Here is a 230,686-nt window from a genome sequence, read left to right on the forward strand (position 1 = left end):
TAATTATTTTCTTTTAAATATTTCAGAATTTCTTCGGAAGCATTTTTGCTCGTGAATCCGAATTTCTCATCCAAAACAGAAGCCGGAGCTGAATACCCAAAATGATCCAAACCGAAAACTTTTCCGCTGCTGCCAACCAAATTTTCTAAGTTAACCGGAAGTCCTGCGGTCAAGCCGAAAACCAATCCGTCTTTTGGAATAACACTTTCCTGATATTCCTTTGATTGTGACCTGAATAATCCTTCTGAAATTATGGAAGCTACGTTTATTTTGATGTCGATGCTATTTTCTAATGCTGTTGCGGCTTCGATAAGTGTGGCAACTTCTGATCCGTTTGCGATTAAAGTGATATCTGGATTTTCAATTGATTTTACCAAATAGCCCCCTTTTTTGGCCTGAGATGCTTCTTCAAATCTTGAATTTCCGCTTGACGGAAGATCCTTGATTTCCTGTCTGGAAAGAATAAGTCCGGTTGGTGTTTTTTTATTTTCTAATGCCATTTGCCACGCTACGGAAGTTTCAACTGCATCTGCCGGACGAAGTGCCAACAAACTCTGATCTCCCGAATGGTTTTTGATTTTCTCCAGTAACCTGATTTGGGCTTCCTGCTCGATGGGCTGGTGCGTTGGTCCGTCTTCGCCTACGCGGAAGGAATCGTGCGTCCAGACATATTTTACCGGAAGTTCCTGAATAGCAGCCAGACGAATCGCCGGTTTCATATAATCTGAAAACACGAAGAATGTTGCCACAACGGGAATAACCCCGCCGTGAAGTGCGATTCCGTTGGCGATTGCCGCCATGGTAAGTTCCGCAACTCCGGCTTGCAGAAATCCTCCGCTGAAATTATTCTTCTGTAAAACCGATGATTTTTTCAGGAAACCATCTGTTTTGTCACTGTTCGATAAATCGGCAGAAGACACAATCATGTTCTCTACATTCTCAGCCAGATATCCTAAAACTGCTGCCGAAGCATCTCTGGTCGCTGCGTTTGCTTTTTGGGTTATACTGCTGAAATCCAGCTTTGGCAATTCATTATTGAAAAACTGTTTTATTTTTTCAGCCAGTTTTGGATTTTGGTTTTCCCAGGCTGAAAATTTTGCTTTTCTGTTTTTTGCTTCTTGTATTTTATTCTCTAAAATAGTTTTGTAATGGCTTTCAACATCTTCATAAACCGCAAATGAGTCTTCGGGATTTGCCCCGAGATTTAGCAAGGTTTTTTCGAAGTCTGCTTTTGTGGCCCCGATAGGTTTTCCGTGCAGTTCGCATTGTCCTTCATACATTGTTCCATCAGCGGTAACGCAGCCTTTTCCCATTATGGTTCTTCCAATAATAAGTGTTGGTCTTTCGAGTTCTGCGTGCGCTGCATTTAAGGCCGAGCGGATATGCGTATGATTATGTCCGTCGATTGTGATGACTTTCCAGCCCCAGGATTCGTATTTCATGGCCGTATTTTCGGTCGTAACCTCATCGGTCATAGAGGATAACTGCACATCATTTGAATCATAAAACATGATAAAATTGTTGAGTCCCAAATGTCCGGCGATTCGTCCGGCTCCCTGCGAGATTTCTTCCTGAACGCCTCCGTCAGTTATGAATCCGTAGATTTTATGATCGAACAAATTATCAAATCTTGCCGATAAAAACTTGGCAGCTATTGCCGCCCCAACGCCCATGGCGTGTCCCTGACCAAGTGGTCCGGATGTGTTTTCGATGCCTCTTTTTACATCAATTTCCGGATGTCCGGGCGTTACAGAACCCCATTGTCTGAAATTCTGAAGATCTGTTTTTTCGTAATTTCCCAGTAAATAATACTGCGCGTACATCAACGCCGAAAGATGTCCGGCATCCATAAAAAAACGATCTCTCAAAATCCAATGCATATCGGTTGGATCGTATTTTAAATATTCGGAATATAAAATGTGCATGAAATCAGCCCCTCCCATTGAGCCTCCGGGATGGCCTGAATTGGCTTTCTCGACCATAGAAATGGCTAAAGCACGGATATTATCTGCTGCTTGTTGGTCTATTTTGTTGTTCATTTTTTGGTTGGTTTAATAGCAAAGTTTTGATTTGCTGACACTGAATTTCAATTAGAAATGATTTTAAAATTCAACGTGAAAACAAATTAAATAATAAGTGTAAAATTTACATTTACAAATGTATGTAAAATAATTCCACAAAAACAAAAAAATTGTTTTGTTATTTTTTAGTGATAAAATGGAGATTTAAGTTGTCGAAATTGAAAATCGAACAGGTGTAGTGCCTACGGGACATTTTTAATAGGGTCGATAATTTTATTTTCTACCGACATTTTTTCTACCGACATGTAACTCCTAAAGGAGTATATCTTGTAATGCAATATTATTGAGTATAGAGAAAATCAATAATGTGTGGCGAATAAACTCTCGCAAAGCCGCGAATTCGCAAAGAGTTTGTCATTTCGAGGAACGAGAAATCTTCGTAAGTAACTCCGCAACGAAAGTTCAATCTTTGTCGAGCTTCTCGCGAAGATTTCTCCTCCGTCGAAATGACAATATTGTGTTTAAACTTTGCGTCTTAGCGACTTTGCGAGATTAATTTTATTCTCTAAAAAGCTTAATTTAATGACATTGCCCGTAGGGACTACACAAACCCGTTAGATTCCGAAGCAAAAAGAATCTAAAGCGAATTTCTAATAATCAAAGCCGATTTATTTTCTATCTGATCTTTATTTCCTTTCAAAACCATCTCTGCTAAAATTTTTCCCATCATTTCAAAATGGGTCGAGATGGTGCTAATTCCGTTTGCTACAATTTTCTTTAAAGGCGTTTCATTGTATGATATAATCCCGAAATCAATTCCCAGTTTTAAATTTTGATTTCTGGCATTTTCGATTACACCAACCAAATCACGATCATTCGGGATAATATATAAATCACCTAATGTAAGTTCACGATCCGTAAATTCGGTTATGATTTCATATTGAAAATGATGTTCTATACAAAAATCTACAAAGCCCAATTTCATCCCGAGTGGTTCTCTGAAACCGGGAAAAATCAAAATCAACTTTTTATAGGTATTCAATCTCACTTTCGCTTTAAGCAAACCTTCAAAAATATCTTTTTGGTGATTTTGATAAATGGCCGGATATAATTTTAAGTCAGGATTGGTCTGATCCAGAATGATTACATCATTTACTGGTAGGGTTTTTAGAATTTCGGCCACACCAGTTAAATTGGTTGGCATGACGATGTACTTTGTATAATTCCCGTTACTGTCATCAATTAATTTCTGGAATACCTGAAGATTAAAATGATGAAAAAAAATATCGACCTGAACATTTTTGCCAATATGTTTTAAAAATGAATTATAAATATCTTCTTTAAAAATATTTAGTTCATCAAAAAGTAAAAAAATCTTCTGTTTTATAGTGATTTCAATGCTTTTAACATAATATCCTTTGCCTGGAATGGCATAAATAATCCCTCTTTTTTTGAGTTCATCATATCCTAACAAAACCGTATCGCGCGATAATGAAAATGCCAGACAGACTTTATTTACTGACGGAAGTCGGTCGCCTTTGACTAATTTTCCTTCTTCAATAGCTTTTTCTATTGAAAGAATTATCTGCTTATATTTTGGTAAACCAATGTTGTTTTGAATGGATATAATATTCATGAAAATTATATTTTTTATGCAATATACAAAAAACTGGTAGGTACTGGTATGCAAACATAAATAAATGTTTCTATTTTTGGATTTCATTTTTGGCAAAAATAACATGGAAATAAAACAGATATCGCATTTTCAAGATACGTATACTTCTAAATCTTTTGGTTTATTATCTGATAACGAAGAAATTCTCGCTTTTGAATTATCAAACAAAAACGGAATGAAGGTTCAGATTATAAATTATGGCGCAACTGTGACTTCATTACAAATTCCTGTTGCTGAAGGAAAATGTGTTGACGTAGTTTTAGGTTTTGAATCTTTAGAATCTTATTTGGCATCTTATAATTTGCCAAGCGCGCCTTATTTAGGAACAACTGTTGGACGTTATGCAGGAAGAATAAACAAAGGTGTTTTTACTTTAAACGATAAAACATTTCAGTTAAATACCAATAATAATGGCAATGCTTTACATGGTGGAAATCATGGTTTTGGAGAAAAAGTTTGGAATGTCACCAACTTAACTTCGGGTGAAAACCCATCTATAACATTCAGTTATTTGAGTGAAAATCTTGAGGAAAATTATCCCGGAGAACTACACGTTGAATTAACTTATACGGTAACGGAAGAAAACGAATTAAAACTAGAATATAAAGCAACTTCGACTGAGGATACTGTCATCAATTTAACGCATCACAGTTATTTTAACCTTGATGGTCACGATGGTTCTGTTTTAAATCAGGAAATGTTTATTGATGCTGAAAAAATATTAGAAACGAATGCAGAAAATATTCCAACCGGAAATTTCATCGATCTTTCTCATCATGATTTTGATTTTAGAACAAAGAAAAAATGTCCTGCAAGTATCGATAATTCTTTCGTAATTGAATCTTCTAATGACGCTGTTGCCAAATTATTTAGTTCAAAAAATAATCTAAAAATGAGCGTTTACACAGATCAGCCAAGCGTTCATATATATGTAGGCGGATATTGTTTTGATACTTTGAAAGGAAAAGAAAATGTAAATTATCATTCGTCAAGCGGAATTTGTTTTGAAACGCAGAATTTTCCGGACGCTCCAAATCACGAACATTTTCCGAATTCGATCCTGAAAAAAGGAGCAGAATATCATCAGAAAACGGTTTATAAATTTGAAACTATAAACTAACTATTTTACATCAAACACAAGAATATACCATTTCAATTACAAGATAATGAATGACATTTTAATACAAAACACAACGGCATTTTTTGAGAAGTCTTTTGGATCGAAGCCTCAAAAAACGGTGCTTTCTCCGGGAAGAATTAATATTATCGGGGAACATATTGACTATAATGACGGTTATGTTTTACCGGCGGCGATTGACAAAGTAATTTGTTTTGCATTTGAAAAAAACAATACCAAAAAATCTAAAGTAATCGCTATTGATTTAAATGAAGAATTTGAAATTGATTTAACGCAGGAAATTCAGTTGAGCGATGTGGTCTGGACCAATTATATTCGCGGTGTTATGAAACAATTGCAGGATAACGGATTTTCGTTTGAAGGTTTCAATTGTGTTTTTAGCAGTAATATTCCGGTTGGTTCCGGATTATCGTCTTCGGCAGCTTTAGAATGCGGGATGATTTTTGGAATAAAGGAACTTTTTGATCTGAAAATTGAGAAAGTTGATATTTCATTATTAGGTCAGAAAGCAGAACACTGGGTGGGTATTAATTGTGGTATTATGGACCAGTTTTCGAGCGTTCACGGTCTTGAAAATAAGGTAATAAAACTGGATTGCAATACCTTGGATTTTGAATATCACAATGCCGATTTTAAAGATTATTCGCTTGTTTTATTTGACAGTAATGTAAAACATTCGCTTTTTACATCTGAGTATAATACACGACGAATGGAGTGCGAGGAAGGATTGGCAATTATTAAAATTAATTTTCCTGAAATTAAAACTTTTAGAGATTGCAGTGAGGAGCAACTTTTAAGTATTCAGGATCAAATGAATGCAACTGTGTTTAAAAGAGTACACTTTGTTGTAAAAGAAATTAGCCGTGTAACAAAAGCATGTGAGGCTTTGGATAACGGAAATATAAAACTTTTAGGACAATTGCTTTTTGAAACCCACTATGGCTTGTCAGAAGAATACGAGGTAAGCTGTGCAGAGCTGGATATGCTTGTAGATACCGCAAAATCTGACGATGCAATAATTGGTTCTCGTTTGATGGGTGGTGGTTTTGGTGGATGCACCATAAATTTAATTAAAAAAGGAAGCGAAAATGAGGTGAAAAATAAATTTTCAAATCTTTATTTAAATACATTTGGGATTGAATTAAAATTTTACGATGTAAAAATCTCAAACGGAACAACACTACTTTAACACCCTCAAAACTAAAATGAAAAATTTTGACATTAACGAAGATCCTCACAGACGTTTTAATCCATTAATTAACGAATGGGTTTTAGTATCACCTCATCGCGCCAAAAGACCTTGGCAAGGACAAAACGAAACAATCTCGACCGAATCATTACCAAAATACGATAAAACGTGTTATTTATGTCCGGGAAATGTTCGTGCCAATGGAGTTAACAACCCTAATTACGAAAGCAGTTTTGTATTCGAAAATGATTTTGCTGCCATGAAGCAGGACGAAATTATTTTTGAAGAAGATATCAAACACACTTTCTTTAAAGCAAAACCGGAACAAGGAATTTCGAGAGTGGTTTGTTTTTCGCCAAGACATGATCTTACATTACCCGAAATGGAAGTTGAAGGTATTGAAAACATCGTTAGAACCTGGCAAAAAGAATATACTGATTTAGGAAGTATAAAATATATTAACCACGTTCAAATTTTTGAAAATAAAGGAAGCGTAATGGGCTGCAGCAACCCGCATCCGCATGGACAAATCTGGGCGCAATCATCATTACCAACTCAGGTCGAAAAAACACAAAACAGCCTAAAGTCTTATTTCGATAAAAACAAAAGAACATTATTAGAAGATTACGTAAAAGCCGAATTAAGAGTTGGCGATCGTGTGGTTATCGAAAATGATCATTTTGTGGCATTGGTTCCGTTTTGGGCAATCTGGCCTTATGAAACTATGATTGTAAGTAAAAGAGCCATTACAAAAATCACTGAATTTACAACTGAAGAAACAACAGCTTTCGCTAAAATTTTAAAACAGTTAACAATCAAATACGATAATTTATTTAGCACTTCTTTCCCGTATTCATCCGGAATTCATCAGGCTCCAACAGATGGATTAGAGCATCCGGAATGGCATTTTCACATGCATTTTTATCCGCCTTTATTACGATCTGCAACCGTTAAAAAATTTATGGTTGGATATGAAATGTTAGGAGAATCGCAGCGAGATATTACTCCTGAAAAAAGTGCTGAAATTTTAAGACAACAATCAGATATACATTATAAACTTGACGTGAAAATAAAGTAAAAAAGATATTTTACGGACTGCCTTTTTAAAATTTAACAGAATAATTCGATTATAAATGTAAAAAACACATTTGTAATAGTGTAGTTATCATTTTTTATTTTACTTTTGGCTTTCGTTCTTATTTTCATAATAAAATAACAAAATAAAAACACATATCACATTTTAAACCAATATTAAAAACAAAAACATGGTTTGGGAATTTTACTAATCAAATAATTTAAAAACCACAATTTTACAAAACTATTACCTATACTAATTTTTAAAATACTATTAACAATGAACCAGAACCTCGCTTTCGCAGATTATGCGGTTTTTATTATCTATTTTATCGTAGTTTCTGCCTACGGTTACACTGTTTACCGCAAACGTAAACAAGACGAACAAGATGCTAAAGCTTACTTTTTAGCTGAAGGAAATTTAACGTGGTGGGCTATCGGAGCTTCTCTGATCGCATCAAATATTTCAGCTGAACAATTTATCGGAATGAGTGGTGAAGGTTTCTTTTTAGGAATTGCTGTTGCTGCTTACGAGTGGCTTGCTGCAATTGCATTGATTATTGTAGCGGTTTGGTTTATTCCGGTATATCTTAAAAATAAGATTTATACAATGCCTCAATTTTTAAAAACACGTTATAATGAGTCAACAGCTTTGATTATGGCAGTTTTTTGGTTGTTTTTGTATGTATTTGTAAATTTAACTTCGATATTATATTTAGGAGCGGTTGCTATTAACGGACTTGCAGGAGGAGAATATCTTCACGTAATCATGATAGGATTAGCCGTATTTGCTTTATTTATTTCTCTTGGAGGAATGAAAGTTGTAGCGTATACAGATGTCATTCAGGTTGCTGTTTTGATTATTGGAGGTTTGGTAACTTCGTATATTGCACTTACAACTGTTGGACAATATTTTGGCGTAGGCGAAAATGCTATTGCCGGTTTTAAAGTTTTAATGAGAGAAGCTCCGGAGCATTTCAAAATGATTATCCCAAAACCAACTGCTACTTCATCTCAATTGGATATTGATAAGTATTTAACTTTTCCTGGTTTGATGTCTTACCTTGCCGGTATCTGGATCATCAACTTAAACTATTGGGGATGTAACCAATACATTACGCAAAGAGCTCTTGGTGCTGACTTACAAACAGCCCGTACAGGTATTTTATTTGCCGGTATGCTAAAATTATTAATGCCGTTAATCGTAATGTTGCCTGGTATTGCTGCTTATGTTTTATATCAAAACGGACATTTACCTCAATTGGTGGGAGGAAAAGACGGAGCATATTCTGCGGTATTGACGTTCTTGCCAACAGGTTTAAAAGGTCTTTCTGTAGCGGCATTGACTGCTGCAATTGTGGCTTCATTAGCTGGAAAAGTAAACAGTATTTCGACAATTTACACGTTAGATATTCATAAAAAATACATCCAGAAAGAAGCGGGCGAAAAACAACAGGTAAATATTGGTAGAATTGCCGTTTTTGCTGCTATGCTTTTAGCTGTTTTATTTACATGGAATGATATTTTAGGAATTGGCGGAGTTGGTGGATTTACATACATTCAAAAATATACAGGATTTATTAGCCCTGGAGTTTTTGCCATGTTCTTCCTTGGGATGTTCTGGAAAAGAACTACCGGAACTGCAGCAATTGTGGGTGTAATTTTAGGATTTGTTCTTTCTGTATTATTCAATGAATATGCTCCAATGTTATTTGGAAACGAAACATTGTTATACACAGCTTATCCAAACGGAAAAGGCGCATTCGAAATTCCGTTCCACATTTGTATGGGATTATCATTCTTGTTTACCATGTTGGCGATGATCGGAATCAGTTTTGCAGGACCAAAAGTAAATCCTAAAGCGTTTGAAATAGATGCTGAAATGTTTAAAGTAAAACCACAAACCACCGTTTTAATCGTAATTACATTATTAGTTATTGTAGCTTTATATGTTAAATTCTGGTAGTATAATTTTTTACTATATTTGTTATTGAAGAAAAAAAGAGGATGCCAATTTGGTATCCTCTTTTTGCGTTTAATAACAACCTTACATAATTTTAACAAGAAATATAATCTAAATTATATTTGTTTTTATATTGAATTTTAAATTATATTCGTCCACAAATTATTTAACTAAATCACTAACATTAAAATGAAAAAACTAGTATTTGCATTATGTTTTATTTCCGGAGTTGCTTTTTCTCAGGATATGAATATTGTTCAGGGAAATTTTGATTTCCTGAAAGATCAAACCGAAATTAATATCGAATTTGATTATAGTAATTTTACTATGATGAAAGAAAACAAACCTGAATCTCAATATGTCGAAGAACATAAAGCCGATTTAGATAAGAAAGCAAAAGGAAACGGAAACATCTGGCAAAAAAAATGGATATCTGCCAAAGACCAAATATGGACACCAAAATTTCTTGAAATAGGAAACATTGTTTTATCAAAAGGAGGTAAAAATGTAAGCTTTCAGGAAGCTGCTCAAACTCCTTATACTTTGATTGTAAAAACCGTTTGGATTTATCCGGGTTGGGATGCCGGAATCATGAAACAAGAAGCTAAAGTATCTACAAATCTAAAATTTGTTGATAGCGCTGACAAATCAAAAGTATTGTTAGAAATTAACAGTCTGGAAGCTCCGGGAGATCAATGGGGAAATAACTTTAGTAACGAATCCAGAATTGGAGAAGGATATGCTAAAACAGCAAAATCACTTTCGAAAATGATGCTTAAAAAGGCATATAAATAAAGATTAATAAAAAAGAGGATACTAAATTAGTATCCTCTTTTTGTGTTTAAAAAAAACGAAAAACTTATTCTTTATTTGCTTCTTCCTTCTGCATATTTAGCAAATACGCCATATTTTTAATTACATGATCGTGTTTTTTGACAAAAGGATTGTCTTCATTCCAGACATATCCCGCCAAAACAGAACATATTTTTTCTTTTACATCCGGATTTTCCGGTTGGTGGAAGAATAAAGTCTGAAGATTTCCGGTGTACCATTCTTTCACGTAAGTGGTAAAAACAGCAATTCCGCGTTTCATATATTCTGTAAATTCAACTTCCCAGTCTACCTCAATTCCCTGCGATTCTTTGATGTATAATTTGGCTGCCAGCATTCCGGATTCAGTCGCAAAAGCAACGCCGGATGAAAAAACAGGATCTAAAAATTCAGAACTATTTCCTGTCAAAGCAAAACCGTCTCCGTACATTCTTTTTACCGCTCTCGAATAATTTTCCAATTTTACGGGTTCAAATAAAAACTCCGTTCCTTTGAATCTTTTGATATAATAATCCGATTTCTGAATGGCATTTCGCAAAGCCTCAGCATTGTCTTTATTTTCAGAAAGAGAATTTATAAAATCAGTTGGGCCAACGACGCCTAAACTTGTATTTCCGTTAGAAAACGGAATTACCCACAACCAGACTTGGGTTTCCAGAATATCAAATGAAATCTGGGTTCCTTCTTCACCTTCTTCTCTATTAATGTCTTTTACGTGTGTAAATATCGAAGAATGCGGATCTAGTTTTGATGGCGTATCAAGATCTAAAAGTCGTGGTAAAACACGGCCATATCCGCTGGAATCAACAATAAATTTAGCGTGAATTTCTTTTAAATTTCCGTCTTTATCTTTTACAATCGTTTTTGAATTTTTCCCTTCAAAGGAAACTTCCAGAACTTCTGTTTCAAATTCTAAATCAATGCCTTTTCTAACTACTTCCTGCGCCATTGTATTATCAAAATCAGCGCGCGGAACCTGCCAGGTCCAATCCCAGCCTTCTCCAAATTTCTGACTGAAATCGAAAACACAAATTTCTTCTCCTCTTATAAAACGTGCGCCGAGTTTTTTTTCAAAATTCATCGCATCCAGACTCTCAAAAAGTTCTGCTTCTGCAAAATGATCCATCACTCGCGGAATAAGGCTTTCGCCGACAACAAGCCTGGGAAACTTTGTTTTTTCAACAACTTTTACCTTAATATTGTTTTTATGAAGATACGATGCAGACACGCATCCCGAAGGTCCTGCGCCAATGACTAAAACATCAACAAACTCCTTTATCATAATAAAAATATTATCAATTATTAACCTACATTTGCCTTCATCAAAATAACTACATTTATTTTGATAAATAAAATTAAATTAGCACAACCAAAAACAATTTAATGAATACAATTAATGAATATTTAAGTTTAGCCGAATTCGAATCCATTATTTTTGGGAATAACAAAGTTGCAATCAGCGATGTAGTCCTAAATCGAGTAAACGAAAGCTTTAATTTTCTGAAAGAATTTTCGGGAAATAAAATTATATATGGTGTAAATACAGGTTTTGGACCAATGGCTCAATATAGAATTAAAGAGTCTGACCAAATTCAGTTACAATACAACTTAATCAGAAGCCATTCTTCGGGAACCGGAAAACCTTTAAGCCCGGTTTGTGCAAAAGCAGCAATTTTGGCCCGATTAAATACATTATCATTAGGAAATTCAGGAGTTCATCCGTCAGTAATTCACTTGATGGCAGAGCTTATAAACAGAGATATTACGCCTCTTATTTTTGAACACGGCGGCGTTGGTGCAAGCGGCGATTTAGTGCAATTATCGCACTTGGCTTTAGTTTTAATTGGCGAAGGCGAAGTTTTTTATAAAGGCGAAAGAAGACCAACTCCGGAAGTTTTCGAAATTGAAGGTTTAAAACCAATTCAGGTAGAAATCAGAGAAGGTCTGGCGTTAATAAACGGAACTTCGGTAATGACCGGAATTGGCGTTGTAAATGTACATCATGCTAATAAATTATTAGACTGGTCGCTAAAATGTTCTTGTGCCATAAACGAATTGGTTCAGGCGTATGACGATCATTTCTCTGAAGAATTAAACCAAACCAAACGTCATAAAGGACAACAGGAAGTGGCGTTAAGAATGAGACAGAATCTTTCTGACAGTACTTTGATCCGTAAAAGAGAAGACCATTTATATTCAGGAGAAAATACCGAAGAAATTTTTAAGGAAAAAGTTCAGGAATATTATTCTTTACGTTGTGTACCTCAAATTTTGGGTCCGGTTTTAGAAACGATAAACAATGTAGCTTCAATTTTAGAAGACGAATTTAACTCGGCAAACGACAACCCAATTATAGATGTAAAAAACAAACACGTTTATCACGGAGGAAACTTCCACGGCGATTATATTTCGCTTGAAATGGATAAACTGAAAATTGTTATTACAAAATTAACAATGTTGGCAGAACGTCAGTTGAATTATTTGCTGAATTCAAAAATCAACGAAATTCTTCCTCCGTTTGTCAATTTAGGAACATTAGGATTTAATTTCGGAATGCAGGGCGTTCAGTTCGTTGCAACATCAACAACTGCCGAAAGCCAAATGTTATCAAACCCAATGTATGTGCATAGTATCCCGAACAACAACGACAATCAGGATATTGTAAGTATGGGAACAAATGCAGCAGTTATTACCTCAAAAGTGATCGAGAATTCTTTTGAAGTTTTGGCTATTGAAATGATTACAATTGTTCAGGCGATTGATTATTTGGCACAAAAAGATAAAATTTCATCTGTTACCAGAAAATGGTATGACGATGTTAGAAATATAATTCCTGTATTTAAAGAAGATCAGGTTATGTATCCTTTTGTTCAAAAAGTAAAAGATTATTTGATTAATAGTTAAAAACTTTATTTTCACATTATTAATATTGAACCTTAAAATCATGAAAAAACTATCTCTTTTTTTATTCGTTTGCTGCATTCAATTTGTTAATAGTCAGGAACTGGCTTTGGTTAAAAAAAACGCTAAAATTGGATATATCTCCAAAGACGGAAGTTTTAAAATTGAGCCTCAGTACAAATCTGCAAAAAGCTTTTCTGAAGGTTTAGCAGCTGTTGAAGATAATGGAAAATGGGGTTTTATAGATGGAAAAGGAAACTGGGTAATTCCGGCAACTTTTAATGATACAAAAGAATTTAATAATGGTATCTGTATTGTATCTAAAGACAAAAGCTTGTTTTATATCAATACCAAAGGAGAAACTTTGAAAGCACCGGCAACAGAAAAATTATTTGATTTTAATAACGGTGTTGCTTTTATAAGACAAGGAGATAAAGTTGGATTAATCAACACAAAAATGACCGTTGTTTTAGAACCAAAATACGATCAGATTAAACCTTTTGAAAATGGTTTTGCAAGAGTTGAAAGCAATAAAAAATGGGGAATTATTAATACATCCGGTAAGGAATTAGTAGAACCTTCATACGACGAAATAGGTAATTATTTTAAAAATACCACCTGGGCCAGAAAAGATAAAACTTTTGGAATTGTAAGTGACGGAAAATTTATTCCGGTTGATGGCGCTGAAAAAATCTGGGATTTTGAAACTCAGGATTTAACTTATGCTAAAAAGAACGGAAAAATTGGATTCATTGACTTAAAAGGGAACTGGGTAATTTTGCCTATTTACGATAAAGCAAGAGCATTTTCAAAAAATTTAGCGCCGGTTTGTGTGGGTTCTAAATGGGGATATATTAACCCAAAAGCAGAATTTGTTATTCCGCCAACGTATAGCGATGCAGAAGTTTTTGGTTCAAATGGTTTAGCTCCTGTAAAAGAAAAAAACTGGGGATTTATCAATGAAACCGGAAAACTGGTAATCCCAACTCAATATGGCATCACTTCAAACGGATTCGTAATTGCGTTGTTTGTACAACAAGATAAAGGATTTATTGATGGTGTGGCAAGAGTAAAAAACGAAGGAAAATGGGGATTTCTTAAACCGGACGGAACTGTATTAGCCAACCAATGGTTTGAAAATGCTGAATTATTTTCAAGAACTGAAAAAAACAATACAACTGAAACTGTTGCTGAAAAACCAAAAACAGAAGCAAAACCGGCTGTAAAACCAGTAACAAAAAAGAAAAAATAAAACTTACATAAATGAAATGTGTATTAGTAACAGGCGGTTCAAGAGGAATTGGAAGTGCTATTTGTAAAAAATTAGCTGTTGATGCAAATTACCATATTCTGATTAACTACCACTCGAATAAAACAGCTGCTGAAGCAACACTTCAGGAAATAGAAAAATTAGGCGCAACCGGAGAAATTTTAGGCTTTGATGTTTCTAATTTTGAAGAAGTGCAAAAAACATTAACGCAATGGCAGGAAGCAAATCCTGAAGCAATTGTAGAAGCAATTGTAAACAATGCCGGAATTACAAAAGACGGTCTCTTTATGTGGATGACTCCCGAAGACTGGAACGGTGTTGTAAACACAAGTTTGAACGGATTTTTTAATGTAACGCAATTTTTTATTCAAAAGATGCTGCGTAATAAATATGGCAGAATCGTAAATATGGTTTCGGTTTCAGGAGTAAAAGGAACAGCCGGACAAACCAATTATTCTGCTGCAAAAGGTGCAATTGTTGCAGCAACAAAAGCTTTGGCCCAAGAAGTTGCAAAACGAAATATTACTGTAAATGCTGTAGCTCCGGGTTTTATAAGAACGGATATGACAAGCCAATTAGACGAAAAAGAATTATTGAAACTAATTCCGGTAAATCGTTTTGGCGAAGCCGAAGAAGTGGCAGATTTGGTAAGCTTTTTGATTTCAAAAAAATCAAGCTATATTACAGGCGAAATTATCAATATAAACGGAGGAATATATTCTTAATAGTTCCTATGTTTGCAAGACTATTTTAAGTTTTTTAAAAACGTCGAAATTGCTCGCAAAGTCGCAAAGTTTTATTTAAATAAACTTAAAAAAAGAAGAAACTTTGCGACTTCGCGTCTTTGCGAGATTAAAAAAAATTACACTTTAAGGATAAAAAATACTTTGAAAGACGATGAATAAGAGAGTTGTAATTACTGGAATGGGAATTTATTCTTGTATCGGAACTTCTTTAGATGAAGTAAAGGAATCTTTATACAACGGAAAATCCGGAATTCAGTTTGACGCTGAAAGAAAAGAATTTGGTTTTCAGTCAGCCTTAACGGGAATGGTTCCGAAAGCTGATTTGAAAAATTTATTGACCAGAAGACAACGTATGAGCATTGGTGAAGAAACCGAATATGCTTATATGGCAACAATCGAAGCATTGAAAAATGCCAATATCGACGATGCCTTTTTCGACAATCACGAAGTTGGAATTATGTACGGAAACGATAGCGTCTCAAAAGCTATTATTGATGCTACAGATATTGTTCGCGAGAAAAAAGATACGGCTTTAATAGGTTCCGGAGCGATTTTTAAATCGATGAATTCTACAGTAACAATGAATTTATCTACGATTTTTAAACTCCGCGGCATCAATCTTACCATAAGTGCCGCTTGTGCCAGTGGATCACATTCTATTGGATTGGCTTATTTTTTAATAAAAAGCGGTTTTCAGGACATTATTATTTGCGGAGGCGCGCAGGAAATCAACAAATATGCGATGAGCAGTTTTGATGGTTTAGGTGTTTTTTCGAATAGAGAAAACGAACCTGAAAAAGCTTCCCGTCCTTTTGATGCTGATCGCGACGGATTAATTCCGAGTGGTGGCGGTGCAACGTTAATTCTTGAAAGTTATGAATCGGCGATTGCAAGAGGTGCCAATATTATTGCCGAAGTTGCAGGTTACGGATTCTCATCAAACGGAGGACACATCTCAACTCCCAATGTCGAAGGACCGTCTATAGCCATGCAACGAGCGCTTGATGATGCACAATTAAAAGCAATGGATATTGATTATATAAATGCACATGCAACCTCAACGCCAGTTGGGGACGGAAACGAAGCCAAAGCTATTTTTGAAGTATTTGGTGAGAAAAATCCTTACGTAAGTTCTACAAAATCAATGACCGGACACGAATGTTGGATGGCAGGAGCAAGCGAAGTTATCTATTCTATCTTAATGATGCAGCACGATTTCATTGCCCCGAACATCAATTTGGACAATCCGGATGAAGATGCAGCCAAATTAAATTTGGTCAAAACCACTTTAAACAAAAAATTTGACATATTTTTGTCCAATTCCTTCGGATTCGGAGGAACCAACTCTGCGTTGGTGGTTAAAAAGTTTAAATTGAATGATGAATAAAGAAGAGATAATAGCGAAAATTAATGGTTTTTTGGTTGATGAATTTGAAGTGGACAATGATGAGATTGAACCAGATGCTAATTTAAAAGATACACTTGGATTGGATAGTTTAGACTATGTTGACCTGGTCGTTTCTATTGAAGCTAACTTTGGTGTAAAATTAGTTGAAGTAGATTTCGTTGGAATTGCTTCTTTTCAGAATTTTTATGATCTCATTGAAAACAAATTAAAAGCAAAAGTTGCTTAATGAGCAAATGGGATGGCAAATCAAAAGGAACTGTTTTAGGGTATAGAATATTCGTTTTTTTAATACAAAAAGCGGGTGTTAAAGCTGCCTATGGCTTACTTTATTTTGTTGCTTCTTATTACTTTTTATTTCTAAAAAAAAGCAACAGGTCTATTTCTTATTATTTTAAGGAAAGGCTTCAGTACTCGTATTTCAAAACTAAAAAAATGGTTTTCAAAAGTTACTATACTTTTGGACAGACCATCATAGATAAGGTTTCCATTTCAGCCGGAATGCGAAATAAATTTACCTATGAATTTGACGGAATAGAGATCCTGAAAAAACTTTTGGCCGAAAAAAAAGGTGGTGTTTTAATTAGTGCCCACATTGGAAATTTTGAAATTGCCGAACATTTTTTTGGCGAAATCGACCTTGATTTTCAAATTAATCTGGTTACTACAGATTTAGAACATTCTGATATTAAACAATATCTGGAAACCGTTACCCAAAAACCAAATGTAAAATTCATTATTATCAGAGATGATTTGTCTCATATTTTTGAAATTAATGCGGCACTTTCTAGTAATGAACTGGTTTGTTTTACGGGAGATCGCTATTTTGAAGGCACAAAATCATTAACTGAAAAAATCCTGGGCAAAGAAGCTAATTTTCCTGCAGGGCCATTTTTAATTGCTTCACGATTAAAAGTTCCTGTTGTTTTTGTGTATGTAATGAAAGAGCCAAACTTGCATTATCATTTGTATGCAAGAGAAGCGATAGTCAAACACCGTGACGAAAAAGGTCTGCTAAAAGCTTATATTGAAAGTGTAGAATCTATGTTGGAAAAATATCCTTTGCAATGGTTCAATTACTTTGATTTTTGGAATCAATTGAAATAAATTACGCTCTGTGTGTAATTTTTCACACATACAACATCGCTTTTTAAAGTCAAAAAAGGCGTTTCATTTATTTTGAATGTGTGTTTATAATTTTTTTACAAATTACAACCTGACGAATTAAAATTATCTGATTAAAAGTCGTTCTTTTATACTTTACAATCCTTAAAGTAAAGTATGCAGGAATTTGACACTATTATCATTGGTTCAGGAGTTGGAGGTTTAGCAACTGCAATTTGTCTTGCAAGAGAAGGTCACAAAGTTCTCGTACTCGAACAGCATTATGTTCCCGGCGGTTGGAGTCATAGTTTTACTTTAAACAAACAGCGCTTTAGTCCCGGCGTACATTATGTGGGACTTATGGAAGAAGGTCAGTCTACCAATGAATTGTATCGCGGTTTGGGAATTGCCAATGACATGGTTTTTTTCCGAATGAATAAAAACGCGTACGAACATTGCTTAATTGGAGATCAAAACTTCGATTTGCCCGCTGGAATCGATAATCTCAAAAAAACGCTTTCGTCTCATTTTCCACACGAAGAAAAAAACATTCACGAATATCTTTCACTGGTTCAAAAAGTGAGTTACGAATTGCAGTTAATTCCAAAACTGAAAGGTTTCTGGCAAAATATTACAGTTCCGTTCCGCACCAAACACTTTGGAAAATTTGCACTTTTTCCATTAAAAAAAGTAATTGGCTGGCATGTCAAGGATCCTATGCTCAAAGCAGTTCTTAACATTCAATGCGGCGATCATGGGCTTTCGCCAAATCGTGCCTGTTTTCCGGTACATTGTTCGGTAATGAATCATTATTTTGATGGTGGTTTTTATCCAATGGGCGGCGGCGGCGGTATTGTAAAAGCCATGACCAACGGAATAAAAAAACACGGCGGTGAAATACGCGTCAAACAAAACGTAAGTAAAATTATTATTGAAAATAAAAAAGCAATTGGAATTCAGCTTGAAAACGGTGAAAGAATATTAGCCAAAAACATTGTTTCAAATGCAGATCCGTCTATCACGTATTTAAATTTAATCGACAAAGAACATCTGAGTAAATCGCTTCTCAAAAAACTCGACAAAACTAAATATTCTGTTACTTCTTTGATTTTATTTTTGACACTTGATGTCGATGTTACCTTATACAATATAGATTCCGGAAATATCTGGATGATGAAAGATGAAAATGATGATGCCAATTTTGAGCATTTAATGAGCGATACAATCGACTCCGGAGATTCATTTCCTGCCGTTTTTATGAGTTGTACAACGCTCAAGGATCCGGCAAGTTTTAACGGGCGTTATCATAATTTCGAAATTGTAACGTATGTTAATTACGATCATTTAAAAGATTATAATGGTTTAGACGATTATCACAATGATGACTATAAAAAGTTCAAGGAAAAAATCATCAATAAACTGATGAACAATGTCGAAAAGATAATTCCGAATGCAAAACAGCATATTATTCAGGCAGAATTAGGAACTCCAAAAACCAATGAATTTTATATCAATTCGACAAAAGGAAATGTTTACGGAACCGAAAAAACATTAAATCAGGTTGGTCCGTTTTCGTATAAAAACAAAACCGAAATCGAAAATCTCTTCCTTTGCGGAGCGTGTACATTATCTCATGGCGTTGCAGGCGCGACATATTCAGGAGTTTCTGCGGCAGCGGCAATTTTGGGCTGCACATCTGATGATTTATTACCTGAAGATGAAAACCAAAAAATCCGAATTTATGATGCCGAAGATCCTTCGACATGGCCAGATTGGGTGCATACAAAAAGGGCAGATAAAACAAGAAAATTCGTTTAAAATAATTTACTTATTTTTGCTTACCACCAAAGCCAAAAACCTAAATGAAAAATGTTCTCGTTATCTATTATTCTCAATCCGGACAATTAGAATCTATTGCGCAAAACATCGCAAAACCATTCTTAAATTCAGAAGAAATAAATGTAACTTTTCACGAAATACAGTTAGAAAAACCATTTCCGTTTCCGTGGAATAAAGATTCTTTTTTTGAAGCTTTTCCCGAATCTTTTTTACAAATTCCGACAGCATTAAAACCTGTTCCGGAAGAAATTTTAAACACAAAATTTGATTTGGTTCTTTTCCATTATCAGGTTTGGTTTTTATCACCGTCAATTCCAATAAACTCATTTTTAAAAAGTCCCGAAGCCAGAACAATATTAAACAATACTCCCGTTATAACTATTAACGGTTCTCGTAATATGTGGGTCATGGCGCAGGAAAAAATTAAGGTTTTACTAAAAGATGCCAATGCAAAATTGGTTGGCAATATTGCTTTAGTAGACAGAGTTGGCAATTTAATTAGTGTAATTACTATTGTTCATTGGATGTTTTCGGGAGTAAAGAAAAAATATTTGGGCTTTTTTCCGTTACCGGGAGTTTCAGAAAAAGACATTCAGGAATCTGATAAATTTGGAGAAGTCATACTTTCTGAATTCAATCAGAATAATCTGCAGCATTTACAACCAAAATTAGTGAACATTGGCGCCGTAAAAATTAGTTCGTATTTAATTACAGTAGATAAAACCGCCAATAAAATATTTAATAAGTGGTCAAATATCATTCATAAAAATCAAAAAAACAGGAAAACGCTCCTTAAAATATTTTATGTTTATTTATTCCTCGCCATATGGCTTATCTCGCCAATAGTGTATATATTGCACCTTATTACTTATCCATTTAAGTTCAAAACCATAAAAAAAGAAACTCAATATTATCAAGGAGTTTAGAAGACGAAATTAAATTATGTTTGACGTATATATTACCAAAGCCGCAAAATATTTGCCAAATGAAGCTGTTTCTAATGATGAAATGGAAACTTATTTAGGCCTTATAAATGATACTGCCTCAAAAGCAAGACGTATCATTTTGCGTAATAATAAAATTATAAACCGATATTACGCAGTAGATAAAAGCGGGAAAAGTACACATAGTAACGCTGAGTTAACACGTAACGCCGTTGTACAATTATTTGATGAAAACTTTACAGACCAGGATCTGGAAGTACTTTCATGCGGAACTTCATCGCCGGATGTTTTGGCACCTTCGCATGCTGCAATGGTTCACGGTTTGTTAAAAAACAGATCAGTAGAATTAAATTCTTCTATGGGAATTTGCTGTTCCGGAATGAATGCATTAAAATATGGTTTTCTTTCGATAAAATCAGGAAACTCTAAAAATGCGATTTGTACGGGATCAGAAAAAGTTTCGACCTGGCTTTCTTCTCCAAAATACAATCATGAAATAATCAATTTAAAAAATCTGGAAGAGCAGCCCATAATTGCTTTCAAAAAAGATTTTTTACGTTGGATGCTGTCTGACGGAGCCGGAGCATTTTTATTACAAAATAAACCAGGCGACGAAATTTCATTAAAAATCGAATGGATGGAATCGTATTCCTATGCTTTCGAATTAGAAACTTGTATGTACGCTGGTGGGGATAAATTAGAAAACGGCGAAATCAAATCCTGGAGCGATTATAATCCGGAACAATGGTTAAACGAATCTGTGTTTGCTGTAAAACAAGACGTTAAATTACTGGACGAATTTATTTTGCCAAAAGGTGTCGAAAGTATGAGCGATGCAATGGCAAAGCACAATATTACGGCAGATCAGGTAGATTATTTTTTACCGCACGTTTCTTCAAACTTTTTTGTAGAAGGACTAAAAAATGGTTTAAACGAAAAAGGAATTGTACTTACTGACGAAAAATGGTTTATGAACCTTTTAAGAGTTGGTAATGTTGGTTCTGCTTCTATTTATATTGCCCTTGAAGAATTAATGAATTCAGGAAAACTAAAAAAAGGAGATCGTATTTTATTATCGGTTCCTGAAAGTGGGAGATTTTCTTTTGCATACGCTTATTTAACAGTTTGCTAATGGAAACACTATCTCTTTTAAATAAAGAAGCTGTCGAGAATTTATTGCCGCAAAAGTTTCCTTTTGTCATGGTAGATAAAATGTATTCATATACCGAAACATCATTGGTTTCTGGTTTAAAAATTCAGAACGACAATATATTTACAGATCATAATTCTTTTTTAGAAGCAGGCATAATCGAGCATATGGCACAATCTGTGGCGTTGCATACCGGATATCAGTTTTTTTTAAAAAATGAAACAGCGCCAACAGGATATATAGGTTCTATTAAAGATATCGAAATAAAAAAGACTCCAAAAGTCGACGATAGCATTCAGTCAACTGTAACTATTTTACAGGAATTTGGCGGAATAACTTTGGTCGATATTGTGACTACTTTAAATAATGAAGAAATTGCACGTGGACAAATGAAAACCGTTTTGGCAAAATAATATACGCATGAAAACCGGAGTTGACATACAAAATTACCTTCCGCACCGGGCACCAATGCTCATGGTAGATTTAATTTTGGATATAGATTCTAATTTCGTAGAAACGACATTTCTGATAAAAGAAGACAATATATTTGTTGATAATAACATTTTTATCGAAGCCGGATTAATCGAAAATACCGCACAAACCTGTTCTGCAATTGTAGGCAAAAAGTATTTTTTTGAAGAAGACGGAACAGAAAATGAAAACGTAAATGTTATCGGTTTTATAAGCGCGCTAAAAAACCTGAAAATACATTCGCTGCCAAAAGTTGGCCATACAATTACAACCAAAGCAAATCTGATTTCAAAATTTATAGGCGACGATTTCACGTTATGCACCATGAGTTGCGAAAGTTTATTCGAAGACAAAATACTTTTAGAATGCGAAATTAATTTGTTTATTCAAAAGACGATTTCGGCGGTAGAATAATAATTGAATATCAAAAATGGAGAAAAGAAAAACCCTTTATCATTTAGCAATTCGAATAGGGATATTAATATTGTTATTGATTGGTGTTTTTGTAATATATAGAAATTTCATATACGACGCCAACCCATATACCACAGATACTGATCCATTTATTCTAGCTTTGTATTTAACTGAAGCCTATTGTCTATTTCTGCTTTTAGAAATGATTTATTTTTTTGTTAAGAAAAACAAGAATTTCGCCTTACTAAATCTTATTGTATTTATTCTAATCGAAGTAATACCACTTTTGGTTCTAATACAATTAACAGTAACACTATAGTATTTTAATAAAACCGTCATGGAAAAAGAAAATGTACCTCAGCACGATGGAAATTTAAGCAAAAAGAACCTCAAAGAACTTGTTTATGCTACTGATGAAAATGGCAATTATACTACCGCGTTAAGTACGGGTTGGGAACCAAAAGCCATTGCACTTTCAAACGCAATTGATGATATAAAAGAACGTGCCGAAGAAGCAAAACAAAAAGTCCAGATTGGCGAATTAAGTCCAATTTGCTATTATATGGAACTCAATAAAATGGATCTTACCATTCTTGCCGGTTATGTAGGCATGTGGAAATGGCGCGTAAAAAGACATTTTAAACCAACTATTTTTGCTAAATTGAATGATAAAATTTTACAAAAATATGCCGACGCTTTTGAGATTTCAATAGCCGAATTAAAAAATATTAAAAACGATAATGCAAACTAGTTTTACACATCATCAATCTGCTCATTGCGAAAATGGAGTGGCTTCGAATCTGCTAAAAAATAGCGGATTAAATATCAGCGAACCTATGGTTTTTGGTATTGGTTCCGGACTTTTGTTTGTGTATTTGCCTTTTATAAAAGTAAATCATGCACCAGCAATTAGTTACAGAACTTTGCCCGGACAAATTTTTAATAAAGTTGCCAAACGTTTAAATCTAAAAATAAAAAGACAAAAATTTTCTTCTGTCCCAAATGCCACTAAAGCTTTAGATGAAAATCTAAAAAACAATATTCCAACCGGATTACAAGTTGGTGTTTACAATTTAAGTTATTTTCCTGATGAATATCGTTTTCATTTCAACGCGCACAATTTAGTCGTTTACGGAAAAACTGAAACCGATTATCTAATCAGCGATCCTGTGATGGAAACTGTGACAACTTTAACGCATGATGAATTAGACAAAGTACGTTTTGCCAAAGGTGCGTTTGCGCCAAAAGGACAAATGTATTATCCAATTCAGGTTCCGAGTGAAGTTGATTTCAAAAGTGCCATCATCAAAGGAATCAAAGATACGTGTCGCACTATGTTGGCGCCCATGCCAATTGTAGGAGTTCGCGGCATTAAATTTGTTTCGCGCCGAATCAGAAAATGGCCGGTAAAACACGGCGTTAGAAAAGCCAATCATTATCTTGCACAAATGGTGCGTATGCAGGAAGAAATTGGAACCGGCGGCGGAGGTTTTCGTTTTATATATGCTGCTTTTTTACAAGAAGCTTCGGTTATTTTAAACAATGAAGAATTGAAAGTGCTGTCTAAAGAAATGACTCAAATTGGAGATTCATGGCGAGATTTTGCCGTTGAAGCATCCCGTATATATAAAAACAGAAGTGCCAAAGAAGACGCTTACAATGCCATTGCCGATGAACTTCTGGACATTGCGAATCGCGAAGAAATCTTTTTCAAAAAACTAAAAAAAGCAATTAGCTAAAAATATTTTGCAAACCATTATAAAAATAGAATCGCTGTCGAAAAAGTACAAAGATGCAGAAATGTATTCTTTGAACGATGTTTCGCTGGATATAAAAGAAGGTCAGATTTTTGGATTATTAGGCCCGAATGGTGCCGGAAAAACTACATTAATTTCCATGCTTTGCGGATTAATAAAGCCAACTTCAGGACATTTTACAATTGATGATCTGAACTACGCGAGTCATTCCTCCAAAATCAAAAAAATTATTGGAGTTGTTCCTCAGGAATATGCTTTATATCCTACGTTGACTGCGCGGGAAAATTTACATTATTTTGGAAGTATGTACGGCTTAAAAGGCACTAATTTAAAAGATAAAGTAATTGAAACTTTAGATCTTTTGGGTTTATTAAAATTTGCTGATAAACGCATCGAAACTTTTTCTGGCGGAATGAAACGAAGAGTGAATCTAATTGCGGGAATTCTGCACAATCCTAAAGTTTTATTTTTAGATGAACCAACCGTTGGTGTTGATGTGCAATCTAAAAATGCTATTATAGATTATCTCAAACATCTCAATCAAAACGGAACTACAATTATTTATACGTCACATCATTTGGCTGAGGCCGAAGATTTCTGCACCAATATTGCCATTTTAGACCGAGGTAAAATTTACGCACAGGGAACGCCATCAAGTTTAATCGAATCGACAGAAGAAGCACAAAATCTTGAAGAAGTTTTTATTTCATTAACCGGTAAAGATCTGAGAGATGATATATAAAATTTGGATGTCGGTCGTAAAAGAATTTCTCCTGCTCAAACGAGATTTAGGCGGTTTAGTCATTTTATTTATAATGCCTTTGGTTTTGGTTATCACGGTAACTTTGATTCAGGACAGCACTTTTAAAACCGTTAGCGATACTAAAATTCAGATTTTATTGGTCGATAATGATAAAGGTTCTGTTTCGAAAACTGTTTTTGATAATCTCGAAAAGAGCCAGCTTTTTACTGTAGTTACCCAAATCGACAACAAACCACTTACGGAAGAAGTTGCCAAAGAAAATGTTTACAAAGGAAAGTTTCAATTGGCGATTATAATCCCAAAAAATTTAAGCACAGATTTACAAGCCAAAATCGATCAGAATGTAGCAAACATTGTGAGCAAAATGGGCTTTACTGATACTATTGCAAAACCTGAAACTTCAAAAATAATTCAGCAAAAAGAAGTAAAATTATATTTTGATCCGGCGGTTCAGCTTAGCTTCAAAAACTCTGTAATGAGTTCAATTGACAAGATGATTTCGCAAATCGAAACAAAGTCAATTTACACCACTTTTCAAAATCAATTAGGAGAAGAAAACACCAAATTCGAGCAAAAGAGTTTTATTACTTTTAAAGAAATTATTCCGAAAGTAAATGACAAGGAAGTTTTGCCAAATTCGGTGCAGCATAACGTTCCGGCATGGACACTTTTTGCGATATTTTTTATCGTAATTCCGTTGTCTATTAATATTGTAAAAGAAAAATCGCAAGGAACTTTTGTACGATTAAGAACTAATCCGGTTTCGAATTTAGTGGTCATTATTGGCAAAACTATTACGTATTCTGTCATTTGTATGATCCAGTTTTATATGATGGTTGCGGTTGCAATATTTCTATTTCCGCATATTGGTTTGCCTCCTTTAAATATCGAAGGACATTTATTTTTAATGAGTGTCGTTGCCTTATTTTCAGGATTTGCAGCAATTGGTTTCGGAATTTTATTAGGTACAATTGCAAATACACAAGAACAATCAGCTCCTTTTGGCGCAACAAGTGTAATCATTTTAGCAGCAATTGGCGGAGTTTGGGTCCCTGTTTTTGCCATGCCAAAAATCATGCAGATCATCGCCAAATCGTCACCAATGAATTGGGCTCTTGAAGCTTTTTATGACGTTTTATTACGCAACGTATCTTTCCTGGAAATCATCCCAAAAATAAGTTTGCTATTTTTGTTCTTTATAATCACAACATCCATCGCATTATTTTATGACAAAAAGAAAAGAACAGTATAACGAAGCCTCTGCCCTAACCGTTTCGCATGAAATCAGAATTCGTTTTAACGAAACTGATCCATTAGGAATCGTTTGGCACGGAAATTATATTACCTATTTTGAAGATGGACGAGAAGCGTTTGGCCGCCAACACGGACTCACCTATTTGGATATTGGCAATACAGGATATACAACTCCAATCGTCAAATCGAAATGCGAACATAAATTGTCTCTACGCTACGGCGATGTCGTAACCATAGAAACCACAGTTGTTGATACGCCAGCCGCCAAAATGATTTACCGCTTTAGAATTATAGATGCAAAAGGTGAAGTTGCCTGCACCGGCGAAACCGTTCAGGTATTTTTAGATGGCGACGGAAATCTAATGCTGACAAATCCTCCTTTTTATGAAGAATGGAAACGTAAAGTGGGGTTGTTGTTGTAAACACGAATTTCACGAATTAGCACGAATTAAAAATAGAAATCTTTTTAAATCTGCTTAAATCTATATTAATCTGCGTGAAAATTTGAAAATCAAAAAATGATAAGAGAAGTATATATAAATGAAACCAATTGCATCACTCCTTTAGGATTTGATGTTAAATCGAATACCGAAGCCATTTTACATGGCGAATCCGGAATTCAATTGCACGGCGATGTTTCTTTAATGCCAAATTCATTTTATGCTGCCATAATTTCTACTGAAAAAATAAACAGTGCTTTTGAAAAAATTAGCACGGATACAAAATATTCTCGTTTAGAAAAAATGATAATTTTGGCTTTAGAGCCGATTATCAAAAAATCAGGAATTGAATTAAATTCAAAAACTGCCTTTATACTTTCAACCACAAAAGGAAATGTTACGGCATTAAAAGATAATTCGGAAGAAAGTTTTAATAATGCACATTTAGATGTTTTGGCTCAAAATGTAGCCAATTATTTCGGATTCAAAACCCAACCAATTGTAGTTTCAAACGCTTGTGTTTCTGGAATTTTAGCCATTTCTGTTGCCAAAAGAATGATTCAGTCTGAGCTTTATGATCATATTTTTGTCGTTGCCGGCGACGAAGTTTCAGAATTTGTTTTGTCTGGTTTTAATGCTTTTCAGGCGATGAGCGATTTGCCTTGTAAGCCTTATTCTAAAAACAGAACCGGAGTAAGTTTAGGCGAAGCAACCGCAGCAGTTTTAATTTCGGCGGAAGTCAAAAACGCTAAAATAAAAGTTATTGGAGATAGTTCAATAAACGACGCCAATCATATTTCAGGTCCATCAAGAACAGGCGAAGGTTTGTTTCGAAGTATTCAGAATGCGTTGAAAGAAGCTCAGATTGAAGTTGACAAAATTGATTATATCTCAGCGCACGGAACCGCAACGCCGTTTAACGACGAAATGGAAGCGATTGCATTAAATCGTTTGGATTTACAAAATGTTCCGGTAAATAGTTTGAAAGGATTTTACGGTCATACTTTGGGCGCTTCGGGATTATTAGAAACCGTAATTGCGATAGAATCCGTAAACCAAAATATGCTTTTTGAATCTAAAGGTTTTGACGAAATCGGCGTAAGCGAAATGATAAATGTTATTACGAAAAATGAAGAGGCAACTATTAATTATTTCCTGAAAACGGCTTCTGGGTTTGGAGGTTGTAATACGGCTGTGGTTTTTGAAAAGGTTAAACACGAATTGCACTAATTTTCACAGATTAGTTAGTGAAATTTAAAAATCCAAAAATAATCTGTGAAAATTAGTGAAATCAGTGTTTAAAACAAAATGACTCAAAAAACCTACATACAATCTTACATCACAATCCAAAACAACGAAATTGTTTTGAACGGAACTTCTGTATTCAAAATTGAACCAACGGATTTTGCTGATTTTTCGAAACAAGCCTATCGGAATTTTGGTATGCAATATCCGAAATTTTTTAAAATGGATGCTTTAAGTAAACTAGCTTTTTTGGGATCAGAATTGCTTTTGAGTCCGATAACTTCTTCGGAGAAAGAAAATAATATCGCTTTGGTTTTGGCCAATAAATCATCGAGTTTAGATACGGATGTAAAATATCAGGAATCTATTTCGGACAAAGAAAACTATTATCCAAGTCCGGCGGTTTTCGTTTATACGCTGCCAAATATTTGTCTGGGTGAAATAAGTATTCGTCATCAGCTAAAAAGTGAAAATTCTTTCTTTATATTTGATGCTTTCAATTCCGAATTTCTGTTTAAGTATTCAGAGATTCTATTAAACACAAATAAAGCAGATTCAGTTCTTTGTGGTTGGGTTGAATTTTTTAATGACAATTACAAAGCTTTTCTTTGCACAATTAGTAAAGAAGAAAGCACAAAATATACGAACGAAACTATCAATACATTATATAATAAATAATCATGGAAGCATTAAAACAAGAATTAAAAAATAAAATCATTACCACTCTAAATCTTGAAGATATCGCAATTGAAGACATTGCTGATAACGATCCTTTGTTTGGAGATGGTTTAGGTTTAGACTCGATTGATGCTCTTGAATTAATCGTAATTCTGGATAAAGATTACGGAATTAAATTGGTTGACCCAAAAGAAGGAAAAACTATTTTTCAGTCTATAGAAACTATGGCGGCTTATATTAGCGCGAACAGAACAAAATAGATTTTTAGACTTCTTAGATTTTTAGATTTTCTAAAAAGAATATTCAAAAATTTAATTTCAAAATAGTTTTTCAAATCTTAGAAGAACCAAAAAGAATAGTCTAAAATCTAAGAAGTCCAACAATCTAAGAAGTCTAATAATCTAAGCAAGTCTAAAAATGAAAGGTGTTGCAATAACGGGAATGGGAATTATCTCTTCGATTGGAAATTCAGTCGAAGAAAATTATATTTCGTTAATCGAAAATAAAGTTGCCGTAACTCGTATCGAAAATATCTCAACAGTTCATGTTGATGTTATTAAGGTTGGAGAAATTAAAAAAACCAATGAAGAATTGGTCAATGAATTGCAGCTTCCGGAATATAATAACTTTTCGAGAACGGCGATGATTGGTACTTTTGCAGCTAAACAAGCGGTTAAAAATGCCGGAATTACATCGATAAACGAATTCAGAACCGGACTTATTTCGGCAACAAGTGTTGGCGGAATGGATATGACTGAAAAGTATTATTACGATTATTTTAAAGATCCTGAACTTGTTAGATATATTAGTTGTCATGACGGCGGCGATGTTGCCGAAAAGATTGCTAACGAATTAGGTTTAAAAGGAATGGTTACTACAATAAGTACCGCATGTTCATCTGCAGCGAACTCAATTATGCTGGGTGCGCGTTTAATTAAAACCGGAAAATTGGATCGTGTTATCGTGGGCGGAACTGATGCTTTGGCAAAATTCACAATCAACGGATTTAAAACTTTGATGATTTTATCTGACGATTACAACAAACCTTTTGACAATAACCGAAAAGGATTAAATCTTGGCGAAGCAGCGGCCTATTTGGTTTTAGAATCTGATGAAATCGTTGAAAAACAAAACAAAAAAGTCCTGGCCAGAGTTTCAGGTTACGGAAATGCAAACGATGCTTTTCACCAAACGGCTTCTTCAGAAAATGGCGATGGTGCATTTTTAGCGATGAAAAAAGCCTTTGAAGTTTCGGGTTTAAAACCAAGTGATATTGATTATATCAACGTTCACGGAACCGCAACGCCAAATAATGATTTATCTGAAGGAAGAGCTTTACTCCGAATTTACGGAGATGAAAAAGTTCCGGATTTTAGTTCTACAAAACCTTTTACGGGACATACTTTGGCAGCAGCCGCAGCAATTGAAGCTGTTTTCAGCGTTTTGGCAATTGAGAATAGTGTGGTTTATCCGAATTTAAATTTTGAAACTCAAATGGAAGAATTTGATCTGAAACCACAAACTTCCTTAAAAATGAAAAATATCGAGCACGTTTTATCCAACTCTTTTGGTTTTGGAGGAAACTGTTCAACACTTATATTTTCTAAAAGCGAATGAAAAAAACATATATAAATGGAGTAGGTTGTATTTCGACTCAAAAAACATTTGATACTGTTTTTTTAGAAGAAGCTGTTTATAACCAAAATGATACTATACTTTCGATAGTTGCTCCGGTTTACAAAGATTTTATTACGCCAGCCGCAATTCGAAGAATGGCAAAAGGTGTAAAAAACGGAATCGTAGCTTCGGCATTAGCTTTGAAAGATGCAAATCTTGAAAATGTTGATGCCATTATTACCGGAACAGGTTTGGGATGCATTGAAGATTCTGAAAAATTCCTGAAAAATATCCTCGATAATAACGAAGAATTTCTAACGCCAACTTCTTTTATTCAATCGACACATAATACCGTTGGTGCACAAATCGCTTTATCGCTGCAATGCAAAGGGTATAATTTTACGTATGTAAACGGCGCTGTTTCTTTTGAATCGGCACTTTTAGATGCTAAAATGCAAATCGAAGAAAACGAAGCCAATTCTATTTTAGTGGGCGGAATCGATGAAAGCGGCGATTATACGATGTCACTTTTTAAATTGGCGGGACGTATAAAAGATGAAAATAACAAACCATATGATATTTTAAATTCAACCTCAACAGGAGCTGTTTATGGTGAAGGCGCCAGTTTTTTTGTTATAGAAAACGAAAGAAAAGATAGTACATATGCTCAGGTTTTGGATGTTGAAATTAAAAATACGCTGGAAGAAAACGAAATTGAAGCGGAAATAATCACTTTTTTAAAAACCAATAATTTACAAATTTCAGATATTGATGCTGTTGTTTTTGGCTTAAATGGCAACATACATTTTGATTCCTATTATACCAATCTTGCTGAAAATGCTTTTGCAAAAACGCCTCAGTTGTATTACAAACATTTAAGCGGTGAATATGATACGGCTTCGGCTTTTGCTTTATGGATGGCTTCTAAAGTGATCAAAACTCAGGAAATTCCTGGAATTATAAAAGTAAATTCGGTTGAAAAACCAGCTTATAACACCATTTTATTATACAATCAATTAAACGGAAAAAATCATAGTTTTACGTTACTTTCAAAATGATAACGCATAAAAACATATCACTATTTTTTATTTTTCTATTGCTTTTATTATTTCTTTTGAATTTTTATATCGCAATAAATATCTGGTGGTTTGTGGCTATTATTTTTATTTGGTTAGGAATAAATGCTTTTGGTTCTGCCAGAATTTCATCCAATTATCATGTAAAAGCATTTTGCAATAATCCTTCTGAAAAGGAAAAAAAAATCGCCATTACTTTTGATGACGGTCCAAGTGTTTTTACTTTAGAAATTTTAAAACTGCTAAAAAAATACAATGCAAAAGCTACTTTTTTCTGTATTGGAAAAAACATTGAAAATCATCCGGAAATTATAAAACAAATTATTGCCGAAGGGCATTTGGTCGGAAATCATTCTTACTCTCATTCTCCTTTTTTTGATTTTTATAATGCAAAAAAAATAACCGAAGAACTTCAGAAAACAGATTCTCTTTTAGAAAAATTCACTTCAAAAAAAATAAACTTTTTCCGTCCGCCTTACGGAGTTACGACGCCTTCGATAAAAAGAGCGCTAAAAATTACCGGTCATAAAGTTATTGGCTGGAATATTCGTTCGCTTGACGGCGGAACAAAAAATCAAAATTTAATTTTCAATCGCATTATAAAACGTGTTTCTCCCGGCGGAATCGTACTTTTGCACGACACGGCTTCACACTCTGTTTTAGTATTGGAACAGTTTTTGCAATTTTTGCAACAAAACAATTATAAAGTGATTTCGGTCGAAGAACTTTTGAATCTTAAAGCTTATGAAAACTAAAATATATATTCTCTTTTTATTTCTAACAATTTCTAATGTTGCTCTTTTTGCTCAGGAACAAAAAATGTCTGATGCAGAAATTGCAACTTTCAAACAAGATGTAAATGTGGTTTCGAAAAAAATCAAAACTTTAAGTACTGATTTTATTCAATATAAACATTTAGATTTTTTATCGAAGGATATTGAAACTTCGGGAAAAATGATTTTTAAAGAACCAAGTTTGCTGCAATGGCAATATAAAAAACCATACAATTACAGTATTGTTTTTAAAAACGGAAAAATCCTGATCAACGACGAAGGAAAGAAAAGCGCAGTCGATATTGGGAACAGCAAAATTTTTGGACGCATCAATAAATTAATTGTTGGCAGCGTGAGCGGTAATATGTTTGATGATAAAGAATTTACCATTTCATATTTCAAATTAAAAGGTCAGAATCTGGCGAAATTTGTTCCGAAAGATGCGACGTTAAAAAAATACATCAAACAAATTGAACTGACTTTTGATAAAGAAGAAGCAACAGTTGTTCAGGTCAAATTACTGGAATCATCTGATGATTATACCCGAATTGTACTTAAAAATAAAGTGATCAATGCAAAAATCGACGATTCAGTTTTTACTAATTAATTGCTTTCTGGCAATTGTTTTGATTTCTTGTGGCTCGGTCACAAAAAATTACACACCTAAAAAATTAGACAGAACGTCTTACGAAGTTCCCTATTTTTCAGATTCAAAAACCGATTATATTTATAAAACAAACATCACGGTTTATGGTCATGAATTGACGGGAATTTTTATAGCCAAGAAAGTAAATGATACGACACATCGCATAGTTTTTACAACTGAATTTGGCAACAAATTATTGGATTTTGAAATTTCTGAAAAGACTTTTAAAGTCAATTCGATTGTATCTGAATTAGACCGAAAAATTTTGATCAATACTTTAACCGAGGATTTTCGTTTGCTTCTTAAAAAAGAATATTTGATTCAGGAACAATTTGAAAATGAAACGGACAACATTTATAAATCGGCAGATGGAAACCGCGATAATTATCTTTTTATTTCTAAAAACGGAAAGAAATTAGAGAAGGTTGTGAATGCATCTAAAACAAAAGAAAAAATAACACTTCTTTTTAATTCAGAAAACAATATTTTTGCGGAGAAAATTCAGATTATACATCAGAATATCAAGTTAAAAATTGAGTTAAACTATTTTAAATCAGAGTAAAAACTTAATCTAAACGTAAACTTAAACCAAACCAAAAATGAAAAAATCAGCCTTAATTGCCTTTGTTTTATTTATCGGAATTATAACATCAAATGCACAAGTAAGAATTAGCCCGGGAATTCGTGGAGGTTTAAACGTTTCGGATTTTACCAATTTTGGGTCAAGCGATCCAAAAACAGATTTTTATATTGGTGGTTTTGTCGCTATTAGGTTTAATAAATATTTTACGCTTCAGCCTGAATTAACGTATACGAGACAAGGTGCAGAAATTCGTGAATATGCGTTGGGAATAAATGGAAGATCACGTTCAACAACTTACGATTTAAATTATTTGTCATTAGGTGCAGTTGCTAAATTTCATATTAAAGGAAGCGGTTTTCATATTTTAGCCGGTCCTTCTTTGGATATTAAAACAGATGATAATTTCCCTGATTACGATTATAATCCGGTTGGCGTAGATTTGGCTTTTGTTGCCGGTGTTGGATATTCTTTGCCTAACGGATTAACTTTTGAAGCCCGTTTTAAACAAGGATTAATTGACATTTATGGCTATGACGGACTTGATTACGGAAACAATAATGATTATTATTATGACGATATTATTTTAAATCAGGTTTTCCAGATTGGTATCAGCTATACTTTTAAAGCAAAATAATATTGATTCCTAAAAAATTATTAATCGCCATAGCTGCTTTTTTTGTGTTCTTTCAGGCACAATCGCAAGTTACTTTTAAACCCGGTTTGAGAGGTGGTTTTTCGTTTTCGACCATTTCAGAAATGCACGCCAGCTACAAAACCGATTTTTATGTTGGTGGATTTGGAGAAATAAATATAACGAAACGTTATGCTCTTCAACCCGAAATAATGTATATCAGACAAGGATCTAATAATGTGTCAAGAAATTATTTTGACGAAAATGCAGGAATAGAAAGAGTTGAACGCCGCGATTTACACCTCGACTATTTGACTTTTGCCCTTCTTAATAAATTGACATTTGGTCCTGGAATTCAGGTGCAATTCGGACCCGCTTTAGATGTCCTTATACACGACAATCTGGTCAAAAGAAAAGAATATAATGATTTGGCTTTTATAACAGGTATTGCTTATAAACTATCTTCAAATCTTACCATTGAAGCCCGATTGAAAAAAGGCGTTTTAGATGTATTAGACAGCGGTTATTATCACAATGAGCATAACGACTATTATTTATTTGGAGATTACAACACCAATGTCAATTTTCAGTTAGGGCTTTCTTATACTTTTGAGCAAAAAAAACAAACCAATACAAAATAGAAATATGACCAAAAAAACGTTTTTAATTCTTACGATTATCTTTTTAAGCTTAACAAAAATACAAGCACAAGTTACTTTTAGACCCGGAATTCAGGCTGGAGCAAATATTTCGAAATTAACAAATATAGATTTAAATTCTAAAACAGACTTTTATATTGGTGGTTTTGGAGCTTTAAAACTTTCTAAATTTTACACCTTGCAGCCGGAATTAACCTATTCAAGACAAGGAGCAAAAGGATCTGTTGATGGATTTTATTTTATTACTTTAGAAGATGGACAATCTCAAATGGTAAATGAAAACAGAGATTTGGATGTATCGCTTCAATATTTGTCTTTTGTAACTATGAATAAATTTAATCTTACTGAAAATTTTTATTTATTAGCGGGTCCGTTTTTTGATTTTATGGTGGGAGATGAATTTAAAATTGATAAATCAAACAATTTTATAGCATCAATTTCAAAAGGAGAAGATATTGATTTTGGAATTATTGGCGGAGTTGGTTTTAGTTTGCCAAAAGGAATTTCTTTTGAAGCAAGAATTAAAAAAGGCACAAGAGATGCTTTTGATGACAATACCGGAAGTGCGAATGTAAATACCAATTTGGTCTATCAAATTGGGGCAACTTATACTTTCGGAAAAAAATAAGATTATGGTTTTAAAAGATTTTTACAAAGTCCTTTCGGAAGAAAAAACGGGAGATTCTAAATATAATATCACGATTTTGATCAATGAAAAACATGAAGTTTTTAAAGGTCATTTTCCGGGAAATCCAATTATGCCGGGAGTTTGCATGATTCAGATTATTAAAGAACTTACGGAGGAAATTACCAAAAGTACGTTGATGATTCAAACACTTGCCAATGTAAAATTTATGGCACTTATTAATCCTGAAGTTACTCCGGAATTGCGCTTGGAATTTGATATTACAACTACCGAAGATGATTTGGTAAAAGTAAAAAACACAACTTATTTTAACGACACCGTTGCTTTGAAATTAAGCAATGTGTACAAAAAAATGTAATTATGAAACTGCTATTATCATTGCTTTTATGGATTAATTTTGCTGGCACTCCGGATTTGGCTGCCGTCAGAAAAATGTATGCTGCTGTTACAAAATCAGAAAGCAATGCTAAAGAATTTTCAGAAAAATTATCCTTTGTTTCAGACGATGGCGATAAAGTTTTAGTAGCCTATAAAGCTGCTTCAATTTTGTTGGATTCAAATTATGAAAAGAAGTTAAAAGATAAAATGGCCCGTTTTAAAGAAGGCGCAAAATTACTGGAATCAACTATAAAAAGCGAACCTAATAATATCGAAATCAGAATGATCCGATTGAGTATTCAGGAAAATGTTCCTGGAATTACGGGTTATAAAAAGAATATTAAAGAAGACAAAAAATACCTGACAGAACATTATAGCGCGCAGAATGCCGCTTTAAAAGAATACTTAAAAAACTTTATTTTACAATCTAAAAGTTTCTCTGAAAAAGAGAAACAATTCGTGAAGTAAGCTAAAGAAAAATCAAAATGAAACCTACTTTATCACAGCAAGAATTACTTAATTCGACTCATTTTTGTGTCATTGTTCCCACATACAACAACCACAAAACTTTAAAAAAAGTGCTGGATTCTATTTTAGATTTCACTACAAATATCATTATTGTCAATGACGGATCGACTGATGAAACTTTCAATATTTTACAGCAATATTCGCAATTTACACAAATTCATCATCCTGAAAATTTAGGAAAAGGAAGAGCACTAAGAAATGGTTTCAGAAAAGCAATCGAAATGCAATTTGAATATGCCATTACGATTGATTCTGACGGACAGCATTTTGCCTCTGATATTCCGAATTTTATTGCCGAAATTCAAAAAGAACCAAATACTCTTTTGATTGGAAGCCGAAATATGACGCAGGAAAACGTACCTAAGAAAAGTAGTTTTGGAAATAAATTTTCGAACTTTTGGTTCAAATTCGAAACCGGAATTAAACTGGATGACACACAATCCGGTTTTCGATTATATCCGTTGAAATTGATTCCGAAACAATTTTACACCAACAAATTTGAGTTCGAAATTGAAGTTATTGTTCGTTCTGCCTGGAAAGGAATTGTGGTTAAAAACATTCCAATTCAGATTTTATATGATCCTGCAGAACGCGTTTCGCACTTTCGCCCATTTAAGGATTTTACACGAATCAGTATTTTAAATACGGTTTTGGTTATTAATGCCTTGTTATATATTAAGCCAAGGGATTTTTTTAGAAGAGCAAAAAAAAAAGGATTTAAAAAATTCTTTCTTGAAGATATTTTAGAAAGCAACGATTCTAATTTCAAAAAATCTGCGGCCATTGCTTTAGGAATTTTTATCGGAATTTCTCCTTTTTGGGGATTTCAAACCCTATTACTTTTTACTTTCGCAGCTTTGTTCAGGCTCAATAAAGTCATTGCTTATCTGGCTTCAAATGTGAGTTTTCCGCCTTTTATTCCGTTTGTTATTTACGGTTCATTAAAAATGGGCAGCTATTTTGTAGCAAATAATGCACCGTTGATTTTAGACAGTTCCATAACACTTGATGATATTCAGAAAAATGCAACACAATATATCGTGGGAAGTCTTATTTTAGCATCCGTTTTAGCACTCTCAGTTGGTCTTTTAAGTTATTTACTTTTAACGGCTTTTAGTTCTAAGAAAAAATTACAATAATTAAATGTTTTGCCACTCCCCGATAGCTATCGGGATAAAATGATTTGTACAAATTTTTTTCGCTACGAATTTCACAAATTAGCACAAATTAATTCACGAAAATTTGTGAAATTCGTGGCGAACTGACAAAGGTTTTAAATCCTTTAATCTTTGGCGAAAAAAATAATAATAAACAATTATGCATCACTATTTCTACGCCATTCATCTATTTGTAAACCGAAGAAAATCGCTGTCGGTTGCTTTGGCAATTCTGATGCTTTTAGTGTTTGGATTTTTTGCTTCAAAAATTAAATTTGAAGAAGACATTACCAAACTTATTCCAACAAACGATAAATCTGATGTTACGGCAAAAGTTTTAAAACAACTTAATTTTGCCGATAAAATAACCGTAATTTTTAAACTTGAAAAAAACGGAACCGACGAAGATTTAAAAGAAATGGCAACTATATTTTCTGATAGCGTTGCCAAATCCTGCAAACCATATATAACTGGAATTCAGGGCAAAGTTGATGAAGAAAACATTCAGGAAACCATAGATTTTGTTTACAATAATCTTCCGCTTTTTCTGGAGAATAAAGATTACACGGCGATTCAGAATAAACTTCAAAAAGACAGTATTGCCGCAACCGTTCAGGGAAATTACAAATCGATTATTTCGCCTTCGGGATTTATTACCAAAGATTTTATTCTGCAGGATCCGCTTGGGATTTCTTTTATAGCGCTCAAAAAATTACAGCAGCTTAATATTGGAGACGATTTTACGCTCGACAATGGTTTTGTAATGACAAAGGATAAAAAGAAATTATTGCTTTTTATTACCTCAAATCTTCCATCGAGCGAAACAGAAAAGAATACGATTTTTGCCGAAAAACTTAAATCGATTCAGGATAATCTAAATCAGAAATTTAAAACCAAAACTTCAATCCGTTATTTTGGTTCGGCTTTAATTGCCGTTGCGAATGCCAATCAAATTAAAAGCGACATTATTTTAACAACAACAATTGCGATGATTACGCTAATGTTGATTCTGATTTTATTTTACCGAAAAGTATTAATTCCGCTTATTATATTTCTTCCAACCGTTTTCGGAGCTTTATTTGCCGTTGCTTTTTTATATTTTGTAAAAGAGCAAATCTCCGCCATTTCTCTCGGAATTGGTTCTATTTTACTCGGAATCACAATCGATTATTCCATACATATTTTAACGCATTACAAACATAACAGCGACGTAAAAACCTTGTACAAAGATATTACGATGCCCGTAATTATGAGTAGTTCAACAACTGCCGTTGCGTTTTTATGTTTGCTTTTTGTAAAATCTGATGCTTTAAATGACTTAGGAATTTTTGCTGCCGTAATTGTTATGGCAACTGGATTTTTCTCTCTTTTGATCGTTCCGCATTTGTATAAACCAAAAGAAAATAATTTTGATCATAAGAAAAATGTCATTGATAAATTGGCCCATTTTTCATTTCATAACAATAAACTCTTAATTGGTTTTTGCGTTTTAATTACCATTATTTGCTGCTTTACCTATAATAATGTTGGTTTCAATAACGATTTATCGCAATTAAATTTTGTTCCGAAAGAAATTAAAGCAGCCGAAAAAGATCTGGAAGAAAGCACGAGTTTAACATCAAAAACCATTTATGTTGCTTCTTACGGAAATAGTATGGAAGAAGTTTTGCAAAACAACAGCAAACTTTTTGCCGATTTATCGAAAGAAAAACAGGAGGATAAAATTCTAAATTTCAGTTCTGTTGGCGGAATTATGCTTTCACAGGCGGCACAAAAACAGAAAATTGAAAAATGGAATTCGTTTTGGGATTCGAATAAAAAACAGCTTTTAAAATCGGAATTAATTGCCGAAGGTTCCAAACTTGGTTTTAAACCAACAACGTATTCGATCTTTTTTGATCATTTAGATTTTGATTTCAAACCAATTTCTGCAAATGATTATTTAAAAATTCAGGCGTTGCAACTGAAAGAATTTGTAACCGAAAAGAAAGGTTTTTTCACGATTTCGACTTTAGTAAAAGTGGCTCCAAAACAACGTGATGCTTTTGTAAAATCGGCTTCAGCCAAAAATAATCTGATTGCAATTGACCGTCAGCAAATGAACGAAACGTTTTTCAGTACCTTGAAAACCGATTTTAATTCGCTTGTCAATTATTCTTTTGTTGCCGTAATCCTGATTTTATTTTTCTTTTTCAGAAGAGTCGAATTGGTTATTGTAAGCTGTATTCCGATTGCCTTAACGGGAATTGTTACGGCAGGAATTATGGGCATTTTTGGCATTCAGATGAATATTTTCAGCATGATTGTTTGTACGCTGATTTTTGGTCATGGTGTCGATTTTAGTATTTTCATGACAAGCGCACTTCAAAAAGAATATACAACCGGAAAAAATGAAATTGCAATTTACAGAACTTCAATTATTCTGGCAGTTATCACCACCATTTTAGGAATTGGTGCTATGATTTTTGCGCAGCATCCGGCGTTGCGATCCATTTCATCAGTTTCGTTAATTGGGGTTTTTGCAGCTTTAATTATTACGTTTATTTTCTATCCGATTCTTTTCAAATTATTTTTATCGAATCGTCCAAAAAACGGAAATGCTCCTTTTGAATTACGAACTTTTTTACATGGCGTTTTATCCTTTTTCTATTACGGACTTGGCGGCGTTTTAATGTCAATTTTCAGTTTGATCATTATGCCGATTCTTCCCATAAATGGAAAAACAAAAATGAAAGGATTCCGATATTGTATTTCAAAATTCATGAAATCGGTATTGTATTCCAATCCGTTTATACATAAAAAAGTCATTAATAAGTTTAATGAAACCTTCGAAAAACCAGCGATAATTATTGCCAATCATTCTTCATTTTTAGATATTTTAAGTATCGGAATGTTGAGTCCAAAAATTATTTTCTTAGTAAATGATTGGGTTTACAATTCACCTATTTTTGGCGCTACGGTTAGAAAAGCAGGTTTTTATCCTGTTTCTGAAGGATTGGAAGAAGGTGTTGAACATTTGCGCCAAAAAGTAAACGAAGGCTATTCGTTAATGGTTTTTCCGGAAGGAACACGTTCTGAAAGTAATCAGATTAAACGTTTTCATAAAGGTGCTTTTTATCTTGCCGAGGAATTTAATTTAGATATCGTTCCTGTTCTGATTCACGGCGCTTCAGAAACACTTCCTAAAGGTGATTTTGTCATTCATGACGGAAGTCTTACCGTTTCTATTTTAGAAAGAATTACGCCTGAAAATCTTTCTTTTGGAAAAAATTATGCAGAAAGAACAAAACAAATAAGTACTTTTTTTAAAGCTGAATTTCATAAAATCCGTCAGGAATTAGAAGGCGCAGCATATTTCAAAAAAATGCTGATTCACAGTTATGATTACAAAGAAATTGAAATCGTAAATAGTGTAAAAAAAGATTTAAAAATTCATCTGGACACTTATCATCTTTTGAACCAGCACATTTCGGCGAAAGCCAAAATAGCACATTTCTCAAACGATTATGGACAATTGGATGTTTTATTAGCGCTACAGGAACCGCAAAGAAAAATACATTCGTATACTAATGACGAAGAAAAACGCGAAGTTGCTAAAACTAATTATATTGTTACAAAGAGAAAAATTAGCTATCATGAAAATCCAGAATCGATTTTAGAAAATCAGTTTGATGTTTTTTTAATTTCTGATGAAAGTTATACTAATGATATCGAAAAAATCGTTTCTACTACTTCCTGCGTTATATTGGTTGATAGTTCGGGTTTAAAAAACACTTTGATTAACTTTGGTTTTTCTTCTGTTTTTGAGGAAAATTCAATAATTGTATTACAGAAAAACTAGCATGAAAGAGCATTATGATGTAGTAATTACAGGCAGCGGCTTGGGCGGTTTAGTGTCGTCGATTATCCTGGCGAAAGAAGGCTACAGCGTTTGTGTGCTCGAAAAAAACAATCAATACGGCGGAAATTTACAGACGTTTGTACGCGATAAAACCATTTTTGATACCGGAATTCACTACATAGGAGGTTTGGGCGAAGGTCAGAATCTCTACCAATATTTTAAATATTTAGGGATTATTGATCATTTAAATCTAAAAAAACTAGATGAAAATGGTTTTGATATTATCTCTTTTGAAGATGATGAAAACGAATATCCGCACGCGCAGGGTTACGAAAATTTTGTCGATCAATTAGGTGTTTTCTTTCCTGATGAAAAAGCAAATATTGAAAACTATTGCGAAAAATTAAAAACAATTTGTGACTCTTTTCCGCTCTATAATTTGAACTGGGAAGGAAAATACGATAATGAAATTTTAGCGCTCAACGCAAAAGAAACAATCGAATCTTTTACCAAAAACGAAAAGCTGAAAGCTGTTTTATCGGGTTCTAATTTTTTGTATGCCGGAATTCCTGATAAATCGCCTTTTTACGTTCATGCGCTTTCGGTGAACTCATATATTCAAAGTTCCTGGCGCTGTATAAATGGCGGAAGCCAGATTACGAAACAACTTTTAAAACAACTTAAAAAACACGGCGGCGAATTTTATAAATACAAAGAAGTTATGCGTTTTAATGTCGAAAATAACAAAGTAACAGCTGTAGAAATGAAAGATGGAACTCAGGTTTCGGGTACGCATTTCATCTCGAATATAGATCCAAAAACTACGTTGAAACTGGTTGGCGAAGAGCATTTCAGAAAAGCATTTTTTAGTCGTATCCAGAGTCTTGAGGGCGTCATTTCTGCCTTTAGTTTATACATTGTTTTCAAGCCACAAACGTTTAAATACATCAATCACAATCATTATCATTTTAAGAAAAGCAGCGAAGTCTGGAATGCACATGATTATGACGAAAATTCATGGCCAAAAGCTTTTATGGCTTCTATGAATGCATCGAAAAAACAAGAAATCTGGGCCGAAGGAATGACTTGTATTACCTATATGAAATATGATGATGTCGCACCCTGGATTGAAACTTTTAATACAACAGTTGAAGAAAATGATCGCGGAGAAAGTTATGAAGCATTCAAATCGAGAAAAACAGCCAAATTTCTTGAAGAAATTGAACTGAAATTTCCGGGAATAAAAGATTGTATTCAGTCGATTCATACCTCTACCCCGCTTTCATATCGCGATTATATTGGCGGACATAATGGCAATATGTACGGTTATGTAAAGGATTCGAGCAATCCCATGAAAACTTTAATTCCGTCAAAAACCAAGTTAGACAATCTTTTTTTAACGGGACAAAGTATTAATATGCACGGCGTTTTAGGCGTGACGATTGGAGCTGTAGTAACCTGTTCAGAAATTCTTGGAAAGGAGTATTTGGTCAATAAAATCAATCAGATATCTAAATAAAACAGAGATGAAAGGCCGGATTCTATTTTTTATTTCGCTTGGTTTTTTGTTGCTATTGGCTTCTTGCGGAACATCAAAATCAATGCATCATATACCGGATATTTCGAATTATAATGCCACAAAACCTCTTGTAATAAAACAATCTGACAGCGTTTTTATCTCTGGAAAAAACTCGATTTTAAAAAATAAACAAGGTATTTGGGAATTATACGTTGAAGGTGATCCGCTGGAAATTGGCTTAACAACCGGCGCTTTATCAGATTCACTTTTAAAAAAACAAGAACAGATTTTTTTCTCGAAAATAAAGGATATCGTTCCTTCTAAATTTGAGCAAAAAATGCTCCGTTACTTTCTAAAATGGTACAATCGAAAATTATATACGAATGTTCCGGATGAATATCAAACGGAAATTTATGGCGTTTCGCAATATACTTCTCATGACTTTGATAACATTGCACCGCAATTTCAGCGTAGTTTATATTTGCATGCCGCACATGATATTGGCCACGCTTTGCAGGATTTGGCTTTGGTTGGCTGTTCTTCTTTTGCGGCGTGGGGAGAAAAATCTGAGGATGGAAATTTAATCCTCGGACGTAATTTTGATTTTTATGTAAATGACGCTTTCGCGGAAAATAAAATACTGGCATTTATAAACCCGAAAGAAGGCCATAAATTTATGATGGTTACCTGGCCCGGAATGATTGGCGCTGTTTCCGGAATGAATCAGGAAGGTTTAACGGTTACTATTAACGCCTCAAAATCAAAAATCCCGATGATTGCCAAAACACCAATTTCTATTTTGACACGCGAAATTTTGCAGCACGCTGCAACTATTGATGAAGCTATTGCTATTGCTAAAAAAAGAGAAGTCTTTGTTTCTGAATCTATTATGGTTGGAAGCGCACATGATAATAAAGCGGTTTTGATAGAAGTTTCGCCTAAAAAAATGGACGTTTACGATGTTCCAAATAGTGATCAGTTAATATGTTCGAATCATTTTCAGAGCGATGATTTAAAAGGAGAAAAACGAAATCAAATGCAAATTATCAACAGCCATTCTGAATATCGCTTTGAAAGAATGCAGGAACTTTTTACGGAGAATCCAAAAATCAACCCGAAAATAGCTTCTGATATTCTTCGAAATAAAGAAGGTTTGCACGATACTAAAATTGGTTATGGAAACGAAAAAGCATTGAATCAATTAATGGCGCATCACGGAGTTATTTTTAAACCGGAAGAAAAATTGGTTTGGGTTTCGGCAAATCCCTATCAATTGGGTGAATTTGTCTGTTATAATCTGGATTCTGTTTTTAAAGAAAAAAGATCAAATGTTGTAGTTTCCTTTCAACAGAAAAAATTGAATATTGCAAAAGATCCATTTATTGAAACTATAGCGTATCAGAACTATCAAAAGTTTAGAATTGAAGATGATAAAATAGATTTATATCTTCAAAAGAAAGAAAATATCAGTCCCGAATTTATTCAAAATTATCAATCCTTAAACCCTGATTATTGGGTTGTGTATTACAAAGCAGGGTTGTACTTTTATCAAAAAAAAGAATATCAGCTCGCTCAGCATAATTTTGAAAAAGCACTAACCAAAGAAATTACAACAGTTCCTGACAAAACAGCAATTGAAAAATATTTAAAAAAACTCAAAAGAAAATTAAAATGATTCCAGTAATAGAAAAAGATTCTTTAGAAGAAATTAAAAATTTTCAAGAGCAAAAATTAGTTGAACTTTTACACTACATAAGCAATAATTCTCCTTTTTATAAAAGACTTTTTGCCGGACGAAATATTGATATTTCGAAGATTAAAACACTCGAAGATTTACAGCATTTACCTGTAACCACAAAAGAGGATTTACAACAATACAACGATGATTTTTTATGTGTTCCGCAGCATAAAATTATCGATTATGCTTCCACTTCAGGAACTTTGGGCGATCCGGTAACTTTTGGTTTAACCGATTCTGACCTCGATCGATTGGCGTATAATGAAGCCATTTCGTTTGCCTGCGCCGGAATTGCAGAAGGCGATGTCGTGCAATTGATGACCACAATTGACCGAAAATTCATGGCCGGTTTGGCTTATTTTCTTGGTTTGCGAAAACTTAAAGTTGGCGTTATACGCGTTGGCGCCGGAATTCCGGAATTGCAATGGGATTCTATTTTAAAATACAAACCTTCTTATTTAATTACTGTTCCATCTTTTCTTTTAAAGTTAATTGAATACGCCGAAGCACACGGAATCGACTATAATAATTCAAGTATAAAAGGTGCCATTTGCATTGGAGAATCTTTGCGAAATCAGGATTTTTCGATGAATATTTTATCTCAAAAAATTACTGAAAAATGGAATATTAAGTTGTTTTCAACTTATGCTTCTACAGAAATGAGCACGGCTTTTACAGAATGTGAACACGGAATTGGCGGTCATCATCATCCTGAATTAATTATCGTTGAAGTTCTGGACGAAAATAATATTCCTGTAAAAAATGGAGAAACCGGCGAATTGACTTTTACAACTTTGGGTATTGAAGCCATGCCTTTGTTGCGTTTTAAAACCGGAGATATTGTTCAGCTTCATAACGAACCTTGCGCTTGCGGGAGAAATACGTTGCGTGTTGGTCCCGTAATTGGACGTAAAAAACAAATGATTAAATATAAAGGAACAACACTTTATCCGCCAGCCATGAATGATGTTTTGAGTGGTTTTGATAATATCGAAAATCATATTATTGAGATTTCAACCAACGATTTAGGTACCGATGAAATTCTGATAAAAATCGCTGTTAAAAACCAAACGCCTGAATTTCTGCAGGAAATAAAAGATCATTTCAGAGCCAAATTAAGAGTTACCCCAAAGATTGAATTCGCCTCAAAAGAAACTTTGAATCCTTTAGTTTTTAACCCAATGAGTCGAAAACCAATTCGTTTTTTTGACTATAGAGCTTAATATAGGTAAAAAGCAACAAAGGTTTTCTATTAGTCTGATAAAAAACCTTTGAACCTTTGTTACTCTGAACCTTTGAACCTCAATTTGGTACAAATTGAACTAAATGTTGTAATTTTGCACAAAATATTGAAGATGGTCAAGATTGGCAACATAGAATTACCCGAATTTCCTTTATTACTTGCTCCCATGGAAGATGTGAGCGATCCGCCGTTTCGCAGATTATGCAAAACGCATGGCGCTGACATGATGTATTCTGAATTTATTTCTTCAGAAGGATTAATTCGTGATGCTATCAAAAGTCGAATGAAACTGGATATTTTTGATTACGAGCGTCCGGTTGGGATTCAGATTTTTGGTGGTGATGAAGAAGCAATGGCACTTTCGTCTAAAATTGTTTCTACCGTAAAACCAGATTTAGTTGATATTAATTTTGGATGTCCGGTAAAAAAAGTAGTTTGTAAAGGTGCCGGAGCCGGAGTTTTGAAAGATGTCGATTTGATGGTTCGTTTGACAAAAGCGGTTATCAGAAGTACTGATTTACCGGTTACTGTAAAAACACGTTTGGGTTGGGATGATAGCTCAATTAATATTGATGAAGTTGCTGAAAGACTTCAGGATATTGGCGTTCAGGCTTTAACGATTCACGCCAGAACCCGTGCTCAAATGTATAAAGGCCACGCCGATTGGTCGCATATTGCACGTGTAAAAAATAACCCGAGAATTACAATGCCTATTTTTGGAAATGGCGATATCGACAGCCCTGAAAAAGCATTAAAATATAAAAATGAATACGGAATTGACGGTATCATGATTGGTCGTGCCGCAATTGGTTATCCGTGGATTTTTAACGAAATCAAGCATTATTTTAAAACCGGTGAGCACTTACCTGCTCCAACGGTTGCTGATCGCGTAGAAGCTGCCAGAAATCACTTAATGTGGTCAATGGAATGGAAAGGCGAACGTTTGGGAATTGTTGAAATGCGTCGTCATTATACCAATTATTTTAAAGGAATTCACTCTTTTAAAGAATATAAACAAAAACTAGTTACAACCGATGAACCTGAAAATCTTTTTGCTATTATGAAAGAAATTGAACAGGTTTATGCAGGATATGAGTTTGTTTAAAATTATATAACGCAATCTTTGTCAAGTTTATAATACAAAAAAGACCTTCAAAATTGAAGGTCTTTTTTGTATTGCTTAATAATCATCATAATGAAATCTACATTGCAAGATGACACATTTTTGATCAGTTCCTTTAGTTCCTGAAACTTTATAAACCAACCGATGTTCTCCGTTAATTCTTCGAGACCAAAAACTTTTTAAATCATGTCGTAAAGGTTCTGGTTTTCCAATTCCTTTAAATGGATTATCTCGAATTGATTTTATTAATTCCTTAATTTTTATAGCAGTATCTGTGTCGTTTTCGATCCAATATTCAAATTCTTCCCAACCATTTTTCGTAAAACAAATATCCATACTTATTATTCATCTAAATTATAGGTAGTTAGATTTCCCTTTTCCATCTGTTCTATAGAATCAGCAAGTCTTTTTCTATTTGCTTTAGTTGATAATAAATGTTGCGTCTCTAATATAGAATTGTATTCTTTCATAGAGATTATTACAACTGCATCTTCTTCTGTATTTCTTGGAACAACAATTATTTCAGATGATTCTGAAACTTCATCAAAATAATTTTTGATATTTTTTCTTAATGTAGATATTGTTACTGCTTTCATATTATTAAATTTACGTACATTTTATTGTACGCTCAAAGGTACAAAAAATTATTAAATCATTTATCCTTTGAAAATCTGAGACTTTTACAAATAGCATTAAAAAAAAAACCTTCAAATTTGAAGGTCTTTTTTGTACATTTAAGTTAAAGAAATATCATTTTATTCTAAAACATTTTTGGTTGAATTTCTTTTGGCAAGATCAATTGCTGACTTTAACTCGGAAAAGAATAACTCAGCTTCTTTAGCATTTCTAATGGATTTAGATAAATTATCATTGCTATTTGATTCTATGGTATTATTCTCTAATCTATCTTTTTTCGTACCTGAAACTAGCGCAATTTCTCGAATTTTATTAATCTTATTTTGAATAGAATCTTTCATACAACAAATTTAAAAATTATGATTTAAATTAAACATATAATATCTGTAAAGATCATTGGTTTTTCTTTGAAAATTAAATGGTTCTGGTTTTGGTTTAAAAAAAGCCGACCCATCAATATCTAATTCAATTGTTCCATTTCTTAATAATCTCACATACCAGTCTACTCCAATAATAACTATAAAATCTTGTAAATCTTTATAATTATATCTAAACATTCGATGATATAAATTGGCTCGTAAATCATCTGAACCATCTATACCAATTGTTGCATGAGGATGGTCTTTTAAAAAGATTATCGAAAACAAGATAATTGTTGAAAAAACCTTATTACTATCTTTATGTTTAAGATTTATAGAATCATCGATTTTTCCAGTTGTATCAAATGGACCAAAGGCCAGATTGTAAACATTTGGTAATAAAGAATCCGCAATGTTTGTGAATTTAACTTTTAACTGAATTATTTTATTATTCTTTAATTGAGATTCAAAAATATATTGATCGAAATTGGAACTTACATATATAGCTTCAAAAGTATTTTCTAAATTAATTTTAATCATAAGAAACATTAAATTTTCAGAGTAAAAATAACGTAAATTTCTTACAATAAAAAAGACCTTCAAATTTGAAGGCCTTTTTATTTGATAAACATTTTTACTTTACTGCTTCGAGTATTTTATCCGCAATTTTATTTTGTCCTTTTTCGCTGATAATATAAGTTCTGTCGTTTATATTAGACAAGTACCCGATTTCTAAAGTCATTGCCGGACAGTTCGAATTTTTCAAAATATAGAAAGAAGCTTTTTCAACTTCTCCTTTCGAAAAATAATTCCCAGCAACTTTGTCTACTACAATTTCAGCATTTGCTTTTGATTGGTCATAAAATTTTGGGTTTGCAGAAACATAAGCCTCTACTCCATTTTTGCTAAAATTTTCTGAAGAGTTAATGTGTAACGAAATTACTAAACTCGGATTAAGATTATTGATAATTGAAACTCTTTTGTTTAATTCCATTTGGTGATCTCCTTCACGAAGTAAAACAATTTCAAGATTTTCATTTTTATTCTGACTTTTAATTTTTTCAGCAATCGTCTGTACAATTATTTTTTCCTGCAGACCATTCAACGTTGCACCAAAATCATCACCGCCATGACCAGCGTCAATTACAATAATTTTTTTATCTAAAGGTTTAAAAGCAAAAAGTCCAAATAGTGCGGTAATCAAAACTAACGAAATTCTAATCTTTGTTTTCATCTATAATTTGATTTATGGTTATCTTTTACCAACGATTATATTTAAGAAATATTGCATAAAACCATAATCTATACCTGAATACGTTTCCATTTTCCTCTTTTATAAAAGAAAATCCCGGCCAATGTTATCGCAGTTTCTGCAACCGGAATTGCAATAAAAACCCCTGTTGGTCCCATGTTAAAATGTTTGGCTAATACATACGCCAGCGGAATTTGGAATAACCAAAATCCGAAGAAATTAATTCCGGTTGGTGTCCAGGTATCGCCTGCTCCATTAAAAGTATTGATCAAAACCATTCCGATTCCGTAGAAAATAAATCCGACGCTCATGATTTGCAATGCTTCGACTGCAACGGTTTTTACCATTTCATCATTGGTAAAAAACGAAATAATATATTTGCCAAAACACAAGGTAATTATCATTATGGTTGCCATAAAAATGACGTTGTATCTTGCAGTGGTATAAACTGATTTTTCGGCGCGATCGATTTGCTTGGCTCCTAAATTTTGTCCAACCAAAGTTGCCGCCGCATTACTTAATCCCCAAGCCGGAAGTATAAAAAACATCATTATTCGCAATGCAGTCTGATATCCTGCTGAACCATGATCTCCCCCTGTTGTCGCCACTAATTGCGCCAGAAAAATCCAACTGCAAGATGCAATTACAAACTGCAAAATTCCCGGAGCTGCAATTTTCACCAAGGCTTTTATTTGTTTGAAATCTGGAATAAAATAAGAAATTTTAATTTTTAAAACTCCATTTCCGGAGAACAAATGATATACTTGATATAATACTCCAATACTTCTTCCTAAACTTGTTGCCAAAGCTGCACCAATTAATCCGAAGGCTGGAATTGGACCAAGACCATTAATTAAAATCGGACATAAAATAATATTACAAATATTGGCTAACCAAAGACTTTTCATGGCAATTGCAGCATTTCCTGCGCCACGAAAAATTCCGTTGATTAAAAATAAAAGCATGATACACAAACTTGATCCAATCATAATTTGAGTAAAATGGTAACCGTGTTCGGCAGCTTCTACAGATGCGCCCATAAGAAGCAGAATATCTTTGGCATAAATAACTCCAAAAACGCTCATAATACTGTTGACAACAAATGCAACAATAATGGCCTGCATTCCTGCTTTTGCAGCAGCAACCGGATCTTTTTCGCCAATACGTCTGGCCACAACTGCTGTCGCCGCCATGCTCATCCCAATCGCTAATGAATATATAATTGTTAATACAGATTCAGTCAATCCAACGGTTTGAATTGCAAAACTGCTGTGCTCTAAATGTCCAACGAAATATAAATCGACTAACGCAAAAACCGATTCCATCATCATTTCTAAAACCATCGGAATGGCTAATAGAATTACAGCTTTTTTGATGCTTCCTGCAGTATAATCAAAAGTTTCGTCGCCTTTTATGGCTTGTTTTAAAGTGGTAAAAATTTTAGAAAATAAACTTTTCTGTATAGTAGTTTCTGTCATGATGTGTTAGGATAAATGATAAGATTAGCCCAGATTCAATAATCTGAACTCAAGAAAAATAAACGTAAAGTATCCTAATTATTCAAAAAATAAAAATAGGATTAGGCAGAAACAATCATAAACTGTAGATTTTTAAGACGGTAAATATAAGTAATATTTTTTACGAAAAAATACTAATCCAACAACTTTTTACTTACCCGGCTGCTGGCAATTAAAGAAGCCACAAAACCAAGTGAAACAATTGTTGCCATTACAATACCTACATTTTCGAGTGTAAAAACAACTGGATAAGCCAGAGTTGGCGTAATCATAATCAGTTCGTATTGTTGTTGTAATAATACTAAAATTATACCCAGAACAAGACCAATTATACCGCCAAAAACACTTAACAAAGTTCCCTGAAGCAGAAATATTTTTCGCAAATGACTGATTTCTGTACCAAGATTAAAAAGAGTTTTCAGGTTTCCTTTTTTATCCAGAATCATCATAATCAAAGCGCCAATTAAATTAAAAAGTGCTACAATAATTACTAAGGTAAAAATCAGGTAAACAACGATATTTTCAGTATTTAACATCTTATACAATGACTCGTTTAACTGTGCCCTGTTTTTTGTTGTAATCTTATTATTGAAGATTGTTTTGAGTTGGGCTGTTATAGCATTTTCATCTGCGTTTTCTTTCAGATTAAATTCGATTCCGGAAATTTGATTGGGTTTATACATCAATAATTCCTGAGCTAAACCAAGATCGGCAAACACATATTTCGAATCTAAATCTTCGCTAATCGAATAAATTCCAACAGGTAAAACATCTGTTTTATTAAAAGCTTCTTCCGGATTTTCAAAAGCTCCTTTTCCTGGTTTGGGTGCAAATATCTGCAACGGATTTTCGAAATCTAATATTCCTAAAGAAAAATCACGCGAAATTCCGTAACCAATAACAACCTGATAGGTATCGGGTTTAAGCCATTCTCCGTTAAAGAGTTTCTTTTTTATGTCGTTAACAACAGGATAATTACGATCAACACCTTTTAAATAAGTTACTTGCTGTTTGTCTTTAAACAAAAACAAAACACGTTCTTCTATAATTTTGGTATAAGAAACAACGCCATCTATTTTTTTAAGCTGACTTTCCTGATCTGATGTCAGCAAAAATGATTTCCCCAGTGTACTTGTAATTTTTAAATCGGGATCGATCTCATTTGTAAATGAAAGACTGAAAACCTTCAGTCCGCTAAAAACAGATAAAACCACAAACAAAGCCATTGTACCAACAATAATTCCCATGCTGGCAATGCGATTGATGATATTGATAGCATTGTTTTTACTTCTGCTAAAAATATAACGTTTGGCTATGTAAAGGGGGAAATTCAATTTATGATTTTCTTCTTTTTTCTAAAAGATCACGATTTTCGATTGGGTTTTCTCTGTTTGATAAGGCGTTATCAATTTTTTCGATATAATCAAGAGAGTCATCAATAAAGAATACCAGGTTTGGTACACGGCGCAATTGCAAACGAACGCGTTGCGATAAATCATGCTTAATTAAAGTCGAATTAGATTTTATACCTTCTAAAGTTTCTTTGGCTTTATCCTGAGGAAAAATACTTAAATATACTGTTGCCACAGATAAATCTGAAGTAACACTAACTTTGGATACCGAAATTACTAAATTACTAATTCCGTTTTTTCGCACTTCACCTTGCAAAATATCAACCAAATCTTTTTGGATGACACCGCCTATTTTTTTCTGTCTATTTGTTTCCATAGTGCAAAAATACTATTTTTAAATTTCAATCGATGCAATTTCAAATGAACAATAAAAGGATTTTTGGGTTCTAATCTGTTTTTCTTCAAATTTTGATGCTTTTTAATTAAAATTTACGTCAATACATTTATTCTCTTTCTCGTTTAAATGATGATAAAAGTCATATTATTTATCCGAAATATGCTACATATTTGATAGAAATATAACAACCCATTTATTATGAAAAAGAGAGAACCAATCAGCCACATTATGACCAAAAGCGTCATAACTGCAAACGAAAACGACGATTTAAGAAAAGTAGTAGAGATGTTAAAACAACATACAATTCGACATATTCCAATTGTTAGAGGTAAAGAAGTAATTGGTATTATAAGCCGTTCTGATATAAACCGATTGACTTTTGGAGCTTTGTTTGAAGGTCAGGAAGGAGCCGATGAAGCGATTCTGGACATGCTTAGTATTTCTCAGGTTATGACTTCAAAACCAAAAACAGTTTCATCTGATTCTATTATAAGAGATTTAGCAGAAATTTTTGTGAAAGAAGAATTTCATGCTTTGCCGGTTGTAGATAATGGCGAACTTAAAGGAATTGTTACCACTACTGATGTTGTGAAATACTTTTTAGAACAATACGATTAAATAAAAATTTAACCATAAAAAAAAGGGAGCCATTTAAGCTCCCTTTTTTGTTATTTGTTTTGTAGCCAACCTCTAGGATCGGCATATGTTGAGTTTTGCGAAATACAAAATTTCATTGTTGTTTTTCCTGTTTCTGAACTCGTTCTGATTTTACCAATACTTTGTTTAATAGAAACTTTATCGCCCTTATCTACACTTACGGTACTTAAGTTTTGATATACAGAGAAGTAATCTCCGTGCTGAATAATCACCATTTTATTTACCGGCGATAAAACAATTACACTTGTAACTTCGCCTGCAAAAACAGCTCTGGCGCTTGATCCTGCTTCGGTTGTAATCTCAACTCCGTTATTATGAATGGTTACAGAATTGTATAACGGGTGTGGCTGATCTCCAAAACCTTGCGAAATAAATCCTTTTTCAACCGGCCATGGCAATCTTCCTCTATTCGCTTTAAAGTCTGCTGCTAAAATTTTATTCTCTGGCGTTAATTCAATTTTTGATGATGAAACCGGAGCTTTTGCGGCGGCGGCTGTGCTTGAATTATTCTCTTTTGCTCTTTCAAGGGCAGCTTTTCTATTTGCTTCGGCAATTGCTTCACGAATCAAACGATCGATTTGTCTGTCGATTCTTTTAGATTCGCTTTGTTTTGCTTTTATATCCGTTAAAATTTTTCCTTTGTCTCTCTTAATTTCATTAACTAGTTTTTGCTGTTCTTTTTTCTCAACTTCTAATGTTTGTTTTTCTTTTTCATTTTCAGCAATAATTTTTTTCTTAACTTGTCTTTGCCCATTTAATCTGGCATTATAATCAACTAATTCTGCTGTTTTAGATTGGATTTCTAAACCTTGATTTTTTCTAAAATTGGTATATTGCTTTAAATATTGTGCTCTTTTATAGGCTTGCAAAAAACTTTCTGAAGACAAAATAAACATCGCGCGACTTTGCTCAGAACGGCTTTTATATGATTTAAGGATCATTTTAGAATAATCTTCTTTTAAAACCGCCAGTTCTCTTTTTAGTTTATTAACCTTCATTTGATTAATATACATATCATTACTTAAAAGTTTCTCTTGTTTTGAAGTAGTATTAATCAGTTTTTCTTTCAGTTTAATTTTATTCGCCTGAATCAAAAAGACATTTACCGCTGATTTTTCTTTTTTCTTTACAGATTGCAACATTTTTTCGTTGTCTTTTATTTCCTGTAAAATTTGCGCTTTTCGCTGTTCAAGTTTTTCTTGTTGCGAATCTTGTGCCCACATAAATGTAGTGGCGCATATAAAAATTAGGCTTAGGAGAAATTTTGGCATGTTTTTATTTTCTTTTTGCAAATTTACTTAATTAAAACTTTCTTGTAACCGCTTGGCACACTATATGGAAAAGAAAGTTCTTCGTTAAATGAAATGTTGTTGTAATTCAAATTAATATTGGTTTTCCCTTTTGGCTGAATTGCATTGATTTCGATTGTTGTTGGAAATGTTCCCTGATCAAAAACCTTATTGTCAGAATAGTTGACTTGCAAGTGTATGTTTTCTGAAGCTTTTGAAATTTCTTCTTTTTGAAGCAAATATTTTTCAGGATCCAAATAGAACGATTTTTTCAATTTAGGATCTGTTTCATCATCTAAACGAAAAAGATTTTCTACAATTGATTGCGTATATTTTCCTTTTCTTAAATCGTCTAAAGCTTCTCCAACCAATAAGTTCTGAACTTTACTGTAATCTAATTCAGTTCCTAACCATTTGCTTAAACTCGTAAAATCGCCTTCGTAATACGTACTGTTTATTTTTTCGTAATAACTGACCGTTGTTGGCGTAATTAATGCTTTTGCCATTGTGATTCCTAAAAAACGAACGCTAACCAAAATCTGTTTGTCTTTTTCGATTCTAATTTCGGCGGTCACATTCTGACTTTGTTTTTCATCAACATATTTAGCGCTGGCTTTTATATATACAGTCGAAAAATTTTGTTTGTTATCGTAATGTTTCTCTACCGCTTTGTTGTCTTTTTTAGCGACAACTTCCGTATTGTTAGTAGTACTTTGTACCGCAACAGCTTTAGATTTACAAGAAACCGCAAACGCTGCTACCAACATTATTGCTATATATTTTTTCATCTCAATTTCTCCTCTTTATTTCTTTTTTTTCAATAAATCATTTGCCTTCAAAAAGTATTCCTCTTTTTTCTTTGCATCTCCTAAACCATTATAAGCCTCTCCAAGTTGAATATTAAAATTTGCCTCAAGGGCAGTATCATCAACAACATAATCGAGTCCCATTTCTAAAACGGTTTTTGCGTTTTTAAATTGTTTCAGCTGATTGTTTCCTAAACCTGCATAATAATAAAATTGAGGCTGACTCGGATATACTTCAATCATATTCATCGCTCGTTTTGTCATGGGTTCAAATTGTTTTGCCTGTGTATATGCTTCAAGCAAAAGCAAATTGGTTTCACGATCCGTATCTGAATTTGATTTCAAATCTTTTTCATAATACTTAATTGCATTATCAAACTGACCTTTACTATGATAAAATTTTCCTATTTCTTTGGCAACATCAACATCTTTGTCGTTGTCAAAATAAGCAATTGCTTTTTCTAAATCCGGTGCGTATTGCGGATTTTTATTTACGTAAATCAAAAATTCATTTAACGTACGATGTTTTATTTTTGAATCTATTTTTGAACTTGACAAAATCACGTTCATCGATTTAATGGCTTTATCAGCTTGATTTCCGTCTAGATAAACTTTAAATAAACTTACTTGTCCCCATTCAGAAGCTGGAATTTCCTTTGCTAATTGTTTGGCAACATCCAGTGCTTTATCTGTATCTTCTGCTTTTGAATATAAAAAAATCAGGTTTACATAATTCGATTCTTCTTTCGGATTCTTTTTGATTGCATCAGTCAAACTGCTAATTTCTGTTGATTGATATTTTCCCTGGGATAAAATTTGCGTTTTGTATCTTTCGCGATCTTCTGATTTTCCGAATTTATCATTCATTTCATTAATCGTCACAAGCGCTTTGTCATATTGATTGGTAATCATATATAACGAAATCAAATCGTCTTTATATTCTTCGTCAAACGGAATAATTTTCTGAATCGTTTCGATTGCCAAAGGATAATTTTTGGTTTCATAACTTACGTCATAAATCCCTAACCAATACCATTTGTTTTTGGGATCTAACTGCGTTGCTTTTTCAAATGAATCCTGAGCATTGCTATATTGTTTTAAGGACAGATAATTTTTTCCTAATTCAAAATAAGCTACGGCATCATTAGGTTTTAGCTTGATGCATTTTTCTAATGATACGATGGCTTTATCGTAATTTTCGATTCCTTTTTGTTTTAATGATTCATAAAAAGAGTCTTGGTATTCATCTGTTGCCATAGCAATATCTTCTGGTTCAACCTGAGCCATAATTGAAGATGAATTGCCTAGAAAAGCAAAAAATAATAGTATTAAAACTCTTTTTTTTATCATTATTTTTAATGTTAGTTATTCTAAAACCGAATAATCTCCTATACTGATACTGGTGAATTTACCATCAAAACTTACATGGTTTCCGATCATTGCATTGTCTAAGTTAGCATTTTTTATTTGAGAATAAGTCTGAATTAAGCTATTCTTAACGATACTGTCCGTAACATGACACCCTTTTCCTATTGAAACATTTGGACCAACGGTTGTGTTTTTCAACACTACATTTTCTCCAATATAACAAGGTGGAATAATTGTTGCGTTTTCTAATTTCACATCATAATCAACTAAATGTTCGCCGTCATTATGCAGGAATCCTAACATTCTCGAATTGGTTTCAACCGTAACATCTTTATTTCCGCAATCCATCCATTCGTCAACACTTCCGGTTTTAAACACTTTTCCGTTCGCCATCATCGCTTTGATTCCGTCGTTGATTTGATATTCTCCACCGTTTTGGATATTATTATCCAAAACATGCTGAAGTTCATTTTTTAGAACGCCAACTTCTTTAAAATAATAGATTCCGATAACGGCTAAATCACTTACAAATTCTTTTGGCTTTTCTACCAATTCTATAATTTCGTTATTTCCGTTTAATTTTACAACGCCAAAAGCTTCCGGTTGTTCAACTTGTTTTACCCAAATTACAGCATCGGCAGCCGGATCTAATTCAAAATCAGCTCTGATTAATGTATCTGCATAAGCAATTACAGCCGGACCTGATAACGAATCTTTGGCACACATAATCGCGTGACCTGTTCCTAATGGTAAATCCTGACGATAAATTGAAGCTTTGGCACCTAAACTTCCGGCCAATTCTTCTAAACTTTCTACAAGATCATCTCCAAAAAAAGCAGGATCTCCCAATATAAAAGCAACTTCTTCGATAGGTTCTTTTAATATTTTGGCAATATCTTCAACTAAACGATGTACAATAGATTTTCCTGCAACCGGAATTAATGGTTTAGGAACTGTTAAAGTATGTGGCCTTAGTCTTGATCCCCGACCTGCCATTGGAACAATTATTTTCATTTTGTATTTATTTTTTATGGGAAGATTTTTTAAATCTTCTTGAGTTGGTTCTTATTTTTACCGCAAAGTTCGCAATTCCGATAGCTATCGGGATTCACAGAGATTACAAAGTTATTTTCATTTTATTTCGAGATCACAAAGTTTAAAAAACTGATCACTCAAAACTCATAACTATTTTACACCTGTGCTTCCAAAACCGCCTTCGCCTCTTGATGTTTCAGAAAGTTCTTCAACTTCAATCCATTCAGCTCTTTCATGTTTGGCAATAATTAATTGTGCAATTCTTTCTCCGTTTTCAATTACAAAAACTTCGTTAGATAAATTTACTAAAATTACACCTATTTCACCTCGGTAATCTGCATCAACAGTTCCTGGAGAATTTAAAACAGTTACTCCTTTTTTTGCTGCCAAACCACTTCTTGGCCTAACCTGTGCTTCATAACCAATTGGCAATTCAATAAAAAGTCCCGTTTTTACGATGGTTCTTTCTAATGGTTTTAAAGTTATAGCTTCGGTTAAATTAGCACGTAAATCCATTCCTGCCGAAGCAATTGTTTCGTAGTTTGGTAAAGCGTGTTGTGATTTGTTGATAATTTGTATTTTCATTTTTTTATTTAAAATCTTAAAAAGAGAAATTGAATTTTCTAAAAACTCAATATTACTTTCTATTCATAATTCCTTTGATTGTTTCTTTTTCGTTATGATAAACAAAATAGATGAACGCTAAAAATAACGGAATTCCAACGAAATAATTTTCTCTAAATCCATAAAAAGAAATTGCCGAAAATACTATTGAAATTCCTAAATAGGCGCCAATTTTATTCATATCATAAGGTATCGGATAATATTTATTTCCTAAAACATAAGAAATCAACATCATGCTTCCGTAAGCAGAAATAGTGGCGATTGCAGAACCGTAATAACTGTATTTTGGAATTAAAAAATAGTTTAAAACCAAGGTTACAATTGCTCCGACAATGGAGATATAAGCACCAATTTTTGTTTTATCTGTCAATTTATACCAAACCGATAAGTTGTTGTAAATTCCTAAAAAGAAGTTCGCCAAAATAATTAACGGCACTACTTTCATCGCTTCCCAATATGATTTGTCATTAAGAAGTAATATTTTTAAAACATCGGCAAAAACAATTACCCCTAATAAAATTAAGGAACCCAGAATAACAAAATATTTTGTGATTACAGCATATGTTTGGGGTGCATTTTCGTTTTTGGCATGGCTAAAAAAGAAAGGTTCAATTCCTAACCTAAAAGCTGTTGCAAACAGAACCATAAACAATCCTAATTTGTAACAAGCAGAATAAGCTCCAACTTCTGACTTGGCCAGGTTTTCAGGTAATAAATATCCTAAAAGAATTTTATCGAAATGTTCGTTAACCGCAAATGCTAATCCGGCAACCAAAATTGGCAAACCGTATTTCATCATTTTTTTCCAAAGTACGGGATCAAATTTTCTTCCCAGTGAAAGATAATTCGGCGAAAGCACAACAAACGTGGCTAAACTTGCCAGAAGATTTGCAATGAAAATATATGCTATTTGAAAATTCTCTACATATAAATTATCCCAAACCGAATTAGGATTTGAAGCCGCAAGTTTAGGCAAATACATTAAGAAAAATATATTCAATAATAAATTGATAACTACATTTCCTATTTTAATTGCTGCATAAACCATTGGTCTTTGGTTCGCTCTTAATTTTGAAAACGGTATTAAAACCAAAGCGTCCAAAACTAAAATCCAAACTGTATATGTAACATATTGTACGTCAACTTCTGCCAGACTTGCTAATGTGTTTCTGAAAATTAAAGCAACAAACAAGAAAATAATGGATGACCAAAATATCGAAATTGTAGAAGTTGCTATTACGTTTTTCTTATCTTCTTCGGCACTATAAAACCTAAAAAATGCTGTTTCCATTCCGTAAGAAAGCACTACGTTAAAGAAAACCATCCAGGACAAAACAATCGAAACTTCTCCATATTCAGCCGTTGGTAAAATACCTGTATATAATCTGACCAATAAAAAACTTAGCATGCGCGGTAAAACCGTTGCAAGTCCGTAAATAGCAGTTTGTTTGAATAGATTCTTATATAATCCCAAAATATGTATGTAATAAAGTTTGTAAAACAAAAATAACCATTTCTTTCGTTTAATATTGATTTTGTTGATTCAATAAAAAAACAAAGACGATATTTTTAGTGTGTTAGTTTTTTTTCGTCCAGAATTTTGACAAAATGAAAACCTTTTGGTCCGTAACCCTGATTGTAATAAAAACGGTGGGCAGCAAAATTTCCGGTAAAAGCATCCAAAACAATACTGCTGCAATCAAGATCCAACGCTTTTTGTTCGATATAATCTGTAAGCAATTTTCCAATTCCTTTAGAACGCTGTTCCGGGTTTACTACAAAATTATCAATTTCAAGATATTTGCCTGTCCATAATTTTGTTGCTGACCAACAACCTGTTATTCCTAAACAAACGTCATTTTCAAAAACTCCAATCTGAATATAATTATGAGGAACCATTTCAGAAAGATAAGCCTCATATTTTTCAATGGATAAATTTGGATAAAGAAATCGCATGGTTTCAATCTGAGCCAGCATTGCTTCTATAGTAGTAAGCTCTTGTACTTGTAGTTTCATTGTAATTAAAATAGATTTCAAAAATACTCAATTTTTTCATTGTCTTATATAATACCAACCAGGCAATATGTGAAATCTATAATAAACTTTAAAAATTGTATAAATTATTCGAAGTACTTCTGTCTTAACTTTGTATCACAGGGAATGAGAAAAGCTAAAATACAACCCTTAAAAAAGCAAAGCATTGGGACTAATAAAGCTAGTTTGTTCCCACAAAAGACAAAGCAAAGGGACTGATTCTGCTGAAATGTAACCCTCAAAAAAACAGAGCATTGGGACTAATAAAGCTAGTTTGTTCCCATAAAAGACAAAGCAAAAGGGAGTAATTCTGCTGAAATGTGACCCTCAAAAAAACAGAGCATTGGGATTAATAAAGCTAGTTTGTTCCCATGAAAGACAAAGCACTACAGAGTGATAAAATCTGTGTCTAATTTTATAAAATGGTACTGATTCTCGATTTTGAATAAACCGGGAATCACCATTTTATAAGTTTAATAAAAAATTCTACTACTATATATATCTATAAAAGGGCCGACAATTGGGGATGTCGGCTCTTTTTGTTTTTATATCTCTTTATTTTTCATTTCTAAGTTAACATTTTGTTCGGTTTCTTTTGGTTCCGGAATGTCTTCTTCAGTAAATGTTTTTAAAACTTTATTGGTAATTTTTTTTATTTTCACAATTCTGTTTGCCTGATTCTGCACGCATTTTTCAAATAAATTTCTAACAACTCGGGCATTTCCAAAACTTTCATTTTTACTTTTGTAAAGCAATTCGAAAGTGTCTGTTAGCTTTTCTTTGGCATCATCGGTAAGAATAAAATCAGATTTTGTACAGAATGATTGAAAAATTTGAAGTAATTCTGCCGGAGAAAAATGATCAAAATGGAAATATCTATTAAAACGAGAACGTAATCCGGGATTCGATTCGATAAAAAACTTCATTGGTTCAGTATATCCGGCAACTACAACAGCCAAATCTTCGCGATGATCTTCCATTCTTTTCAGTAACGTATTTACAGCTTCGGCGCCATAATCGTTTCCAAATGCATTTTGAGTTAATGCATATGCTTCATCAACAAATAAAACTCCGCCAAGACTTGCTTCTACTGCATTATCAACTTTTGTTGCCGTTTGCCCTACATAACCTGCGACTAAACCTTCTCTGTCTGTTTCGAACATTTGACCTTTTGATAAAAATCCTAAATGTTTAAAAATCCTGCTTAAAAGTCTGGCTACTGAAGTTTTTCCGGTTCCGGGAGGCCCAAGGAAAACGGTGTGCAAAGTAATCTCAACATTTTTTAATCCCTGCTTCGAACGTTTTTTTTGTATTTCTAATAAGTTAATCAGTTCAGAAACATCTTTTTTTACTTCTGCTAAACCAACTAATTCATTTAGTTCTTTCAGCACTTTTTCGAGCGTATCTTCTTCCGGTAAATTGTTTATTTCTTTTTTATCTGTTTTTGATTTGTTTAGATTTAAACCCAAATAGTTACTGAAAGCCGTTGTGTTTTCAAATTTTTTACCAAATGTAAAATGAATGAAATTTTGATATTCGATTAGAATCTCTTCTAATTTATTATTCTTTTTTTCGGATAAAACTTCTGGCAGCAAATATTGATTTTGCTGTGCGTTTGAAGTTATAATCTTATTCTCTTTTTTTATTTTTATGAGAAGATTTTTAAAATTCTCCGTAAAAACCAACTGATTCAATTCGGCTATAGAGTTTTCATCTGCAAAATGTTTGTTTCGTAAAGCATCGTAATAATAGGCCAGAACAAATTCCTGCTTTTCATTTTTCGCGCCGGGTTCTTTTTCGTAAAGATCAATAATGTCCGAAAGAAAAAAATGTTCTGCTTTCAACAATAATCCTTTCGAAAAAACTGGATTTACAGCTTCATTTATCTTCTGAATAAAATCTGGATCCTGATTTAATGCATTGCAAATTTCAAGAATCTGCTTTGTTTCTTTTTGCAGCTCCATAATAAATGAAGCCGTAAAAACGGCTTCATTACTAGATATATTTGTTTCTAAATATTTTTTTAGAGACAAAAATGAGTCTTCAATAATCGATATCGGATTGTTCTTCTTTGACATATTCTAATTTAAGAAATCATCATTTGATGAATAATTTCTTTTGATAATTTTAAGTGATCATCACAATATTCTTTCCACGAAAGTCCCATGTCTCTTAGATCGTATTTTGCTACAATGGTTCCATAGTTTTCTTTTTTTCCATTAATGGTTGGATGCCCAATAACGTAAATAGTCTGTGCTAATTCTATCGCTAATTCGATATCATGTGTAGAAAAAATAACGGTATTAAACTCCGATGATTTTCCTAATAACTCAAATGATTTTTTTACTTCTTCAATATTTCCAACATCTAATCCTGAAAAAGGTTCGTCTAAAACAATAAACTGATCCGATGAAAACAATTGTTCTATAATCGCTGTTCTTTGTCTTTGTCCTCCTGAAAGTTCGTTAGGATATTTGTCTTTGCAATTTTCTAATCCCCATTCTTTTAGATATAACTTTATTTTTTCATCTTTTTCAGTATTCGAAAGCTTCGTTTTTCTTAACGAAAATTTCAAAGCCTGCGTAACAGTTTTATGCCTGAATAAAGTATATTTTTGATCTACAAAACCAATGTCGCCTTCGCACACTGATTTTGCTGCGTTTGGTTCTTTGTTTTCAAAATCCCTGATTAATATCTTTCCGGAATTCATTGGAATTAGTCCGGTCAATGCTTTAAAAAAAGTTGATTTTCCTCTTCCTGATCTTCCAACAAAAGCTATAACTTGTCCTGTACAATCAACTCCTTGTCTGATTACATCCTTTTCTACAAGATTTATATCTTTTATAATAATAGTATCATCGTAACCAACGCTAAGGTTTTCTACATACAAAAGCGTCTCTTTATATTCGTGTGTCATGATTATATTTTTGAATATCTAAATAGTGCTTTTCTTAAATAATTTATTCCTGCATCTAAGCCAAGACCTATTAATAAAATGATGATTTGAAGTGCAATAATCCTTCCGGTGTTCATGAACTTATCAGAGTTTTTTATTAAAAAACCTAATCCGCCGGAAGCGACCACGATAGATTCTACCGTAACAAGCATCATCCAGGTTATGGCAAGATTTTGTCTGATTACATCAATTACATAATCTATTCTTCCCAAAATAATAACCTGCAGGAGAACTTCCCAACGGGTACATTTTAGCATTTTTGCGTGATCAAATTCTTCTTGGGGAATATCTTTAATAACAGCAATTAATGACGTTGTCAAAAAGGTAGTAAGGAAAATTACTAAAATCCAAACCTGCATTGCTCTTGCTTCATGAACAACCATCGTTATATAAAATGAAAGTCCGGTAAAAGGCAAAAATCTAAATTTTGTAACAAATTCAGAAATTGATTTTAATAACGGAATTGGCCATGCATAGGCAAATAACAAAGAAATTATTGTAGCCAAAAAAATTGAAATAAAACATAAAGACAATGAATTGAAAATATGTACAACTAAACCTTCCCTATACAAATCCTGAAAACCTGTTAAAACCTGAGAAGGAGAAGGGAAAAGATGTTTTTCCCCAGAGGTTGTTGCAAACCAAATAATAATCAAAAGAACTAACCAGCCTAATAAAATAAGCGTTCTGTTTTGTTTTGATATTTTTTCGAAAGGAGTTAAAATTTTTATCATGCTGATTGTAAAAAGGCTATTCCGAAAGATAGCCTTCATTTATTTTTATTTTAAGAAAGTAATAACCACACGTCTGTTTAACGCTTTTCCAGAAGCAGAATTATTATCTGCAATTGGATCGCTTTGTCCTTTTCCGTCAACTAATTGAAAACGGCTTGCAGGAATACCTTTTTGTTTTAAGTAATTCACAACTGCTTCTGCTCTGCTTTTTGAAAGCGCAAGATTAGAATCTGGATTTCCAACATTATCAGTATGTCCAACAACCGTTAATTTTGTATTTTCAGCTTGTACTAAAAGGTTGTAAATTTTCTCTACTTCTTTAGTAGATGAATTTGAGATATCTGCACTTCCGGTATTAAAATTAATTTTCCATTCTCCGGAAGCTACAACTTCTTTTGCTTCTGCACTATAATCTGCTTTATCTGCAGAAGTAGATTCAATATCGTTGATGTTTTTCAAAAAGAACAAGTTTACTGCCTGATCATAAGGAACAACAGCTCCAACATTCTCATTAAATCCAAACGGATTCAATTCTGTCAAATATCCGGAAACTTGGTTATAAACAGATTTGTATCTGTTTACACCATCAGATAAACCAAAATATTGCATTGCATCAGCATAATTAAACACTTTTGAACCACCCATATTATAAGTCAATCCACCTTTTGTTCCTTGTTGTCCTTTGAACATTTTGTACCAATAATCTGCTGTTTCAATTTTATAAGTATCAGCAACTGCTTGTGAAGCTCTTACTTTCCAATCTTCATAATTTTTAATTTGGTTTGAAGCCGTCAATGCCGATTTCAAAATATTAGAAACAATATCCGGATTTTTTACTGCCCATTCTTTCACTCCAATAAGTGCTGTTGGCATTTGGTTATTGAATTCTTTTGTAGAAACAATATCAACAAAACCTGTAAGTTTATCAAAAACTGTTTTATCTCCGGGAGTCCATGTTGCACAACCATCGATTTTTCTATTAACTGATTTTCTGGTTAATTTTCCATCTACAACTTCTTTCAAAGTAACAGTCCATCCTGTTGTTTGAGATTTGATTAATTCTTCTGCCGATTTAATATAATCATCATTTTCAGATGGATAAATATTTACTGCTTCTGCATCATATGTTGTTGGATCAGGATTTACTTTTAATCCGTTTGCAAAACAATAGTTTACAGTAGTAACCCAGTCACCATCTCCAAGAACTGCAGAGATAACAGAACCTTTCATCGATTTTGGATCTGATTTCCAGTTTGGCGGCCCAATCAATTTATCCTCACCATAACTCATACCTACAACACCCATAACTTGCAAGTGGTATTTGTCTTTTCCGTATTTTTCGTCTAATGATTTTTGAACAGAACTAATATAAAATGGCGCACCGTCACCCATAATCATAACAGCAAAAATACTTTTATCCGAAGATGGAAAAGCTTCGCCTTTATCAAACTCTTCAATAAATTTCATTTGCATATTACGCAATTCCGAAAGCCAGTCCTGACGAATAATTTCAAGATTAACTCCGTTTTTTTCCATCAATGATCCTTTTGTTGTTTTTGGACCACCATTAGAAACAATAATTCCAGATTGAGCGTTCCAGGCATAACCACCAATTCTTACTAGTGGTTTGTCTGCAACTTCTGAAGATATTTCTGTTGACGGAAGTGCAATTTTTGCCGCATTCGTCACATTATTAACATCTGTTTGGTTAAGATCTATTCCGTTTAATTGTTTTGAAACAGCTGTCTTAATTCCCGGAGACAAGTAATAAACTCCTCCTAAAATTACAGCAATTCCAGCAATAACGATTAATAATTCAGAAAAAGTCGTTAACTTTTCTGTTTTTAAAATTTTTCCCATTTTATTATTAAATTTAATTTTTTGTTTAAAAAATATCTCCAAAACCACCACTAGACAATTTATCGTCTTTAGTCATTTTGTAGTTTGGACTTGTATATTTTGTTGAGTCCGGAATTGTATTGTCTCCTGTTTTAATTTCATCTGCCAATGAATCTAATCTTGAATACAGTTCATCATTATCAACAGAATATTTAGAAGTCAACGCATCAATGTCAATCAGGTTTTCAGAAGTTTTTGCAATATCCTGAGCAATTGTAGAGGTTACAACTTCCAATGCATATTCTAATTCCCAGTCTTTGGTAAACAACATCGCACTTTTAGCGCTTTCTGTTGCTTCTTTAGCATTTCTGGCAAATTCATATTCTTTCTGAAGCATCTTAACCGTAACATCAAAATCAGCAATTTTAATATCGATCGCTGTTCCTGCTAAAGTTAGTTTTCGGTCCATCTTTCCTAAAACATTGGCACGAACACCATATTTTTGAATAAAACTTTTGCTTTGTTCATATTGCGTCGAAACTCTTTGAGAATCACTTAACTTTCTGGCCAATTCACTTTGCAGCGCTACATACTCATCTGTGTCTTTTGCAGCAACTCCGTTTTGTTTCACCATTTCATCCATCGCCGATTTCAATTTTTCAGACTGGCGCTGTAAACTCAAAACATCTTCCTGAAAAGCTTTTGCTTCTTTTTCAGATTTGTTGGCTTCAATTTCCATTTCATTTTTAAGACCTTTCAGCTTTGCTTTGGTATTCTTAAAAACTTCACGGTTTTTTATCATTTTTTGTTTTTGCTCTTCCAATTCATTAAAAGGATTACTCTGAATTAATGCTTTATGAATATTTTTTGTTGCAAAACGAAGTCCTTTCATGATAACGGGAGCCATCATAACTAAAAAAACTAAAAACACACCTGTTGCAGATAAAGCGATCGCCTGACCCAACATTGTAAATAACGGCGGAATAATATAAGTCCAGATTAAATAACCTCCAACTCCTAATAAACCTAATGCCAAAGCCAAAAATAATGACTTTTCGCCTTTTTTAAGCGCACCCGATTTTAAAGCTATTTCTCCTTTAGACTCGTCAAAATGTTTTAATATTGGCAGCGTCAAAAGAGTGCTTCTTTCCTGATCGTATTTATCCATTACAAATATTGATTAATTCCTGTTATTACAGTATTGATTGAACTTAAGATTTTTTGTTTTGCCAAATTGTTAGCTTCCATTTTTAACTGAATTTCCGAAAGCTGTTCCATATTAACAGGATCAATTTTTTGAAGTTCTATTTTTTTAGCTTCTAATTCTTTTTGAAGTTCAATAATTTTTGCTTCTAAATCAGAAATGCTTTTAGATAAATTATATTTTTCTTTTGTAATTGCATTATCTAAATCAGCTTTTTTAGTTTTACCAATCGTATCATATTTGGCATAAACTTTTTCTATTTCTGTTATATAAAAGCTCCCTTTTTGCAGAAGAAATTCTTTTGTCAAGTCAGATTTAATCGATTTACCCATTGTAAATGCCATCTGATAACTTTGTGGATTTGTAACTCCAACTGCCATAACAGACTTATAAAGTTCGAAAAAGTCAAAACCAGACTCATTCAATGATTCAAACCCTTTATCATAAACTTCAAATATTTCGTTTAAGAAAGGATTTGTCAGCGAACCTGTTGGAAATGATTCTGTAGCTTGATTCGGAAATTTGTTATCAGGAACTGGTGAAATCGGCGCCGACGGTTGAGATGCAGCTTTACCCTCAGCATTATTATTAGCCTCATCATTAATGAAAAGACTTTTCCAATTAAAACTTTCTTTTGCCATTGTTTTTAGTTAATCTATTTTTAATAACTTTTTGGTTGTTAAATGTTATACGCAAAAAGTGTTAAAAAGTTACTAAGTTTAAAGCTATAAATATATACTTTTTTAAAATCAAAATGTAACTAATTTATAGTCAGACCTATTTATTCTTATCTAAAATTCACAAATAAGGTAAATAACGTATTTTGTTTACTTATTATTCTGAAAATCATTCTAATAAAATAGAAGCCAAAAATACTTAATAAAAAATCAATTATTGCATAAATAATTTTATTTTGTAAGTATTTACTTTAAATAAATTAACCGGGTATTTTGAAATTTATCCCCGTTTAAATCTCTTTTTCAAAGACAATTTAATTCTTTTACAAAAAAAAAGAGCCAACAAATAAATGTTGGCTCTCTCTTAAATTTTATAAAAATACTTTTATCCGTTTAAAGCTTCTGCTCCACCAACGATCTCTAAGATTTCATTAGTAATAGATGCCTGACGTGCTTTATTGTAAGTCAATTTTAATTGGTTTCTCAATTCAGTTGCGTTGTCAGTTGCTTTGTGCATTGCTGTCATACGCGCTCCGTGTTCTGAAGCAAATGAATCACGAATACCTTTGTATAATTGTGTTTTCAATGATTTTGGAATCAAAGTCAATACAATTTCTTCTTTTGAAGGTTCAAAAATATAATCTCCTGTTGAAACCGCTACATCAGATTTAATTGGTGCTAAAGGCAAAAATTGTTCTGTTTGAACGATTTGTGTTGCAGCATTTTTAAACTGATTGTAAATCAATTCGATTCTGTCGTATTCACCAGATAAGAATTTTTGAGTCAAATTATCTGCAATTCCAGAAACATTATCAAAAGTTAAATGATCAAAAATTGCATTATGATGACCATGAACTGTATACGTTTTAGCTAAAACATCATTTCCTTTTTTACCAATAGGAAAAACATCAACTTGTTTTCCTGCATAAAAAGCAGTACGATTTTTAACCTCTTTTATAATGTTTGAATTGAATGCACCACATAAACCTCTGTTTGAAGTTATAGCTACAAGCAATACTTTTTTTACTTCACGTTGTGTTGTATAATCTCCTCCAACTTCACCATCAAGTGTAGCAGAAAGATTTTGCAACAATTCCGTTAATTTCTCGGCATAAGGGCGCATTGCAGTGATTGCATCTTGTGCTTTCTTAAGCTTTGCTGCAGAAACCATTTTCATAGCCGATGTAATTTGCATCGTCGATGAAACGGAAGTAATTCTATTACGGATTTCCTTTAAATTTGCCATTTGTCGATTAAAAAATGTGACAATTTGAAAATTAGATAATTAGAAAGTCTCCTGAGATATTTTCTAATTATCTAATTTACGAATTATCTAATTAGATATATTTTGCTGAAATTTCTTTTGCTGCTTTTTCGATAACATCAGTAATGTTGTCATCTAACTTACCAGCTTTCAACGCATTAAGCGTATCTTTATGTTTACTGTTTAAGTAAGCTAAGAAATCAGCTTCAAATTCTTTTACTTTATTTACCGGAACGCTTTTCAATAAGTTTTTAGAACCTGCATAAATAATAGCTACTTGATTTTCTACAGGATAAGGATCGTTCAAACCTTGTTTCAAGATCTCAACGTTTCTTTTTCCTTTTTCAATTACGTTTAAAGTAACAGAATCAAGATCAGAACCAAATTTAGCGAAAGCTTCTAATTCACGGAATTGAGCCTGGTCTAATTTTAAAGTTCCTGAAACTTTTTTCATTGATTTAATCTGAGCATTACCTCCAACACGAGATACAGAAATACCTACGTTGATCGCAGGACGAACTCCAGAGTTGAACAAATCTCCATCAAGGAAAATCTGACCATCTGTAATCGAAATTACGTTTGTTGGAATATATGCAGAAACGTCACCAGCCTGAGTTTCGATAATTGGCAATGCAGTTAATGAACCACCACCTTTTACGATAGACTTGATAGAATCTGGTAAATCGTTCATGTTTTTAGCAATTCCATCATCAGCAATTACTTTACAAGCACGCTCTAATAAACGAGAGTGTAAGTAGAAAACGTCTCCAGGATATGCCTCACGTCCCGGTGGTCTTCTTAATAAAAGAGAAACCTCACGGTAAGCAACAGCTTGTTTAGATAAATCATCATACACAATAAGTGCCGGACGACCTGAATCTCTAAAATATTCTCCAATTGCAGCACCTGCGAAAGGAGCATAAACTTGCATTGGAGCAGGGTCAGAAGCATTTGCAGCAACAATAACCGTATAAGCCATTGCACCTTTTTCTTCTAACATTTTAGCAATTCCTGCTACAGTTGAAGCTTTTTGCCCAATTGCAACATATATACAAAATACAGGTTTTCCTGCATCGTAAAATTCTTTTTGATTTAAGATTGTATCGATACAAACAGTTGATTTACCTGTTTGACGGTCACCAATTACAAGCTCACGTTGTCCACGTCCAACCGGAATCATAGCATCAACTGCTTTTACTCCTGTTTGTAATGGCTCAGTAACTGGCTGACGGAAGATAACTCCAGGTGCTTTTCTTTCTAAAGGCATTTCGTATAAGTCTCCACCAATTGGTCCTTTTCCATCAATTGGAAAACCAAGAGTATTAACTACACGTCCTACCATTTGCTCACCTACTTTAAGAGAAGCGATACGTTGTGTTCTTTTTGCTGTTGAACCTTCTTTGATTCCTGTTGATGGTCCTAAAAGTACCACACCAACATTGTCTTCTTCAAGGTTCAATACAATAGCTTCAAGTCCGTTATCAAATTCAACTAACTCACCATATTGTACATTAGATAACCCGTAAATACGAGCAATACCATCTCCAACCTGAAGTACTGTTCCTACTTCTTCTAGCGTAGCACCAGATTCAAAACCTTCTACTTGCTTTCTTAATATTGCTGAAATTTCAGCAGGTTTGATTTCCGCCATCTTAATTTATAATTTAGACACTTTTATGTGTAATAAAACTAATTACTTAACTCTCTTTTTAATACTTGCAATCTGTTTGCTACAGAAGCATTGTATTGATTATCACCTATTCTTAAAATAAATCCTCCAATGATTGATGGATCTACAATATTTTCAATTGTAATTTTTTTATCTGATAATGTTGCAATTTTAGCTAAAACTTTAGCTTCTAATGCAGCATCCATTGGAATTGCTGTTGTAACAGTTGCTACTTCAACTCCGTTATTTTCATCAAATAATTTTTTATATTCTAAAGCAATTGCTTCTAAAATTTCGAATCTTTTGTTTTCAAATAATAAATGAAATAAACCTTTGGTTACACCATTTATATCTGCAAAAACTTCTAAAAGAGCACTTTCTTTTACTTCAACTTTTGTAGTTGGGTTTTGAATAAAGGTACTCAATTCTTCATTTGTCTCAATTGCAGATGCAATTGATTTCATGTCGTTATTGACAGCTTCGGCAACACCTTTAGAGTTTGCTAAGTCTAGAATTGCTTTTGCATAACGAATTGCTGCTCTTGTACTTGCCATAATCTTAGTTTAACTTTACGTCACCCAACATTTTCTCAACTAATTTAGTTTGAGATTCTTTGTTAGATAATTCATCTTTCAACAATTTTTCAGCGATGCTTAATGATAAAGTTGAAACTTGTAATTTCAATTCAGCCATTGCAGCATTTTTTTCGTTTTCGATAGCAGCTTTAGCCTGCTCGATCATTTTTTGACCAGCTTCTTGTGCTTCGTTTTTAGAATCAGCTATCATTTTCTCTTTCATTTCACGTGCTTCTTTTAGCATCGCGTCACGTTCAGCACGAGCTTCATTCAAAATTCTTTGATTGTCAGCTTGTAAGTTTTCCATATCTCTCTTTGCATTTTCAGCAGAAAGTAATGCATCCTTAATACCTTGTTCTCTAGCTGTGATAGATTCCATAATTGGTTTCCAAGCAAATTTTACTAAAAGTAAAATTAGAACCAACAAGATTAAAGCTTGCCAAAAGAATAAACCGAATGAAAAATCGTTAATTAACTTATCCATTTTATAACTATATTAAATATTTAATTTCTTTTTTTAAAAGTAACAACACCTTTAACCAACCGTTAAAGATGTTGTTATTTTTCTTTCTTTATTAGTTTTTTCCTAAGATCAAAGCAGCAAATGCTAAACCTTCTAATAAAGCCGCGATAATAATCATCGCAGTTTGAATTTTACCTGCAGCTTCTGGCTGACGAGCAATAGCGTCCATAGCAGATCCACCGATTTTACCTAAACCTAAACCTGCTCCGATTACTACTAATCCAGCACCTACTAAAGTTGGAATTGTTCCCATAACTATTTATATATATAAAATTAAACTTCTAATTAAATGATCACATTATCTTCGTGAGCATGATCATGATCGTGATCCTGAACAGCCATACCAATAAATAATGATGATAACATTGTGAAAATGAATGCCTGTAAAAATGCAACTAAAACTTCAATAACCGAAATAAATAATGTTAATCCCATAGAGATTGGCAAATCTGCAGCTAAATTTTTACCTACGAAAATCATTGCGATCAAACTCATAATTACTACGTGACCTGCAGTAATGTTTGCATACAAACGAATTAATAATGCAAATGGTTTTGTTAGTGTTCCTAAGATTTCAATTGGAGCTAAAATAATTTTCATTGGAACAGGAACTCCCGGCATCCAGAAAATATGTCCCCAATATTCTTTATTCGCACTAAATTGTGTAATGATAAAAGTGAAAGCTGCTAAACAAACTGTTATGGCAATATTTCCTGTAACGTTAATTCCTAGTGGAGTCATACCTAATAAGTTCAACAACCAGATAAAGAAAAATACCGTTAACAGGTAACCCATATATTTTCTGTATTTTTTCTCTCCAATATTTGGAATAGCAATTTCGTCTCTGATAAAAATAATTAGCGGCTCTAAAACTCTACCAAATCCAGTTGGGATTGGTCCTTTTTTATATGATTTAGCTAATCCTGTAAACATTAGGAATAATAGTAATGAAACAAAAAGCATTGACACTACATTTTTTGTAATAGAAAAATCTAATGGCTTTTCGTTTTCAGGATGTCCGTGCTCATTAAAAGTAATGGTACCGGCTGCATCTGTTTTGTAAATTTTACCGTGAACTAATTTGTAGAAGTTTCCATCAACTTCTGCAACTTCTTCACCGTGGTGTAATTTTGAAGATGAGAAAATTTTCAAACCTCCATCAATAAGGATAACTGGTAATGGGAAACCATAATGTTTGTTTTCCTTTTCATCTGAAAAGAAGACAAAATCATGAGAATCTTGTAAGTGATGATCAATAAAGGCATCCACTTTTGCTTTTGGATCCAGAGCTGCATGCTCAGCTTCCACAGGAGCATTGTGTGAAATTACTTTCTCTTCGTGAACTACTTCTGTCTGCACATGTGTGGTGTCATTCACAGAATTTGCAAAACTAATTGCTGGAAGACATCCTACTAAAGTGGCAAGAATAAAATGGAGTGGTTTGTTTGAAATCACCATATCTGTTAAAAATCTTATTTTTTTACGTTTCTAAAATTTGGTGCAAAGGTACATTTTTTATTAATATTCAAAAGGATATGAAAAATTATTTTTGAACCTTGTTTTACAGAATCCCTATTTTAACGCTTTTCATTTAATAATCGGATAGTTAAAAGCGTCTCAAATAACAAAAACAAAATAAATGTTATAAAAAAATTGACTTTTTCAACAAAAACCTCTGCTGTTTTGTTTTCTAAAATTGGTCTCAAAATTAAATATCCTAATAACATTTGTGTAAAGGTCCCAAATAAAAAAGCCATTCCTACAATTTCAAAATTCCTCTTTTTTACGATTAATAATATAAAGTATAATAAGGCTGATATTCCAAAAAAAATCAAATACAGAAATTCTATTCTATAATAAAAATGCTGAACATTAATTTCTAAGATTAAAAATGCTGCTTTGTGCAAAACATAAGCGGCTAAGGCAAATAAAAATAATTGTAAAATTGGTTTGTAATTCTTTAAAAGCATTTGAAATAATTTTTTATGCAAAGATGCAACATTTATTTAAAGCCCTTTTAAACATGAATTACTTTGTTTTGTTAATGTCGTTTACTTGTCGGATCACATTATATAAGGCAAGTCCAACACCGGCCATCACAAAAATGGTGTTGTAATAAACTTTAGGACTTGGATGATTTTCATCTAACCAGGTACCAAAATAGGAAAACAAAAAAATAATAAGTCCCATTTGAACAGGAATATTAATAAGCGGTAACCACTTATTCAGCTTGTTTTTGTTCGGCTCCTTTTCCATCTTTTAATACAACTTCTTTGGTATGTGTTAACATCGTACACGTCGCTGTAAAATCAGCTCCAGGTTCTATAGATAATTTTCCAACAGCAACTTCTCCATGAATGCGTGCTGTTGCTTTTATATTAAGGACTTCTAAAACTTTTATTTTTCCTTGAAATTCTCCTTCTATGTCCGCATTGTTACAAACGATTTCTCCTTTTATAACACCTGACGCTCCAATTACCAGTTTTCCTTGTGAAGTAAAATTCCCAATCAATTCTCCGTCTAATCTAAAATCAGCTTTAGAAACAATATCTCCTACAATTGAAGTTCCTTCTACGATTCTATTGGTTTTTCCTAAAAGTTCTGTTCCTGGTTTTTTTACTTTATCAAACATCATTATGGGTTTTTTGGAGCTAAATAAGCTTCAAGATTTTTTTTAATTTGGATCACTTTGTAATTATCACTTGATATGATAACTGCAGGATGTGAAATTTTATATGGTTTTTCATCTCTTAAAACTTCTGAAACGTCTCTTGCATAAGCTTCAGATTTTAAACCATGTATAACTACAAAACTCTCCGTTTTATTGTATTTATCGAAAGAAGTTGTAAGCCTTTCAAAATTTTCATACGATAAAAATTTCTTGATTGCTTCTTCAATTTGTTTTACCGTTTTTGTATCATCTTTTGGAACTGCATAAATAATTTTCCAGTTCTTACCGTCGACTGCTGTAAAATCAAGTTTTTCTAAAGTTGGTACTTGCTTCTCTAAAATTTCACGGGCATTTTTACCTTCTTCGCTATTTGGATAATTATCGGCAACAGATTCCAATCCTTTTTTATAAGCTTCTAAACCATTTACTTTTCCTAAAGTATTGGCTTTTAATAATTCATATTTCGAAACAATTTCATCACCCGAATATTGATTAATTAAATTATCAATATTGTCTAAAACCATATCAAACTGTTGATCCTGATATAACTTATACCATTTTTGATATTCTTTTTCCGGCGAAGCTATATCATCGCTATTCCCATTATTTAAAATTTGGGCATATCTCGAACCTGGATAATTTGTGGTAATATCAGATTTCACTCTTTCGGCTTTTGCCGGATTTGTAATTTGATATATCTTATACAAATTATACATAGATGGCAGGATCAATTTTTCCTCCGGATTGTTTTTTAGTAACTGCTCCAGTTTATCGCTCGCCAAATTATTTTCTTTAAACTTCTCTTTATAAATAAGTCCTAATTGATAATAGGCAAAATTGCGTTCTTTACCAATACTATCCATTGCAACCTGCGTTGTTGGAAGCTGTTTTTCGTAAAAAGCGCTTGTATATTTTTCAACAACAATAGTATCTTTTAATGCATTTGCAACATCCTGATTGTTTATTGTGTCATTCAGCGCAGCATTATTTGCTGATCTCACTGCAGCCAATCTCCAGTTACCGCCCAAAGTTCTGCTGCCCCACAATTTTTTGAATTGCAGTTTTCCGTAAGCAACTGTTGTTGGATTATAGAAGTAAAAAGTACTCACAGGTTCGTTACCCGTTGGCGGCATAATTCCAGGTTCAGGATTTGAAGGCTGCCCTAATGAATTTGGATTTATAGCCGTTGGACCACCAGCTGCACTTGTATTACGGTCGATATTGGCTAATTTTTCCTTTTCTTTTTCTTCTAAAATACGTTTCGCTTCATCTTTCTTTTTAAGTTCAGCGATGTAATTTTCAAAATAAATTTTTCGGTCAGGATCTGTTAAACCTTTCACCTTTATAATACTATCATCGCGTTTTGCGATTCCTTCGTATTTAATTACGTTGTCAAGATTTTTTCTGTTTTTTTCGATAGCAGCAAACTCGCGGCTTTTTGGATTTAATTTTACTAATGTACTGTCATAATATTTGGCAGCCATCGTATAATCAGTATCTTTAAAATACATGTTTCCAATATTTCGATAGGTTGATGCAATTAAATAATCATCTTTAGGTTTTCTCGCCAATGACTTATTATAATAGATGAGCGCACTATCTTTTTCTTTAAAGTTCTGGTAAAAAACGCCCATTTGATAAAAAAGAACATCATAATAAGGTCGGTTCTCGCGATCTTCTACCAATTTAGTATACGCTTCAACAAATAATTTTCTATCGCCATTTTGATAGTCAAACATTTCGGCTTTTTTAGCATAAGCATGCATCATGTATTTTCGATCTGCTTTTCGGTTCATATCGATTACGCCATCATAAAAATAAGATGCACTATCTTTTTTTCCGGCTTCCTGATACATCTGACCTAAAATAAAACGATATCTCGCTCGGTCTTCATTTATTTTAGTGAATTTTTCGGCAATTTTAAGCTTGACAACTGCGCTGTCTCTTTCTTCTAAATTTAAAAAAGCTTCGGCCAATAATGCATTTGCATCTGAGAAAGTTTGTTTATCTAAATCTGTTTTCTTCAATAAAAGATTAATATTTTTTACCACAATAGCGTCATTTCCTAAACGCATATTGGTTTTTTCGCGCCAGATTTTTGCGGTATAAATATTACTGCTGTTTGGGTATTTGTATAAAATATAATTGAATGCTTCAAGTGCCGGAATAAAACGCTGATCATAATATCTGGCTTTTCCAAGCATTAAATAGGCTTCATCTATTTGATAGTTTTTTTCCCTTCCTCCAATATTCATGGAGTGTTTCTGAATAGCTTTTGTTGCTTTTGTTTCTGCCTTTTCAAAATCTGCATTTTTTGTCTTTTCTCCTTCAGAAAAATTTTCATCAACCTGCATTTTTTCAATAGGCAGCATCTTCCAGAAATTGTCCTGATTGTTGCCCTGAACAGATTTTAAACCTTTTTCTAAACCAACTCCGCCATTATACAAAATGTTATATTTTGTACTTAATGCATGAGAATTTCTGGACACAAAAGAGTTGTTTTTGGTAGAACAAGCTATCAAAAAGAATAAAAACACGGGAACAAAACTATATTTAAGAGTATTCTTTTTCAATAGAAAGAGTTTAAATCAAATTAACTTCCAAAAAGGATTTTTAGTATATTGACTTGTAAAAATACACTTCTTTTTTGAAACTTTAGAGACTTATACAGCAAAAAAAGTTTCAAGTTCTTGTAAGGTTTCTCTTGAAGTTTGAATATCTTTAACAATTTCTCCCTTATTAAGTGCTACAATTCTGTCACAAACCTCTACTGTATGCTGCAAATCATGGCTAGAAACAAGAACTGTAACATTTGGATTTTCGGCCAATTCTTTGATGATTTTTTTTAATCTACTTACAGTTGTTGGATCTAAATTTGCGAAAGGCTCATCTAAAATAATTACTTCAGGATTTCCTATAAGTGTGGCAATAATCCCCACCTTCTTCTGATTTCCCTTCGATAAATCTCGCAGGTATTTTTTATTGTTTAAAATTTCTCCGTTAAAAAACTCTTCATGCTGCGCCAATAAAGCATCAATATCAGCTTTGTTTTGATGACGCAAATCGCCAATAAAATAAAAATATTCTTCGGGAGTTAAATAGCCTATCAGGAAACTTTCATCTAAAAAAGAACCGGTAAACGATTTCCAGTTTTCATTTGTATTTACCTGAATATTATTGTTTGTAATATTTCCTGTTGAAGGTTGAATAAGATCTAATAATAAACTGAAAAAGGTCGTTTTTCCTGCTCCGTTATTTCCCACCAATCCAAAACTTTGTCCCTTTGGAATCTCAAGATTGTTAATGTTTAAAACTGTTGTTCCGTTATATTTTTTTGAAAGTTGATTTACTTGTATCATGGTAATTTTAGATTTTAGATTATTGATTTTAGATTAAAGAAATCTGATAAATTATCTCATTATCAAATTGGCACATTCTCTAATTTAACTCTTTTGTTTGTAAGCGCTTATTGTGCTGTATTTTTCGATTTTATATCTTTTTTCGATTAATGAAAAAACGGTATTTCTGAAAATAAAACCTAAAACCCCGGCTCCGGCAACTAATAATAATCCGATGGTTTTGTTTCCTAAATAAAGTCCGAGTCCGTATAATGCTAACGGCAATAATAATTTTGGCAACGTCAATAACATCGCGCTGGCGTTAAAGGCTTTTTTATCTCCAAAAGCGCCTCCTGCAGAACTCAAATCTATTGGCGTTTTTGTAAATGCTCCGCCCAAAAGCACTAAATGTGAATTAACACCGATGTTATAAACTGCTCCAACAACAATCGTTAAATAAACTTCCCAGCCGTAAAAAAGATAAAACGAAGCTAAAATCGTAGAAATAAAAGTAGCGATAACAACCAGCCACCATTTTGAAGTAATATATCCGCGATACGGAATATTTTGTGTCATCATTAATTGATAATACGAACTATCCCAGCTTGGTACAAATTGTCCGAAAACGAATAAAAATCCGCCGGAAACAAATATTCCCGCAAAAATATGCATTACAGCAGGTTGATGTGTATTTCCGAAAAAAATCAGTCCGTAAAACAAAAACAAGAAACTCATTATAATCGTCGTTTTTGATCTTTTGTTTCTCTTAATCAGTTTGATGTCATTTTTGAGAAAAGTTCCTAAAGTTCCAAATTGGTTCAGCCACGAAAGATTTTCAGTCGAAGCAATATCTTCTTTTTTAGAAAGTCCAGCATCTAAAAATAAATTGTTTTTGAAAAATTTAAATGTAAACTGATACAAACCAATTAACACTAAAACAGGAATCAAAAACATTCCTTTTGTGTTGTAAAGTCCTTGAAAAAAAGGTGTTGAGTAAATTGTAACATCAAATAATTTATAATATTGAGCCATTCCTAAAGCAACAATTACTGCAAGAAAAACAACAAATAATTTGTCGATATTACTTAAAATAATATTTAGGAAATTATTGATATATATTAAGGAGAAAATCGCCAAAAGCCAGAAGATGATTCCCACAACATCATATCCTTCTATTAATAGTACGATAGAAAACGGAATGAAAAAAAGTGCATGAACCCAATTGAAAAAAGATAATGCCGTTTTTCCTAACGAAAAATGAACAATAGTTGGTTTCTTAAATGGTAAAACCAATAATGGCTTAATATTTAATACCGGAATAGCCTGCATTAATAATCGAATAACTAAATCGAACAAAAAGTAATAAATTAAAAATTTGTTAATGGTAATTAATGGTTCAAGATGCATTTCTTTAAGGATATAAAATGCTCCAACTCCTGCTCCAATAAAAATTATCGAAAAATAAATCATGAAAAAACCTATGATGATTTTCATTGCCAAATTTGCGCCAAACGATGCAGATCTGGTAAAGGCTTTCCATTCGAGATAAATAAACTTTTTAATCATGGTTAATTGGTTTTGAGTTTTGTAGTAAGAGACCAAATGTAGCAAAACGTTACAAAAAAAGTTAAAAAAATAATTTCGTGCCTGTCATTTAACCTTCAATTGCTACTTTTGCATAAAATATACAATCATGCCTTCATTCTTAAAACTTATAATTAAAGAGGTAAAACGTGAAACAAGCGATGCCGTTTCTATACTTTTTAATGTTCCCGAAGAACTAAAACCGGACTATAAATTTATAGCCGGGCAATACATAAATCTAAAATTAACTCTTGATAATCAAGAACTTCGCCGTGCTTATTCTATTTGTTCTGCACCAGAAAGCGGTGAATTGCGAATTGCAGTAAAAGCGGTAAAAAACGGATTGTTCTCTCAATTTGCAAATACCAGATTAAAAGCAGGTGATGTTCTTGAAGTAGGTCATCCGGAAGGAAAATTTACTTTTGAGCCAGACGCTGAAAGACAAAAAAATTACGCAGCTTTTGTTGCAGGAAGCGGAATTACGCCTGTACTTTCTATCATAAAATCTGTTTTGAAAAGTGAGCCAAAAAGTTCATTTGTATTGGTTTACGGAAACAGAACTCCGGAAGAAACTATCTTTCACCAGGAATTACATGATTTGCAATTGCAATATGTGGGTCGTTTTTTCGTGCATTATGTATTTAGTCAGGCTAAAGCCGAAAACGCATTGTTTGGAAGAATCGAGAAATCAGCTGTGAATTTTGTTTTGAATAACAAACACAAAGAATTACAGTTTGATAAATTCTACTTGTGTGGTCCGGAAGAAATGATCAACATTGTTTCGAATATTTTGAAGGAGAAAAACGTAAAAGAATCAGCTATAAAGTTTGAACTTTTTACTTCTTCATCTCAAGAACATGAAATAAAAACTTCGTTAGAAGGACATACAAAAATTACGGTTTTGGTTGACGATGATGAAGTTTCATTCGAAATGTCTCAAAAACAAACCATTCTTGATGCAGCTCTAAAACAAGGAATCGATGCTCCGTATTCTTGTCAGGGCGGAATTTGCAGCAGCTGTTTAGCGCGTGTAACTGCCGGAACTGCCGAAATGACGAAAAATTCAATTTTAACAGATAAAGAAATCGCTTCAGGTTTAATCTTAACATGTCAGGCACATCCAACATCAGAATCTATTTATGTAGATTATGATGATGTTTAGATAATTGAAAATTCCAATCCCGAGGCTTCGGGATAAATTCCAAATTCCAATTTTTATACTGGGATTTGGAATTTTTTTATGTTCTGAATTTACTTTCTTATTATTGTTTTTTTTTCGAAAGTAAAATTCGAAGAAAAAATACTACTAAATAATTAGTAAAAAAACACATAATAAATTATGTATTTTTTAAAAAATGTGCTAAAAATTTACTATATTGGTACTTTAATAAAAGCCGATATTCTTTATTTTAAAGATTAATTGTAAAGCTTATCTATTTGTCAACGTTTATAACACTAAATATTATGGCAATGCATCACTACCTTCGTCTCTCTTTTATCTTTCTTTTTGTAGTAACATCTTTTTTTTGTATCTATTTTATAATTAAAAAAAGAAGAAATAGAAAAGCTCCTAAACTAATTTCAAACGAAAAGTATAGTTCATCAACAATTGGAGGAATGACAGAAATATCAGTTTCCAATGATAGTTTTTTTAATATTTGGCCTTATGTAAATGAATTAAAAGCGGCTAAAATTTTATCTAAAAAAATTAAAGAATCTGAATTGGTACACAAAGTTTATAGAAATTCAACTGAAGATTTTGAACATATTTTACTAGCAACTGAAAAAGAAAATCACTTTGTTAAAGTGGTCGTTGATAGAAACAAAAAGAAACCAATGGGGTATCTTTTTCTTGAATTATAAAAAATTAAATTCCAATAAAAAAAATTCCAAATTCCAACTTTTACAATTGGGATTTGGATTTTTTTTATATCAACATTCCTATTTTTTGAATTTGGAATTTTTTATTTGAATTTAAACTAAACTCTGAATTTTGTCAATTATTTCTTTTGGAGAAATCGTTCTCATCGCATCTTCATAACCTTCAACCATTTTATTTCCGTAAACAGATGTTGGCAGTTTTGGATATTGATTTCTGTCTGAAGTTAAAGCATTTTCTAAACTTTGATTGAATGGTAAAAACCCTGCATACGGATGCGTTGCGCCCCATAGCGTCACGACTTTAACGCCTAACATGGCTGCAATATGTGCGTTGCCCGAATCCATAGAAAGCATGACATCAAGGTTGCTAATCAATTGTAATTCTTGCTGAAATTTGATTTTTCCAGCCATATTGATTACATTTTCAAATGGTTTTGAAAGTGAATCCAGAATTTCAATTTCTTTTTTTCCTCCGCCAAAAAGTAATATTTTGTTTGATTGATTTTCTGCTAAAGTTGAGATAACTTCAGTCATTAAATCTATCGGGTAAACTTTAGAATCGTATTGTGCAAAAGGAGCGATTCCGATAAGTTTTTGATTTTTATCTCCGATAATTTCTAAAAGATCTGAACTCAATTTTGCTTTTTCCGGAAATGCTGGCTTAGATAAATCTATAGGAAAACCAAGTTCTTCAAACACTTTTACATGTCTTGAAAACATAGTTGGCAATTGCCTGAAAATTTTATTTTCGACACGTGTTAATTCTTTTTTGCCTTCACGTCCTTTATCAACCGTGGCTCTTTTTCCGCTTAAAGCGAAAAGTAAGCTCACAATCTTGGATCTCAAAACATTGTGAAGATCTGCAAAAGCATCAATTTTGAGTTTTTTAACATCCTGAAATAATCTCAAAAGTCCGGCAAAACCTTTGTGTCGTTCTTTTTCATCAAAAGCAAAAAAATCAAGATTCGGAATTCCATCAAAAAAAGGTTTAAAAAACGGACGTGAAATTACCGTCAATTTTACCTCCGGATATTGTTTTACAAATGCACGTAAAACAGGAACCGTCATGGCGACATCTCCCATTGCGGAAAGTCTCATGACGGCTATATGCTTAATTTTATTGGACAATTGTGCCAATTATTTCTTATTTTGGTATAATACAGGATTTAATTCATCGTCATTGTACATCTTCATTTGTTTGTACACTTTCATGAATTTATCTCCATTTTCAATGTCCGCTAATAAATCATCAATTGCTGTAGAAAGATCGCTTCTTTGCTCTAAAAGGATGTTTAATTTTTCCTGACATTTATCTCTGTGTTCTTGTGAAGCTTCTGCACGAGTCGCTTCTTCGTTCATATGATAAATTTTTAAGGCTAAAATCGACAATCTGTCAAAAGCCCAAGCCGGACTTTCAGAGTTGATTTTTGCACCATCTTTTACTTTTACATCGCTGTATTTTTGCAAAAAGTAGCTGTCAATATATTCAACCATATCAGTACGTTCCTGATTTGATGCGTCGATTCTTCTTTTTAAAGTCAAAGCCGCTACCGGATCAATTTGCGGATCACGAATGATATCTTCAAAATGCCATTGAACAGTGTCAATCCAATTTTTCAAATACAACAGATGTTCAAATTTATCTTTTGGATAAGGATTGCTTACAGGTTGGTCAACATTATCAAATTGATGATAATCTTTGATGCTTTGTTCGAAAACAGAATATGCTAATTTTGAAAACATGTCTTTATTTGTTAGAGTTTACAAAGATACTTTTTATACTTTTATCGTGCGAATAAAACGAATAATTTTTCGTTATCGTATTGTAACCATTGATAATTCTAAAATTTTATTATGAAAATCCATTATATCTCTGAAAAAAATAGCGTTTTGAACCACTTTTTAAGTCAAATCAGGAATATTAACGTTCAGAACGACAGCATGCGTTTTCGAAGAAATATTGAACGAATTGGTGAAATTATGGCGTATGAACTGAGTAAGGAATTGGTCTATAAAAATGTAGATATTCAAACTCCGCTTGGCACGAAAAAGACAACCGAAATAGAAAGCGATTTGGTTTTATGTTCCATTTTAAGAGCCGGATTACCGCTTCATAATGGTTTTCTGAATTATTTTGATCATGCCGAAAATAGTTTTGTTTCGGCTTGCAGGCATCATCCTAATAATGATCATGAATTTGAAATTCTAGTTGAATATCAGGCGCTTTCGAACATAAACAACAAAACGGTTTTACTTCTTGACCCTATGCTGGCCACCGGACAATCGATTGTAGCGGTTCATGAAAAACTGGTTCAGAATGCAACTCCAAGCGAAATTCATATTGTTGTCGTTATTGCCGCTCCGGAAGGTGTTGCTTATCTTGAAAAAAATCTTCCTGACAACTGTCATTTATGGATTGCTTCTTTAGACGAGAAATTAAATGATAAAAACTACATTATTCCAGGACTTGGCGATGCAGGGGATCTTGCTTATGGCAGTAAATTATAATTGAGCGAAAAATAGAAATAAACTACACAAAATAAGTACGTAAAATACAATTTCGTTATTAAGTTTTTGCTGCACATATTCAACATGACTTGATGCCATAATCGCTAATGGTGTAATACTAAAAAGCAGTATATCATTGCTTTTGTTAGGCGAAATAATATAAACTGCAGCTGCAATAAAAAAACAGGCAACAATTTTTTTATAAGATGTGTGCACTATTTGTGCCCTGTTTGACAAAGTTGTTACCATCGAAACAACAAAAAATAATGCAACAGATACATATATAGAGAGTGCTCCGTTTTCGTAATTGTTTTTGAAATAATCGATGTTAAAATCGACTACAGCTCGTTTTTCAAAAAATGCAATTGCATCGATATGAAAGATTAAAGACACCAATAAAAAAACCATTGCAACGGCAAGAAGCGCTATAAATGGCAAAACCCAGTTTCTATAATCTCTTGAAACGTGAAAAACAATTGATATAAAAACCAGAATAATAAAAAGAATACACCAAAACTGAAATAAAGAAGCTACAAAAATCCAAAAAGCCGCATCAAATATTTTTTCTTTTGAAGCTTTTAAGGATTGTAATGAAATTAATCTTCGGAGTGCCAGCAACAGAAAAAAGTTGGCATATATTACATTGGGATTATTGAATATCGTGGGGAAAAATAATATAAACAATAAGAAAAAAAGTATCGTGTAACCGTTGTCTTTACTGAGTCCGTTCTTTTTTACAATAAAATTAATCATAAAAAAAGAGCCTAGTAAAAAGAGCAGTAAACTTATTTTTTGAAACTCCAGAAAATAAGAATTCATCCAGGACGGATCCTGAATTTCAAACAGAAAAAAGAAAACCAGTATTAAAATTACAACCAATGAATAATTTAATGGCGTAGATTTTTTAAAAACACTTGTTATCATAAGGATATTTTATACTTTTGTGATTGTAAATATAATACTTGTTTAAAAGGAAAAACCAACAAGTTGAAAAAAGATTCTATTATTTGGATTTTAACTTCAATGCGTTACACAACAATAAATAACATATAATTTTATAAATTATGACAGCTTTTTTTGAAGGAATACAATACTTATTCGTTAACATTTTATTTGCTCCTCTTGATTTTTTACGTCATTTAGAACGTATTACATGGTTTGGTGCAAACACAATTAACTGGATTTTTATGATCATCTGTGCATGCGCAATCGTTTATTGGATTAAACAATTACGCATTTTTGATGCTGCAGGAACAGAAAACCAAGATACAACGGCTCACTCTTTTTTAAAGTAAGTCGAAGCCAATATCTTTTCTAAAATACATCTTATCAAAATTTAGTTTATCTATATTTTGGTAAGATTTTTTTATGGCCTGCTGGAAATCATCTCCATATGATGTTACAGTCAATACACGTCCTCCATTACTAACGACATTTTTGCCATCTAATTTTGTCCCGGCATGAAAAACTATCGAATCTGTAATATTTTCTAATCCTGTAATTACTTTTCCTTTTTCAAAATCTTCAGGATATCCGCCGGAAACTACCATAATTGTGGTCGCACTTCTTGGATCAACTTCTAAATCGAAAGAATCTAATTCCTGATTTGCAACTGAAAGGAACAATTCAACTAAATCCGATTTTAATCTTGGCACCACAACTTCTGTTTCAGGATCACCCATTCTCACGTTGTATTCAATAACAATTGGTTCGTTTTTTACATTGATCAAACCAATAAATACAAAACCTTTGTATTCGATTCCGTCTTTCTGGAAACCTTCGATTGTTGGTTTTACGATTCTTGTTTCGATTTTTTCCATCAAAACAGCATCGACATAAGGAACCGGAGAAACTGCTCCCATTCCGCCTGTATTTAATCCTGTATCACCTTCGCCAATACGTTTGTAATCTTTTGCCGTTGGAAGAATTTTATAGCTTTTTCCGTCAGTCAAAACAAAACAGCTTAATTCGATTCCGTCCAAAAATTCTTCGATAACCACTTTAGAACTTGCTGCTCCAAATTTTTGGTGAACCAACATGTTTCTCAATTCCGTTTTAGCTTCTTCTAGATCCTGAATAATCAAAACTCCTTTTCCTGCAGCCAATCCATCCGCTTTTAAAACATATGGAGGTTGTAAAGTTTCAAGAAATGCACATCCGTTTTCAACCGTTTCGGCAGTAAAACTATCGTAAGCAGCTGTTGGAATGTTGTGTTTCATCAGGAATTCTTTAGCAAATTCCTTACTTCCTTCTAATTGAGCCCCCAATTTTGATGGCCCAATAACCGGAATATGTTGTAAACTTTCGTCATTTTTAAAATAATCGTAAATCCCTTTAACCAAAGGATCTTCCGGCCCAACGACAACCATTTTTACGTTTTCCTGCAATACGAATGTTTTTATCGCTTCAAAATCAGTTGGAGACATTGCCACATTTGTAGCAATTGCAGCTGTTCCCGCATTTCCTGGTGCAACAAAAAGTTTTTCGCAAAGCGGACTCTGAATCATTTTCCACGCAAAAGCATGTTCTCTTCCGCCTGATCCCAATAGTAAAATTGTCATGTTATAGTTGTATTTAGTTGTGGTGCAAAAATAATTGCTTTTGTACGTAAAAAATAATTAAATCTTAAAAAGTTCGTGATTCTTCTCTGTTAGTAATTGGATAGTATTATTTTTGACGAAAATTTTCCTCAAAATGCTTTCACTTTTTGATCTTACATTACAGTTAAATGGTTTTCCGATAAAGAAAGCCAAAGCCGAATTAGATTCAATCGTGAATTTATCTGAAGAAGAATATGTTGTTTTTCTTCAGAATAAAAAAGAAGAAATTGTCGCTTTTCATTTAGAAAATAACCCTTTCTACGCAGCATTAGTCGGGAATAAAACAGATTTGAAATGGGAAAACTTACCTATTTTGAACAAACAAAATCTACAAAAACCACTTGAAGAAAGGCTTTCAAAAGGATATACTTTAAAGAATGTTTACCTCAACAAAACATCAGGATCCAGCGGAACGCCTTTTGTTTTTGCGAAAGATAAATATGCTCATGCTTTAACTTGGGCTTCGAATATTATGCGTTTTGGCTGGTTCGGGATTGATTTTAATCATTCGTACCAAGCACGTTTTTATGGCATTCCGATGGATTTTATTGGATATCAAAAAGAACGTTTTAAAGATTTTTTGAGTCATCGTTTTCGGTTTCCGGTTTTCGATTTATCAGATGAAGTTTTGGAGAAATTCTTGAAGAAATTCAAATCGAAAAAATTCGATTACCTCAACGGTTATACTAGTTCGATCGTTTTATTTGCTAAATATTTAGAACAGAAAAATATTATTTTAAATGAAATTTGTCCCACTTTAAAAGCTTGTTTTGTTACTTCAGAAATGCTTTTTGAATCAGATAAAAAACTCTTAGAAAAACAATTTGGAATTCCGATTATCAATGAATACGGAGCTTCAGAATTGGATTTAATTGCTTTTGAAAACCCAAAAGGCGAATGGCAAGTAAATGCTGAAACGCTTTTTGTCGAAATTTTAGATGAAAATAATCAAGTTCTCCCTTACGGGGAAGAAGGCCGAATTGTGATTACTTCTTTATTTAATAAGGCGAATCCTTTTATAAGATATGAAATCGGCGATATTGGAATTTTAGACAAAAAAAGCACGCCTCAAAAACCGATTCTTAAAAAACTTATTGGCAGAACCAATGACATTGCGATTTTACCAAGCGGAAAAAAATCGCCCGGATTGACTTTTTATTATGTGACCAAAAGCATCATTGAAGATGACGGAAATGTAAAAGAATTTATCATCAAACAGACACAATTAGATACCTTTGAAATTGAATATGTTTCTGAAATAGCATTAGTCTCAGATCAAATTCAGAAAATTGAAGAAGCAATTGCATTATATCTTGAACCCAATTTAAACTTCACTTTTACCAGAAAAACAGTTTTAGAAAGAACCAATCGCGGAAAATTAAAACAGTTTAAATCGTATTTGTAAATATAAATAAAATGTTCAAGGTCACAAATTGTGACCTTAGAGAATTAAATTTCTAAACTTGAAGTCGCAAATTGCGACTTCAAGTTTTCAAGAAGATGTTGTGTTTGAACTGAATAAATCAGATTTGAAAATTGGAGGTTACAAATTGTGACCTCCAATTCTGAACGAAATTCTTTAAGGTCGCAAATTGCGACCTTAAAGAATACTAAACTTTCTTTATATATCTTGGTTTTATAACCAACTGAGTAAACAAAAACCGAATCATCAGCAAAACAGAGCTCACGAAATTAAAACCGTGAAAATCTCTGTAAACACCAAAGTTGTGTTTGATTAATTTAAATTTTGAAGACGAAATAGAATCTTTTCTAATTCTGTAAAAAGCTAACGGTTCCGGAACAGGTTTGGTAACCTGAATTTGCTTTAAAATAGTAAGCCACAATCGCCAGTCTTGTCTTTTTTGAGTGGCTTCAATTACAATTTTTCCGAAATAATCAGCATCGTAAATAGCAGTTAAATTGCCAACATAATTGCAAAAAAACAATTGGTTATACGTTAAATTTAATGGAGCTTCAACTCGCCTGTTTAAATTGTTTCCTTGTTCGTCTATACAATCATAAAAACTAAAAGTAAAGGGCAAATTATTCTCTTTTAAAAACTGAATTTGCTTTTCTAACTTCATCGGAAACCACAAATCATCAGCATCTAAATAAGCAATGTATTTTCCGGTGGCTTTTTCTAAAGCTACATTTCGCGCAAAACCATTTCCTGAATTTTTTGGTAATTGAAACAGTTTTATTCTGTTATCTTTTTCAGCAAAATCATTTATTATTTTAACCGTTTCATCCGTCGAAGCATCATCAACCAAAATCATTTCCCAGTTTTTATAACTCTGATCCTGAACTGATTCTAAAGTTTTTCTAATGAACTTCTCAGCATTATAAGTTGGCGTTATAATCGAAACTAATTCACTCATTAACGCTCTGGATTATTTTATATAACTTGAAAAATCTTTATGCTCTTCTTTTGAAAGTTCTTCTTTTGAAAGTGATCTGAAATAATCATAGGTGATTTTCATTCCTTCTGAACGACTCACTTTTGCTTCCCAGCCTAATAATTCTTTAGCTTTTGTAGTGTCTGGCTGACGTTGTAAAGGATCATTTATTGGTAACGGATGATACACCACTTTTTGATTCGTTCCTGTCAGTTTAATAATCTCCTCAGCAAAATCTTTAATGGTGATTTCGTCCGGATTTCCAATATTTACCGGATATACATAATCTGAATGTAATAATCTAAAAATACCTTCCACCTGATCGTCTACATAACAAAAAGAACGCGTTTGCATTCCATCTCCAAAAATCGTTAAATCTTCTCCGCGCAAAGCCTGACCAATAAAAGCCGGAATTACACGCCCGTCATTTAAGCGCATTCTTGGACCGTATGTATTAAAAATACGAACGATTCTGGTTTCTACAGCATGAAAAGTATGATAGGCCATTGTAATGGATTCCTGAAAACGTTTGGCTTCATCATAAACGCCACGTGGGCCAATTGTATTTACATTTCCGTAATATTCTTCGGTTTGAGGATGAACCAATGGATCTCCGTATACTTCAGATGTTGAAGCAATCAAAATCCTCGCTTTTTTTACTCGCGCTAAACCTAATAAATTATGCGTTCCAAGAGATCCAACTTTTAAGGTTTGAATCGGGATTTTTAAATAATCTATAGGGCTTGCCGGAGAAGCAAAATGCAAAATATAATCTAAATCACCAGGAACATGAACAAACTTGGTAATGTCATGATGATAAAATTCGAAATTTTCTAACTTGAATAAATGCTCAATATTTTTAAGATCTCCGGTAATCAGATTGTCCATTCCAATAACAAAATAACCTTCTTTAATGAATCGGTCACATAAATGTGATCCTAAAAATCCTGCTGCTCCGGTAATAAGTATTCTTTTCATAGTTGGTTCTTTATTCTGCACAAATGTAAGCGATTTGAAAATTATAGAAACTATTATAAAAAACAAAACTGCCTAAAATTAGGCAGTTTTTAAACTATTTTAATTCATTTATTGTTTTATGAATTTAATTGCTTCATTATAATTATCCCCTTTTACCTTCGCTATGTAATTACCTACAGGTAAATTTGATAAATTGATTTCAATAATTGATTTCTCTGTAATTACTTGGTATACTAACTGTCCCGTACTATTATAAATATCACAACTAATTGGTTTATCATTTTCTCTTCCTAAATGTATGGTAAAAACACCTGAGTTTGGATTTGGATACAGTAATACTTTTGATTTCGACTTATCAAAATTTTCATCTTCTCTCTCACTTAAATAATCACGCATAATATCTGATTCATCATTGCTTTTTTTAGATGTTACAATTGAATTGCAAAGACTGAAATTATCCGAAATTTTTAATTTAATTTTTGAACCTCTGGATATTGATGTACCTGGTTTTAGAACAATTTTTGTGTTTGCTACAAACTCTTTTTCTACATAATTAAATGCAATTGGAATAGATTCTCCTATTGTTATTTTTTCAGCTGAAGTAGTATAATTATCCGGTACCAAACTTATCTTTTTATTGTAAAAATCTGAATTGTTAATAAACGTTTGATCATAGCCTTCCCTACTAAGAATATCTGACATATTATAAATTTGAATCAAAGATTCTCCATATCCATAAAACAACAAATTACCAAATACTTCAAAATCGTCTGGCTCTCCTGTGGAATTTGCACAAGTTATCTTTTTACTTCCCTTTTTTTGCCAATTAGGAAAACTAGTTGTACCAGAATTTGAGTTATAAAATAAACTCATAGGTTGGAATTTTGTATTGTCAACAAATAAAAACTGATCATTAAACACTTGTAATTTAACATCTTGATATATAGCATCAGTACTACTAATTAATGCTTGTTTATTATAAGAACTTTGGAATGGGTTTGAACTATTTGGAGTTATTCTATATGAATATAAATACAATATGTCATGTAAAGATCCCTAAGGTCCTGTTTGAGCACTTGTTAATATATGAATAAAATCTTTAGACATTTCAATATCAAGTGTACCTTCTCCAGCAGGCATTCCGGTAGGTTGTATTGCATTTCCAAAAGTCCACATATTATTACTGTTTAATTCCAGCATAACAAAACCAGTTCCATTATATCTGGATACTAAAATTTCTGGTGGATCATAAGATCCTATAAACGTACCCGAATTAAAATTTACAATTCCTTTTTTAAAATTTCCGGATTGTAAAAGTTTTCCATAACTAGGCATACTAAATCCAGAGACTGCAATATTTTGATGAAAAACATATGCACCATTATCGTTTTTATAATACACTCTGAACATATTATTACCACTAGCAACTCTTTCTAAGATAAATAAAAACCTACCGATTGTATAGGTACTACTTCCAACTTCACTTGCTGGTGTAATGTTAGGAATTTGTTGTACTATACCCCATTTATCATTTGATTCATTTAAACGACATATATAAACTTCATCTCTTATACTTGAACTTATAACTATTTCATTTCCATTTAATAGTAAACCGAAATCAGTTGTTTGTTGAGTATTATTAAGTTGTATATCAATCATTTGATGCAATGCATATTTACAACCTTCGCGTTTATAAATAACAAGAGAATTTGCAATAGAACCCACTGGTTTTGGAGTTGCAACATCGTAATATGCTGTGGTATTATATATTGTGACTAACCATTTATCATTGACTTCTAGTCTTTGACCAAATTTTACTGATGCACCAACAAATTGCGATAAGTCCTGATAAACAGTTGGTTTAATTATTTTTTGAACCGGTAAAGTAGCATCTTCACTACATCCTCCGCCTCCGCCTCCCATAGCAAAATTTTTGCATGAAATAAGATCCATTATCATACCTTGATTATAAATCGATGGTCTGTAATAGGATAATATACTTTTCATTCTTCTTTTCTGTCCTTCTGTGAATTTTGTTTGGCAATATAGCCTTGATGAATTTTGATAGTCCATAATATTTTGAACTACATTTGTTGTCTGCCCATTGCATTTATATCCCAAGCAATTTCCTGGTGCAATGTTTATAATCCCGTTTTCCGGGACTAAATCTGTATCACAAAGCATATCTCCCTCGAGATCACAAGGAGTATTAGCTCTCACAGCACAACTCTTTTCATCAGGATTACTAAAAACATGATAAAGTCCTAACCAATGGCCTGCTTCATGTACCATAGTACTTCCATTAGAACCTGCTGCTATATTAATTCCAACATCTAGATAATCCAAAACAACACCATTTAAAGCAATACCGTCTTTAACTGTATCTTCTTCCCAGGGCAAGGAAGAGTATCCCCCTATAGTATCAGCAAAAGAATACAATATATCAGCTGTCCAAACATTTAAATAAAAATTTTTAGGAAAACCCGATGCAATATGCTTTTTTATTTCAATGTCATTGTCAGAGTCCAGATAAGTTCTGCCTTTATATTCAAAAAAGACATTGTACGATGGTTTTCCAAAAAAACGATTAACACCTGTTGTAGCTTGCCCTACTGTATTTTGTTTTGCAAGGCAAAATCTAATTCTAGTATCTACACCACCATATTTTCCACTATAGTATTCATTCAATATATTAATTTGTTCTTCAATCTTATTCATTGATATATTTCTCCCTGTTCCTACAGGTTCGCCATTATGAACCACATTAAAAACTACTGGGATTACGATTATTTCTTCTCCAATTATTTCCTGCGTAGCAGATAATTTTTTTGTTTCATTTGTTTCATTGTTTTTAAAACTGGCTATAATATTTCTAACCCTTTGCTCTAATTGAGGGTCTTTATTTTTATTTTCTTGAAAATACTCATCTGTCAAACACTTTTGTGAATAACAGAAAGTACTTATCAACAGAAAAATAATCAGGCTTATATACTTTTTCATATTAGTTAATTATTATATTTTTTTAGTGTAGTACCACTTTCATAGGCAGTTAAACTCATATTACCATTCTCTAGTAGAATTCCTAAAACAATCGTACGTTCTCCGGTTTCGATTTTTAATTCTCTACAATAATTCTGTAATTCATACTGCGCTGATGTGGTTCCTATATTTAGCACACCGTCTTCAGTAAAAATCCAGATTTGTTGTTCGGGTTCAGGTTCAGGTTCAATTATTTTTCCTATTGGTTTTTTTATATTTAATGAATTGTATGAATCTACAACTTCCCATTTTCCAATAATTTCTTTAAGGCATGCATTATTGCTTCCGGAGGCATATTGAAATTCTGCACAACTATAAAAACATATCAAAATCAGAAATATGAAGGTTACTTTAAAGTGTTTCATAATTATTTGATTTTTTTTAAGCGAATACCATATGACCCTATACTATAGTTTGAACTTCTGAATAAATGCAATGTGTCTTTAGTCTGTCTTATCACAAAAGAAGGAGAATCGGTTCCAACAATTAATTTTGAACAATCATCTTCTATTCTAAAAGTCATTATTTCATTGTCTTTTATAAGTGTTCCGTCTTCGTTAAAAATCCATATTTTAGGTTTAAGCTTTTGTTCCCCATTTTCAAGATCGAGGTCTTCACTAAAACTTTCCCATTTTCCATAAATTTCTTTACAATTTTGAATACTATACGTTTGGCTTTGTCTTCTTGCCGCATATTGAAATTCGGCACAATTACTAAAGCTTAATAAAATCAGAAACAAGAACAATACTCTAAGTTTTTTCATAATTATTTGATTTTTTTTAGAATAAGAATAAATGGGTCAGAAGATAGATAGTCGTTATTTGATCTTATAAACAGTGAATCTTTTCTTAATTCTACAGAAGTATATGTTGACTCATTATTAATAAATAATTTTGAGCAACTTTGTTCTAATTTATATGAAAGTGTGAATCCATCAACAGTAAGTGTTCCATTGATATCAAAGTTGTATATCTGTTTCTTTTTCTTTGGAGAAGTTTGTGAGTAAGCGTTACAAGCTTCCCATTCACCATAGATTTTAGGGCAAAAATCACTTGTTTTGTTTTCTTTTTCATAGGCGCTTTGATAAGCATATTGAAATTCTGCACAACTATAAAAACATACCAAAATTAGAAATAAGAATATTCGTTTAAGATTTTTCATCTGTAATTACAACTTCAATTATTGCTTGTTTACTTTCATTTCTAAAGCTTCAATTTTTTTATTTTGTTCAATTATATAAAGCGTTAACTCTTCTATTTTTTGCAACAAAATGTTACTCATTTCTCCTAACTGTAATCCTTTTTCCTTAATTTCCCGTGCAGAAGGAACGTTTGGCAGATGGTTATTTTCTTTAGTATAATTTTCGATTTCAGCTAATGTTGGCATTACATAATCTGATTTTAAAGAAGAAGTACCTGTATAATATTTCTCAAAAACATAATCAGCAGGGATAAGTAAATCAACTGTAACTTCTTCAGCATGAATTTTTCCTTTTACAGTAAGTTTTTCGTCTGGATTTAAAGAGCCAATACCAACATTTCCTCCATCGCTAATTCTCATTTTTTCACTTCCATTTGTATAAAAATTTATACCGTAAAAACCAGAATGAGAGATAATAGGATGCCCAGATAAATTTCGAGTAGATGACATTCCATAATGGGCAATAACTCCTGTTGAATTTGTAAAATTATCTTTTGTGTCAAAACCAATTCTTTGATTTATCCAATTACTGGAAATATCACCAATTACTTCAAGTTTCGCTGAAGGGTTATTTATACCTATACCAACATTACTTGTTGTGCTTGAATTTGTTGTAGCATTTGTTATACCATATGGAGTATAAATTTGTGCAAAACACATACCTGAGATAAAGAAAGCAACTAATAAGAATAATTTTTTCATAATAATTATATTTAAATTAATTTTTTAAATATAGTATTTTTCTTATATTAATAATGTTAAATACTTTTTTTATTAGTATTTATCTTTTTAAAATAATATAGGAAAATAGTCTATAAATATTCCACCTTATTTATCTATTTTTACCCCAATTAAATCCCCTGTTTTGAAAGTTGTACATATTATAGAGGCTCTTGGTGGCGGAGTTTATACATATTTTAGAGATTTGTCGACTTTCTTTGGAGATGAAGAAATAAATAAAAACACTGAAACTACTATTATATATAGTGGTAATCGAAAAGAAATTGATCCTCACAAAATCAAGTCTGAGTTTTCGAACGGGGTAAATCTGATCCAAATCAATATGGTTCGGGAGTTCTCGCCAATTGAGGATTTAAAGTCCGTTTATAAGCTAATTAAAGAGCTTAAAAAAATAAATCCTGACGTTATTCATCTTCATTCTTCAAAAGCAGGAGTTTTGGGCCGAATTGCTTATTTTTTCTTATTCAAAAAAAAGAAGGTTTTTTATACACCACACGGGTATTCTTTTCTAAGAACTGATATTTCAAAATCTACAAGAAATATATATTGGAAGATTGAGAAAAATTTCCAACGCATTTTTGGCGGAACTATAGTCGCTTGTGGTGATACCGAATTTGAAATTTCTAAAAAAATTGGAAAATCAAAATTAGTCCGAAATGGTATTGATTTAACGGCCGTTCATAAACAATTTGATCCTCACGAAAATAAAAAACTGACTATTGGTGTGATGGGAAGAATAACATACCAAAAAAATCCTCAATTTTTAAATGAGATCGCTTTAAAATTTCCGGATTTTAATTTTATCTGGATTGGAGATGGCGATTTAAGACCTTTGATTACTGCACGAAACATACGAGTTACAGGTTGGATTCTTGACAGAAAAACGGTTTTAAATGAACTCAATAACATTGATATTTACATGCAAATTTCCCTTTGGGAAGGATTACCAATTGCAGTTCTGGAAGCAATGGCATTGCAAAAACCTGTAATTGCAACCAATATTATCGGGAATAAAGATGCTGTTTTACACAACAAAACCGGATTTCTATTTGATGATATTAGCGAATTAGATCCATATTTTGAAGTCTTAAAAGATCCAACAACACGAGTTTCTTTTGGAGAAAATGCTTTTGTCAGATGTCATGATTTGTTTGATAAAGACAAAAACTTTAAAGAATTATTGGCGATTTACAACCAATAATTTTTGCTGCAGCCAATAACTTCCAAAAACGGAAAACCAAAATCCGCTAAAAGCAATTCCGTCAAAACGAAGTAAATAATCATCGATTAAATTTGAGGTGAAAAAGATGAGAAAAAACGAAAGTATAATCGCATTTTTCAGATCGTAACCTAAATATCCAATCGTAAAAATATACAAGACAACTACGAAAGGCCCAAGAATTCCGAATTTTAAAAGAAAATCCAGAAACTGATTGTGCGTTGGAAATTCATATTTGGCTAAAAAATGCTGATTAGTTGCTGCGTAATATTTATTTAATTCCGGTTTTCCGTCAGAAGCACCAACACCAAAAGGAAGATTTTGTAGCGATAATTCCCAAGCTGATTTCCAGATGGAGACTCTTGTTACCAGTGAATTGAAAACCTTAACTTCAGGATGATCAATCTCATCTAATTTCCCTACTTTGTCCATATAAGCAAAACTTACTGTCGAATATTTTTCTTTCATGTAAGGGTCTTTCTGAACGAATACATACAAAATTCCGAATAATACAACCAAAAGTGTTACACTGGTTAATATTAACTTCTTCAAGTTAACTCTGGATCTGATTTCTAAAAATAAGAAAATCAAAAATCCAATAAAAACATTAACCAAAGCCATTCTGGTATTCACAAAAAGCACAAAGAAAAACGACAAAACAAAAATAACAATATGCCCCACTTTAAAGGCAAACTTTTCATGATCGTAGAAACTTCGAAAAACAAAATAAAAAGCACTAACAGATACAAACGCTAAGTGCATATTTAACGCCGGAGCATGCATGCCGAGGCTGTTGGCAAATTGATATCCCATTTCCCATAAATGAATTCCGTGACTGTATTTCTCCATTAATTCCGGATACAGTACATTAAATCGAATAAAGAAAAAAAGCAGGATTAAAGTCGTGGCAATTACATAAGTCTGAAGTAATTTTAAAAAATTAACGCGTTGATAATTCCCAATAATAAACAAAGGAAAAATTATTAAAGAGGTGCTTTTTTCTATCGCTTTTAATCCTTTAGCCAAAGAATCATTGTTCCAAAAAAGTAATAATTCTAATAAAACCGGTGCAGCAATACAAGCCATTAATACTAATGCGGTTTTGGTATACTTCAGTTTTTTGTAAAAAATTAAGCTAAAAACGGCAAACAAAATGATTAACAACGAACATGGCTTTCTGAAAATCATAGCAATTGCTATCAAACACAAAAACAAATGAAATATTTTATTGAAGTTCTTTTCGGAAATATTCATAGTATAATGCAAAATAAATTAATGGAAATATGCCGATTTTGTGTCTAATTGACGATCCTAGGTCTGGCTCGAAAACACCCTGAAGAATAAAAAAAGAAAAAATGATAAGTAAAACAAAAAGCTCATATTGATACTTTTTTCTTTCTTGTAAGCATTTAGAAAAACGAACCAATAAAATATAAAATAGCAAAAGCTGCCATATTATAAACACAATAATTTGAGGTGATAAAATATGCTTTAAACCATTTATGGGAATGTTAACAGTAAAAAAGCCATAAAAAACGGCCACAACTTCGCCATACCAAGTATCTGGTTTTACGGGCGAAACAATGATTGAATTTGCATCTGACGAACCTACTCTGTCTTTGTTTACAACTTCACGGCTCATTTCGGAAAAATATTTTCCCTTTACAATTCCATAGCTCAGCGATAGAAAAAAGACAATCAGTAAACCATAAAAAATGGTTGTTATCGTTTTATTTTTGAAATTAATAAAGCTTACCAAATACATTCCGCCAGCAATTATAGGAATCAAAGCAAAATAAGGACGATATAAAGCTCCAAAAACAATTAACATCAACAATGATAATGTTGCAGTTTTTTTAAACGAAAATCGCTTATTTATACACATAAAAACAATTGGAGTGATATACAAATAAGTAATGAATTCTTTTGATGGCATCGAAATATAAATGGCAATCATAAAAATGCCTAAATAGACTAAAATGTTCTTGATATTTATTTTTTCAAAATTACCAGGAATCCCAATTTTATATAAAATATAAATCAAAAAAGGAAATTGAATAAGCGCAACAATCGGAAAACGTAAATGCCGCAAACCTGTAATTTTATAAAACAAAATCGTCAAGGGATAACTTCCAAAATACCCAATTTCATTGAATTTGTCATAAACAATTATAGCAGAATCATAGAAAAATTTTGGCGGTAAAATATAAAAAGACATCACAGCCACAACTAGATTAGCTGCTGCAATAATCAAAAATGCTGCTGTACTTTTTTTAATTACAAATCTCATTTTTTTAATATTGATTCATATAAAAGTATGTGTTTATCTACCATAAATTCTATATCAAACTGTTTCGCTCTTGTTTGACAAGAGTTAACAATATCTTCATAAAAGTTTTTTTCACTTATTAGTTTTTTAATATAAGTTGCGAGTTCTTCATCATTTCCTTTTTCAAACAAAATACCTGCTTCTTCAATAAGCTCAAACATTCCCGGAACATCTGAAGCAATAAAAGGTTTTCCAGAAGCCATACTTTCTATCGCTGTCAGACTTAAACCTTCTCCATTTGTACTTAATATTGAAATGTCGGCTGTTTTTAAAAGCTTTGGCACATCTGTTCGGATTCCTAAAAAAAAGATCCTTTCTTCTAATTTAAGTTCTTCAACTAATTTTTCAGATTTATTTCTCAAAATACCATCTCCTACAAATAGAAGTTTAATATTATTAGGTAAATGTTTCAATGCCTTTATAACTGTTTCCTGATCTTTATGTTTATTGAAACTTGCTACCTGAATTACTAAAATATCTTCAGCACTTAATATGCCTGAGATTTCATTTTTAGAATACGGCTGAGCATCATGTATTTCTTTTAAATTGACACCGTTTTGAATTACTATAAACTTCGACTTTGGCTCTCTTAAATGTTTATATATTATTTGATATACCTCGTCTGTGATACAAACAATTTTATCGTAAAATTTATAAATAAATCTGTCTATTATGCTTAAAAAACAATTTGCAATACGAGGATTTGTCGTACTATGTTCTGTTACAATTAAATTAATTTTTGAGAAAGAAAGCATTTTTGCTAAAACAATCCAATATTGTGATGGAAATAAATGGACATGTGCAATATCGTATTTTCTTAAAAAAGGCATTATTCTAAAAATATGAATTGGATTGTAAACCCTTGTTCCTAAAGAATATATTTTACAGCAATTAATCGATTTTAAAGTTTCTAAAAAAGGATAATTGTTTCCGTTTAATAACAATAGATCTACCTCAATTCCTTTTATGTTATAAAGTGGAATTGTTTCTAAAAGCAATTTTTCAGCTCCTCCGGTAGTTAAACTATTTATTACATGAAGTACTTTCATTTTAATGTATAAAAACCTTAATTCTGTCTTTCTTATATATAACAACTGCCGTAACAAAATTCCAGAAAAACGAACTGGAAACAAATGCAATCGCGGCTCCGGTCATTCCGTAAATAGGAATTAAAAATCTGTTTAAAAGAAAATTAATGGCAACGGCAATCAGTAATATAAACTGAAATATATGTTGTTTGCCGGTCATATTCAGATAAACCGGAGCGCAGCCAAATGCGGAGCAAATTCCCTGACCAATAATTAAAATCAAAAAGGGTTCTTGTGCCGCAATATATTGATGTCCGAAAAAAGACAAAACATATTCTGAAAAAATGCAAAGCAAAAAAATCACCGGAAACGTAATTCCGAAGATTAACCGAACACTTTTTTTGGTTACTTTTTTTAATTCTGATAAATTCCTGCTTGCAAAAAACTCTGCAATTTTAGCCGAAATTGTAATGTTAATCGTTAAAATAATCACTGAAACAATGGTCATTAATTTTACACCAACCGAATAAAAAGCAACGGTTTCATCATTTCGGTATTTTTTCAAAAACATAATATCAAAACACATTAATAAAAACAATGCCATTCCGCTAATCGCAATAGGATATGATCTTAAAAATACTTCGCTATGCGAAATATTTTCGATTGATTTTATGGCAGTTATTTTACTAAAATAACTAAAAACGAATACCGAACTGATAATCGCCAGAATAACAAACCCTATTAAAAAAACATCAACCAAATAAGTTTCCTTTTTCCAATAAAATAAAGCGATTGAACCTATAATCAAAGGAACATATTTAAGAATGTTTCGGAATAATTCGGCTATGTATAATTTATCCAAAGCCCGAAAAACTTCGGTGTTTAAAGTCGATAATCCATAAAAAAATAAAGTTGCGGCTCCTTTTAAAAGTATCAAATATACTTCCTGATCTGCAAAATAATTATTTATGACTTTTTTATCGATTATAAGGATTATAACTAAAACCAAAACCGAAGTCACAAAGAGCATTGCGACCATTTTGGTGTATATTTTTTTTAGTTCTTCAAGCGCATTCTGGCTGGCCAATCTTCCTTTAAAATATAAAATAGACTGATCAAAACCCAGCAAACAAATACTGCCGATTGCTAAAAGAAAGGAACGCACAAAATCGTATTGACCAACCAATTTTGGTGTATACGATTTGGTTAAAAATATAGTAAAACCAAATAACAAAAGCACTCCAAAAATTCTTAAAAACAAGGTGCTTAAACTTTGTTTTAAAAACGGATTTTGAGTAATCTTTTTTAAAATAGTATTGGTTTTCAATTGTTATTAAGGTTTGTTTTCGATTGATATTGCAAGTTGTTTTCGATAAAATTTAGAGAACAAACTCACGAAAATAAATACAAAAATGAAGAAAAGCGGAATCAATATTTTGAAATTTCCACTTACAATTTTATGATCATTTATATTTAATGTCGAATTAATTTCTTTAATGGTTTTATCAAAACTGATTAATTTCAATCTGTTTTTTCCCTGATCAACAACCAGTTTTTGTTTGGTTTTAATGATGTCACTCAATTGAATGTTTTCATTATAATAAACCAATTTATCATTTTTTGTGGCGTTTTTTACTGTATTTGTAAAACCATTTAAAACGTTGTCAATCTGAGCAATTATGGTATCATTTTGGGCAATTTCCTGTTCCAGGTTTTTGAATCCGATTTTCTGAATTGCATTAAAATAGGCTGAACTATTCAGGAATTTTATTAAGGGTTCAACTACTTCTTTTTCGTTTATTGCCCTGCCTGAAACAAACGAAATAGTATGAAATGTATAATTTTTACTGGTTACATTATCTTCAAGAACCTTTTTGACTTCGCCAACCTCAGCCATTAATTTTATAAGTTCAAAGTTTTGCTCTTTTTCTTCTATAAATTTATAAACGTCTGCAATTGGTTTAATTTCAATACTTTTTATTGATTTTGGATGCGGAATTCCGACTACATTTTTTAAGAAAACAGTATCGCCCGCAATAATTTTGGCTTGTATTAAATCGATCTTAGCATATAAATAATCTACACTTTCAAAATTTGGCGTAACAATAACCTGATTTTGAAAGGTTTTTTTATTTGAATCCAAATACCACCCCAATCCAAACCCGATAATGACTAATGTCAGGACAACAATCCAGTTTCGAACAAAAAACTGAATTGATCTGAAAACAGCAGCATTAACGCGATCGAAAAAACCACCAATACTTCTGGAAAGCTGAAAAATATCAATTTCCTGATCTGGCGTATTTTGGGGTAATTTTGTACTCATTTATTAGTTTTATTTTACGTTGAAAATTTGTTCTAAAATTTTAATAGTAATCAAATAGGTTGGTTTTACACCTGTTGTACCCAATCCGCCAGACGCTAGTGTACTTCCGGTTTCTAAAGGATTATCAGAAGCATAATAAGCATAACGAACTTTAATATCATGCGGAACGCTTTTTCTGATTTTTGATGCCGACTGAATTGCTTTTTGGTAATAAGAACCTTCCATTTCCAAACCAATTACGCCCCAGGTCGATTCGTGAAAGAATTTTAATAAATCCCTGTTTTGCAAAGATGTTCCTAAAACGGTAACCATGGCACCTTCAAAAACGGCAATGTCATTTCCTTCAAACATATCTCCTGTTAATTCATTTTCGAAGAAATAATTATCCGCCGTTCCTTCGTTTATATGTGCCGTTGGGATCATGATGTCTCCTTTTCCGCCTTCCAGGATTCCGGCTTTACCCATTATTGAAACCGATTTTACTTCTAATTTGGTGTCTTTTTTATACGGTTTCAAAAGCTCGTCAATTGTCTCATAAGCTTGTTCTCCAAAAGCATAATCCATTACAATAATAACAGGTTTTGCTTCATCAAGTTCCGCTTTTGGGAATCCGGTTTTTTTCCAGTCGATTTGAGCCGTATCAAAAATCTGAACATCGATATTGGTTCCTGATGTATCCGGTAACGAAATCATTCCGCTTTTAAGAGCCAGTTCTTCTACATGACTTCTAATTTCTTTCGCGCCGGATTTGCTTAATTCTTCATAAATAAAGAAATCAGATTTGTCTTTGAATTTCGTTTTCAACAACGGCGTTGCAAAAATCGAATTCATAACACTATGCATATTCGCGCTTATTACGTGAATTGGTCTTTTTAATAAATCATTCGCTTTTAAAACTTCCTTGATATTGGTTGCCCAAATTTCACCGTGAATATGATGTCCAAGACGTTCTCTTAAAACCGGACTAAAAGTTATGGTTCGTTTACTATTTTCGATTACTTCTTCGATCGCTAATTTTCCTAACCAATAAATAACATGCAGGAAACGATCCGGGTCATTTTCGGACCCAAAAGCATCATAAATATCCAAAACTTCTTCGAATGTTCTGCCTAAAATATTGGCAACGTGCGAAATTGCTTTTTCTTTTTCTATAAGAGGAAGTTTTTTAGTCTGCATTACCGCTTGTTCCAACTTCATCCAATCGCGCGAAACTTCGCCTCCATCATCTAATAAAACCCTGTTTTTAATTTTATGAGATTCGATGAAAATAAAAGTCAAATGCGTTAAAATATCGTAGATATCTGAACGGCCACGAGTGATTTCAACATTCATTTGTTCTTCGTCGATTCTATAACAATTCCTTCTCCTTTTTGGAGGAACAATTGCCTGAAAATGCGATTTAGAATATCCTTCGTCTGAAGTTAAATTAATGAATCGACATTGTTCAATTCCTATTGGTAAACGTTCTATAACGTACAAAAGTCCGTTAAGTTCTACTTTTTCTTCGCCTATGTTTCCGTAAATTTCCGGACGTAATGCTAATAATGATTCACGTAAACTATCGCCCGAAACTCCCATTGGTTTATAAAAACCACGGTTGAATAAGTGACGCATTGTAATGTACATTTTTTCTATAGCTGCAGATGATTCCTGCGCTCTTGATCTTGATATATGTTTGGTTTCTTTCATGCTTATTATTTTAAAAATCTTCTTTTTAAGATCTTTTGAGTATATTTTAATTAACGAAATTAGGAATTATAAATGTTAATTTGATTGAAATCTGAGAATGTCCTAATTTAATAACATTTATTTTAAACTTAGGCTTACAATTTGAATTACTTCACATTCCGCACTTTTAAGAGAGCCTTCCATAAAATAAGCTTTTAATCCTATTTTAATTCGCTCTTTATGTAATTCATAAAATGTTTCATTAAGTATCCACATTTTTGCTTTTCCTGAAGTAGGAACATGTATAGTTTTGTCTAAAATTACATTATTTTGATTATCTAAAAACTCAGGCCAAATCATCCACATTCTTTTGATTTCTTCTTCTTCAGGATACATAAAATCTGAACGATATCCCTGAATTGGATTTCCTGTTTTTCTTCCTCCTTCTTCTTCCGAGAAAAAACGATACTGGACTATAAAGTCACATTCCCGATTTCTGATTTGCTCATATGGTATATGATTATTCACTTTTGTCTCCTGTTTCAATTTATCCGCAATATCTTTATTATTAGATAAAAATTTAAATATGTGACTATTTATAATTTTCAAAATCGACTTCTATTTTTTGAAAGTTTTTATTTTCTAATAATAACAAATCTATCCTGTTTATACATTCCTGATTATGATCTGCCATTATAAAGGCGAAACCCCAAATGTCTTTTGAAATGGAAAAAGAACCGATATCTGAATTAACATCAAGTAAGTATTCATCATTCATCCAAAGGTCATTAATTGTATCAACTTCCGGATTTATTACTGCAATTGAATCAAAAAAATCAGGAAAAAAATCTTCATTTTCAGCACCGCTAAATATGTCAATTAGTAAATTTTGAGATTGATATCCGGGCCTTAAATGATACTTATATTTCATCTACTTCAAATTATCTGCAATATCTCTATTATTCGATAATCTCGGAATTTTATTCTGACCGCCTAATTTTCCTTGCGATTTCATATAATCCTGAAATCCGTTTTTAGAAACTTTGGTTACAACCACTTTTCTTAAAACATTTCCAGTGATTAAATCGTCGTAATAAATATTTTGTTTTCGCATCGAATCGTCAATTGCTTCTGCAAAAGTTTCTATATTTTCTGGTTCAGTTTCAAATTCAATCAGCCATTCGTGATAGGGCAATCCGCTTGACGGATTTATTTGTGGCGCAACTGTAAATTCGTTTATTACAATATTAGTTCCTTGTGTTGCTTCTTTCATGGCTTTTTCGACTTCGTTTGCAATAACGTGTTCTCCAAAAGCTGAAATAAAATGCTTAATTCGGCCTGAGACTATAACTCTGTGCGGAAACAATGAAGTAAACTGAACGGTGTCACCAATATTATAACGCCAAAGTCCTGCGTTTGTCGAAACAATCAAAGCATAATTTACGCCAATTTCTACTTCGCCAACCGTATAACTTTTTGGATTTTCTGTAAAGAATTCGTCCGATTTAATGAATTCGTAGAAAATTCCGGAATTCAACAACAACAACATTCCTTTTGCTTTTTGAGAATCCTGATAGGCAAAAAATCCTTCAGAAGCCGGAAACAACTCGATGCTGTCTACTTTTCTGCCAATCATTTGTTCAAATTTGGCACGATATGGTTCATAATTAACCCCGCCGTAAATAAACAGATTAAAATTCTTGAAAATCTCTCCTATCTTTTTTCCGCCGCTTTTTTCCTGTAAACGCTCAAAATACATTTGTACCCATGACGGAATTCCGGAGATGACAGACATGTTTTCATTGATTGTTTCATCAACAATGGCATTAACTTTTGTTTCCCAATCATCAATACAATTGGTTTCCCACGAAGGCATTCGATTTTTTTGCAAATATTTGGGAACAAAATGTGCTACGATTCCAGAAAGTCGTCCAAATTTAATTCCATGTTTTTCTGTCAAAATTGGACTTCCCTGTAAAAAGATCATCTTTCCATTTACAAAACTTGCATTTCCGGTTTCATTAATATAATGTAAAATTGCATTACGAGCTGCCTTTACATGCGTAGGCATTGATTCTTTTGTTAGCGGAATATACTTTGCTCCGGAAGTTGTTCCTGATGTTTTAGCAAAATAGAGCGGTTTCCCTTTCCATAAAATATTTTCTTCGCCAATTTTAATTTTCTCGATATATGCTTTTAAATCTTCATAATCTCGAATAGGAACGTTTTTTTGAAAATCTTCAAATGTCTTTATGTTATCAAAATGATGATCTTTTCCAAACTCCGTTTCTTTAGCATTTTCTATCAGATATCTAAAAGCTTTTAATTGCGTTTCAACAGGTTTATTGGCCCAAAGCTGTGTTTGATTATATATTTTACGAGCAAATAATTTTGCTGCTACAGATTTAATAGACATTTTTTATGGTATTATTTTTTGTCACTTTTGGTTTTATTTTTAGTTTTTGGGCTTGGCTCCTTCTCCATTTTTACCACTTCTTCCCTTAATTTAATTTCCTCTTCGGTCACCGTCATATTAACATCCGAATGTTCCTCAGTATTTGCTATAATAGAGTCTTTATTAAATTTTGCATATTCTAATTCGCCTGTTAAAACTTTTTGTATTCCTTTAATATAAGCTTCATTTTTCTTCAAAGCAGTTTCTAACGAATCTGATTTTATGGCTAATGCAGTTGCATTTCGTTTTAATTCAGAAGAAGAATATCCGGGAATCAGCTCGCGCAAAGGTGTAAAAGCGATTATAAAAGTGGTAATTAAAATCAAAAATATTCCGCCCAAAGAGAAAATAACAAAAACATTCATTAAGGTAAGTTTGAACGAAAAAATTTCTTCAAAAGTGTCTTCATTTAAAATTACCAATCGGTTTTTAATGAATAATTTTTTTCTGAAATTGTATTTTTTCTTAGCCATTGCGGTTCTTTATACGAGCAAATATAATAATTAATTAGTCTTGTTTATGCGAACCATTTTTGAAGGAATCCACTTAATTTAATATTTTATAAAATATTTAACGTTAACCGATATAAATATTTTAAACCAAAAACACTTTTTGTTCGTATATTTCTATATACCTTTGCGGTACAACTTATAAAACAATTTGCTTCGGCATTAATATATATCAATCATGGGAAGATTAGGTCTTACAGAAATCCTCGTAATAGTAGGTATTGTGATTTTACTTTTTGGAGGTAAAAAAATTCCAGAATTAATGAAAGGTTTAGGAAGCGGAATTAAGGAATTTAAAAATGCTGCCAAAGACGATCAACCTGCCGCTGCTAAAAAAGAAGAGGAAGAAATTAAATAAGAATATTTATATATCTTATTAATAACCCCAAATTACAATGTAATTTGGGGTTTACTTTTTTTAGAATTTGCCTATTAATTAGAATTTGAATTTAATTTTTGGAATTTTTTTACAATACCATCGTCAACTGAATTCTCTTTCTGTCTTCATCAACTTCAGTAACCTTAACGTCAACATGCTGATGCAATTTTACAACCTCATTTACATCGCTTACAAAACCGGCTTTTAGTTGAGAAATGTGAACTAATCCGCTTTCTTTGATTCCGATATCAACAAAACAGCCAAAGTTGGTAATGTTATTCACAATTCCTGGCAGAATCATTCCGGTTCTCAAATCTTTTATTGATTTTACGTTTGCATCAAATTCAAAAACCTTTGCTGACTTTCTTGGATCTAATCCTGGCTTTTCAAGTTCTTTTATGATGTCTTTTAGCGTAAGCAAACCAATTTCAGGTGTAATATATTTTTCGGCCTTAATTAAGGCTGTTTTCTCTTTGTTCGCAATCAAGTCGTTTACCGAAAGGTTCAAATCTTTTGCCATCTTCTCCACAACCGGATAAGCTTCAGGATGCACTGCCGAATTATCCAGCGGATTTTTAGCATTCGAAATTCTAATAAATGCCGCGCCTTGCTGATACGCTTTATCGCCCAGGCGAGGCACTTTTTTTAATTGTTTTCTATCTTCAAACGGACCATTTTCTGATCGATATTGAACGATATTTTCGGCCAGCTTCTCACCTATTCCACTCACATAACTTAGCAAATGTTTACTTGCCGTGTTGATATTGATTCCAACCGAGTTCACGCAGCGAATTACGGTACTATCTAATTCTTCTTTTAATTTGGTTTGGTCAACATCGTGTTGATATTGTCCTACTCCAATCGCTTTTGGATCAATTTTTACCAATTCGGCCAAAGGATCAGAAAGTCTTCTCCCAATAGAAACTGAACCACGAACAGTTACATCATAATTAGGAAATTCTTCACGCGCAATTTTTGATGCAGAATAAACCGAAGCTCCAGCCTCAGAAACAATAAAAACCTGCAGTGGTTTATCAAACGCGATTTTTTTTATGAAAAATTCAGTTTCTCTCGAAGCCGTTCCGTTTCCTATAGAAATCGCATCAATCTGATACGCATTTACCATCGAACGGATTTTTTTAATTGCCATTGCTTCCTCGTTTTGAGGTGCGTGCGGATAAATGGTTTCATTATATAATAAGTCTCCTTTTTCGTCCAGACAAACTACTTTACAACCACTTCTGAATCCCGGATCGATGGCCAGAATTCGTTTTTCGCCCAAAGGCGGCGCTAATAATAACTGACCTAAATTGTTTGCAAAAACCTGAATAGAATTGGCATCAGCCTTAGCTTTTGCTTCCTGCAACGTTTCGTTTCCAATTGCTGGATTCAATAAACGTTTATAACTATCTTCGATTGCTAATTGCAAATGCGCTGTTGTACTATTTTGTTTTTTAATGATTATTTCGTCAATAATATCATAAGCTTCGTCGATATCAACATCAACTTTCATCTTTACAAAACCTTCATTTTCGGCGCGAAGCATCGCTAATAATCGATGTGAAGGTGCTTTTGTTAAAGGTTCTTCCCAATCGAAATACTGACTAAATTTTTGTGCTCCTTCTTCTTCTGCTTTCTTTTTTACAACTTTAGTTCCAATTGTTGCTTTGCGCTGAAACAATCGTCGTAATTGTTTACGAACATAAATATTCTCATTGATCCATTCGGCGATAATATCTCTGGCGCCTTGCATCGCCGCTTCTTCATTAATAACATTTTCATTCAAATATTGTGTCGAAATAAAATCGACATCAACATCATTTTCAGACATGATAATTTTTGCCAAAGGTTCTAAACCAAATTCGCGCGCAACATCTGCCTTTGTTTTTTTCTTCTTTTTGTACGGAAGGTAAAAATCTTCAATTTCTTGTAAGTCAAAACTTTGCTCAATTTTTTGTTTCAAATCCGGCGTAAGTGCTTTTTGTTCTTCGATCGATTTTAGAACCGCTTCTTTACGTTTTACAATCGTTTCGTATTCTTTTTGAAGTTTTGCGATATTTTCAATCTGAACTTCATCAAGATTTCCGGTTGTATCTTTTCGGTAACGCGAAATAAACGGAATCGTACAATCTTCCTCTAATAATTTTACCGTGTTTTGAATGTTGATCGCTGCTGTTTGAACAGACTTGGCAATGAATTGAATATTAGTCATTCTTATTTTATTTGAATCACAAAGATGCAAAGTGTTTTACAATTTTTGCAATATTTTTTATTTATATTATTGTTTAAGGCGGGCTAAAATTAAAATAAATCTTGTAACTTTTGAATTCAATTTATTCTAACTTTTTTTGACCTGGAGGTAAGAAATTTTCTCCTGTTACTACACTTTTCCCTGTTTTGTCTTCTAAAGCTATTCGGGCATTTTTTGCAATAGCACCTCCTTTTTTGCTTGCTTTTGCATTTTCTAAAAGTCCTTTTGCTTCATCGCTTTCAGCAATTTGTCTTGTAGAAAGTTCTGCTAGAGCCGTAAAAATTAATTCTGCTTCAGACATATGATCTCTCAAATTTTGGGATCTTAATCCTTTTACTTCCTTATGTTTCTTTACAGATAATCCAGTCCATTCTTGATGAATAATATTTGTTAGCATCGCAAATTCATCCTTTTTCTCTACACCGGATTCTTTCCAATAATCAGTCAATTTATTACGAGTTTCCTGTCCTGTCATTCGTTGCTGAATCCATTTCTCGCTCCGACCCAAATTTTGCCAATTTTCACGGGCACGATCTAAACTTTGAGAAGGATCAGCTAATTCCTGAAGTCTTTCATAACCTACTTTGGCAAGCCATTGCTTAAAAGGTTCTGCTTTTGGAGAAGGAATAGATTGAATTAAACGTAACAATGTTTCAGTATCTGCAGTGTCTGTCATTCTATTTTTTCCATCATCAGCAAGCATTTTGAACTGTCGACAAACTGTCGACAGTTCAAGTCCATCATCAGTTTTGACTCTAATTTTCATTTTATACCAATAATCTCTTGGATTAAGGCTATCTGTTAAAATCTCAATCACATCTATTACAGAGAAATACCAAATTTCTTTTTCAGCGTCATAATGACTTCTTACTTTTTTTTCTTCAAATAATTGTACTGGACTCATCTTCAATTACGAATTACATTATTCTTTTTTATTTTTACTAAACAACCAAAGTAATATCTTTGTTTGAATTTTTAAGCCAATGAAAGTTTTATTAATATATTTTTTAATTGTAAATATCCTTCTTTTTATTCTTGCAGGTTACGATAAATATTTAGCCAGAAAAAATAAACGCAGAATTCCTGAAAACACGTTATTTTTTCTCGAAGCAATTGGCGGAACAATCGGATTATTACTTGCCATGTTGTTCTTTAGACATAAAACGAGTAAACCTTCATTTATACTTAAATTTTCAGCTATTGTTTTTATTCAAATCTTAATTGCTACTCTCCTTTTTATTAATAATGTTGATATTTTTACTATTGTCTTATTTTTAACTAATTAGCTTATAAAATCTAGTTATCAACAATGTTGATAACTAGATTTTATAAGGTTTAATTATTTGAATTTTAACCGTTTAAACAAAAAAACCGGATGAATTTAAAAATCCGCCCGGTGTGTTTATATTTTATTGGTGCGAAGCACCCGATTTTTTTTGACTTTTTACTGACAAGCGATTTTATTCACTCTGTTTTGGTGTCTTCCACCCTCAAACGCCGTTGCTAAAAACGTTTCAACAATTTCTACCGCTTGCGGAATCGACGTAAAACGTGCCGGAATGCTCACAATATTAGCATCATTGTGCAAACGTGTTAAATAAGCAATTTCTTTAGTCCAGCATAAACCGGCTCTTACTTTTGGGTGTTTGTTCACTGTCATGGCAATTCCGTTTCCGCTTCCGCAGATAACGATTCCAAAATCAGCTTTTCCTTCAGATACATCATTCGCAACCGGATGACCAAAATCAGGATAATCAACAGAATCTTCAGAATCTGTTCCGTAATTGGTTACTTCATATCCTTTTGCTTTAAGCATAGCAACAATTGCTTTTTTATAATCTGGTCCTGCGTGATCGTTTCCTATCGAAATTTTCATTTTTAAATACTATTAAGTTGTGTTCTGCAAATTTACTCAATTAATAAATGTTTGCCACGAATTTGACTAATTTTCACTAATTTATTTCATTATAACTTTAAAATCATAGTTTTGAAAACCGAAACGTAATTCACTTCATTCGTGAAATTCACAGCAAAAAAACTTAAATATATAACTCACTTTATATCATTAAGTTAACGTTATCAACAATTTTAATATCTCTATAAGAATCTGATAATCAATAAATAATGAGCATCAATTTTGTTAAAATTTTAGATTGTTAATACCGAAACGTAATTCGTTGATATTCAATTAACTTTAAGTTAACATTATTTGTTGATAAGTTCGGATAGAAAATTAGAAGTTTTTTTTGGTTGTGTCGAAAAAAAACCTAATCCAAAACCGGAATGAAATAACCTAATAAAGTTTCATGAATTTTTGGAAAAGTTATCAATATCAAAAATGCTATTTTCAACAAATATCAACATATGAAGTTATCTACAAAATGAATTGATTTTTGGTTGTTAACCGTTGTTAATTAAAATTCAAAATAGCTTATAAATTAGTTCTTTAACATAATATAAGTATGTTGATAACTCAAGATAACTAAGCAAAACTTCATTTCAATACTTTTAAAAATAAATTTATTCGACATATTAACACCCTATAATAACAACCATAAATTAATTAAATTTAAAATTTTCTTTTTGTTGTATTTAATATATGTTGACAACTTTGAAAATTTAAAAAGGAAAAAAATTTTTTTTGGTTTGAAAAAAGAACTGTTTAAACGATTGTAAGTGGATTATTGAGATTGTCCAGAATTTGCTGAACTTCTTCGAAATCGTTGGGATGAACTTTGAGTTTGATTCCACCCAGCGCCGTGGTGTACATGGGAACGACAGAAAGTGTCATTTCGTTTTCAAAATAATACGGAATTTGCTCCTGTTCTAATAAGTGTTTGAGAACTATGGTTTCGTGCTGATAATTGAATATGGCAATGGTTTTAAAGCTTTCCATAAAGGGTCTTTTTGTAAAGATACGAATTACAGATGACGTTTTAAAATCAATAAATAGCGCCTTTTGAAAGTTATATTTTTAATAATTTATTTGTTAAAATCTATAATCTGATATCTTATTTGTAATTTTAACTTTTTAAGAAAAGATATATGAATAAGAAAATTAGAAAGCCGATAAAAAACGAGAAAGATTTCTCAAGTAAAATAGTAAAAATTTTATCGCAAAGCCCAAATAAAGCATTCAATTACAAACAAATAGGAGCAAAGCTAGAACTTGATGATACAAAAAGCAGAAATCAGATTATAAAAGATTTAAAAATACTGGCTGCTTCAAAAAAAATAGTAGAAACTGAACCTGGTAAATATTTAGTAAAAGCAGAAAGTCAGGATTATTACGAAGGAACAATTGATATGACCAGCAGAAAAACGGCTTATTTCATTTGTCCTGATTTTAGTGAAGATGTTTTCATCCCGACCAATAATTTGAATCGTGCGCTGGACAAAGACAAAGTAAAAGTTTATGTTTATAACAGAAGAAAAGGTAAAAGACCTGAAGGTGAAGTAATTGAAGTTATAGAAAGAAATAAAACAGAGTTTGTTGGAGTTATTGACATTCAACCCAATTTTGCTTTTGTTTCTACAGCAAATCCTAAAATGTATACGGATATTTTTATCCCAAAAGATAAATTTGGAGAAGCAGAAAATGGTGATGTTGTTTTAGTGACTATTGAAGATTGGCCAAAGAGAGCTGATAGCCCGTTTGGATCTGTGGTTAGAGTTTTAGGAAAACCGGGAGAACACAATACTGAGATTCATGCTATTTTGGCTGAATACGGTTTGCCATCAGATTTTCCGGTAGAAGTAGAGGTGTTTGCTCAAAAAATAGATACTTCAATTCAGCAATCTGAGATTGAAAAACGTCGTGATATGCGTGGTACACTTACTTTTACGATAGATCCAAAAGATGCAAAAGATTTTGATGATGCCTTGTCTTTCAAAAAGTTAGAAAACGGAAACTACGAAATTGGTATTCATATTGCCGATGTTTCATATTATCTTGAAGAAGGAACAATCCTGGATGATGAAGCTTATCAACGTGCCACTTCGGTTTATTTGGTCGATAGAGTAGTGCCAATGCTTCCTGAAGTTTTATCGAATTTTGCGTGTTCATTGCGTCCGAATGAAGAGAAATATACATTCTCGGCTATTTTTGAAGTTTCGCCAACTGCACAAGTTATCAACCAATGGTTTGGAAGAACAGTAATTTATTCAGATCAGCGTTTTGCTTATGAAGAAGCACAATATATCATTGAAACAAAAGACAATACGATTCCGGTTGATATTTCTATCACAGGAAATTCTTATGTTGTTTCAGATGAAATTGTAGAAGCTACTTTAAAATTAGATGAATTAGCTAAGATTTTGAGAAAGAAAAGAATGGCCAACGGAGCTATTTCTTTTGATAAAGTCGAAGTGAAATTCAACTTAGATGAACAAGGAGAACCGGAAGGCGTTTATTTCAAAGTATCAAAAGATGCGAATCATCTGATTGAAGAATTCATGCTTTTGGCTAACAGAAAAGTGGCGGAATACATTGGAAAACAAAAGAAAACGTTTATTTACAGAATTCACGATGAACCAAATGAAGACAAATTAATTGCGATGCAAACCGTAATTGCTAAATTTGGTTATAAAATAGATTTCCGTAACAAAGGCGATATTTCGAAGTCTTTGAATGCACTGATGGAAGAAGTTAATGGTAAAAAAGAGCAAAACTTAATTGATACTCTTGCGATTAGAAGTATGAGTAAAGCCAAATATTCGACAGAGAATATTGGTCATTACGGTTTAGCTTTTGATTATTACAGCCATTTTACTTCGCCAATTCGTCGTTATCCAGACGTTATGGTACATCGTTTGCTGCAATATTATTTAGATAATGGCGCTTCTGTAGACGAAGAAGTTTATGAAACAAAGTGTTTACATTGTTCGAATATGGAAAGTTTAGCAACTAATGCTGAACGTGATAGTATTAAATACATGCAGGTTAAATACATGCAGGATCACCAGGACGAAGAATTTTTGGGAGTTATTTCAGGAGTTACAGAATGGGGAATTTATGTTGAAATTGTGTCTAACAAATGCGAAGGAATGGTGAGAATCAGAGAAATAAAAGATGATTATTATACTTTCGATGAAAAGCAATATGCTTTGGTAGGAGCAACTTCAAATAGTATTTTACAATTAGGAGATGAAATTTACGTAAAAGTAAAAAATGCGGATTTAGTTAAAAAACAACTGGATTTTCATTTTTTGCGAAGAGCAGAATAGAAGTTTAATTTAAAAAATAAAAGTATGAAAAAGTTAATTATAGGAGCTGCAATTTTATTTGTTCAGATGTCTTTTGGTCAGGTTACCAAAGAAATAGGAGATTTTGATTCGGTTAAAGTATTCGATAAATTAAGTGTAAAATTAGTTGCATCTTCCGAAAATAAGATTGTGATTAAAGGAGCGCGTGAGTCAGAAGTTGAAGTTGTTAACAAGAAAGGTTTATTGAAGTTAAGAATGCCTTTTCCTAAATTATTGTCAGGTGATGATCTTGATATTACCTTGTATTACAAACATTTAGAACTTATTGACGTTAACGAAGGTGCCTATGTTTCGAGCAAAGAAGCTATAAAAGCAACTGTTTTTAAAGTAAGTGCACAAGAAGGTGGAAAAATTAATGTAGATTTAGATGTTGATAAACTAAATGTAAGCTCGGTTTCAGGAGGAGAAATTACTTTAACCGGTAAAGCTTCAAACCAGGATGCCAGCCTTGGAGCCGGAGGTTATTTGTTAGCAAGTAAATTAAGTACGTCTCAGACTAAAGTAAGTGTTTCTGCGGGAGGAAAAGCAGATGTGAATGCATTTACACTTGTCGATGCAAAAGTAAGCGCAGGAGGCTCTATTTACATTTATGGAAAACCGAAACAAATTAATCAGAAAACGGTTTTAGGAGGTAAAATCGAAGAGGTAAAATAACAAATCGTATTTGAATGATAAATGATATTTTAGCTGGACTGCCATGGGGACTTTTTTTAAGTTTTATGGTAGGTCCAGTATTTTTTATACTACTGGAAACCAGTATTACAAAAGGATTCAGAGCTGCAATAGTTTTTGATCTTGGTGTAGTATTAGGTGATATTTTTTTTATAGGAATTGCTTATTTAGGAAGTTACAGGCTTATTCAGAGCTTAAAAGATAAACCGGCACTTTTTATTTTTGGCGGTATTATTATGCTTGCTTATGGTATAATTTCTTTCGTAAGATTAAAAAATGAAGAAAAAATTGATGATGAAGAAATTGACCGTGATATCATCAAAAGAAACTATGGCAGTTTGTTTATAAAAGGCTTTTTACTGAACGTTATCAACATTGGTGTTCTTGGTTTTTGGTTAGCAGTTATCATTTCTATTGGACCAAAATTAGAAATGCAAAACTCAAGAATGTTTACTTTTTTTGCTGCCGTTATTATTACTTATTTATTAGTTGATTGCATTAAAATTCTATTAGCCAAACAATTAAAATCTAAAATGACACCAACCAATATTGTTAAAATTAAAAAAATAATAAGCATTGTTTTAATGATTTTCGGAATTGCCTTAATGGTTCAGGGTTGGTTTCCAAAAGAAAAAGAAATGGTTAGAAATGCTTTTGAGAAAATTGAAAAGTAGTTGTTAATAACTCAAAAATATAAAAATAAGCCTCTGAATTTCAGAGGTTTTTTTATGTTTATAAGTTACATTTAAAACGTCTAGTTTGTCATTCCGAGGAACGAGGAATCTCCGCGACAATTATCCAGAAAGTATATCAATCTTTGTAGAGTTACTTGCGGAGATTCCTCGTTCCTCGGAATGACAAATTGCATGTTATAAAAATAAAAAGAGATATATTTCTGTAGATTTTTTAGAAGCATCGTCCGGATTCGAAGGTAAATCTTTATCTAATTTTTTCTAAAAATTAAGCACAAAAAAACCTGCAAGTTTCCTTGAAGGTTTTAGAGGCATCGTCCGGATTCGAACGTAAATCTTTATCTAATTTTTTCTAAAAATTAAGCACAAAAAAACCTGCAAGTTTCCTTAAAGGTTTTAGAGGCATCATCCAGATTCGAACGTAAATCTTTATCTAATTTTTTCTAAAAATTAAGCACAAAAAAACCTGCAAGTTTCCTTGAAGGTTTTAGAGGCATCATCCAGATTCGAAGGTAAATCTTTATCTAATTTTTTCTAAAAATTAAGTACAAAAAAACCTCCAAGTTTCCTTGAAGGTTTTAGAGGCATCGTCCGGATTCGAACCGGAGTAGGAGCTTTTGCAGAGCCCAGCCTAGCCGCTCGGCCACGACGCCGTAGTTGAACGGATGGCAAAAGTAACTAAAATCTTTAAAATTCAAAACTTTAAAAGTAACTATTTTAAAAAATTAGTTTTCTGCAGGAAAGAATTACTTTCTAATCTCGGTCATTTTTATAGTAACTGATTCAACATCACCACCAATAGGAGGATTTATTTTAGAAACCCAAACTGTTGTTTTTTGTACACTTTCAATCTCTGCAAGTACACGAATATTGATTCTTTTGGCAACATGTTCTAATAAATGTGAACGAATTGCCATTTCTTCGGTAACAATTTTGTTCAGATGGACATAATCAACAGTATCTAAGAGATGATCTGTTTGTGCCGATTGCTGTAAATTAGCTTTAATTTTAAGATCTACAATGTAATCAGATCCTATTTTTCCTTCTTCAATTAAACATCCGTGGTAGGAGAAAGTACGAATGTTTTTTAGTTTTATAACTCCCATTTTCTTATTGTTTCAAGTTTAAAGTTTCAGGTTTAACGCCAGTTAAGTAACTTTAAACCTGAAACCTGAAACCTTTTTTTTATCTTTGCTAAAATTACTATAAAATAATGGCATCAGAAGAGAAATCACTCAATTTTATTGAACAAATCATAGAGGAAGATATTAAATCAGGTCTTTCGCAAAGCAAGCTTCATTTTCGTTTTCCACCAGAACCAAATGGTTATTTGCACATTGGGCACGCAAGTTCAATTGCTTTAAATTTTGGTTTAGGAATTGATTATCAGTCACCTGTAAATTTACGTTTTGACGATACAAATCCTGAAAAAGAAGAACAGGAGTTTGTTGATGCCATAAAAAAAGACGTTGAATGGCTAGGGTATACCTGGGCAGAAGAACGTTATGCTTCAGATTATTTTCAACAATTGTATGATTGGGCTGTTTTATTAATTAAAAAAGATAAAGCTTATGTTGATAGTCAGTCTTCTGAAGATATGGCGATTCAAAAAGGAACTCCGTCAACTGTTGGAACAGATAGTCCGTTCAGAAATCGTTCTGTAGAAGAAAATTTAGATTTATTCGAAAGAATGAAAAACGGTGAATTTGAGGCTGGAACTCATATTCTTCGTGCTAAAATAGACATGAAATCGACCAATATGCTGATGCGTGATCCTATCATGTACAGGATTTTGCACAGACATCATCATAGAACCGGAGATGATTGGAAAATCTATCCAATGTACGATTGGGCACACGGACAAAGTGATTATTTAGAAGGAATTTCACATTCATTTTGCACACTTGAATTCTTGCCTCACCGTGAATTATACGATTGGTTTTTAGACCAGATTATTGATGAAAATCAGATTCGTCCAAAGCAAAGAGAATTTGCAAGACGTAACTTATCACATACCGTTGTTAGTAAAAGAAAATTACAGCAACTAGTTAAAGAAAAGCATGTTAACGGTTGGGATGATCCTAGAATGTCAACTATTTCAGGATTAAGAAGACGTGGTTATACAGCTGCGTCTTTACGTAATTTTGCCAATACAATTGGTATTGCAAAACGTGATAATTTGATCAATGTATCGGTTTTAGAATTCTGTATTCGTGAAGATTTAAACAAAATTGCACCTCGTGTAATGGCTGTTTTAGATCCTGTAAAATTAGTGATTACAAATTATCCGGAAGGAAAAGAAGAGTGGCTTGAAGCCGAAAATAATCAGGAAGATGAAAGTGCAGGTTTCAGAAAAGTACCTTTTTCGAGAGAATTATACATTGAAAGAGAAGACTTTTTAGAAGAAGCTCCGGCTAAATTTTTCCGTTTGACTTTAGGAAAAGAAGTACGTCTTAAAAATGCGTATATCATTAAAGGAGAAAGTGTTATAAAAGATGCTCAAGGAAATATTACAGAAATTCATGTTACTTATGATACCGATTCTTTAAGCGGAAGCGGAACAGAAGCAAGTCAGAGAAAAGTGTCTGGAACCTTGCATTGGGTTTCTATTTCTCATGCAATTGAAGCAGAAGTTCGTATGTATGATCGTTTGTTTACAGATGAAGCTCCGGACAGTTATAAAGAGAAAAATTTCTTAGATTTTGTGAATCCAAATTCGTTAGAAATTGTAAAAGGATTTGTTGAACCAAGTTTGGCGACAGCTCAAAATGAAGATAAATTTCAGTTTCAACGTTTGGGTTATTTTACTGTCGATAAAGACTCAACTGCTTCAAAATTAGTATTTAACAAAACTGTTGGACTAAAAGATGCCTGGGAAGAAAAAGGTAAAAAAGAAGAAAACAGCATCAATAATTCTTTAAAAGAAATTAATAAATATTTTAAAGTAGAAAGTAAACCAGAACGTATTGCAATTGAAAGTGCAATAGGGGAGAGCATCAAAAATGTCTCTAGTTTTTCTTTATTGCAAAATTCTTTGAAGAAAAATATCAACAATAATAAAGGTTCATTGTTGTTTGCTCAATTTATTTTGAAATATTCTCATTTAAAATCTTCTGATTTTGAAGAAGAGGATATCAAAAAATTATATAACATGTCTCTAAGAAGTGAATCAACTTATGTTCGATCAAAAGCACTTTTGAATTTAAGAGATATTGAAGAAGCAAGTTTCAAAAATCAGTTTGAAGATGAAATTTTAAAATTATATTCAAATCCTCCAAAAAGTGCTTCAGAAAAAGAAACTGAAATTCTTGCCGAAATGGTGAAGAAGTAATATCATTATAATCTATTAAAAAGCGCTTTTTATAAGCGCTTTTTTTATTATATAAATTATCTATTAAAATATAAAATTTTATAAATATTTTGTATTAAAACCCACCTTCATAAATTGAATTTAAGCTCATTTTTCATTTCTTCCACCTCATTAATCATCTTTTAAAAAATCATTAAACAGAAGCTTTTATTTTGATTTTAGGTGTCATTTTTTCCTTGTTTTAGGGTTATTAACATGCTATTGTTTATAACGTTGAAATTAGATTCCTTTTGCTAAAATTTTCATTTTTTACTTTTTTATTCCAATAATTATCTAAAATTTGATTTTTAATAATATCAATTTTAATGATTTATAATTTACTTTTAAATGTATTTATCTATTATTAATAAAATCTATTTAAAATATAAATTTTATAGTTATAATAGATTAAAACCGACTTTCATAAATTGATTTTAAGCTTATTTTTTATTTCTTTCATCTCATTAATCATCTTTTGAATTATTGTTGATTTTTGAGCTTTATTTCAATTTTAGACGTCGTTTTTCTTAGTTTAACGGGTTATTAACATACAATTGTTTATAAAGTTGGTATTTTTATCTGATACCAAAAGTCAGCGATGATTTTATAAAATTTGAGATTTCCACTCAAGATTCTAAACTGAATTTCTTCTAAAGTCTCAACTTAGTTTTGTTTTAGTCGAAGTTCTAAACTGATTTCTAAAAAACAAATTTATGTTCTCATTTTCATTGTGAATCGATTTTGATAATATTTCGCCTAAAAGTATTTTTCAGAGCAGTTTCATAATTTCAAAATTCCATAAAAATGATTTTGTGTATTTCAGGTTTTGATTTTCTTACTGGCATAATTTTAATCCTTAAATATTATTCTATGAAAATTTTAATTTTTACGCTATCCATTTTATTTACGAATTTATTAATTTCTCAAACACATCAAATTACAAAACACAATGGAGAACAACTTGATATTAATTTTATAAAACATGAAAATGATTTGATTCATTATTCTTTAAATGGAAGTTTTGAAGAGCATAAAATTAGCGAGCATGCTGTTTCGCATTTGACAAATAAACAAACTAATCAGGCAAAAAAAATATCTGATAAAGTAATTGTAGATTCAAAATCAGATTATAAATTAGTAAAAGTTTTACCTCAGGAAAAAACAATTGGGTTAAAACAAATTGCTAATTTTTCAGGAGTTTCGACAAAAACGAAAGGGGAGCCGCCAATTGCAAATCAAAATCATACTGCTATGAGAATAAAAACCCAATCAGCTTCAAAAGGATATCCGTTTGTTAGTATTGTTAAAAAAGCAGATGGAAAATATGAGGCTATAGCGTATGTGTATTAATTTTATTGTTAAATTTATGTAAATTACATTTTAGCAATATTTTGTCATTTAAAAAAAGAGTACCTTTATTAATCATTTAAATTTTATTATCATGTCAAAAAACATAAATACAATTGCAGCAATTTTAGCTGGAGCTGCTGCCGGTGCAGCAATCGGAATTTTATTTGCTCCGGACAAAGGATCAAAAACACGTTCAAAACTTAAAGAGGGTATTGATGATGCAAAGCATAATTTGCAAGATTCGATTTCAGCAAGTTCTGAAGTTTTGCGTGAAAAATTTGCAAGTGCAACGCAAAATCTAGATGGAACTTTTGATGATTTACTTTCAAATGTAAGCCATAAAACGGAAGAAGTAATTTCTTTTTTGGAAACTAAATTAGCTGACTTAAAAGCCCAAAACGCTAAACTTCAGAAATAATAATCCCAGGAAACACAAAGCGTACTTTTATTTATAATTGTTTTTTTAGTATTAAAATACAATTATTGAATAGTATGTTTTGTGTTTCTTTTTTTAATCAAAATTACAATTATGGCTTTTGAAGAATTTAAAGAGAATACCGAAAATATTCAAGAACAGGCTAAAGTATATTTAGACAGTCAGTTAGCATATTATAAACTTTGGGGTTTTAAGGTTGCGATGAAATCAACGACTTTAATTTTAAAGTTTGTTTTGATTTTATTAGGCTTGAGTATGGTTTTACTTTTTGGATCTATAGCAGCAGGATTTGCTTTTAGTACTTTATTTGGGAGTTATACTTTGGGATTTTTAGCAGTAGGAGGGATCTATCTTGTAGTTACAATTCTGCTTTTCTTTCTAAAAGATAAGTTTGTCGAAGGTCCAATTTTGGAGAAATTTTCAGAAATCTTTTTTAATGATTAATTATGGAAACTAAAAAATACGCATCATACGCAGAAATCGAAAGAGATTTAGAAATTCTGAAATTAGAAAAAGAGATTAGTTATCAGAAATTGGTTTTAAGTTTCCAGAAAACTAAAGAAAGCATCACGCCAAAAAATATTGTAAACGGAATTTTTTCTTCATACAAAGATTATTTTTCAAATTCATATGTAACTATTTTGCAAGCGGTTTTACCGTATGTAATTGGTTGGTTTATCAATAAAAAAAGAGGCAATTAAGCCTCTTTTTCATTTTATAAAATTATTTTACTTCGGGTTGAATATCGTCTTCATAACCTGATTGAGGTTCAACAGGTTTTGGTTTCACGATTTTTTTATTGTTCTTCTTCATCATTTCACCAACCTGGTTAGAAGCTGTAAACGATGCAACCATATTATTCAGCATATCACTTCCGGCTTGCGGAGAATTTGGCAACAAAATTAAGTTCGAATTTGCATCGGCACCAATTGCCTGAAGCGTATCATAATGTTGAGTGACCACAATTAGGGCAGAAGCTTCTTGCGAATTGATTCCAACATTGTTCAAAACTTCAACACTTTCTACTAGACCTCTTGCAATTTCACGACGTTGATCTGCAATACCTTGACCTTGTAAACGTTTACTTTCTGCTTCAGCTTTTGCTTTTGCAACAATTCTGATTCTTGAACTCTCAGCTTCAAATTCGGCAGCCGTTTTTTCTCTGTCGGCAGCATTGATTCTGTTCATCGCATTTTTTACCTGAATGTCCGGATCAATATCAGTTACCAAAGTATTGATAATATCATATCCGTAAGTAGTCATGGCTTCGTTCAATTCTCTTTTTACTGCAATGGCGATATCATCTTTTCTTTCAAAAACATCATCTAATTTTAGTTTAGGAACTTCGGCACGAACGACATCAAACACATAAGCCGTAATCTGATCGTGTGGATATTCCAGTTTATAAAAAGCATCATACACTTTTTCCTGAATCACTTTAAACTGAACCGAAACCTTCATTTTGATAAAAACGTTGTCTTTGGTTTTGGTTTCGATGATAACATCAAGCTGTTGAATCTTTAGATTTACACGTCCGGCCAATCTGTCAACCAACGGAATTTTTAATTGTAATCCTGAGTTTCTAACACTGTGAAACTTCCCAAATCTTTCTATAATTACCGACGATTGTTGCTTGACGGTAAAAAACGAAGACAGTAAAATAAATAATCCGAGGACTATTAGAATAATAAATGCTGTACCCATGGTGATATTAATTTAGTTTTTATGATCTCGTAAATTACGAATATTCTGCCAATTTAAATTTTTTAAAACATAAAAAAAACGCTAAGAACATTTTATCAATGTGTCATAGCGTTTTGTTTTTTGAAACATTCTTAATGTTTCTTTTTTTTAAACCATTAAGGGATTAAGAAATTTAAGCCAAGCTTTATGAACTTATATAACTTATATGGTGAAAATATTTTGATTATAAAGTAGCTATCGCTTTCTGAATTCTTGAAATAGTTTCTTCTTTTCCGATGATTTCAACAATGTCAAATAGGTGAGGGCCTTTAAGAGCTCCAACCAAACTTAGACGGAAAGGCTGCATGACTTTACCCATTCCAATTTCATTTTTCGTTAACCAGTCTTTTACGATTGCTTCGATATTGGCTGAATCAAATCCATCAATATATTCAAGAGTCGAAATCAATTCCTGCATTAAAGCCGGTGTTTCTTCCTTCCAGTTTTTGCTTGCTTTTTCATCATATGATGTTGGAGCCTGGAAAAAGAAATCAGTCAAATCCCAAAATTCAGAAACAAAATGAGCTCTTTCTTTAATCAAAGAAACAATTTTCGTTGTCACTTCAAGCGGAGTCGAGAAGCCTTTTTCTTCTAAAATAGGAGAGAAGCTTTTCGCTAAATCGGCATCATTTTGTTTGATTAAATATTGATGATTGAACCATTTGTTTTTCTCAGGATCAAATTTAGCACCAGATTTATGAACTCTGTTCAAGTCAAAAGACTCTACTAATTCTTCTAATGAAAATAATTCTTTGTCAGTTCCATCATTCCAACCTAATAAAGCAAGGAAGTTTATAACTGCTTCCGGGAAAAATCCTTTCTCTCTGTAACCGGATGAAATGCCTTCTTCGGTTTTCCATTCTAATGGAAACACAGGAAATCCTAATTTATCACCATCTCTTTTAGATAATTTTCCGTTTCCAACTGGTTTTAAAATTAAAGGTAAATGTGCAAATTCCGGAGCATCCCAACCAAAAGCTCTATATAATAAAACGTGAAGCGGCATCGATGGCAACCATTCTTCACCACGAATTACATGTGAAGTTTCCATCAAATGATCATCAACAATATTCGCTAAATGGTACGTTGGCATTCCGTCACTTTTAAATAAAACTTTATCGTCAAGTAAACTGGTTTCAAATTTTACATCACCACGAATGATATCTTTTAAGTGTAAAGTTTCATCAACCGGAGTTTTAAAACGGATCACATAATGTTCTCCATTTGCAATTCTTTTAGCAACTTCATCAGTAGAAAGTACTAAAGAAGTATCTAACTTTTCGCGGATTGTATGATTGTAAATAAATGTTTTTCCTTCAGCTTCTTGTTCTTTTCTTAAAGCATCAAGCGCTTCCGGAGTATCAAAAGCATAATAGGCCCAACCAGAATTGATCAGTTGATCAGCATAAGTTTGGTATAATTCCTTACGATCACTTTGTCTGTACGGACCAAATTTTTCATTCTTTCCAACCGTTTCTTCAGGAGCAATTCCTAACCATTCCAGTGCTTCCATTATATAAGCTTCGGCACCGGGAACAAAACGGGTCTGATCAGTATCTTCAATTCTTAAATAAAAAACACCGTTGTTTTTTTTGGCAAATAAATAATTAAATAGGGCAGTACGAACGCCGCCAATATGTAAAGGTCCTGTTGGACTTGGTGCAAAACGCACACGAACTTGCTTTGACATTTGTTTAAATTTTGATGCAAAGATACAACATTCGTCAAAAGTCAAAAGTCGAAAGTCTGAAAGGTTTTGCGTCAGGATGATAACTTTTGACTTTCGACTTTTGACTTTCAAACTTATACTTATAATTACTACTTTTATGGGTTATAATTAAAAGAGATTTTATTTTGAAAACAACATCTGCTATATATCAAAAGTTAGAAGCTTTTATAAAGAAATATTACACGAACGAATTGATAAAAGGAATACTTCTTTTTATTGGTTTTGGATTATTGTATTTTCTGTTTACGCTTTTTATAGAATATTTTCTTTGGTTAAAACCTTTGGGAAGAACCCTTTTGTTTTGGCTATTTATAGGAGTTGAAGTTTTTCTTTTGTTCCGATTTATTTTGTTTCCGATTTTTAAGTTGTTCAAACTTCAAAAAGGAATCGATTATAATCAGGCTTCCAAAATTATTGGAAATCATTTTACAGAAGTAAGTGATAAACTAACGAACTTTTTACAATTGTCGGCGTCTGAGAATTCCGCAGAAAGTTCAGAGTTGATGTTGGCTTCTATAGAACAAAAAGCAAATTCATTGCAGCCAATTCCGTTTGGAAATGCGATCAATTTTAAAACTAATAAGAAGTATTTGCCATTAGCAATTATACCAATTTTGCTTTTTGCTGTGTTTTATATTTCAGGAAACAGCAATATAATTTCTCAAAGTTTAAATAGAGTAGTGCATTTTAATGCTACGTTTTTACCTCCGGCACCTTTCAAATTTGTGGTTTTAAATCCTAATTTGCAAACAGAACAAAATAAAGATTTTGTTGTCAAAATGGAATCTGTTGGGAATGTTGTTCCGGAAAATGTCATGATTCATATTGGTAACGAAAGTTATTTTATGGAATCTTCTCAACCCGGAAAGTTTGAATTCAAGATTGAAAAACCAGTATCAAATGTTGCCTTTTCTTTTGAAGGAAATTCTGTTTCATCAGAAGAATATGAGTTGAAAGTGATCACAGTTCCATCAATTGCCAACTTCGAAATGGTACTAAATTTTCCATCTTATCTAAAAAAGAAATCAGAAACCATTCAGGGAACTGGAAATGCAATCGTACCAGAAGGAACTTTGGTAACCTGGAAAATGAATACGCAGTCGACTCAGGAGATTGTTTGGAAGGATGAAAACGCCACATTAAAGTTCAATAAGGTAGAAAATGAGTTTAAATTGGCTAAAAATATCAGTCAAAATACAGAATATCAAATTCTTACTTCTAATAATAAGGTCAAAAACTACGAAAAACTAGATTATCAGCTATCTGTTATCAAAGATCAGAACCCAACAATCAATGTTGCGCCAGCTCCGGATAGTTTAAAGTTGGATAAAAATTATGTTCTGGGAAGACTGGGTGATGATTATGGTTTATCAAAATTACAAGTAGTGTACTACGAGCATAACAAACCAAACACAGCCAAGCGTGGAACCATTCCTGTAAAGCAAGCCGTTTTTGATCAATTCGTTTTTAGCTTTCCAAGTAATTTGGCAGTAGAAGAAGGAGTATCTTATGAATACTATTTTGAGGTTTTTGATAACGATGCGCCTCATGGTTTTAAGAGCACAAAGTCTTCTGTTTTTTCTGATCGTGTTTCGACAACTGATGAAGTTCATGATTTAGAATTGCAGCAGCAAAATCAAAATATAAACAGTTTATCTAAATCTTTAAAGAATCAGGAAAAGCAATTTTCTGAAATGGATAAGATTAAAAATACAGGAAAAGAAAAAGAAAATTTAGAGTTTAAGGACCAACAGAAAATCAATGATTTTATCAAACGTCAGAAACAACAAGACGAATTGATGAAACAATTTGCTGAGAAGATGAACAAGAATTTAGATAAGTTTCAATCTGAAAAGAAAGATAAAACAGCTGATGATTTGCAAAAGCGATTGGATAATGCCGAGAAGGATTTAGAAAAGAATCAGAAGTTGATGGATGAATTGAAGAACTTAAACGATAAATTACAAAGTGAAGAGTTGTTTGATAAGATGGAAAAGTTCAAACAAATCAGTAAAAACCAATCTAGAAATTTAGAACAATTAGTTGAACTTACAAAACGTTTTTATGTAGAAAAGAAGGCAGAACAAGTTGCTGAGAAATTAGATAAACTTTCAGAACAACAAGAACAGCTTTCTAATAAAGAAAAAGAGAATACAAAAGAAAAGCAAGATGAAATCAATAAAGCTTTTGATAAAATTCAGGAAGATCTGAAAGATTTAAAAGAGGAAAATAAGACTTTAAAATCTCCTTTGGATATTCCTTCTGATGCTTCAAAAGAAAAAGATTTAGATAACGATTTGCAAAAAGCTTCTGAAGAGTTAGGTAAAAAGAACACTTCTTCGGCTAAGCCAAAACAAAAAAGTGCGGCTAAAAAAATGAAAAGTATGTCGCAGGAAATGGACTCCGGTATGGAAGGCGGAGATCAGGAACAGTTAGAAGAAGATGTTGTAATGCTTCGTCAGATTCTGGATAATCTTTTAGCATATTCTTTATCTCAGGAAGATGTGATGAAACAATTTAAATCGATGAAATTAGGTTCTTCTGCTTATACAAGAAATATCAAAATTCAGCAAAACTTAAAACAACAGTTTAAATATGTAGATGATAGTTTGTTTGCATTGTCACTTCGTAATCCAAAAGTTGCCGAGGATGTAACCAAAGAAATTGGAAATGTACAATATAATATAGACAAAGCAATTGAAACTTTGACAGATGTTCAGGTTCCAAAAGGAGTTTCGCATCAACAATATGCTGTTTCATCAGCAAATAAATTAGCTGACTTTTTAAGTGACCTTTTAAACAATATGCAAATGTCTATGTCTAAACCCGGATCTGGAAAACCAAAACCAGGAGATGGGCAAGGAATGCAATTACCGGATATCATTCAAAAACAAAAAGGGCTGGCTGATAAAATGCGTGACGGAACGAAAGAAGGAGACAAACCCGGTCAAGGGCAAAATGGTAAAAGTGGCGAAGGGAAGGATGGAAAAGAAGGTCAGGGAAAAGACGGAAAAGGAAAAGAAGGCCAGGGTAAAAATGGACAAGGAAAAGATGGTCAAGGAAATCAATCTGGTGAAAAAGGGAAGGATGGAAAAGAAGGCAATGACGGCGAAGGAGATGCTGAAGCAATAATGGAAATCTATAAAGAGCAAGTTAAACTTCGTGAAGCGTTACAAAAAGAATTAGCAAAACAAGGATTAGATTCTCAAGGAAGATCTGTAATCGATCAGATGAAAGCTTCGGAAAAGCAACTTTTAAATAAAGGTTTTAAGAATGAGAACTTGCAACGCATCTTAAATATACAACAAGAATTATTAAAATTGAATAATGCAGTTCAGCAACAAGGTCAGGATACGAAGCGTCAATCTGAAACAAATAAGACAGAATTTACAAATCGTTCTAATGCTTTGCCAAGTTCACTTTTGGAATATTTAAACAGTGTAGAGATTTTAAACAGACAATCACTACCTTTGCGCTCGAATTTTAATCAAAAGGTTCAAGAATATTTTAATACAAAATGATCGACTTTAATTACGAAACCGAATTTACTTTAGATAACGAACAAGCCTTTACTGATTGGTTGAGTGCTGTAATCGTTTCTGAAAATAAAAACGAAGGAGAGATAAATTACATATTCTGCGATGATGAATATCTTCATAAGATAAATGTAGAATATCTAAATCACGATACATTAACTGATATTATCAGTTTTGATTACACTGTTGGAAACGAATTAAACGGAGATATTTTTGTTTCTGTAGAAAGAGTAGAAGACAATGCAAAGGATTTTAATGTTTCTTTTGAAGATGAATTGAAGCGCGTTTTAGCTCACGGTATATTACATTACTGTGGATACAAAGACAAGACTGATGAAGACGCTAAGTTAATGCGTTCTAAAGAAGATGAAAAGATTGCGATGTTTCACGTGGAACAGTAGTGTAATTTGTTTCAGATTTTTTGTTTCAAGTTAATAAAGCAAACTAAATGTTCCACGTGAAACATGCTTAGTTTTACAATAAATGATTTTAAAACGTTCCACGTGAAACATACTTTATGTTGATAATTTTATTTAGAGCGTTCCACGTGGAACGTCTAATATTTAAGTTTTGATTTTAAGTTTTAGAGAGGATTTAATAGATGTTCCATGTGGAACTTTTCATAAAGTGAGAACCTGAAACTTGAAACATTTTTCACAGTTCCACGTGGAACAAAAGAATAAAGAATTTAATTCTGAGAACCGACTTAAACGGTTTCCCAGAGAATAAAAAATAAAATGTTTTTAGAAGAATACGATGTTATAGTTGTTGGTGCAGGTCATGCTGGATCTGAAGCCGCGGCAGCGGCCGCAAATTTAGGTTCAAAAACTTTATTGGTTACAATGAGTCTGCAGAACATTGCACAGATGTCTTGCAACCCAGCGATGGGAGGAATTGCAAAAGGACAGATCGTGCGCGAAATTGATGCGCTTGGTGGATACTCAGGAATTGTTTCTGATCGAACTGCAATTCAATTCAAGATGTTGAACAAATCAAAAGGACCAGCTATGTGGTCGCCAAGAGTTCAAAGTGATCGAATGCGTTTTGCTGAAGAATGGAGAATGATGTTGGAGGGAACTCCAAATTTGGATTTCTATCAGGAGATGGTAAAAGGTTTGATTATCGAAGACGGAAAAATAAAAGGAATCAGAACTTCGTTGGGAGTAGAGATTCGATCTAAATCTGTTGTATTGACAAACGGAACTTTTTTGAATGGTTTGATTCATATTGGAGAAAAACAATTCGGAGGAGGAAGAGCAGGCGAAAGTGCTGCAACCGGAATTACCGAAGATTTGGTGAAAGTAGGTTTTGAATCCGGAAGAATGAAAACAGGAACGCCGCCACGTGTTGATGGACGTTCTTTGGATTATTCTAAAATGAACGAAGAAAAAGGAGATGCGAAACCGGATAAGTTTTCTTATTCGGATTTGACAACTCCTTTAACGCATCAAAGATCATGTCACATGACATATACGTCATTGGATGTTCATGATATTTTGAGAGAAGGTTTTGATCGTTCGCCAATGTTCAACGGAAGAATTAAAAGTCTCGGGCCAAGATATTGTCCATCGATAGAAGATAAGATTAATCGTTTTGCTGATAAAGAACGTCATCAATTATTTGTTGAGCCGGAAGGATGGAATACTTGTGAAGTTTATGTAAACGGTTTTTCAACTTCGCTTCCTGAGGATATTCAATTTAAAGCTTTGAGTTCAGTTGCCGGTTTTGAGAAAGTGAAATTCTTTCGTCCGGGTTACGCGATCGAATATGATTATTTCCCGCCAACGCAATTGAAACATACTTTGGAAACAAAGCTTGTTGAAGGTTTATATTTTGCCGGACAAATAAACGGAACAACAGGTTATGAAGAAGCAGCTTCGCAAGGTTTGATGGCCGGAATAAATGCGCATTTAAAAGTACACGAAAAAGCGCCATTAATTCTAAAACGTGACGAAGCTTATATTGGAGTTTTAATCGATGACTTGATTACGAAAGGAACGGAAGAACCTTATCGCATGTTTACATCAAGAGCAGAGTATAGAACTTTGTTGCGTCAGGATAATGCCGATTTTAGATTAACGCCAATGTCGCATGAAATTGGTCTGGCTTCTGAAGCGCGTTTACGCCGAATGGAAAAGAAATTGAACGAGTCTGAAAAGATGGTTGCTTTCTTTAAAGAAACAAGCGTTACTGTCGCAGAAACAAATCCTATTTTAGAATCGAAAGAAACTGCTCCAATTACGCAAGGCGATAAAATGTTCAAAGTATTTTCTCGTCCGCAAATTGATTTGGAGGATATGATGAAATTTGAAAAAGTAAAGGAATATATAGAATCCAATGATGTTGATCAGGAAATTTTGGAACAAGCCGAAATCCAGGTCAAATATTCTGGTTATATAGAAAAGGAAAGAAACAACGCTGATAAGCTAACTCGTTTAGAAGAAGTGAAAATTCCGGAGAATTTCGACTACAATAAAATTAAATCAATGTCGATTGAAGCAAAACAAAAATTGAGCAAGATTCGTCCTGTAACCATTTCTCAGGCTTCAAGAATAAGCGGAGTGTCACCAAGTGATATTTCGGTTTTGTTGATTTATATGGGAAGATAGAAATTTTAGATTTCTGATTTTAGTTTTTTTTGTTGTAATAAAAAATTTAGTTTTATTTGAATTGTTCCACGTGAAACTATTTGCTGTTTATTTATTTTTTATTGAAAAATCTATGATTAGTTTTATTCTGCGTAAAACTATTTAGGTTATTTGGTTTTGCTTTAAGAAAATCTAAAATCATTAATCTAAAATCTAAAATTGTTTTATGTTCCACGTGAAACTAATTTTGATATAGTTTGTCATTCCGAGGAACGAGGAATCTCCGTTGCAAGATCGATAAAGATTGGTTCTTTGATTGTGGAGTTTCTTACGAAGTTCCTCGTTCCTCGGAATGACAAAAAAACTGTAGAAACTAAAATTTCGGTACAATGAAAATCATTCAAAAAGAAATTCTATCATCTGAAGAAAAAAAAGTTTTACGTGAACTTTGGAATAACGAATATCCGTCAAGATTACATTTGAAAACGATCGAAGATTTTGAATCATACTTGAACGGAATTGCAAACACAAAACATTATTTACTGTTTGATGATTCAAATAAAATTAATGGTTGGGCGTTTACTTTTTTAAGAGAAGATGAAAATTGGTTTGCTATAATTTTGGATAGCCAAATTCAGGGAAAAGGGAATGGCTCTCTTTTGATAAGTGAGTTAAAAAAGAATAATACTATTTTGAATGGTTGGGTTACAGATCATGAAAATGAAGTGAAGCAAAATAATGAAATATATAAATCTCCAATGACATTTTATTTGAAAAACGGTTTTACAATTTTGGCAGAAACAAGATTAGAAAATGAAAAAATGTCGGCAGTAAAAATAAATTGGAAACGCTAAAGAAAATTTAAATATAAAAACAATAAGCCTAAAAGTAAAATTTCGCTTTTAGGGTTTGCTATGAAATTAAACCAAAATCCCTATAATTAAAAAATGGACGTTTTAAACAAAAAACATTTTCTTACTGTAAAAGACCATTCTGTATCTAAAGAAATTTTCGAATTGTATCACGACGAAACTTTAGATATGTTGATCACATCTCCGCAACCTGATTTGGAAAATTTGGGTCGATATTACGAAAGCGAAGATTATATTTCGCACACAGACAACAAACGTTCGTTATTTGAAAAAGCATATCACTTTGTGAAAAATATTGCGCTGAAAAATAAATTAAATTTAATCAACGCCGAACAATCTCAAAAAGGGAGAATTTTGGATATTGGTGCCGGAACCGGAGATTTTTTATTGACGGCAAAAAATGACGGTTGGAAAACGGTTGGAGTAGAACCAAGCGAGCGGGCAAAAAATATTGCGATTCAAAAAGGAATTTCTTTTGTGAACGAAATTAGTGATCTCGAAAATAATTCTTTTGACGTCATTACCATGTGGCACGTTTTAGAACACGTTCCAAATTTAGAATTGCAAATCCAGGAATTGAAGCGCTTGCTAAAACCAACTGGAACATTAATTGTTGCGGTTCCAAATTTTAAATCGTACGACGCAAATCATTACAAAGAATTTTGGGCCGCTTTTGATGTGCCCATTCATTTTTGGCATTTCTCCAAAAAAGCCATTCAATCGCTTTTTGAAAAAGTAGACATGAAGTTGGAAAAAGTGCTTCCGATGAAATTCGATTCTTTTTATGTGAGTCTTTTATCTGAAAAATACAAAACCGGAAAAATGAATTATATCAGTGCTTTTTTTGTTGGTTTAAAATCAAATTTAAAAGCAAACAGTACAAAAGAGTATTCATCGCACATTTATGTCCTGAAAAACCGCTAAAACGCAAAATAAGCGCGTTTCCTGTGTCTTTTTTACCTTGTTGGGGGCGAAATATGTCTTTTTTGAGATAATGTTTCTAATAAAAGCTATGAAAGTCACTTTTGATAGCGTTGAATTATTGACATTTTTCTTTCGATAAATAAAAACAATATGATAAAATTCCAGCATTTTTTAAACTTTATGTTGATGCTATTTATTTTTTTATATTTTTGTCTTCAATACAATAAAAAAAATAGAAATTCAAAAAATGAAAAAAGCATTAGTAATTATCGCACTTTCAATTTTCGCCGTTTCATGTAATAAAACTGCAGAAGTTAAGGAAGTAAAAACAGCTTACGTAGATACTTCAGTTTTAATGAAAGAGTACACTGAAGCAAAAGACCTTGAGGCAAAATACAAATCTCAGGCAGAAGAAAAAGGAAGACAACTACAAGCTGAGATTACACGTTTTAAACAAGACGCTGCTAGTTTTCAAAGCCAGGCACAAGCAAACGGTCAGGCTTGGGCTCAACAAAGAGGAGCTGAGTTACAAAAAAGAGAACAACAATTGGGTTATGCTCAACAAGCTTTGTCTCAACAATTGCAGCAAGAAAGTGGTGTTGAAATGGATTCTTTAGTAAGCGGAGTTAAAAAATTCATTAAAGAATACGGTAAGAAAAACGGTTATTCTTATATCTACGGTACAGGTGATGCAGCTTCAATTTTATACGCTGAAGAGAAATATGATATTACAAAAGATATCATTAAAGCTTTGAACGATAAATACAAAGATGCTCCTAAAGCCGATGCTAAACCTGCTGCTAAAGAAGGTGAAGAAGCTAAAAAATAATACCAGACTAACTAACTAAATTTAAAAACCTAAATCTTCAAGATTTAGGTTTTTTCTTTTATAAAAATGCGATACTTTTAGTTTTCAATACATAGCAATGCAAAACGTTACAGAAGCTGCGGCTTACACCTTACAATTCATCAATCAAACGCAAAAATCTATCTTTCTGACCGGTAAAGCAGGAACAGGGAAAACGACGCTTTTACGCGAAATTATTGCAACAACCCACAAAAGCACAGTAGTGGTTGCACCAACGGGAATCGCGGCCTTAAACGCCGGCGGAGTTACGATCCATTCGATGTTTCAACTGCCTTTTTCAGCTTTTATTCCCACTTATGACGAAGCTTCTCAGTTTACTGAAACGGTTAAATTTGAGAATAAAGAAACCTTGCGCAGGCATTTTAAAATGAATAATGTCAAGCGAAATGTAATCAAAAACATGGAATTGCTGATCATTGACGAAGTCAGTATGCTTCGCGCTGATTTGCTGGATGCAATTGATTTTATGATGCAGACAGTTCGCAGAAATTCGAAAGCCTTTGGCGGTGTTCAGGTACTCTTTATTGGCGATTTATTGCAGCTTCCGCCCGTAATCAGAGACGAAGAATGGCGAACTTTGCGTAATTATTACAAAGGAAAATTCTTTTTTCATTCGCATGTTATTCAGCAGAATCCGCCTTTATATATCGAATTATCAAAGATTTACCGTCAAACGGATGATGCTTTTATTTCGGTTTTGAATAATCTTCGAAATAATCAGATTACGCCTCAGGACATTCAGGTTTTAAACCAATATGTGAAGCCGGATTTCGACTTAAAAATGAATCCGGGATATATCACACTGACAACACATAATGCCAAAGCCGATTCGATTAACGAACAGGCAATTGGCGATTTAGCCGGAAATGAATATGCCTATCAGCCTTTTATTGTAGGTGATTTTCCGGAAAAAATATTTCCTGTAGAAGAAAACTTAAAACTTAAAGTTGGTGCTCAGGTTATGTTTGTTAAAAACGATGCTTCTTTTGAAAAACGCTATTTCAACGGAAAAATGGGCGTTGTAAAATCACTTTCGCCCGAAGAAATTTTCATTCATTTTCCGGAAGAGAACAAAACCATTGAAGTTGAGAAATACGAATGGAAAAACATTCGGTACAAAGTAAACGACCTCACAAAAGAAGTCGAAGAAGAAGTTTTGGGCACATTTGCGCATTATCCGCTAAAATTAGCATGGGCAATAACCGTGCATAAAAGCCAGGGTTTAACTTTTGAGAAAGCTGCGCTCGATGTATCGCAAGTTTTTTTGCCAGGGCAGGCGTATGTCGCATTATCACGTTTAACGTCTTTAAATGGGCTTATTTTGCTTTCTCCGCTGCAAATGAATGGTGTTTCGAACGATCAGGATGTAATGGATTATGCTTTGAATAAAGCAACCGAAGAAATTCTGAAAAACTCGTTGCATTTTGAAACCAAGAATTTTATTCATAACTATTTGATTAACAGTTTTAATTGGACAGATTTGGCTCAGGAATGGCGCAATCACAGATTCAGTTACAACGAAAATGCTGTTAATTCTGAAAAAGCTAAACATTCAACCTGGGCGCACAAACGTTTAGAAACCATCGACGCGCTTACAGATCCGTCGCAAAAATTCGTTCATCAGCTCAATAAAATTTTCAATAAAGAAACTGTCGATTTAATTTTTGTGCAGGAAAGAGTAGTGGCGGCGTACGATTATTTCTTTAAACCGATGGATAAGCTGGTAACTGACCTTTTGCAGAAAATGGCTGAAATTCAGAAATTTAAAAAAGTCAAAGAATTTTATGAAGAATTGGCACTTTTAGATGACCTGCAAACCAAAGCCGTTTTACGATTAATGAAGGCCAAATTATTGATCGAAATCGTAGTTGCGGGCGAAAGTATATCCAAAGAAAAATTAACGTCTACAGCGATTAAAAACTTCAAATTAGACAAGATTGCGAAGATTCGGGAGGAATTCAATATGTCGAATACCGATATTTTCAAAACAGAAGAACCGGTGGTGCGTTATACAGCCAGAAAACTGGATAAAAATGAGCCAAAAACTGCTAAGAAAACAACCATAGAAGAAACGCATGATTTATGGCTGGAAAAAAATTCTATTGAAGATATCGCGAGAATGAGAAAGCTTACGGTTCAGACTGTGGAAACGCATTTAATTAAATTAATTCAGGCGAAGAAAGTCGAAATCTCAGACGTGTTGCCATATGATAAAATCCTGGCGTTGCGTGAGGCATTTCAGTTCTATCAGGAAGAATCCCTAAACGGACTGAAAGAAAAACACGGTGATGAATTTACCTGGGATGAACTTAAAATGTTTAAAGCCAGCATAAACTAATTTTAGATTTTGTAATTTAGGGTATGGAATTTGAAACCTCAAATTTGGGAAATCAACTATAAAAACATTATGTAAAATAGGAAACATGAAAAAACTAATATACATTGCATTCGTAATTTTTTCGGTTCATAGCGCCGTAGGGCAGGACTTGAAACCTGAATATCAAAAGTTTATTAAAAGTTTTATTGTCAATGTAAAAAGCAATAACAAAGCAGGAGTGGCGGCTTTTATTTCTTTTCCGCTTAAAAGGGAATACCCGATTCCAACGGTAAAAAACAAAGCAGATTTTATAAAAAAATACGATCAGATTTTTGATGCCACGCTGAAAAATGAAATCATTAAATCCAATCCTGCAAAAGATTGGTCTGAAGTAGGCTGGCGCGGTATAATGCTAAATAGCGGCACTTTATGGATTGATACTACTGGTAAAATTATCGCCATCAATTATCAATCTAAAGCAGAAACCGATCTGAAAAATAAACTAATAGCTTCTCAAAAAAGCAAACTTCATCCTTCAATTGCAAAATTTCAAGCTCCGGTTTGTATTTTGGAAACCTCAAAATTCAGAATCAGAATTGATGATTTAGGCAAGGATAATTTCAGATATGCTTCGTGGTCAATTAAAAAAACAATGAGCGAGGAACCTGATTTAGTGATTACTAACGGAAAATGGGTTGCAGATGGAAGCGGAAGAAATAGTCATTACGATTTTAAAAAAGGAGAATTTCTGTATGAATGTTATATCATAGTTATGGGTGAAGATAGTTCGCCGCCTGCGACATTAACGATTTATCAAAAAGGTAAAGAAATACTTTCTCAGAATGCAAAAATAGTTACCAAATAAAAAAATCCTGTTCGCCTCGACGAACAGGATTTTTAGTTTATATCTGCGCTTGTACTTTGTCTAAAGTCTTTTGCTGATCGATTTGTTTTACTTTAAGCTTCTGAATTTCAAGTTCGTTCTTTTTAAGTTTTACTTGTTGCTTTTGTGATTCTTCATCAGAAAGTGAACCTAATTTTGAATTAATCTTTTGATTATCGGATTCTAATTTAGCAATTTTCTTTTTGCTGTTGGCCAGATCTTTTTCAGAATTTTTAAGGTCTTTTTGATGTTTTTCTACTTGCTTTTGCTCCTTTTTTATTCTCGCTTGTTCGTCATCTAGTTTTCTATGGGTTTCATCAGATGATTTTTTAGCTTCTTGTTGTGCTTTTTTAGCTGCAGCTTCCTGAGCTTTAGTACTTGTGATAATTTCCTGAGCATAAAATTGCTGAGATGAAATAAAAAGAAAGAATGCCAGGACCAATTTTAATGTATAATTCATGATTTTATTTTTGTTATTGAATATGGGCAAAAATAGTGGCTGAACTATCCGTATATAACCGAATAAAGCTTTTTTAAAGATAAAATAAGCCAAAAAAATCTGCTCAAAAAGAACGTTCGATTTACATGAAATAAATCAAAATGTCTAACGAAAGTATAAATTGGTTACTTTTATATTTAAATGCAATTATCAGATTGATAATTAATTAAAACAGTTTAATATGAAAATAAGGCATGTATTTTTATTATTATTGATTTTTTGCAGCGGTCTTGTTTCTGCTCAGGATTTAAGCACAGAACATCAAATATTCGTTAAAAGGTTTATTGACAATGTAAAAAATGACAACAAAGAAGCGCTTGCAGACTTCGTTGCATATCCGCTAAAAAGAGAATATCCAATACCTGACATTGCTAATAAAGCAGATTTTGTAAAGCGATATTCCGAGATTTTCGATTCGGCTTTAAAAGATGAAATAACAAAATCGAATCCGGCAAAAGATTGGTCTGATATGGGCTGGCGTGGAATAATGCTGGATCAGGGAAACATTTGGATGGATATTGACGGACGTTTAACGGCTGTTAATTACCAATCAAACGCCGAAAAAGACCTTAAAAATTCGCTGATAGAATCTCAGAAAAAAACACTGGATCCAAGTATCGCTTTCTTTCAAAAACCAATTTGTATTTTGGAAACGTCAAAATTCAAAATTAGAATTGACAATTTAGGAAATGATAATTACCGATATGTTTCCTGGGGTATCAATAAAGAAATGACTGAAAAGCCTGATTTAGTGATTTATAGAGGAAATCTGGTTGTAGAAGGAAACGGAGGAAATCATCAATATGAATTCAAAAAAGGAAATTTTGTTTATGAATGCGCGATCATAGTTTTGGGCGAAAAAAAATCGCCTCCGGCGAAACTAACAATCTATCAGGGCAGCAAAGTAATCCTTTCTCAAAACGCAAAAATAATAGCCAAATAAAAAAAATCCTGTTTCACATGAAACAGGATTTTTAAGTTTTATAACGGTTGTACTAAAATCCAGGCATCTGGATTTTCTCCTTTTTGATCTCTTTTTGTGCTTGTTCGGCTTCAGCCATTGTAGCATAACTTCCGTACAAAACCGGGAATAAATGGTGTTTGTCTTCACCAAGCATTCTGGCATTCGTATAACCATCTTTTATCAATTGGTCATATGCTTTTTTAGCGTTTTGCTCGCTTCTAAAAGCACCTGCCATAATGTGATAAGGCATAGTTTTTACTTCTTCAACAACATCTACTTTTGCAGAATCTACGGTAAGTGTTACGGCAGGAAGTGGATTTTGAATAAAAAACGTTGCTTCTTGTATCTTGTTTTGTACCTTTTTCTGAACTTCACCTTCAACAATAAGCGTTTTGGTTGCAATTTGATTTTGGTACAAAGGATATCCAATACTTCCGGTTACGCCAATTGCCAATATTAAAATTGCAGCGTATCTTAAATATGGTCGTGAAGATTTTTCTTCTTCTTCCTCGGTTTCATATAGTTTTACAGTTTCTCTTTCTGAGATTTCTTCGATTTTTTTCTCGAACATTTCTCTCTTTACAATTGGAGAAATAAACGGACTCAAACCAAAAGAAGCCGGCAAATAATTGCTCTGATCGTTTGGAGTAAAAACCCATTTATTATCTGTATTTACACGAATTTCTCCGATGTTTTTCAACGATAAAAAACCAGTATCTTCTAATGTCTTTTTCCATGCTAAAACCTCAAAAGCAATAGCACTCACGGCAAAACCGTAAGACGTTTTTTCTGACTGAGCAATATGATTTGCCAATAGTCCGTCATTGTTTTTCAAGAGACTATTAAATGCTACCGTTTTCTTTGGCGGAAAAAACGAATTTGTGCTTTCATTAAGCTGCGCCGAATGAATTTCGGTCAAAAATGCTCCAAACCCTGGAACCGTTATACACTGATAACGATACAATAACTGCGCGATGTAAGTTTCGATTTTCATATTAGCAAAGTTAGGTAATGCATATAGTTATCAAAATTTTATTCACAATTTTTATTAACAATTCTGTTTTTTATTTATATAATTAGTTTTCAGTATTTTATTTGTGATGTTATTAGTTTTATAAAATTGAGCAGTACGTAAATTACTCTTTTTATTAAGAAATTACTTTATTTTAACCATATTTGCATTATTAATTCATTGGAATTTTTTATTCTATTTTACATAATATTTTTAGCACAATGTCAGAGCAGGAATTATTTTATTTATTAGCTTTATTAAAAGTGGATGGAGTTGGAGATATTATGGCTAAAAAACTCTTGAAACATTGTTGTAATGCCGAAGCTATTTTTAAAACTAAAACAAACCAATTAGCTGCAATTGATGGAGTTGGATCTGCTTTATTGAAAAATATTCAGGACAAAACCATTTTTGAAAAGGCAAATCAGGAACTTGAATTTATAAAATCTGATGGTATAAATGTTTCCTTTTTTCAGGATGAAAATTATCCCGAACGACTCAAACATTGCATAGATTCGCCTGTTTTGATTTTTTCTTCGGGAAATATAAATTTAAAAAACAAAAAAGTAATCAGCATTGTTGGAACACGACAGATTACTTCGTACGGAACCGAGTTCTGCAAAAAACTAATAGAAGACTTGGCGCCGCTCGATCCCGTTATTGTGAGTGGTTTTGCGTATGGAGTTGATATTGTTGCGCATCAATTAGCAATAGAAAATAACTTGCAGACAATTGGAGTTTTGGCGCATGGTTTAAATCAGTTTTATCCAAAAGCGCACAAAAAATATGTTGCAAAAATGGAAGAAAATGGCGGTTTTATAACCGAGTTTTGGAGTTCTTCAAATCCGGATAAAGAGAATTTTGTACGCAGAAACCGTATTGTCGCCGGGATGACCGAAGCCACAATTGTCATAGAATCTGCAGATAAAGGCGGATCACTGATTACGGCAAACCTTGCCAATGATTATAACCGTGATGTTTTTGCCGTTCCTGGCCGCGTGACAGATAAATACAGTCAAGGCTGTAATAATTTGATTAAAACGCAAAAAGCAAACCTCCTGACAAGTGCCGCAGATTTAATTTATATTCTGAATTGGGATGTTCAAAGTAAGCCGAAACCGGTACAGAAACAACTCTTTGTAGAGCTGGAACCGGATGAGCAAAAAGTATATGATTTTCTCCTAAAAAACGGAAAAGAATTATTGGATTCTATTGCGCTAAAATGCGATTTTCCAATTTATAAAATATCGGGAACTCTTTTAAATATGGAACTTAAAGGCGTTATTAGGCCCTTGCCGGGGAAATTATTTGAAGCGATTTGATTTGAATAGTAAATCCGACAGGTTTTTTAAAACCTGTCGGGTTTGGAATATCTATTTCTCAAATCCAAGAACTTCTCGAACTTTTGCTAAAACACCATTGGCAACAATTGAAGCTTTTGCAGCACCTTTTTTCAAAAGTGCATCAACTTCTTCAAGATTGTTGATGTAGTAATTGTATTTTTCTCTTTCGTTTTTAAATTTTTCTGTAATCAATTCAAACAAAGCTTGTTTGGCGTGACCGTAACCGTAATTTCCGCCTAAATAATTGGCTCTCATTTCGGCAATCTGAGCTTCATTTGCTAAAAGCGAATAAATCGCAAATGCATTGCAAGTGTCCGGATTTTTTGGTTCTTCAAGTGGCGTACTATCCGTTTCGATACTCATAACCTGCTTGCGAAGCGTTTTATCATCCAGGAAAATATTGATAATATTATTGGCCGATTTACTCATTTTTCCCCCATTTGTTCCGGGAATCAACATGCTGTCTTCCTGAATTTTAGCTTGAGGAATTACAAATGTTTCACCCATTTGGTGATTAAAACGAGAAGCGACATCACGGGTAATTTCAACATGCTGCAATTGGTCTTTCCCAACCGGAACAAATTCAGCATCATACAATAAAATATCTGCCGCCATTAACATCGGATACGTAAAAAGTCCGGCGTTAACATCGTCTAAACGATCTGATTTATCTTTGAAAGAATGTGCCAGAGTCAAACGCTGAAACGGAAAAAAACAGCTTAAATACCAGGTCAATTCAGCAGTTTGAGTCACATCAGATTGTCTGTAAAACGTAACTTTATCAGGATTTAGACCACATGCAAGCCAGGCGGCTGCCGTGCTGTATGTGTTTTCTCTTAATGTTTTGCCATCTTTAATTTGTGTAATCGAATGTAAATCAGCGATAAACAAAAAAGATTCGTTTGCCGGATTATTCGATAACTCAATTGCCGGAATAATTGCGCCCAATAAATTGCCTAAGTGTGGCGTTCCAGTACTCTGAACACCAGTAAGTATTTTTGCCATTCTATTTTTTCTTGTTACTAAACGCAAAGTTCGTTTTTTTACCTCAAAGTCTGTAATTTTTTTGACTGCAAATTTTATGACGTAGAATCAATAAGTTTTTCTTGTATGATAATTTTTACCGCAGAGAAAGCAAAGTTTTTTCGCAAAGTTTGCAAAGTCTTTAATAAAGGTTTTTGAAGTTCACAAAGCTTTGTTTATAAATTATTTACAACTCTCCTGATTCCGTTTTTTAATAAAACTTCGTTGAAATTTATTAGAAGACCTAGTTTATAATTTCCAAGTTTTAAATAAGTTAAGGTTTGAGCTAAGTGATTCACCGTAAGTGATTCGACACTTTTTATTTCAATTATGAATTTATTTTCTACTATCAAATCAATCCGATAACCACAATCTAGTTTTACTTCTTCAAAAATTAGAGGCATTGCTTTTTCCTTTTCTACAAAAAGTCCACGTTGTTTAATTTTATAAAATAGACATTCCTGATAAACATTCTCCAATAAACCCGGACCAAGTACTTTATGAATTCCAATAGCAAGTCCAATAACAATATTTGAGATTTCGTTTTCTGTCATAATTAAAAAAACAACAAATTTAATAAATTTTTTCTTATAAAATTTGCCACGATTTCTGCTGCGCCTATTTTTTTTGCTGTTTGAAAACTATATAAAGTATAAAACAAAGCTTAGTGAACTTTAAAGTCTTCCTAAAAATTACTTTGCAAACTTTGCGAAAAAACTTTGCTTTCTCTGCGTTAAAAAAACATCAAGTAACCCCCATTGCAATTAAAAAAAAGTGATTTTACCAACACGACTAATTCTTTTTTGTAAAATTCACTTCTGTTTTATTACATTTGAAACCATGAAAGGAATTAAAATTGTTTTTTGGGTTTTATGGCGTATTTGGTTTTATATCTTAATGGCCATTCCGATATTGATTATGCTGCCATTTCTGCTGATTTCTATTATATCTGAGAGTGGTTATCCCTATTTCTTTAAAATGGCCCGCATTTGGGCTAAATTTATCCTTTTTGGGATGGGTTTTTATTATAAAGTTGAACGTCAGCAAAAGCTTGAAAAGAAAAAAAGCTATATGATTGTTGCTAATCATACTTCAATGACTGACATTATGCTGATGTTGGCAATTGTTAGAAATCCTTTTGTTTTTGTTGGAAAGAAAGAACTTTCTAAGATTCCGCTGTTTGGATTTTTCTATAAAAGAACTTGTATTTTGGTCGACAGAAATTCTTCTAAAAGTAAAAACGATGTCTTTAAAAGAGCACAAGACAGACTTAATCAAGGACTTAGTATTTGTATTTTTCCTGAAGGAGGAGTTCCGGACGATGAAACTATTTTGCTGGATGAGTTTAAAGACGGCGCTTTTAGATTAGCAATAGAACATCAAATTCCGATTGTTCCGGTTGTTTTTGCCGATAACAAAGAGCGTTTCTCGTATACTTTTATGAGCGGAAGTCCTGGAAAAATGAGAACTAAAGTATTACCATTTATTGAGACAAAAGGACTTGGAAGCGAAAACAGAAAAGAGCTTCGTGATGAAGTCAGACAATTGATTTATAATGGTTTGATCGAATTCAATAAAGAAAAATAAAATACAATTATATAAAAAAAGACCCGGCAAATTTCTAAAATCTGTCGGGTTTTCTTTTGAATTAAAAACCCCCTTTTTATATTCAAAAATATTATCTGTGAATTATTTTTTCAGAAATAAATCGTAATACTTTTTTAAATTTTAATTTGGTTTTTCTACGGTTTTTATTCAACAACACTTCTATTTTCTCTTTCATGGTTAAAAATATTTAAGGTTGATAATAAAGAGTTTATTAAACTCAGGTTAATGTCATATTAGTATAGAGGGATAAAAACAGAAAAGGTTGCGTTTAGCGTAAAAAAAATCTGTAAAAAATAATAAAAACCCGCTAGCACCCAATCTTAGCTAACGGATTTTTATTGTAATAACCAACCAAATTTATTCTAAAAAAACTCCGAATTGGGTATTATGGCCAATACCTACAAGTCTTACGTCTATTATAAGATGGGATTGTTTTAAAATGGTTGCGTCGATTTTTATTTTTTTTTGAAAATAAAAAACCCGACAAATTTTAAATCTGTCGGGTCTGAATTGTAAAGTTAGTAATTTACTGACTTTTAATCATTTAAGCTCCTGCCAATTCCTTGATATGTGCTTTAATTTTTACTTCTAATTCGTCAGCTAATTCCGGATTATCTTTTATTAAAGCTTTTACGGCATCACGACCTTGTCCTAATTTTGTATCTCCGTAGCTAAACCATGATCCTGCTTTTTTAACGATTTCAAATTCAACCGCTAAGTCAAGAATTTCTCCGGTTTTAGAAACTCCTTCTCCGTACATAATGTCGAATTCGGCAGTTTTAAAAGGCGGAGCCACTTTGTTTTTAACCACTTTTACTTTAGTTCTGTTTCCGATAACGTTCTCACCATCTTTAATTTGAGAAGAACGACGAATATCTAAACGTACAGAAGCATAGAATTTTAAGGCGTTACCACCCGTTGTAGTTTCAGGATTTCCAAACATTACACCAATTTTCTCTCTCAACTGGTTGATGAAGAAAACAGTACAATTTGTTTTACTGATAGTTCCTGTTAATTTTCTCAAAGCCTGAGACATCAAACGTGCGTGAAGACCCATTTTAGAATCTCCCATTTCACCTTCAATCTCACTTTTTGGAGTTAACGCAGCAACAGAGTCAATTACCACAATATCAATTGCTCCTGAACGAATTAAGTTCTCAGCAATTTCTAAAGCTTGTTCCCCGTTATCTGGTTGAGAAATGATCAGGTTTTCGATATCTACGCCTAATTTCTCAGCATAATTTCTATCAAAAGCGTGCTCAGCATCTATAAAAGCTGCAATTCCGCCTGCTTTTTGAGCTTCTGCAATTGCATGTAATGTTAATGTTGTTTTACCAGAAGATTCCGGACCATATATTTCGATAATTCTACCTCTTGGATATCCGTTTACACCCAGCGCTAAATCAACACCAAGAGAACCTGAAGAAATAGTTTCAACTTCTACAATGGCTTTGTCGCCCATTTTCATTACGGTTCCTTTTCCGTATGTCTTATCTAATTTGTCAAGCGTAAGCTGTAACGCTTTTAATTTGGCATCTTTCTCTGAACTCATCTCTTTTTTTTCTTTTTCTTTCATCTAAATTTTTCTTTTTTCTCTTTCAAGCATAAATCAGAAAACGAAATAACTTCCTGACTTTGATTTCTATGGGCGTATAATTTTGTAAAATTAGTTCTTTTTTTTCAAGTTTGATTGTCTCAAATTGTTATAAATTGTCACAAATTGTACTACAAAAACAAAGCCTTTAATTCTGTTGCTTCAGATGGTTTTATTTTTCCGGCAAGCAGCAAACTCAATTGTTTACGACGTAAAGCGGCATCAAAACGCTGAATTTCAAGATCTGTTTCCGGTATAATTGCCGGCACTTCAACAGGTCTTCCGGTATCGTCAACGGCTACAAAAGTGTAAATTGCTTCGTTTGCTTTCGTTCTGTTTCCGGATTCGCGGTCTTCTACCCAGACATCGATAAAAACTTCCATAGAACTTTTGAAAGATCTTGATACTTTTGCTTCAACAGTTACAACACTTCCCAAAGAAATTGCCCTGTTAAAAGCCACGTGATTTACAGAAGCTGTCACTACAATTCGGCGTGAATGTCTGCGGGCTGCAATACTTGCTGCGCGGTCCATACGGGCTAAAAGTTCGCCGCCAAAAAGGTTATTTAAAGGATTTGTTTCGCTCGGTAAAACTAAATCGGTTAAAATAGTTAGAGATTCTGAAGGGTGTTTTGGATTCATTTTTTGTGTAAAAATTTAATTGCTGTCCGCTATAGCGAACAATTTTATTTTTTGCCATAGATTTCAGAGATTAAAATGATTCGGAAAAAACCTGTTCGAATCTCTGAAATTTGTGGCTATTTATTTTTTAATCCTTAGATTTAATCTTTAAAATTGTGACTGGTTAATTCAGCCAATAAACCGCCATTACAGCCGGAATAAAATAGATAACAATAGTTCTCGCACCATCGTAATCTTTGGCTAATCGCTGTCCGAAAAGCATCATTAACAAAGTAATGCAAGAAAAAATGGCTCCGTAAAAGCCAAATTCACGACCGCTGTTTGTTGCCAATTGTATGGCACCAACTACGCATAAAACTCCCGAAATTAATTCTAAGATTAAAAGGTGAAGCAAAGCAAGCGGAACTTGGTTTTTTAAGGGTGTTTTTGCAAAATGACCTTTAAGCCATTCCACATTATCTTTCCAATAAAATATTTTTTCGTATCCTGATTGTAAGAACGTTAAGGCTAAAAATGCTAATATTAAAATAGAGGCAACATTATTCATTTGAAAACTATTTTTTATGAATTAAACGAGTCAGTTTTATAGATAAATCAGTTAAAATTATTTTTGCATTTCCATTTCTTTCAATGTGATACATCGCATCAGAAAGTTCTTTGAAAATATCGTGAATATTATTTCCGTTTACAAAAGGCGCAAAATTTTCGAGTTTAAATTTGTCGACTTTTGGTTCGATATAAACTAAGCTCGGAGCTTCATAATTTAGCAAAAGCGCCTGACGGAACATTTCGATACAAAACTGAATGAATTTTTTCTGGCTTTCGCGGCCAAGTCCCGCAATTTCTTCACTCCAGGAAATTAAATCCTGAATTGCTGCGGCATTTCCTTTTGCCCTAAAAGCGGCGCGAACCCAATTGACAAACCATTGTTCAAAAGGATATTCTGAATCATCTTCTTTTAATAACGAAAGCGCCTTATTGAAATTTCCCTGAGCCTGATGTGCAATTTTTTTAGCTAAGTTTGGATCTATATTTTCTTTAGAAACCAAAGCTTCGGCGATTACTTTTTCGGGTAAACCATTAAAGTGAATTACCTGACAACGAGAACGTATGGTTTGTATAATGTCTTCTTCATTTTCAGAAATCAGAATAAAAATGGTTTTATCCGATGGTTCTTCCAATAGTTTCAAAAGCTTATTGGATGCTGCGATATTCATTTTATCGGCCATCCAGATAATCATAATTTTATAACCGCCTTCGTATGCTTTTAGCGAAAGTGATTTTAAAACTTCCTGCGCATCTTCGACACGAATTTCTCCCTGTTTGTTCTGAACACCCAGCATTTTATACCAGTCAAATAATCCTCCGTAAGGCATTTCCTGAATAAAGGTGCGCCAATCCTGAATAAAATCTAAACTCTTTGGTTTTGTTTTTACATCTTCGGTGGTTACGGTTGGGTAAATAAAATGCAAATCGGGATGCGAAAGGTTTTGAAACTTCAAATTGCAGGAATCATTTCCGTTTGAGTTTTCGTTTCCGGTATTGCTGCACAAAATGTATTGCGCGTAGGCAATAGCTGTTGATAATGTGCCACTTCCTTCTGGCCCAATGAATAATTGTGCATGCGGAATTCGTCCGGAAGATGCACTTTTTATCAAGTGGCTTTTGATGTAATCCTGACCTAAAATTTGTGAAAATTGCATGAAGCAAAGATAGAAGAAAATGATGTAGTCAAAAATTTTCGGAAGAAAGTTTATTGCGTACTTTTTATTTGTGACTTTAAGAATGTTTTTAACTAAAATTTTTGTCGTTTGTTAACCAACTTTTGTTAATAACGAGGCTAATAGGAGCAAATATCGACACTTTTTTGTTAATAGTTTTTTCGAAAAACCGACTAACATAAGGTTTTTTTGGTTATTTATTAGAAGAAAAAATATTTTTTTATAAAGGATATCTTACAGTACAAGTTTTAACATTTTTAACAAAAACCCCGTTAAAACGCATATTTTCCCGACATAAGGGTATATTTTAAGGTTTTTTTAAGGATTTTTTTTGAAAAAAGAAATCAATAAAGTTGCAATTTAAGTTAATTTATATATTTTTGTTTTCATAACAACCAATTATAATTTAGAATCTATGAAAGGGAAAATTATTTTATTAAGTGCACTTTTTTTCTTGACAACTGGAGCTATTTCAGCTCAGGCAAAAAATGCTCCAAGAAGTATTATTAGCACAACAGCTCTTATTCGTAAATACCATGATCAAAAAGAATTGAGTGGTATGCAAAAAGGAGAACTTTTGGAATTATACATTGAGCGTATTAAAGTTTTAGTGAAAACCCTTCCTTACATCGCATTGGTTACTAAACCAGGTGTTACAATGGCAGACTTAGGTATTCCGGACGATTCTGAACACAAAAAAGTATTGGATGCTCAGGCAGTTGGTACAACAAGTTTCTTAGATACAACAGTAGAATTTCAAAGAAAAATGATGCCTTATTCAGATAAAGGAAATCTGATCGCAGCAATTTTATTCTACGAAAGCACATTGAAATCACTACACGAGTTCAACGAATTGAACGAAATGTAATAAAATATTATTTTTTAAAACCTTTTTGAAAGTGTTTACGTAGATGAGTTAGATTTTATGTAACATTTTGGAAAGAGATAAAAATTAACTCGTTCTCGATATGTTCTGACTACTATCAGAAAATTCGAGATGAGTTTTTTCATTTACGCATACCCAAATTACGCATACCCAAATTTATTATTAACCTAATAACACCCCTTTATCATGAAAAAAATTACTCAAATCATCTGTGTGCTTTTGACAGTTACAAGTATGAGTGCTCAACAAGAGAAAGGTATTATGGGCTACAACAATTGGTTAAACAATTGGACCGAATTTAAGCCTAACAAAGTAGAGTATGGAGAAGCAAACCAAATTTTAGCAGGAAACATTTCTGTTAACACTAAATTGCTAAAAAGGAATGTTTATGTTTTGCAAGGTAACGTGTACGTTACTAACAATGCTGTTTTAACAATTGAGCCTGGAACTTTAATTATTGGTGATTTCGAAACAAAAGGAACATTAGTAGTTACAAAAGGTGCGCAACTTGTAGCAGACGGTTTAGAAACTGACCCAATTGTATTTACATCTAACCGCAGCCAGAAAAAAGCTGGAGACTGGGGTGGAGTTGTACTTCTTGGTGATGCTCCAATCAATAAATTTGGAAATGTTGGTTCTTATAACTTAGATCTTGATCCTACGCTTACTACTTATGGTGGTGACAATGCTGCAGGAAATTCAGGAATCTTAAGATTTGTGAGAATAGAATTTGCAGGTAAAAAAGTAAAAGGAGTTGATACTTTCAATGGTTTAACTATTGCAGGTGTTGGAAACAAAACAATTCTTGAAAACGTAATGGTAAGCTACTCTGGTGGCGATGCATTTGCCTTTTACGGAGGTGATGTAAATGCTACTAAATTAGTTTCTTATAAATCAATCAACGACGACTTTAAATTTACTCAGGGAGTTCAATGTCGTTTATACAATTCATTAGCAGTAAGATCTTCTTATTTGTCTAGTAATAAAGACGGTTCTCGTTGCATGGAAGTAAAATCTTTCGAAAAGAAAAGTGAAACAGATTTTACTAAAAAACAAACTTTAGTTGTTGCAACAAACATTACAATGCTTAATGATAGTGATAACATTAAAGCTGATATTCAGTCAGGTCTTGTAAAAGAAGCTGTTTATGTAGCTGAAACTGCTTCACTTGAAATGAAACGCAGCGTAATTTCCGGATTTAATCCTGCTGTTTTATTAGACAGCAAAACAGAGATTAATGATGCCAACCTTAAGAAAATCAAATTTGAGGAAATGTACTTTAACTTATGTAATGGAAACATCTTTACAGAGTACAACTCAAACAATGAAGATCTGGAGAACTGGTACGGAAACAGCGTTTTCTTTAACGTTTATTCACAAAGTGATAACAAAGAGACATTCATTGATATTTTTAACCCTAAGAAGCCAGATTTTAGATTGCAATTAGGAAAAATTACAGCTTCTAGCAGCAATAGATAAATAGATTTCGATTTTTATTTCAAAGCGTAAATTTTATTAATAAAGTCCCCAGACACAATTTATGTATTCGTCTTACCGGACCAAATAAAGATCAAAACATAATGGCTCTATCTACAAAAAAATATTTTATATATATTATATTTTTGGTTTCTCCTGTTACGTTAAGTTTGTATGCGCAAAGTGCAATAGAAAGACCTACAAATTCTATTGATTCTAACTGCGAATCAGCTGCGTATGATGTATGTAACCAAAAGAATGACATAGCTGATCAAAGCATCAGTATATTAGATAATTCTAATCAGCATATAGTAGGGCTTTCCATCCCCAAGGAAAGCTCTGCTATCATTCCTGAAACGAATGGTCAGTCATCAAACTGCGATGAAAATTCATCATTACTTGCCGGTTCTTACTCACTTCTTGCAAAAGATATTATTGAGAACTACAAATATGATTTTTCAGAAACATTCATTGATATCTTGTTTTTTGAGCGTATAGACTTAGCCCGAACACGTACTATATGATTCAAAAAACTACTCTATCAGTATTTCGTTTTATCCTTATTTTTAGTATTTTTTTATGTACTAAAACAAATTCCTGTGCCCAGACAATAGTTCCTCAGCAATTAGATGGTGTGGAAAAAATGTGTGCGGGACCAAGTTTTAATGAATATAATGCAACATTTACTTATGTTGATTTTCCACCCAATACTACATTTGTAATTGAACTTTCTAAGGATAATTTCGCGACTATTATAGTTACGACAAAAATTGCCCCGGATAATAATATCTCGCCAACACAACAAAGTATTAAGTTTTCTCTTCCTACTGATCTGGCTGGTGCAGATAATTATAGTATCAGAGTAAAAAGTTCAACGGGTACAATTAGTCCAAGATTTAAAAATTCAATAAATAATACCTCTTTCGCAGCTTTTTATAAAAACTACGAAAGCGGTTTTTTTATCAATAAAAAGAATTCATCAGCCGTTATTTGTTCAGGAAGTTCAATGACTTTAACTGTAGATAATGATACTCCTGATGTTATAGGTTCTTCGCCTGCAACGTATTCAAATTTAAAATACAGATGGTATAAAGATGATGTTCTAATTGCAGGACAAAGCTCTGCATCGTTACTTGTAAATGCGACAGGAGAATATTTCAGTCAGGTTGATTACGGAGAATGTTCTGAAACCAATGTTGCCTCTAATCACGTAATTGTTACTTCTACTTCATCAGGTTCTGCTGTTACTATAGATTCAAGTTTAGGGAATCCTTTTTGTGACAACGGAGCAGGTACAGTTCTAACAGCAACTGCAGGAAGCGGAGGTTATTTATGGAAAAAAGATGGTGTGTTAGTCACAGGAGGTACTACCCGCAGCATTACTACAAGCGAGCCTGGAGTTTATACAGTAGACGTTAACTTTGGATCTTGTACTGCTACAGGAACAATCAATCTTGAAGGTAATGGTTTTAACGCAAGTATAGACGTTCCGGACGAATACAAACTGAGCGACGGAGAAACATTAAACGTTTCAGTTACAACAAATGCTTCAAGTCCAAAATACGAGTGGTATTTAAATAATAATCTTATTACAGGTGCCGAAACAGCTACTTATTTGGTTGCAACCAAAGGGAATTACAGAGTAAAAATTTCTCAGGCAGGAACTTGTATTGCAACTAAAGAATTTAGTTTTAAGGTTACTTCTGAAGCTGATTCTGTTACAAATGTTATTCCTAATATTATCAAGTTAAGCGGTGTTAACCCATATTGGAACATTCCGGATATTTATAAAAATGATGCAACTAAGGTTTTAATCATTAGTTCAAATGGAGACAAGGTTCTTGATGTCGTTAATTACCAGGGTGATTGGCCTCAAACCGCAATAGATTTTAAAAATGTAAATCCAGTATATTACTATGTCATTCAATCCGACACAGGTGAAAAAAAAGGATCAATAACTGTGATAAAATAATATGAAGAAAATTTTACTATTCATAACTTTATTTTACGGTTTTTCAAATGCACTCTATTCCCAGGAAGCCACTGAGAATGGAGTTGTTTCGTTTTCATTACCTATCAGAAATTCTTTAAAGTTTAATAGATATTTAATTAACCCGGCATTCAGTTTTGTACGTGAAACAAATGCTTACGCAAGTTTTTATAATAAAAGACAATGGGTTCAGTTTGATGATGCACCAAATACTTATTTAGCCAATTATTCAGGACGTTTTAAAGAAAACGAAGCTTTTGCTTTTGGCTTATTTCAACAAAATTATGGTCTGATGACTGTCTTTGGCGGAATCGGAAACTTTGCGCATAACATCGTTTTAGAAGAAGACAGTAATTTAACTTTTGGTATCAACGTTGGTATTTATCAAAGTGGTTTAAACAAAGGGAAAATAATATCAGATGACACCAGTATTTTAACCGGTGATTATCCTTCAAATACGATGCTTACTGCTAATCCAGGTATTAACTACGGAACTACATTTCTGGATTTCGGATTATCGATCAACAATTTAGTGCTTTACAATTTCGGATCAGGAATAGTAAAAGATGATCCGGAAAGAGCAATCGAATTACACGCGATGTACACTGGATACATTGACAGCTACGGTTTTTTCGACAAAAGTAAATTTTCTGCAATCGTAAAAACAGAAGTTAAAAAAGACAAAACAATACTTTCAGGTCTGGCGATGATCACACTTCAACAAGGAGTTTGGGCACAGGCCGGATACAATAGTTTATATGGAGTTTCAGGAGGTTTAGGAATTAATATTTCTCCAAGTATTGCTATCGAATACAACTACGAAAGAGGAATGGGCAACTTCACCAATCTTGGTGGATCTCACGAATTTGCAATTGCTTATAAATTCAAAAACAGAAACTATTATTACGGTGATGACGAAGAAGGTTCTTTAATAGATCCGGCTAAGGCAAAACCGGTATTGGCAAAAAAGACAACTTCTGCTCCGGTAACACGTGTCGATGGAGCCGAAAAAGCAAAATTAGCTGCAGATGCTAAGGCTAAAGCCGATGCAGAAGCACAACAGGCAAGATTGGCTGCTGCCGAAAAAGTTAAGGCTGATGCCGAAGCTGCAAAAGCAAAATTACTTGCAGACAATAAAGCAAAAGCGGATGCCGCAGAAGCACAAAAATTAAAACTATCGGCCGATGCCAAAGCAAAAGTAGATGCTGCAGAAGCACAAAAATTAAAATTAGCCGCAGATGCTAAAGCAAAAGCTGATGCCGCAGCAGCAACAAGAGCACAAACAGCAACTACAAACAGAGCAGTTGGTGCAGAACAAAAAACACAAGCACAATTAACAGCTGATAAAGTAAGAGCTGATGCAGAAGCACGCAGAATTAAATTAGCTGCAGATAATAAAGCCAGAGTAGACGCCGCTGCCGCTGCAAGAGCACAAGCAATTGCAAATAAACCAGCAACATCTAGTCCAGCGCCGCAAAAAACACAAGCACAATTAGCTGCTGATAAGGCTAAAGCCGATGCAGAAGCAATGAAATTGAAATTAGCTGCAGATGCAAAAGCGAAAGCAGATGCAGAAAATGCAGGAAAACCAAAAACAGCTCCAGCTGCATCGACACCACAAAAAACGCAGGCACAATTAGCTGCCGAAAAAGCGAAAGCTGATGCAGAAAATGCTGCAAAAGCAAAATTAGAAGCAGATACAAAAGCGAAAGCCGATGCAGAAGCATTAAAAATTAAATTAGCTGCCGATGCAAAAGCCAAAGCAGATGCTGCAGAAGCTAAACGTAAAGCAGATGCAAAAGCAAAAGCTGAAGCGGCAGATTTACAATCAATTTTAGCTGCCGATGCAAAAGCCAAAGCGGACTCAGATGCTTATCAGGCAAGATTAGCTGCTGAAGAAAAAGCAAAAGCTGCGGCTGCTGCCAAAACTAAAGTAAGTATTGATGCTGCAAACAAAGCAAAAGCTGCCGCTGCTGCAAAAGAAAAAGCTGCTGCAGATGCTGCATTAAAAGAAAAATTAGCTGCTGATGCAAAAGCGAAAGCTGATGCAGAAGCAAGAGAAGCAAGAATAGCTGCAGATGCAAAAGCCAAAGCAGATGCTGAAGCATTAAAAATAAAACAAACTGCTGATGCCAAAGCAAAAGCCGAAGCAGATGCACAAGCAAAATTAGCTGCCGATGCAAAAGCGAAAGCGGATGCAGAAGCACTTCAGGCAAAATTAGTTGCCGATGCCAAAGCGAAAGCAGATGCAGAAGCACAACAAGCAAAATTAGCTGCAGATGCGAAAGCAAAAGCCGATACAGATGCGCAACAAGCAAAACTAGCTGCAGATGCAAAAGCAAAAGCAGATATGGAAGCTTTACAGGCAAAATTAATTGCTGACGCAAGAGTAAAAGCAGATGCAGAAGCAACTGCAAAAGCAAAAGCAGAGGCTGAAGCAAAACAATTACAACAAGCAGAAGAAGCTCGTCAGGCAAAATTAGCTGCCGATGCTAAAACAAAAGCCGACGCAGAAGCGCTGAAAGCAAAACAAGCTGCCGATGCAAAAGCGAAAGCTGATGAAGATGCACGTCAGGCGAAATTAGCTGCCGATGCAAAAGCAAAAGCCGATGCAGAAGCATTGCAGGCAAAATTAGTTGCAGACGCAAAAGCAAAAGCTGATGCAGAAGCATTACAGGCAAAACAAGCTGCCGATGCAAAAGCGAAAGCAGATGAAGATGCACGTCAGGCGAAATTAGCTGCCGATGCAAAAGCAAAAGCCGATGCAGAAGCGTTGAAAGTAAAACAAGCTGCCGATGCAAAAGCGAAAGCAGATGAAGATGCACGTCAGGCGAAATTAGCTGCCGATGCAAAAGCAAAAGCTGATGCAGAAGCTTTACAAGCAAAACTTGCTGCGGATGTAAAAGCAAAAGCCGATGCAGAAGCGCTGAAAGTAAAACAAGCTGCGGATGCAAAAGCGAAAGCTGATGAAGAAGCAAGACAAATAAAATTAGCTGCTGATGCAAAAGCAAAAGCAGATGCAGAAGCCCAACAAGCAAAACTTGCTGCCGATGCAAAAGCGAAAGCAGATATGGAAGCATTACAGGCAAAATTACTTGCTGATGCAAAAGTAAAAGCAGATGCAGAAGCTACTGCTAAAGCAAAAGCAGATGCGGAAGCAAAACAATTACAATTAGCTGAAGAAGCAAGATTGGCAAAATTAGCAGCAGATGCTAAAACAAAAGCAGACGCAGAAGCACTAAAAGCAAAACAAGCTTCTGATGCTAAAGCGAAAGCGGATGAAGATGCACGTCAGGCGAAATTAGCTGCAGATGCAAAAGCAAAAGCTGATGCAGAAGCGCTACAGGCAAAATTAGCAGCCGATGCTAAAGCGAAAGCAGACGCAGATTCACTAAAATCAAAACAAGCTTCAGATGCTAAAGCTAAAGCGGATGAAGATGCACGTCAGGCGAAATTAGCTGCAGATGCAAAAGCAAAAGCCGATGCAGAAGCGCTTCAGGCAAAATTAGCTGCCGATGCAAAAGCAAAAGCTGATGCAGAGGAATCAAAAGCTAAACTTGCTGCAGATGCAAAAGCAAAAGCCGATGCAAAAGCAAAAGCTGAAGAAGATGCTGTAAGAGCAAGACAAGCTGCAGAAGAAAAAGCAAAAGCCGATGCAGAAGCACAACAATTGAAATTAGCTGCAGATGCAAAAGCAAAAGCCGATGCAGAAGCTTTACAAGCAAAACTTGCTGAAGAAGCAGAGTTAAAAGCCAAATTAGCTGCAGATGCTGCGGCTGCAAAAGCGGCTTCAGCTCCTAAAGACGAGACAGCAAAAGCAATTGATGATTTGGCTCAGTCGATAGAAAATTCAGGAAAAACACAAAGTGATATCCTGGCACAGTTTAACGCAACAGTGGCAAACAAACAAAAAGACCTGACTGACTTAAGAGAAGAAAATGATTTAAGTGAAAAAGGAATTTATAAAGAGCCTAAACCGTTCAAAAGTGTTGCGGCAGAAAACAGTCAGTTAGAAGCTTTGAAAGCACAACTTGCGGAAGCTAATAGAAATCAAAAAAATGAAATTGACAAGCTGACTAATTTATATAACGAAAGACTTAAAAAAGTACCAAATAAAAACGATGCTTTAAACAGAGCTTACTTAGAAAAAATTAATCAATTAAAAGCAGCTCAAATAAAAGCAGAACAAGATAGTGCAGCTTTACTGGCGAATTTAGAACGTATTAAAGCAGAAACTGAAATCGAAAAAAGACGTAGAATTAAACGTGCGGCTTACGAAAATGATCAAGGAAGATATGCACAGGATGTTGCTGCTCTAAAACGAATTAAAGAAACAACAAAATTAAGCAGTACACCATTAACAGCAAGTGATTTTGATTTTGGCGAAGACCAGTCAAACATGCAGATTATCAAGAATATTAAAAACTCTGAGAATGGTTATTATTTGATTATTGCAGTTCACAGCAGTGCTGAAAAACGAGATGAATTCCTGACAAAAGCGGTTGCCGCCGGACGTACAGATGTTAATTTCTTTTACAATATAGCAACAAGTAAATATTATATCTATTACGAGAAATTCGAAGGTTTATCTGAAGCAACTAAGGCATTAGAAGCAAAAGGAAACAAACCTTACAACGGGAAAATGGCTATCGTAAAAGTGGAGAATTAATAAGATTAAAGAATAATACATGAAACTCTTAAACGGCTTAAGAGTGAATTGCAGAAAAATAAAATGTTTTAGAATACTAATTATTTTATTTTCTGATGCCCCTCAGAAGATAAGATGGAAGTAAAACAATAGAATGATTATGAGAAAACCTACTATTTTAAGAACGCTGATTTTTGTTTTGGCTATGTTATTCAATTTTGCGTCCTACGCGCAAAATTCAGTTGCATTTAACCCAAAGTTTGATGAAAACTCAAACGCGAATATTTTCTTAAAGACAAATAATCAGTTTGACAATCTAATTAGTCCAAATACTAATGAAGATAAGCCTACTGAGAAATTGGCAGAAGCACCAATCATCCCAAATCCTATACTTAAGTATGCGGTGGCTCCTTATTCAGGAACAATTTCGACTTGTCCTAATGATGGTAAGGAACTTCCTAAATTATTTATTTGTGGTAGCAACGATGCCAGACTTATTCAAACAGGTATTACAAATGCTAAAAGTTTCTCTTGGCAAAAGCTTAATAATAATGCAACGTGCCCTGCTTTTGCAAATGTTAATTGTGCTAACGAAAATTCGGCTTGTGGTTGGTCACAAGTTGCGACTGGACCTGACTATACAGCTGGAACTGCTGGAGAGTTTAGATTAGTAATAACCTATCCTGATCTTTCAACCAATACTTTTTATTTTAATGTTTATACCAATAATCTTGACCCTACAGGAATTACTAAAAATGATATTTACACTGGTAACAGCTGTACATTAGCAGGTAGAATAGTTGTAGGAGGTTTTGGTTCCGGATACGAATATAATTTACAAAAAAGTACTCTAGGTACTACTACACCTACAACTGGATGGCAGGATAGTAATATATTTTCAAATATTTCTCTTGCTGATACCTATAATGTTTTTATCAGATTAAAAGGAGTTACAGGAACATGCGTTTTCAATGTTCAGAATATTGTAATTAAAAGTGTTGCCCTTAGTAATACAACTTTTATAACAGACCCAAAATGTTCCGGAGATAAAGGAAGTATAAAAGTGAGTACGGGAAATATCGGACTTCAATATGTTTATACATTATTGAAAAATAATGTTGTAGTAACTACTACGAACCCAACAAATGCTCCAGAGTATACTTTTACCGGTTTAGATCCGGCAACGACTTATAAAGTACGAGTTTCTTTAAGTACTAATGGCGTAACTACAACAGGTACTCCATGTACTGTTTCAAATACTTCAGGAAATAAAACAATTAATGCTGCACCTACTGGAGTATCTGTGACATTATCAAATGCAACTGCAGTAACAGGTTGTAGTACGAGAGATATTAAGATTAATGCAGTAGACGGAACAGCTCCTTATAAATATTATGTTAGTATTGATGGAGGTGCTTTTGTTCCAAATTCTTCAGATGTTGTAGTAGTTACTACTCCTGGAACATATACAATTCGTGTAGAAGATTATAATGGATGTACTACTTCGGCATCCGTTACAAAAAGTTCAGTTACAAAACCAAGCTATACAATTGCTTCTACGAATCCTAATTGTAATACAACAACAGGATCTATCACTGTAAATATTGTTAACTTAAATGGTTATACGATTCAGTATAGTTTAGATGGAGGTACATATGGTTCTACAAAATCATGGACAGGTCTTACATCTGGAAATCATACTGTTAATGTACAATATAGATTAGCACCAGCAACAACCTGGTGTATAGATAACAATGTTGTTACAATTTTACAGGCAGCAGATCAGCTAACGGCATCTGCCGGTGTTGCAGCATTATCTGGTTGTGGTACAGCTCCTAATCCTGCAAGTTATGGATTAATGAGAATCACGAATCCTTCGGGAGGGACACCACCTTATACTTATAGTTTTAATGGAGGAGGTCTTTATGGTCCAAGTAATGAAGCCGAAAGAGCGCCGGGTACTTATGTCTTAATGATTAAGGATGCTGTAGGTTGTACTTACACTATGCCTAATATTACTATTGACCCTAAACCTGCTCAGCCAACAATTACTATTCCGGATCCGGTTTATGATTGTAATGGTATAGCATCTGTTACGGCAACAGCAACAAGTCCTGCCAGTGCAAATTATAATTTTACCTATTTATTAGATGGTGTAGAAAATACTAATGTTCCGCCAAATATTTTTCCAAATATTTTAGCAGGAAGCCATAAAATTGAGGTTTTATATAATTTAGTAAAGGTATCAACCTATAGTAATTTATTAACCGAAAGTTTTAGTAGAGGAGCTCCAACCACATCACCAGGTATCAACACGGCCTATTGTTTTGAAGATCAAACCAATACACACCCGGCAAGTTATCCTTGTAATAAAGATCAACAAATCAATGATGGAGAATATGCTGTAACAAACAGAATTAATCCAAGATTTGGAACCTGGTTAGATGTTAGAGATCATACTAGTGCCGGGAGTGACACTCAAGGTAGATTTTTGGCGATCAATATTGGTGGTGTAGCAGGTGTAGGTGGAATTATTTACAGAAAACCTATTTATGATGTAATTCCAAATCAAGATGTTAAAATTTCATTTTGGGTTGAAAACTTAATTGAAGGAGGAAAAAATTATCCAGATGTTGACCCGGATATTACAATTGAATTAATTGCTGATTTTGGTTTACCAACACAAACACTAGTTGCATCTCAGGCAACAGGTATTGTACCCAAATCGAATAAATGGGAAAACTATAATATGAGTTTAAATCCTGGTGGTTATTCTACTTTGGATTTTGTGGTAAGATCTTATAGTATAGCAACTGGCGGTAACGATTTAACATTAGATGATATTTTTGTATATCAAGTACCAAAGTCTTGTAATTCTGCAACACTTAAAAACTTTGATGTCGTAAATGGTAAAGGATTTACAGCAGTTGTTGATAGTGTTAAAGATGTATCATGTAATGGTGGTAATGATGGATCAATCACATTTACTGCTTCAAATTTTGATACTACAAAAGGTTTTGAATATTCATTAGATGGTATTAATTGGATACCTTCAATGACAGCAACGGTTACAGTTTCACCTTTAGGGGCTAAAGCTTATGATATTAAGGTTCGTAATAATAGTACAGCTTCTGCTTGTGTAGTTAGCATTGCTCCGGTAGTTTCTTCACCAACTAAATTTACTATCGATGCTTCGGCTTCGACCGTGAATTGTGCTACAGGTGCTACAGTTACAGCAACTGCAACAGGCGGAACAGCACCTTATAAATTTGTACTTACCGATAAAGCAACAGGAGTTACAACTAATTTCCCTAGTAACGGTATTTTAACAAATATTCCTTCTGGAACTTATACAGTTTCAGGTTCAGATCAAAAATTATGTCCTGCTACTAAAGCTACTGATTTAGTTATTAATGCACCAGCACCGCCAACGGCAACTGTAGTTCAAAGTTCAGCTTTATGTTTTGATACTAGTGCTACAATTACGGTTAATGTTACGGGAGGATTAGGACCATTTCAATATCAGGTAAGTTTTGGTGTAGGATCAACAGCTTATGGCAGTAATGTACCGTTTAGCGGAAATTCATTTAATTATTTAGCTACAGCTCCGGGAACTTATAATTTCAAAATTATTGATAATAATAATTGCGAAACTACAGCCGTTAGCCAAAAAGTTGATCCGAAAATTTCTGCAACTACAGCAATTAAAAATTCATTAAGTTGTAAAACAGGTGCTTCAGATGCTTCAATTGAAGTAACTATTAATGGAGGTACAAGTCCATATACATATACAGTTAAAAATAAAACTACTGGAACAGTACTGTTTACTAGTGGTTCTATAGCAGGTCCAACATTCACATATACAACTTCTACTGCCGGAACTTATACGTTTGATATTAAAGATGCAAACGGCTGTCCGGCTACTATTGACGGAAAAGTAGATGCTTTGGTAGGAGTAACTGCTTCAGCTACTCCGGTGCAGGTTACATGTAATGGCGGATCTAATGGATCAGTACAATTAGCAGGATCAGGCGGAACTGGATCATATACATATAGTTTCAATAACGGAGCTTTTGGTGCTCAGTCATTATATACAGGATTAGTTGCGGGAACTGCTTATTCTTATCAGGTAAAAGACAGCAACGATTGTCTTTCAGCAGTTGGATCAATTACGCTTACTCAGCCAACAGCAGTTGTTGGAACCATTAGTGCAACAGATATTAAATGTAGTTCAACAGGAACAGTTCCTGCAGTAGTTACAATTTCCGGAGCCGGTGGTGTAGGAGGATACACTTATAGTTTTAACGGAAAAACGAATTATACAACTACTAATACGCTTTCAACATCAACACCTGGTGCTGTTGTAACGGCTTATGTTAAAGATAGTAATGGATGTGAAGTGGGACCTTATCAGGTTACCATTGGTGCTTTCGATCAAATTACAGATATTACGATTGTTGACCACGGATATGATTGTTCTACAGTTCCTCAAGGAGGTCATGTAACGATTACAGCTGTTAAAGCAGGAAGTTCAGCTACAATATCATATAAAATATTTTCAGGACCAACTGGATTTAGTACAGCATCTAATACTACAGGAGACTTTAATGGACTAGCTCCTGGAAGCTATGTATTCCAGGCAATTGACAGTAATACAAATTGTACGTTTAATCTAACTCATGTAATATCTGGAATTTCAGAAATTACTACTGGAGGATCAGTACTTACTACTGTTAAGTGTAATGGTGAGACAGCAACAATTCAGTTTACTGTAAATGGTGTTAAAACAAGCGGATACGATTATGTTATTAAAAATACTGGTGGAACTACCATTCAACAAGCAAATAACGTAGCAGCTACTACTACAACTATTGCAGTTCCTACTGGAGTTGTTGCGGGAGACTATACAATTACAGCTACCGACAGATTAACAAAATGTAAATCTTCATATACTGTTACAGTAACACAGCCTTTAAATGCTTTAGATGTTACAGCAACAGCTGCAAATGTTAATTGTAATAAATTCACATCAATAATTACAGCAGTCGGAATTGGAGGTACAACAAGCTATACTTATGCAGTTGTTAAACAAGGAACGCCTGGTGTACCGGCAGCAGGAGCTTACGGAACAAGTAATACATTAACAGTAGATACTAACAATGGAGCAGATCTAAACTGGGTAGTATACATAAAAGATGCTAATGGTTGTACAGATACAACTCCGGTAACAATTATAAAAGATGCAGTTCCAACAGTTACAGCAGTTATAAATAACCAATGTACAGCTTCAGGCAGTTCATTTACAATTACTGCAACAGGTACAGGAGGAACAGGAACATTAACTTACGGTATTAATGGTTCGACAGGAACATTTGGTTCTGGGAATGTTTTCAATGTAGCAGCTTCTGCTACCCCTTATACGGTTTGGGTAAAAGATGCAAACGGATGTACGGCATCGGCTGCGCCAATTACGGTTTACCCGCAATTGACAGCAGTTCCAAAACTGACAAAAGAACTGGATTGTTCGCCTACACCATCGGCACAGATTACTGTTGATATTGCAGGGGGAAAATCAACTTACAGTTATAAAGTAGATCCCGGAACAGGAACTTACGGAGCAAGCGTTGCGGTAACAGGAACACAGTTTGTGTATGCTGCGACAGCATCAGGAAGTTATAATTTCGAGATTTCGGATTCCAATACACCGGGCTGTAAAGTGATCGTTTCCATGGCGGTTCCTTCCATTGCAAACCCAACGGTTAGTGTTGCCACCCAGGTAAACATTACTTGTTTCGGTGCAGCAAACGGATCAGTAAAATTACTTGGAGCTGGAGGTTCAGGCGGATACACGTATAGTGATAATGCTACAACAGGGTTTACCACTACAGATACCTTTACGGGACTGACACCTGGTCTTCATACATTTTATGTAAAAGACAGCAAGGGATGTCCGGCCAGTATTGCGGTTACCATTACAGAACCAACACAATTAACCACTACGGCAAGTGCTCCGGCGTTTACCTGTAGTGCTGCCAATACAAAACAATCAAAAGTTTTAACCATTGCGGTTCCAACAACAGGAACAGCGCCATACCAGTACAGTTTTAATGGAGGCGGTTATTCGGCTACCAATACCTTAACGGTAAGTGATACGGGATCATCTCAGAATATTACGTACTCTGTTAGGGATAAAAACCTATGTGTTTTCAACGGAAGTGTTACACTTGCCCCGTTGAACCCGCCAACGATTGCCACTATTTCAGGCAGCAATGTTACGTGCCTGGCTACTTCAAGCACAGTTCAGGTTACCGCTACTGTATTAACAGGAGTTGGCACGTTGACTTACAGTATTACGGCACCGGCATCAGCCATTGCAAGCAATACGACTGGACAATTTGCAGGACTGGCCCCGAATGTTACCTATACTTTCAGAATCACCGATGCAAGCGGATGTTATGCCGAGCAGTCTTATACGGTTCAGCCCGTTACACCAATTGCTATTGTAGGTACTTTGGGCAATGATGCAAAATGTAAAGGCACTTCAACCGGAAACGGAACATTTACCGTTTCAGGAGTTGCCACAGTTGGAAACTATACCTTTACATTAACCGCAGGAACCTTAGGAACAGGTACACTTGTAAAAACAGGAAATACTTTAGCATTAAGCAATGTAGCTGCAGGAACTTACACAGTTGAAGTTACCGATACCGCTACAGGATGTAAAAAATCGGCAACGATTGTTATCAATCAGCCTGCCCTTGACATAGATGTTACCGCTACGGCTACCAACATCAATTGTAATAATGACAATGCCGTTATTACAGCAGTCGGAGCAGGAGGAACAGCACCATATACGTATGCAGTTGTAAAACAGGGCACACCTGGAGTACCGGCAGCAGCGGCTTATGGCACAAGCGATAAATTAACGGTAGATACCAACAGCGGAGCCGACATGAACTGGGTTGTTTATGTAATGGATGCCAACGGATGTACCGATTCAGTTTTAAGATCAATCACAAGCGATCCGATTCCGTCAGTTACAGCGGTTCTAAGCAACCAGTGTACAGCTTCAGGAAGCGGATTCACGATTACTGCAACAGGAACTGGAGGTTTTGGAGCCTTGACTTACGGAATAGGCGGTCCTACAGGATCATTCACAGCTTCTAATGTTTTCAATGTAGCAGCTTCTGCTACCCCTTATACGGTTTGGGTAAAAGATGCAAACGGATGTACGGCATCGGCTGCGCCAATTACGGTTTACCCGCAATTGACAGCAGTTCCAAAACTGACAAAAGAACTGGATTGTTCGCCTTCGCCATCGGCACAGATTACTGTTGATATTGCAGGGGGAAAATCAACTTACAGTTATAAAGTAGATCCCGGAACAGGAACTTACGGACCAAGCGTTGCGGTAACAGGAACACAGTTTGTGTATGCTGCGACAGCATCAGGAAGTTATAATTTCGAGATTTCGGATTCCAATACACCGGGCTGTAAAGTTATTGTTTCCATGGCGGTTCCCTCAATTGCAAACCCAACTGTTAGTGTTGCCACCCAGGTAAACATTACCTGTTTTGGTGCAGCAAACGGATCGGTTAAATTAACAGGAGCTGGAGGTTCAGGCGGATACACGTATAGTGATAATGCTACAACAGGATTTACCACTACAGATACCTTTACGGGACTGACACCTGGTCTTCATACATTTTATGTAAAAGACAGCAAGGGATGTCCGGCCAGTATTGCGGTTACCATTACAGAACCAACACAATTAACCACTACGGCAAGTGCTCCGGCATTTACCTGTAGTGCTGCCAATACAAAACAATCAAAAATCTTAACCATTGCGGTTCCAACAACAGGAACAGCGCCATACCAGTACAGTTTTAATGGAGGCGGTTATTCGGCTACCAATACCTTAACGGTAAGTGATACGGGATCATCTCAGAATATTACGTACTCTGTTAGGGATAAAAACCTATGTGTTTTCAACGGAAGTGTTACACTTGCGCCGTTGAACCCGCCAACTATTGCCACTATTTCGGGCAGCAATGTTACATGTCTGGCCACTTCAAGTACGGTTCAGGTTACTGCTACGGCATTAACAGGAGTTGGCACGTTGACTTACAGTATTACGGCACCGGCATCAGCCATTGCAAGCAATACGACTGGACAATTTGCAGGACTGGCCCCGAATGTTACCTATACTTTCAGAATTACAGATGCAAGCGGATGTTATGCCGAGCAGTCTTATACGGTTCAGCCCGTTACACCAATTGCTATTGTAGGTACTTTGGGCAATGATGCAAAATGTAAAGGCACTTCAACCGGAAACGGAACATTTACCGTTTCAGGAGTTGCCACAGTTGGAAACTATACCTTTACATTAACCGCAGGAACCTTAGGAACAGGTACACTTGTAAAAACAGGAAATACTTTAGCATTAAGCAATGTAGCTGCAGGAACTTACACAGTTGAAGTTACCGATACCGCTACAGGATGTAAAAAATCGGCAACGATTGTTATCAATCAGCCTGCCCTTGACATAGATGTTACCGCTACGGCTACCAACATCAATTGTAATAATGACAATGCAGTTATTACAGCAATCGGAGCAGGAGGAACAGCACCATATACGTATGCAGTTGTAAAACAGGGCACACCTGGAGTACCGGCAGCAGCGGCTTATGGCACAAGCGATAAATTAACGGTAGATACCAACAGCGGAGCCGACATGAACTGGGTTGTTTATGTAATGGATGCCAACGGATGTACCGATTCAGTTTTAAGATCAATCACAAGCGATCCGATTCCGTCAGTTACAGCGGTTCTAAGCAACCAGTGTACAGCTTCAGGAAGCGGATTCACGATTACTGCAACAGGAACTGGAGGTTTTGGCGCCTTGACTTACGGAATAGGCGGTCCTACAGGATCATTCACAGCTTCTAATGTTTTCAATGTAGCAGCTTCTGCTACCCCTTATACGGTTTGGGTAAAAGATGCAAACGGATGTACGGCATCGGCTGCGCCAATTACGGTTTACCCGCAATTGACAGCAGTTCCAAAACTGACAAAAGAACTGGATTGTTCGCCTTCGCCATCGGCACAAATTACTGTTGATATTGCAGGGGGAAAATCAACTTACAGTTATAAAGTAGATCCCGGAACAGGAACTTACGGAGCAAGCGTTGCGGTAACAGGAACACAGTTTGTGTATGCTGCGACAGCATCAGGAAGTTATAATTTCGAGATTTCGGATTCCAATACACCGGGCTGTAAAGTTATTGTTTCCATGGCGGTTCCTTCCATTGCAAACCCAACTGTTAGTGTTGCCACCCAGGTAAACATTACCTGTTTTGGTGCAGCAAACGGATCGGTTAAATTAACAGGAGCTGGAGGTTCAGGCGGATACACGTATAGTGATAATGCTACAACAGGATTTACCACTACAGATACCTTTACGGGACTGACACCTGGTCTTCATACATTTTATGTAAAAGACAGCAAGGGATGTCCGGCCAGTATTGCGGTTACCATTACAGAACCAACACAATTAACCACTACGGCAAGTGCTCCGGCGTTTACCTGTAGTGCTGCCAATACAAAACAATCAAAAGTTTTAACCATTGCGGTTCCAACAACGGGAACAGCGCCATACCAGTACAGTTTTAATGGCGGCGGTTATTCGGCTACCAATACCTTAACGGTAAGTGATACGGGATCATCTCAGAATATTACGTACTCTGTTAGGGATAAAAACCTATGTGTTTTCAACGGAAGTGTTACACTTGCCCCGTTGAACCCGCCAACGATTGCCACTATTTCAGGCAGCAATGTTACGTGCCTGGCTACTTCAAGCACAGTTCAGGTTACCGCTACTGCATTAACAGGAGTTGGCACGTTGACTTACAGTATTACGGCACCGGCATCAGCCATTGCAAGCAATACGACTGGACAATTTGCAGGACTGGCCCCGAATGTTACCTATACTTTCAGAATCACCGATGCAAGCGGATGTTATGCCGAGCAGTCTTATACGGTTCAGCCCGTTACACCAATTGCTATTGTAGGTACTTTGGGCAATGATGCAAAATGTAAAGGCACTTCAACCGGAAACGGAACATTTACCGTTTCAGGAGTTGCCACAGTTGGAAACTATACCTTTACATTAACCGCAGGAACCTTAGGAACAGGTACACTTGTAAAAACAGGAAATACTTTAGCATTAAGCAATGTAGCTGCAGGAACTTACACAGTTGAAGTTACCGATACCGCTACAGGATGTAAAAAATCGGCAACGATTGTTATCAATCAGCCTGCCCTTGACATAGATGTTACCGCTACGGCTACCAACATCAATTGTAATAATGACAATGCCGTTATTACAGCAGTCGGAGCAGGAGGAACAGCACCATATACGTATGCAGTTGTAAAACAGGGCACACCTGGAGTACCGGCAGCAGCGGCTTATGGGACAAGCGATAAATTAACGGTAGATACCAACAGCGGAGCCGACATGAACTGGGTTGTTTATGTAATGGATGCCAACGGATGTACCGATTCAGTTTTAAGATCAATCACAAGCGATCCGATTCCGGCAGTTACAGCGGTTCTAAGCAACCAGTGTACAGCTTCAGGAAGCGGATTCACGATTACTGCAACAGGAACTGGAGGTTTTGGCGCCTTGACTTACGGAATAGGCGGTCCTACAGGATCATTCACAGCTTCTAATGTTTTCAATGTAGCAGCTTCTGCTACCCCTTATACGGTTTGGGTAAAAGATGCAAACGGATGTACGGCATCGGCTGCGCCAATTACGGTTTACCCGCAATTGACAGCAGTTCCAAAACTGACAAAAGAACTGGATTGTTCGCCTTCGCCATCGGCACAAATTACTGTTGATATTGCAGGGGGAAAATCAACTTACAGTTATAAAGTAGATCCCGGAACAGGAACTTACGGAGCAAGCGTTGCGGTAACAGGAACACAGTTTGTGTATGCTGCGACAGCATCAGGAAGTTATAATTTCGAGATTTCGGATTCCAATACACCGGGCTGTAAAGTTATTGTTTCCATGGCGGTTCCCTCAATTGCAAACCCAACTGTTAGTGTTGCCACCCAGGTAAACATTACCTGTTTTGGTGCAGCAAACGGATCGGTTAAATTAACAGGAGCTGGAGGTTCAGGCGGATACACGTATAGTGATAATGCTACAACAGGGTTTACCACTACAGATACCTTTACGGGACTGACACCTGGTCTTCATACATTTTATGTAAAAGACAGCAAGGGATGTCCGGCCAGTATTGCGGTTACCATTACAGAACCAACACAATTAACCACTACGGCAAGTGCTCCGGCGTTTACCTGTAGTGCTGCCAATACAAAACAATCAAAAGTTTTAACCATTGCGGTTCCAACAACAGGAACAGCGCCATACCAGTACAGTTTTAATGGAGGCGGTTATTCGGCTACCAATACCTTAACGGTAAGTGATACGGGATCATCTCAGAATATTACGTACTCTGTTAGGGATAAAAACCTATGTGTTTTCAACGGAAGTGTTACACTTGCGCCGTTGAACCCGCCAACGATTGCCACTATTTCGGGCAGCAGTGTTACATGTCTGGCCACTTCAAGCACAGTTCAGGTTACTGCTACTGCATTAACAGGAGTTGGCACGTTGACTTATAGTATTACGGCACCTGCTTCAGCCATTGCAAGCAATACGACTGGACAATTTGCAGGACTGGCCCCGAATGTTACCTATACTTTCAGAATCACCGATGCAAGCGGATGTTATGCCGAGCAGTCTTATACAGTACAGCCGGTAGTAAAAATCTTGGTTAGTTCTAGTGTAACAAATCATATTAATTGTTTTGGAACTAGTACAGGAAATGCTGTGTTTACAATTTCTGGATTTACAGGAACATACAGCTATAGTATTGATGGAGCAACAGCGGTTACAGGTCAGACTTCAGGTGTAGTTAATTTAACAAATCAATCTGCAGGAACTTATAATATTGTAGTTACTGATAATGTTACCGGTTGTACATCAAACGGTTCAGTTACAATTCAACAACCAGCAACTGCATTAACAGCAAGTTATGTTACAGTAAATGCAAATTGTAATGTAGGTACATCAAAAGTAACGGTAACGGCTTTAGGTGGAACACAAGCATATAAATATTCATTTGTACAAGATGGTGCAGGAATTGGATCATTAACAACTTCTAATGTTGCAAATTTAGATCCATCTGTTAATACAAATTGGGACGCTTATGTAGTAGATGCTAACGGCTGTCAGGTAAAACTTGATGTTACTATTGCAAAAGACAATGCTCCAACAGTTACAGCTACGGCTGTAAACCAATGTTTGGGAGTAGGAACTTATACTATAACTGCTGTAGGAGTAGGAAAAGCTCCTTTAACTTATAGTATAAATGGTGCTTCTTCTGCTTTTGATACTCCAAATACATTTGCGGTAACTGCTTCAGGAACTTATAATGTTTGGGTAAAAGATGGAAACGGTTGTATCGCTGTGACAACAGTTCCGGTTATAGTGAATGATAAATTGACTATTTCGGCTCAATTGACAAAAGATAATACTTGTTCTGTAAGTACAGATGCTGTAATTACATTGAATGCTTTAGGAGGTTCAGGTACTTATACTTATACGTATACAAGTACGCCTGTTGCGACAGGAACTTTTGCTGGAAATGTTTTCACAACTAGTGCAGCAGCAGACTTTATCTTTACAGTTACAGATACTAAAAATTGTAGCGCTACTACAACAGTTGCTATAAAAACTACAGTACCTGTTAATCCGGAAGCTACAGTTACAGCTGGGTCAGTGATTTCTTGTAATGGAGATTCTTCAGCTTCTTTAAATATTGTAATTGATCCAACTAAAGGTTTAGCGCCATTTGTAATTAATGTTTATAATAATACTCTGGCTATAGATTACGGTACACAAACTTCTGGTTTAAGAGCTGGAGCATATACTGTTACAGTAACTGATGCAAAAGGTTGTAAGTATATTCAAAATATTACTATTTCAGAGCCAACTCCTTTAACTGTAGTTTCTACTAAAACAAATATGCATTGCGACACAAGCACAGGAGGTATATCAAAAGGAGAAATTATCATTCAGTCAGTTACTGGTGGTACAGGTCCTTACGATTACTATGTTACCGGAATTAATGGATATTCAGGAGAAGCACATGGTATTCCTGGTACTACGGTTGTATTTGAAGTTGTCGATTTCGGTTTTTATCAAGTTAGGGTTGTTGATAGCAATGGTTGTTCTAAATTTATAAAAGATGTTCTGATTGCTGCACCGGTATCAGGACTAGGAATTACAATTAATACTAGTGCAACTTGTGCACCATCTGGAGGTTCTGCAACAATTACTATTAATAGTGCATATGCAGGTACAGGACCATTCCATTTCAATATTTACAAAGGATCAACTCCTCCTCAAATTTGGACTGCAGATGGAACTGATGGATGGATAGGAGAGTCATCTCCAGGACAGGCTGTTTATACTGGCTTGACTCCTGGTGTAAAATATACTTTTATTGTATACTCAGAAAGCACAGGATGTTATTATTTCCAGGCAGCTCCTGATCCGGTTCCAACAAATTCTAAATTAGAAGTAGTGAGTGAAGTTGCAAGTAATATTACTTGTAAAAATGCAGCAGACGGAAGTGTTACTTTTGCAGTTAAAAATAATTATGCGAGCAACTCAGTAGATTTGCGTTATTCAGTTCGTGAGGCCTTTACAAATGTTGAAATTATTGCCCCAACTACAATTACTGGTTTAGCAGCAGGTGCAACATCACCTAGTGTAACATTAAATCCATTAGCGGTTGGTACTTATTATATATTAGTTGAAGAAACTGTGGGACCTTTTGCAGGGTGTTCAGTAGTTTCTGACAGCTTCACAATTGAGGAATCCGTTACTCAGTTGTCTCTTATAGCTTCTGCTACTACAAAAGAGGACTGTAATAATTTAGGAATTATCTCAGCTCAGGCAAAAGATGGTACAGGACCATATAAATATATGGTATTACCTTCTGGTTCAGCTGCTCCTCTTGCAACTGATGTAGCTTGGCAATCTGGTAACACATTTACACGAGCAGGCAGTATTGCAGGAATTGTTTATGATGTTTACGCAAAAGACGCATATAATTGTATCAAACCGGTATCTGTTACAGTATTTAAATATGCTGCACCAACTATTACACCACCAGCGGCTTCTATTTGTTATACAGGAGTACCGTTTACAATTAATATAACCGGAACAGTAGATGCTACTATTGTTGGAGGTGCAAGTTATAGTGTTAACGGAAGTATTTTCCAGGCATCACCAAACTTTACGTTTAATGCTCCGGGAACCTATCATCTATTTATTAAAGATGGTAAAGGTTGTACAGCTACAGTAGATTATGAAGTAAAACCACAATTACAATTAGACGTTAAGTTAACTAGAGAACTAAGTTGTATTGTAGGTAGTGAAGCAGCAGAATTTACGCTTACGCCAAAAGACGGTTACGGTTCTTATACATATTCTTATACTTTAAATGGTGGAGCAATCACTCCAACAACAAGTGTGTTTACAACGAACGCTACCGGAACGTATGTGTTTACTGTAAAAGATGCTAAGAATTGTACAGCAGATTATACTATAAAATTAGATCCAATTCCAGCAATTGTATTTACTGCAACTCCAACAAATGTGAGTTGTAATGCAGGTACAGATGGAACAATCAATGTTGATGTTACAGGAGGCGTAGGTCCTTTTGAATATAAACTTGAAAAAGGCGCATCAATTGTGACTAATTTCCAAGGATTAAATGTGTTTACTGGATTGACAGTTGGTACAAATTATGTAGTTACTGTAAGAGATGCTAAACAATGTATCCTTACGACACCGGTAACCATTACCCAGCCAAGCGCGTTAACAGCTACATCATCTATTACCACAGCGTTAACATGTACGGCAGGTAATGCGCCATCACAGGCAGTTGTCACTGTAGTTCCAACAGGTGGAACATCACCTTATACATACAGTTATGACGGCGGAACAAACTATTCATCAGATGATACATTCGAGACATTTGCAGGAGTAACCCTTACTGTTAATGTAAAAGATAAAAACGGCTGTATTTACACGTTGACCAATGGAGTTAACATACCGGCATTAAACCCGCCTACGGACTTGACTTTCTCAACTACATCGCCAGTTACTTGTACAGCAAAAGGTACGGTTGAGATTACAGGCCATGCAGGAGGGGTTGGAACACTTCAATATGAGATTTTATCTCCAATTGCAGTTGCCAAACAAACCACAACGACATTTGCAGGCTTGGATCCGGGTACTTATGTATTCCAGGTTACCGATGCCAACCAATGTACGTACCAGGAATCTTACACGGTACTTCCTGTAACGAACATTACGGTTTCAGGATCACTGATTGCCAATGTTTCATGCAACGGCGGTAATAACGGTTCGGTTAAATTTACCGTAGCGAATTACGCAGGCACCTACAGCGCTTCCTTATCACCTGTTGCAGGAACCCTTTCACAGGTTGGAAATACAGTTACGGTTACTAATTTGCCGGCAGGGACTTACACTTTAAGTGTTAAGGATCTGGCAACAGATTGTACCAATACGGCAAGTGTGGACGTTACAGAGCCGGCAGCCTTATCTTTAGTTGCCAATCCTATTATCAATGCAAATTGTAATTCAGGGGCTCAGGTAAGTGTAGTGGCTTCAGGGGGAACAGCTCCATACCAGTACTCATTTGTAGTGGCAAGCGCAGCAGGTCCTGGAACATATACTGCTTCAAACTCAGCAGTATTGGATCCGGCAACCAGCGCAAACTGGAAAGTTTATGTAAAGGATGCCAACAATTGTGAGATTGTTACACCACTTCCAATAGCAATTGAAAGAGATACAGATCCAACCATTACAGCTCCGGCCTTAATCTGTTTCACGGGAACAGCCGTTACAGTTACAGTTGGGGCAACATCAGACCCTGATGTATTGCCTGTTGCCACTTACAATGTAAACGGAGGGGCTTACCAGGCATCAAAAGACTTTACGATCAATGCTCCGGGTACTTATGTATTTGGAATTAAGGACGGGAACGGATGTAAAGCGACAGTTTCATACGAAGTAAAACCACAATTGATTTTACAGGCTGACCTGACTCAGGACTTAACATGTGCTGTAGACGGTTCGGTTACCTTAACGCCAAGCGGAGGAACAGGAACTTATATTAAATACGAAGTTTACAACGGAACGACTTACACGGCTTTTGCAGGTCCTGTATATCCTGCACCAGTTGACGGAACTTATAGTTTCAGAGTTACGGATTCACAAAACTGCCAGGCTGTATCAAATACAGTGGTTGTTACCAAGAAAACAGTTCCAACAGCGAGCTTCACCCAGGTTAATGTAAGTTGTTTTGGAGGCAATAACGGAAGTTTTGTAGTTACTGCTGCAGACGGAATCGCTCCTTACACGTACAGTGTAAACGGTGCTCCTTTCGTAGCGACAAACAGTTTCACAGGATTGACACAAGGTGTTTATAATGTTGTTGTTAAAGATTCGAAACAATGTGTATCAACAGTAGTAGCAGTTACAATCACAGAGCCAAGCGCCTTAACAGCTACATCATCTATTACAACAGCCTTAACATGTACGGCAGGCAATGCGCCATCACAGGCAGTTGTCACGGTAGTTCCATCAGGTGGAACATCACCTTATACTTATAGCTATGATGGCGGAACAAACTATTCATCAGATGATACATTCGAGACATTTGCAGGAGTAACCCTTACTGTTAATGTAAAAGATAAAAACGGCTGTATTTACACGTTGACCAATGGAGTTAACGTACCGGCATTAAACCCGCCTACGGACTTGACTTTCTCAACTACTGCCCCTGTTACTTGTACAGCAAAAGGTACAGTTGAGATTACAGGCCATGCAGGAGGGGTTGGAACGCTTCAATATGAGATTTTATCTCCAATTGCAGTTGCCAAACAAACCACAACGACATTTGCAGGCTTGGATCCGGGTACTTATGTATTCCAGGTTACCGATGCCAACCAATGTACGTACCAGGAATCTTACACGGTACTTCCTGTAACGAACATTACGGTTTCAGGATCACTGATTGCCAATGTTTCATGCAACGGCGGTAATAACGGTTCGGTTAAATTTACCGTAGCGAATTACGCAGGCACCTACAGCGCTTCGTTATCACCTGTTGCAGGAACCCTTTCACAGGTTGGAAATACAGTTACGGTTACTAATTTGCCGGCAGGGACTTACACTTTAAGTGTTAAGGATCTGGCAACAGATTGTACCAATACGGCAAGTGTGGACGTTACGGAGCCGGCAGCCTTATCTTTAGTTGCCAATCCTATTATCAATGCAAATTGTAATTCAGGGGCTCAGGTAAGTGTAGTGGCTTCAGGGGGAACAGCTCCATACCAGTACTCATTTGTAGTGGCAAGCGCAACAGGTCCTGGAACATATACTGCTTCAAACTCAGCAGTATTGGATCCGGCAACCAGCGCAAACTGGAAAGTTTATGTAAAGGATGCCAACAATTGTGAGATCGTTACACCACTTCCAATAGCAATTGAAAGAGATACAGATCCAACCATTACAGCTCCGGCTTTAATCTGTTTCACGGGAACAGCCGTTACAGTTACAGTTGGGGCAACATCAGATCCGGACCTATTGTCGGCAGCGACTTACAATGTAAACGGAGGGGCTTACCAGGCATCAAAAGACTTTACGATCAATGCTCCGGGTACTTATGTATTTGGAATTAAGGACGGGAACGGATGTAAAGCGACAGTTTCATACGAAGTAAAACCACAATTGATTTTACAGGCTGACCTGACTCAGGACTTAACATGTGCTGTAGACGGTTCGGTTACCTTAACGCCAAGCGGAGGAACAGGAACTTATATTAAATACGAAGTTTACAACGGAACTATTTACACGGCTTTTGCAGGTCCTGTATATCCTGCACCAGTTGACGGAACTTATAGTTTCAGAGTTACGGATTCACAAAACTGCCAGGCTGTATCAAATACAGTGGTTGTTACCAAGAAAACAGTTCCAACAGCGAGCTTCACCCAGGTTAATGTAAGTTGTTTTGGAGGCAATAACGGAAGTTTTGTAGTTACTGCTGCAGACGGAATCGCTCCTTACACGTACAGTGTAAACGGTGCTCCTTTCGTAGCGACAAACAGTTTCACAGGATTGACACAAGGTGTTTATAATGTTGTTGTTAAAGATTCGAAACAATGTGTATCAACAGTAGTAGCAGTTACAATCACAGAGCCAAGCGCCTTAACAGCTACATCATCTATTACAACAGCCTTAACATGTACGGCAGGCAATGCGCCATCACAGGCCGTTGTAACTGTTGTTCCAACAGGCGGAACATCACCTTATACATACAGTTATGATGGCGGAACAAACTATTCATCAGATGATACATTCGAGACATTTGCAGGAGTAACCCTTACTGTTAATGTAAAAGATAAAAACGGCTGTATTTACACCTTGACCAATGGTGTTAACGTACCGGCATTAAACCCGCCTACGGACTTGACTTTCTCAACTACATCGCCAGTTACTTGTACAGCAAAAGGTACAGTTGAGATTACAGGCCATACAGGAGGGGTTGGAACACTTCAATATGAGATTTTATCTCCAATTGCAGTTGCCAAACAAACCACAACGACATTTGCAGGCTTGGATCCGGGTACTTATGTATTCCAGGTTACCGATGCCAACCAATGTACGTACCAGGAATCTTACACGGTACTTCCTGTAACGAACATTACGGTTTCAGGATCACTGATTGCCAATGTTTCATGCAACGGCGGTAATAACGGTTCGGTTAAATTTACCGTAGCGAATTACGCAGGCACCTACAGCGCTTCGTTATCACCTGTTGCAGGAACCCTTTCACAGGTTGGAAATACAGTTACGGTTACTAATTTGCCGGCAGGGACTTACACTTTAAGTGTTAAGGATCTGGCAACAGATTGTACCAATACGGCAAGTGTGGACGTTACGGAGCCGGCAGCCTTATCTTTAGTTGCCAATCCTATTATCAATGCAAATTGTAATTCAGGGGCTCAGGTAAGTGTAGTGGCTTCAGGGGGAACAGCTCCATACCAGTACTCATTTGTAGTGGCAAGCGCAACAGGTCCTGGAACATATACTGCTTCAAACTCAGCAGTATTGGATCCGGCAACCAGCGCAAACTGGAAAGTTTATGTAAAGGATGCCAACAATTGTGAGATCGTTACACCACTTCCAATAGCAATTGAAAGAGATACAGATCCAACCATTACAGCTCCGGCTTTAATCTGTTTCACGGGAACAGCCGTTACAGTTACAGTTGGGGCAACATCAGATCCGGACCTATTGTCGGCAGCGACTTACAATGTAAACGGAGGGGCTTACCAGGCATCAAAAGACTTTACGATCAATGCTCCGGGTACTTATGTATTTGGAATTAAGGACGGGAACGGATGTAAAGCGACAGTTTCATACGAAGTAAAACCACAATTGATTTTACAGGCTGACCTGACTCAGGACTTAACATGTGCTGTAGACGGTTCGGTTACCTTAACGCCAAGCGGAGGAACAGGAACTTATATTAAATACGAAGTTTACAACGGAACGACTTACACGGCTTTTGCAGGTCCTGTATATCCTGCACCAGTTGACGGAACTTATAGTTTCAGAGTTACGGATTCACAAAACTGCCAGGCTGTATCAAATACAGTGGTTGTTACCAAGAAAACAGTTCCAACAGCGAGCTTCACCCAGGTTAATGTAAGTTGTTTTGGAGGCAATAACGGAAGTTTTGTAGTTACTGCTGCAGACGGAATCGCTCCTTACACGTACAGTGTAAACGGTGCTCCTTTCGTAGCGACAAACAGTTTCACAGGATTGACACAAGGTGTTTATAATGTTGTTGTTAAAGATTCGAAACAATGTGTATCAACAGTAGTAGCAGTTACAATCACAGAGCCAAGCGCCTTAACAGCTACATCATCTATTACAACAGCCTTAACATGTACGGCAGGCAATGCGCCATCACAGGCAGTTGTCACGGTAGTTCCATCAGGTGGAACATCACCTTATACTTATAGCTATGATGGCGGAACAAACTATTCATCAGATGATACATTCGAGACATTTGCAGGAGTAACCCTTACTGTTAATGTAAAAGATAAAAACGGCTGTATTTACACGTTGACCAATGGAGTTAACGTACCGGCATTAAACCCGCCTACGGACTTGACTTTCTCAACTACTGCCCCTGTTACTTGTACAGCAAAAGGTACAGTTGAGATTACAGGCCATGCAGGAGGGGTTGGAACGCTTCAATATGAGATTTTATCTCCAATTGCAGTTGCCAAACAAACCACAACGACATTTGCAGGCTTGGATCCGGGTACTTATGTATTCCAGGTTACCGATGCCAACCAATGTACGTACCAGGAATCTTACACGGTACTTCCTGTAACGAACATTACGGTTTCAGGATCACTGATTGCCAATGTTTCATGCAACGGCGGTAATAACGGTTCGGTTAAATTTACCGTAGCGAATTACGCAGGCACCTACAGCGCTTCGTTATCACCTGTTGCAGGAACCCTTTCACAGGTTGGAAATACAGTTACGGTTACTAATTTGCCGGCAGGGACTTACACTTTAAGTGTAAAAGACCTGGCAACAGATTGTACCAATACGGCAAGTGTAGAAGTAACTCAACCAAATGTCTTGGGTATATCTTTAGTATCTCAAACTGCTGCTAATTGTTACTTAGGTGCAATAGTTAAAGTAGCTGCTACAGGTGGAACTCCAGTATACAAATATGCTTTTGTTCGTGACGGATTCACTCCGGCTCCTGGTGACTTCACAACTAGCGACACTGCTGTCTTAGATTTCGCAGTAGATACTAAGTGGGATGTTTATGTGCAAGATGCGAACCTAACTTGTTCAGCTAAATTAGATGTAACAATTACAAAAGATGACGCACCAACAATTGATGTAAATACGAATGTATATTGTTATACAGGAGGTCCAGTGCCAATTACAATTAAAGGAACTACTGACGTAGATATTACCAAACCAACAACTTATAGTATTGGTAATGGTTACTATGCAAGTCCTAATTTTGTATTGAATGCACCAGGAACTTATGAGTTCTATATTAAAGACGGTAATGGCTGTATCGCACATGCGCCTTACGTATTGAAACAAGAATTATTATTACAAGCAACTTTGGTACAAGATTTAAATTGTACTACTAATGATGCAACTATTACATTATTAGCAACTCAGGGAACAGGAACATATCCTCTTTTCCAGGTTTCTAAAGATGGAGGCGTATATACTCCGGTTACATCACCATATCATCCAACAGCTGAGGGAGTTTATACTTTCAAAGTAAATGATGGTCAGTGCGATGCTGTTTCTGTACCTGTTGTAATAACAAAAATTACGACGCCTACTTTCACAACAGCTCAGGTTAATGTGAAATGTCAGGGAGATCTTAACGGAAGTATTACAGTAACGGCTGCAGACGGTGTAGCACCTTATGAGTATAGTATTGACGGAGGAGCTTTTGGTTCGGTAAATGTTTTCAGCGGATTAAAAGCTGGTACATATAGTATTGCTGTTAGAGATGCTAAAAACTGTCCGGCAACAGCTATTCCGGTTACTATTACAGAACCTGTTACTTTAACAGCAACTAATGTGGTAACACCATTTACATGTACCACAGGAAATGTTGGACAAGATGCTTTCATTACACTAACAGCTCATGATGGTACTGGACCATACAGCTATAGTTTTGATAATGGTCAAACATTTGGAAATTCTCCAATTCATACTATGAATACTGCAGGTACAATTAATTATGTAGTAGTAGACGTTAATGGTTGTAGAGCTTCAGGATCAGCAACAGTTGCTCCTTATTCACCACCGGCATCATTTAGTATTGCTGCTACACCAATTTATTGTAATACACCTGGTGGTTTCACAACCATCACAGTAGATCCGACAACTATTGTTGGAGGTGTTGCACCATACAAATATGCGATAGTTAGTCCTGCAGCTGCAGTGACTACACCAAATACGGTAAATAGCTTTGCTAATTTATTTCCAGGTACTTATGTAATCGAAGTTTCAGATGCGAATGGTTGTAGCACAACAAATTCAATTATTGTTGTAAAATCTCCAGAGATTAGTGCAGAAAGTCAATTACTAAGTGCAGTATCTTGTAACGGTGGAACAAATGGTTCGGTTGCCTTTACAATTAGCAATTACATCACAGCTAACGCTTACACATTCAGTTTAACTCCAAATAATGGAACATTTACACAAACTGGTGATGTTATTACTTATACTGGATTAACAGCAGGTAATTATACATTTAATGTTACAGATAATACATCAGGATGTACAGATCAAATAGCTGGTTTCTTAATCGATCAGCCAGCATCAGCTCTTGATTTTACAACTGTTGCTACAAACATTAATTGTAATAATAAAGAAGCAATTATCACAGTAACTGCTACAGGTGGAACACCATCTTATAGTTATGCTGCAGTTGCCGCAGGAAGTCCTGCTCCAACGACGTTTGGTACAGATAATAAAATCGTAGTAGACACTAATAATGGTACAGTTTTACTTTGGGATGTTTATGTGAAAGACCTTAACGGATGTTCACCAGCTTTCAAACAACAAGGTATTTTATTAGATCCATTACCAAGTGCAATTACAGCTAGCGTTGCAAGCCAATGTGCAAGCGCAACAGGAACATACGAATTAACAGTTTCGGCTTCAGGAGTATTGCCATTACAATATAGTATTGGTAATGGATTCCAGACAGATCCTAAATTCACTGTAACCGCTGCAGGTTCTTACGACATTACAGTAAGAGATGGTAACGGATGTGAAGTAACTGTTCCGGCAGCTGTTACAATTCAGGGAGCGTTAGATCTTCGATTAGATATTGAGAAATTACCAAGTTGTGATTTCCAGGATGGAAAAATCGTTGCAACAACAACAGGAGGTTCAGGAAATTACAAATACACATCTGGTGCTTATATACCAGTAGTAGTTGGAAATACTGCAACATTCCCAAATATGCCTTATGGAACACATACTATAGTTGTAACAGATCTTACTTATGGCTGCTCAGATCAACTAACAGTTGAATTGACAAAAGCAACAGAGATTACAGGTTTAGTTGTAAAAGGAACTAATGTTAGCTGTAATGGAGGTTCAGATGGAACTATTATAGTTACGTTAGCGCCAAGTGAGCCAGGAATAAATGATAATCCAATTTATACGTACACATTAACTGGAACTACAAGTACTGGAGTTCCTGTAAGTACAATTCCTCAGCAACAAAATGTATTTACTGATCTTCTACCGGGAGATTATACAGTACTTGTTACTTCAGGAAGAGGTTGTCATGCTCAGGCAGATGTGAGAATTACACAACCAGCCCCAATAGTAGTAAATGCTCCGGTTGTAACACAATTTGCGTGTACAACAGGTACAAATACAACAGTTAAAGCAACTATTACAGTTAACTCTGTAAGCGGTGGAGCTGGACCAGGTCATTATTTAGTATATGAATTTACAAAAGGAACGACCGTAGTACAAAGCGGACCTTCTAATGTATATACCGTAACAGATCTTGCAGGTGGTTCTTATTCTGTAAAAGTGATTGATGAGAATAATTGTGAAGGTACTTCAACAGCACCAATCGTAATCAATTCATTCATTACTTTAGATAAAGTAAACGTTGCAGTTGTAACGCCTATTACATGTCTTGTTAACCAAACAATTCAGGTATCTGTGGCAACAACAGGAGGAACACCATCACCATTAAGTTATACACTTACAGGTACGGATGGAACTGTGTTCAACCAGACAAATCCAACGGGATTATTCTCAGGATTGGCTATAGGACATTACACGATTACGGTTCTAAACCCGGCAACAGGTTGTACGATTAAAGATTTCTATGAAGTATTAGATCCTAATACATTCATTATAGAAGCGAAACCAGTTAAAGGCGAAATTTGCTACGGAGCTGCTGACGGAAGCGTTGATTTAACCTTCATTGATAATCAGCCTAACCCAACAGATGACGCAGGTAGATTCACGTATACAATTACAGGTCCGGTTCCAAGTTCAGGAACGACTACAAATGCTGGTCCGGTTAGAATTTCTAATCTTAAAGCAGGTGAATATACAGTTACAGCTAAATTGATTGACTCACCAGAATGTACAGTTTCAATAAACTTTACAATCGAGCAGCCAACAGAATTGTTGACACTTACTGAGGAGCACACTCCAATAACTTGTGCACCAGGAAACGATGGTACTATTACTGTACTTGCCGCTGGTGGATGGATAGGAGACTATCAATACGAATTGGTAGGACCAGTAAATGTGAGTTACTCAGATAAGTTCTCTTTCGAAAACTTGAGTGCAGGTCATTATATAGTAAATGCAAAAGACAGTAAAGGATGTATTGCTACAGTAATTGTTGATTTGGTTATTCCGGCTCCAATTGTCTTTACAGCTTCTGCAGATGCAAATGTAGTAACATGCTTTGGAGGTAAAACGGCGACAATAACAGCTACAATTCCAACAGGAGGTCAAGGATCTAATTATACGTATACATTAAACTATACTGCTAATGGAGAAATTGTAAACGTAGGACCACAATCAACTAATGTATTTAGTGGTTTAGGTTCAGGAACTTATACAGTAACCGTTAGAGATGGATTAAGTTGTGAAGCTACATCAGCTGCAATAACGATTACAGATCCTGCTATTGTTGAGCCAAGTTTAGTATTAGAAACAGGAATTACTTGTTTCACAGATGCTACACTTACATTAAGCGTAACCGGAGGAACAGGTCCTTATACATACAGTGAAGACGGAATTACTTATAGTGCAAGTTTCAACTCATCAGTTACCTTTCCGGTATCTGTGGGATTACATCACTATTTTGTTAAGGATGCTGTAGGATGTGTAAGTTATATTTCTAACGACGTAAATATTGAACCTTTAGATCCTTTAACTATTGACTTAGATTTAAGAAATGCTACAGTTAGTTGTAAAGGAGAAAGCAGTGGATTAGTAATTGCTGATGCAAAAGGTGGTTTGGGTAACTACGAATATTCATTATTAAATGAATTAAAAGTAGAAATCAGACCAGGACAAGCTGACGGAATTTTTGCCAACCTGACTGCAGGTAAATATATCATACACGTTAAGAGCGGTGATTGTCTTGTAGATTCAGCTGTTATAACAGTTGGAGAACCAGCAAATGCATTAATGTCTAGCTATGAAGCTTTCCCTGTAAAATGTTTTGGAGAGAAAAATGGTAAAATTATCATTACGGCTTCAGGCGGAACAGGAGATATCAAATATGCGATTTCACCTAACTTAGCTCAATTCGTTGATAACAATGTATTTGATCGTTTAGAAGCAGGTACATATCAGGTAATTGTTCAGGATATAATGGGTTGTAATTCAGTTTATGAAATCAATATTGGAACACCAAGTTTATTGATTGCTTCTGAAATTCCAAACACGATGATTCCTGAAGTTTGTGATGGAGATAAAGACGGTGCATTCAGCATTCAGATCAAAGGAGGAACTGCTCCATATTTTGAAAGTCTGGATAAAGACAACGGACCATTCTTACCTGTAACAGGATTAACAAAAGATTACACTAATCTTTCAGGAGGTCCACACAGCGTTTATATTCAAGACAGTAACGGATGTATTAGCGTAGTACAAATTAATATGCCATTACCGGTAATTCTTAAACCAACGGTTGAGATTAACTATGATTGTGTGAACAACGCAGCTTCTAATATGGTAACAGTTGATCCGGGATTTGATAATCATACTGAAATCGATTACCAATTAGACGGTACAGGAACGTATCAGGTAAGTAACATCTTTATGAATGTTGCTCCGGGTAACCACTTTATCAACGTAAGACACACGAATGGTTGTGTGGTACCAACAGCAAGTTTCTTAATTAAAGCTGTTCAGCCACTTGGAATTAAACTATCTGACGGAAAACCAGAAATGAATGTAATCTCGATTACAGGAACAGGCGGAGTTCCAGCTTACGAATACAGTTTCAACGGAGAACCATTTACATCTTCTAATACATACAAAATCTACAAATCAGGAGATTATGAAGTAATAGTAAGAGATCAAAACGGTTGTACTGCGACACTAATTGTACCAATGACATACATTGATGTTTGTCTTGATAATTACTTTACGCCAAACGGAGATGGAGTTTATGACACATGGGGTCCTGGTTGTACAAATATTTACAACAACCTTGATTTCGAAATTTTCGACAGATACGGACGTGTAATTGCTAAATATCACTATGGTCAAAAATGGGATGGTAGATACAATGGCGAAGAATTGCCTTCAGGTGATTACTGGTATGTTCTTAAACTAAATGACGAGAAAGATGCAAGAGAGTTTGTTGGACATTTCACTTTATACAGATAACAAAATAAATGCCCCTATGATGTTATCTAAAAAAATTATTACAATGAAAAAATTAATTTTATCCTTAGTACTCATGGCTGTAACAACAAGTTACAGCCAAGAGTTAAACCTACCAGTGTTTACTCAGTATCTAGCTGATAACCCTTTTGTACTTTCACCTGCGTATGCGGGTATTGGCGACAACCTTAGAATTAGGGCCAACGGACTAACACAATGGGTCGGAATTAAAGATGCTCCCGAAAATCAATCGCTTTATGCTGATTTTAGAGTATTAGACCGTTCCGGAGTTGGAATATCAGTTTATAATGATAAAAATGGATATACACGCCAAACAGGAGCTAAAGTTTCTTTTGCGCATCACCTTATTTTAGATTATTACTCTAAGCAATATTTGTCATTGGGTATTTCATACAACTTCAATACTTTCCGTATTGATACTGATGAGTTTAATGTTACACCGAATCAGCCTTTTCTTGATCCGGCAATTACAGACAATCGTTATAATGGGAACAGCAACTTTGACATTAGTGCCTTGTATCGTAACAAAAACTTTTATCTGAGTTTTAATGCCAACAACGTCCTTAAAAAGAATGTTGATAAATACAGAGGAGTAGAGCCAAGTTTACTTTCAAACTATCAGGTTTATACAGGATATGTTTTTAATGACGGAGAAAACAGACGTATCGAATACGAACCATCTGTTTACTTTCAATATTTTGCAAGTGATAAACGTTCCAGTACCGATTTTAACTTCAAGTACAGACGTTACAACCGTTACGAAGATTATTACTGGATAGGAGTTTCATACCGTATGCTTAACGACCAATTTGCAAAACCATTATCAGTTGGGCCAATGGCAGGTTTTATGAAGTCCAGATTTTACTTCGGATATTCGTATCAGGTTATGTTCAACGATTTGGGTAATTACAACACAGGAACACACGTTGTAACCATAGGATTTGATTTCTTACAAGCCATCAGTGATTGTCCTTGTACACAAAGTCCGGTTCACGATTAACAACCATTTTTATCTTTTTTAATTATAAATTTGTTTTTTTTTCATAATTTACAACGTTTTCGTTGTTATAGATAGGTTATTTTTAGATATTTCAAATTTAATACTACTTTAAAAGTTCTATATTTGTTTTTCTTTCAAAAAAAATTAAATATTTAGCAAATGAAAACTTTAAACGATTTCGACTTTAAAAATAAAAAAGCAATTATCCGTGTTGACTTTAATGTGCCTCTGGATGAAAATTTTAATGTAACTGATGCAACACGTATTGAAGCTGCAAAACCAACAATTGATGCTATTTTAGCGCAAGGCGGAAGTGTAATTTTAATGTCGCATTTAGGAAGACCAAAAGGTGCTGAAGAAAAATATTCGTTAAAACATATTTTAAAAACAGCTTCAGAAATTTTAGGAGTTCCGGTTAAGTTCGCTGAAAACTGCGTTGGAGAAGTAGCTCAAAATGCTGCTGCAGCTTTAAAACTTGGAGAAGTACTATTATTAGAAAATTTACGTTTTCATGCTGAAGAAGAAGCTGGAGATGTTGCTTTTGCAAAAGAATTGGCTTCACTAGGAGATATCTACGTAAACGATGCTTTTGGAACTGCACACAGAGCGCATGCTTCAACTACAATTATTGCCCAGTTTTTTCCAACAGAAAAATGTTTCGGAACATTATTGGCAAAAGAAATCGAAAGTTTAAATAAAGTTCTTAAAAATAGCGAGAAACCAGTTACGGCTGTTCTTGGAGGTTCTAAAGTTTCTTCGAAAATTACAGTTATCGAAAACATTTTAGACAAAGTAGATCACATGATTATTGGTGGCGGAATGACCTTTACATTCATTAAAGCACAAGGTGGTAAAATTGGAGATTCTATTTGTGAAGATGATAAACAAGAACTGGCACTTGAAATTTTAAGATTAGCTAAAGAAAAAGGAGTACAAATTCATATTCCGGTTGATGTAATCGCGGCAGATGATTTCTCAAATACTGCAAATACACAAGTTGTAGATGTAACACAAATTCCTGACGGATGGCAAGGTCTTGACGCAGGTCCTAAATCTTTAGAAAACTTCAAAAAAGTAATTTTAGAGTCAAAAACTATTTTATGGAATGGTCCATTAGGGGTTTTTGAGATGGAATCTTTTGCAAAAGGAACTATCGCTTTGGGTGATTTTATAGCAGAAGCTACAGAAAATGGTGCTTTTTCACTAGTTGGTGGAGGTGATTCTGTTGCTGCTGTAAAACAATTTGGTTTTGAAGATAAAATGAGCTACGTTTCCACTGGTGGCGGGGCAATGCTTGAAATGTTAGAGGGAAAAATTTTACCCGGAATTGCAGCTATTTTAGACTAAAATATCACAATTAACATTTTTTTGCGTATATTTCATCGATAAACGGTTTAAGTTTGCAAAAATAAAGTTTGTATAATTATCTGGATTATAGGATTTTAAAAAAATGTTATATGATTATAAGGAAAATATCACTCGTTGTTACCGCTTTTATTTCAATATCTACATTTGCACAAGAAGTTGCTAAAACAGATATTACGATAAAGCCAGATGTAAAGATCTCGTATTTAGACTCTGTAAAAAGTTCTTTCAAAAAAGATGATTTAGCTACCCGCGTAGACAGTCTTTGGATGAATGAATTAGTAAGCTTAGACATTTATGATGATTTAACAAAAGACATTCAAACCATCAATACAGATGTGAGTGTTGATGAAGAATTGCCAACAGAATTGCTTAAACAGCGTCTTCAGGCAATGAATGAGAAATCACCTTTTAATATAGAATACAATCAGGGATTAGAAAACATAATAAAGTCATTTCTTAAGAATCGTAAAAAATCGTTTTCCCGATTAATGGCTTTGTCAGAATATTATTTCCCAATTTTTGAAGATGCTTTTGCCAAACAAAACGTGCCTTTAGAAATTAAATATTTAGCCGTTGTAGAATCTGCTTTAAACCCTAAAGCAGTTTCTAAAATGGGCGCTACGGGTCTTTGGCAATTCATGTACGGAACCGGAAAACAATACGCTCTTAAAATCGATTCTTATATCGATGAAAGAAGCGATCCTCTTAAGGCAACTGCCGCAGCCAGCGAATATATGACCAAAATGTTTAATGTTTTTGGTGATTGGGAACTGGTTTTAGCCTCTTATAATTCAGGACCAGGAAACGTTACCAAAGCAATTCGCCGTTCTGGAGGAAAAACAAAATACTGGGACATTCGCAGTTTCCTTCCAAAAGAAACACAAGGTTATGTTCCTGCTTTCTTGGCAACAATGTATCTTTTTGAATATCATAAAGAACACGGAATTAACCCGGAAAGAGCAGTCGTTAAAAACTTCGAAACAGATACAGTTCGTATCAAAGATCAAATGTCATTCAAACAAATTGCAGATTTGTTAGACATGCCACAATCACAAATTCAACTTTTAAATCCTTCTTATAAACTTAATGTAGTTCCGTATTATCAATCAGAACAACACTTCTTGCGTTTACCGAAAGATAAAATTGCCACTTTTGTTTCAAACGAAGATAAAATTTATGCTTATTGCAAGTATAATACATCAAATAAGGGTTTACCAACGCAACTGGCTTTAAAAGTTACTCCAAAAGCAAAAGCTAAACTGGAGAAAACAATTGACTTAGATACGCAGTTATATAAAGTTCAAAAAGGAGATAATTTAAGTGCTATCGCCAGCAAATACGATGTTGATGTTGCCGATTTAAAAAAATGGAACCATCTTAAGTCAAATGCAGTTGCTCTGGGACAAAACTTAAAAATCAAATCTAGTGTTGAAGCAGTTATTAAAGCTCCAAAAGAGCTAAAAGTAAATCCTGCACTTGACAAAAAACAAGAGGAAGCAATTGCTTCTGCTGCTGATAAAGAAAAAACAGTTACGCAATTACAGGATTATGTTGTTGTAGCCGGAGATAATTTAGGAAGTATTGCTAAAAAATTCGGTACGACTATTGCGGACTTAAAACAATTGAATAATCTAACATCAAACAATCTTGCTTTAGGAAAAACATTAACCGTTTCTAAAGTAGTGACAGATGTTGAAGAAACAACTACAACAGCTACGACAGCAATCGCTTCAAATGCTTCAGTTGATTCTTTCAGGAAAAAAACAGCTTCAACTAAAGACTTAGGCGAAGATTATTACGTTAAAAAAGGAGATTCATTATATAGCATTTCTAAAAAATATCCTGGAGTTACAATTTCAGATATTAAAAAATGGAATGGTATTAAAGATGAAGAGATAAAACCGGGAATGAAACTTAAAATAAACGGATAATAAAAAAAATCTTATTTAAATTTGGGTTTTATTTCATAAATTAAGAAAATGAATAAAACCCATTTTTTATTGCTATTAATTCCATTTTTGTTTTTATCATGCTTTAAAGGCGATAAACAGCCTGAACCCGTATCAGGAAAAACAAACACTATTTCTGTTATCATCGACGATCAGTTGTGGTACGGAGAAGTGGGCGATAGCATCAGAAATAAATTTGCCTCGCCGGTTCTTGGCCTCACCCAAGAAGAACCTCTTTTCACCATAAATCAATATCCGGCAAAATTACTTGAAGGTTTTGTTACCGATAGCCGAAGCATTATTGTAGTTAAAAAAGCAGCAACAGATAAGTTCGAAGTAACACATAGCAAATCATTACCTCACAACACATTTCGCATATACGGAAAATCTGTCGATGATATCATTTGCAGCATCGAACTAAATTCTTCGCAGATTATCAAAGTTATCCGTGATGCCGAAATCCAAAAAATTCAGGAAGATAACAGCAAATCATTACTGCATCCGGCAATTATCAAAAACAAATTTCATATCGACCTTCAAATTCCAACAGGATATGAATATATGCTGCATAAAAAGAATTTTATCTGGCTCAAGAAAGATATTATAAGCGGAAACACAAGTCTGCTTATTTATCAGGTTCCAATACACAGTTTTAATAAAAGTATTGATGTAGTCGAAAACATTGTCAATATGCGCGATTCAGTGGGATATTACATAAAAGGCCGCGAACCCAATACGCGAATGATTACCGGCGAAGCTTACGCACCGTATTTTTCGACCATTTCACTTGATAATAAAAAAGCTTACGAAACCAAAGGCACTTGGGAATTAAAAAATGATTTCATGGCCGGACCTTTTATCAATTATGCAATTGTCGACGAAAAATACAATCGGATACTAGTAATCGAAGGATTCTGTTATTCACCCTCTAATCAGGAACGTGATTTAATGTTAGAATTAGAAGCCATCATTAAATCAGTTAAAGTAGATAAAAGATAAATTTTAAAGAATAGAATAATAAGAATACAATGGAATTAAAATGGAAAATAAAGCCGTTTGAAGTATTAACGGTACATGAGTTATACGATTTACTCAAATTAAGAAGCGAGATCTTTGTAGTAGAACAAAATTGCGTTTATTTAGACATTGATGGGAAAGACAAGAAAGGATTGCACTTAATTGGAGAATATGACGGTAAAACGGTTGCTTATGCGCGTTTATTTGATGCCGGAATTAGTTTTGATAACGCATCAATTGGCAGAGTGGTAGTAGATGCCAATTATCGAGATAAAAAATGGGGACACGATTTAATGCGTGAAGCCATAGCCGGAATAAAAACGCATTACGATAAAGACGCAATTACAATTGGTGCTCAATTATATTTAAAGAAATTCTACGAAAGCCACGGATTTGTTCAAACCAGCGAAATGTATCTGGAAGATGATATTGAACATATTGAGATGGTTCGCGGGTAATCAATCATACAAAACTATATCAGAAGAAATATCAATATCTTACAGTTTTCTGGTTTCAATAGACTTTTTAAGCCTTTATTTGCTTTTCAGTAAATAAAGGTTTTTTTATTTAGTCATTTTTGGATTACATTTTTATCTAAATTAGATGAAAAAAAAATCAATTATGAGAAAACTTCTTTCCATCGTTTTTGTTTTAGTACTGTCTCAAAGTGCTTTTAGTCAAATTAAGGTAAAAATAGGCGATAAGGTACCGGATCTAAATATCACTGATTATTTAGCAAATACTCCAAAGGATAAAAACCTGAAAAACAAATATATTCTACTAGAATTTTGGGCGACTTGGTGTACGACTTGCTTAGCCGAAGTTCCAAATTTGAATAAAATGCAAGAAAGATTTAAAGATAAAAAGGATTTCGTTTTTATTTCGATTACAGATGAATCACCTGAAAAAACAAAAAAAACGCTAGAGAAAGTCGAGTTTAAATCAATTGTCGTAAGTGACCAGACAAAGAAAGCCTTAAATGATTTTGTCGTTGATGTTGCTGCTTATGGAGATGCAGGCTATGCAATTCCTAAGACTTTTTTAATAGATAATCAGGGAATATTGCGATGGATTGGACAACCTTGGTTATTAAATGATGTCGTTTTAAATAAATTTTTGGGAGGTAAGGAAATTTTAGTTTCTGATAATACAGTTTCAAATAGACCTCCAGAACCAACCTTTAAATAAAGAATAAAGTCACAATGTTGCAATAGTTTTTTTATAGCTATTTTTATAATTATAAATATCTTAAAAACAAATAATTACTAACTTGTTTTAGAGTAAAACTTTAAGTATAAAATTTGTGACTTAGTGACTTTGTGGCAAATTACACTAAATTTGAGTAATTACAAATTCAACACGGCGATCTAAAACATCGCCTTTTTTTAGCGGATATTTATTGCCACAACCCATATAAGTCATACGGCTTTTGGACACTTTTTTAGAAGCTAAATAGTTAAAAACAGTTTTGGCGCGATTCCAGGAAAGTCTTCTTTCCTTAGTATCTTTGTCAATTGCATCGCTGTATATTTCGGGAGTGCAGCAAACGTGGCCTCTAATTTCAAATTGAAAGTTTCTTTTCTTTTGAAGTGTTTCTGCAATTTTATCTAATTCTTTTTTAGAATTATGGGTAAGTTTTGCGCTTCCCAGATCAAATAAGATATTGACGAGGTAGATCTTGTCGCCTACTTTCAAGTCATTTTTAAATGAATTATAAACCCCATTTCCAAAACTATTTCTTTTTACAACAATCAAATCTACGCGACGATTTCTCGAACGTGTTTCATGAAGATTTTCAATAGTGTCCGGTTTTACAACAACACGTCCTTTTCCTTGAAGAATCACTATTCTGCTTTGATTAAATCCCTGTGAAAGCAGTAATTTCTGAATAGTGCTTACACGGTTATTAGATAAACGAAAATTATAATCATCAGTACCGCGATCATCGCAGTATCCGTAAATCTGGATGGATTCTACTTTTGAGGTGTCAATTTTTTTTATAAAATTATTTACAACTTCGGCTTGTTGATCTGTAAGATCATACTTGTCGAAATCAAAAAATACAGTTTCGATAGGTTTTTGCTGGGCCGATAAATTGTAAATAATAAACAGAAATAAGGCGCTACAAAATTTCATTTTTTACATTTTTAAAATCGTTTTATAGTCAGTCTGATTATTTAAAACGCTCACCGCTTTTTTAATTTCTGAATTGTTTTTAATGTAATATTGATATAATCCTTCCTGATATTGATATCTCTTAATTAACTCTTCCTGAATCAATCCTCTGATTTCCTTTTGGTTTTTATCTAATAAAGTAGTCTCGCTTTTTTCAAGAGCATTTAATAATTGCTGGTATTCCGGAGCAATAGTTTCGTCTATTTTTTCGTTTTTGGCTGCGGCCAAAGTGTTTTTTAATGCAACTTCAGTTTCAGTATCAAAGCTAATTTTGTTGGTTTTCAAATATTGTTTGAAACTTACATAATCAGCATCAGAAACCGTTGGGATTTTATCTCCTAAATTCGGATTCTTATAATAGTAAGTAGTTGCATAATCAAAAATACCGTCGTTTTTTAATAAAGCACTCGTAATCGGGCTTGTTTTAGTTTCTTCTAATTCAATATCCGGCAAAACACCTCCACCATCATAAACCGTTCTTCCTTTTCTGGTTTTAAAGGCATTAAAGTTTTTAGCATCCGTTTTTTGAGCCACACCATTTTTGTCTTTATGTGCATAATCCAAAGCCTGAATACAACGTCCGGAAGGCGTGTAATATCTTGAAATAGTTACTTTAAGTTGAGTTCCGTAAGTCAAATCAACAGAACGCTGAACCAAACCTTTTCCAAAACTACGGCTTCCTAAAATTACTGCACGATCTAAATCCTGCAAAGCTCCGGAAACAATTTCTGATGCAGATGCACTTCTTCCGTTTACCAAAATTGCCAGCGGAATTTCTGTATCTACAGGATCTTTGGTTGTTTTATACGTGTTATTGTGTTTTTCGATTCTTGATTTTGTAGTTACAATCACTTCATTTTTTGGAACAAATAAATTACAGATATCAATCGCTTCATTTAATAAACCACCAGGATTTCCTCTTAAATCAAGAACAATTTGCGTTGCTCCGTCCGCTTTTAGTTTTTCCAGCGCGTCTTTTACTTCATTAGAAGCTTTTCGGCTAAAATGTGCCAAAACAATATAACCCGTTTTATCATCTATTTTTCCGTAAAACGGAACCGACTTGATATCAACTTCGTCCAAAATCAATTCGGTTGTAAAAGTTTTTCCCTGACGAATGTATTTTATGGTGATCTTCGTATTTTTTGTTCCTTTCAATAACTGCGAAGCATCATCTTTAAAATCAGCGATTAAAACATCACCAATCTGAATAATTTCGTCGCCTGCCTTTAGTCCGGCTTTGTCTGCAGGATATCCTTTATACGGTTCACGCACAATTAAGCGATCTTTCTTTCTGGCGATCATAGCGCCAATTCCGGTGTATTCGCCCGTATTGTTGATTTTAAAATTAACAACATCCTGCTCGTTAAAGTAAACCGTGTACGGATCTAAACTTGCCAGCATGCTTTTAATGGCTTTGTCCATCAAATCACCCGGATTCGTTTCGTCGACATAATTGGTGTTAACGGCCTTGAATAATGTGGTAAAGATTTCTATTTGTTTGGCAATTTCAAAAAAGTCGTCTTTGAAACTGGTTCCAATAAATAAAAATGCCGCTGCAACTGTTGGTATAATGATTTTCTTTTTGAAAAAAGTAGCCATATTTGTATGATATCTGAAATAAATAAAGCACTAAAATAAGAATAAATCATTAATAACGATGCGTCCTGGCGGTGAATCTCAAATGATCCGTTGAAAACGATTGATTACAAAGGAAGTTACAAATCTGCTTTGGCTTCAGAATCGTTGGTTTTGTTTACCTGCAAAAGAAATTTCTCAAACAATTGAATTGTTTTGGTATTGATTTCTTCGTACGATAATTTGTCTTTTGTCTGATAAAAAAACATTAAAGAATAAGGTTCCTGAATGTTATCCAGAAGCAAATGTTTGTTTAATCGATACGTTTCTCTTAAAACACGTTTAAAATAATTGCGATCAACGGCTTTCTTGAAATACTTTTTAGAAACCGAAACGCCCATTTTTATTTTTTCGTCTGAATCAGCTTCCGCTTGACGGTAAACCAAACGCAAAGGATACTTAGAAACCGATTTCCCTTCAGAAAACAGTAAGCCAATTATCGTTTTGCTCTTTAAGCGTTCTTTTTTTGGGTAAGTAAAGTTCATTTAATTCAGAAAAAAATTGCAATTTTATTGGGCAAAGGTACAATTGTATTGTAAAAGCAAATAAAGATTCATTAAATAGTTTCAATAAATGCTCCGGAGGAGCAGAATATTTATAGCAAGTTTAGGATTTTTGATTGAAAGCTCCATTGGAGCGATATCCAGTTTACTGGGACTAAAAACGAATAGTTTGTTCAGAATCAATATAATTCGCACAAATTTTTAAAGTTCTAAAATCAATTTTTTCCTTAAGTACTATATTTATTGATAGTTGTATAATTTTTATACCGCTAAAAATTTATTTATTACTTTTGGCCTTTAATTTTCAAAAGCATGCAAAAGATAATTTCGTACCCAATATCCGTAATTTACTATTTGTTTTTTAGTTCTGTATTATTGATTTTTCATCCAATACAATGGTTTTGCCTGAATGTTTTTGGTTATCAAGCGCATAAAGTAAGTGTTGACTATTTAAATTTTTGGCTTTTAAGATGCACTAATCTGGTAGGAACTACGTATACTATAGAAAACAGAGAGACAATTCCAACCGGTGTTCCGATAATTTTTGTTTCAAATCACCAAAGTATGTATGATATTATTACAATGATTTGGTATTTTAGGCGATTTCATTGTAAATTTGTAAGCAAGAAAGAGTTAGGTAAAGGAATTCCGAGTGTATCTTATAATTTACGCCATGGAGGATCTGTATTAATTGATCGTAAAGACCCTAAACAAGCGATTCCGACTATTAAAGGATTGTCTGAATATATTGAAAAACATAATAGATCTGCAGTAATTTTCCCTGAAGGTACCCGAAGCAAAACCGGAAAACCGAAAGAATTTGCCCAAAATGGTTTGAAAATTCTATGTAAATATGCGCCATCAGCATATGTTGTACCCGTGAGTATTAATAATTCATGGAAAATGGTAAAATATGGTCTTTTTCCGGTTGGTTTGGGAAATCATCTTACCTTTACAGTTCATAAAGCAATGGCTGTAAAAGAGTATGATTTTGCCGAGCTAATGGCTTTGACCGAAAAGGCAGTTGTAGAAGGAGTAAACGAGTATAAATAGATTTTTGATTTCAGAAATAATTCTGAAACAGAAATCCCAAATCTAAAATAAGTAATGTCTATAAAAAACATTAGATTGGAAGTAATGCAGTTTTTGGAAAAAAACGTGGATAGCTTCGTAGAACAGTATTTAATTCCAGTGGAAAAAATTTGGCAGCCGTCAGACTTTTTGCCTAATTCTGAAGGAGAAAATTTCTTTGAGGAGGTAAAAGAATTACGCGAAATTGCTAAAGAATTGCCATATGATTTCTGGGTAACGCTTGTTGGTGACACGATCACTGAGGAAGCTTTGCCAACTTATGAGTCGTGGTTAATGGATGTAGAAGGAATAAATCAGATAGAAAACGGTGGAAACGGCTGGTCTAAATGGATCCGTCAATGGACAGGAGAAGAAAACCGCCATGGTGATTTGCTAAATAAATACCTTTATTTGTCCGGACGTGTGAATATGCGTGAAATCGAAATGACAACACAGCATTTAATCAACGACGGTTTTGATATCGGTACTGGATCTGACCCATACAAAAACTTTGTATATACCAGTTTCCAGGAATTAGCAACCTATGTTTCGCACAATAGAGTAGCGCAAATGGCGAAGAAATTTGGTGATAACAAGTTGTCTAAAATGTGTAAAATGATTGCGGGTGACGAAATGCGTCATCATCATGCATATAGCGAATTTGTTACGCGCATTTTTGCTGTAGATCCAAGCGAAATGATGTTGGCTTTTCAATACATGATGAAACAAAAAATCGTTATGCCGGCGCACTTTTTAAGAGAATCTGGACAAAAGATCAGTTCTGCTTTCGAACAATTTTCTGATTCTGCACAACGTATTGGTGTTTACACGGCAAGTGATTATGTTGATATCATGCAGAAATTAATGGATAAGTGGGAAATTGATAAAATGTCTGGTTTAACAGATGAAGCCGAAAAAGCACGTGATTACTTAATGAAATTACCAGGTCGTATGGCAAGGATTTCAGAAAGATTAGTGATTCCACAAGAATCTCACATTTTTAAATGGGTAGAACCAGCCAGATTGTAGATCTGAAATTTTAGATTGCAGATTTCTGACTTTAGATTTAAAATCGATTTTTGCAATTGATATAGATATTGAAAAAACATTGTTGATTGTTGAGGTTTAAAAACTTTGACAATCAACATTTTTTATATAAAAAAGGATTTTCAGATATTTAAATTAAAGACAATCTGTGTAAATCCGTTTTATCCGCAAAATCTGCGTGCCATTTCTTAAGACAAAACATAACTATGAATAATTCTGATTTAATAAACAAAACAATAACATTCGTAAAAGAAAAATTGAATGATGCCGAAGGCGGACACGATTGGTTTCATATCGAGCGTGTTTATAAAAACGCCCTTTTAATTGCAAAAGGAACCGATTGCAATTTAGTCGTGGTACAATTAGGCGCCTTGCTTCATGATATTGCCGACAGTAAATTTCATAACGGAGACGAAACCATCGGACCAAAAACAGCGCGTTTGTTTTTAGAATCTGAAAGTGTTTCGGAAGATATTATCCAACATGTGGTAAACATCATCGAAAACATCTCTTATAAAGGCGGAAATTTCGAAAAGAAGTTTTCTTCTATCGAATTAGATATCGTTCAGGATGGGGATCGTTTAGACGCAATAGGCGCGATTGGAGTTGCAAGAGCGTTCAATTATGGCGGATTTAAAAATCGTGCTTTATATGACCCGGAAATCGCTCCAATAACCAATATGACAAAAGAAGAATACAAAAAGAATAATGCACCAACAATAAATCATTTTTACGAAAAGCTTTTACTCTTAAAAGATAAAATGAATACCGAAACCGGAAAACAAATCGCTGCCGAAAGACATCGCTTTATGGAAACGTTTCTGGCTCAGTTCTACGCAGAGTGGGAAGGGGTTAAATAGTTCTCATTTTAAATAAATGACTAGGATTTTTATCTGGTTAGAGTTAGTCAATACGTAAAACCCAATCTAATTGAACTATTGTTGTAATTATAAAAAGGAGATAAATTAAAAATCCTTTTTGCACAAAAATATATATACATTTATTGAAAAAATTTAAGGAATATGTCTTTGCTTCTATTTTTTCTAATATATAATTATTCAAGTAAAACCAGAATATTAGAATAATACTAAAACCACATATTTTTCGGAAATCTAACGGGTTTATTTGATAAGCAAAGAAATTTAATTGATGTGTTATATAAATAACTACAAAAAATGTCATGATAATGAAATTGGTGAAACGACTTAAATATATTTTTTTAGAAAGAAATAAAAATAAAAATAGATTTAAGAATATGAAAAAGAGATAGTAAAAGACTGTCATATTAAATAAAAAGATGTCTAAAGAGAATTAATAAACGCTAATAAATCATCACGTTCTTCTTTTGAAAGTTTCTTATATTTATCTTTCGCTTTTTGGGCTTCGCCGCCATGCCATAGAATTGCTTCTTCAACATTTCTGGCCCTTCCGTCGTGCATTAAATTTGTGTGTCCGTTAACCATTTTTATCAAACCAATTCCCCAAAGTGGCTGTGTTCTCCATTCAGATCCTGTGGCTTTAAAATCATTTGCATTATCTGATAATTGTTCTCCCATATCATGCAACAGCAAATCTGTGTAAGGACGAATCGTTTGATTTCTTAATGCAACAATAGAATGCGTGTTCCCGGTTTGAATTTTCGGAATGTGACACGCTGTACATTGAATGGTTTCGAAAGTCTTTTTGCCTTTTAAAACATTCTGATCTGTATAATTTCTTCTTGCCGGAACAGATAATGTCTGAGAATACAAAGCCATTCGGTTTAAATTAACCTCAGAAATTTCAGGAGTTCCTCCATTTGGAATGGTAATTAAATCAACTCCAAAAGGACCACTTTCATTCGGAAATAAACTAGATGTAATTCCCATATCGCCCGAAAGCGCACTAGCAACTTGCTGACGTACGTTTGGCTGATTTGATTTCCATCCAAAACGGCCTAATTGAGTTGTATTGGTCAAAAAATCATGAACGTAATTCGGTCTTCCCGAAACACCATCATTATTTGAATCGTTTTCATCGGCGAAAGCCAAAATGGTACTTTCAGGAATCGCTTCTAATAATCCCAATCCAATAATTTGATTGGCAATTCTTGGCGAAACTTGAACATTGCCCAAGGGACCGTAACCCAGATTTGTAACCGTATAAATTGGTTTTTGTAATGTAACAACAGTTCCGTCTGCAAGAGTTTCTGCAATTTGCTGGTAACTAATGGTGAACTGACCTTCGGTAGTTTGCCCTAAAATAGCATTATCCTGCAATTGTCCTCCATAAACTGGATCAGGAAAACCAGAACCATTAACATCTTGTCCGCCAATGGTAAAACGTAATAATAAACCTTTGCCTAATTCACCATCAAAAGCCGGTGGTCTTCCGCGTCCGTCTTTAAAGTGACAGCTTGCGCAAGAAACGGCGTTAAAAAAAGGTCCCAAACCATCGCGTGCAGTTGTCGAAGATGGCGCTGAAATCCAGCTTTGTCTAAAAAATGAGTTTCCTACCCCAAAATCTGTTTGTTCATCAAAAGTAAGTTTCTCGGCAGAAAAACCAAAAGCTTCTTCACTAACGTTGAAAACGGTGGTTTCTCCTCCCGAAAACTGTTCTCCATCTTCAGCTGTTAATGGCACGTAAGCATCATCACTATTGCTGCAGCCAGAGAAGTTAATACAAAGAATAACAAGTAGAAACGGAATAAAATTCTTCATGGTATTATGCTAAAAAAGTGCTCCGGCAAAGGAACACTTTTTGTTTTAATTTATTTCTTTTTATTTGCTTAACTGTTTACAGTAATTCCAATTTTTGTAGCGCCTTTTAATAAAGTTGCTCCAAAGTTAAGTAGTTGTTGTACAGCAGTTTTAACCTTAGCACCTTCAGCAGAATCTGGTCCTCCTGAAATAGCCAAATCAAACGGAGTCAAAATTGCAGCTACTTTTGTTGTCGAAGCATTCAATGAAGTTAAGGTTTCATCGTAAGTTGCTGAATCTGCTTGTTTTACTAAATTTTCTAAAGAAGCTCCGTCAATAGAACCGTATTTTCCCTGGTAAACATTAATAACACCTTGCAGGTTCAAAGCGATATCTCTGTGCGTATTATCACTAAAACAAGAATGTTCGTCTTCCTGATCTGCATTTTCTAGGGCAACTTCCATACGCTCAATTGGTAATTCAGCAGTAACAAGAGTTGTAATTCCTAAATATATATTTTTGATAGCGTCATTTTCAGGCAAAGCCAAAAATTTAGTTCTGTAAACTCCGCTTGGTTTCCATTGTTGAATTAAATAATCTAAATTATCAGTCAATAAATCCGCGCAAGCATTTAAGTAAGCCGCTCTGCGAGTTTGGTTTGCATGAGTTCCGGCAGCAACATAATCAGTATAAGGTCTTTGTCCTGGAAGTTTTGCAGAAGGAGCAGTTAAATCTTGTCCCCATAATAAAAACTCAATTGCGTGATATCCAACACTAATGTTTTTTTCACCGCCATCTTCGTTTAAACTTTCCAATAAAGCTTTGTTGATTGTTGGGTAATCAGCAACATCATTGATGATTCCTGCGTTTGCACTTCCGTCAACATAATCAATAAAGTTTTCGTCAAGCGGCCATGAATTCAAAAGTCCTTCAGGTCCGTTATCGTCTCCATCAATTGGTCCGTTAGCAAAACGGAAAGCTTCAGTCGTTCCGTAGCTTTCTCTTGAAGTTTTCCAGGCAGTTTTTGCAGCAGTAAAATTGGCATCAGTAGGCGTTGCAGTAAAAGTTTTAATCGCTGTTTCTAAAAGTACAGCATCATCGTAAGCTTTTTGGTAATTTGCATAAACGATATTCGCATAGTTTTCAATAACCTGCTTTTTAGTAACGGTTGATGAACCTTTATCATCGTTATCGTTACTGCTGCAAGCAAAAAAAGTTAGTCCTGCAAATACTGCAACAGCAACTTTTGGATATAAGTTTTTCATATTATGGCTTTATTTAGAATAATTAAATTTAAAGCAAAAGTATATATTTCTCACAAGCCCACAAATTTAATTTAGAATAAATATGCTTAAGTTTAATCCGCTTTTGTATTTTTGTGAAAATTTACATCAAAATGAAAAAAATAATTTTCCTTTTAGCTTTAATAGGAACTGTAATAGCTTGCTCGTCAGGCGATGGAGGCGGAGATAATTCTGGCGGAAATAATTATGACAGAGCTGCACTTTTAACCAATTGGGCTGATAATATTATTATTCCGAGTTATGAAAATTATCAGTCAAAAGTGAATATTTTATCTACTGATGCCGCAACTTTTACAACAGCTCCAACTGTTGCTAATTTGCAAACAGTAAGAACAAGCTGGTACGAAGCTTACAAAGCCTATCAATATGTTGGAATTTACGGTTTCGGAAAAGCTTTAGATATCAACTTAAAGGAAATTGCCAATACATATCCAACAAGTACCACTGGTATTGAAGACAACATTAATTCGGGAACTTATAATTTAAGTTTGCAGGCACAATATGCGAAGCAGGGTTTACCGGGATTAGATTATTTGCTGAATGGTTTAGGTGCTGATGATGCTGCAATAGTAGCTTTTTATACTACAAATGCCAAAGCGGCCAATTATAAAAAATACTTGACAGATGTAACGGCTAAACTTAAAACTACAATTGATGCTGTTGTTACAGACTGGAAAACCGGAGGTTACAGAGCTGCCTATATTGCCAACACCGGAACTTCTGTAAGTGGAGCCGTAAACATTACGACAAATAATTTTGTTAAGAATTTAGAAAAAGACATCAGAACCGTAAAACTGGGAATTCCGGCAGGTTTATTCTCAAACGGAGTTAAATTTCCTGAAAAAACAGAAGGCTTATATAAAGGAACTGTTTCTACAGAATTACTCAACATTTCTATAAAAGCATCTCAGGATTTCTTTAACGGAAAACACTTCAACTCAACTGCAACGGGCGAAAGCTTAAAATCGTATTTGGATTTTGTAAATGCAATTCGGGACAATAAAAAATTAAGTGATTTAATCAATACACAATACACTGCAGTTTTCACAGCCAATAATACTTTGAATGCAAGTCTGGCAAATCAAATTAACACTGATAATACAAAAGTAATTACCGCTTATAATGTTTTACAACAAAACGTAATTTATACAAAACTAGATATGATGCAAGCGCTAAACATAACAATTGATTATGTAGATGGCGATGGCGATTAATAATGAAAAATAACATTATAAAATATTTAGAAACAAATACACATGCCGCAACGCTAGCCTTTTTTAGGCTGGCGTTTGGTTTAATGATGGGGTTGAGTTTACTCCGTTTTGTGAGTTACGGCTGGGTAAATAAGTTCTATATTGAACCGCTTTTTCATTTTACGTATTATGGTTTCGAATTCGTGAAGCCTTTCGGGACGCCGACTTACCTGCTTTTTACTATTGCCGGATTGTCATCAATTGGCATTGCAATTGGTTATCGCTACAAAGTTGCATCAACATTATTCTTCCTTAGTTTTACCTATATTGAGTTAATGGATAAAACCACTTATCTCAATCATTATTACTTCATTTCGGTAATTAGTTTTGTGCTTATTTTTCTTCCGGCAAATGCTTATTTTTCTGTCGATGCTTATCAGAATCCTAAAATTGCCTTTCAGAAAATTCCGCGTTGGACAACAGATATTCTAAAACTGCTTTTAGGAATCGTTTACTTTTATGCCGGTTTGGCAAAGATCAATTCCGATTGGCTTCTGAAAGCAATGCCTCTTAAAATTTGGCTTCCAACCAATCATAATTTGCCGCTTATCGGAAGTTTTTTAAATGAAAATTGGGTTCATTATGCTTTTAGCTGGAGCGGAATGATTTACGATTTGAGTATTCCTTTTTTATTGCTTTACAAACGAACAAGAACATTTGCCTTTGTTTTGGTAGTTGTTTTTCATGTTTTGACTAAGATTTTATTCCCAATTGGCGTTTTTCCTTATGTAATGATTGTGAGTTCATTGTTGTTTTTTGGAAGTGATTTCCATAAAAAATGCCTGAATTATATCGCAAAACTATTCCGTTTTAGTTTGAATGCATTCGAAAACGCAAAAGAAAAAATAACAACATTCAATGGTTTTTATAAAATCAAAATCGCAATTCTGGCTTGTTTCCTGATTTTTCAGCTCACATTCCCATTTCGATATTTAATTTATCCAGATGAATTATTCTGGACAGAAGAAGGTTTCCGATTTTCATGGCGCGTTATGTTAATGGAAAAAGCGGGTTATACGCAATTTACCGTAATAGACAGTAAAACCAAAAACCAGATAAAAGTAAATAACAGTCATTTTTTGACTGCTTTTCAGGAAAAACAAATGGCATTTCAACCTGATTTCATTTTAGAATATGCTCATTTTTTACACGATTATTATCAAAAACAAGGCGTTAACGATCCGGAAGTTCGCGTAGAAAGCTACGTCGCACTCAACGGAAGATTGAGCAAACTTTACATAGACAAAAACATAAACCTCGCAAAAGAAAATGAATCATTCGATCACAAAACCTGGATCCTACCTTTCAACGATGAAATTAAAGGATTTTAGCTTTATTTTATTTTTACTGTTTTCATTAAATGCCATTTCCCAAACGCATGTTTCGGGCGTTGTATTGGGAGAATCCGGTGAAAAATTATCCTATGTTGAGGTTTACAACAAAGCAAATGGCGTGAAAACAATTACCAATAAAGAAGGTGTTTTTGATGTCGTAGTTCCCAATTCGGGAACATTTACTTTTGTTTTTTATAAAGACAATTATTCGGTTTTAGAACAGGAAATGGCAGCTCCAGGTTCTGATTTGACCATTACCTTAAACAAAATCAACAACTTATCTGAAGTCGTTGTTAAAAACGAAAGAGAGAAAATATTTGCCCTTCATAAGTTAAAAGACATTGAAGAAACGGCTATTTACGCCGGAAAAAAAACCGAAGTAATTCAGTTAGATAAAATTACAGCGAATAAAGCAGCGAACAATCCACGCCAAATTTATGCGCAAGTTGTAGGTTTAACGATTAACGAAAGTTCTGACGGAGGTTTACAATTGAGTATTGGTGGTCGTGGTTTAGACCCAAACCGAACTGCCAATTTCAACACACGCCAAAATGGTTACGATATTAGCGCCGATGTTTTGGGTTACCCCGAAAGTTATTACGCAACGCCAACCGAATCTCTTAATGAAATCCAGATTGTCCGCGGTGCAGCTTCTCTTCAATACGGAACGCAGTTTGGTGGTTTGGTGAATTTTAAAATCAAAAGTCCGAGTAAAAAAGCAATTGAACTTGTGGAGCGTAACACAATTGGTTCGTACGGATTGTATACTAATTTTACGAGTTTAAGCGGAACGAAAGGGAAATTCAGTTATTATACTTTTTTCAATTATAAAAAAGGAGATGGCTTTCGCCCGAATTCTGATTTTAAAAGCACGAACTATTTTGCTAATCTGAATTATCAATTTACAGATAAAACATCTTTGCACTTTGATTATACTTATTTTAATTATTTAGCTCAACAAGCCGGAGGACTTACAGATCAGATGTTTAACGAAGATCCGACTCAAAGTAACAGAACCCGAAACTGGTTTGCCGTAAACTGGAATTTATTTGCTTTGCGATTCAAACATCACTTTGATAATGATGCCGATTTCTCTTTGCAATTGTTTGGTTTAGATGCCAGCAGAAAAACAGTCGGATTCCGTCCAAACCGGGTTGATTTGCCGGATAACGGCGGAGTTCGTGATTTAATCGTTGGTGATTTTGTCAATTGGGGAGCCGAAGCGCGTTATTTAAAAAAATATGATTTAGGCGGAAATTCAAATGCTTTTTTAATTGGCGCCAAATATTATCAGGCACAAAACACCGGAATTCAAGGTCCGGGAAGTTCAGGAAGTGACGCTAATTTTAATTTGGCTACAGCCGAATTTCCCCAAGCACCAAACCAATCCGATTATAAATATCCAAACTTGAATTTCTCTGTTTTTGGAGAAAATATCTTTAAAGTATCCTCAAAATTCTCGATTACGCCCGGATTTCGATATGAAAACATAAAAACTCAGGCAAACGGAACCTACAGAAAAATCAATCTTGACGGCGCCGGAAATGTTATTTTAGATGAAACCGTTGCCGAAAACAATATCAAAAACCGTAATTTCTTTTTGTTTGGAGTTGGATTAAGCTACAAACCGCAAACCGGAATTGAGGTCTACGGAAACATTTCGCAAAACTATCGTTCTGTAACGTATAGTGATTTAAGAACAGTTTATTCCAGTTATGCAATTTCGGCAGATATTACAGACGAGAAAGGTTTTACCTCAGATATCGGAATTCGTGGTCAGATAAACGATAAAATCAGGTTCGATTCAAGCGTTTTTGCTTTATACTACAATGATAAAATTGGAGAGTACTGGACAGTTAGCGAAGGCCGACCAATTATTTTAAGGGATAATATTGGAACCGCGATTACATACGGTTTCGAAACCATGATCGATTGGAGTTTAAATAAAACGTTTTTTGAGGAAAATCCAAACCTAAGCTGGAATGTATTCTCAAACGTTGCCATTACAGATTCTGATTATTTAAAATCGGAAGCAGCCGGAGTTAAAGGAAATAAAGTAGAATTTGTGCCACTTTTCAATATTAAAACCGGAACAAGTGTTGGTTATAAAAATTTTATGTCAAGTATTCAGTTAACGTATGTAACATCGCAATTTACCGATGCGACCAATCAGGACGTGGGAGAAAACGCAATAAGCAATGGTATTTCAGGAAAAATACCAACGTATTACGTAGCCGATTTTTCATCATCCTACAAATGGAAAAACTGGAAATTAGAAGCAGGAATTACCAACTTTACAGATAATAAATACTTCACAAGACGTGCTACAGGTTATCCGGGTCCCGGAATTATTCCTTCAGACACAAGAACATTTTATACAACTTTAGAGTTTATATTTTAAGAGATTAATATTGCATTAATGGACGGGTTAAAATCCGTCCCTACAATATGTTTCGAGCTACGGTTCTTTTCATAAGTTCCAGATGAACGGTTTATTTACACCAACGGATAAAAATTCGTTGCTGAATCGTTGAACAAATGACGAATTAAGGTATTTTTTCTGCGTATAAAAAAAACGGATTAAAATCCGTCCGTAAAAATATATTCCGAGCCGAAGGCTCTTTAAAGCTTTGCGATCTTCAACAGACAATTATCAAAAAAACTTTGCGTAACTCTGCGAATCCTTTGCGCAACTCTGCGGTAAAATCTTAGCAACTTAGAACCTCAGAACCTCAGTACCTTTCCTTCTAAGAACACCCACAATTTCCATCACCGCAATCTTTTTTCTTTTTAGATTTCCAAAAGAACTTGTTGATCAAAAAACCAACGGCGATAAATAATATAACAAAGGCAATAATTTCTTGTACCATGATTGTTTATTTTAGAAGTTGATACGCCAAAAGCGCAACAAAATAGGCAAGACCACTCATTAAGAAAAGCTGCATCGCCGGCCATTTCCATGAGTTGGTTTCTTTTTTAGTAATGGCAAGCGTACTGGCACATTGCATGGCGAAAGCGTAGAATAAAAGTAAAGATATTCCCGAAGCAAAATTAAAGATCTTTTTACCAGTTTCCGGATTTATCTCTTCCTGCATTTTGCTTTTTATGGTGGCTTCGTTATCGCTGCTTCCAACGCTGTAAATGGTGGCAAGAGTTCCCACAAAAACTTCACGGGCGGCAAATGAACTTATAATTGCGATACCAATTTTCCAGTCGTAACCCAAAGGCGAAATAGCAGGTTCAATGGCTTTACCCATAATTCCGATATAAGAATTCTCCAGTTTTTGAGACGCCACTTCGTTTTCGAATGTTACTTTGTCCAGAGGTTTATCAACAAATTTTTCTTTTATGATAGTTTCTGCTTCGTTAAAATCTTTTCCGGGTCCGTAAGAAGCCAAAAACCATAAAATAACAGATATTGCTAAGATAATTTTACCTGCACCAACAACGAACGCTTTGGTTTTTTCAACCACATTAATACCAACGTTTTTGAAAAGAGGCAATTTATAACTTGGCATTTCTACCACGAAATATGTTTTGGTATTAAATTTCAGAATTTTATTCAGAATATAAGCGGAAAGAATCGCAGTTCCAAAACCTAATAAATACAATAACATCAAGGCTAATCCCTGCATATTTAATATTCCAAAAAGGCGTTCATCCGGTATGACCAAAGAGATGATGATTGTATAAACCGGTAATCTTGCTGAACAGGTTGTAAACGGCGTTACCAGAATAGTAATCAAACGTTCTTTCCAGTTTTCGATGTTTCGAGTTGCCATAATCGCCGGAATTGCACAGGCAGTTCCTGAAATTAATGGCACGACGCTTTTTCCGGAAAGCCCAAATTTGCGCATGATTTTATCCATCAAAAAGACGACACGGCTCATGTATCCGCTTTCTTCCAAAATGGAAATAAAGAGAAACAAAAAGGCAATTTGCGGAATAAATATAATAACACCGCCAATTCCCGGCACAATTCCCTGCGAAAGTAAATCAGTAAGGATTCCGCTTGGTAATTCCTTCGCAACCCAAGTACTTAACGATGCAAAAGTGCTGTCAATAAAATCCATCGGAATAGTTGACCAGCTAAAAATCGATTGAAAAATGATAAATAAAATCGCCAGAAATATCACATAACCCCAAAACTTATGTGTTAATACGCGATCAAGTCTGGCTCTGATGTCTTTTGCCATCGTGGCATCGACTTTTAAACCTTCTTTTAAAACATCATTGATAAACTGATATCTTTTGATGGTTTCTTTTTGCTGTAAACGCTTTAATTCAGAATGTGATTTGGTAAAAGTGCTCCTGATTTCATTTCGATCTAAATTCGAAAAGTTTACATCCTGCGTAATGACCAGCCATAATTTATATAAAAGCTGGTTCGGGAAAGCGTGTTTTAATTTTTCAAAATACGCCGTATCAATAACTGAAGCATTCAAACAAGGTTCATGCGGAAGTGTTTTGTATGAAACAATAAGTTCCTTTAAATAATCAATTCCCAAACCTTTTCGGGAACTTACTAAAGCAATTTTGGTTTGAAGTTTTTCTTCCAGATACGGAATATACAAAGTAATTCCTTTGCTTTCCATACGATCTGACATATTAATGACAAGAATCGTTGGAATTTCAAGGTCTTTTATCTGCGTGTAAATCAGTAAATTTCGTTTTAGATTTTCAACATCAGTTACAACAACGGCTACATCAGGATATAATTTGTCGTTTTTGTTCAATAAAAGTTCAATTACAACACTTTCGTCCATCGAACTTGCATTCAGACTGTACGTTCCGGGTAAATCCAGAATGTTAGCTTTTATATTGTGTGGCAATTTAGAGAACCCAATTTTTTTCTCAACCGTAATTCCGGGATAATTTCCAACTTGCTGATTTAAACCTGTAAGCTGATTAAAAACGGAAGTTTTTCCGGTGTTTGGATTTCCAATAAGGGCAACATTTATATTTTGAATGCTCATTACAAATTGGTTTTGATAAGTTCAACTTCAATTTCGCGAGCAGTTTCAATACGAATCGCGACGTGTGAGCCATTAATATCCAAATATAAAGGATCTCCAAAAGGAGCAATTTGAAGCAATTCGACCAAGTTGCCCGGCAAACAACCCATTTCTAATAATTTTAAAGGAATCAAATCGATATCAAAATCTTTGATAATGGCTTTTTCGCCTTTTTTCAGGGTGTGAATTGTAGTTTGCAAGCTTATTTAGATTGAATTTAGATTGCAAAAATAGGCAATAAATCTTTATTCAAAGGCAATTAACAGCTTTGTTTATGCCAAAATTTACTTAAATAAGCCAAAACTTACTCATGACATAAGAAATCAATATCTTCCAAAAGACGTTTTATATCTTCTTTGTTCGTTCCGTCATAGAATCCGCGAACGCGTCGTTTTTGATCTACCAAAACAAAATTCTCGGTATGAACCATATCATACAACTGATCTGGACGACCTAATTTTACCGCCAGATAAGATTTTCTGGCCATGGTGTAAATTTCTTTTTTATCGCCGGTAACCAGATTCCATTTGCTGTCAACAACATGGTGTTTTATAGCATATTCCTTAAGAACCGGAATACTGTCAACCTCAGGAAAAACAGTGTGTGAAAGCAACATTACCTTCGGATTATTTAAAATTGCTTTTTGAATCTCTTCGAGATTTGTTGACATTTTTGGGCAAATTGATCCACAGGTCGTAAAGAAGAAATCGGCAACATAAATTTTTCCTTCGTAGTTTTTCTGGGTAATAGTATCTCCGTTTTGATTTACAAATTTAAAGTCAGCAATTGTGTGGTATTTGCTTTTGTATTGTATCGTACTGTCAACTAATTCTGGGTTTACATCAGCAGGATTATAGATTGGCAAAGTTTTTTGTGGCTTTAAAGCCGAATAAAATAAGGATATAGTGACAACCGAAAAGACAATTAAAACAATAAAGAATTTGCGGTATTTGTATAAAAACGATTTCATATGAAAAATTTGGTGCAAAAATACAAAAAGCACTTTCTAAAAACTGTAATTATGATTGTTTTTAACAGGTTCTTCTGTTGATTGCGAAATTGGCACACGGATGACGCGGATTCGCTTTGCGAAAACACAGATTATACAGATTTTTTATTTTTGTAGCTTTATAAGATTGGCGATTTACTTTGCGGGTCTTCGACTTCGCTCAGACTGACAATAGGAACTTCAAATCTCACAGCGACAATAGTAGCTTTGAAAACTTTGCGCCTCTGCGAGATTAATAATTAGAAAGAAATCCGTATAATCTGTGTTTTCGCAAAGCGAATCCGCGTCATCCGCGTGCCATTTCGCATTAAAAAGACCGCAATAAATATTAATCTTTATTTTTTAATCTTTCGGATAGATTTATTCACGAGATATAATCCCATTAAAGTTACGGTAACTCCAACAACAATAGCCTGACTAAGAGGTTCGCCAAAGAGGAAAAAGGCCAAAATAATCGCCACGATCGGATTTATATACGCATAAATACTGCTGATTTCTGTTGGAAGATGTTGCAGCGTATAAATAAAAGCAACAAAAGTTAAGATTGAACCAATAATTACCAAATAGCCAATTGCCCACCAGGATGTTAACGGAATTTCGATTAATGAGATATTCATTCCCGCAGCTTCGGTAATTCCAAAAAGAATAAAACTCGAAAGCAGCATTTGCAATCCCAAGCTAAAATAGGGGTTAAAACTCGCTGCTTTTTTCTTAGTGTGTAAAATTCCGAAAGCCCACGTAATAGTCGAAACTATAGATAAGAAGATTCCAAATTGAAAATCAGGCCGCAGGAAATCGCCTAAATGATCCATAAAAATAATACAGATTCCGCCAAAGCAAATTAACAATCCGGTTACGGCCAATTTTGCAATACGTTCGCCCTGAAAGAAACAAATAATAACAATCCAGATTGGAAAAATAGCGCCAATTATGGCTCCCAATCCTGAACTAATATATTGAACGCCCCAGGTACTTAAACCATTACTGCAGCAAAAGTTTAGAATCGCCAAAATCAAGATCGTGCGCCATTGTTTGCCTTTTGGCCAGGGTTCCCTTTTTATAATAAAATAACCAACATATAAAATTCCCCCAACAAACTGACGAATCATGGCCAATTGTAAAGCCGGCATATGTTTTACACCTTCTTTTGAGGCCAGCCAGGTAGTTCCCCAAAAAAAGCTAACCCAGCATAAAGCCAAGATTGGTAATCCTATAGCTTCGACTCTTCCTGAAAAAACACTCTGTATTTTTGCTCTCACGATTGTTGTTTTTCTTCAGACAAATATTCCGAAAACAATTTCACATATCTGCTAAAAAAGAGAGATTTATGTATGAATTGTTTTAATGTTTGCGATCAATTATTTGCATTAGAAAATGAACCCCAAATTATTGCTAAAATTTTAACATAGAGTTCCAAATATTAACAATACGTTTGTAGATACACAAAAAATACACTCGAAAATGAACAAACAGCTTACCAAACCCTTATTTTGTGTCTTTTCTGCAATGTTAACATTTACTGCAGTTAAAGCTCAGGATACAACTTCAAAAGAACCGGGTATTAATGTTTCGTATATGAATACGAAAATTAGTCCAAGTCAGGATTTTTTCCAATATGTAAACGGAACCTGGCTAAGTAAAACTGAAATTCCAAGTGACAGAACAACTTGGGGAAGTTTCAATGAATTAATTAAAAAAACAGACAAAGATGCAATGGCAATTTTGAAGGATGCTTCAAAAAATCCAAAGTATAAATCGAATACGGATCAAGGTAAAGCGGTGAGTTTGTTTAATACTGTTTTAGACACAGTTGGAAGAAACAAAAGAGGAATCGAACCTTTAAAACCCTATTTGAAGAAAATTGATGCGATAAAAAATGTTGCTGATCTTCAAAAATATTTGGTTGAAATGGAACCTGAAGGAGGAAATGACTTCTTTAGTATTGGTATTGGTGCCGATGATAAAAACAGCTCTAAGAATTCTGTAAGTCTTGGAGTAAGCCGTTTAGGATTGTCTGATAAAGATTATTACACATCAGAAGATAAAGATTCTAAAGAAAAACGTGCTAAATACGAACTTCACGTTGCAAGAATGATGCAGTTTATTGGAGAATCTCCTGAAAAAGCAAAACAAAGCGCTGCTGAAATTTTGGCTTTAGAAACTGCTTTATCAACTCCAAGATTAAATCGTGTTGAAAGCAGAGACAGCCGTCTTCAGTACAACCCAATGACAGTTGCTGATCTTCAAAAATTAACTCCGGCCATTAAATGGGATGCTTATTTTACGGGTCTTGGCCTGGCAAAATTAGATACTGTTGTAGTAACGGAGCCAAAGTATATGAAAGCATTGCAGACTATTTTTACAGAAAATAAAGTTCCGCAATGGAAGGAATTATTGAAATGGACTTTGCTAAATCGTTCAACATCACAGTTAACAACTGAAATTGAATCAGCAAGTTTTGACTTTTACAGCAAAACATTAAGAGGTGCGATTAAACAATTGCCTCGTGAAGAAAAAGCACTGCAAGTTGTAAACGGAAGTATTGGCGAAGCACTTGGTAAATTATATGTTGAAAAAGTTTTTCCTGCTGAAGCAAAAGCCAAAGCAACTGATATGATTCATAATGTGATTTTGGCGTACCAAAACCGTATTAATAATTTAACATGGATGTCTGCTGAAACGAAAGTGAAAGCCATCGAAAAATTAAATAAAATTACCATTAAAGTAGGTTATCCTGATAAATGGAAAGATTATTCGGCTCTTGAAATTAAAGGTGTTGCCGAAGGTGGAAGTTATTTTGAAAACGTACGTAACTTATCAAAATGGGATTTCAAAAAAGGAATTGAAAAACTACACAAACCTGTTGATAAAACAGAATGGGGAATGTCACCGCAAACTGTAAATGCGTATTACAATCCATCTTATAACGAAATTGTTTTCCCTGCTGCGATTTTGCAACCGCCATTTTATAATTATCAAGCTGATGAAGCTGTAAATTATGGTGGAATTGGAGCTGTAATCGGGCATGAGATTTCTCATGGTTTTGATGATTCTGGTGCACGTTACAATTCAGATGGAAATCTTGTTGACTGGTGGACTGCTGATGATTTGAAACAATTTACTGCACTTGGTACTGCACTTGCAGATCAATATAGCGCTTTAGAACCGTTACCGGGAATTCACGTAGATGGTAAATTTACTTTAGGTGAAAACATTGGTGATTTAGGAGGAATAAATGCTGCTTACGACGGATTACAATTGTATTTGAAAGCACACGGAAACCCTGGTCTAATTGATGGATTTACGCCGGAACAAAGATTCTTTATTTCCTGGGCTACCGTTTGGAGAACCAAAACAAGAGACGAAGCAATAAAAAGTCAGGTAAAAACAGATCCGCATTCTCCGGGAATGTACAGAGCGTATGTTCCTATTCAGAATGTTGATGCTTTTTATGACGCTTTCGGAATTAAAAGCGGAGATAAAATGTTTGTAAGTCCAGATAAGAGAGTTAAAATCTGGTAATATAATATTAATAAAATGGCGCTAAATAGCGCCGTTTTTGTTTTAAGAATTAAAATATCTGCTTTCATTTCATCACAATCTCAAATGAATTATTGAAAATTTGTAACAAAATGTTTCAAATTGACACCAATGTGTATATACTAAATACTATAAAAAATGATAAAACAGCTTAACAAATCTGTGTTTTGTGCATTTTCAGCAATGCTTTGCTGCGTTACTATAGAGGCGCAAACCGCAAAACCTAAAGAACCCGGAATCAATCTAGCCAATATGGATACGAAAGTAAGTCCGGGACAGGATTTTTTCCGTTATGTAAATGGAGCATGGTTAGACAAAACCGAAATTCCAAGTGATAGAAATTCCTGGGGAAGTTTTAATGAATTACGTCAAAAAACAGATAACGATGCTCTTGCCATTTTAAAAGAAGCTTCTAAAGATCCTAAGTACAAATCAAATACAGATCAGGGTAAAGCAATTGCTTTGTTTAATACGATTATGGATACTGTAGGGCGTAATAAAAATGGAATTAAGCCACTTCAGCCTTATTTGAAGAAAATCGATGCAATTAAAAATGTAACTGATTTACAAAATTTCTTTATCGAAATGCAGCCTCAGGGCGGAATTGGCTTCTTTGGCGTTAATGTAGGTGCAGATGCAAAAAACAGTAATAAAAATTCGGTTAGCTTAAGTCCGGGAGGTTTAGGATTATCTGATAAGGATTATTATAATGCTGATGATAAAGATTCAAAAGAAAAACGTGAAAAATATGAAGTACACGTTGCCAGAATGTTGCAGTTTCTTGGAGAATCTCCGGCAAAAGCAAAAGAAAGTGCGAAACAAATCCTGGCTTTAGAAGTTGAACTATCTGCTCCAAGATTAGACCGTGTGGAACGCAGAGACCGTAGAAAACAATATAATCCAACGGCTATTGCCGATTTAAAAAAGAATACTCCTTCAATTCAGTGGGATAAATATTTTACCGGAATTGGAATGATGAAAATTGATACCGTAAATGTATCGCAGCCCCGTTATATGATTGCTTTAGAAAAGACTTTAACGGAAAATAAAGTAGAAACCTGGAAAGAATATTTAAAATGGTCCTTGTTAAACAGAAGTACTTCAACTTTAACTACAGATATTGAAAATGCCAATTTTGATTTTTACGGAAAAACTTTAACAGGTGCATTAAAGCAGCGTCCTCGTGAAGAAGTTGCCTTGCAGGTAATCAACGGTGCAACAGGGGAAGCTTTGGGAAAATTGTATGTAGAGAAATTATTTCCTGCTGAAGCAAAAGATAAAGCAAAGAATATGATCTCTAATGTAATGTTGGCTTATGAAAACAGAATCAATGCTTTGTCCTGGATGTCTGCAGAAACTAAGACAAAAGCAATTGAAAAGTTGAAGAAACTGACCATTAAAATTGGATATCCTGATAAATGGAAAGATTATTCTAAACTAGAACTTAAAAATGTTGCCGAAGGCGGAACTTATTTTGATAATTCCAAAAATATAGCAAAATGGGCTTATGCAGAAAGTTTGGCTAAATTGGGCAAACCGGTTGATAAAACAGAATGGGGAATGTCTCCACAAACGGTAAACGCTTATTTCAATCCGTCTTATAATGAGATTGTTTTTCCTGCGGCGATTTTACAGCCACCTTTCTACAATTACCAGGCTGATGAAGCTGTAAATTATGGTGGAATTGGAGCTGTAATCGGACATGAGATTTCTCACGGATTTGATGATTCCGGTGCGCGTTACAACGCAGATGGAAATCTTGTAGATTGGTGGACAGCTGATGATTTGAAACAATTTACAGCACTTGGTACACAGCTTGCAGATCAATATAGCGCTTTAGAGCCGTTACCGGGAATTCACGTAGATGGTAAATTTACTTTAGGTGAAAATATTGGAGATTTAGGCGGAATAAACGCTGCTTATGACGGATTGCAATTGTATTTGAAAGCAAATGGAAATCCGGGTTTAATCGACGGATTTACGCCGGAACAACGTTTCTTTATTTCCTGGGCAACAGTCTGGAGAACAAAGTCACGAGATGAGGCAATAAAAAGTCAGGTTAAAACAGATCCGCATTCACCGGGAATGTACAGGGCAGTTGTTCCAATCGAGAATGTAGATGCTTTTTATCAGGCTTTCGGAATCAAAAAAGGAGATGCAATGTATGTTGAACCAGATAAGAGAGTTAAAATCTGGTAATATTATATGAATAAAAAACGGCGCTAATGTAGCGCCGTTTTTGTTATTATCGATTTATTGCGATGAAAATATCAACTTCTGCATTTTCAGGATTCTGTGCTTTCTCTCCGTAAATTTCAAAATCTGAAGTAAAACTTCTGTCTAAATCTGAATTCCAAATTTTCATCCATTCATTAAAAACAATGCCTTCATTGAGATTTCCCTTTGCAGTGAATTTTTCGTAAGTCGCTTTTTCAATAGTCTTGCCTGTCATTCCTTCGGGAATAAAATCTAAACTTTCTACCTGACAACCCAAAATAGTTGTATAAGGTTTAGTATGATCTTCTTCATATTCGGTGTAAACAGAATAAACTGAATTGTCTATTTTGTTTGGAATTTGCTCAAGAATTCCTTCTGCTATAAACGTGTTCCAAAGAGCCGGAATATCTTGTCCTGATTGTCCGTTTTCGTTAGTGGTTCTAACCGAAATTCCAATAATGTTGAATTTTTGAATATCCATTTTGCTTAAATTATTTTATTTACTCCAAATTTATAATGGAGCTGTGACAACAGTATGTCAGCAGTAATTAATATAATTTAAGATATTACTTTGCGTTGCTGTAAATGTAAGCTTCAATTGCTTTTAATTCTTCATCAGACATTGCCTGGGTTACCGGAAAATTAGTTTTCATAACCGCAAACTGACTCGGATCAACGATTGGATCTGCATTTCCTTTCAGGAATGTTACAATATCACCTTTTTTGTCTTTGTATGTTTTTCCAATTTCCTGAATACTCGGGCCAATTACTTTTTGATCGACCTGATGACAGGAAATACAATTTCCTTTTCCTTCAAAAATATCTTTTCCTAAATCTTCCGGTGTTTTGGCTTTCGCCGATTCTCCTTCTGAATATGATTCTGTTGTGCTTTGATTTGGATTCTCAGTTGCTTCTTTTTTACAAGAGGCAAATGCTAAAACGGCTGATAAGAATAGTACTTTTTTCATTATTATTTATTTAAGATTACTGCAGCCTCTTTAGCAAAATAAGTAGAGATAATACTGGCACCAGCACGCTTAATGCAATATAGTTGCTCTATCATAATCTTGTCGTGATCTAACCAGCCTCTTTCTGCTGCGGCCTTTACCATAGCGTACTCACCAGATACTTGGTAAACCGCAACCGGAACATGAACGGCGTTTTTTACCTCACGAACAATGTCCAAATAGGCCATTCCAGGTTTTACCATTACGATGTCTGCTCCCTCTTCAACGTCTAATAATGCTTCGCGAATTCCTTCAATTCGGTTTGCATAATCCATTTGATACGTCTTTTTATCTTTCGGAATATTCAAAGAATCTACCGGAGCAGAATCTAAAGCATCACGAAAAGGACCATAAAATGCCGAAGCATATTTAGCACTATAACTCATGATTCCTACATTATGATGTCCGTTCTCTTCTAATGCTTTTCTGATGGCGAAAACACGTCCGTCCATCATGTCACTTGGCGCTACAAAATCAGCTCCGGCTTCTGCATGACTTAAACTCATTCGGGTTAAAGCATCAACAGTTGCATCATTTACCAATTGGCCATTTTCGATAATTCCGTCATGACCATAAATCGAATACGGATCAAGAGCCACATCAGGTATTACAATCATTTCCGGAACGGCATCTTTTATCGCGCGAATAGTTTGTTGCATTAAACCATCTTTATTCCAGGCTTCAACGCCTTTATTGTCTTTTAGGTTTTCGCTTACTTTTACGTAAATATTAACCGCTTTGATTCCTAAATCCCAAGCTTCTTTTACTTCCTTTATCGTGTTATCTAACGAATGACGATAAATTCCTGGCATTGACGGAATAGCAACTTTTACGTCTTTTCCTTCAGCCACAAACATAGGAAGCATAAAATCTTGTGGGCTTAAACTTGTTTCACGAACTAAGGAACGAATAGATTCATTGGTTCTTAAACGGCGGTTTCTTTGTAATGGGAACATTGTTTTTTTGTTTAAAGTTTCAGGTTTCAGGTTTTACCCTGAGATTATAAATTGTTGATTTACTAGTTTGTAAACGCGGTTATATTTTTTTGCTTTAATTATTTTATGTAATAGAAGCTTCGTAAATGGCCGCAATGGTTTTGCCTATTTTAGTGTCAAACTCATCTTCTGACTGATTAGCAAAAAGCCCTTCAGATAATGCTCGTGAGAAACTGGCAATTAACCCGTGGTTTTGCGAAAGTTTATCGTTGGCTTCATCTTGTCCATATCCACCAGATAATGCTACAACGCGCACTACATGTGGATCCGACATTAATTCCTTATAAAAGTCATTCACAGTTGGAATCGAAAGTTTTAGCATCACTTTTACATCTTTGTCCAATAAACTAAGTTGTTTTTTGATTTCTGCTTTTAAAATTTCTTCTGATTTTTCTTTATCAGCACTATAAATATCAACCTCAGGTTCAATAATTGGAATAAGTCCTTTTTCAAATATTTGTAAACCAACTGCAAATTGTTGCTCAACAACAAGGCGAATTCCATCAGCATTTGCTTCTTTAATAACAGAACGCATTTTAGTTCCAAAAACATTTCGTTCTACAGCGCGTGTTAATAATTCATCTAAACCGGAAATAGGTTTCATAATTTGTACCCCATTTGCCAGGTCAGCAAGTCCTTTGTCGACTTTCAAAAACGGAACTATGTTTTTCTTCTCCCATAAATAATCGGCAGTCCATTGTCCGTCAATTTTGCGGTCCATTGTGTTTTCAAACAAAATAGCACCCAGAATATATTCGCTGTCAAAGGCAGGACTTTTAATAATACGGGTTCTCATTTCATGGACAAGGGTATACATTTCTTCGTCATTCGAGAAACTGCTTTCATCAACGCCATATTGCGATAATGCTTTTGGTGTACTTCCGCCACTTTGATCTAACGCAGCAATAAATCCTTTTCCGGAATGCATACGGTCTAATTGTACCGTATTTATAGTTCTATTTCCCATAATATTTTATTTTACATTTTAGCCCCGATAGCAATCGGGATTAGATTAATTAAATATTTACAAACCTGTTTTTTGGTTTACTTTTTCATAAACCTGTTTTACTTTGCTTGGAGGGTCAAATCGATATCCAATACTAAGTTTTAAAGTTGATATGTTGTCATCCAATCGTTCTTCTGCTTCATCGTCCTGAGCAAAATTAATAGTGTTTAAACTCGCATAAGCAAAAAAACGATCTGTATTATAAGCCAGCTTTAAATTGAGGTCTAATTGATACACTGCTGAGGTATCTCCATCAATGTCATTAATTCCGGCTCCAAGTGCAATTCCTGATCCAATTAAAAAGCGATCACTAATTACAAAATTATAAAAATAGGAGGGGGCCAAAGAAAATACATAAATATCTCCATTTGAAGAGTTTGGTTCATTGTTTAAATTCAAATTAGTGTAGTAAAATGAGAAGCTCGGAATAAAACTTCCTGAGCTCTTTGTCTGCCATTCATTTTGATTGACTAATGTTTTATACGAGAATTTATCATTAAAAACATAAGAAGTTGATCCGCCAATTTTAGTGGTTCGCATTCGCGGAAAAGAAACCTGAAAACCTTCTTCACTGGCATAAAACCCCTTTTGATTGATAAAAGTGAAAGATTGCATCCATTTTTTATAATAGAAGCGGGTATTAAAACTAAATAGTTTAGAATCTGAATTGTCTTTGTTTACATCAAAAAATTTAGGGGAAAATCCAAAACTGATATCCACAAATTGATAGTTTACGCTTACGCCTAATTGTTCCTGACGATTCGGAACCAATTCGATATATTTCTTTTTACCTTCAGAATTAAATCCAATCTCAAAATTGTTGGAAGTATCCAGATAATAAAGACTAGTCGTTATTTTATCATTATACGATTTAAAATACGGATTTTGAAGCGAATCCTTTTGAGCAAAACACCCAAAAACGCTTCCCAAAAACACTATATAAATCAGTTTTAGATTCATTTCTTTATTTTAAATAGACTACCAAAGTTTAAAAAAAAGGATTCATTCAAATAATCTCATATTATTTGAGAAATGAATGATTTTTAGAAACGTCTCTAAATTACGATTTAAATCTATGTTTCTATGTATTAAATGAATATTTGATTCATTCTAAACCCAATCTATTGGTTTTTCTAACACATTCACTAATTTCTCTTCGTCACTTCCTGCTTCAGCATGATGATCATAAACCCATTGAACGTGTGGTGGCAAACTCATCAAAATACTCTCGATTCTTCCGTTGGTTTTTAAACCAAATAATGTGCCTTTATCGTGAACCAAATTAAATTCGACATAACGGCCACGACGGATTTCCTGCCAGTTTCTGTTTTCTGGCGTATATTCTAAATCTTTTCTTCTTTCCACAATCGGAACATAAGCTTCTAAGAAACTATTACCAACTTCAGATACAAAGTTGAACCAATCTTCCATCGACATTTCGTCATTTGCTTTGCAATAATCAAAGAACAAACCGCCAATTCCGCGTGCTTCATTTCGGTGTGCATTCCAGAAATAAGCATCACATTGTTTTTTATATTTTGGATAAAACTCAGTATTATGTTTGTCACAAGCGGTTTTACACGTTTGATGAAAGTGTATTGCGTCTTCTTCAAACAAATAATAAGGCGTTAAATCTTGTCCGCCGCCAAACCATTGCTCGATTATTTTTGGGGAACCTGTACTGAGCGAAGCCGAAGTATCGTACATTTCAAAATATCGCCAATTGGCGTGTACCGTAGGAACCATTGGGTTTTTCGGGTGTAAAACCAAACTTAATCCACACGCGAAAAAATCTGCTTCGCCAACGCCAAACATCTTTTGCATCGCTTCCGGTAATTTCCCGTGAACGGCTGAAATGTTTACTCCGCCTTTTTCAAAAACAGTACCGTTTTCAATAACGCGTGTTCTTCCGCCACCGCCTTCCGGGCGTTTCCAAAGATCTTCACGGAATTTTGTTGTTCCGTCAACAGCTTCTAATCCGTCGCAGATTTGGTCTTGTAACTTTTGTATGTATGCGTAAAATTTATCTTTCATGAGTATTATATTCTGATTTGAGTAATCCAAAATAAACGACATCTTCTAATGTTCCGTCACCACTTTTGAATTCTTCCCGTAATATTCCTTCTTGCTTAAAGTTGTGTTTCAAGGCAATTTGTTGACTTGCTTTGTTGATTTTTGAAGTGCAGATAAAAACCTTGTTCATGTTTAAAGTACTGAAACAAAAATCTAATGTCTCTGAAACCATTTTTGAGGTGATTCCTTTTCCTTGAAAATCTTCATCAACAAAATAACCCAATTCGCATTTTGCTTTTTGGTTATCGATGCTTTTGATACATAAATAACCAATTAAAGTGTTGGTTTTTATATCTCTGGGATAAAAATAATATCCTTCTCCGAGATTTTCTTTATCTTGATTGAAAGCGATAAACTGCTTTGTTTTTTCTAAGTCCAAACAATGTGATAAGGTAACTGGAAAAGTTTTTTCGATATGGGTTTTATTCTTTTCGATGAGGTTGTAAAACTCTTCCGCAAGAATATTGTTAATCGTTTCTATTTTCCAATCAATGATATCCATTGTTTATTTGTTTTTAGCCGAAGCAATTTTAGCATTTATTCCAAAAGAAAAAACCTTGCTTTCCTGCTGGATATATTGGTAAATGGCCAAAGCTTTATCTTCAAAATTATAGTTTTCGACTTTTGAAAAATCCATCAAAAAATCAGCAAATTGCTCTAATTGATTGAAATCTAAATGACGTCGAACTAATAACGTAATCAATTCGTCATTTTGATATTCTACTAAACTTTTAATATTTAAACCGAATTCTTTTAATTGATTTTCAATATCAAACTTTGCATCGTCTGTAAAAGGTTGAGGTATAAAGTCAAGTGATCGCAATGTTTTCAGGACATTGTCAATTCTAATCGCTTCTTCGTCTCTTAGGCCTTTGTTGAGCATTTTAATTTGTGATTAATTCGATTCAAAATATACCCGATTATCTACTGTTGATTGAATATAGATAAATATTATTAAAAGGATTATGGTTGGAAGCCAGGTTAATCCAATAAGTTTAAAGTACAATGACTGCCTTTTAATTTTATTATAGTCGATATGTGCCAGAATGTAAAAAGTATATAACAATGGTGACGCTAAGGAGCCAATGGTATAAATAAACATCTCGAACATTTGCTTTTCGCCCGACAAATAATAATTATGAAAAACAAAAGAACTAATAACATTATACCACCAGATTATAAACAAAAAAAGAACAAGTATATTAAATCCGATAAAATTTGGACTAACTTTTTCAATTTCAGAATCAATGTTCTTTTGTGTCATAATATATGATGGTTTAAGCCATGGTTTTCAGTTGCAGTTTTCAGTTTCGAGTGAGACTAAAAACTGCGACTGGAAACTGTATACTATTGCCCGTATTCTTTAACAGCGTCAATAAACGCTTTCGCGTGATCAACAGGGATATTTGGTAAAATTCCGTGACCTAAATTTACGATATATTTATCTTTTCCGAATTCGTTGATCATTTCGTGAACCATCTTTTTAATTGTTGGAATTGGAGAAAGTAATCTTGACGGATCAAAGTTTCCTTGTAAAGTAATGTTTCCACCAGACAAATAACGTGCGTTTCTAGCCGAACAAGTCCAGTCTACACCAAGAGCCGAAGCTCTACTTTTTCCCATTTCGCCAAGAGCAAACCAACATCCTTTTCCGAAAACGATAACCGGAGCGTGATCAGCCAAAGCCTCAACGATTTGGTTGATGTATTTCCATGAAAATTCCTGATAATCAACCGGAGAAAGCATTCCTCCCCAGGAATCAAAAATCTGAACGGCATCAACTCCCGCTTTTACTTTTTCTTTTAAATATAAAATAGTTGTATCCGTAATTTTTTGTAATAAAGTATGTGCTGCAGCCGGATTTGAGAAAGCGAAACCTTTTGCAGTATCAAAACTTTTAGAACCTTTTCCTTCAACCGCATAACAGAAGATTGTCCATGGCGAACCAGCGAAACCAATTAATGGCACTTCGTCGTTCAGCATTTCCTTAGTCAATTTAATAGCATCCATTACGTAACCTAAACTTTCCTGTATATCCGGAACATAAACTCTGTGAACATCTGCCAACGAACGAATTGGATTTGGTAAAAACGGACCAAAATTCTCTTTCATCAAAACTTCGATTCCCATTGCTTGCGGAACAACCAGAATATCTGAAAATAAAATAGCCGCATCTGGAGCAATTCTGCGAATCGGTTGCACGGTGATTTCTGCTGCTAATTCCGGAGTCTGACAACGGGTGAAAAAATCGTATTTATCACGCAAAGCAATAAATTCCGGTAAATATCTTCCGGCTTGACGCATCATCCATACTGGTGGACGTTGAACAGTTTCTCCTTTTAATGCTTTTAAAAATAGGTCGTTTTTTAACATTTTTTTGTTGCTTTAGGCTTTAAGCTTTAGGCTTTAAGCGTTGTTTTCTGTTTTATTATTTGCTTACGGCTTAAAGCCTAAAGCGTATTGCTATATAAATTTTTGTGCTTATGGCCTAAGGCTTAAAGCTTATTGCTGTATTCAACAATTACATCTTCAATCACGTCTTCAACCGTTGGCTGATCTGCAATAATGATGTTTTTTGTAATTTTATGTAAAGCTTCTGCGGTGGTTTCTCCAATGCAAAAGCACTTTTCTTTCTTAATCGTGTTGTCTTTCAAATAACTTTCAACGCCGGAAGGACTAAAAAATAAAATCCCGTCAACGGCAGTTTTTATTTTCTGAGGCGTTAATGCCGTATCATAAACCTGAATTTCATTAAACTTCACGTCGGCATCTTTTAATGCTTGCGGTAACGTTTCTCTACGAAGATTTCCGCTGAAAAAAGTATAACTTTCGTTGCGATAAATTAAAGTTATGATTTCGGCTAAATCTGAAGCATAACCTGTATATGCCACAACATTGAATCCGCTTTCAGATAAAAGGATTTTGGTTTTTAAACCCACACAAAAGACATTTTTACTTTTAAGTTTTTCCGAATTTGGATCAGCTAAAACGCTGTGAACCGCATTTTGACTTGTAAAAATCAGATTTTCGTTAATGTCTTTTAATTCGAAAGATTTGTTTTGGGTTTGAATAAAATCAGCTTCGAGAACTTCAAGATTGGCTTTTACCAATGCTTGTTTTTGCTCGCCCGACAGCTTTTTTGTAGATAATATTTGAATTGATTTTGCCATTATTTTTTTAGAGATTCTTTAATTGACGCCATCAATTCAGTTCCGCCGTTATTTAAAATTTCCTGAGCAGCGAAAAACCCTAGTTTTTTCCATTCTGAAATGTCAACCGTTTTCTCAATTTCGAGCTTTTGTTTTCCATCTACAGAAAGTAAAACACCTTGAAAATGCAGCGTATCTTCGGTTTCATTATATTTTACCAAAGCCCCGATTGGCGCGGTACAGCCGCCTTCCAGCGTTCTTAAAAACTGACGTTCGATATAAGTACAAATTTCAGTTTCAATATGGTTTAATTGAGAAAGTGCGTCTAAAGTATAATTGTCATTTTCCATCGCCACAACTAACATTGCTCCTTGTGCCGGCGCCGGGATCATCCAATCAAGATCGATATAATTTCCTGGTTTAAGGTTAATGCGCTCCAATCCTGCAGCGGCAAAAACAGCTCCGTCCCAGTTATTGTCTTGTAATTTTTGCATGCGTGTGTTTACATTTCCACGTAAATCAACTACAGTATGATTTGGGTATTTATTAAACCATTGTGCCTGACGACGCAAACTGCCGGTTGCAATCGTACTTGGATTTGCGAAATCAGGATTTCCCTTATGAACTAAAATATCCAAAACATTGGCTCTTTCTAAAACCGCAGCCTGAACAATACCTTTTGGTAAAGCCGTTGGAACATCTTTCATCGAGTGAACAGCAATATCAACACTACCATTGATCATGGCAATGTCTAAAGTTTTGGTAAAAATTCCTGTGATTCCGAGTTCATACAGCGGTTTGTCAAGAATAATATCGCCCGTAGATTTTACCGCAACAATTTCGGTTTTATAACCTAAGTCGTTAAGTTTTTTCTCGACAGTGTGTGCTTGCCAAAGTGCCAATTCGCTATCGCGAGTTCCTATTCTGATTGTTTTTTCAGCCATTATTTATATTTAAAACCAAGGTTTTATGTTTTTTTTTACCATTAAGATATTAAGTTAGTTAAGGTTGCGTTTGTAGACACAAAGCTTACTTTCTCTTAAATATTTAATGATTCTCTTTCATGATTTTTCGCCCACAAAGCTTAATTAACTTAATATCTTAATGGTAAAATATTTAGGATGCTTTTATTTTAAAGACTTTTTCGATCCATTCGATGCTTTCATCGACCATGGTATCGTCGTCTTTTAAGTGATTGGCAAAATGTGTAGTGATTTTCTGGATAATTCTGTTGCTGATGATTTCAGCTTGAGCTTCATTAAAATCTGCAATTTTTCTGCTTTGAAAATCTAATTCCGAAACTTTAATTGCGTTTAGTTTTTCTTTTAAAGCATTGATGGTTGGCGCGAATTTTCGGCCTTTCATCCAAACTACAAATTCTTCTTTGATTTCTTCAATAATCGCCTCGGCAGCAGGAATGTGTAATTTTCTATTCTCAAGAGTTTCATCTGTCAATTGCGACAAATAATCCATGTGAATCAAGGTTACGCCTTCTAATTCCTCTACATTTTCATGCACGTTTTTTGGAATTGACAAATCCAAAATCAATAAAGGTTTTTTTAGATTCAGAATTGCTTTGTCAACTGTTGGGTTTTGAGCACCTGTAGCAACCACAACAACATCAGCATTTTGAAGTTCCAAGTGTAACTCCGAATAATCTTTAACAATTAAATTTAGTTTTCCGGCCAATTTCTCAGCTTTATCTTTCGTTCGGTTAATTAAAGTAATATGTTCGTTTTTAGTATGTTTTACAAGATTCTCGCAAGTATTTCTTCCGATTTTCCCGGTTCCGAAAAGTAAAATATTCTTATTACCAATATCTTCTACATTCTTAATAATATATTGTACCGAAGCAAAAGAAACCGAAGTTGCTCCGGAACTGATTTCTGTTTCGTTTTTGATCTTTTTGCTCGCCTGAATTACCGCGTTTACTAATCTTTCTAAAAAAGCATTCGCTAAACTCATAGATTTAGAATGAGCAAAACTGGTTTTAATTTGGGATATAATTTCAAAATCGCCCAGAATTTGACTGTCTAAACCAGTTCCTACGCGAAACATATGATTAATGGCTTCTTGATTTTTATAAACAAATCCCACTTTCTGAAAAGCGTCAACAGATCCGTTACTATTATCACAAATAAGTTTTATTAATTGAAATGGGTGTTCTGCAAAACCGTAGATCTCGGTTCTGTTACAAGTCGAAGTGACAATTAAACTTTCTATTCCTTCTGTTTTAGCTTGTTCCAGCAAACGCGTTTTGGCAATTGCATCCAAACTAAATTGACCTCTCACCTCAGCATCAGCTTTTTTATAACTCAGACCAACTGAGTAAAAATATAAGTGTTTCGGTGCGTTATTGTTTTCCATAAATTCACTTTCATAAAAGTGCAACAAAATTATCATTATACTGTTTACAAAAGTAACGCTCAAAGTACTTTTTGTATCGCTGCATGTTTTTTTGTTTCCAAACGACTGTTTTTATGCAAAAAGAAGTATTTTTGTAGCAAAATCAATTGGTTAGAATTGTTTTGTTTAGAGTGATTCTAAATAACATTCTTCGCTGGATCTGATTTTTGTTTCAAAAAAATATCGCTATGAGTTCTCAAGAAATTATAAAAATTGAAGACGACTTTACGCTTATCCGTTTTCAAAACGACAGTCCGGAATCTTTTTTTGGACAGCATGAAGTTGGTAGTGGCCTGATACAGTTTCACTTCGGAATAAAAGGGAATGCAAAATTCTTGTTCAATCAAGGCACTTATGCTTTGGATTTGAAAGAAGAAAAATCGCTGCTTTTGTACAATCCGCAGAAAGAATTACCACTCAATTTAGAGTTGGCTCCAAATTCGTGGGTGATTTCTGTAATTGTATCGATTAAGAAATTTCACGCGTTGTTTTCTGCAGAAGCAGACTATATTACTTTCTTAAGTCCGGATAATAAGGACAAAAAGTATTATAACGAAGGAAATATAAGCCCATCGATGGCGATTGTTTTGAGTCAGCTGTTTCATTATAACTTACATCCATCCATAAAAAACCTGTATTATAAAGGGAAAGGATATGAATTATTAAGTTTATATTTTAACAGAACAGAGGATCCAAACGCAGAACAATGTCCGTTTTTGATTGATGAGGATAACGTTCTGAAAATCCGAAAAGCCAAAGAAATTATCATCGCTAATATGGCTGAACCGCCGGGATTACAAGAATTAGCTGATGAAATTGGTTTGAATTTGAAAAAACTCAAAATGGGTTTCAAACAAATTTACGGCGATACGGTTTATGGTTTTCTTTTTGATTACAAAATGGATTTCGCCCGAAAACTTCTCGATAGCGGATCTTATAATGTAAACGAAGTAGGGTTGAAAATTGGCTATAGCACCGGAAGTCACTTTATTGCGGCATTCAAAAAGAAGTTTGCCACAACTCCCAAAAAGTATTTAATGTCGATTAATACTAATGTTTAAGTTTTTTCGCCACAAATTTCACAAATTAGCACAAATTAATCTGCTGAATCTGCAAAATCTGCGAGAGAATATCAATTTTATATATCAGAACATAATTAAAAAGTAACATTTATCATATTTCCAAAAAGCAGCAATTTCTACTTTTGACGAAAATTAAAAACAAAAGCTTAAAGCCTAAAGCTTAAAGCCTAAAGCAAAAAAATAATGAAAGGCGTATTATTAGTAAACTTAGGATCTCCAGAAAGTCCGGAACCAAAAGATGTAAAACCGTATTTAGACGAATTTTTAATGGATAAATACGTGATTGATGTTCCGTATTTATTAAGAGCCTTTTTAGTTCGTGGTATTATTTTAAGAAAAAGACCAGAAGAATCAGCACACGCTTACGCGAAAATCTGGTGGGAAGAAGGTTCTCCGTTAGTGGTTCTTTCTGAAAGAATGCAAAAAAAAGTCCAGCCTTTAGTACATGTTCCGGTTGCTTTGGCAATGCGTTACGGAAGCATGACGATCGAGAAAGGACTTCAGGAATTGCACGAAAAAGGTGTGACCGAAGTAATGCTTTTTCCATTATATCCGCAATACGCGATGGCGTCAACTTTGACCATTTTAGTAAAAGCAGAAGAAATTCGCAAAAAGAAATTTCCTCATATGACTTTTACAGATGTGCCTGCGTTTTACAACAAACCAGATTACATCAAAAACTTGGCCGATTCCATTCAGAAACATTTAGTAGGTTTTGATTACGATCATTTGTTATTCTCATATCACGGAATTCCCGAACGTCATATTCGTAAAACCGATGTAACCAAATCACATTGTAAAATTGATGGTTCTTGTTGCAGCACACCTTCGCCGGCGCACGATTTCTGTTACCGTCACCAATGTTATGAAACCACAAAACAAGTCGTAAAATTATTAGGACTTCCTGCGGATAAATACAGTCTGACCTTTCAATCGCGTTTAGCGGGAGATAAATGGTTAGAACCTTATACTGATGTTGAAATTGATAAAATGCCAGCAAAAGGAATCAAGAATTTAGCAGTTGTAACACCAGCTTTTGTATCTGATTGTTTAGAAACGCTGGAAGAAATCGCTATGCGCGCCAAAGAAGATTTCGAGGCAAAAGGAGGAGAGAATTTCTTAGCAATCCCGTGTTTGAACGATGATGATGAATGGTGTCAGACAGTTAGTAACTGGATTAATGATTGGGCTAAATAATTAATTTATAAATGAATAAAGTAAAATATTTTTCGATTTTGTTTTTGACTCTGGCAGTTTTAGTTGGATGCAAAAAAAGAGACACTTTTGTAAATAACAGTTTTTCTGATAAAACATTTAATTGGACCATTACGATTCCGGATGATTATGAAAAAGGCAATACCAAAAATAATCCAAATTTAATTAAAAGAAAAAATGCTATAGTTGCCTTTAAAAAAGATGAAAAGAATTATTTTTTGGCAAATTATGACGATTATTCCGGAGATGCACGATCAGTTGATTTAAAGATGAGATTGAAAGATTTTCTTCTTTTAAAGGATATTGGTCATATTTATCCGAAAGCTCAAATGGGAAATTACGCAGTTGGCAGCGAGAATATTTCAGGTTTGGAATTTAGAAAATCACAAATTTCAATAACAGAAGAAGGAAAAACAGTTGCGACAGCAGTGATTTTTTCAAGACCTTTTAAGGATAAAATCTTTATTGCTTCAGTAATATATGAAAATGAAGATTACGGTAAGGCTATGCTTGATCTTTTTATACAATCTACATTTAAAAAATAAATGGAATATTATAACTACTTAAAATCATTACATCTAATTTTTGTAATCACTTGGTTTGCAGGTTTGTTTTATATCGTTCGCTTATTTGTGTACCAAATTGAAGCCAACGAAAAACCATCTCCTGAAAAGGAAATCCTGCAAGCGCAATACAAAATAATGACCTACCGTTTGTGGTATATAATTACTTGGCCATCTGCAGTTTTGGCAAGTATTTTTGCTTTTTGGATGCTGCTTTTTACCGATTTAGGAAATGCCTGGCTCAAAATGCCGTGGATGCACGTAAAATTGTGTTTCGTTTTCTTATTGTATTTGTATCATCTAAAATGCCATCAAATATTCAGGCAATTGCAAAATGACGAAGTAAAATATTCCAACAATTTTATGCGTTTATGGAATGAAGGCGCCACAATTATACTATTTGCCGTGGTCTTTTTAGTAGTTTTAAAAAGTGCCATCAACTGGATCTTCGGCGTAATCGGGATCTTTTTATTCTCAATTATCATTATGCTGGGATTCCGTTTTTATAAAAGAATTAGAGAGAAAAAATAGTATTCAGTTGCAGTTTTCAGTCGCAGTTTCTTGCTGACACTGAAAACTGCGACTGCGACTGAAAACTAAAAACATGCAAAACAACTTCAAAATGTCGATGCTTTCATTGCGTACCAGGATTTTCCTGTCGATGATTGTATTGATTGTTGTGGCATCTTTTTTATTGGCTTCCATTTCTATTATTCAGTTTAAAAATGAAGCTAAAGAATATCATCAGGAACGTCTCGAACGCAAAGAAAATGCGGTAAAAGAACATATCAATTATGTTTTGTCGACTACAACATATCCTTTAAAAACAGGAAATTTAGATCTTATTTTTAAAGATAAAATCCACGAATTAGCGCAGATTCACAAAATCGAAATCAATATTTACAGTCTTGACGGAAAATTACTTAAATCGTCAAAAGAATCTTTTGCAGTTGATAAAGTAGCGCCGCCAATTCCGGAATATATCCTGAAATTAGTACGTTCTTCAATCGAAAAACGTTTTGTAGACATTAAAACCATCGACGGAGTTAAAAACCGATCATCTTATAGTTTAATTAAAGATGAGAAATTCAAACCACTCGGCGTTTTAAATCTCCCTTATATAGAAGATGACGGCTATTACGATAACGAATTAAATACCTTTCTGATTCGGTTAAGTCAGGTTTATTCATTTATGTTGGTCGTGGCATTTGCATTGGCCTATTTTCTTTCGACCTATATCACGAAATCACTAAAAACCATTTCAGACAGATTGGAAGAAACCAATTTAGATCAGAAAAACGAGAAAATCGTCCTGGAAGCAAATAGCAAAGAAGTCAATTTCCTGATAAAAGCGTATAACGGAATGGTCGATAAACTCGAAACCAGCGCCATTAAACTTGCCCAAAGTGAGCGTGAAGAAGCTTGGCGCGAAATGGCGAAACAAGTTGCACACGAAATTAAAAATCCGCTTACGCCGATGAGGTTGACGGTTCAGAGTTTTCAGCGCAAGTTTGATCCGACGGCGCCTGATGTAAAGCAGAAACTAAACGATTATTCCGAAACTTTAATTCAGCAAATTGATACAATGACGGCGGTTGCTTCGGCATTTTCAAATTTTGCTTCGATGCCGGCTCAGCAAAACGAAACCTTAAATGTGGTTGAAGTTGTAGAGCTTTCGTTGGATATTTTCAACGAAGATTATATTGTTTTTGAAAGCGAAGAAGAAGAAATAATATCAAAAATGGATCGTACGCAACTGATTCGGATTATTACCAATTTGGTTAAAAATGCAACTCAGGCAATTCCCGAAAGTCAGTTTCATAAATCTATTTTGGTTACCGTAAAACGAAGAAATAATAATGTTGAAATTGCGGTAAAAGACAACGGAATTGGAATTCAGAAACTGGATATCAGTAGAATTTTCGAACCAAAGTTTACCACCAAAACCAGCGGAATGGGACTTGGACTCGGAATTATAAAAAACATCATAGAAAATTACAAAGGAACAATTACCTTTGAGTCAACTTACGGAAAAGGAACCACATTTACAGTTTCTTTACCCATAACAAATACATAAATTCAGCGTCATGAACTACGAAAATCTTTTAATCTCGATTGAAGAAAAAATTGCAACCGTAACCATTAACAGACCTACAAAACTAAACGCTTTAAACAAAGCTACCATTAGCGACCTAAGTAAAGCCATAAAATTATTAGGCAAAAATGATGACGTTCGTGTGATTATCATTACCGGAAGTGGCGAAAAAGCATTTGTGGCCGGAGCCGATATCTCAGAATTTGCAAATTATACTATTGTCGAAGGCGCTCAATTAGCTGCAGAAGGACAAGAATCATTATTCGATTTTATAGAAAATTTAAAGAAACCCGTAATTGCTGCCGTAAATGGTTTTGCACTTGGCGGCGGACTAGAATTGGCAATGGCGTGTCATTTTAGAGTAGCGTCTGACAATGCAAAAATGGGATTACCGGAAGTTTCCTTAGGATTAATTCCAGGTTACGGAGGAACGCAGCGTTTGCCACAATTAGTGGGTAAAGGCCGAGCAATGGAAATGATTATGACCGCAGCCATGATTTCTGCCGAAGATGCGAAACAATACGGTTTGGTAAATCACGTGGTTCCACAAGCTGAACTTTTAGAATTTACAGCTGGAATTGCCCAAAAAATCATTAAAAATGCTCCATTTGCCATCAATAAAGCGATAAAAGCAATAAATGCTAATTTTACAGATGGTAAAAATGGTTTTGATACCGAAATAAAATCATTCGGAAAATGCTTCGGAACCCAGGATTTTAAAGAAGGAACAACAGCATTTTTAGAAAAACGTAAAGCCGAATTTACCGGTAAATAAAGTTATACTACAGAGTTTCAAAGAAAATTTTATATAAAGCTTTACGAACTTTGCAGTTAAATAATAGACAAAGGTTTTAAAAACTTAGAACCTCAGCATCTCAGAACCTTAGCACCTTAAAAAATGTACGAACCAATATTCGCTCTTTTTTGCGAACGCGTTAAAGAAAGCATCCAAGCCGGCACTTTTGCCAAACTTACCCTGGCCAAAACTATGGGTGATACCGAAATCAAGAACATCTATTTCCGTTTGGCGATAAATGAAGACAATACCTATTCAATTGCATTAACAACCCGCTATAAAACCGAAGAAATAGAAAGCACTCATGCTTTAGACGAAGCTTTATTGCTATTGGGAACTTACATCAAAAACCCGTTTTTGACAGCACTTTTATTCACCACCGATAATGACGTGACTTTTAAAGTAAACAAGAAAAACGCCGGAAGTATTATCGAACAGGAACCAACTTTTAAAAATGCTTCGCCGGTAATGCTCGAAATGATAGAGAAGGGAATTGTTAATAATCGTAATTAGTTTTAGGAGCTTAATCGGGGCTATGATACCCGACTTGTCAGACTGAGCGGAGTCGAAGTCCAGTTTACTAAATTCGTTGTCATCAACGGATTAAAATCCGTTCCTACAAATGATTCGTTATTCAGGAACTTTTTAAGGCAAGAGCCGTCGGCTCGATTTATATTGTAGGGACGGATTTTAATCCGTCCAAATAATAATCCGTCCAAATAAAGTTTCCATTTCTATAGTGCTTGAGACAGCCCGTTTGTCAGACTGAGCGAAGTCGAAGTCCCGCAAAGTGATTCAGCAAACGAGGCTTCGACTTCGCTCAGCCTGACAAAGAATAAATTCTTCGTGAACCTCTGCGCAATTCTCTGCGAATCTCCGTGAAACAACCCTCTAAGCCAGCTTTACAAACAAATTAGAAGCTATTTTATTCGAAATAGACAATTCGCGGCCATCAATTTTAATTTTAACAGATAAATCAAAAGATTCTTTAGATAGAAGTTCAATTTGAGAACCCAAAGCAATTTCTTGTTTATCGAGATATTTCAAAAATTCCGAAGAAGTATCTTTTACGCCCACACAAATTCCGGTTTGATTCTCTGTTAATTCCGAAAGTAAGTGTTTTTCAATCTTAACAATTCGTCCATTAGCATCCGGAATTGGATCTCCATGCGGATCTTCGGTAGGATTTCCCAAAAAGTCATCCAGACGATTAATCAATTGTTCAGATTTAATGTGTTCCAGCTGTTCTGCAATATCGTGAACCTCATCCCAGGTAAAATTCAATTTCTCAACCAGAAAAACTTCCCATAAACGATGTTTTCTAACAATCATCTTTGCTGCAAGTTTTCCATTTTCTGTCAACGAAACACCTTGATATTTTTTATAATTCACCAAATCTTTCTCTGATAGTTTCTTAAGCATATCCGTAACCGATGAAGCTTTGGTTTCCATCATTTCCGCAATAGCATTCGTGCTTACTTCAGCATCATTTGAAGCCGTAAGATGATATATCGATTTAAGATAGTTTTCTTCTGAGAAAGTCATTTTTTGAAAGGTTCTAAGGTTCTGAGTTGCTAAGATTCTAAGTTTAAAAGCGTCAAAGGAAAAATCTCAGAAACTTAGCAACTCAGAACCTTAGCCACTTTATTTAACAATCAACAAAGGTATTGAAATTTTATGTCTCAATTTGTCTACGGTTGTACCAAAAACAATATCTTTTAATCCAGTGTGGCCGTGGGTTCCCATGACCAGAATATCGAAATTTCCCTCATTGATAATCTTCGGAATCACGGTGTTAGGTTTTCCGAAACCAAGTTCTGTTTCGATTTTGAAACCCTTCTGCGAAAGCATTTCTTTATATTCTAATAATAATTTTTCGTCGATAGTCGTCTCGTGATCGTCAACATGACCGCCATACATCAAAGCGCCAACAGTTTCAACAATGTGAATTAAGGTGTATTGCGCGTTGATTCCGCCCAGTTCGAAAGCATTATTAAGTGCGGTTTCATCGGCTTTAGAAAAATCGACAGAAATTGCTATGTTTTTCTTGCTGTACGTTTCCCTTGGTGCATATTGCAGTTTCAAATGATGAGGTGAATGATTTTCTATGTTTGATTTTGCTCTGGCAATAAAAGGTTTAAATACGATATAAAGCAATAATGCTAAAAAACCAAAAGCAAGCGGAACAACAGTAAACCAAAGAATTATAGGGTGAGAAGAACTTTCAAGCCAGAAAGTAATTTCGTCATAAACCAGTTTCGCATTCAACGAAACAATAATCAAAGCAATAATCCAGGCAACAATTTGAGTCATTCTCGAAATATGAAACCCTTTCATTTTGGTTTTATCACTTACAAAATGAATCAGCGGAATAATTGCAAATCCCAATTGCAAACTCAAAATAACCTGACTTAAAATCAAAAGTTTTCCGGTTACGCCCTCACCATAAATTAAAATCACGACAACTGCCGGAACAATGGCAATTAAACGCGTTATAATTCGGCGAACCCAAGGCTGAATTCTTAAATTCAAATAGCCTTCCATTACGATTTGTCCGGCCAAAGTTCCCGTTACGGTTGAGCTTTGTCCTGCGGCAATTAAA

The 230,686-nt window shown here is 34.2% G+C and carries 192 protein-coding genes and 1 tRNA gene (1 of these 193 cut by a window edge); 95 read left to right on the forward strand and 98 right to left on the reverse strand.

The annotated features are described in order from the left end of the window. Nucleotides 1-2,039, reverse strand: a 2,039-nt coding sequence (locus ACZ0AH_RS00005; protein ID WP_463473853.1) for a transketolase family protein, incomplete at its 3' end; no start/stop codon positions are given. A gap of 619 nt (nucleotides 2,040-2,658) precedes the next feature. After that, nucleotides 2,659-3,657 (reverse strand): GntR family transcriptional regulator, encoded by a 999-nt coding sequence (locus tag ACZ0AH_RS00010; protein ID WP_463473854.1) that lies wholly within the window; start codon nucleotides 3,655-3,657, stop codon nucleotides 2,659-2,661. Between the two features lie 103 nt (nucleotides 3,658-3,760). Between ACZ0AH_RS00010 and ACZ0AH_RS00015 the strand changes: the two genes are divergently transcribed. From ACZ0AH_RS00015 to ACZ0AH_RS00035, 5 genes are all read left to right on the forward strand, one after another. Further along, nucleotides 3,761-4,816, forward strand: coding sequence for an aldose epimerase family protein (locus ACZ0AH_RS00015; RefSeq protein ID WP_463473855.1), 1,056 nt, complete (start codon nucleotides 3,761-3,763; stop codon nucleotides 4,814-4,816). A 46-nt stretch (nucleotides 4,817-4,862) separates the two neighbouring features. Continuing rightward, nucleotides 4,863-6,023, forward strand: coding sequence for a galactokinase (galK, locus tag ACZ0AH_RS00020; protein WP_463473856.1), 1,161 nt, complete (start codon nucleotides 4,863-4,865; stop codon nucleotides 6,021-6,023). A gap of 16 nt (nucleotides 6,024-6,039) precedes the next feature. Beyond that, nucleotides 6,040-7,101, forward strand: a complete 1,062-nt coding sequence (locus ACZ0AH_RS00025) for a UDP-glucose--hexose-1-phosphate uridylyltransferase (RefSeq protein ID WP_463473857.1) — start codon at nucleotides 6,040-6,042, stop codon at nucleotides 7,099-7,101. 276 nt (nucleotides 7,102-7,377) lie between these two features. Continuing rightward, a complete protein-coding gene (locus ACZ0AH_RS00030) occupies nucleotides 7,378-9,063 on the forward strand; it encodes a sodium/sugar symporter (RefSeq protein ID WP_463473858.1) in 1,686 nt (561 codons plus the stop codon). Between the two features lie 186 nt (nucleotides 9,064-9,249). Beyond that, the gene (locus tag ACZ0AH_RS00035) at nucleotides 9,250-9,855 is read left to right on the forward strand and encodes a hypothetical protein (RefSeq protein WP_463473859.1); all 606 of its coding nucleotides are present in this window, start codon (nucleotides 9,250-9,252) and stop codon (nucleotides 9,853-9,855) included. A 64-nt stretch (nucleotides 9,856-9,919) separates the two neighbouring features. On the opposite strand, the gene ACZ0AH_RS00040 is transcribed toward ACZ0AH_RS00035, so the two are convergent. Further along, nucleotides 9,920-11,173: an NAD(P)/FAD-dependent oxidoreductase gene (locus tag ACZ0AH_RS00040; RefSeq protein WP_463473860.1), complete on the reverse strand. Its 1,254-nt coding sequence runs from the start codon at nucleotides 11,171-11,173 to the stop codon at nucleotides 9,920-9,922. A gap of 101 nt (nucleotides 11,174-11,274) precedes the next feature. Here ACZ0AH_RS00040 and flxA point away from each other — a divergent pair, with 101 nt between their 5' ends. From flxA to dusB, 35 genes are all read left to right on the forward strand, one after another. After that, the gene (flxA, locus tag ACZ0AH_RS00045; protein WP_463473861.1) at nucleotides 11,275-12,795 is read left to right on the forward strand and encodes a flexirubin biosynthesis tyrosine ammonia-lyase FlxA; all 1,521 of its coding nucleotides are present in this window, start codon (nucleotides 11,275-11,277) and stop codon (nucleotides 12,793-12,795) included. 40 nt (nucleotides 12,796-12,835) lie between these two features. Next, nucleotides 12,836-14,044, forward strand: a complete 1,209-nt coding sequence (locus ACZ0AH_RS00050) for a WG repeat-containing protein (protein WP_463473862.1) — start codon at nucleotides 12,836-12,838, stop codon at nucleotides 14,042-14,044. Nucleotides 14,045-14,055: 11 nt separating this feature from the next. Continuing rightward, nucleotides 14,056-14,787 carry a flexirubin biosynthesis SDR family reductase FlxB gene (flxB, locus tag ACZ0AH_RS00055; protein WP_463473863.1) on the forward strand — a complete coding sequence of 244 codons (732 nt, stop codon included), beginning with the start codon at nucleotides 14,056-14,058 and terminating at the stop codon, nucleotides 14,785-14,787. A gap of 172 nt (nucleotides 14,788-14,959) precedes the next feature. Then, on the forward strand, nucleotides 14,960-16,195 hold the full coding sequence (locus tag ACZ0AH_RS00060) for a beta-ketoacyl-[acyl-carrier-protein] synthase family protein (RefSeq protein ID WP_463473864.1): 1,236 nt from the start codon (nucleotides 14,960-14,962) through the stop codon (nucleotides 16,193-16,195). Continuing rightward, the gene (locus ACZ0AH_RS00065; protein WP_463478072.1) at nucleotides 16,188-16,442 is read left to right on the forward strand and encodes an acyl carrier protein; all 255 of its coding nucleotides are present in this window, start codon (nucleotides 16,188-16,190) and stop codon (nucleotides 16,440-16,442) included. The genes ACZ0AH_RS00060 and ACZ0AH_RS00065 overlap by 8 nt, the downstream gene beginning before the upstream one ends. Beyond that, nucleotides 16,442-17,320, forward strand: a complete 879-nt coding sequence (locus tag ACZ0AH_RS00070; RefSeq protein WP_463473865.1) for an LpxL/LpxP family acyltransferase — start codon at nucleotides 16,442-16,444, stop codon at nucleotides 17,318-17,320. The genes ACZ0AH_RS00065 and ACZ0AH_RS00070 overlap by 1 nt, the downstream gene beginning before the upstream one ends. Before the next feature lie 174 nt (nucleotides 17,321-17,494). Beyond that, a complete protein-coding gene (locus ACZ0AH_RS00075) occupies nucleotides 17,495-19,135 on the forward strand; it encodes a phytoene desaturase family protein (protein ID WP_463473866.1) in 1,641 nt (546 codons plus the stop codon). A 44-nt stretch (nucleotides 19,136-19,179) separates the two neighbouring features. Then, nucleotides 19,180-20,082 carry an NADPH-dependent FMN reductase family protein gene (locus tag ACZ0AH_RS00080; protein ID WP_463473867.1) on the forward strand — a complete coding sequence of 301 codons (903 nt, stop codon included), beginning with the start codon at nucleotides 19,180-19,182 and terminating at the stop codon, nucleotides 20,080-20,082. 16 nt (nucleotides 20,083-20,098) lie between these two features. Next, complete coding sequence (gene darB, locus ACZ0AH_RS00085; RefSeq protein ID WP_463473868.1) at nucleotides 20,099-21,232, forward strand: dialkylresorcinol biosynthesis protein DarB; 1,134 nt, start codon at nucleotides 20,099-20,101, stop codon at nucleotides 21,230-21,232. Then, nucleotides 21,232-21,663, forward strand: a complete 432-nt coding sequence (locus tag ACZ0AH_RS00090; protein WP_463473869.1) for a hypothetical protein — start codon at nucleotides 21,232-21,234, stop codon at nucleotides 21,661-21,663. The genes darB and ACZ0AH_RS00090 overlap by 1 nt, the downstream gene beginning before the upstream one ends. A gap of 7 nt (nucleotides 21,664-21,670) precedes the next feature. Then, nucleotides 21,671-22,135, forward strand: coding sequence for an ABC transporter permease (locus tag ACZ0AH_RS00095; RefSeq protein ID WP_463473870.1), 465 nt, complete (start codon nucleotides 21,671-21,673; stop codon nucleotides 22,133-22,135). Nucleotides 22,136-22,472: 337 nt separating this feature from the next. After that, entirely contained in the window at nucleotides 22,473-22,886 is a 414-nt protein-coding gene (gene DarG / locus ACZ0AH_RS00100; protein WP_463473871.1) for a flexirubin biosynthesis protein DarG, read from the forward strand. After that, nucleotides 22,876-23,874: a BtrH-related acyltransferase DarH gene (gene darH, locus ACZ0AH_RS00105; protein WP_463473872.1), complete on the forward strand. Its 999-nt coding sequence runs from the start codon at nucleotides 22,876-22,878 to the stop codon at nucleotides 23,872-23,874. Before DarG ends, darH begins: the two co-directional genes overlap by 11 nt. A 61-nt stretch (nucleotides 23,875-23,935) precedes the next feature. Continuing rightward, nucleotides 23,936-24,634, forward strand: coding sequence for an ABC transporter ATP-binding protein (locus tag ACZ0AH_RS00110; protein WP_463478073.1), 699 nt, complete (start codon nucleotides 23,936-23,938; stop codon nucleotides 24,632-24,634). After that, the gene (locus tag ACZ0AH_RS00115; RefSeq protein WP_463473873.1) at nucleotides 24,624-25,907 is read left to right on the forward strand and encodes an ABC transporter permease; all 1,284 of its coding nucleotides are present in this window, start codon (nucleotides 24,624-24,626) and stop codon (nucleotides 25,905-25,907) included. The genes ACZ0AH_RS00110 and ACZ0AH_RS00115 overlap by 11 nt, the downstream gene beginning before the upstream one ends. Then, on the forward strand, nucleotides 25,882-26,331 hold the full coding sequence (locus ACZ0AH_RS00120) for an acyl-CoA thioesterase (RefSeq protein ID WP_463473874.1): 450 nt from the start codon (nucleotides 25,882-25,884) through the stop codon (nucleotides 26,329-26,331). Before ACZ0AH_RS00115 ends, ACZ0AH_RS00120 begins: the two co-directional genes overlap by 26 nt. A 96-nt stretch (nucleotides 26,332-26,427) precedes the next feature. Further along, nucleotides 26,428-27,579, forward strand: coding sequence for a beta-ketoacyl synthase N-terminal-like domain-containing protein (locus tag ACZ0AH_RS00125; protein ID WP_463473875.1), 1,152 nt, complete (start codon nucleotides 26,428-26,430; stop codon nucleotides 27,577-27,579). A 78-nt stretch (nucleotides 27,580-27,657) separates the two neighbouring features. Continuing rightward, on the forward strand, nucleotides 27,658-28,272 hold the full coding sequence (locus tag ACZ0AH_RS00130) for a 3-oxoacyl-ACP synthase (RefSeq protein WP_463473876.1): 615 nt from the start codon (nucleotides 27,658-27,660) through the stop codon (nucleotides 28,270-28,272). 2 nt (nucleotides 28,273-28,274) lie between these two features. Next, nucleotides 28,275-28,532: a phosphopantetheine-binding protein gene (locus ACZ0AH_RS00135; RefSeq protein WP_463473877.1), complete on the forward strand. Its 258-nt coding sequence runs from the start codon at nucleotides 28,275-28,277 to the stop codon at nucleotides 28,530-28,532. Nucleotides 28,533-28,689: 157 nt separating this feature from the next. After that, on the forward strand, nucleotides 28,690-29,889 hold the full coding sequence (locus ACZ0AH_RS00140) for a beta-ketoacyl-[acyl-carrier-protein] synthase family protein (RefSeq protein ID WP_463473878.1): 1,200 nt from the start codon (nucleotides 28,690-28,692) through the stop codon (nucleotides 29,887-29,889). Further along, nucleotides 29,886-30,947: a beta-ketoacyl synthase N-terminal-like domain-containing protein gene (locus tag ACZ0AH_RS00145; RefSeq protein ID WP_463473879.1), complete on the forward strand. Its 1,062-nt coding sequence runs from the start codon at nucleotides 29,886-29,888 to the stop codon at nucleotides 30,945-30,947. Before ACZ0AH_RS00140 ends, ACZ0AH_RS00145 begins: the two co-directional genes overlap by 4 nt. After that, entirely contained in the window at nucleotides 30,944-31,720 is a 777-nt protein-coding gene (locus ACZ0AH_RS00150) for a polysaccharide deacetylase family protein (protein ID WP_463473880.1), read from the forward strand. Before ACZ0AH_RS00145 ends, ACZ0AH_RS00150 begins: the two co-directional genes overlap by 4 nt. Next, nucleotides 31,710-32,345: a flexirubin biosynthesis/transport protein LolA2 gene (gene lolA2, locus ACZ0AH_RS00155; RefSeq protein WP_463473881.1), complete on the forward strand. Its 636-nt coding sequence runs from the start codon at nucleotides 31,710-31,712 to the stop codon at nucleotides 32,343-32,345. Before ACZ0AH_RS00150 ends, lolA2 begins: the two co-directional genes overlap by 11 nt. Continuing rightward, on the forward strand, nucleotides 32,311-32,946 hold the full coding sequence (gene lolB2 / locus ACZ0AH_RS00160) for a flexirubin biosynthesis protein LolB2 (RefSeq protein WP_463473882.1): 636 nt from the start codon (nucleotides 32,311-32,313) through the stop codon (nucleotides 32,944-32,946). Before lolA2 ends, lolB2 begins: the two co-directional genes overlap by 35 nt. A 37-nt stretch (nucleotides 32,947-32,983) precedes the next feature. Continuing rightward, a complete protein-coding gene (locus ACZ0AH_RS00165; RefSeq protein WP_463473883.1) occupies nucleotides 32,984-33,601 on the forward strand; it encodes a porin family protein in 618 nt (205 codons plus the stop codon). A gap of 2 nt (nucleotides 33,602-33,603) precedes the next feature. Then, complete coding sequence (locus ACZ0AH_RS00170) at nucleotides 33,604-34,239, forward strand: outer membrane beta-barrel protein (RefSeq protein WP_463473884.1); 636 nt, start codon at nucleotides 33,604-33,606, stop codon at nucleotides 34,237-34,239. A gap of 4 nt (nucleotides 34,240-34,243) precedes the next feature. After that, nucleotides 34,244-34,885: an outer membrane beta-barrel protein gene (locus tag ACZ0AH_RS00175; protein ID WP_463473885.1), complete on the forward strand. Its 642-nt coding sequence runs from the start codon at nucleotides 34,244-34,246 to the stop codon at nucleotides 34,883-34,885. A gap of 4 nt (nucleotides 34,886-34,889) precedes the next feature. After that, entirely contained in the window at nucleotides 34,890-35,261 is a 372-nt protein-coding gene (locus ACZ0AH_RS00180) for a 3-hydroxyacyl-ACP dehydratase (RefSeq protein ID WP_463473886.1), read from the forward strand. A gap of 2 nt (nucleotides 35,262-35,263) precedes the next feature. Next, a complete protein-coding gene (locus ACZ0AH_RS00185; protein ID WP_463473887.1) occupies nucleotides 35,264-35,749 on the forward strand; it encodes a hypothetical protein in 486 nt (161 codons plus the stop codon). A 17-nt stretch (nucleotides 35,750-35,766) separates the two neighbouring features. After that, the gene (locus tag ACZ0AH_RS00190) at nucleotides 35,767-36,948 is read left to right on the forward strand and encodes a DUF2062 domain-containing protein (protein ID WP_463473888.1); all 1,182 of its coding nucleotides are present in this window, start codon (nucleotides 35,767-35,769) and stop codon (nucleotides 36,946-36,948) included. Nucleotides 36,949-37,126: 178 nt separating this feature from the next. After that, complete coding sequence (locus ACZ0AH_RS00195; protein ID WP_463473889.1) at nucleotides 37,127-40,807, forward strand: 1-acyl-sn-glycerol-3-phosphate acyltransferase; 3,681 nt, start codon at nucleotides 37,127-37,129, stop codon at nucleotides 40,805-40,807. Between the two features lies 1 nt (nucleotide 40,808). Beyond that, entirely contained in the window at nucleotides 40,809-42,326 is a 1,518-nt protein-coding gene (locus ACZ0AH_RS00200) for a phytoene desaturase family protein (RefSeq protein WP_463473890.1), read from the forward strand. A 7-nt stretch (nucleotides 42,327-42,333) separates the two neighbouring features. After that, nucleotides 42,334-44,001, forward strand: a complete 1,668-nt coding sequence (locus ACZ0AH_RS00205) for a C45 family autoproteolytic acyltransferase/hydolase (protein ID WP_463473891.1) — start codon at nucleotides 42,334-42,336, stop codon at nucleotides 43,999-44,001. Further along, a complete protein-coding gene (gene flxY / locus ACZ0AH_RS00210) occupies nucleotides 43,998-45,287 on the forward strand; it encodes a flexirubin biosynthesis putative acyl-CoA ligase FlxY (protein ID WP_463473892.1) in 1,290 nt (429 codons plus the stop codon). The genes ACZ0AH_RS00205 and flxY overlap by 4 nt, the downstream gene beginning before the upstream one ends. A 132-nt stretch (nucleotides 45,288-45,419) precedes the next feature. After that, a complete protein-coding gene (dusB, locus tag ACZ0AH_RS00215; RefSeq protein ID WP_115844563.1) occupies nucleotides 45,420-46,412 on the forward strand; it encodes a tRNA dihydrouridine synthase DusB in 993 nt (330 codons plus the stop codon). A gap of 75 nt (nucleotides 46,413-46,487) precedes the next feature. Here the strand turns inward: dusB and ACZ0AH_RS00220 are convergent, their stop codons facing one another. The 8 genes from ACZ0AH_RS00220 to rbfA form a co-directional block, all read right to left on the reverse strand. After that, nucleotides 46,488-46,766, reverse strand: a complete 279-nt coding sequence (locus ACZ0AH_RS00220) for a Txe/YoeB family addiction module toxin (RefSeq protein ID WP_463473893.1) — start codon at nucleotides 46,764-46,766, stop codon at nucleotides 46,488-46,490. A gap of 5 nt (nucleotides 46,767-46,771) precedes the next feature. Then, on the reverse strand, nucleotides 46,772-47,026 hold the full coding sequence (locus ACZ0AH_RS00225; RefSeq protein WP_463473894.1) for a type II toxin-antitoxin system Phd/YefM family antitoxin: 255 nt from the start codon (nucleotides 47,024-47,026) through the stop codon (nucleotides 46,772-46,774). Between the two features lie 159 nt (nucleotides 47,027-47,185). Beyond that, nucleotides 47,186-47,407: a hypothetical protein gene (locus ACZ0AH_RS00230; protein WP_463473895.1), complete on the reverse strand. Its 222-nt coding sequence runs from the start codon at nucleotides 47,405-47,407 to the stop codon at nucleotides 47,186-47,188. Nucleotides 47,408-47,416: 9 nt separating this feature from the next. Next, nucleotides 47,417-47,965, reverse strand: coding sequence for a DUF6934 family protein (locus ACZ0AH_RS00235; protein ID WP_463473896.1), 549 nt, complete (start codon nucleotides 47,963-47,965; stop codon nucleotides 47,417-47,419). 94 nt (nucleotides 47,966-48,059) lie between these two features. Next, entirely contained in the window at nucleotides 48,060-48,659 is a 600-nt protein-coding gene (locus ACZ0AH_RS00240) for an N-acetylmuramoyl-L-alanine amidase family protein (protein WP_463473897.1), read from the reverse strand. Between the two features lie 68 nt (nucleotides 48,660-48,727). Beyond that, complete coding sequence (locus ACZ0AH_RS00245) at nucleotides 48,728-50,155, reverse strand: MATE family efflux transporter (RefSeq protein ID WP_463473898.1); 1,428 nt, start codon at nucleotides 50,153-50,155, stop codon at nucleotides 48,728-48,730. 173 nt (nucleotides 50,156-50,328) lie between these two features. Next, nucleotides 50,329-51,528, reverse strand: coding sequence for an ABC transporter permease (locus ACZ0AH_RS00250; RefSeq protein WP_463473899.1), 1,200 nt, complete (start codon nucleotides 51,526-51,528; stop codon nucleotides 50,329-50,331). A 1-nt stretch (nucleotide 51,529) separates the two neighbouring features. Beyond that, nucleotides 51,530-51,922, reverse strand: coding sequence for a 30S ribosome-binding factor RbfA (rbfA, locus tag ACZ0AH_RS00255; protein ID WP_055097718.1), 393 nt, complete (start codon nucleotides 51,920-51,922; stop codon nucleotides 51,530-51,532). Nucleotides 51,923-52,141: 219 nt separating this feature from the next. Here rbfA and ACZ0AH_RS00260 point away from each other — a divergent pair, with 219 nt between their 5' ends. After that, nucleotides 52,142-52,561, forward strand: a complete 420-nt coding sequence (locus ACZ0AH_RS00260) for a CBS domain-containing protein (RefSeq protein ID WP_463473900.1) — start codon at nucleotides 52,142-52,144, stop codon at nucleotides 52,559-52,561. A gap of 50 nt (nucleotides 52,562-52,611) precedes the next feature. On the opposite strand, the gene ACZ0AH_RS00265 is transcribed toward ACZ0AH_RS00260, so the two are convergent. From ACZ0AH_RS00265 to ACZ0AH_RS00385, 25 genes are all read right to left on the reverse strand, one after another. Next, nucleotides 52,612-53,871, reverse strand: a complete 1,260-nt coding sequence (locus ACZ0AH_RS00265; protein WP_463473901.1) for a murein hydrolase activator EnvC family protein — start codon at nucleotides 53,869-53,871, stop codon at nucleotides 52,612-52,614. Nucleotides 53,872-53,894: 23 nt separating this feature from the next. Then, nucleotides 53,895-54,677: a lipoprotein insertase outer membrane protein LolB1 gene (gene lolB1 / locus ACZ0AH_RS00270; protein ID WP_463473902.1), complete on the reverse strand. Its 783-nt coding sequence runs from the start codon at nucleotides 54,675-54,677 to the stop codon at nucleotides 53,895-53,897. A gap of 15 nt (nucleotides 54,678-54,692) precedes the next feature. Then, on the reverse strand, nucleotides 54,693-56,045 hold the full coding sequence (locus tag ACZ0AH_RS00275; protein WP_463473903.1) for a tetratricopeptide repeat protein: 1,353 nt from the start codon (nucleotides 56,043-56,045) through the stop codon (nucleotides 54,693-54,695). A 15-nt stretch (nucleotides 56,046-56,060) separates the two neighbouring features. Then, a complete protein-coding gene (locus ACZ0AH_RS00280) occupies nucleotides 56,061-57,077 on the reverse strand; it encodes a sugar phosphate nucleotidyltransferase (RefSeq protein WP_463473904.1) in 1,017 nt (338 codons plus the stop codon). Nucleotides 57,078-57,248: 171 nt separating this feature from the next. Next, complete coding sequence (gene dut / locus ACZ0AH_RS00285) at nucleotides 57,249-57,683, reverse strand: dUTP diphosphatase (protein WP_463473905.1); 435 nt, start codon at nucleotides 57,681-57,683, stop codon at nucleotides 57,249-57,251. A 52-nt stretch (nucleotides 57,684-57,735) separates the two neighbouring features. Beyond that, complete coding sequence (locus ACZ0AH_RS00290) at nucleotides 57,736-59,196, reverse strand: lipopolysaccharide biosynthesis protein (protein WP_463478074.1); 1,461 nt, start codon at nucleotides 59,194-59,196, stop codon at nucleotides 57,736-57,738. 95 nt (nucleotides 59,197-59,291) lie between these two features. Next, nucleotides 59,292-59,738 (reverse strand): GNAT family N-acetyltransferase, encoded by a 447-nt coding sequence (locus ACZ0AH_RS00295; protein WP_463473906.1) that lies wholly within the window; start codon nucleotides 59,736-59,738, stop codon nucleotides 59,292-59,294. A gap of 563 nt (nucleotides 59,739-60,301) precedes the next feature. Next, complete coding sequence (locus tag ACZ0AH_RS00300) at nucleotides 60,302-61,834, reverse strand: AAA family ATPase (RefSeq protein WP_463473907.1); 1,533 nt, start codon at nucleotides 61,832-61,834, stop codon at nucleotides 60,302-60,304. Between the two features lie 8 nt (nucleotides 61,835-61,842). Beyond that, nucleotides 61,843-62,673 carry an ATP-binding cassette domain-containing protein gene (locus tag ACZ0AH_RS00305; protein WP_463473908.1) on the reverse strand — a complete coding sequence of 277 codons (831 nt, stop codon included), beginning with the start codon at nucleotides 62,671-62,673 and terminating at the stop codon, nucleotides 61,843-61,845. A 2-nt stretch (nucleotides 62,674-62,675) separates the two neighbouring features. Then, nucleotides 62,676-63,446, reverse strand: a complete 771-nt coding sequence (locus ACZ0AH_RS00310) for an ABC transporter permease (RefSeq protein WP_318801366.1) — start codon at nucleotides 63,444-63,446, stop codon at nucleotides 62,676-62,678. Nucleotides 63,447-63,491: 45 nt separating this feature from the next. Next, complete coding sequence (locus ACZ0AH_RS00315; RefSeq protein ID WP_463473909.1) at nucleotides 63,492-65,306, reverse strand: OmpA family protein; 1,815 nt, start codon at nucleotides 65,304-65,306, stop codon at nucleotides 63,492-63,494. 25 nt (nucleotides 65,307-65,331) lie between these two features. Continuing rightward, a complete protein-coding gene (locus tag ACZ0AH_RS00320; RefSeq protein ID WP_463473910.1) occupies nucleotides 65,332-66,453 on the reverse strand; it encodes a hypothetical protein in 1,122 nt (373 codons plus the stop codon). After that, on the reverse strand, nucleotides 66,453-67,130 hold the full coding sequence (locus tag ACZ0AH_RS00325) for a hypothetical protein (RefSeq protein ID WP_463473911.1): 678 nt from the start codon (nucleotides 67,128-67,130) through the stop codon (nucleotides 66,453-66,455). The genes ACZ0AH_RS00320 and ACZ0AH_RS00325 overlap by 1 nt, the downstream gene beginning before the upstream one ends. 421 nt (nucleotides 67,131-67,551) lie before the next feature. Further along, the gene (gene atpG, locus ACZ0AH_RS00330) at nucleotides 67,552-68,412 is read right to left on the reverse strand and encodes an ATP synthase F1 subunit gamma (RefSeq protein ID WP_463473912.1); all 861 of its coding nucleotides are present in this window, start codon (nucleotides 68,410-68,412) and stop codon (nucleotides 67,552-67,554) included. A 91-nt stretch (nucleotides 68,413-68,503) separates the two neighbouring features. Next, a complete protein-coding gene (atpA, locus tag ACZ0AH_RS00335) occupies nucleotides 68,504-70,081 on the reverse strand; it encodes a F0F1 ATP synthase subunit alpha (RefSeq protein WP_463473913.1) in 1,578 nt (525 codons plus the stop codon). Nucleotides 70,082-70,119: 38 nt separating this feature from the next. Continuing rightward, nucleotides 70,120-70,653 (reverse strand): ATP synthase F1 subunit delta, encoded by a 534-nt coding sequence (atpH, locus tag ACZ0AH_RS00340; RefSeq protein ID WP_463473914.1) that lies wholly within the window; start codon nucleotides 70,651-70,653, stop codon nucleotides 70,120-70,122. 4 nt (nucleotides 70,654-70,657) lie between these two features. Continuing rightward, a complete protein-coding gene (locus ACZ0AH_RS00345; RefSeq protein WP_463473915.1) occupies nucleotides 70,658-71,158 on the reverse strand; it encodes a F0F1 ATP synthase subunit B in 501 nt (166 codons plus the stop codon). 91 nt (nucleotides 71,159-71,249) lie between these two features. Continuing rightward, nucleotides 71,250-71,450: an ATP synthase F0 subunit C gene (atpE, locus tag ACZ0AH_RS00350; protein WP_026727281.1), complete on the reverse strand. Its 201-nt coding sequence runs from the start codon at nucleotides 71,448-71,450 to the stop codon at nucleotides 71,250-71,252. 32 nt (nucleotides 71,451-71,482) lie between these two features. Then, nucleotides 71,483-72,655 carry a F0F1 ATP synthase subunit A gene (atpB, locus tag ACZ0AH_RS00355; RefSeq protein WP_463473916.1) on the reverse strand — a complete coding sequence of 391 codons (1,173 nt, stop codon included), beginning with the start codon at nucleotides 72,653-72,655 and terminating at the stop codon, nucleotides 71,483-71,485. 119 nt (nucleotides 72,656-72,774) lie between these two features. Then, on the reverse strand, nucleotides 72,775-73,188 hold the full coding sequence (locus ACZ0AH_RS00360) for a hypothetical protein (RefSeq protein WP_463473917.1): 414 nt from the start codon (nucleotides 73,186-73,188) through the stop codon (nucleotides 72,775-72,777). A gap of 37 nt (nucleotides 73,189-73,225) precedes the next feature. Beyond that, the gene (locus ACZ0AH_RS00365; RefSeq protein ID WP_463473918.1) at nucleotides 73,226-73,453 is read right to left on the reverse strand and encodes an AtpZ/AtpI family protein; all 228 of its coding nucleotides are present in this window, start codon (nucleotides 73,451-73,453) and stop codon (nucleotides 73,226-73,228) included. Beyond that, nucleotides 73,419-73,829: a bactofilin family protein gene (locus ACZ0AH_RS00370; protein ID WP_463478075.1), complete on the reverse strand. Its 411-nt coding sequence runs from the start codon at nucleotides 73,827-73,829 to the stop codon at nucleotides 73,419-73,421. Before ACZ0AH_RS00370 ends, ACZ0AH_RS00365 begins: the two co-directional genes overlap by 35 nt. Before the next feature lie 2 nt (nucleotides 73,830-73,831). Then, nucleotides 73,832-76,441, reverse strand: a complete 2,610-nt coding sequence (gene porW / locus ACZ0AH_RS00375; RefSeq protein ID WP_463473919.1) for a type IX secretion system periplasmic lipoprotein PorW/SprE — start codon at nucleotides 76,439-76,441, stop codon at nucleotides 73,832-73,834. A 90-nt stretch (nucleotides 76,442-76,531) separates the two neighbouring features. Beyond that, on the reverse strand, nucleotides 76,532-77,227 hold the full coding sequence (locus tag ACZ0AH_RS00380; protein ID WP_463473920.1) for an ABC transporter ATP-binding protein: 696 nt from the start codon (nucleotides 77,225-77,227) through the stop codon (nucleotides 76,532-76,534). A gap of 84 nt (nucleotides 77,228-77,311) precedes the next feature. Further along, nucleotides 77,312-78,772 carry a DUF5687 family protein gene (locus ACZ0AH_RS00385; RefSeq protein WP_463473921.1) on the reverse strand — a complete coding sequence of 487 codons (1,461 nt, stop codon included), beginning with the start codon at nucleotides 78,770-78,772 and terminating at the stop codon, nucleotides 77,312-77,314. 127 nt (nucleotides 78,773-78,899) lie between these two features. On the opposite strand from ACZ0AH_RS00385, the gene ACZ0AH_RS00390 reads away from it, so the two are divergent. Both ACZ0AH_RS00390 and ACZ0AH_RS00395 read left to right on the forward strand, forming a co-directional pair. Further along, a complete protein-coding gene (locus ACZ0AH_RS00390) occupies nucleotides 78,900-79,952 on the forward strand; it encodes a 2Fe-2S iron-sulfur cluster-binding protein (protein ID WP_463473922.1) in 1,053 nt (350 codons plus the stop codon). 302 nt (nucleotides 79,953-80,254) lie between these two features. Beyond that, nucleotides 80,255-80,653, forward strand: coding sequence for a hypothetical protein (locus ACZ0AH_RS00395; protein WP_463473923.1), 399 nt, complete (start codon nucleotides 80,255-80,257; stop codon nucleotides 80,651-80,653). A gap of 111 nt (nucleotides 80,654-80,764) precedes the next feature. On the opposite strand, the gene ACZ0AH_RS00400 is transcribed toward ACZ0AH_RS00395, so the two are convergent. Continuing rightward, nucleotides 80,765-81,769 (reverse strand): glycosyltransferase family 9 protein, encoded by a 1,005-nt coding sequence (locus tag ACZ0AH_RS00400; protein ID WP_463473924.1) that lies wholly within the window; start codon nucleotides 81,767-81,769, stop codon nucleotides 80,765-80,767. 39 nt (nucleotides 81,770-81,808) lie between these two features. Next, nucleotides 81,809-82,414 carry a DUF4254 domain-containing protein gene (locus tag ACZ0AH_RS00405; protein ID WP_463473925.1) on the reverse strand — a complete coding sequence of 202 codons (606 nt, stop codon included), beginning with the start codon at nucleotides 82,412-82,414 and terminating at the stop codon, nucleotides 81,809-81,811. A gap of 111 nt (nucleotides 82,415-82,525) precedes the next feature. On the opposite strand from ACZ0AH_RS00405, the gene upp reads away from it, so the two are divergent. Continuing rightward, entirely contained in the window at nucleotides 82,526-83,179 is a 654-nt protein-coding gene (upp, locus tag ACZ0AH_RS00410) for a uracil phosphoribosyltransferase (RefSeq protein WP_463473926.1), read from the forward strand. Here the strand turns inward: upp and ACZ0AH_RS00415 are convergent. Further along, nucleotides 83,174-84,103, reverse strand: coding sequence for a DUF6427 family protein (locus ACZ0AH_RS00415; RefSeq protein WP_463473927.1), 930 nt, complete (start codon nucleotides 84,101-84,103; stop codon nucleotides 83,174-83,176). The two genes, upp and ACZ0AH_RS00415, sit on opposite strands and share 6 nt — an antisense overlap. A 140-nt stretch (nucleotides 84,104-84,243) precedes the next feature. On the opposite strand from ACZ0AH_RS00415, the gene ACZ0AH_RS00420 reads away from it, so the two are divergent. Further along, complete coding sequence (locus tag ACZ0AH_RS00420; RefSeq protein WP_395331012.1) at nucleotides 84,244-84,474, forward strand: DUF6341 family protein; 231 nt, start codon at nucleotides 84,244-84,246, stop codon at nucleotides 84,472-84,474. Here ACZ0AH_RS00420 and purD read toward each other — a convergent pair. Then, nucleotides 84,466-85,740, reverse strand: coding sequence for a phosphoribosylamine--glycine ligase (gene purD / locus ACZ0AH_RS00425; protein WP_463473928.1), 1,275 nt, complete (start codon nucleotides 85,738-85,740; stop codon nucleotides 84,466-84,468). The genes ACZ0AH_RS00420 and purD overlap by 9 nt on opposite strands. A 133-nt stretch (nucleotides 85,741-85,873) precedes the next feature. Between purD and ACZ0AH_RS00430 the strand changes: the two genes are divergently transcribed. Continuing rightward, the gene (locus ACZ0AH_RS00430) at nucleotides 85,874-87,184 is read left to right on the forward strand and encodes a phenylacetate--CoA ligase family protein (RefSeq protein ID WP_463473929.1); all 1,311 of its coding nucleotides are present in this window, start codon (nucleotides 85,874-85,876) and stop codon (nucleotides 87,182-87,184) included. 205 nt (nucleotides 87,185-87,389) lie between these two features. Here the strand turns inward: ACZ0AH_RS00430 and ACZ0AH_RS00435 are convergent, their stop codons facing one another. The 8 genes from ACZ0AH_RS00435 to ACZ0AH_RS00470 form a co-directional block, all read right to left on the reverse strand. Continuing rightward, entirely contained in the window at nucleotides 87,390-88,157 is a 768-nt protein-coding gene (locus ACZ0AH_RS00435) for a glycosyltransferase family 2 protein (RefSeq protein ID WP_463473930.1), read from the reverse strand. A gap of 12 nt (nucleotides 88,158-88,169) precedes the next feature. Continuing rightward, nucleotides 88,170-89,153: a UDP-glucuronic acid decarboxylase family protein gene (locus ACZ0AH_RS00440; RefSeq protein WP_463473931.1), complete on the reverse strand. Its 984-nt coding sequence runs from the start codon at nucleotides 89,151-89,153 to the stop codon at nucleotides 88,170-88,172. A 108-nt stretch (nucleotides 89,154-89,261) separates the two neighbouring features. Then, the gene (locus ACZ0AH_RS00445; protein WP_463473932.1) at nucleotides 89,262-90,026 is read right to left on the reverse strand and encodes a T9SS type A sorting domain-containing protein; all 765 of its coding nucleotides are present in this window, start codon (nucleotides 90,024-90,026) and stop codon (nucleotides 89,262-89,264) included. A 183-nt stretch (nucleotides 90,027-90,209) separates the two neighbouring features. Further along, the gene (locus ACZ0AH_RS00450) at nucleotides 90,210-92,153 is read right to left on the reverse strand and encodes a M43 family zinc metalloprotease (protein WP_463473933.1); all 1,944 of its coding nucleotides are present in this window, start codon (nucleotides 92,151-92,153) and stop codon (nucleotides 90,210-90,212) included. Between the two features lie 5 nt (nucleotides 92,154-92,158). Next, entirely contained in the window at nucleotides 92,159-92,557 is a 399-nt protein-coding gene (locus ACZ0AH_RS00455; protein WP_463473934.1) for a hypothetical protein, read from the reverse strand. Nucleotides 92,558-92,559: 2 nt separating this feature from the next. Then, nucleotides 92,560-92,955 (reverse strand): hypothetical protein, encoded by a 396-nt coding sequence (locus tag ACZ0AH_RS00460; protein WP_463473935.1) that lies wholly within the window; start codon nucleotides 92,953-92,955, stop codon nucleotides 92,560-92,562. 2 nt (nucleotides 92,956-92,957) lie between these two features. Beyond that, entirely contained in the window at nucleotides 92,958-93,353 is a 396-nt protein-coding gene (locus tag ACZ0AH_RS00465) for a hypothetical protein (RefSeq protein WP_463473936.1), read from the reverse strand. Nucleotides 93,354-93,371: 18 nt separating this feature from the next. Then, the gene (locus ACZ0AH_RS00470) at nucleotides 93,372-94,094 is read right to left on the reverse strand and encodes a hypothetical protein (RefSeq protein ID WP_463473937.1); all 723 of its coding nucleotides are present in this window, start codon (nucleotides 94,092-94,094) and stop codon (nucleotides 93,372-93,374) included. A 163-nt stretch (nucleotides 94,095-94,257) separates the two neighbouring features. On the opposite strand from ACZ0AH_RS00470, the gene ACZ0AH_RS00475 reads away from it, so the two are divergent. Beyond that, entirely contained in the window at nucleotides 94,258-95,334 is a 1,077-nt protein-coding gene (locus ACZ0AH_RS00475; protein WP_463473938.1) for a glycosyltransferase, read from the forward strand. On the opposite strand, the gene ACZ0AH_RS00480 is transcribed toward ACZ0AH_RS00475, so the two are convergent. The 10 genes from ACZ0AH_RS00480 to ACZ0AH_RS00525 all read right to left on the reverse strand — a co-directional run bounded on the left by ACZ0AH_RS00480 (nucleotide 95,311) and on the right by ACZ0AH_RS00525 (nucleotide 105,631). Beyond that, nucleotides 95,311-96,540 carry an O-antigen ligase family protein gene (locus tag ACZ0AH_RS00480; protein ID WP_463473939.1) on the reverse strand — a complete coding sequence of 410 codons (1,230 nt, stop codon included), beginning with the start codon at nucleotides 96,538-96,540 and terminating at the stop codon, nucleotides 95,311-95,313. The genes ACZ0AH_RS00475 and ACZ0AH_RS00480 overlap by 24 nt on opposite strands. A gap of 37 nt (nucleotides 96,541-96,577) precedes the next feature. After that, nucleotides 96,578-97,642 (reverse strand): hypothetical protein, encoded by a 1,065-nt coding sequence (locus ACZ0AH_RS00485; protein WP_463473940.1) that lies wholly within the window; start codon nucleotides 97,640-97,642, stop codon nucleotides 96,578-96,580. Beyond that, nucleotides 97,639-98,730: a glycosyltransferase gene (locus tag ACZ0AH_RS00490; protein WP_463473941.1), complete on the reverse strand. Its 1,092-nt coding sequence runs from the start codon at nucleotides 98,728-98,730 to the stop codon at nucleotides 97,639-97,641. The genes ACZ0AH_RS00485 and ACZ0AH_RS00490 overlap by 4 nt, the downstream gene beginning before the upstream one ends. A gap of 1 nt (nucleotide 98,731) precedes the next feature. Continuing rightward, nucleotides 98,732-100,036, reverse strand: a complete 1,305-nt coding sequence (locus ACZ0AH_RS00495; RefSeq protein WP_463473942.1) for an MATE family efflux transporter — start codon at nucleotides 100,034-100,036, stop codon at nucleotides 98,732-98,734. Nucleotides 100,037-100,042: 6 nt separating this feature from the next. Continuing rightward, entirely contained in the window at nucleotides 100,043-101,035 is a 993-nt protein-coding gene (locus tag ACZ0AH_RS00500) for a hypothetical protein (RefSeq protein ID WP_463473943.1), read from the reverse strand. A 9-nt stretch (nucleotides 101,036-101,044) separates the two neighbouring features. Then, nucleotides 101,045-102,724 carry a DUF6909 family protein gene (locus ACZ0AH_RS00505; protein ID WP_463473944.1) on the reverse strand — a complete coding sequence of 560 codons (1,680 nt, stop codon included), beginning with the start codon at nucleotides 102,722-102,724 and terminating at the stop codon, nucleotides 101,045-101,047. Between the two features lie 117 nt (nucleotides 102,725-102,841). Next, nucleotides 102,842-103,312 (reverse strand): hypothetical protein, encoded by a 471-nt coding sequence (locus ACZ0AH_RS00510; RefSeq protein ID WP_463473945.1) that lies wholly within the window; start codon nucleotides 103,310-103,312, stop codon nucleotides 102,842-102,844. Continuing rightward, on the reverse strand, nucleotides 103,296-103,634 hold the full coding sequence (locus ACZ0AH_RS00515) for a hypothetical protein (protein ID WP_463473946.1): 339 nt from the start codon (nucleotides 103,632-103,634) through the stop codon (nucleotides 103,296-103,298). Before ACZ0AH_RS00515 ends, ACZ0AH_RS00510 begins: the two co-directional genes overlap by 17 nt. Continuing rightward, the gene (locus ACZ0AH_RS00520) at nucleotides 103,635-105,119 is read right to left on the reverse strand and encodes a GH3 auxin-responsive promoter family protein (protein ID WP_463473947.1); all 1,485 of its coding nucleotides are present in this window, start codon (nucleotides 105,117-105,119) and stop codon (nucleotides 103,635-103,637) included. Nucleotides 105,120-105,130: 11 nt separating this feature from the next. Then, entirely contained in the window at nucleotides 105,131-105,631 is a 501-nt protein-coding gene (locus ACZ0AH_RS00525; RefSeq protein ID WP_463473948.1) for a peptidase, read from the reverse strand. Between the two features lie 214 nt (nucleotides 105,632-105,845). Here ACZ0AH_RS00525 and ACZ0AH_RS00530 point away from each other — a divergent pair, with 214 nt between their 5' ends. Then, nucleotides 105,846-106,025: a Sec-independent protein translocase subunit TatA/TatB gene (locus ACZ0AH_RS00530; RefSeq protein WP_463473949.1), complete on the forward strand. Its 180-nt coding sequence runs from the start codon at nucleotides 105,846-105,848 to the stop codon at nucleotides 106,023-106,025. A 109-nt stretch (nucleotides 106,026-106,134) separates the two neighbouring features. Here ACZ0AH_RS00530 and ACZ0AH_RS00535 read toward each other — a convergent pair whose 3' ends face one another. Both ACZ0AH_RS00535 and ACZ0AH_RS00540 read right to left on the reverse strand, forming a co-directional pair. Beyond that, a complete protein-coding gene (locus ACZ0AH_RS00535) occupies nucleotides 106,135-108,258 on the reverse strand; it encodes a Tex family protein (protein WP_463473950.1) in 2,124 nt (707 codons plus the stop codon). Nucleotides 108,259-108,379: 121 nt separating this feature from the next. Beyond that, nucleotides 108,380-109,201: a BRO family protein gene (locus tag ACZ0AH_RS00540; protein WP_463473951.1), complete on the reverse strand. Its 822-nt coding sequence runs from the start codon at nucleotides 109,199-109,201 to the stop codon at nucleotides 108,380-108,382. A gap of 79 nt (nucleotides 109,202-109,280) precedes the next feature. Here ACZ0AH_RS00540 and ACZ0AH_RS00545 point away from each other — a divergent pair, with 79 nt between their 5' ends. Next, nucleotides 109,281-109,583: a DUF1294 domain-containing protein gene (locus ACZ0AH_RS00545; RefSeq protein WP_463473952.1), complete on the forward strand. Its 303-nt coding sequence runs from the start codon at nucleotides 109,281-109,283 to the stop codon at nucleotides 109,581-109,583. A gap of 158 nt (nucleotides 109,584-109,741) precedes the next feature. On the opposite strand, the gene rpiB is transcribed toward ACZ0AH_RS00545, so the two are convergent. Together rpiB and ACZ0AH_RS00555 are read right to left on the reverse strand one after the other, a co-directional pair. Then, entirely contained in the window at nucleotides 109,742-110,173 is a 432-nt protein-coding gene (gene rpiB / locus ACZ0AH_RS00550; RefSeq protein ID WP_065451793.1) for a ribose 5-phosphate isomerase B, read from the reverse strand. Nucleotides 110,174-110,959: 786 nt separating this feature from the next. Beyond that, the gene (locus ACZ0AH_RS00555) at nucleotides 110,960-111,193 is read right to left on the reverse strand and encodes a DUF2007 domain-containing protein (protein ID WP_463473953.1); all 234 of its coding nucleotides are present in this window, start codon (nucleotides 111,191-111,193) and stop codon (nucleotides 110,960-110,962) included. Between the two features lie 149 nt (nucleotides 111,194-111,342). Between ACZ0AH_RS00555 and rnr the strand changes: the two genes are divergently transcribed. Genes rnr through ACZ0AH_RS00570 form a run of 3 tightly spaced genes read left to right on the forward strand, consistent with a single transcriptional unit; the run spans nucleotide 111,343 to nucleotide 114,908 of the window. After that, nucleotides 111,343-113,523 (forward strand): ribonuclease R, encoded by a 2,181-nt coding sequence (gene rnr / locus ACZ0AH_RS00560; protein WP_463473954.1) that lies wholly within the window; start codon nucleotides 111,343-111,345, stop codon nucleotides 113,521-113,523. Nucleotides 113,524-113,547: 24 nt separating this feature from the next. After that, nucleotides 113,548-114,216 carry a head GIN domain-containing protein gene (locus ACZ0AH_RS00565; protein ID WP_463473955.1) on the forward strand — a complete coding sequence of 223 codons (669 nt, stop codon included), beginning with the start codon at nucleotides 113,548-113,550 and terminating at the stop codon, nucleotides 114,214-114,216. Nucleotides 114,217-114,230: 14 nt separating this feature from the next. After that, a complete protein-coding gene (locus ACZ0AH_RS00570; RefSeq protein ID WP_463473956.1) occupies nucleotides 114,231-114,908 on the forward strand; it encodes a LysE family translocator in 678 nt (225 codons plus the stop codon). A gap of 600 nt (nucleotides 114,909-115,508) precedes the next feature. On the opposite strand, the gene ACZ0AH_RS00575 is transcribed toward ACZ0AH_RS00570, so the two are convergent. Both ACZ0AH_RS00575 and folB read right to left on the reverse strand, forming a co-directional pair. Beyond that, nucleotides 115,509-115,579, reverse strand: a tRNA-Cys gene (locus ACZ0AH_RS00575). 93 nt (nucleotides 115,580-115,672) lie between these two features. Further along, entirely contained in the window at nucleotides 115,673-116,032 is a 360-nt protein-coding gene (gene folB, locus ACZ0AH_RS00580) for a dihydroneopterin aldolase (RefSeq protein WP_463473957.1), read from the reverse strand. A gap of 107 nt (nucleotides 116,033-116,139) precedes the next feature. On the opposite strand from folB, the gene ACZ0AH_RS00585 reads away from it, so the two are divergent. The 5 genes from ACZ0AH_RS00585 to ACZ0AH_RS00605 all read left to right on the forward strand — a co-directional run bounded on the left by ACZ0AH_RS00585 (nucleotide 116,140) and on the right by ACZ0AH_RS00605 (nucleotide 120,762). Continuing rightward, nucleotides 116,140-118,257 carry a glutamine--tRNA ligase/YqeY domain fusion protein gene (locus ACZ0AH_RS00585; RefSeq protein ID WP_463473958.1) on the forward strand — a complete coding sequence of 706 codons (2,118 nt, stop codon included), beginning with the start codon at nucleotides 116,140-116,142 and terminating at the stop codon, nucleotides 118,255-118,257. An 888-nt stretch (nucleotides 118,258-119,145) separates the two neighbouring features. Further along, nucleotides 119,146-119,625, forward strand: a complete 480-nt coding sequence (locus ACZ0AH_RS00590) for a hypothetical protein (RefSeq protein WP_463473959.1) — start codon at nucleotides 119,146-119,148, stop codon at nucleotides 119,623-119,625. A 91-nt stretch (nucleotides 119,626-119,716) separates the two neighbouring features. Further along, complete coding sequence (locus tag ACZ0AH_RS00595; RefSeq protein ID WP_463473960.1) at nucleotides 119,717-120,043, forward strand: YtxH domain-containing protein; 327 nt, start codon at nucleotides 119,717-119,719, stop codon at nucleotides 120,041-120,043. Nucleotides 120,044-120,154: 111 nt separating this feature from the next. Beyond that, nucleotides 120,155-120,505 carry a competence protein gene (locus tag ACZ0AH_RS00600; RefSeq protein ID WP_463473961.1) on the forward strand — a complete coding sequence of 117 codons (351 nt, stop codon included), beginning with the start codon at nucleotides 120,155-120,157 and terminating at the stop codon, nucleotides 120,503-120,505. A 2-nt stretch (nucleotides 120,506-120,507) separates the two neighbouring features. Next, a complete protein-coding gene (locus ACZ0AH_RS00605; protein ID WP_463473962.1) occupies nucleotides 120,508-120,762 on the forward strand; it encodes a DUF6327 family protein in 255 nt (84 codons plus the stop codon). A 22-nt stretch (nucleotides 120,763-120,784) separates the two neighbouring features. Here ACZ0AH_RS00605 and ACZ0AH_RS00610 read toward each other — a convergent pair whose 3' ends face one another. Both ACZ0AH_RS00610 and gltX read right to left on the reverse strand, forming a co-directional pair. Continuing rightward, nucleotides 120,785-121,765, reverse strand: coding sequence for an SPFH domain-containing protein (locus tag ACZ0AH_RS00610; RefSeq protein WP_463473963.1), 981 nt, complete (start codon nucleotides 121,763-121,765; stop codon nucleotides 120,785-120,787). A gap of 223 nt (nucleotides 121,766-121,988) precedes the next feature. Further along, nucleotides 121,989-123,494: a glutamate--tRNA ligase gene (gene gltX / locus ACZ0AH_RS00615; RefSeq protein WP_463473964.1), complete on the reverse strand. Its 1,506-nt coding sequence runs from the start codon at nucleotides 123,492-123,494 to the stop codon at nucleotides 121,989-121,991. A 164-nt stretch (nucleotides 123,495-123,658) separates the two neighbouring features. Between gltX and ACZ0AH_RS00620 the strand changes: the two genes are divergently transcribed. The 8 genes from ACZ0AH_RS00620 (at nucleotide 123,659) to ACZ0AH_RS00655 (ending at nucleotide 135,503) form a co-directional block, all read left to right on the forward strand. Continuing rightward, nucleotides 123,659-127,054, forward strand: a complete 3,396-nt coding sequence (locus tag ACZ0AH_RS00620; protein WP_463473965.1) for a coiled-coil domain-containing protein — start codon at nucleotides 123,659-123,661, stop codon at nucleotides 127,052-127,054. Beyond that, nucleotides 127,051-127,470, forward strand: coding sequence for an rRNA maturation RNase YbeY (gene ybeY / locus ACZ0AH_RS00625; protein WP_463473966.1), 420 nt, complete (start codon nucleotides 127,051-127,053; stop codon nucleotides 127,468-127,470). Before ACZ0AH_RS00620 ends, ybeY begins: the two co-directional genes overlap by 4 nt. A gap of 336 nt (nucleotides 127,471-127,806) precedes the next feature. Beyond that, nucleotides 127,807-129,678, forward strand: a complete 1,872-nt coding sequence (gene mnmG, locus ACZ0AH_RS00630; RefSeq protein ID WP_463473967.1) for a tRNA uridine-5-carboxymethylaminomethyl(34) synthesis enzyme MnmG — start codon at nucleotides 127,807-127,809, stop codon at nucleotides 129,676-129,678. Nucleotides 129,679-130,046: 368 nt separating this feature from the next. Next, nucleotides 130,047-130,511: a hypothetical protein gene (locus ACZ0AH_RS00635; protein WP_463473968.1), complete on the forward strand. Its 465-nt coding sequence runs from the start codon at nucleotides 130,047-130,049 to the stop codon at nucleotides 130,509-130,511. 93 nt (nucleotides 130,512-130,604) lie between these two features. Next, nucleotides 130,605-131,453 carry a class I SAM-dependent methyltransferase gene (locus ACZ0AH_RS00640; RefSeq protein ID WP_463473969.1) on the forward strand — a complete coding sequence of 283 codons (849 nt, stop codon included), beginning with the start codon at nucleotides 130,605-130,607 and terminating at the stop codon, nucleotides 131,451-131,453. 247 nt (nucleotides 131,454-131,700) lie between these two features. Further along, a complete protein-coding gene (locus tag ACZ0AH_RS00645) occupies nucleotides 131,701-132,282 on the forward strand; it encodes an OmpH/Skp family outer membrane protein (protein WP_463473970.1) in 582 nt (193 codons plus the stop codon). Between the two features lie 97 nt (nucleotides 132,283-132,379). After that, nucleotides 132,380-134,659 carry a helix-turn-helix domain-containing protein gene (locus tag ACZ0AH_RS00650; protein ID WP_463473971.1) on the forward strand — a complete coding sequence of 760 codons (2,280 nt, stop codon included), beginning with the start codon at nucleotides 132,380-132,382 and terminating at the stop codon, nucleotides 134,657-134,659. An 85-nt stretch (nucleotides 134,660-134,744) separates the two neighbouring features. After that, a complete protein-coding gene (locus ACZ0AH_RS00655; RefSeq protein ID WP_463473972.1) occupies nucleotides 134,745-135,503 on the forward strand; it encodes a hypothetical protein in 759 nt (252 codons plus the stop codon). A 37-nt stretch (nucleotides 135,504-135,540) separates the two neighbouring features. On the opposite strand, the gene ACZ0AH_RS00660 is transcribed toward ACZ0AH_RS00655, so the two are convergent. Further along, nucleotides 135,541-135,981: a hypothetical protein gene (locus tag ACZ0AH_RS00660; RefSeq protein WP_463473973.1), complete on the reverse strand. Its 441-nt coding sequence runs from the start codon at nucleotides 135,979-135,981 to the stop codon at nucleotides 135,541-135,543. Between the two features lie 220 nt (nucleotides 135,982-136,201). Here ACZ0AH_RS00660 and ACZ0AH_RS00665 point away from each other — a divergent pair, with 220 nt between their 5' ends. Further along, a complete protein-coding gene (locus ACZ0AH_RS00665; protein WP_463473974.1) occupies nucleotides 136,202-136,963 on the forward strand; it encodes a hypothetical protein in 762 nt (253 codons plus the stop codon). 52 nt (nucleotides 136,964-137,015) lie between these two features. On the opposite strand, the gene ACZ0AH_RS00670 is transcribed toward ACZ0AH_RS00665, so the two are convergent. Further along, a complete protein-coding gene (locus tag ACZ0AH_RS00670) occupies nucleotides 137,016-137,978 on the reverse strand; it encodes an HU domain-containing protein (protein WP_463473975.1) in 963 nt (320 codons plus the stop codon). Between the two features lie 239 nt (nucleotides 137,979-138,217). Here ACZ0AH_RS00670 and dprA point away from each other — a divergent pair, with 239 nt between their 5' ends. Continuing rightward, nucleotides 138,218-139,318 (forward strand): DNA-processing protein DprA, encoded by a 1,101-nt coding sequence (gene dprA, locus ACZ0AH_RS00675; RefSeq protein WP_463473976.1) that lies wholly within the window; start codon nucleotides 138,218-138,220, stop codon nucleotides 139,316-139,318. A gap of 51 nt (nucleotides 139,319-139,369) precedes the next feature. On the opposite strand, the gene trpS is transcribed toward dprA, so the two are convergent. Next, a complete protein-coding gene (trpS, locus tag ACZ0AH_RS00680) occupies nucleotides 139,370-140,344 on the reverse strand; it encodes a tryptophan--tRNA ligase (protein WP_463473977.1) in 975 nt (324 codons plus the stop codon). Nucleotides 140,345-140,538: 194 nt separating this feature from the next. Continuing rightward, nucleotides 140,539-140,916 (reverse strand): GxxExxY protein, encoded by a 378-nt coding sequence (locus ACZ0AH_RS00685; RefSeq protein WP_463473978.1) that lies wholly within the window; start codon nucleotides 140,914-140,916, stop codon nucleotides 140,539-140,541. A gap of 286 nt (nucleotides 140,917-141,202) precedes the next feature. On the opposite strand from ACZ0AH_RS00685, the gene ACZ0AH_RS00690 reads away from it, so the two are divergent. After that, complete coding sequence (locus ACZ0AH_RS00690; RefSeq protein WP_463473979.1) at nucleotides 141,203-141,949, forward strand: lysophospholipid acyltransferase family protein; 747 nt, start codon at nucleotides 141,203-141,205, stop codon at nucleotides 141,947-141,949. 565 nt (nucleotides 141,950-142,514) lie between these two features. Here ACZ0AH_RS00690 and recA read toward each other — a convergent pair. The 4 genes from recA to ACZ0AH_RS00710 all read right to left on the reverse strand — a co-directional run bounded on the left by recA (nucleotide 142,515) and on the right by ACZ0AH_RS00710 (nucleotide 145,908). Beyond that, a complete protein-coding gene (gene recA / locus ACZ0AH_RS00695; protein ID WP_463478076.1) occupies nucleotides 142,515-143,522 on the reverse strand; it encodes a recombinase RecA in 1,008 nt (335 codons plus the stop codon). 173 nt (nucleotides 143,523-143,695) lie between these two features. Then, nucleotides 143,696-144,205 carry an acyl-CoA thioesterase gene (locus ACZ0AH_RS00700; protein WP_463473980.1) on the reverse strand — a complete coding sequence of 170 codons (510 nt, stop codon included), beginning with the start codon at nucleotides 144,203-144,205 and terminating at the stop codon, nucleotides 143,696-143,698. Between the two features lie 163 nt (nucleotides 144,206-144,368). After that, a complete protein-coding gene (locus tag ACZ0AH_RS00705) occupies nucleotides 144,369-144,752 on the reverse strand; it encodes a DoxX family protein (protein WP_463473981.1) in 384 nt (127 codons plus the stop codon). Nucleotides 144,753-144,759: 7 nt separating this feature from the next. Continuing rightward, the gene (locus ACZ0AH_RS00710) at nucleotides 144,760-145,908 is read right to left on the reverse strand and encodes a DNA polymerase III subunit (RefSeq protein WP_463473982.1); all 1,149 of its coding nucleotides are present in this window, start codon (nucleotides 145,906-145,908) and stop codon (nucleotides 144,760-144,762) included. 433 nt (nucleotides 145,909-146,341) lie between these two features. On the opposite strand from ACZ0AH_RS00710, the gene ACZ0AH_RS00715 reads away from it, so the two are divergent. From ACZ0AH_RS00715 to ACZ0AH_RS00770, 12 genes are all read left to right on the forward strand, one after another. Further along, nucleotides 146,342-146,794, forward strand: coding sequence for a hypothetical protein (locus ACZ0AH_RS00715; protein WP_463473983.1), 453 nt, complete (start codon nucleotides 146,342-146,344; stop codon nucleotides 146,792-146,794). A gap of 204 nt (nucleotides 146,795-146,998) precedes the next feature. After that, entirely contained in the window at nucleotides 146,999-148,291 is a 1,293-nt protein-coding gene (locus ACZ0AH_RS00720; RefSeq protein WP_463473984.1) for a hypothetical protein, read from the forward strand. A gap of 101 nt (nucleotides 148,292-148,392) precedes the next feature. After that, complete coding sequence (locus ACZ0AH_RS00725; RefSeq protein WP_463473985.1) at nucleotides 148,393-148,812, forward strand: hypothetical protein; 420 nt, start codon at nucleotides 148,393-148,395, stop codon at nucleotides 148,810-148,812. Then, entirely contained in the window at nucleotides 148,809-150,260 is a 1,452-nt protein-coding gene (sprC, locus tag ACZ0AH_RS00730; RefSeq protein WP_463473986.1) for a gliding motility protein SprC, read from the forward strand. The genes ACZ0AH_RS00725 and sprC overlap by 4 nt, the downstream gene beginning before the upstream one ends. A gap of 1 nt (nucleotide 150,261) precedes the next feature. Then, nucleotides 150,262-154,947, forward strand: a complete 4,686-nt coding sequence (locus ACZ0AH_RS00735; RefSeq protein WP_463473987.1) for a PorP/SprF family type IX secretion system membrane protein — start codon at nucleotides 150,262-150,264, stop codon at nucleotides 154,945-154,947. A gap of 139 nt (nucleotides 154,948-155,086) precedes the next feature. Then, the gene (locus tag ACZ0AH_RS00740; RefSeq protein ID WP_463473988.1) at nucleotides 155,087-181,561 is read left to right on the forward strand and encodes a T9SS type B sorting domain-containing protein; all 26,475 of its coding nucleotides are present in this window, start codon (nucleotides 155,087-155,089) and stop codon (nucleotides 181,559-181,561) included. 43 nt (nucleotides 181,562-181,604) lie between these two features. Then, entirely contained in the window at nucleotides 181,605-182,579 is a 975-nt protein-coding gene (locus ACZ0AH_RS00745; protein WP_463473989.1) for a PorP/SprF family type IX secretion system membrane protein, read from the forward strand. A gap of 159 nt (nucleotides 182,580-182,738) precedes the next feature. After that, nucleotides 182,739-183,926, forward strand: a complete 1,188-nt coding sequence (locus ACZ0AH_RS00750; protein WP_463473990.1) for a phosphoglycerate kinase — start codon at nucleotides 182,739-182,741, stop codon at nucleotides 183,924-183,926. 110 nt (nucleotides 183,927-184,036) lie between these two features. Further along, nucleotides 184,037-185,878, forward strand: coding sequence for a lytic transglycosylase (locus tag ACZ0AH_RS00755; protein WP_463473991.1), 1,842 nt, complete (start codon nucleotides 184,037-184,039; stop codon nucleotides 185,876-185,878). A gap of 48 nt (nucleotides 185,879-185,926) precedes the next feature. Continuing rightward, nucleotides 185,927-186,895 carry a DUF4837 family protein gene (locus ACZ0AH_RS00760; RefSeq protein ID WP_463473992.1) on the forward strand — a complete coding sequence of 323 codons (969 nt, stop codon included), beginning with the start codon at nucleotides 185,927-185,929 and terminating at the stop codon, nucleotides 186,893-186,895. 29 nt (nucleotides 186,896-186,924) lie between these two features. Then, nucleotides 186,925-187,371, forward strand: a complete 447-nt coding sequence (locus tag ACZ0AH_RS00765) for a GNAT family N-acetyltransferase (RefSeq protein ID WP_463473993.1) — start codon at nucleotides 186,925-186,927, stop codon at nucleotides 187,369-187,371. Nucleotides 187,372-187,516: 145 nt separating this feature from the next. Continuing rightward, nucleotides 187,517-188,101 (forward strand): TlpA family protein disulfide reductase, encoded by a 585-nt coding sequence (locus ACZ0AH_RS00770; RefSeq protein ID WP_463473994.1) that lies wholly within the window; start codon nucleotides 187,517-187,519, stop codon nucleotides 188,099-188,101. A 144-nt stretch (nucleotides 188,102-188,245) separates the two neighbouring features. On the opposite strand, the gene ACZ0AH_RS00775 is transcribed toward ACZ0AH_RS00770, so the two are convergent. The 3 genes from ACZ0AH_RS00775 to rnpA all read right to left on the reverse strand — a co-directional run bounded on the left by ACZ0AH_RS00775 (nucleotide 188,246) and on the right by rnpA (nucleotide 191,211). Then, on the reverse strand, nucleotides 188,246-189,049 hold the full coding sequence (locus ACZ0AH_RS00775; RefSeq protein WP_463473995.1) for an OmpA family protein: 804 nt from the start codon (nucleotides 189,047-189,049) through the stop codon (nucleotides 188,246-188,248). A gap of 3 nt (nucleotides 189,050-189,052) precedes the next feature. Then, nucleotides 189,053-190,690 (reverse strand): S41 family peptidase, encoded by a 1,638-nt coding sequence (locus tag ACZ0AH_RS00780; RefSeq protein ID WP_463473996.1) that lies wholly within the window; start codon nucleotides 190,688-190,690, stop codon nucleotides 189,053-189,055. A 116-nt stretch (nucleotides 190,691-190,806) separates the two neighbouring features. After that, complete coding sequence (gene rnpA, locus ACZ0AH_RS00785) at nucleotides 190,807-191,211, reverse strand: ribonuclease P protein component (protein ID WP_463473997.1); 405 nt, start codon at nucleotides 191,209-191,211, stop codon at nucleotides 190,807-190,809. Nucleotides 191,212-191,541: 330 nt separating this feature from the next. Between rnpA and ACZ0AH_RS00790 the strand changes: the two genes are divergently transcribed. The 3 genes from ACZ0AH_RS00790 (at nucleotide 191,542) to ACZ0AH_RS00800 (ending at nucleotide 194,207) form a co-directional block, all read left to right on the forward strand. Beyond that, entirely contained in the window at nucleotides 191,542-192,282 is a 741-nt protein-coding gene (locus tag ACZ0AH_RS00790) for a lysophospholipid acyltransferase family protein (protein WP_463473998.1), read from the forward strand. 54 nt (nucleotides 192,283-192,336) lie between these two features. Next, complete coding sequence (locus ACZ0AH_RS00795; RefSeq protein ID WP_394772943.1) at nucleotides 192,337-193,329, forward strand: acyl-ACP desaturase; 993 nt, start codon at nucleotides 192,337-192,339, stop codon at nucleotides 193,327-193,329. Nucleotides 193,330-193,553: 224 nt separating this feature from the next. After that, the gene (locus tag ACZ0AH_RS00800; protein ID WP_463473999.1) at nucleotides 193,554-194,207 is read left to right on the forward strand and encodes an HD domain-containing protein; all 654 of its coding nucleotides are present in this window, start codon (nucleotides 193,554-193,556) and stop codon (nucleotides 194,205-194,207) included. 441 nt (nucleotides 194,208-194,648) lie between these two features. On the opposite strand, the gene ACZ0AH_RS00805 is transcribed toward ACZ0AH_RS00800, so the two are convergent. After that, a complete protein-coding gene (locus ACZ0AH_RS00805; protein ID WP_463474000.1) occupies nucleotides 194,649-196,046 on the reverse strand; it encodes a di-heme oxidoreductase family protein in 1,398 nt (465 codons plus the stop codon). 68 nt (nucleotides 196,047-196,114) lie between these two features. Further along, nucleotides 196,115-197,290 (reverse strand): imelysin family protein, encoded by a 1,176-nt coding sequence (locus ACZ0AH_RS00810; protein ID WP_463474001.1) that lies wholly within the window; start codon nucleotides 197,288-197,290, stop codon nucleotides 196,115-196,117. A 131-nt stretch (nucleotides 197,291-197,421) separates the two neighbouring features. On the opposite strand from ACZ0AH_RS00810, the gene ACZ0AH_RS00815 reads away from it, so the two are divergent. Genes ACZ0AH_RS00815 through ACZ0AH_RS00825 form a run of 3 tightly spaced genes read left to right on the forward strand, consistent with a single transcriptional unit; the run spans nucleotide 197,422 to nucleotide 202,317 of the window. Next, entirely contained in the window at nucleotides 197,422-198,543 is a 1,122-nt protein-coding gene (locus ACZ0AH_RS00815; RefSeq protein WP_463474002.1) for an imelysin family protein, read from the forward strand. 2 nt (nucleotides 198,544-198,545) lie between these two features. Next, on the forward strand, nucleotides 198,546-199,913 hold the full coding sequence (locus tag ACZ0AH_RS00820; protein WP_463474003.1) for an HTTM domain-containing protein: 1,368 nt from the start codon (nucleotides 198,546-198,548) through the stop codon (nucleotides 199,911-199,913). Beyond that, entirely contained in the window at nucleotides 199,852-202,317 is a 2,466-nt protein-coding gene (locus tag ACZ0AH_RS00825) for a TonB-dependent receptor family protein (RefSeq protein ID WP_463474004.1), read from the forward strand. Before ACZ0AH_RS00820 ends, ACZ0AH_RS00825 begins: the two co-directional genes overlap by 62 nt. A 346-nt stretch (nucleotides 202,318-202,663) precedes the next feature. Here ACZ0AH_RS00825 and ACZ0AH_RS00830 read toward each other — a convergent pair whose 3' ends face one another. The 5 genes from ACZ0AH_RS00830 to ACZ0AH_RS00850 all read right to left on the reverse strand — a co-directional run bounded on the left by ACZ0AH_RS00830 (nucleotide 202,664) and on the right by ACZ0AH_RS00850 (nucleotide 207,199). Continuing rightward, nucleotides 202,664-202,786 (reverse strand): FeoB-associated Cys-rich membrane protein, encoded by a 123-nt coding sequence (locus ACZ0AH_RS00830; RefSeq protein WP_463474005.1) that lies wholly within the window; start codon nucleotides 202,784-202,786, stop codon nucleotides 202,664-202,666. Between the two features lie 6 nt (nucleotides 202,787-202,792). Next, entirely contained in the window at nucleotides 202,793-204,892 is a 2,100-nt protein-coding gene (gene feoB, locus ACZ0AH_RS00835) for a ferrous iron transport protein B (RefSeq protein WP_463474006.1), read from the reverse strand. After that, nucleotides 204,892-205,131 (reverse strand): FeoA family protein, encoded by a 240-nt coding sequence (locus ACZ0AH_RS00840; protein WP_456315189.1) that lies wholly within the window; start codon nucleotides 205,129-205,131, stop codon nucleotides 204,892-204,894. Before ACZ0AH_RS00840 ends, feoB begins: the two co-directional genes overlap by 1 nt. A 104-nt stretch (nucleotides 205,132-205,235) precedes the next feature. After that, a complete protein-coding gene (locus ACZ0AH_RS00845; RefSeq protein WP_463474007.1) occupies nucleotides 205,236-205,901 on the reverse strand; it encodes an SCO family protein in 666 nt (221 codons plus the stop codon). A gap of 374 nt (nucleotides 205,902-206,275) precedes the next feature. Continuing rightward, on the reverse strand, nucleotides 206,276-207,199 hold the full coding sequence (locus tag ACZ0AH_RS00850) for a DMT family transporter (protein WP_463474008.1): 924 nt from the start codon (nucleotides 207,197-207,199) through the stop codon (nucleotides 206,276-206,278). A 202-nt stretch (nucleotides 207,200-207,401) separates the two neighbouring features. On the opposite strand from ACZ0AH_RS00850, the gene ACZ0AH_RS00855 reads away from it, so the two are divergent. Further along, the gene (locus ACZ0AH_RS00855) at nucleotides 207,402-209,462 is read left to right on the forward strand and encodes a M13 family metallopeptidase (protein WP_463474009.1); all 2,061 of its coding nucleotides are present in this window, start codon (nucleotides 207,402-207,404) and stop codon (nucleotides 209,460-209,462) included. A gap of 156 nt (nucleotides 209,463-209,618) precedes the next feature. Then, nucleotides 209,619-211,679 carry a M13 family metallopeptidase gene (locus tag ACZ0AH_RS00860; RefSeq protein ID WP_463474010.1) on the forward strand — a complete coding sequence of 687 codons (2,061 nt, stop codon included), beginning with the start codon at nucleotides 209,619-209,621 and terminating at the stop codon, nucleotides 211,677-211,679. Nucleotides 211,680-211,725: 46 nt separating this feature from the next. Here the strand turns inward: ACZ0AH_RS00860 and ACZ0AH_RS00865 are convergent, their stop codons facing one another. The 12 genes from ACZ0AH_RS00865 to hemA all read right to left on the reverse strand — a co-directional run bounded on the left by ACZ0AH_RS00865 (nucleotide 211,726) and on the right by hemA (nucleotide 222,294). Beyond that, a complete protein-coding gene (locus tag ACZ0AH_RS00865) occupies nucleotides 211,726-212,178 on the reverse strand; it encodes a GyrI-like domain-containing protein (protein ID WP_463474011.1) in 453 nt (150 codons plus the stop codon). Between the two features lie 85 nt (nucleotides 212,179-212,263). Beyond that, nucleotides 212,264-212,665, reverse strand: a complete 402-nt coding sequence (locus tag ACZ0AH_RS00870; RefSeq protein WP_463474012.1) for a c-type cytochrome — start codon at nucleotides 212,663-212,665, stop codon at nucleotides 212,264-212,266. 2 nt (nucleotides 212,666-212,667) lie between these two features. Then, on the reverse strand, nucleotides 212,668-213,660 hold the full coding sequence (gene hemB, locus ACZ0AH_RS00875) for a porphobilinogen synthase (RefSeq protein WP_463474013.1): 993 nt from the start codon (nucleotides 213,658-213,660) through the stop codon (nucleotides 212,668-212,670). A gap of 103 nt (nucleotides 213,661-213,763) precedes the next feature. Next, nucleotides 213,764-214,651, reverse strand: a complete 888-nt coding sequence (locus tag ACZ0AH_RS00880) for a fructose bisphosphate aldolase (RefSeq protein WP_463478077.1) — start codon at nucleotides 214,649-214,651, stop codon at nucleotides 213,764-213,766. A 72-nt stretch (nucleotides 214,652-214,723) separates the two neighbouring features. Beyond that, nucleotides 214,724-215,665 (reverse strand): DUF4421 family protein, encoded by a 942-nt coding sequence (locus ACZ0AH_RS00885; protein ID WP_463474014.1) that lies wholly within the window; start codon nucleotides 215,663-215,665, stop codon nucleotides 214,724-214,726. A 150-nt stretch (nucleotides 215,666-215,815) separates the two neighbouring features. After that, on the reverse strand, nucleotides 215,816-216,739 hold the full coding sequence (gene hemF, locus ACZ0AH_RS00890) for an oxygen-dependent coproporphyrinogen oxidase (protein ID WP_463474015.1): 924 nt from the start codon (nucleotides 216,737-216,739) through the stop codon (nucleotides 215,816-215,818). After that, nucleotides 216,729-217,280, reverse strand: a complete 552-nt coding sequence (locus ACZ0AH_RS00895) for a GNAT family N-acetyltransferase (RefSeq protein WP_463474016.1) — start codon at nucleotides 217,278-217,280, stop codon at nucleotides 216,729-216,731. Before ACZ0AH_RS00895 ends, hemF begins: the two co-directional genes overlap by 11 nt. Nucleotides 217,281-217,283: 3 nt before the next feature. Further along, nucleotides 217,284-217,661 carry a hypothetical protein gene (locus tag ACZ0AH_RS00900; RefSeq protein ID WP_463474017.1) on the reverse strand — a complete coding sequence of 126 codons (378 nt, stop codon included), beginning with the start codon at nucleotides 217,659-217,661 and terminating at the stop codon, nucleotides 217,284-217,286. A 464-nt stretch (nucleotides 217,662-218,125) separates the two neighbouring features. Next, nucleotides 218,126-219,151, reverse strand: a complete 1,026-nt coding sequence (gene hemE, locus ACZ0AH_RS00905; protein ID WP_463474018.1) for a uroporphyrinogen decarboxylase — start codon at nucleotides 219,149-219,151, stop codon at nucleotides 218,126-218,128. 122 nt (nucleotides 219,152-219,273) lie between these two features. Continuing rightward, nucleotides 219,274-219,948: a uroporphyrinogen-III synthase gene (locus ACZ0AH_RS00910; protein WP_463474019.1), complete on the reverse strand. Its 675-nt coding sequence runs from the start codon at nucleotides 219,946-219,948 to the stop codon at nucleotides 219,274-219,276. Continuing rightward, complete coding sequence (gene hemC / locus ACZ0AH_RS00915) at nucleotides 219,948-220,871, reverse strand: hydroxymethylbilane synthase (RefSeq protein WP_463474020.1); 924 nt, start codon at nucleotides 220,869-220,871, stop codon at nucleotides 219,948-219,950. Before hemC ends, ACZ0AH_RS00910 begins: the two co-directional genes overlap by 1 nt. 172 nt (nucleotides 220,872-221,043) lie before the next feature. Beyond that, on the reverse strand, nucleotides 221,044-222,294 hold the full coding sequence (gene hemA, locus ACZ0AH_RS00920) for a glutamyl-tRNA reductase (RefSeq protein ID WP_463474021.1): 1,251 nt from the start codon (nucleotides 222,292-222,294) through the stop codon (nucleotides 221,044-221,046). A 227-nt stretch (nucleotides 222,295-222,521) separates the two neighbouring features. Between hemA and ACZ0AH_RS00925 the strand changes: the two genes are divergently transcribed. From ACZ0AH_RS00925 to ACZ0AH_RS00955, 7 genes are all read left to right on the forward strand, one after another. Continuing rightward, a complete protein-coding gene (locus ACZ0AH_RS00925) occupies nucleotides 222,522-223,394 on the forward strand; it encodes a helix-turn-helix domain-containing protein (protein ID WP_463474022.1) in 873 nt (290 codons plus the stop codon). Nucleotides 223,395-223,598: 204 nt separating this feature from the next. Further along, a complete protein-coding gene (gene hemH / locus ACZ0AH_RS00930; RefSeq protein WP_463474023.1) occupies nucleotides 223,599-224,612 on the forward strand; it encodes a ferrochelatase in 1,014 nt (337 codons plus the stop codon). 11 nt (nucleotides 224,613-224,623) lie between these two features. Further along, nucleotides 224,624-225,175 carry a hypothetical protein gene (locus ACZ0AH_RS00935; protein WP_463474024.1) on the forward strand — a complete coding sequence of 184 codons (552 nt, stop codon included), beginning with the start codon at nucleotides 224,624-224,626 and terminating at the stop codon, nucleotides 225,173-225,175. Beyond that, nucleotides 225,176-225,724, forward strand: a complete 549-nt coding sequence (locus tag ACZ0AH_RS00940; protein ID WP_463474025.1) for a CopD family protein — start codon at nucleotides 225,176-225,178, stop codon at nucleotides 225,722-225,724. A 130-nt stretch (nucleotides 225,725-225,854) separates the two neighbouring features. Beyond that, entirely contained in the window at nucleotides 225,855-227,270 is a 1,416-nt protein-coding gene (locus ACZ0AH_RS00945; RefSeq protein ID WP_463478078.1) for an ATP-binding protein, read from the forward strand. A gap of 10 nt (nucleotides 227,271-227,280) precedes the next feature. Further along, on the forward strand, nucleotides 227,281-228,063 hold the full coding sequence (locus ACZ0AH_RS00950) for an enoyl-CoA hydratase/isomerase family protein (RefSeq protein ID WP_463474026.1): 783 nt from the start codon (nucleotides 227,281-227,283) through the stop codon (nucleotides 228,061-228,063). A 123-nt stretch (nucleotides 228,064-228,186) separates the two neighbouring features. Continuing rightward, nucleotides 228,187-228,597 carry a hypothetical protein gene (locus ACZ0AH_RS00955; protein ID WP_463474027.1) on the forward strand — a complete coding sequence of 137 codons (411 nt, stop codon included), beginning with the start codon at nucleotides 228,187-228,189 and terminating at the stop codon, nucleotides 228,595-228,597. Nucleotides 228,598-228,975: 378 nt separating this feature from the next. On the opposite strand, the gene ACZ0AH_RS00960 is transcribed toward ACZ0AH_RS00955, so the two are convergent. Together ACZ0AH_RS00960 and ACZ0AH_RS00965 are read right to left on the reverse strand one after the other, a co-directional pair. Then, complete coding sequence (locus ACZ0AH_RS00960; RefSeq protein WP_463474028.1) at nucleotides 228,976-229,629, reverse strand: metal-dependent transcriptional regulator; 654 nt, start codon at nucleotides 229,627-229,629, stop codon at nucleotides 228,976-228,978. Nucleotides 229,630-229,728: 99 nt separating this feature from the next. Then, nucleotides 229,729-230,686, reverse strand: partial view of an Nramp family divalent metal transporter gene (locus tag ACZ0AH_RS00965; RefSeq protein ID WP_463474029.1) — the 3' portion only. 911 nt of this gene lie beyond the right edge of the window; 958 of the gene's 1,869 nt are visible here — the last part of the coding sequence; its start codon lies beyond the right edge, outside the window — the gene reads right to left on this strand; the stop codon is at nucleotides 229,729-229,731.

It is taken from the genome of Flavobacterium sp. AC105 (assembly GCF_979258495.1).

Coding starts and splice junctions, on each gene's coding strand:
- ACZ0AH_RS00010 (WP_463473854.1), bottom strand. CDS start 3,657: ATGAATATTATATCCATTCAAAACAACATTGGTTTACCAAAATATAAG.
- ACZ0AH_RS00015 (WP_463473855.1), top strand. CDS start 3,761: ATGGAAATAAAACAGATATCGCATTTTCAAGATACGTATACTTCTAAA.
- galK (WP_463473856.1), top strand. CDS start 4,863: ATGAATGACATTTTAATACAAAACACAACGGCATTTTTTGAGAAGTCT.
- ACZ0AH_RS00025 (WP_463473857.1), top strand. CDS start 6,040: ATGAAAAATTTTGACATTAACGAAGATCCTCACAGACGTTTTAATCCA.
- ACZ0AH_RS00030 (WP_463473858.1), top strand. CDS start 7,378: ATGAACCAGAACCTCGCTTTCGCAGATTATGCGGTTTTTATTATCTAT.
- ACZ0AH_RS00035 (WP_463473859.1), top strand. CDS start 9,250: ATGAAAAAACTAGTATTTGCATTATGTTTTATTTCCGGAGTTGCTTTT.
- ACZ0AH_RS00040 (WP_463473860.1), bottom strand. CDS start 11,173: ATGATAAAGGAGTTTGTTGATGTTTTAGTCATTGGCGCAGGACCTTCG.
- flxA (WP_463473861.1), top strand. CDS start 11,275: ATGAATACAATTAATGAATATTTAAGTTTAGCCGAATTCGAATCCATT.
- ACZ0AH_RS00050 (WP_463473862.1), top strand. CDS start 12,836: ATGAAAAAACTATCTCTTTTTTTATTCGTTTGCTGCATTCAATTTGTT.
- flxB (WP_463473863.1), top strand. CDS start 14,056: ATGAAATGTGTATTAGTAACAGGCGGTTCAAGAGGAATTGGAAGTGCT.
- ACZ0AH_RS00060 (WP_463473864.1), top strand. CDS start 14,960: ATGAATAAGAGAGTTGTAATTACTGGAATGGGAATTTATTCTTGTATC.
- ACZ0AH_RS00065 (WP_463478072.1), top strand. CDS start 16,188: ATGAATAAAGAAGAGATAATAGCGAAAATTAATGGTTTTTTGGTTGAT.
- ACZ0AH_RS00070 (WP_463473865.1), top strand. CDS start 16,442: ATGAGCAAATGGGATGGCAAATCAAAAGGAACTGTTTTAGGGTATAGA.
- ACZ0AH_RS00075 (WP_463473866.1), top strand. CDS start 17,495: ATGCAGGAATTTGACACTATTATCATTGGTTCAGGAGTTGGAGGTTTA.
- ACZ0AH_RS00080 (WP_463473867.1), top strand. CDS start 19,180: ATGAAAAATGTTCTCGTTATCTATTATTCTCAATCCGGACAATTAGAA.
- darB (WP_463473868.1), top strand. CDS start 20,099: ATGTTTGACGTATATATTACCAAAGCCGCAAAATATTTGCCAAATGAA.
- ACZ0AH_RS00090 (WP_463473869.1), top strand. CDS start 21,232: ATGGAAACACTATCTCTTTTAAATAAAGAAGCTGTCGAGAATTTATTG.
- ACZ0AH_RS00095 (WP_463473870.1), top strand. CDS start 21,671: ATGAAAACCGGAGTTGACATACAAAATTACCTTCCGCACCGGGCACCA.
- DarG (WP_463473871.1), top strand. CDS start 22,473: ATGGAAAAAGAAAATGTACCTCAGCACGATGGAAATTTAAGCAAAAAG.
- darH (WP_463473872.1), top strand. CDS start 22,876: ATGCAAACTAGTTTTACACATCATCAATCTGCTCATTGCGAAAATGGA.
- ACZ0AH_RS00110 (WP_463478073.1), top strand. CDS start 23,936: ATGTATTCTTTGAACGATGTTTCGCTGGATATAAAAGAAGGTCAGATT.
- ACZ0AH_RS00115 (WP_463473873.1), top strand. CDS start 24,624: ATGATATATAAAATTTGGATGTCGGTCGTAAAAGAATTTCTCCTGCTC.
- ACZ0AH_RS00120 (WP_463473874.1), top strand. CDS start 25,882: ATGACAAAAAGAAAAGAACAGTATAACGAAGCCTCTGCCCTAACCGTT.
- ACZ0AH_RS00125 (WP_463473875.1), top strand. CDS start 26,428: ATGATAAGAGAAGTATATATAAATGAAACCAATTGCATCACTCCTTTA.
- ACZ0AH_RS00130 (WP_463473876.1), top strand. CDS start 27,658: ATGACTCAAAAAACCTACATACAATCTTACATCACAATCCAAAACAAC.
- ACZ0AH_RS00135 (WP_463473877.1), top strand. CDS start 28,275: ATGGAAGCATTAAAACAAGAATTAAAAAATAAAATCATTACCACTCTA.
- ACZ0AH_RS00140 (WP_463473878.1), top strand. CDS start 28,690: ATGAAAGGTGTTGCAATAACGGGAATGGGAATTATCTCTTCGATTGGA.
- ACZ0AH_RS00145 (WP_463473879.1), top strand. CDS start 29,886: ATGAAAAAAACATATATAAATGGAGTAGGTTGTATTTCGACTCAAAAA.
- ACZ0AH_RS00150 (WP_463473880.1), top strand. CDS start 30,944: ATGATAACGCATAAAAACATATCACTATTTTTTATTTTTCTATTGCTT.
- lolA2 (WP_463473881.1), top strand. CDS start 31,710: ATGAAAACTAAAATATATATTCTCTTTTTATTTCTAACAATTTCTAAT.
- lolB2 (WP_463473882.1), top strand. CDS start 32,311: ATGCAAAAATCGACGATTCAGTTTTTACTAATTAATTGCTTTCTGGCA.
- ACZ0AH_RS00165 (WP_463473883.1), top strand. CDS start 32,984: ATGAAAAAATCAGCCTTAATTGCCTTTGTTTTATTTATCGGAATTATA.
- ACZ0AH_RS00175 (WP_463473885.1), top strand. CDS start 34,244: ATGACCAAAAAAACGTTTTTAATTCTTACGATTATCTTTTTAAGCTTA.
- ACZ0AH_RS00180 (WP_463473886.1), top strand. CDS start 34,890: ATGGTTTTAAAAGATTTTTACAAAGTCCTTTCGGAAGAAAAAACGGGA.
- ACZ0AH_RS00185 (WP_463473887.1), top strand. CDS start 35,264: ATGAAACTGCTATTATCATTGCTTTTATGGATTAATTTTGCTGGCACT.
- ACZ0AH_RS00190 (WP_463473888.1), top strand. CDS start 35,767: ATGAAACCTACTTTATCACAGCAAGAATTACTTAATTCGACTCATTTT.
- ACZ0AH_RS00195 (WP_463473889.1), top strand. CDS start 37,127: ATGCATCACTATTTCTACGCCATTCATCTATTTGTAAACCGAAGAAAA.
- ACZ0AH_RS00200 (WP_463473890.1), top strand. CDS start 40,809: ATGAAAGAGCATTATGATGTAGTAATTACAGGCAGCGGCTTGGGCGGT.
- ACZ0AH_RS00205 (WP_463473891.1), top strand. CDS start 42,334: ATGAAAGGCCGGATTCTATTTTTTATTTCGCTTGGTTTTTTGTTGCTA.
- flxY (WP_463473892.1), top strand. CDS start 43,998: ATGATTCCAGTAATAGAAAAAGATTCTTTAGAAGAAATTAAAAATTTT.
- dusB (WP_115844563.1), top strand. CDS start 45,420: ATGGTCAAGATTGGCAACATAGAATTACCCGAATTTCCTTTATTACTT.
- ACZ0AH_RS00220 (WP_463473893.1), bottom strand. CDS start 46,766: ATGGATATTTGTTTTACGAAAAATGGTTGGGAAGAATTTGAATATTGG.
- ACZ0AH_RS00225 (WP_463473894.1), bottom strand. CDS start 47,026: ATGAAAGCAGTAACAATATCTACATTAAGAAAAAATATCAAAAATTAT.
- ACZ0AH_RS00230 (WP_463473895.1), bottom strand. CDS start 47,407: ATGAAAGATTCTATTCAAAATAAGATTAATAAAATTCGAGAAATTGCG.
- ACZ0AH_RS00235 (WP_463473896.1), bottom strand. CDS start 47,965: ATGATTAAAATTAATTTAGAAAATACTTTTGAAGCTATATATGTAAGT.
- ACZ0AH_RS00240 (WP_463473897.1), bottom strand. CDS start 48,659: ATGAAAACAAAGATTAGAATTTCGTTAGTTTTGATTACCGCACTATTT.
- ACZ0AH_RS00245 (WP_463473898.1), bottom strand. CDS start 50,155: ATGACAGAAACTACTATACAGAAAAGTTTATTTTCTAAAATTTTTACC.
- rbfA (WP_055097718.1), bottom strand. CDS start 51,922: ATGGAAACAAATAGACAGAAAAAAATAGGCGGTGTCATCCAAAAAGAT.
- ACZ0AH_RS00260 (WP_463473900.1), top strand. CDS start 52,142: ATGAAAAAGAGAGAACCAATCAGCCACATTATGACCAAAAGCGTCATA.
- ACZ0AH_RS00265 (WP_463473901.1), bottom strand. CDS start 53,871: ATGCCAAAATTTCTCCTAAGCCTAATTTTTATATGCGCCACTACATTT.
- lolB1 (WP_463473902.1), bottom strand. CDS start 54,677: ATGAAAAAATATATAGCAATAATGTTGGTAGCAGCGTTTGCGGTTTCT.
- ACZ0AH_RS00275 (WP_463473903.1), bottom strand. CDS start 56,045: ATGATAAAAAAAAGAGTTTTAATACTATTATTTTTTGCTTTTCTAGGC.
- ACZ0AH_RS00280 (WP_463473904.1), bottom strand. CDS start 57,077: ATGAAAATAATTGTTCCAATGGCAGGTCGGGGATCAAGACTAAGGCCA.
- dut (WP_463473905.1), bottom strand. CDS start 57,683: ATGAAAATACAAATTATCAACAAATCACAACACGCTTTACCAAACTAC.
- ACZ0AH_RS00295 (WP_463473906.1), bottom strand. CDS start 59,738: ATGAAACTACAAGTACAAGAGCTTACTACTATAGAAGCAATGCTGGCT.
- ACZ0AH_RS00300 (WP_463473907.1), bottom strand. CDS start 61,834: ATGTCAAAGAAGAACAATCCGATATCGATTATTGAAGACTCATTTTTG.
- ACZ0AH_RS00305 (WP_463473908.1), bottom strand. CDS start 62,673: ATGACACACGAATATAAAGAGACGCTTTTGTATGTAGAAAACCTTAGC.
- ACZ0AH_RS00310 (WP_318801366.1), bottom strand. CDS start 63,446: ATGATAAAAATTTTAACTCCTTTCGAAAAAATATCAAAACAAAACAGA.
- ACZ0AH_RS00315 (WP_463473909.1), bottom strand. CDS start 65,306: ATGGGAAAAATTTTAAAAACAGAAAAGTTAACGACTTTTTCTGAATTA.
- ACZ0AH_RS00320 (WP_463473910.1), bottom strand. CDS start 66,453: ATGGATAAATACGATCAGGAAAGAAGCACTCTTTTGACGCTGCCAATA.
- ACZ0AH_RS00325 (WP_463473911.1), bottom strand. CDS start 67,130: ATGGCAAAAGAAAGTTTTAATTGGAAAAGTCTTTTCATTAATGATGAG.
- atpG (WP_463473912.1), bottom strand. CDS start 68,412: ATGGCAAATTTAAAGGAAATCCGTAATAGAATTACTTCCGTTTCATCG.
- atpA (WP_463473913.1), bottom strand. CDS start 70,081: ATGGCGGAAATCAAACCTGCTGAAATTTCAGCAATATTAAGAAAGCAA.
- atpH (WP_463473914.1), bottom strand. CDS start 70,653: ATGGCAAGTACAAGAGCAGCAATTCGTTATGCAAAAGCAATTCTAGAC.
- ACZ0AH_RS00345 (WP_463473915.1), bottom strand. CDS start 71,158: ATGGATAAGTTAATTAACGATTTTTCATTCGGTTTATTCTTTTGGCAA.
- atpE (WP_026727281.1), bottom strand. CDS start 71,450: ATGGGAACAATTCCAACTTTAGTAGGTGCTGGATTAGTAGTAATCGGA.
- atpB (WP_463473916.1), bottom strand. CDS start 72,655: ATGGTGATTTCAAACAAACCACTCCATTTTATTCTTGCCACTTTAGTA.
- ACZ0AH_RS00365 (WP_463473918.1), bottom strand. CDS start 73,453: ATGGAAAAGGAGCCGAACAAAAACAAGCTGAATAAGTGGTTACCGCTT.
- ACZ0AH_RS00370 (WP_463478075.1), bottom strand. CDS start 73,829: ATGTTTGATAAAGTAAAAAAACCAGGAACAGAACTTTTAGGAAAAACC.
- ACZ0AH_RS00380 (WP_463473920.1), bottom strand. CDS start 77,227: ATGATACAAGTAAATCAACTTTCAAAAAAATATAACGGAACAACAGTT.
- ACZ0AH_RS00385 (WP_463473921.1), bottom strand. CDS start 78,772: ATGATTAAAAAGTTTATTTATCTCGAATGGAAAGCCTTTACCAGATCT.
- ACZ0AH_RS00390 (WP_463473922.1), top strand. CDS start 78,900: ATGCCTTCATTCTTAAAACTTATAATTAAAGAGGTAAAACGTGAAACA.
- ACZ0AH_RS00395 (WP_463473923.1), top strand. CDS start 80,255: ATGGCAATGCATCACTACCTTCGTCTCTCTTTTATCTTTCTTTTTGTA.
- ACZ0AH_RS00400 (WP_463473924.1), bottom strand. CDS start 81,769: ATGAGACTTTCCGCAATGGGAGATGTCGCCATGACGGTTCCTGTTTTA.
- ACZ0AH_RS00405 (WP_463473925.1), bottom strand. CDS start 82,414: ATGTTTTCAAAATTAGCATATTCTGTTTTCGAACAAAGCATCAAAGAT.
- upp (WP_463473926.1), top strand. CDS start 82,526: ATGAAAATCCATTATATCTCTGAAAAAAATAGCGTTTTGAACCACTTT.
- ACZ0AH_RS00415 (WP_463473927.1), bottom strand. CDS start 84,103: ATGATAACAAGTGTTTTTAAAAAATCTACGCCATTAAATTATTCATTG.
- ACZ0AH_RS00420 (WP_395331012.1), top strand. CDS start 84,244: ATGACAGCTTTTTTTGAAGGAATACAATACTTATTCGTTAACATTTTA.
- purD (WP_463473928.1), bottom strand. CDS start 85,740: ATGACAATTTTACTATTGGGATCAGGCGGAAGAGAACATGCTTTTGCG.
- ACZ0AH_RS00430 (WP_463473929.1), top strand. CDS start 85,874: ATGCTTTCACTTTTTGATCTTACATTACAGTTAAATGGTTTTCCGATA.
- ACZ0AH_RS00435 (WP_463473930.1), bottom strand. CDS start 88,157: ATGAGTGAATTAGTTTCGATTATAACGCCAACTTATAATGCTGAGAAG.
- ACZ0AH_RS00440 (WP_463473931.1), bottom strand. CDS start 89,153: ATGAAAAGAATACTTATTACCGGAGCAGCAGGATTTTTAGGATCACAT.
- ACZ0AH_RS00445 (WP_463473932.1), bottom strand. CDS start 90,026: ATGAGTTTATTTTATAACTCAAATTCTGGTACAACTAGTTTTCCTAAT.
- ACZ0AH_RS00450 (WP_463473933.1), bottom strand. CDS start 92,153: ATGAAAAAGTATATAAGCCTGATTATTTTTCTGTTGATAAGTACTTTC.
- ACZ0AH_RS00455 (WP_463473934.1), bottom strand. CDS start 92,557: ATGAAACACTTTAAAGTAACCTTCATATTTCTGATTTTGATATGTTTT.
- ACZ0AH_RS00460 (WP_463473935.1), bottom strand. CDS start 92,955: ATGAAAAAACTTAGAGTATTGTTCTTGTTTCTGATTTTATTAAGCTTT.
- ACZ0AH_RS00465 (WP_463473936.1), bottom strand. CDS start 93,353: ATGAAAAATCTTAAACGAATATTCTTATTTCTAATTTTGGTATGTTTT.
- ACZ0AH_RS00470 (WP_463473937.1), bottom strand. CDS start 94,094: ATGAAAAAATTATTCTTATTAGTTGCTTTCTTTATCTCAGGTATGTGT.
- ACZ0AH_RS00480 (WP_463473939.1), bottom strand. CDS start 96,540: ATGATTTTCAGAAAGCCATGTTCGTTGTTAATCATTTTGTTTGCCGTT.
- ACZ0AH_RS00485 (WP_463473940.1), bottom strand. CDS start 97,642: ATGAGATTTGTAATTAAAAAAAGTACAGCAGCATTTTTGATTATTGCA.
- ACZ0AH_RS00490 (WP_463473941.1), bottom strand. CDS start 98,730: ATGAAAGTACTTCATGTAATAAATAGTTTAACTACCGGAGGAGCTGAA.
- ACZ0AH_RS00500 (WP_463473943.1), bottom strand. CDS start 101,035: ATGAGTACAAAATTACCCCAAAATACGCCAGATCAGGAAATTGATATT.
- ACZ0AH_RS00505 (WP_463473944.1), bottom strand. CDS start 102,724: ATGAAAGAAACCAAACATATATCAAGATCAAGAGCGCAGGAATCATCT.
- ACZ0AH_RS00515 (WP_463473946.1), bottom strand. CDS start 103,634: ATGAAATATAAGTATCATTTAAGGCCCGGATATCAATCTCAAAATTTA.
- ACZ0AH_RS00520 (WP_463473947.1), bottom strand. CDS start 105,119: ATGTCTATTAAATCTGTAGCAGCAAAATTATTTGCTCGTAAAATATAT.
- ACZ0AH_RS00525 (WP_463473948.1), bottom strand. CDS start 105,631: ATGGCTAAGAAAAAATACAATTTCAGAAAAAAATTATTCATTAAAAAC.
- ACZ0AH_RS00530 (WP_463473949.1), top strand. CDS start 105,846: ATGGGAAGATTAGGTCTTACAGAAATCCTCGTAATAGTAGGTATTGTG.
- ACZ0AH_RS00535 (WP_463473950.1), bottom strand. CDS start 108,258: ATGACTAATATTCAATTCATTGCCAAGTCTGTTCAAACAGCAGCGATC.
- ACZ0AH_RS00540 (WP_463473951.1), bottom strand. CDS start 109,201: ATGAGTCCAGTACAATTATTTGAAGAAAAAAAAGTAAGAAGTCATTAT.
- ACZ0AH_RS00545 (WP_463473952.1), top strand. CDS start 109,281: ATGAAAGTTTTATTAATATATTTTTTAATTGTAAATATCCTTCTTTTT.
- rpiB (WP_065451793.1), bottom strand. CDS start 110,173: ATGAAAATTTCGATAGGAAACGATCACGCAGGACCAGATTATAAAAAA.
- ACZ0AH_RS00555 (WP_463473953.1), bottom strand. CDS start 111,193: ATGGAAAGCTTTAAAACCATTGCCATATTCAATTATCAGCACGAAACC.
- rnr (WP_463473954.1), top strand. CDS start 111,343: ATGAATAAGAAAATTAGAAAGCCGATAAAAAACGAGAAAGATTTCTCA.
- ACZ0AH_RS00565 (WP_463473955.1), top strand. CDS start 113,548: ATGAAAAAGTTAATTATAGGAGCTGCAATTTTATTTGTTCAGATGTCT.
- ACZ0AH_RS00570 (WP_463473956.1), top strand. CDS start 114,231: ATGATAAATGATATTTTAGCTGGACTGCCATGGGGACTTTTTTTAAGT.
- folB (WP_463473957.1), bottom strand. CDS start 116,032: ATGGGAGTTATAAAACTAAAAAACATTCGTACTTTCTCCTACCACGGA.
- ACZ0AH_RS00585 (WP_463473958.1), top strand. CDS start 116,140: ATGGCATCAGAAGAGAAATCACTCAATTTTATTGAACAAATCATAGAG.
- ACZ0AH_RS00590 (WP_463473959.1), top strand. CDS start 119,146: ATGAAAATTTTAATTTTTACGCTATCCATTTTATTTACGAATTTATTA.
- ACZ0AH_RS00595 (WP_463473960.1), top strand. CDS start 119,717: ATGTCAAAAAACATAAATACAATTGCAGCAATTTTAGCTGGAGCTGCT.
- ACZ0AH_RS00600 (WP_463473961.1), top strand. CDS start 120,155: ATGGCTTTTGAAGAATTTAAAGAGAATACCGAAAATATTCAAGAACAG.
- ACZ0AH_RS00605 (WP_463473962.1), top strand. CDS start 120,508: ATGGAAACTAAAAAATACGCATCATACGCAGAAATCGAAAGAGATTTA.
- ACZ0AH_RS00610 (WP_463473963.1), bottom strand. CDS start 121,765: ATGGGTACAGCATTTATTATTCTAATAGTCCTCGGATTATTTATTTTA.
- gltX (WP_463473964.1), bottom strand. CDS start 123,494: ATGTCAAAGCAAGTTCGTGTGCGTTTTGCACCAAGTCCAACAGGACCT.
- ybeY (WP_463473966.1), top strand. CDS start 127,051: ATGATCGACTTTAATTACGAAACCGAATTTACTTTAGATAACGAACAA.
- mnmG (WP_463473967.1), top strand. CDS start 127,807: ATGTTTTTAGAAGAATACGATGTTATAGTTGTTGGTGCAGGTCATGCT.
- ACZ0AH_RS00635 (WP_463473968.1), top strand. CDS start 130,047: ATGAAAATCATTCAAAAAGAAATTCTATCATCTGAAGAAAAAAAAGTT.
- ACZ0AH_RS00640 (WP_463473969.1), top strand. CDS start 130,605: ATGGACGTTTTAAACAAAAAACATTTTCTTACTGTAAAAGACCATTCT.
- ACZ0AH_RS00645 (WP_463473970.1), top strand. CDS start 131,701: ATGAAAAAAGCATTAGTAATTATCGCACTTTCAATTTTCGCCGTTTCA.
- ACZ0AH_RS00650 (WP_463473971.1), top strand. CDS start 132,380: ATGCAAAACGTTACAGAAGCTGCGGCTTACACCTTACAATTCATCAAT.
- ACZ0AH_RS00655 (WP_463473972.1), top strand. CDS start 134,745: ATGAAAAAACTAATATACATTGCATTCGTAATTTTTTCGGTTCATAGC.
- ACZ0AH_RS00660 (WP_463473973.1), bottom strand. CDS start 135,981: ATGAATTATACATTAAAATTGGTCCTGGCATTCTTTCTTTTTATTTCA.
- ACZ0AH_RS00665 (WP_463473974.1), top strand. CDS start 136,202: ATGAAAATAAGGCATGTATTTTTATTATTATTGATTTTTTGCAGCGGT.
- ACZ0AH_RS00670 (WP_463473975.1), bottom strand. CDS start 137,978: ATGAAAATCGAAACTTACATCGCGCAGTTATTGTATCGTTATCAGTGT.
- dprA (WP_463473976.1), top strand. CDS start 138,218: ATGTCAGAGCAGGAATTATTTTATTTATTAGCTTTATTAAAAGTGGAT.
- trpS (WP_463473977.1), bottom strand. CDS start 140,344: ATGGCAAAAATACTTACTGGTGTTCAGAGTACTGGAACGCCACACTTA.
- ACZ0AH_RS00685 (WP_463473978.1), bottom strand. CDS start 140,916: ATGACAGAAAACGAAATCTCAAATATTGTTATTGGACTTGCTATTGGA.
- ACZ0AH_RS00690 (WP_463473979.1), top strand. CDS start 141,203: ATGAAAGGAATTAAAATTGTTTTTTGGGTTTTATGGCGTATTTGGTTT.
- recA (WP_463478076.1), bottom strand. CDS start 143,522: ATGAGTTCAGAGAAAGATGCCAAATTAAAAGCGTTACAGCTTACGCTT.
- ACZ0AH_RS00700 (WP_463473980.1), bottom strand. CDS start 144,205: ATGAATCCAAAACACCCTTCAGAATCTCTAACTATTTTAACCGATTTA.
- ACZ0AH_RS00705 (WP_463473981.1), bottom strand. CDS start 144,752: ATGAATAATGTTGCCTCTATTTTAATATTAGCATTTTTAGCCTTAACG.
- ACZ0AH_RS00710 (WP_463473982.1), bottom strand. CDS start 145,908: ATGCAATTTTCACAAATTTTAGGTCAGGATTACATCAAAAGCCACTTG.
- ACZ0AH_RS00715 (WP_463473983.1), top strand. CDS start 146,342: ATGAAAGGGAAAATTATTTTATTAAGTGCACTTTTTTTCTTGACAACT.
- ACZ0AH_RS00720 (WP_463473984.1), top strand. CDS start 146,999: ATGAAAAAAATTACTCAAATCATCTGTGTGCTTTTGACAGTTACAAGT.
- ACZ0AH_RS00725 (WP_463473985.1), top strand. CDS start 148,393: ATGGCTCTATCTACAAAAAAATATTTTATATATATTATATTTTTGGTT.
- sprC (WP_463473986.1), top strand. CDS start 148,809: ATGATTCAAAAAACTACTCTATCAGTATTTCGTTTTATCCTTATTTTT.
- ACZ0AH_RS00735 (WP_463473987.1), top strand. CDS start 150,262: ATGAAGAAAATTTTACTATTCATAACTTTATTTTACGGTTTTTCAAAT.
- ACZ0AH_RS00740 (WP_463473988.1), top strand. CDS start 155,087: ATGAGAAAACCTACTATTTTAAGAACGCTGATTTTTGTTTTGGCTATG.
- ACZ0AH_RS00745 (WP_463473989.1), top strand. CDS start 181,605: ATGAAAAAATTAATTTTATCCTTAGTACTCATGGCTGTAACAACAAGT.
- ACZ0AH_RS00750 (WP_463473990.1), top strand. CDS start 182,739: ATGAAAACTTTAAACGATTTCGACTTTAAAAATAAAAAAGCAATTATC.
- ACZ0AH_RS00755 (WP_463473991.1), top strand. CDS start 184,037: ATGATTATAAGGAAAATATCACTCGTTGTTACCGCTTTTATTTCAATA.
- ACZ0AH_RS00760 (WP_463473992.1), top strand. CDS start 185,927: ATGAATAAAACCCATTTTTTATTGCTATTAATTCCATTTTTGTTTTTA.
- ACZ0AH_RS00765 (WP_463473993.1), top strand. CDS start 186,925: ATGGAATTAAAATGGAAAATAAAGCCGTTTGAAGTATTAACGGTACAT.
- ACZ0AH_RS00770 (WP_463473994.1), top strand. CDS start 187,517: ATGAAAAAAAAATCAATTATGAGAAAACTTCTTTCCATCGTTTTTGTT.
- ACZ0AH_RS00775 (WP_463473995.1), bottom strand. CDS start 189,049: ATGAAATTTTGTAGCGCCTTATTTCTGTTTATTATTTACAATTTATCG.
- ACZ0AH_RS00780 (WP_463473996.1), bottom strand. CDS start 190,690: ATGGCTACTTTTTTCAAAAAGAAAATCATTATACCAACAGTTGCAGCG.
- rnpA (WP_463473997.1), bottom strand. CDS start 191,211: ATGAACTTTACTTACCCAAAAAAAGAACGCTTAAAGAGCAAAACGATA.
- ACZ0AH_RS00790 (WP_463473998.1), top strand. CDS start 191,542: ATGCAAAAGATAATTTCGTACCCAATATCCGTAATTTACTATTTGTTT.
- ACZ0AH_RS00795 (WP_394772943.1), top strand. CDS start 192,337: ATGTCTATAAAAAACATTAGATTGGAAGTAATGCAGTTTTTGGAAAAA.
- ACZ0AH_RS00800 (WP_463473999.1), top strand. CDS start 193,554: ATGAATAATTCTGATTTAATAAACAAAACAATAACATTCGTAAAAGAA.
- ACZ0AH_RS00805 (WP_463474000.1), bottom strand. CDS start 196,046: ATGAAGAATTTTATTCCGTTTCTACTTGTTATTCTTTGTATTAACTTC.
- ACZ0AH_RS00810 (WP_463474001.1), bottom strand. CDS start 197,290: ATGAAAAACTTATATCCAAAAGTTGCTGTTGCAGTATTTGCAGGACTA.
- ACZ0AH_RS00815 (WP_463474002.1), top strand. CDS start 197,422: ATGAAAAAAATAATTTTCCTTTTAGCTTTAATAGGAACTGTAATAGCT.
- ACZ0AH_RS00820 (WP_463474003.1), top strand. CDS start 198,546: ATGAAAAATAACATTATAAAATATTTAGAAACAAATACACATGCCGCA.
- ACZ0AH_RS00825 (WP_463474004.1), top strand. CDS start 199,852: ATGAATCATTCGATCACAAAACCTGGATCCTACCTTTCAACGATGAAA.
- ACZ0AH_RS00830 (WP_463474005.1), bottom strand. CDS start 202,786: ATGGTACAAGAAATTATTGCCTTTGTTATATTATTTATCGCCGTTGGT.
- feoB (WP_463474006.1), bottom strand. CDS start 204,892: ATGAGCATTCAAAATATAAATGTTGCCCTTATTGGAAATCCAAACACC.
- ACZ0AH_RS00845 (WP_463474007.1), bottom strand. CDS start 205,901: ATGAAATCGTTTTTATACAAATACCGCAAATTCTTTATTGTTTTAATT.
- ACZ0AH_RS00855 (WP_463474009.1), top strand. CDS start 207,402: ATGAACAAACAGCTTACCAAACCCTTATTTTGTGTCTTTTCTGCAATG.
- ACZ0AH_RS00860 (WP_463474010.1), top strand. CDS start 209,619: ATGATAAAACAGCTTAACAAATCTGTGTTTTGTGCATTTTCAGCAATG.
- ACZ0AH_RS00865 (WP_463474011.1), bottom strand. CDS start 212,178: ATGGATATTCAAAAATTCAACATTATTGGAATTTCGGTTAGAACCACT.
- ACZ0AH_RS00870 (WP_463474012.1), bottom strand. CDS start 212,665: ATGAAAAAAGTACTATTCTTATCAGCCGTTTTAGCATTTGCCTCTTGT.
- hemB (WP_463474013.1), bottom strand. CDS start 213,660: ATGTTCCCATTACAAAGAAACCGCCGTTTAAGAACCAATGAATCTATT.
- ACZ0AH_RS00885 (WP_463474014.1), bottom strand. CDS start 215,665: ATGAATCTAAAACTGATTTATATAGTGTTTTTGGGAAGCGTTTTTGGG.
- hemF (WP_463474015.1), bottom strand. CDS start 216,739: ATGAAAGATAAATTTTACGCATACATACAAAAGTTACAAGACCAAATC.
- ACZ0AH_RS00895 (WP_463474016.1), bottom strand. CDS start 217,280: ATGGATATCATTGATTGGAAAATAGAAACGATTAACAATATTCTTGCG.
- ACZ0AH_RS00900 (WP_463474017.1), bottom strand. CDS start 217,661: ATGCTCAACAAAGGCCTAAGAGACGAAGAAGCGATTAGAATTGACAAT.
- hemE (WP_463474018.1), bottom strand. CDS start 219,151: ATGTTAAAAAACGACCTATTTTTAAAAGCATTAAAAGGAGAAACTGTT.
- ACZ0AH_RS00910 (WP_463474019.1), bottom strand. CDS start 219,948: ATGGCAAAATCAATTCAAATATTATCTACAAAAAAGCTGTCGGGCGAG.
- hemC (WP_463474020.1), bottom strand. CDS start 220,871: ATGGCTGAAAAAACAATCAGAATAGGAACTCGCGATAGCGAATTGGCA.
- hemA (WP_463474021.1), bottom strand. CDS start 222,294: ATGGAAAACAATAACGCACCGAAACACTTATATTTTTACTCAGTTGGT.
- ACZ0AH_RS00925 (WP_463474022.1), top strand. CDS start 222,522: ATGAGTTCTCAAGAAATTATAAAAATTGAAGACGACTTTACGCTTATC.
- hemH (WP_463474023.1), top strand. CDS start 223,599: ATGAAAGGCGTATTATTAGTAAACTTAGGATCTCCAGAAAGTCCGGAA.
- ACZ0AH_RS00935 (WP_463474024.1), top strand. CDS start 224,624: ATGAATAAAGTAAAATATTTTTCGATTTTGTTTTTGACTCTGGCAGTT.
- ACZ0AH_RS00940 (WP_463474025.1), top strand. CDS start 225,176: ATGGAATATTATAACTACTTAAAATCATTACATCTAATTTTTGTAATC.
- ACZ0AH_RS00945 (WP_463478078.1), top strand. CDS start 225,855: ATGATTGTATTGATTGTTGTGGCATCTTTTTTATTGGCTTCCATTTCT.
- ACZ0AH_RS00950 (WP_463474026.1), top strand. CDS start 227,281: ATGAACTACGAAAATCTTTTAATCTCGATTGAAGAAAAAATTGCAACC.
- ACZ0AH_RS00955 (WP_463474027.1), top strand. CDS start 228,187: ATGTACGAACCAATATTCGCTCTTTTTTGCGAACGCGTTAAAGAAAGC.
- ACZ0AH_RS00960 (WP_463474028.1), bottom strand. CDS start 229,629: ATGACTTTCTCAGAAGAAAACTATCTTAAATCGATATATCATCTTACG.